This is a genomic window from Psychrobacter sp. APC 3281 (assembly GCF_030407815.1).
Taxonomy (GTDB): domain Bacteria; phylum Pseudomonadota; class Gammaproteobacteria; order Pseudomonadales; family Moraxellaceae; genus Psychrobacter.
This window is the reverse complement of sequence record NZ_JASDCS010000009.1, coordinates 1-191,127: the sequence shown is the minus strand read 5'-3', so window position 1 is coordinate 191,127 and position 191,127 is coordinate 1. Positions and strand designations below refer to the sequence as shown.

The following is a 191,127-nucleotide window of genomic DNA, read 5'->3' as shown; positions in this document are numbered from 1 at the left end:
TGTTTTTAATCTTATTTTAGGAGATGAGTAAATCTGTACTTTTTTCAATGGGTTACTGTCCAATTAATTTCAATAGGTTTAAAGACTGACTATATATGTGCTATTTATTATAATTTATAACATCAAAAACGTTTAGCTTTGCTAGATAAATACCTTTTATCTCTGAGCTTTATCTTCTATTAAAGTAACCATTTCTCTATTTGAACTTTATAACTTACCCATCTTTTCAAAAAACGCCTTATACGCCGCTACTTTTTTATCCAACGATAGTGGATAAGCACGTGAAGTCGACGGTAACCTATATAAGGTTAGGTTATTCACATCAGCTTTCTGGTTATCTGTACTCTGCCACTGATAAGGGTAATCCATACTTTGATTGGTTTTCGGATGCTTTGATTTGGCAATTGGCTCGTCTAATAACCCAAGCAATACTTCGGTCGCCTTGCCTCCTGTCGTAAACAATGACTTTACCTTTGGCACTTGCGGCAAGATACTATCTAAATCAACAGGAGTGACCACCGTTAGATTTTTATCCGAAGCATTACCCGTTTCGCGGATGGCTTGCTTTACTGTCGGACAAGAAGCGATACCACGTTCAAACATAAAATCACGAATACGCTCAGGATCAAAGCGCTTCTCGTCGTCTACTCTAAAATAGTCATCATCATCAAAAAATACTCGACCATATATCCGCCACATATCATTATAAAAATTGGGATAATGAAAACTCATTGCCCATTTATCAGCAGTCGGCGGAAAAGTACCCATCATCATAATGGTGGCATTGGGCGGCAGAACAGGCTCAAAAGGATGCGTTTCGACGTCAACAGCGCTGTTTTCGGCTAATGGCGACTCTGTATCGATGTTTTTTTGGATGCTTGGTGTTTTTATAGTCATGATATTCTTCATCAGAAAAGCGGTTTTTTTGGTATCATAGCAAGTCTAAACACTACCTCACTTATAATCACGTTGTGTTGTATAGTCAAACTTAGTCGGTTCAATCAGTTGACTTAAATAGCGCAATATCATTTTACTTAGCCTGAACTGCTTAGGCTTTGATAGCAGCTGTGAACGCAAATATTGTCATTGCGATAAATAAGCACTGTCGAAAAGTAGTTAATTAGCTTGATTGTGAAGGATTTAACTTTACTATTTATAAGCTAAGGATATGGTTAAAGTGCGGTAAGTGTTTGTATCTTTTATACTAATAGCAACCGCAGTAACTGCGCAAGCATCAGACAAGAAACCAAGAGAGTACTTATGAGTGACTTAAACAGCGATTTAAAAATTACGGTAATCGATCATCCACTAGTCCGTCATAAACTCAGCCTTATGCGCGAAAAAGACTGTAGTACTTATAAATTTCGTACATTGACCAAAGAGCTTGCGCGCTTGATGGCTTATGAAGCAAGCCGTGATTTTGAGATCGAGACTTTCCCAATGGAAGGCTGGTGTGGCGAGATCACTGGTGAGCAAATCATCGGTAAGACGGCAACGATCGTACCGATTTTACGCGCAGGTATTGGCATGCTTGATGGGGTGCTCGACTTAATCCCTACTGCTAAGATTTCTGTGGTCGGTCTACAACGTGATGAAGAAACATTGCAGCCAGTCCCTTTCTTTGAAAAATTCGTGAGCCACATGGACAAACGTCCTGCGCTGATCATTGATCCAATGCTAGCCACGGGCGGCTCAATGGTTGCGACTATTGAAATGCTAAAGAAAAATGGCTGTACTAACATAAAAGCATTGGTATTGGTGGCTGCACCTGAAGGCGTACGTTTGGTAAATGAAGCGCATCCTGACGTGACTATCTATACCGCTGCATTAGACAGCCATTTGGATGAGCACGGCTACATCATCCCAGGTCTAGGCGATGCTGGTGATAAGATTTTTGGTAAGCAGTTATCTAATAGATAAGTCGCATTAGGGTAAACAAAACCATCATCAAAATTATGGCAATAGCAGACAGTATCAACAATAAGGACAGATCATGAACGTATTGATTACAGGAGCGAGCGCGGGTTTTGGTAAAGCGTTGGCAGAGCGTTTGGTTGCTAATGGCCATCGCGTGATTGGTTGCGCCAGACGCCTTGATAAACTGAATGCATTGGCAGAGACTTTAGGTGAGGCTTTTTTGCCCGTGGTTATGGATGTGAGTGATACGGCTTCTATCCCGCAAATCATTGCTGACTTGCCTGATGATTTTAAACAAATCGATGTCTTGGTCAATAATGCAGGATTGGCACTGGGTACAGAGCCTGCTCACAAAGCCAGTCTTGATGACTGGATGCGTATGATTGATACCAATATTAAAGGCTTGATGGCGTTGACTCATGCGGTCTTGCCAGCGATGGTTGAGCGTGACAGTGGCTATGTCATCAATGTTGGTTCGATTGCTGGTAGCTGGCCTTACTTCGGTGGTAATGTTTACGGCGCAACTAAAGCGTTTGTAAAACAGTTCAGCTTAAACTTGCGAGCAGATCTGATTTATACCCAAGTGCGTGTGACCAATCTTGAACCTGGTAATGTGGCTGGCACTGAGTTTTCAAACGTGCGCTATCATGGTGACGATGACAAAGCTGCCAAGGTGTATGATGGCTTTAAAACCATGACAGGTGAAGATATCGGTGATATTTTATTATGGTTGATTGAGTCGCCTGCTCATATTAACGTCAACCGTTTAGAAGTAATGCCAGTTGCCCAGACTTATAATGGACTAACGATCGCCAAGCAAAATTAATATTAACTGCTCGGCTAGTTATAGTGTCGATGTTGATTATAGATATATCACTTATTAACACCGAACCTGTTAGCGTATCTCATAAGATCGAAGCAATATAGAGTCATCTATATTGCTTTTTTTTATGTCTTCAATAGCTTGCTCATTGACCAAGCGCAAATCCTGAAAGTCCATAATCAATACTTCGTTACGCAGACGTTCGCTAGTGCGCTTGTTATGTCGTATCGCAAACCCTAATACTTGCTTACCAGTGATGGTTATCTGATTAATGATTAACCTTGAATTATTCACTTTCAGCTTTTTGGACAGATTCTGAGTCATTTTCTGAGCACTTATGATCGCCGTTGCCGGATTCACCGTAGTGGTTAATGTCTTAGTCTGTCGTACACTTTTGGGCATATCTCCTGCAAAAAACAATACCTGACCTAATGGTAAATACTGCGCATGGCGTACTAGTTCTTGACGGAACAATGCAGGCATATCTGTGTTAAAACTGTCTTCTGTCTGCTGATAAAACGCGGTGAAGTTACGATGTAAATAACGCCCGAACACCGTAGTATTAATCCATTCCTGATAAACATCGTCTGCCAATAACTGCTTGGTAAAAGCACTGGCATCAATTGTGACATCCCTACTCACAGTAGCAGATAACAGCGACAGTAAAAGCGCTTGCGGACTGGCAAATGTCTGCTGCTGCCATATTTGTGGATATAGGCTACTATCGAGTAATGGCAATGTTGATCTGCTCATGCACTTATATCCTTGTCAGTTAACGCTACTGCTTTTACCGCCAGCCAAATTCTATGCTATGGTCAGGTGACAGCTTTAATATAGCAGTCTTTTATTCGCGGTATAACTATTTTGTAGCGGTGTACTCTACCGCAATACTTTCTTAGCTAAATTGACCGAGAGAGCTTGAAAAATCAAAGAGATATCACTCCATGAAAAAAGACCTCATACCCTTTCTTCCTCCCTACCAGCTAAAGACCATTACTGTCCAAACAGCTGATGGAACGCTGCTGCCCGTCTCTGTCATCGGCAAAGGTAAGCCTGTCCTATTAATGCATGCTTTTGGTATGGATGCGAGGCAATTTTTGCCATTTATTTTACCGCTCATTCAGCACTACTGTTTTTACTTGCCTCATTTTAGAGGGTTTGGTTTGGCCAGTAATCAAACGTTGCCAACGTTTGATTTTATTGAGCAATATGCACAAGATACCCAAGATGTGTTTGAATACGTGAGCGAAGAAACTGGCTTTGAGGTTTTTCCTGTTGCCGCGATATCTATGGGGGCATTAGTCATGTGGGCGTATTTTCAGCGCTTTGGCACTCAGCGCGTGAGTCACTATCTGAATATTGACCAAGCACCGATTATCCATAATCAGCCAGACTGGCAAGGTGGCGGTGTATTCGGCACACGACAAACCGAACTGTTTGCACAATTCACACAGTTAATTACCGACACTGCTCCTTATTTACAAGCCGAACAAGTGGTTGACTTCCGTCACCTGCCCTATCGATTAAAAGTAAATTTGTTAGGCATGGAACGCTCTTTTTCTCTGCTCTCTGTTAGTAGCAAACCTTCGCAATTATTGGTAAAAGCCCTCAGTTATCGGGCACCACACAAAATCTCATTAATGGAACACGCGACTTGGCAACACAAACTGCGCTGCCTATCGGCTTATGTTGCGCTGCCCTACGATTACCGAGATGTTTTGCCAACGGTCAATATTCCGACTACCTTGCTGATTGGTGCGCGCTCGCAATTATATAGTGCAGAGTGGCAACAGCGTTTGACCACTCTGCTGTCCAATGCGCACAGTATTATTTTGCCAACATCAGGACATGCTGTACCGATGGATGCACCAGTTAGTTTTTATAAAGTACTGAAAGAGTTTCTGAACGCTTAATTGTGAGTTTGCGATAATGCACAAAAAAAACGACCTCAACGGGTCGTTTTTTATGTGCTAAATTCAATCTAAATCATTGGCTAAGTATTAATCATTTAATGATTTAATTAATTCGAATCGCGGAATTTCTTTACCATCTACCGTAACCGTTTCAGCAAACATCGCAAGCGGACGTACCCATACGTCATACTCACCGTACAGACAACGATATACCACTAGCGATTCTTCGGTTTCTGAATGCTGCGCTGTATGCAATACTTGATATAAGCTACCTTTATAATGGCGGTAAATGCCTTGGGGGATAGTTTTAGTCATAGCAAACTCCTACTATTAAAAAATGGCTACTAATCATCGCTTCATAAAAAAGGTCGACAATTACTGCCGACCTCACTTTTAATCATTTTTATAGATTATCTAACCAACAGTCACTTTTGCATAAGCCTTTTTACCTGCTTGAATCACGACCGTTTGACCTGAGGTTAGACTAAAGCCACCATCAACGACTTCGCCATCTACTTTGACTGCGTTGCGCTTAATCATGTCTTTTGCCGCTGCACTATTTTTAGTCAAACCTGCTTGGTTTAATACCTGTGTGATAAACAAGGCCTCTTGACCTTCTTCAAGCGTTAATGTCACTTCTGGCAAATCAACTGGTAGCTCGCCATCTGCTAAAACGTTACCAGCAGATTTGTGCGCATTTGCCGCTGCATCAGCATCATGGAAGCGCTCGATTAATTCTTCGGCTAAGATACGTTTGATTTCTTGTGGGTTGCGTCCGTCTTCCATGTCTGCCATCAAGCTTTCCACTTCTTCCATTGGCTTAAAGCTTAAAAACTCAAAGTAGCGATGGATTAGTGTGTCTGGCATCGACAGGATTTTTTGATACATGGTGCCTGGTGCATCGTAGATAGCGACATAGTTGCCCAGTGATTTGGACATTTTGTTGACACCATCCAGCCCCTCTAAGATTGGCACAGTGATACAAACTTGCGGCTCTTGGCCATAGCGTCCTTGCAACGTGCGACCCATTAGCAAGTTAAAGGTTTGATCAGTACCGCCAAGCTCAACATCGGCTTTTAGGGCGATAGAGTCGTAGCCTTGGACTAGCGGATAAAGAAATTCGTGAATTGAGATGGGCGTTTGTGATGCATAGCGTTTTGAAAAGTCATCACGCTCTAGCATACGCGAGACGGTTTGCTGACTGGCAAGCTGAATCATGTCAGCGGCGCTCATGTCATTGAACCACTCAGAGTTAAAGACCACGCGAGTCTTTTCTTTGTCCAAGATTTTGAATACTTGCTCAGCGTAGGTCGTGGCATTGGCTTTGATTTGCTCATCAGTCAATGGTGGACGCGTGCTGTTTTTGCCAGAAGGGTCACCAATCTTGGCGGTATAATCACCGATTAGAAAATAAATCTCATGACCTAAATCTTGAAAATGCTTAAGCTTATTGATCAATACCGTGTGACCCAAATGTAGATCTGGTGCGGTAGGATCAAAGCCTGCCTTGATACGTAGTGGACGATTGAGCTTTAGCTTAGCCACTAAGTCATCTTCAGACAATATCTCTTGCGTACCACGCTGAATAAGGGCCAGTTGTTCTTCTAGGGTGTAAGTTTGATTGGTCATGATGCTCTCTATATATCGCTTTAATTGGGATTTTTATGAATGACGGTTACTGGCTCAACACCTTAGGAAGTTTAGAACCTCAAAAGGTCAGAAAAAATGCTAGAATTTGACGGATATACTAGCGTTTTTTAAGGTAAATTGCCATGACCAACCCCGCATCGATTGCTGATACTGACCATAATGCTCTCGCAGACTTGCTTATGAATAATGGTTTGGACAACCCTTCAGACGATATTGATGATTTGACCTCTGATAATTCGAACTATGCCACCTTAACTGATGCCCTTGAGCAAACGGTGTTTGAAAGTTTCGATGATGGCTTATATATCGGCATGATGTCTGGCACCAGTTTGGATGGTATGGACACGGTGCTTTGTCAGTTTAATCCTGAGGTGAGTAACGAAGATGGCACCCAACCGCCCATGCGACTGCTTGCGACCTATAGCCAAGATTTTCCGCCACGTCTGCGTGAAGTGCTACTGGCATTGTGTCAGCCGAATGGCGTGAATCAACTCGTACCAGAGGCCGATGAACCAAGCAGTGAGTTGGATTGGTTCGGCTGGGCAAGTCGCACGTATGCTGAGTTCGCGAGTGAAGTGGTCAATGCCCTATTGCAGCAATCAAATACCGATCCTGAGTCAGTACTGGCGATTGGCTGTCATGGACAAACCGTACGCCATCGCCCGCAAATGGGATTCACGTTGCAACTGGTCGATGCCAATATTATCGCTGAGCGCACAGGCATCAGTGTGGTCAGTGATTTCCGACGTCGTGACATGGCAGTTGGTGGTCAAGGTGCGCCTTTAGTACCTGCGTTTCATCAGGCACTATTTGCCAATCCTGATAGTACCCGTGTGCTATTGAACTTAGGCGGTATTGCTAATATAACCGTCTTGCCAGCTAGTGAAGAAATTCAAGTTGTTGGCTACGATACTGGACCTGCCAACTTGTTATTGGATGCGTGGACCTCATTGCATACAGATAATAGCTATGATGCAGGTGGCGCTTGGGCGCAGTCTGGAACTCTCATTGAATCATTATTACAGCAACTTTTGACACATCCGTTTTTTGCTCAGTCTCATCCAAAAAGCACAGGTCGTGAGGACTTTAACTTAACTTGGTTGCAGGGTGAGCTACAGGCTTTTGAGCAAGCCAATGCTAATATCAGTTATTCAGCAGCCGATGTGCAAGCAACCTTGACTGAGCTAACGGCCATCAGTGCCAGTACGCAAATCAATATGTTTGTCAGCCCTTCAAAAAACAGCTCGGTCTATGTTTGCGGCGGCGGCGCGTTGAATGACTATTTAATGACACGCCTGCAAGCACACCTACCCCATTGCAAAGTAAAAACTACTGAACATTTAGGGCTTGCGCCAACATGGGTAGAGGCCGTTGCTTTTGCATGGTTAGCCAGACAAACATTGATGGGTGAAACTGGTAATTTACCAGCGGTAACTGGTGCAAATAAAGGCGTGGTATTGGGTCAAGTATGTTTTGCCTGACCAGTTAAATTTTAGTTTACATACGTGCACCTATGTGTTTTATAATGACTTTTGAAACGCCATCCTCTTAGGACCTGTAAGTATAGGATATATCGCATGAGCCAGAATAGTAGTTCACCTATCGACCAAGCCACCACTGATGACACAAATAATATGACTGCAGCACCTGTACATAAATCGCGTCAAAAACCACCTCACTACGAGCGTTCTGATGATACGCGTGTGGTAGTCACAGGTATGGGCGCTATTACGCCGCTCGGTCTAGACGTCGATAGCTCATGGACCAAATTGCTCAATGGCGAGAGTGGTATCTCACCGATTACGCATTTCGATGCCACCGGCTACCGTGCGCAAATCGCAGGCGTGATCAAAGACTTTGATGCCAAGCAATATATGAATGCTAAAGATGCGCGTCGCTACGATGAGTTCATGCATTATGGGGTTGCCGCTTCTGCCATGGCCCTAAAGCACGCTGGTTTTATCGATGAAGTCAGTGCTGCTGATGCGCCTGTGCAAGGCGTTGACCAAGATCGCTTTGGTATTATTTTAGGTTCAGGTATTGGCGGTATCCAAACGATTGAAAACAGTCGTGATACCCTACACGAAAAAGGCGCAGGCAAAGTCTCACCTTTTATTATCCCAGGCTCTATCGTTAATATGGCCGCTGGACTGGTAGCAATTAAGCATAAGTTAAAAGGCCCAAACCTTGCGACATCGACGGCTTGTACCACGGCGACTCATGCTATGGGTCTTGCTGCTCGTTTGATTGCTTATGGTGATGCTGACGTTATGCTGGCAGGCGGTAGTGAAAAAGGTTCTAGCCCACTTGGTATAGCTGGCTTTAGTGCTATGCACGCACTCTCTACTCGCAACGATGAGCCAACCAAAGCCTCACGTCCATTTGATAAAGGTCGTGACGGGTTTGTCCTTGGTGATGGTGCTGGTGTGGTGGTGTTAGAAAGCCTTGCCCATGCCAAAGCGCGCGGTGCAACGATATTGGCAGAGCTAGTCGGTTTCGGTATGAGTGATGATGCCAGTCATATTACTGCACCACCAGAAGACGGTAGCGGTGCGGCAAGAGCGATGCAAAATGCACTAAACGATGCTGGGATCGAGTCATCAAGCGTCGGTTATGTCAACGCTCATGGTACTAGTACCCCTGCGGGTGATGTGGCTGAGTCTATTGCTATCGAAACTGTGTTCTCTCCTGTAAAAGATAGCATCTTAGTTAGCTCAACCAAATCGATGACCGGTCACTTACTTGGTGCTGCTGGCGGAGTTGAAGCTATCTTTACAGTATTAGCGCTACAGCATCAGCATGTACCACCTACGATCAATCTAGACGATGTCGAAGACAACTGTAACCTTGATTATGTGGCTAATCAATCGCGCAAAGTTGATAACTTGCAGTACGCAGTATCCAACAGCTTTGGCTTTGGTGGTACCAATGGCTCATTGGTATTTGCTCGCTGGCCTGTCAGTCAATAGCAGCCGCCCATCTACATCGCAGCGCATGGTAATAAATGCGTTGTAACGTTGGTGTCAGATTTGCTACGTTTGTCCACTTGCAGCCCCTTATCGTACTTGCGTATGATAAGGGGTAATTTTTGGAACATTTATGGAAGATACCATGTCAAGCTACTCATTTTCCCATCAGTTTTATCAACGCTGGACGTGTGCACCTGAGCCAGTACGTGCAGCAATTACTCAAGAACTAAAAGACATCACTACTCTGCTGCAATCTGACACCTCATTTGAAGACTTTACTTTTAATACCCATGATTTAGATGCGCATGTAGACGAGCTATATGACAACTATAATGCAGAACAGGCCATTGCGAAAGCGATCACAGACAAACAAGAGCAAGAAGACGCGGCCGCTGCAAAACAAAAGCTAGAAGATGAGCGAAAGAAAAAAGAAGCGGAAGAAGCCACACGCAAGGCAGAATCGACTCAAAAAGAACAAGAGAAAAATGAGCAGGCAGCGTTAGAGGCAGACAATGACAAAGAAATAGCTGCTACCAACGTAGCTAAATCAAACACAGATAAAATCGTGGGAGATAGCGCTGTTATTGACGATTTTGTTACTGATAATTCTAGCGCAAAGACTGAAAAAGCGGTATCAGAAACGAAAAATACTGAAAGCAATGTTAGCGATAATAAAAGTGCTGATAACAAAGCCATTGGCGAACAGGCTCATACGCTTAGCGATAACCATATTAAAGATATTAATAATAAAGCCAGTACAGCGATTAATCTGGCCTTAAAAGACGCGAAGCTAGATGCAACACACCAACAGCTAATCCGCGAGCTAGAAACACAGGTCGATGACTATTTAAGTGAGCAAATGATGCTGATGTCTGAAAACCTAAAGTCTTGGCTACGCGCTGAGGTCACTCAACACTTTAGCGAACAGAATGACTCAACTACTAATAATGAAGCTGCTAAGAAAAGTATTCACTAACAGTGATTATTTTTCAGTATTGAACCTACAGTTAGAAACAGCCGCTCAGTAGTAAGTATTAGATAACAAACACTAAAAAGCCCCGTAAATAATTTACGGGGCTTTTTAATAATTTTAGTTAATGTTTTGAGCTTGGTATTAAATGGCTTTGGTACGTTCAGTTAACCATTCAAGCGCTGACCCTTCAACACGATCTTTTAGCTCTGCGAAGACTTGGCTATGATAGTCATTTAGCCAATCAATCTCGGTTTGGTCCAACAATGATGGCTCAATCAGACGCGTGTCAATTGGACAGTAAGTGATGGTCTCAAAGTTCAAGAAATCACCAAACTCTGTCTCAGTAGGCTTAGCAACTGGCGTATTTACTACCAAGTTCTCGATACGGATACCCCATTTACCTTCGCGGTATAGGCCTGGCTCATTACTAGAAATCATACCGACTTTCATCGCGCGCTCTTTTGGTGTACTGGCGCTATAGGCAATGACTTGTGGGCCTTCGTGCACGTTTAAGAAATAACCAACGCCGTGACCCGTACCATGACCATAGTCCATCTGTGCTTGCCACAATGGCGCACGGCAAATGGCATCGATCAATGGTGAAGCAATACCATCAGGGAAATGAGCGCGAGCTAGCGCAATATGAGCTTTTAGCACAATCGTAAAGTCACGTTTATGCTCAGCAGTGACTTGCCCAATACCGACTACGCGGGTGATATCAGTCGTACCGTTTTGATATTGTGCACCTGAGTCAATCAGTAGCAATCCGCCTTCGCCTTCGGCCACATCAAGGTAGCTGAATTTTTCTGGTGTAGCGCGGTAATGTGGCAACGCGCCATTTTCGTTAAAGCCTGCGATGGTTGGGAAGCTTGGCGAGACATAATTTGGCTGACGACTGCGCACCTCTATCAGCATGCTATCAACATCTAATTCACTCAAACGCTCGCCGTTTGCTAGACGTTGCTCAAATGTAGCAAAAAACTCAGCCAAAGCAGCACCATCTTGACGCATCGCTTCACGGACATGATCGATATCTGCATCAGATTTTACAGATTTGAGTAATGTACTAGGCGCCATTTGCTCAATAAAACCAACATCGTCTGCCATTTTTGAGAGCGTACCTACTGCGACTTTGCTCGGATCTAACAATAATAAATCGTCTGGCGTTAATGCACTCAATGCCTCTTGCACAGCAGAATAGTCAGCTAATATGATGCCACTGTCTTTTAAACTCTGTGCAATATCTTCGCTTACTTTATCAGTATCAACAAACAACGTTGCTTTGTCGGCATCAATTAATATATGTGACAAGAATACCGGATTATAATCAACATCAGCACCGCGCAAGTTCGTCAACCAAGCGATATCGTCTAAGCTTGAAAGTAAATGATGGGTCGCACCTGCTTCTGCCATACCTGCACGCACTGCAGCCAGCTTTGAGGTGGCAGACTGAGCAAGGAACTGGTCATCATGAGCGTATAATTTGGCCGCTGGTAGTGCTGGGCGATCTGTCCAAATCTCTGTCAGCACATCACGCTCAGTGATCAAAGTAATGTCATTGGCATCAAAAGCATTTAGCAGGCGATCTTGCTCAGCGATAGATAACACATTACCGTCTACTGCTACGCTATCCCCTTCTTGCAAATGCTCGGCTAGCCAATCGATATGATTTGGCTGACCCGGCGCAAGCTTTTCTAAAGTAATACCGGTGCCTTCTAACTGCTCGGCAGCATGTACCCAATAACGGCTATCCGTCCATAGACCTGCAAAATCAGCAGTCACAACCAGCGTGCCGACAGAACCAGTAAACCCTGACAACCATAAGCGTGCTTGCCAGTACTCTGGTAGATATTCAGATAAATGTGGATCAGCAGAGGGTACGATGATTGCGGTGAGATCTTGCGCGGCTAAGGTGCTGCGTAAATTAGCAATACGTTCGTGAATGGCTTGTTTATTCATTGAATGTGTCCTTATAGAAATTATAAAAATATGATGATGGCGCGATTATCTACAATCGTCTTGTTCTAATAGTCGTCTTGTTTGAGTTATTAATACCGCTTTAGTTGTAATAAGATATTTATCATTGATAGCAATTATTCAAGCAAACAGTCTACTTATTTAGCTATCTAATTATGTTTGTTTGGGTAATTGCTTCTACTTATTGAGAATAAAAAATTGAGATTAATATTGTGTCACTGGGGTTCACAGTGCCCTATCATTAGATGTTTGGGCAGATAGTATGCTTTCAATGGCTCGTGCCAAATATCTCACCAACTAAAACAATAAAACGTGCTACCAGTAATGGTAACACGTCTCGTCATAAGTCACTTGTGCTGTTGTTAATCACAAATGTACATCAGACTATCTTATTGCTTGGCCAGTTGTTTCTCACGCTCGCTTTCTTTAAGCATTTTATTGATAGGTTTTGCTAGTATCAATAATAGTACAGCGGTCACTACCAAGAAGATGGTCATGGTTGTGAACAGACCTGGTAAGCCTTCGATTTTATCAGCTGATACATGCCCACCAAAGAAGGCGGCAACCAAGTTACCCATAGCGATAGAAGCAAAGAATAGCCCCATCATTTGGCCTTGCATACCTTCTGGCGCCAATTTAGTCATAGCAGACAAACCAACTGGGCTTAATGCTAACTCACCTAGCGTCAATAATAATAAACTACCAACCAACCATAGTGGTGATGCCAAGCCAGCACCAGGCGCTAAAATGCTTTTTGAAGCAAAAATCATCAAGGCGAAACCTGCGGCTGCGAGCAGCATACCGAGTGCAAACTTAGCCATACTGCTAGGCTCAAGACCTCGGTTACCAAGCTTGACCCAGATAATACTAACGATAGGTGCCAATATTAAAATAAATAGCGGGTTCAATGACTGGAACCAGATACTTGGTATCTCAAATCCTAAAACATTCAGATCGGTATAACGATCGGCAAACAAGTTAAAAGACGTTGGTTGCTGCTCAAAGCTTGACCAAAACAGCGTCGAGCCAATGATTAAAACAAAACAAATTAACAAGCGTAGTTTGTCTGTCTTATCCAATCGTGGTGAGATAAACATAATCGCAAAATACAAGATGACCACCGCAGCAATGATATACGTCATATACTCTGCAACCATCTCAGGATTGAACGATATCATGCCAGTAGATACTAATAGCACTGCGGCTACTAGCAAGGCGACAAAACCACCAACCCAGCGACCGATGTTTTTGTAATGGTCGTTAGATTTTTCCCACTCAGCAGAAATACCTTTAGCGCGTGCATAACGCGTTAAGTTCTTTTGCGCGAAAAAACGATAAATCAATAATGAAACCAGCATACCCAGACCACCAACGCCAAAGCCGACATGCCACATGCCTTTTTCTTTGAATACGCCAACGATAAGTGCCGCTAGTAACGCACCGATATTAATACCCATATAAAACAAGGTAAAACCGCCATCACGGCGAGAGTCGTCTTTGGGGTATAAGGCACCAACCATCACTGAGATACAGGTTTTAAATAACCCTGAGCCCAAGACAATACAGATTAAACCAACGAAGAACAGCGTCATACCAAACATCGCTGAAAGCGCGATACACAAGTGACCAAGGGCAATAATAATACTGCCCCACCACAATGCGCGCTCTTGACCTAGCCAGTTATCTGCTAACCAGCCACCTGGTACTGCTGCTAAGTACAACGAACCCGCAAAAATACCATAAATAGCAGAAGCGGTGACTTCATCGAAGCCAAAACCGCCACTGCTCACTGTTGCCACCATAAATAAAACTAATAGTGGACGGATACTATAATAGGAGAATCGCTCCCACATTTCGGTAAAAAACAATGAGCGTAAGGGCGCAGGATGTCCCATAAAGCCATTGTCTAGTGCTTCTAGCTCTGCTGCACTAGCCCCCGATTTTGTTTCTGTGCCCATAACTTTATTCCTTTAAAGATCATATTTGTAATGACCAAACCCCTGATTATCCAGATGGACGGTCATATAGGCGGAACATTGTTTCACTTGGCTATAATCAAGTAAAGAAAAAATTGGTCAAAAATTACACAAATACCCATAAAAAAAGCCCGATCTCAATGGTTGAGAACGGACTCTTTTTATGGGTATCTAGGACAGTGATATTATGCTTATAGCACTGTTGATACAGGCTTCATAATGCATCTCATCTGACAATCAAGTAGCACTATTTTAAATCATTTATATAGCCATACTACAGCTTACTGTGCTGCGACCTCATCAGTAGCGTCGCCAGCATTCCCAGCATCTACATCACCATCCGCTTCCTCAGCTGTCAAATCAGCATCAGCAACAGCGGCTTGGCTCACAGTACCAGAGGCAGTTGCGGTACCAGCTTCTGCGGTAACAACTGCACTATCCGCATCTGACGCTGGTGTTACGGTTGCATCTGCTGCAGTATCAGGTGCTGTAGCATCTGACGCTTCTTCTGTTGTTGCAGCTTCTGCATCGGCTGGAGCCGCTTCTTCTTCAGTAGCAGTAGCTTCTGCTTCATCTGCCGCAGCTGATGCTTCAGTTGTCTCAGCAGTGATATGCTCGCCTGCTGGACGCAAAAATGCAGAAACACCAATAAGTAAGACAATACCTAAGAACATGGCAATGCCACCTAAAGCGAATAACAGCTCTTTTTTTGGATTGTTATTAACGATACCTTCTGACATACCTTATCCACCTTGCACAAAATATTTGAAATATTGACCTATTATATCGCAATTTATACTGATTTGTGAAAACCCTTAAGTATTTAAAGGGTTTATTATCCACAATTTAAATATTCATTTTTGACACTTGTGACAGCTAACTACTTAATCAGTTATCTATTATTCGCTATCGTCACATCTTACTTAACAATACTACTTAACCAAACGTACTGGAGTCTTCGGACGCTTACCCAAATAGCTAAGTATCAGCAACAGTGCCATGATAAATAAAATAGGATATTGACCAAAGCGCATGAACGGCGTATTGCCAACTCGCGCCTGAATATTACCGCGCAATACAGTACGTTCAAACTGCGGTGCACGCTCTACGATACGACCTTTATGATCGATAATAGCTGTCACCCCTGTGTTGGTCGCACGCATAAACCAGCGACCATTTTCTAACGCGCGCATCTGTACCATCTGTAGATGCTGTAGCGGGCCTGCCGACGTACCAAACCAAGCATCGTTTGAGATGGTTAATAAGAAGTCCGTGCCAATCGCGTTTTTGCGTGTGGTATCTGGATAGGCCACTTCGTAACAGATGGCTGCGCCTAGGTTGTGCCCTCGTACACGTAGCGGCGACTGCTGATCACTGCCGCGACTATAGCTCATAATATCTTGGCTGCCTGCTAGATTAGGCAGAATATCAAGCACTCCTTGGAATGGAATGTATTCACCAAATGGCACCAGACGTTGCTTTTTATAAAGCCCTTCTGCCTGTGCCCCTAGCGCAACCACGCTATTGTAGAATGGCGGATATTTATCTGTACTGGCATCAAACGCCGCTTCGTCCTTATAAGGAATACCTGTCACCCATGTCGTATCAGTCTCTTTGGCCATCGCGACCATTTCACTGATAAAACCCACAGCCTCTGTCTGAAACATAGGAATCGAAGATTCAGGCCACAGCACGATGTCACGTCCCCACTCGTCACGAGTCAACGTTGCATAGATTTTTAACGTCTCAATCTGATATTCGGTGAGCCATTTTAGGTCTTGTGGGATATTACCCTGAATCAAAGATACCGATAAATCAGGAGTGCCTTTTGGTTTGGTCCACTGCGGATTAATCAACCATAGCGCGCTACTAATGATAAGCAATGCTATCGATGGAATCATATAGCCACCGCGGCGACGCAACAGCTCAATGATACTGGCAGCCAATAATACCGCTACGAAAGAAACCGCAAAGACGCCAGCTACAGGTGCTAGCGAAGACAGCCAATACTGTTCAGTAAACGCATAACCAACGAATAGCCAAGGAAAACCAGTAAACAGCCACGTTTTCATCCACTCTTGGAGTATCCACAAGGCGGCAAAAGATAAAGGCTGCTTGCCGACTACACGATTAAAGATGAGCGCCAAAAAGCCATGGAACAAACCCATGCCCAGACCCATAAGCGCAATCATAATCAGCGCAAGCCATGCGGGTGTATCGCCATAAACGTGTATCGAGGTGTATAGCCAAAATGCGCCAACACACCACAGCCCCGTACCGTAGGCCTGACCAATCAGAAAAGCACGACGACCTGTCATCGCTGGTACTAATAACGCGTACAAAATAGCAGGTGACACCAAGGCAACTGGCCAAATCCCATAAGGCGCGAGCGCAAGTATGAAAGCTGCCCCTGCCAGCCAAGCTATTAGTACCGTCAACCCCATATGTAAACCTTTTGGCTTATCGGGGTTCAGACGTTTTTGCAAATCAACAGTAGACAGACGCATAGCAGTTATCCAAAACCATATTTTCTAAAATTTCTCAGCTAAGCGATGAGATAATACTCACGCAAAACCTGACTGCATAATGCTTTATGCAGGGCCACAAATAAAACCCACCCATGATACCAGTCAAAACCTACAAGTGGGTAAATTTGCGTAGCTAAAACCTCATTCTAAAGTTCAAAAGGCAGAAAGCAAAAAACACGATTTTTCATCGTGTTTTCTGTTAATTTGCTAACAAGTTTTATTCATTGACCAACTATCGTGACACTATAAGCAAGCTAATGGCTGCCTATCAATATCTGTTGCTCGGAATTGGTTTTGGTCAGCTCTAGATTTTGGATAAATCGCCCTTCGACATCGGTAATGGTAATTTTCCAATCATCTATCACGACGCTCTCGCCTTCTAGATCACCAACGAAGCCAAGTGCTTGCATGACCAGACCGCCCATCGTATCGACATCGGTGTCGTCAAAACGGCTACCCAGCTCATCATTACAGTCTTCAATCACCGTAGATGCTTGGACACGCCATGTATTTGGTTTTTCTGGATCAGGGACGATGTTATTGATATCGCTGTCTTCATCAAAGTCATCATGCTCATCGACGATGTCGCCAACGATTTCTTCCAACAAGTCTTCCATGGTGACGACACCACCAAAGTTACCAAACTCATCAACGACAATCGCCATATGTACTTGGGTGCGCTGCAATGAGCGTAGCAAGGTATCAGAACGAGCCGTCTCACTGATATATAACGGCTGGCGCACCAAGTCTCTGAGACGCTTACTGTCAATTTTGTCTTCTTGGTTACGAACCATATGTACCAGAATCGGAATCAAGTCTTTTGCCAATAAGATACCGATAACGGCGTCATCATCTTGACTGTCAAAAACAGGATAGCGCGAGTGGGTGGTCTCAAGAATGATGTCCATCACTTCAGCAAGACTGGTGCTCTCGTGCAGACCAATCACTTGCGGACGCGGTGTCATGATTTCGCGGACTTGTGTCGCAGGCAAATCTAGCACGCCTTCTAACATATCGACCGTATCAGGCTCTAAAAACTGGCGCGAGTCTTGTACCAGACGAATCAATTCATCACGGGTTTCGGGGGCGGTCGATAGCCAGCGTTTTAAGCCGCGCATCGACCAACTACTCGGGCTGGGAGTGTCGTCAGACATGGTGGTGTGATTTAACCTCTTTAGTTAATAAAAATTAGAATAGTATTCAATAGAAAAACGAACAATACTCAATAAAAAAACAAGTAGAGCCTAGATGGGGATAAAAGTAGCAAATAAAACGGCTGGTTTGTTATTAATTAATGGATGAATAACAAATTTGCTAGTACAAATTAGCTTCACTTTATCGCAAGGCTCACTGACATTCAACGACAAATTCACTCAAATTGTATTGTCAGCGTGTTATAAACTTTGCTATGGTCAAAGCCTTTATTTATCAAAGCAAACCCTATGTCGCTACGTTCCGTTTTTTCTCGCTTACTCTCGTCGCGTTCACCCAGTCGACAGACAGACAGTCGTGGTTTAGAGAACCGTGGTTTAGAGAGTCTGGACTTAAAACGCAAAACATTAGAACGTAAACAGTCAAAGCCTACATGGCGCCAGCGTCTTGTGACTTTTTTAATTGCCGTTACGTTATTGTTATCAGCGCTATGGTTATTACTCGCGATTTGGTATCAATACGGCGTCAGCTCAGTATTGACGTGGCTTGCGACAATAGCGATTGTAGGTATATTAGCTGCGCTGCTAAGTACGCGTTATTGGGATGCCGTCACAAGAGTATTGCACAGCGACTCATTGTCTAATAAAAAATCAATTAGCAAAGGCACAGCAACCAAGCTACTTATCGGCATATATGGCGCTGTTTGGCTTGTGGGTCTAGGTTGGTTTTTTTCTATCGAACCTAAACAAGATCGAGAATGGATGGCTGAAGTCAGTCAGCGAGTCTCCTATGAGCGCGATGCGACTAACCCTGATTTGATTACCTTAACCAATGTTCGTAACTTTGATTGGCAAACTGAAGAAGACGCCACCGAGCACTGGGATACCCGTACAATTGATCTGTCTAAACTCTCTGGCGTCGATGTGACCAACTCTTATTGGATGGGACCGCTAATCGCTCATACCTTAGTTAGCTTTCGATTTGAAGATGATAGACCACTTGCCTTCTCATTTGAGATACGTAAAGAAGATGGCGAGTCTTTTTCAGCGCTTGCTGGGTTTTTTCGACGTTATGAGCTGAGCCTGATTGCTGCAGAAGAGCGCGACATCATCTATACCCGTAGCAATGCGCGCGGCGAGCAGGTTTATCTGTTTCCTATTAGCAATTTGCAACAGCATGAGGTGAGGTCGCTGTTTGAATCTTATCTGACTGCGGCTGATGATTTGAACGCTAAACCTGCTTGGTACAATACACTGATTAGCAACTGTACCAATATTATCTTTTATATGGCGCGTATCGTCAGTGGCGATCGTTTGCCATGGGATTATCGAATTTGGGTCTCTGGTTGGTTACCGAACTATCTATATGATGTGGGCATGTTGGATGCGGCGCCAGAAAAGAACAGCCAACCTTGGTCAATGAATACGTGGTATGAGCGCACTCATATCAACCCAAAAGCAAAAGGCTTTGATAATCAAGTCAACTTACAGTCTGATATCGATAGAAATAAAAACAGCCGTAACTTTTCACAGCGGATTCGTCAAGATATTCCGATACCAGCATTGGCTAACTCGCAAGCCAGTGCCGAAGCAAAGGCCAAATCTACTGCTAAGGCATCCAACTAACTGTAGACTAAGGATTAACCCAGTTAACCACCCGCGTTTCCATCTCTTCATCAGACATACCGATTTCCGTGACACAGCGACCAGCGACGCCCACATTGGCAGCGCGCATTTGTTGTTGTGTTACCACCGCATCCCCAGTCAATAATAAATGCCAACTTGGTAAGCCCTGTCCTTTATACAAACGTTTGTAGGCGCAATGCGATGGTAGCCACATCATTTTGGGCAAGTTGTCCATAGTCAGCTGAATACAGTCTGGCACGTGCTCTTGACGCGTTGCATAGTGACTGCAATATCCTGTCGCGCAGTCCATCAACTGGCAGGTGACATCGGTATATTCGACCAGCTCCTCATCCACATTGCCACTTTCATCTTCATCGATGTATTTAATCAAGCAGCAACTGCCGCAACCATCACACAGCGCTTCCCACTCGCTATGGTTTAGTTCTGTTAACGCAAATCGCGACCAAAACTGCGGACGTAGTGGCTCGGACTCATACTTAGAGTCAGAATCAGCAGAATCAACATCGCCACTATCAGGGAACAAACTCACCGATTGCGCAGGCTTGGCCGCCGCATCGATACCTGAGTTCAAGTCAGATTGGTCATTATTTTTGTTTAACAAATTTATAGTCATAAAGTCGCAGTAGCATTTTGATAAAGAGCGTTACAGTATTATAGCTGTTTTTGCTAGACATGGGCGTTAAGGTAGTACGAGTTAGAAAAACGAACCATCACAATGACGAATAATTAAAACTCACAACATAAAAAAGGACAATAATATGTCAATTAAGACTTTTGAATTAATCAGTACTACCGAAAACGGTGTAGAACTTATCAGTTATGTAGCACTACCAGAGAACGCTTCAGATGAAAATCCAGCAGCAGGTATTTTGGTTGCGCCAGAATGGTGGGGCGTGGTCGATCATCCGAAATCAGTGGTTGAGCGTTTGGCAGAGGCAGGTTATGCGGCTGTCGCTATGGACGTTTACGGTGAAGGCAAACTAACTACTGATGCGGCAATGGCAAACATGTGGATGGAGCAAGTACTGGCTGATCAAGACATGCTAATGGCACGCTGCCGCTTAATCCTTAATGATTTCAGCGATCAGTTATCAGTCGATGGTGACAACCTAGGCGCAATCGGTTATTGCTTCGGCGGTAAAGTTGTACTAGATATGGCTCGCGAAGGCATGCCGCTAAAAGCGGTTGCGACGTTCCATGGTAACCCAACCCCAAAACAGCCAGCAGACAAAAACTTCGCAGCAAAAGTGTTGGTCGCTCATGGCCGTGATGACTCAATGGTATCAATGGATGCTATCGAAGGTCTAAAATCAGAGCTAGACGCAGCCGATGTTGATTACACTATCGATGTTTATGACAACGCTAAACATGGCTTTACCAATCCGCATGCCGATGAGCGCGCCGCCAAAAATGAAGTAGATCTTGGCTACAATGAAGCCGCTGCTAAACAAAGCTGGGAAAACATGCTTGAGTTTATGAAAGCCAATTTGGCATAAAAAATATCTGGTATAAAACTCATCAAGAAGGGTAGCTTAATTATTAAGCTACCCTTTTATTTTGAGCAGCGTTTTAGCACCTGTCTTTTAGCCCAGTAATCAGAGTAGTCTTGTGCTTCTTATTAAATCACGTCATTATCACTTTACTATAAACTGGATTGAGTGACGAAGATGTTGTATCTAATGGTGACCCAGTTGGGCTGGCTGGCTTTTACGATTTTATTGATCGTAGTGGTCGCGTTATATACTAGGATAGCTCGAAAAATCGAGCATCTACGCCGTGATGTGACGACGCTGCAAGCTGAGCTAGAGCAGCAAAGACATCGTAGTATGACGCCTCCGTCTGCACCTTTCGTCGATGAAAATGGTTATGCACGCAACACTGGTACTAACGATCATGATCTTAAAGACAATGTTTCTAAAGACAGTGATGCTAAAAACCACGATGATAAAGAAATAGCTTTTGAATCACAACCATTCTCTCCAGATAATCGGCTGCCTGTATCACCACCACCGCTTCCTAACATTGCTTCAAACTCAACCACACATGCAGCATCAAATATATCTAATAGTAAATCTATAGACGATAACGCCTCGATAAATACGAAAAATACGGCGTCTACCGCACCGATTGAGCCAGATGAACACTCACTACCTATCGTTACCTCGCTGATTCACTCAATCAAAAACTGGTTCTTCGGTGGCAATTTAGTCGTGCGAGTCGGTGTATTGGTTCTGCTAGTAGGTGTGGTACTCCTGCTTCGCTTATTAAGCGAATATATTGAGATTTCGATTGCCACAAAGCTGATAGCAGTTGGCGTTACAGGGTTAGCATTGGCAGCGCTTGGATTAAAGCTAACGGCAAAACGCTTTTCATATGGGATTACGCTACAAGGCGCAGGCTTAGCAATTGCGTATCTAAGCACCTTTTTCGCTTACAGTGTTTATGAAATTATTCCGAGTATCCCAAGCCTTATCGGACTTGGGTTATTGTCCGCCGTCACTATTGCGCTCGCCGTACGTCAAAACGCTTTTCCATTAGCATTACTGGCATTATCAGGTGGATTTTTTGCACCGATTTTAACCAGTGAAGATACTGGCAGCTTGGTTACCTTATTCAGCTATTATCTACTGCTAAACGTCACGATTGCTGTTATTGCTCATTATCGACCGTGGAAAATATTAAATCTATTCGGTGTGACTGTGACATTTGGCTTGGCATACTATTGGGGTATCAGCGAAAACCTGAGCGCCGTCATTGAAACGCAGCGCTGGTCATTGGTAGCATTAGTAACCTTACACTGGCTGCTTTACTTGTTTGTCGTCATTCGTTATGCGCAGCAAATCATTACCTATAATGCGCTAAACGAAAAAGACCTCAGTCATGCTGACAATACAGATGACACAAAACACTTGGACAGAGCCCATGTAGGCAGCTCCTATGTATTCCCTATTGATACGGGCTTACTGTTTTCAGTACCGCTACTGGCTTTTGGTTTATTTTCTGCCTTACTAAACGACATCTCTAACGCCCTCACGATTACCAGTGCCATTTTGGCTACGGTTTATCTTGGCTTAGGCTGGCTATTTATCCAGCGCAGTAAACGCTATGCTTTAATCACCGAAGGCATGCTAGCGTTAGGATTAGGATTTTTTGCGCTCGTTATTCCGCTGGCGCTAGATGCTGAATGGATTGCTTTTGGCTGGTCAGTACAAGGATTGGCGCTAGTATGGTTTGGACGACGCTCGCTGCGGTCGTGGTCTGTGTTATTCGGCTTACTATTACAGCTCGTCAGTATTGGTATGCTAGTGACGACAGCGATATTCTCTAGCAAAGACTATCCCGTTTTGGCCTTTAGTATTTCAGCGCTCAGTTATCTAGCGACCGTCTTTATATTACGCGCTAGCAACTCCCCTGCCGCGCTAATTAATAGCTTAGATAGTAGTAATAGCCTTAATAGCCTTAACAATAAAAGCACTACAACATCCTCAGTAATACAATCACAATCCTCAGTAATGAAAACACAAACATTGGACAGCACATCAGATCCATTAACTAGCTATGCCCATGCGCTGGGTGTCAGTATGCAAACTGCGCATCAATGGCTGACCTCTATCAATAGTCAGAGCCGCGTATTCAAATTCGTTTGGCATAGCCCTAGATTCATCAAATTTTTAACATTGACCGCGATGGCTTGGATGCTACAAGTACTGATGCTTGATTTGCATCATTGGTTTGATATCTGGCAATCAAGCACGACGGTAATTGCACTGGCAGCACTCATCAGCTTGATTGCTTATTGGGTCATCAATCGCTATCGTCCGTGGGCGGAAATTAGACAGCTTAGTCATGGATTATTGGCCCTGTTCTACTTCATGCTAATACTGCAACTGCCACAAAAGTTTGAGCGAAATTTAACATGGTCAACAACGGAATGGTTGGTGTTTGTAGGGTTAATAATCGGCTGGTTAGTCATGGGGCAGCTATGGCTAAAAACATGGTCTGATAATAAGAATACCTCACGCTATACTGATGCAAGCTGGCTAGGTACGGGTATCTTACTCATTGCTGCCGCGGCGCATTATGGCCTACCAGACTCTGATGGCGTAATGGCTTTCTTGTTTTCAGCGGTACTCATATTGTCTGGGTTATGGTTCAATCATCGTTATCTCAGACAAAATGAAGAAAACACCTCAACTAATAGAGTTTCGGAACAAGGTCTACTGTATTGGTTTGATTGGCAACAGGCACTATTAGGATGCGCTGCCATTTTCGCTCCCATTGCTTTACTGTGGGTTGTTCTTACCAATTGGTCTTATGACGGTGTGATTGGGGGACTGTCTTATTTTCCATTGTTCAACCTATATGACATCACATCATGGCTGACGCTATCAGTTGGTTTTAGTCTGTACTACATCAGCCAACGCCGACACAATGAAAATTTTACCGAGTCGGGTGCAACTGCCAAATCTAAGCGCGTATTCACCGCTGAGAGTCTGTTAATTGTATTGGGACTGATCAGCTTTTGGTTGATTTCCAGTATGTTGGTCAGAACGCTACACGCCTTTACTGGCACGCCACTTTGGAATGACTATCAAGGCGGCGCATGGCAAAGCGAGCAAGTACAAACTGGACTGACGATTTTGTGGACGCTCTTGGCATTGATCGCCACCATAATGGCGAGTCGCTACTGGCAACGCGCGCTTTGGTTTATGGGTATTGGATTATTAGGTATCGTCGTCCTCAAGCTGGTCTTGGTCGATTTGTCACAGACTGAGGCAATTTGGCGAGTGATATCCTTCCTTGGCGCAGGCAGCTTAATACTATTAATTGGTTACCTTGCCCCATTACCACCAGCGCACGAGGAAACAGAAAACCAAAATCAAGCGTAATGACAAAGCTGGTTGGGTGAAATTGTGCCGTGAGCAAGGTGGTTCTGTAGTAAACTGGACACCATCAGAAAGTAAACGTTGATTGTTTTACTTTTAGCATTTTTTATAAAAGGTTATGAAAGCAGATGGATAAGAGAGCAAGTATTCAGTGGTTCCCTGGGCATATGAACAAAGCCCGTAACGAAATCAAAGAAGTCATGCCGCAGATGGATTTGGTCATCGAGGTCATCGATGCGCGTATTCCTTATAGTAGTGAAAACCCAATGGTCGCAGCACTACGCGGTGAAAAACCTGTTATCAAAATCCTGAACAAAGCTGACCTTGCCGATCCTGAGTTGACTCAAGCATGGATGGATTATCTCGAGCAGCAAGATGGGGTCAAAGCCATTGCGTGCGATACTGAAAAAGCCAATGATGTAAAACGTATTATCGCTATCTGTAAGCATCTCGTACCCAATAAAGTCGGGACTGGTCGCCAAATCAAAGCGATGATTATGGGTATTCCAAACGTTGGTAAATCAACGCTGATCAATACGCTAGCAGGACGCGCTGTGGCGAAGACAGGCGATGAGCCAGCCGTGACCAAATCGCAGCAGCTAATTAAGCTCGACGATGACATCATGCTTTATGACACACCTGGTATGCTATGGCCAAAAGTTGAAAACGAAAACTCTGGTTATCGTTTAGCAGCGACAGGCGGTATCCGTGATACTGCTTTTGATTTCGCTGATGTGGCCAGCTATACCGCTGAGTACCTGATGCAAGCCTATCCTGAGCTGCTAAAAACCCGCTACAAAATTGAAGAGCTGCCAAAGACTGATTGGGAGTTTTTTGAAGTGGCTGGGCGCAATCGTGGCTGTGTACGTGCGGGCAATCAAGTCGATACGTACCGTATGTCTGAGATCCTCATCAACGAGTTGCGTAGCGCAAAGATTGGTCGTATCACGCTTGAAACACCAGCGATGATAGAAGCAGAAGAAATCGTCGTCGCGGAACAACGACTCGCTGCTGAAGAGAAGAAAAAAGCTAAAGAGGAAGAAAAGCGCTTACGTCGTCTAAAAACGCGAAAGAATCGGAAGTAGATTCACCAATAATCTAAGTTACTATGAATCCATTAATACCATCGGCTAAAACCATTCAAATTTATCTGCCAAAAGGTAACCCTCGTGGGTTGCGTTTGGCAGAGATGACTACACGTACAGTAAGATTAATTGAAATCCCCCGTATCCATATTGACGATTTTTTTGCGATGCCCGATGCCAATCAAGTTGGTTTGTATTTTTTGATTGGTGATACCGATAGTGTAGAGAAGCCGTTACTTTATGTTGGACAAACTGGCGATCTTAAAAGACGTCTTAACCAACATGATGACAAAGACTTCTGGACACGGGCTTTTGTCATGCTTTCGACCAATAACTCTATGACACAAACCCATGCGCTATATATGGAACATAAGGCTATCGCAACTGCCATTGAGGTGGGACGTTACGAACTAAAAAATGGAAATAATGGTAATAAACCGCATACACCTGACCCATTAAAGGCTGATTGCGAGGAATTATTCCACACTCTTGATGTTTTACTATCCACTTTAGGACAGCCTATTTTCGAGTCCTTGGCTATTCATGATAGCCTTTATAGCAACGAGACTTATAAAAGCAAATCGACTGATTCCACCATTGCTAAAGTTACTCAAATAATCGATGAAGCTCCAACGAAAACTATTCCAGCTCTGTTTTACTATAAGGTAAAAGATGGTGATGCTAAAGGATACTATGACGACGATGGCTTTGTAATATTAGCAGGTTCTCTAATACGGCAAACACAAACGTCATCAGCTCCACCATTCGTAGCTAAATTGAAAGAGAGTCTACTCAGTAGCGGCAAACTCGTAGCCATAAACGATAAAAGCTATAAACTCACTGAAAACCATTTATTTAAAACACCCAGTGGAGCCAGTTCTTTAGTGTCAGGACGTTCAACAAACGGGTGGATTAAATGGAAGAGTGAATCGGGTGAAACTTTAGACAGTGTCTATCGATAAACTCTTACTTCTCTATAGCGATACTATCTATCCCCTTTATTTATAAACAATTAAGCCTCATATATTGGTAAATAGTTTTATCTATTTACCTTTTTTCCTGCCAACTCCAAATCCTATATATCCCTGTTCAACTTACAAGGAATACTCTTGCCTACTCAATTTTCTCAGTCACCTACTTCCCTAAACTCCTTTGCCCCACGCCTACTAGATTGGTTTGCCGAAAACGGTCGCCATGACTTACCTTGGCAACAGCACCAAACCGATACGCCAAATCCTTATATCGTTTGGTTATCCGAAGTGATGCTTCAGCAAACGCAAGTGACCACTGTACTGCCCTACTTTGCACGTTTTATGGCATCGTTTCCGACCGTGCAGGATTTGGCCGCAGCAGAATGGGATACCGTAGCAGAGCATTGGGCAGGGCTTGGCTATTATGCGCGTGCGCGTAATTTGCATAAAGGTGCCAAGCAGTTGGTCGAAGTAATCGATGAAACTGGTAACTTTCCACAGACGCTCACAGGATGGGAAGCGATTTCTGGTGTTGGGCCATCGACCGCTGGTGCAATTATGGCGATGGGACTGCATCATTACGGCGTTATCTGTGATGGCAACGTCAAGCGAGTAATCACGCGTTGGGCAGCGATTGATGGTGATATCACCAAGTCTGCTACGACTAAAGAGCTGTGGGCATTGGCAGAGCGCCTGACACCTACAGAGAACTCAGGACTATTTGCGCAAGCGATGATGGATATGGGCGCGACATTATGTACCCGTAGCAAGCCTGCCTGCCTATTATGTCCATTAAAAGAAGACTGCCTAGCCCATGCGCAAGGGCGTGAGACTGATTATCCCGTCAAAGCCAAAAAGCAGCCCAAACCTAGTAAGTTCAGTGATGCCCTGCTGATCGAAAGTGCAGATGGTGACATACTATGGCTACAGCGCCCTGACAACGGTATCTGGGGCGGATTATGGAGCTTACCATTACAGTTCGTGGAAAAAGTTGATGGTAAAACGAGTGGTAACACTGCGAAGAAAGTAGAAGCTAACGATGACAAACTATCGAATATGCCAAATGACGTACGTAGTAATGAAAAAGTATACGAAGCAGAATTTACCACTGCCGAGCAAATCATAAATGAATGGCTGATAAAAAATGAACTGGTGGCAAAGTCAGTCAGCAATACCTTGCTCGATGACGCCCCTATCAAGCATTCGCTGACGCATTTTCACTGGTATTTGACCCCACGTAAATTGACGATTAACGCGACGCAGGTAACTGAACTAAATCAAAAATTAGCAGCGGCTGAAATTGACTTTAAATGGCTAACCGAACAAAAAGCGCAGGACAGCCTAGGGCTACCTCGCGCGATGGTTAAGATCTTAGAGTAAAAAGTTGGAATAAAAAAAAGCGACTCATTATTAATAACGAGTCGCTTTTTTATAATGACAATCTAAAGGCAGCTGAGCCTACAGCACTCTAAGACTTTGGCACACGTAAACGCATAAGTCCTTCTTGTTGAACGGTAGCGACCAGTTTACCATCTTGCCAAAACTGACCATGATTCAATCCTTTCGCATTAGACGTGGTATCGCTCCACATGTCGTACAGCATCCATTTATTTAGGTCGAAGTCACGATGGAAATGCATTGAATGGTCAATACTGGCAGCTTGCAGACCACTGGTCATAAAGCTAACACCATGTGACATTAGCCCTGTACCAACCAAATAAAAGTCTGACGAAAATGCCAATAGTGCTTGTTGAATGGCCACTGGCTGATTACCCAATTCACGAATACGTAGCCAGTTTGCTTGCTTAGGTTTCATTGGTTCTGGGCTAATCGGATTACGCGGCTTCACTGGCTTAATCTCGACATGACGGCGGCGCATAAATCTTGCTTTTAGCGCTTCTGGTACTTTTCCGACATTTTCTTCTTTTAGATCTTGCTCTGTCAGCAAGTCTTCTGGCGGTGGATAGACAGGCATATCTTCTTGATACTCAAGCCCATCTTCCATCGGCGAAAACGAGGCAATCATTGAAAATATTACTTGTTCAACAGGCGGCTTACCACGTACTTCTTTGTACTGAATAGCCGTGACTTCACGTGCAGACAAGCTACGACCATCACGCAATCGACGAACTTGATATATCACCGGTTGGTTAATATCGCCACCACGCAAAAAATATCCATGCAGTGAGTGACAAGGTTTGTCTTTATCTAATGTATGCGCCGCTGCCATAATCGCTTGAGCGAGCACTTGCCCACCAAATATACGACTGCCCACATAGTCATGGCTTTTACCCTCAAACACATCAGGGGTAACTTCAATAAGCGCGATAGTAGCCAGCAGCTCATCAATCAGTTGTAGATTATCGGACATGACGATATGTTTCCTTATTTTTATCAAAAACGCTCAGCATCTGATGATATTGATGCCATATAGCCATCATATTTGAATGTAAAATAATGCGAGATCACTTGTTAAGATCTGTCGAAGGAGACCTTAAAATAAACATACAGACATCGTTAGCGATGTTATCACCGAATATTTATTTTCTATAGAAAAGGTAAACATCTTACCCAATATTGGTGGCTTTGACTAGTTGCTGTCAGCTTACTCATAAGTATTGCTTGTCAGTTTTTGCCAGACAAATCTCAACTAAAGATCAAAGCAAGCAATCTCAACCATAAAAAAACGAGATGTATAATAACACCTCGTTTTTGACAAATACGCCGATGTTTATGGCTTAACTGCTACGAGTACGCGAATAGAGTCCGGTACTAATGACAAGTTACCAAGCGCTTGCTCACCTTGAGCTTTAAGCTGCTCTAAACGCTCAATCTCTTCAGGACGTACGTTTGGATTGATCGTCTGTAGATGTTTTAGACGCTTGATTTCACGTGACCACTGCTGGCTAAAGCGGCTACTTGCTTGCTCACCAATTTCAGCGATCTGCTGACGAGCAATGTCTTCAGCTTCGTAATAACGCTGCTCAATCACATCACCGCGTACTTTAATGACTTGGCGGGCACGGTTTTTATCCAAACGCTCAACGTGCGGCATAATCATCTCAGCACTGATACGAGCCGATAAATCACTGCCCTGCTCACTGATAAAGACACGGATATTTTGCGTGGACAAAGTCGCTGGCAGATTGAGCACTTTTGGCGCGATTGCTTCAACACGGAAGTTCACCTCTAGCAGTACCATACCTTGCGGAACAGCGGCACTTTTTAGCATGGCAACTGTCGTATTACCAAACGTGCTGGTACTCGCTAGCTCATAAATCGCCCGCATCAATGGATGCTCGTGAGTGATAAACTCGATATCTTCACGCTGAAGCGCTTGCTCACGCTCAAAGGTCAGGGTCATACCGTCTTCATCACCAAGTGGTAAACCATCAATATAGTCACTGATCTCGGTGCTATCGATAGGCGCGATAACCCACGAGCCATCACGTTGGATGTTGTGATCGATATTGGCAGATGCAAAGAAACGCTCAATAAAGTGCGGCAGCAAATTATTACCATCGAAGTCACGCATAGCATCGGCGATACGACCTGCGACACGCGGACGGCATGAGTTGTACTCTAACAGGCGATCACGACCAGCTTGTAGCTGTGCTTCTAGTCCCAAACGTGTCTGTAGCGCCTCGTCAATGATGTCTTGCAAGATGACATTATTTTCAGCGGTATCAGCACCCTCAAGCATTGGCTTAAGCTCTTGAATATATTGCTCTTGTACGCTTTGTGCGGTTGGCGATATCTGATTGAACATGTTCAGCGCATCGTTATACCACTGATACAGACGCTCTTGCGCTGTACCTTGTACGTAAGGTACATGTAGCATGATTTGCTGCGTCTGACCGATACGATCTAGACGGCCGATACGCTGCTCTAACGTATCTGGATTAGCAGGTAGATCCCATAGTATCAACTGGCTTGCAAACTGGAAGTTACGACCTTCTGAACCAATTTCTGAACACAGTAGTATCTGAGCACCTTCACTATCTGCAAAGAATGCGGCCGCTTGGTCACGCTCAAGCAAAGTCATCTGCTCAGTAAAGATAGCTGTTTTGATACCTGCATGCAGACGCAACACCGCTTCTAAACTCTCTACCGTCGCGCCACTACGAGCGATTAATAGAACTTTTTGATGCTTAAGCTCACCGCGTAAGATATCAATCAACCAAGAAACACGTGGATCATCTTCTAGCCAGCCACCGTCTGGTTGGTTTTCTTCGCCCCATAGCTGCTCACGCAACTTGCCATTGGTTTGATAGCTATCTTTCCATGCTTCAGGAAGTGGCAATGGATATGGCTGGCTACTGCGGCCATAGAAACCTTTCACACTCTCACGAGTATTACGGAACAAAATACGACCTGTACCATGACGATCTAGTAGCTCGTTTAGCGCATGCGTTCGTAGTTTTTCATCTTCATTGATTGAAGATAGTTCTTCAATACTAATATCTAATAGACTACTTAAGGCAGCAATTTGGCCTTCATTCAATGGCTTTTCTTCTATTAAGACGCCAGCAACTGCTGCTGTTTCTGCAAAAGCTTCTTGACCATCGATAAACTCATCCAAATCATCAAAGCGATCTGGATCAAGTAGACGCAAACGGGCAAAGTGGCTTTGCGCACCAAGCTGCTCTGGCGTTGCTGTCAATAGCATCACGCCTGGCGTTTCTTCTGCGAAATCTGCAATCAAGTCATACTTATCATTGCCGCCCTGTGCTTCATCCCAATGCAGATGATGCGCTTCATCAACGACCAATAAATCAAACCCTGCATCCATCGCTTGGTCGTATAAGTCTGGGTGATCGAGTAATAGATCCATACCACCAATGATACATTGCTCAGTAGCAAAGACGTTTTGTTCAGGATCGTGTTCTTTGATAGCCGCAGTACGCACTAGATCAAACAAGGCAAAGTTTAGGTTAAAGCGGCGACGCAGCTCAATCATCCATTGATACTGCAAACTATCAGGTACTAAAATCAATACACGCTCAGCTTTGCCCGTTAGCAACTGCTGATGAATAATCATGCCCGCTTCGATGGTCTTACCAAGGCCAACTTCATCAGCCAGTAGTACACGCGGTGCAATACGCTTACCGACTTCATGTGCGATATACAGCTGATGCTCGATGATATCGACACGTGCACCCATTAGGCCTTTTAGTGGATGACCTGCCAGCGCTGACTGCATGCGCAAGATGTCTTGGCGCAGCTCATACCAGTCACCGCGCTCAATACGGCCAGCAAGCAAACGCTCAAGTGGCTTGGCCAACGTGATATTGGCAGCAAGGCGGGTTTCCATGATGCCGCGCTCGTGCTCATCGACGCCATATTTGAGTACACCCATCACCTCATCAACAGCATTGACCGTATAGCTTTTGCCATCTTGGTCGTAGATGCTATCGCCCACTTTAAACACCACGCGCGATAATGGCGCAGAGTTTTTTGCATAGACGCGTGTCTCTTCACTTTGCGGAAATAAAATATGCACACATCGGTCGTCAACATCGATGACCACACCTAAGCCAAGCTCAGACTCCGTATCAGATAAATAACGTTGACCAACGGCGAATTCAGTACTGTGCAATGAAGCAATAGAGATAGTCATAAGGCGATGTCTTTTGTACTCAGATAATGAAATTTAGATAGCAATGGTAGATTGTGATAGCGGTAAGATTACAAAGAACATAAATCGTCAATAGACGCAAAATAAATGTCGTAATCTTAGTAGAGCCAGCAGCTCAGTCACACCATTATATAACGTTAGCGGGTAGATGAGTGCGTTAAGTTGAATTTTCAAGAGGCAGCTTGCGATAGCTATGATTTTATAAGCTATTTGATCGATACTATGTTAGACAAATACACGATTGTTAAATAATACAGATTGTCCTATTTTATCAGCAGCTTATATCTATTCGATCGATATTTGGCCGATTCGTTTTTGACTAAAAATACCAACGTGCTACATTAAGTCGATAAGAAATCATGCGATAGCCATTTATTCGCTAACCATTTATTCGCTAACTATTTATAAGACAACAATAAGTAAGGACTAGCCATGCAAGCCGTTTTTTTAGATAAAGGTACTTTTTCTGATGGTATTGACCTGCCAGCGCCAATAGGTGTGAGCGATTACATCACTTATAACGACACGCCAAAAGACACGGCTACCATCATTGAGCGTTGCAAAGATGCTGACATTATTATCACCAATAAAGTGCAGATTGGCGCTGAGGTGATAGAGCAACTACCGAAACTTAAGCTTATCCAACTGACTGCCACTGGCATGAATAACGTCGATCAAGAGGCTTGCGATAAGCACGGTGTTGCGCTGTTCAATGTCGCTGGTTATGCGGTCAAAAGCGTGCCCGAACACACATTTATGCTTATGTTAAATGCAATGCGCGCAGGCATCCACTACCATCAGAAAGTCGCTGATGGCACGTGGCTGGCAAACGGCAATTTTTGCCTGCTGGATATTCCGCTGATTGATTTGGAAGATAAGACGTTAGGTATTATCGGTATTGGCACCATCGGCAAGCGCGTAACCGAAATCGCTCGTGCCTTTGGTATGACTGTACTATGGGCAGAGCATCAAGGACGTGAACCACGCAGCGACGACTATACCGCGTTTGATGAAGTGCTAGCGCGGGCAGATGTAGTCAGTCTGCACTGTCCATTGAACGAACAAACTGAGCATCTTATTAATAAAGACACTCTAGCGAAGATGGTTAAACAGCCGCTCATCGTCAACGTCGCACGTGGCGGCATCGTTGATAGCCAGGCATTAACTGACGCGATTAATAGTGAGCAAATCATCGGCTATGCTAGCGATGTGTTTGAACAAGAACCGATCGCTGACAATGACCCCTTGCTCAGTATCAGCGACCATCCACGTATTATCTTTAGTCCGCACAATGCCTGGGGCAGCAAAAGCGCCCAAGAGACCTTGTGGCAGATGTTAAGCAAGCAAGTGGCCGATTTCATCGACAACCATCATCAATAACTATATCAATAACTATCAATAACTATCAAGATACTAACGACTAAACCGTAACCAATCGTCTTTTATCTTGCGATACTTAAGCATGACTCGATCGCTTAGATAGTTGTTGGTCACGAACCAAGGATAGCGATCGCCTTGCTTAGGTAGCTCGTCTTTGCCGCGTCTGACATATCCAGACGATAGCGAACCCATTACGGTATCTGCTTGAGCACAGGCTGTCATATCTGCAGTCTGTGCTTGTGGTAATGCAACTTGATAGCGGTTTTTATGCATATATCCCAGTAGCCTCACTACATACTGACAAGATAAATCGATTTTTAGTGTCCACGAGGCATTGGTATAGCCAAACAGTGCAGCCAGATTAGGTATGCCTTCTATCATGACCGCTTTGTAGGTCATACGCGTGCCAATATCGACAGCTTGACCGTCGATATATACCGCAGCCCCACCCAACATCTGTAGCTTTAAGCCAGTCGCGGTAACGATGATATCAGCGTCGAGATGCTGGCCAGATTGCAGCATAATCCCTGTTTCAGTAAAGTGGCTGATTTGATCGGTCACCACTGTTGCGCGTTTGTCCTGCAGAGCTTTGAATAAATCACCGTCAGGTACCGCGCATACTCGTTGATCCCATGGGTTATAGTCAGGCATAAAATGCTTGCTATCAACGCCGCTACCTTTTAACTCTTTCTTAACCCCATTTTTTAAGACTGCCTTCATCACCTTGGGTGCATGAGTCGCAACTTTGTACAGGCCTTGCTGTCTCAACACATTGCGCGCACGCAGTACCGTATAAGCTTGCTCTTTTGATAATGGTGAAAACTTGCCAGATAGCCAGTCGATAGCATAGTCGTCGCCCGGCACGCTTGCCACATAGGTCGGCGTACGCTGCAGCATCGTGACATGACGCGCACACTGACCACTGTCTTTATCTACTAGCGCAGGTAGCAACGTCATCGCTGTGGCACCGCTACCAATAACGACGACTTTTTTATCATCATAATTTAGATTATTCCAGTGCTGTGGATGAATGATTTGACCGTGAAAATCCTCCTCTCCTTCAAAATGAGGGCGATAGCCTTGCTCATAATCATAATAACCAGTGGCACCTACGATAAACTTGGCAGTCTTAACAAACCTCTCACCGCTTGCATAGTTTTTGATGGTTACTGACCACTGTTGATCCTCGCTAGACCATGATATCTGCTGAACTTCATGCTGATAATGGATATGTTCGGTCACCCCAAACTCGCGTGCCGTATCGGCAATATAGCGCTTGATATCATCGCCTGCTGCAAGCATTCTATAATCAAGCCACGGCTTAAAGTTATAGCCAAAGGTCAAGGCGTCAGAGTCAGAACGAATCCCGGGATAGGTAAATAAATCCCATGTACCACCCAAATCAGCACGCTTTTCTAAGATAGCAAAGCGCTGTGGAAGTTTTTGCTTATTAGTCGGTTTTGCCTGCTTTTGCTTTTGGGGAGCTTTATGACCGAATAGACCTTTATGCTGCTGTTGCTGTAAACGGCAAGCCATGCCAATACCTGCAATACCCGCACCGATGATCAATACTTCATAATCGGCTACTTTATCCGTCTTTGATTTTCTACCTTTAAAGCGGTTTTTGATAGCCTGTTTGGTAGTGGTGATATCAAGCATACTTTCATCCTTGTATTTGCATGACTGGCATTTTATAGCTGGCTTTAGAGCCGTTTATCGCATCTATTAACAGTAAGCGGTAAAATCTAACGCTTTAAAATGGGCAAGGACTCTCCCAGTCCATCCAAGCACCCAGTACCGGATGCTTTAAACGCAATTGCTGTGCATGCAAGTTGAGCCTTGGTGCTATCTCTAGTGCGGCACCTTCAGCATAAATCGGATCGCCAATCATCACATGATCGACATGGACCATATGTACGCGTAGCTGATGGCTGCGACCAGTGACTGGCTTTAGCATGACCCTAGTAACTACCTCGCCATTACAGGTTTCGTGAGCCACCACTTCATATAACGTCAGTGCATGCTTTGACCAGTCGTGATCGACGATATGGCGCGGTTTGGTACTTGGCTCATAACGCACTGGCACTGATATCTCACCAGTTGCGCCGACCTGCTCCCATTCACCAAAAACACGTGCTTGGTATTTCTTTTGCGGTAGACGCTCGATGAATTGCTTACTGATATTGGTTTGCGCTGCTGCATTTTTTGCAAAAATAAGCAGTCCCGACGTGTCCATATCTAAACGGTGAATCAATTTGACAGCTGGATTGGCACGCTCAAGACGAGCAAGCAGACTGACTTTGAGTGTTTTACCATCGACGCTCAATAGGCCTGCAGGTTTATCAACCACCCAAATGTCATCGTCTTCGTAAACCGTAATCTCTTGTGCAAAATTTTTAAAAAACTCAAGCGGATAAGCACTTTCTTGGGCATTGAGGGCACTAACTTCTTCATCGGTAAAAGGCATAAATTTAACTACTTATGTAAATTGGTTTTAAGATAAGGATTTTTGGTGGCTAATCTTTTGGACACGATAGCTATATTTGCCACGATAGCCATTTTAAGAACAATGGTTATTTGGACAAAAGAGCAAAAATTTGGCTGATTTTTAACGTTATTAATATCGCTAGCTGCTAATCACTAGCTACTATATAAACAAGGTATAAAATACGACTTCTATAGTGCCGAGATACATACTTTGATAAAGATAATCGTATTAAATAACAGATTAGACACTCTTGTGCTGCACCGTTTCGATTTATTGTGCTAATACTAGTTGTTAAACAATTTAACCAGCCTGTATCTGTCAAATTAGGGCAAACATGTTAATATAATGGCACATTTTCACCCCTTCTAAACAATTCTTTGACCACCAACTGATTTATTATTAAACCAATATATAGGTTGATGAGTGGTGATAGAAGTAATAAAACAAGAGAGATAAAATTATGTCAGACCTTATTGTACATACTACCGACACGGACTTTGATCAAGACGTTCTACAATCAGACGTACCTGTACTAGTAGACTTCTGGGCGCCATGGTGTGGTCCTTGTAAAGCCATCGCTCCTATTTTAGAAGATCTAGCGACTGAGTACCAAGGTAAAGTTAAAATCGTTAAAGTAGACGTAGACAACAACCCACAAGCGGCTAGCCGTTTCGGTATTCGTAATATCCCAACGCTATTTGTATTCAAAGATGGCGAAAAAGTTGATTCAGTAATGGGCCTACAGCCAAAAGCTGAATTGGCTAAAGTACTAGACAAGCATTTATAAGTTACATTTGCTCGCTCTAGATGAACTTGAGCGGGTAAAATAGAATAACCGAGAAAGCCATTATCTAACCAAGATAGTGGCTTTTTTGCTTGTTTTTTGTGCAAAAAACTCGATAATGTGACTTTTTTGGCAAAATTTATTGACAACGCTATTGTGAAGACCGTATAGTCTGCTGACAAGAGAAAACCAACTGTTTTCCTAAGTATCTTGTCGCTATTCTCCTCGTGTTTATCAACAAAAACACAATCGTCATTATAAACACCATTGCTGAACAAAATGACTAAACGCAATTACTGATATTGAGTTTTTGACGCAGACTCTTATGTAGCCTTTTTTATCCTTATTTCTTATTACCTTGCATCCAATGATGGCAATGCGTACATAAGCAGACATATAAAACCAAAACTACATAAACTACAGCGCTGTGCACACACCCATATCATCATATTACCGTTATTTTAATCACTGTCGTGACTTGTGCTGCTAATGGCATCTCTCATCTGATCAATTGCTAATGACCTATCTATGAATCTTACTGAATTAAAGAAAAAATCAATCGCTGAGCTATTGGCTATCGCCAAAGAAATGGGTCTTGATAATATGGCGCGTAGCCGTAAACAGGACATTATCTTTGCTATTCTAAAAACCCATGCGCGTAACGGTGAAGCCATTTATGGTGACGGCGTACTTGAGGTTCTTCCTGATGGTTTTGGATTTTTGCGCTCATCAGAAGGCTCATATTTAGCCGGTCCTGATGATATTTATGTCAGCCCTAGCCAAATTCGCCGTTTCAGTCTAAAAACTGGTGACAGTATCGCTGGTACAATTCGTCCACCAAAAGATTCTGAGCGTTATTTTGCATTGTTAAAAGTTGGCGAAATCAACTTTGATACGCCAGATCGCTCACGTCATAAGCTTATCTTTGAGAACCTGACGCCCCTATTCCCAACTGAGCATTTAAAACTTGAGCTTGGTAACGGAACCACTGAAGATTTGACTGGTCGTATCATCGATCTAATCGCTCCGATTGGTAAAGGTCAGCGTTCTATCATCGTCGCACCGCCAAAAGCGGGTAAAACGATGTTGCTACAGACGATCGCGCAATCAATCACTCGTAATAATCCTGAATGCTATTTGATCGTACTACTGATTGATGAGCGTCCAGAAGAAGTTACCGAGATGGTACGTACAGTACGCGGTGAAGTGGTTGCTTCTACTTTTGATGAGCCACCACAGCGTCACGTACAAGTTGCTGAAATGGTCATCGAAAAAGCCAAACGTTTGGTTGAACACAAGCAAGACGTGGTGATTTTACTTGATTCAATTACGCGTCTAGCACGTGCTTATAACACGGTCATCCCATCATCAGGCAAAGTATTGACGGGTGGTCTGGATGCCAACGCCCTAGAGCGTCCAAAACGTTTCTTTGGTGCTGCGCGTAACGTTGAAGAAGGTGGTAGTTTGACCATTATTGCCAGTGCATTGATTGATACTGGAAGTAAGATGGATAGCGTTATTTTTGAAGAGTTTAAGGGAACGGGTAACCAAGAGATCACGCTTGAGCGTGACTTGGCTGAAAAACGTGTATTCCCTGCGATTAATATCAAAAAATCTGGTACACGCCGCGAAGAGCGTCTATTGGACGAAGACAAGCTGCGTAAAGTATGGATTTTACGCAAACTACTTCAACCGATGGATGGCGTACAAGCCACTGAGTTCTTATTGGACCGCCTAAAAGAAGCGAAAACCAATGATGAATTCTTTGAGCAAATGAAGCGTAAGTCACAAAACTAATTCTTAGTTAACTTGTTAAACATATACAGCTTTGATTTGATATTAAGACTACCTATAGGTAGTCTTTTTTATAGCAATATCGAAGTATTAATAGTTAAGCCGATTAAACTATACTGCTCTGTCGTTCATAGGCATTGCTGATGATACAGTACGGCAACATCGCTTACATCTCGTTTGCAAAGTTTAGCGTTTTTACTACGACTATATTATTAGTAACCGACTATTATGACAGACAGTAGGAATATACTTGAAAATATCATGGACACAGTATTTTGAAGGTATTGTATCTTAAACTTGATGACTTAATAGGTGATAATATGAAATTTGCTAAAACGATCGCAATGACTGCCATTACTAGCTCAGCCCTAATCATGACTGGTTGTAACTCTTATAGCGGTATGAGCAACACAGCCAAAGGTGCTACTGCTGGAGCAGCAGCTGGTGCTCTTATCAGAAGCAAAGGCGACAGCAAAGATATCGCTCGTGGTGCATTGGCTGGTGCAGCGATTGGCGGTGCTGGTGGTTATGTTCTTGATAACAACTAAATCTTTCTACGCTGATATTATTTGACAATTGATTGAGTAATATCAGATAAAAGATAATAAAAAGCCTGCAACTCGTTGCAGGCTTTTTTATGTCTTAATTTTGATTATAAGTCCATGTGCTAGGCTTATAATCAAAAACGTTAGTATGAAAAAGCATCATTAATCAAATACACGATTATTAATATCTATGGCCATTAAAGTGCACCGCTGAACGTATCGCAAGATTGTACATTACCGCTTTCTAGACCACGGGTGAACCATTCGACACGTTGTTGACTGGTACCATGAGTAAAGTTATCAGGCACTACTGCACCACCGCTCGCTTTCGCCAGACGATCATCACCGATTTGACTAGCTGCATTCACCGCTTCGTCAAGATCACCAGCCTCTAAAAACTGTACACGTTCTTGATTGCGCTGTGCCCATACACCAGCAAAACAATCCGCTTGCAACTCTTGCAATACTGATAGCTTATTGGACTGTGCTTGGGTCACTTGCTGACGAGCTTCATTGACCTGTTGGCTAATGCCCAGTAGCGTCTGTACATGGTGACCTACTTCATGTGCTATCACGTAGGCCTGTGCGAAATCGCCAGCCTTGCCTTGGTTATCTTCACCACCAGAGCCTTGCTGATCGCCTGAAATACCAAGATTCTGACGCATCTCTACGAAGAATGACGTATCCAAATAAACAGTCTGATCCCCTGGGCAATAAAATGGACCTGTGGCAGAGCTAGCACTACCACATGCCGAGCTGACCTGACCATTAAACAAAATCAATGACGGCTCTTGATAAGTGCTACCAGCTTCGTTAAATATTTGATGCCAGACTTCTTCTGTATCTGCTAGTACAACTTTTACAAACTGCGTGTCTCGGTCTGTGCTGGTTGCAAGCTCGGTAGATGACTCACTACCACCACCTGTGACCGCTTGACCTGTCTGTAATGCGGTCATTGGGTTTACCCCAAATACCAACCACAAGATACCAGCGATAATAATACCGCCAATACCACCGCCGATCATCTTACCGCCACCTGTGCTAGAGCGCACATTTGAGCTACCTCGTCTACCTTGCCATTTCATAATTCTATTCCTCAAATATAGATTGATTCATTACTTCTATTAACCACTGTCTCTATTAGCCACTACTTCTATTACTCATTACTGATGTTATATACTATTTAGCCAGTCAATTCACGTTATGACCTAGTCTACTATCCTAAAAGCAAGGAGAAACCTATAAAATTGCTAACTTAACTAGGATTTATGTAATATAGGACGATAATCGGACTATTTAATTCAATTCTTACCCATATAAACGGGATTAATATCGATAATTCGAGACAATAAATAATAACCAAAAAAGCTCTTAATCTATCTCATGTCTTTGATTATACGTCGATTAATTTGGCTTCTTGTATTAAAAAGTATATCGGATAGAGAAAGTAAAATATTATTTTAAATTTTATTGTTACTTAATTGTACAAGCTATTTCTATTTACTTAGAAAACCTATAGAATGCGTGGAAGCTGAGTAGCTGTGACTAAGACTAGTTGAATTCTGAGAAATCTCGGATTTCGACCTTTGTTGCTGCTACTGCTCATTTCATTTTTCCGGAGAAAACCATATGAAACTTAAATTACTTGCTCTAGCTGGTATCATGACTGCAACTATGGGCCTTACTGCCTGTGATAGCAGCAAAGAAAACGCTGCTGAAGATTTATCTGACGCGCAAGAAGAAGTGCAAGACGCTTCTGAAGAGCTAAACGAAGCTGCTGCTGAAGGCGAAATGACTGCTGATGCTGACGCTGCTGTTGCTGGCGCTGAAGCTGACATCGCTGATGCACAAGCTGCAACTGCTACTGACGAAATGGACGCTGAAGTTCCTGTAGACGGCGACACCACTAGCGTAGACGTAGCTAGCGAAACTGATACTGCTGCTGTTGAAGCTTCTGACGAAGTAGTAGTTGAAGAAGCTCAGTAATTTATTGTTCATACAATAGATAAACTGTAGTAAAAAAAAGAGAGCCTATGCTCTCTTTTTTTATGTCTATCGTTTATGATCTTAGTAGGATGCTACTTTATAGATAACCCTAATATACGAGGCATGCTGCAATATCGAAATATATAGATGTACGCAAAAATAACTAAGTGCAAATACGCACTAGCATTCTTATTATTTCACGATAAAACAGACACACTATCGTTCAGCACAGCGCCAAACTAAGTATTAGCTATCGAACAAACGCTCGTCAACCTTCTGACGAAATTTCTGCCCTGTCTTAAAAGTAACCACACGGCGCGCAGATACTGCAACAGGCTCCCCTGTTTTCGGGTTACGGCCTGGACGGCTGTTTTTATCTTTAAGCTCAAAGTTGCCAAAGCCTGAAAGCTTGACCTCTTTGCCATCAATCAAACTCTCTGACAGCTCATCAAAAAAGTTCTCCACCAGACAGCGACCTTCTTGGCGTGTTAGGTTTAGGTGACTCATCAAATGCTCAATCATGTCAGATTTGGTTAAGGTGCTCACAGTACGACTCCTATGCTATGTCGTGATGTCGAATATCATGGTTTAGCGGTATGAGGGTTAAGGCTAGCTATTATAAAGGTTTTTTGACCGTTTTTTAACAAAGTCTTCATTAAAATCCTTTATTAATAACCACTTAACTTATTCTATGAATAGCAATGCTCCGTAGCCTCGTGGTAAAAAGACTACAGAGCATTGGGTATAATACTTACTAAATGTTAGCTGTCGCGCAGCTGTACTGAATGCTGGTCAGTTAGCGCTTGTACCACTTTATCTGTGGCAGTCTTGACGGCTTCGTCAGACAACGTTTGCGTACTATCTTGCCATATCAGTGCAAACGCTAGTGAGCGCTGACCTTCTGGTACTTTGTCACCTTGATAGACATCAAATAACCAAAGATCAGTCAACAAATCACCTGCCGCAGCTCGCACGGTTGTCTCTAGTGTCTGCAAACTGATGTCACTGTCTACCAAGATAGCAATATCACGGCGTACTTGTGGGAACTTGCTTGGTGTCGTGATAGCATGCTGCTCACGTGCAATCGTCAATAGCGGTGCCAGTGACAATTGAGCGACCCATGTAGTCGGCAGATCTAACTGCTTAGCAGTATTTGGGTGCAACTGACCCAACCAACCAACGTATATATCATCGATGTATAACTCAGCGCTTTGTCCTGGATGCAGGAAACTCAGCGTACTACGCTCATAGCGGATACGTGCGCTATCGATTTGTGCTGGTAATAGCTGCTCAATATCATGCTTTAGGTCATAAAAATCTAAGGCGCGGTTTTGATAAGCTTGCTCGCTCCATATATCACCAACTGCAACTAAAGCAATACTTGGCGTTTGTACTAAGTCACTAATACTTTGTCCAACAAAGCTAAGACCCGTCTCAAAGAAACGTACACGTGGCTGTTGACGATTCAAGTTATATTGAACGCAAGGCAGTAGGCTCGATAGCAAGGTACGACGCATAACGGCTAAATCATTAGAGATAGGGTTTGCCAGTGCCAACACCTCCCCTAGCGCTTCGTCGTCAAGTAATGCTTCTAGTTTTGCATCACTAAAGCTAAAGCTAATCGCTTCCATATAGCCGTTGTCAACTAATGATAGCTTCATCTCATGCGTCAAATCTGCAGTATCATCATAGTCCATGCTGACTTGCAAATGTGGCAGGACGCTTGGAATATTGTCATAGCCATAGATACGAGCAATCTCTTCGATTAAGTCCTCGCGGATACTCATATCAAAACGATAAGATGGCGGCTTGCAAATCAGTGAATCGCTCTGCTGCTCTACATCAAAACCCAATTGGGTCAAGATACGTACCATCTCAGTTGGTTCAATATCAATCCCAATGACATCACGAACTTTCGCGATTGGCAATGTAATCGGTGCGCGTGCTGGCAAATGCTCAAGGTTTTCGGCCGCGACTATTTGACCTGCTTCCCCGCCAGTAATACTGGTGATTAAATCACAAGCTCGTGCCAACGCCAATGCTGGCAATTCAAAGTCGACGCCACGCTCAAAACGCTGTGATGCGTCCGTATGTAGCCCAAAACGACGTGCGCGTGCAGCAATAGCTAGCTGATTAAAGAAAGCGCTTTCTACAATGATATTGGTCGTGCTATCAGTGACACTGCTACGCTGACCACCCATAATACCAGCCAGTGCCAAGGCACCTTTGTCATCAGCAATCACAAGTTCATCACCGGTCAAGGTAACGGTTTGCTCATTTAGCAAAGTAATGGTTTCATCAGGCTGTGCCAAACGTACAACGATATCACCTTCGATCGTGTCTGCATCAAACGCATGTAACGGTTGACCCAATTCCATCAATACATAGTTGGTCACATCTACCAAGAAATTGTGTGAACGTAGGCCTGACTGTACTAGCGCATCTTGCATCCATTTCGGAGTATCGATGCTACGGTCAATATTGCTAATCGACTGCAGCAGATAGCGAGGACACGCTTCCTTTGCATCGACTGTCACAGCTGGTGTTGCGGCAGTGCCAGCAGTATTGGCCGAGATTTCTGGCGTTTGTACAGGTAAGTCGTTGATGACAGATATTTCACGAGCGATACCACGTACGCTAAAGCAATCACCACGGTTTGGGGTGATTGAGATATCCAATATTTGATTATCTAAACCTAGATATTCACGAATATCTGTACCAACTGGTGCATCTTCAGGCAGCTCAAGCAAGCCATCTATATCATCGACTAAATCAATTTCAGAAGCGCCACATAGCATGCCATTTGAGGCCACACCGCGTAGCTTACTCTTTTTGATTTTAAACCCTTTCTTATCATCGCTTGGCAATACCGCACCAACGGTAGCAACCGGTGCTTTCATACCGACGGTCACATTAGGCGCGCCGCAGACAATTTGTAATGGCTCAGCGTCACCGATATTTACCTGAGTAACACGTAATTTATCTGCATCAGGATGCTGCTCAACGCTGATGACTTCACCGACAACCACACCGCTAAAAGCACGGGCAACCGTATAGCGATCATCAATCTCAAGACCTGCCATAGTCAACTGTTCGGCTAACTGTTCGCTAGTATTTGTAGGGTTTACCCACTGACGTAGCCACTGTTCGCTAATTTTCATAAATATCTCGGATCAGAATTTTATAATAAAGATGTTGGAGTAAAGCTTGGCGAATTCGCTTGCTATAGTCAATCCTATATAAATTAGATACAATGTCAGGCTCGCTCAGTCTACGATTTGTAGCACTTTCACTCACGTTCCTTGGATCTAAATTATCTTGAACTGACTATATAGGTATAAGGAAAACTCTAGCCAAATTGCTTTAAGAAGCGCACGTCATTTTGGAAAAATAAGCGCAAGTCATCAATACCGTAATAAAGCATCGCAAAGCGCTCGATACCCATACCAAAAGCAAAGCCAGTATATTTATCGCTATCAATACCGCAATTGGTTAATACCTGTGGATGCACCATGCCGCAACCCATCACTTCAAGCCACTTGCCATTGTCATCTAAGATATCCACTTCTGCAGAAGGCTCAGTGAACGGGAAAAATGACGGACGGAAACGTACGGTCAGCTCTTTGGCAAAAAACGCTTCTAGAAACTCACTGATTAAACCTTTTAGCTCAGCAAAAGTGCTCGACTCGGTGACCATAAGGCCTTCTAGCTGATGGAACATCGGCGAATGAGTTTGGTCTGAGTCATTACGATAAACACGACCTGGGCAAATGATGCGAATCGGCGGCTCATTTTTTTCCATGGTACGAATCTGGACAGGACTAGTATGCGTACGCAATAGATAATGCGCATCAAAATAGAATGTATCATGCATCGCGCGCGCAGGATGGTGCGACGGGATATTCAACGCTTCAAAATTATAGTAGTCGCTCTCGACTTCAGGGCCGGTTGCGACATTGAAGCCCGCTTGAACAAAGTACTGCTGCATACGCTGAGTAATCATGGTCACTGGATGCAGATGACCTTTTTGACCACCGCGAGCAGGCAACGTGATATCAATACTCTCGGCCTCTAGCTTGGCATTGAGCGCTGCGACTTCTAGTTGTTGCTGTTGGTCTGTCAGTGCTTGCTGAATGCGACTACGCACTTGATGCAACCAGCCGCCATAGGTTTTTTTATCATCAGCATCGAGCTTGCCCATCTGCTTTGACCAGCCCGTTAACGGACTCTTTTTACCAGTCAATTGCACACGCAAATCTTGTAGTGTACGCGCATCAGTTACTTGTAGGATTAGAGCTTCAGCAGCATTTGCAAATTCGGTAAGCTGAGCTTCGTTAAGCTCATTAAGCTCTGAAGACAAGGTCGGTAGCGCCGACAAGTCGTTGGTGGCAGCAGGGTTAGTCATAAGACGCATTATTCCTGATTTGAACGGACTATTAATTGTAGGGATTTGACCAAATATTGCAAACCATTTATCCAGTTATGTTTATATAAAAAATTGATATAAAGGCTGGCTATAAGAATGGCTTGAATATTTAGACGATAATAAGCGTATTTTTGCTCGACAATGTTCAATATAGAGCACACTTAAAATAATTTAATATAAAAAAAGCCACCGACCAGCGGTAGCTTTTATTAATATCATACTATTAATCAATATTAGTCCTATCCATTTAGACAATTGCTTATAAATAATTATTTAAAAGCATCATACCTAAAGGACGGTTAATATTTAGGCCAATTCCGCTTTTGCTTTTTCGACCAATGCTGTGAAAGTCGCTGCATCATGCATAGCGATGTCTGCTAGAACGCGACGATCGATTGCGATGTTTGCTTTTTTCATGCCATTGATGAAGCGGCTATAGCTTAAGCCGTTTAAGCGTGCACCAGCATTGATACGTGCGATCCAAAGACGACGGAAAGTACGTTTCTTGTTGCGACGGTCACGATAAGCATATTGACCAGCTTTGGTCACTGCCTGTACCGCTACGCGGTAAACACGTGAACGGGCACCGTAGTAGCCTTTTGCGCGCTTTAAGATTTTTTTGTGACGGCGATTTGCCTGTACACCACGTTTTACACGGGCCATAATTTACTCCAAGATTTTTTAATCACTGTTAAGCGAGTGATGATGCCGTTAAATAACAAACATCATTGTCAGATTGCAAAGTCAAATATTTTCAATCAAATATAGATGACGGTAGGCTATTAAATGTATGGGCACATACGACGAACTGCTGCTTCGTCAGACTTGTGCACCAACTTAAGACCACGCAATTGGCGAATACGCTTAGCTGATTTCTTGGTCAAAATATGGCTTTTGAATGCTTGCTTACGCTTGAAGCCATTCGCTGTTTTTTTGAAGCGTTTAGCTGCGCCGCTTCTGGTTTTCATCTTAACTTTCATGATGATTTGCCTCTTTTTCTGTTTTAGAACCTGGTCGTCAAATAGTCACACTGAATAATCGTTATATAAATAACCACTAAACCTCTATTTGCCTCGAGGTGGGAGGCGCTATTTTAGCAGATAGTGCCTTGTTTTGCCAAGTAAAGTTTTGGCGAGGTTTTAGTAGACAATATAGACAAGTAATCAGCATCAAATAAGCGATAGCGGCTCCCCTAAAAGCACCAATAAAATGACTGATTTTTATCCAAATAGATTGAATGTCAGCCTAAGCTGTGCTTAAGTAGAGACTGAGCTATATCTTTATACAAACACTATTAAAACCACCTTATTCACCATGAGTATTTACGCTGTAATGTGTAGCTATAACGATAACAATGCTGCCAACATATAGCGCGATAAGTAGAACAATCTTTGGCCATCACTCTAGGAGATAGTGTGTCAAAACAAGAGTTAGTATTCGACGACGACTTGTTTGTTTTTGAGACAGTGATGCGTGTGCGTCATACGGAAGCCGACGCAGGACAGCACATGACGGTTGAATCTCTAACAGCGCTATTGTCCGAAGCACGGCTAAGGTTTCTATACGCTAAAGGTGTCAAAGAAATCAATGCAGACCATCAAGGCTTAATTATTGATAAATTGCAGCTAGATATTGTGAGCCGTATTCGTGTACGAGAAGAGCTGCTGTTTGAAGTTGGTGTTGAGCCAATATATGATAATGGCGGTAATATAATCCTAAAGGTCACGCGGATGCACACGGGCGAGATAGTAGCAAAAGCGCGCCAGCATTTTAGAGGTTACGACTTTAACCTCAATAAAGTGAATAAGCTTGATAATACGATCAAAGAAGCGCTATATCCGCATTTATTTAGACTGTAGAACCACTTGTCATAAATAGTATGCTGTCATTTAGCATAGTTGCACTCTATAGCGCATTTGGTTGACATCATATTGCTAGCTGTCAGCATATTACAGAGCATTTTAGATAATCTCCCCGCTTTAATCATAAGTAGTATAATTGCTTATCACTCTTTTTCACTTTCTACCTATAAGACGACAAATACATTATGACTTTACCTGCTTGGCTGACTGCCGTAACTTTTAATGATGATGGTTTGATTCCTGCAATTGCTCAAGATCATCAGACAGGTCGTATTTTGATGATGGCGTGGATGAATGCAGAGGCATTACAGCTCACCGCACAAACACAGACAGCGGTTTATTTTTCACGCTCGCGTGCCAAGCTGTGGCATAAAGGTGAGTCATCAGGCCATACGCAAACTGTGCATGATATTCATCTAGACTGTGATGCAGATGTGATTGTGCTTAGCGTCACTCAGGCTGGCGGCATTGCTTGCCATACGGGACGTGAATCTTGCTTTTATCAGCGTTTGGATTTATCAGGTCAAACGCCTGAATGGCAGACCGTCGATAAAGTATTAAAAGACCCTGCGGATATTTATCATTCTCATGAATCTACTAGCGACACTCGTGAAACTGAAAACACTTGTGCGAATACTGACTCTGATACCATCCAAGCACAATCTGATACTGCTCAAGCACAAGTCAATAAAGCCTCTGTATTACAGCAGCTTGATAGCGTATTAGCAGAGCGCAAACAAGCCGATGCCGACAGCTCTTATGTGGCCAGCCTGTACGCCAAAGGATTAAATAAGATATTAGAAAAAGTCGGTGAAGAGAGCACAGAAAGTATCATCGCTGCCAAAGATTTTGCTAACTGCGATGAGAGCACAGACAAAGCAAGCTACGATGAAGCGCGTCATGAGCTGATCTATGAAGTCGCCGATGTCTGGTTCCATACCTTGGTTGGGCTAGCATGGTTTGATATAGAGTCGGATGCTGTGTTAAATGAGCTAGGCAGACGTTTTGGGTTATCCGGTATCGATGAAAAAGCCGCTAGATAAGCCTAAATAAAAAATAAACGTCTATTTTATTTGATTATTGTTGCTTTCACCTATTTGTAATAAGTGCAGGTTATAATATAGCTCTGTTTTATCTCGCATTATATGTCGATGCTTTTTGTTTGCTAAATAGACCTTTTTGCAAACTAAAAGCAGGCGTATAAAGACTGAAAACCAAGTCACAAGGATACCATTATGGGTAGTTTTTCTATTACACATTGGCTGATACTATTGGTCGTTGTCGTTGTCGTGTTTGGCACCTCAAAACTCAGAAATGCTGGTAAAGATTTGGGCGGTGCTGTCAAAGGTTTTAAAGAAGCTGTTAAAGATGAAAATACAGAGCATGCCAAAAAACACGCGGTTCTTGACCACGATGCGACGGCACACACTGAAGAGCGCTCAACCACCAAAGTTGATGATAAGCATAACGTATAGCATCTAAACAGTGACATCGGACCATTATGTTTGATATCGGGTTTTCTGAACTACTTCTCTTTGGCGTTATCGCCCTAATCGTACTGGGCCCAGAAAAACTGCCGCAGGCAGCGCGCACGGCTGGGCAATGGTATGCCAAAATTCGCCGTACAGTCTCAACATTGCAGTCTGAAATAGAGGCTGAGCTTGACTTGGCTGAGACACGTCAACAAATGCAAAAAGAGCTTGCCAAAATTCGCCAGACTGAAGCTGAAATGAGGCGTGAGATGGCTGAGATGCGCGGCAATATGAAAGCTTTTGAAAGCTCACATAGTCCTACTACGACAGCTTCTGAAGCATCTACGAACGCTGAAAACAGCAAGGGTGACGAAGCTCATAAAAATAGCCGCACACAAAAGCAGCAATCAGCCACACCAAAAGCCTTCGACTATGCTTATGCCACTGACGAGCAGACAGATACATTGGAAAATAGCCGATTATCGAAAGGCGGTCACAGCGGTGACGATATAAATGATGCAAATGTAGATGATGCAAATGTGGGCGATAACGCCAAGGCAGCACCAGTTGTTCAGACCATCATTACCCGTCCATGGGAAAACATGTGGTTTCGACTTGGCGCTTATGACAAAGCACGTCGGCTCCCAATGCCGCCATATGTGCCAAACTATAAAGCGGATGCTCTACTCAACAGTCCTGCCAACATGCAGACTTCTGACCATAAGCAGGAGACTGATTGATGCCATTATTCAAGCGCAAAAAAAGTCGTCAAGAGAAAATCGCTGTTTCTGCCATTACTGACCAAGATGTTATTGATCAAGAAACTATCGATCAAGATGCCTTTAATAAAGACACTCTTAATCAAGATGCTACAGCAACCAATACCACTCAAGATAAAAAACCAGAGGATGTGTTAAGCCCTTTGGCTGATATGCCTATTACTGAGCATTTGATTGAGCTGCGTCGGCATTTGATCAAAATATGTGTGGCGGTACTGATAATATTTTTAGGCTTGGTCGGCTATTCGCGCGAGCTATATAACTTGTTGTCTGATCCACTAGTTGCGCAGTTACCCGCCAACTCGACCATGATTGCCACCGATATCACGTCAAACTTTATGGCACCGATACGTCTGACCGTATTCGTAGCCGCGTTTTTGGCGATGCCCTACATTCTTTATCAAATTTGGTCATTTGTAGCGCCCGGTCTGTATAAGAAAGAAAAGAAAATCGCTATTCCAGTACTGCTATCTTCTATACTTCTGTTTTATGCTGGTGTGGCTTTTTCTTACTTTATTGTGCTCAAAGGGGTCTTAAAGTTTTTTATCATGTTTGCCCCGCAAAACGTACTACCCATGACGGATATCGACAGCTATCTCAGTTTTGCCTTAAAACTATTTATGGTATTTGGTTTAACGTTTGAGATTCCAGTTGTCACTTTGCTATTGATATTGGCAGGTATTGTCTCCATTCAGAGCTTAGAAGAAAAACGTCGTTATATCATTGTAGGCTGTTTTGCTGTGGCTGCCGTTGTCACGCCGCCAGATGGCGTATCGATGCTCATGCTAGCGATTCCGATGTGGTTGTTATTTGAGCTTGGTTTGTTTTTGGCAAAGATTTTAATCAAAGAAGAGCCCAGTCCTACTCTCGTGTCGACAGACAAAGAATAAAACACTTATCAGTCTAATCCAGACTAAAATAAAGTTATTGATTACATATAGCTATGCGTTAAACTACCATTACACCGTTTTATTCTTGCCTCATTAGTAAGCTGATTGCTTATTATCACGTTTTAGCATCACCATCATCTATAAGCCATTGTTTACCCAGTGGCTTTTTTTGCCCCTTTTGTTTTTAATCAATTTTTGTATTTAGGTAGCTTTATTATGTCCGCATCGATGCCAGCTTATATGAGCGATCCCACTGATGAGCAGCTCGCCGCGCTGAATATGGCGATGGACCACAAATCATTTAAAGTGGTGGCGTATGCAGGCGCTGGTAAGACCACGACACTCAAGCTAATCGGTGAGCGTTTACGGGGTCGCGGACTGTATCTGGCTTTTAACAAAGCGATTGCCAATGATGCTCGTTCAAAGTTTCCACCACATGTAGAATGCCGTACTTTTCACTCACTGGCCTATCGCCATGTCGCTCGTGATATTACCGCCAAGCTGTCGCTGCCGCGATTTTCACCCAAGCGGCTCGGTGATGATTTGGGACTACAGCCTGTACAAGTCCGTCGGCAAATGGATGGCGTTAATAAATATATTACGCTGACGCCAGCACGACTATCGCGTTTCGTCAGCGACGCGGTAAGCAATTTCTGTAGTACACATGCCAGCTACCCTGCACCAAGGCACATACTCTTTCCAAGCTGGCTCGATGCCTCAGACGCAGAGCAGCTACGTGAGATGCTCTACCCTGCCGTTGAGCAGCGCTGGCTACAGTCGATCGATGCGCGTCATCCTGCTGGTATTGGCCATGATATTTATCTCAAGCTTTGGGCACTATCTAAGCCCAGTATTCCAGCGGACTTTATCTTATTTGATGAAGCACAGGATGCCGACCCATTGATGATGGGCATCTTGACGCAGCAGTCGAGACAAGTAATCTATGTGGGCGATGCGCATCAGCAGATTTATGAATGGCGCGGCGCGGTCAATGCCATGAAAAAACTGCCATTGCCGCAGACGTTATTGACGCAATCTTTCAGATTCGGTGAGCCGATTGCAGAAGTAGCCAATACCCTATTAAAGGCACTACAAGAAGACGTACCGCTAAAAGGCAATCCGAATAAACAATCTTCTACCGACAAGGGTATGGTACACAGTAAAAAGGACGCCATTCTCTGCCGTACCAATGCTGCGGCGATGTCGCAGTTGTTGACAGGACTAAAGCACGGGCATCGCGTTGCGCTACAGGCAGATACCGACCGTATGCTCAAATTCTGTCAAGCAGCCGAAAATTTAAAAAATGGTAAATCGGCTTATGGTGTACCTGAGCTAGCGTATTTTTATAATTGGGGTGATGTGCAAGAGTACGCTGAGACCAACGAGGGTAGCGACCTCAAAACACTGGTCAAACTGGTCGATGACCATGGTACTAATGTACTAAGCCAAGCGGTCAATAGTCTGACCAGTATTGAAAATGCTGACTATGTCATCTCTACCGCTCATAAAGCCAAAGGGCTCGAATGGGGAAAAGTACAGTTAGATGATGATTTTTACTACGATGTGACCACCAATGTAGTCAAGATTAGTCCAGAAGAGTTGCGTTTGCTCTACGTTGCTTGCACGCGCGCGCAAAGCAATTTGGATATTCATAATATTAAAGACTTGATATCAGGATTACAGACGGGCAAAAAAGTGATTTTTGGTAATACTTAATTACCCTACACCTCGGTCAGCCTCAAGTTTTATTCAATCTCTCTTATAACGACCCTTTAGCAGTGAATTACCAGCATGAATAATAGCCAGCAACTTCAAACACGTCAAAATACTATTAATCAGTTATTTGCAGCTCCCGTGCGTTTGCTCGCACCTATGGAGGGCTTGACCGATCCATTAATGCGCCAAATCTTAACCCAAATTGCGTCTGACTTGGGTCGTCCTTATGATTGGTCGGTCAGTGAGTTTATTCGCATCACTCAGCACGTCTTACCTGCGCATGTGTTTTATAAATATGTGCCTGAGCTACATCATGATGCCAAAACAGCCTCTGGTACGCCCATTCATGTACAGATTTTGGGTAGCGAAGCGCAGCTTATGGCAGAAAACGCCGCGTACGCTTGTGAGCTTGGCGCGCCTGCTATTGATATCAACTTTGGCTGTCCAGCAAAAACGGTCAACAGCCATCGTGGTGGTTCTGTATTGTTAGATGAACCTGAAGCCATGTATCAGATTATCAGTGCCGTACGCCAAGCTGTGCCCACTCATATACCAGTATCAGCTAAAATTCGTCTGGGCTATACCGATACTAGCCGAATGGATGATATCCGCGGCGCAATTAACGACAGTGGCGCCGACTGGCTCACCATTCATGCACGCACTAAAACCCAAGGCTATAAGCCGCCCGCCTACTGGGACAAAATTCAAAGTTTTAATGCGCTCAATATTCCTGTCATTGCCAATGGAGAAATTTGGAACTTTGAGCATGCGCAAAACTGTATGACGCAAGCAGGTACACAGCATTTAATGTTAGGTCGCGGCGCAGTAACGCGTCCTGATTTAGTGGCACAGGTTGATAATTGTACTGAAAACAGTACTGACAGCGGAGAGAATACGGCTACATTGTTATGGCAAGATTTAATCGGGCATCAGATCAAGTTTTTAGAAGGGGAAGCAAAGAACGATGTGGTGTTGGTCGGCCGCTATAAGCAATGGCTAGGTATGCTCACCAAAGGCTATATTGAGGCGCAAACAGTGTGGGAAGGCATTAAACGAGAGAAAAATAAAGCGGTGATTATTCGTGCACTACAAGCGAGTGTTCAAGAACAATCACCTATTCTGATCTAATGTATTTGATAAGTATGGATGGGTGGCGCTATACACTGACTCGTATCGCTAAATAAAATAGCATTAGACAGCATGCCATTGATAATACCCAGAGGATAGAGCGGAACATTGCCAAATTAGTAATATATGCTACACAAAAACCAATTCGTATCATCACATACAACCAAGCCAATACGTTAATAATCGATTGCGGTACAAAGAACAGCATAGCGACTATCACTGCTGCCAAGAATACTGGCAAGGTTTCATAGCTGTTTTGTTGTGCTGCATTAGCCCGTGCTGCCATGCCTGTCGCATTTTGAAAAAATTCGCGAGGATGTGCATTATTTCTGACTCTAAAGCCACCAGATACTTTTGCAACGATTGACACCGCCCATGGCAGTAGGCTTGCTACCACCATGGCTAAAATGGCAGACGCCACTTTATCAGTTACCAACTCAAAAAATGCACTTATCATTATATAAGTCCCTAGCCTGCAACCACTTCGAAATCATGGGTGATATTGACCCCACCTGCTACTAACATACGGCTGGCAGAACAGTATTTTTCTGCTGATAACTGGATAGCTTTTTCGACTTGTTTTTCTTTGACATCTTGACCAGTGACAATGAAATGCATATGAATATCGGTATAGACCGCTGGTACGGTTTCAGCGCGCTGGGCGGTTAGCTCACAACGTACATCTGTCACTGCTTGGCGCGATTTTTGTAAAATCTCTACGACATCATAACTGGCGCAACCACCTAGTCCTAGCAAAATCAGCTCCATTGGGCTTGAGCCTTTCTCTTTATCAGCATCGATTTGTACATTATGTCCTGATGGTGACACACCCATAAAGGCTTTGTTCTCTTGCCATATGACGCTTGCTTTTGATTCTGACATTGCAGATGTTCCTTATTTTAAATGGCGTATTGCCTATTATTATTGTGTGAATGATATATTACCCAGCTAGTGTAGCATAAGCCAAAGCAAGATTTTATAGGCTCATTGTTTTGCTGCTAGCTCACCAGTGAAATCTGTACTTTTATCACTTTATACATATCGAAATATTGGAGTTCGATAGTTTACTAAATAATCGTATGTTCATCCGCCTATTACGACTCTTCAACTCTTGCCTAAAAATTCCGTATAAAAACCTACAAAAGTTTGCTTATAAATGGTTGATTTTAAAAGGTAAAACTCGTGAAACATTTTATAGCAAAATACTGTTACACATTTTGCTTGTTTCTTGGTTTAATAACGGTAATGAATCTTGTTTTGAGCGGATATCGATAACAATCACCTTATAATAATTACGATTGCTGTCACGGTTTCAAGTCAAAACAAGCTATTTTTAAACAAATTAAAAGGTTTAGTCATGATAGATGCAGACGGCTTTCGCGCCAACGTCGGCATCATCTTGGCAAATACACAAGGGCAGGTTCTGTGGGCAAAACGTATTGGTCACAACGCTTGGCAATTTCCGCAGGGTGGTATCGACCGCGGGGAGACGCCGATCGATGCAATGTATCGCGAGCTCTGGGAAGAGGTCGGCTTACATCCGCGTCATGTAGACTTATTGGCAGTCACGCAAGACTGGCTGCGCTATCGTTTGCCAAAACGTTATGTACGTCATGGTCAGCATCCCTTATGTATTGGGCAAAAACAAAAATGGTTTTTGCTACGCTTAGATGAGCCAAATACTCAACATATCCGCTTTGATGAAGGGAAACCCGAATTTGACCATTGGCAATGGGTCAGCTACTGGTATCCACTCGGACAAGTGATTCACTTTAAACGAGGCGTTTATCGTCGTGCCTTGCAAGAATTGGTACGCGAACTCCCGCTAAAGCAAGAGCTGATCATTCCTGAGCAAAATAATCACTTGCTGATGTAATGAGTCACTTAATAGTACGATGCAAAACACCCACGATAGTAGCTAGAATGTTAGCAATTACCGTGGGTGTTTTTTATTATCTACCAATAGTCATTGTTAGTGACTATGATTATGGATTGTCAAACTCTCGGCTAATAATGTCAGCCGTGTAGTTTGATCCCGTATCTCTCTCTTTGCGCAACGTTAAGATGCTTTGAGTGCGGGTACCATAAGTAGGTTTGCTGGTTTTGGTATCGCCAAAAGCGACGGGTTCAATATAAACAGACGATAACATCTGCTCCACTTCAAATGCCACGCCAGTAATAGGCAGTTTGTCTTCTGGTGCTTTGATACTATCTGACAAGACATTAAAAGCCGCCGCTTGCCAGTACGCAGGCGAGCTATCCTCTGCAATCAATGGCAGTACTTCTTGACGTAGTCGCCCGCGCAACCGCTCTGTCTTAAACCAGCTGTCCTCTGGTTGTCCATTAGAGATAACATGTAGACCTGAATACAATGGCGTGGGTGCATGACCACGATTATTGACGATCACAGCTTGCGCAGCGTCACCAATGATCAGATTAAAGCCCGCATAATCCTGCAAATCAATCTGCCGTGCAAAATTCATTGGACTTAGAGTTCCTGTTAAAAACTCAGTGACCAACGCGCCCCGCGATCGCTCATCACTGCTTGCCTGCACCCCATCACGAAAGTTCAATACCGCAGCCCAACGACCATTTTGTTCATAATACTCTGGACTCTGCGCTGGCGATGCTTGCTGATGAATGCCTAACCACGTACCACCGCTTTGTTTATCACGTCCAGCATAGATAGGTTGGTCAGACCACTGGTGGAGCGGCTCAGTTGGGCGCTGCAAAAACTCATCACGGTTAGACAGTAGTACTAGCGGTAACTCATCAAATAATTGCCAAGCAATAGCGACAATACACATAGCTTTCCTTTTATAATAATTTTCGTTATGCGGGTAATTCTTAATAGAGGCAAAGATATTATTTCAGACTTTACTTATTAATAAGGTAGCACTTACAGGCAGTGCTCATTAATTGCCAGTTAATAATTTATTGGCAGGATAACTGATTTGAGAGGTTGAACGTATTACTTGTGATTGCTTACTTGGTAAGTCAAACTCCCACGCTACCATGCCTTGATTGTCATTCCAATCTCGCTCAGTTACAGGCGGCGTATGAGTCACCGCAACTTTTAAACTATCGTCACGACTGATAGGCTCACTGCCCAGTACTTGCAAGCGTACGCTACGATTGTGCTGATTGGTAAATTGATAGGCTTTGGTGGTCGTCAGTGTTTGCGTACGGTTTAGCACACCTTTCTCACCTTGCTTATCTTCATTGGTCAGCTCTTTTACGAGCATATTTGAGTCACGACCAAATCCAATCCCCTGCTCTTTTAGCACTTGATAATTATAACGTGACTGACCTACATAGTTGTCATCACGGTACAACTGTAGCGAACCATCGACCCAGTCCGGTGTCAAAAACGGCGCTGACGCATACCAGTAGGCGGCAGTCTCAACACTTGGCGTACTGCGAATCCAGAGCTTACTATTACCTGTCTGCTCCCCAATCACTGTTCGTACGCGTCTCCCGTCACTCGGAATACTGACCAACTGCGGTAAACGATACTCGATGATGCCATTCTTGTTTTGGCTACTGACCGCAAAATTAGGTAGCGGTGCCATAGCTGCCCCTGCTCCTTTGTTATAAGCAGGCTCTTCCATCATAACAGGGGACGCATCCATCATAGGTAGCTCACGTCTTACTCGAGCATCTTCGCTCTCTTCATACAATGACAGACGCTGCACATACGGCAGTTGCCCCGTCGTACTTTGATTGGGATTAACGGTACTAAGTGTTAGTGGTACGTTTGTCCAGTTCTCGCCAGTTTGCTGAGCAATAATCGCAGAGGCTGTGATACTTAATTGGTCACTATTTGTGTTTAGACGAGCTTGATACGCAGGCTCCCAACCTGCACCTTGCACTTGATAATGCAACTTAATACTAGTTGGCGAGCGGCTTGCCGTACGTACACTCACCTGTGTCACCTTGTTAAAGGTCGATGTCGCGCTGCCTGCCATGAGTTGGTTCAGTGCGTCTTGGGCACGCACTTGTCGCTGTTGAATCTCTAAAATTCTTTGGTTAATACTAGTCGCTTGAGTTTCTATATCGCGGGCATTATTGGCAATCGTGCTATCTGTATTGACTTGCGTGGCTTTGGTCAGATTTTGCAAGTAGGCCTTTGCTAATCGTGCAGCTTCTAACTCAGCATTGATATTGGCTAAGGTATTTTGCTGCGTCTGTACCTTGGCGTCACCTTGATATTGGCACTGGGCTGCCTGCTCACCTGTCAACTCTTCGATACTGACTTCCCCAACGTTGACACTACCTGTCACCTGTACGCTTAGGCTTTCTTTATCCATATAAGGTGACAGGCACGAAAACACAACCGTTTGCTCACCGCTACCTGTGATAGGCAATGCGCGCGTCACGCTCGCCAGCCCCTGATAAATGGTCACTTGCTCGACGCTACTGGTGGCCGCTTGCGCCGAAGACAATCCCAAGATGCCACTACTACCAAGTACAAATGGCAGGATAGCAAATCTAGTCATTTGGTTAAGTGGCGATAATACGCTGCCATGGTCTGTTGAGACAGGCGAATCCGTTAATTGTGCGTTCATACATCATTCCTTAGCAGTAAAATCCATCATGGCAGCCACGCATTGGCTCAAAGCGCAAAATAGTAACTATCTTAGAGATATTACCGTAGCCGTTTTGCAGGTCTTTGGCAATAAATGCTTTTGACAGACAGCATTTTTAGTAAACAGCGCCTTTATCGATAAATCTCTTCATGTGGCAGCTATTCAGTTTTAAAAACTTAGTTTTCTGTATTGCACCATTTTTTTGTTCATCTCCCCTTTATGGTGCAATTTATTTACCATCCTGCACTAAATTAATGAATATATTAATCAGAACTTAATTATTGCTCAATTATTACTCTATTATTGGCTTTTTTAACTTGGCACGGAACTTGAACTCTTAATGGTTGTTCAGGAACATTATTTTACCTTTTGTATTTATTAGGAGATGTCCATGTTTTCGTTACCAATTTTAGCCAACACTCAAGTAGTAGACCCTCAATCACACGAAAAAATCAAATCACGTTTTTCGTTACTAGCGGTGGCCGTCGTTGGCAGCTTAAGTCTTATTGGTTGTCAAAAACCTGCCGAAACTGCAGCATCAACAGAGACTACAACTGAAACCAGCACAGAAACAACCACCGAGCCTGCTGCTGATGGCGACACTATCAAAGTCGGCATTCTACATTCGCTATCTGGCACCATGGCCATCTCTGAAACCTCTCTAAAAGATACCGCGTTGATGACGATTGATGAAATCAATGCCAATGGCGGCGTGCTCGGCAAGCAACTCGAACCAGTAGTTGTCGACCCTGCTTCTGATTGGCCACTATTCGCTGAAAAAGCACGTCAGCTACTCACTCAAGACAAAGTAGATGTCATCTTTGGTGGTTGGACATCAGTATCACGCAAATCTGTATTACCTGTGGTTGAAGAGTTAAACGGGTTGATGTTCTATCCAGTGCAGTACGAAGGGCAAGAACAGTCAGAAAACATCTTTTACACTGGTGCGGCACCAAATCAGCAAGCTATTCCAGCGGTAGAGTACTTGATGAGCGAAGAAGGCGGCGGTGCAGAGCGCTTTGTGTTGTTAGGTACTGATTACGTTTATCCACGCACCACCAACCAGATTTTAAAGGCGTTTTTGAAATCAAAAGGCGTGGCTGATGCAGACATCATGGAAGAGTACACACCATTTGGTTTCAGCAATTATCAAACCATCGTATCTAACGTCAAAAAATTCTCAACGGGCAAAAAGACCGCGGTTATCTCGACCATTAATGGCGACTCAAACGTTCCGTTCTATCGTGAGCTTGCCAACCAAGGTATCAAAGCGTCAGATATTCCAGTCATGGCATTCTCAGTCGGTGAAGAAGAGCTACGCGGTATCGATACCAGTCTGCTACAAGGGCATTTAGCGGCGTGGAACTACTTTATGTCGATCAAAAACCCGACCAATAGCGCCTTTACCAAACGCTATAAGCAGTATGCATTGGACCAAAAACTACCAAATGCTGAAAAAGTCGTGACCAATGATCCAATGGAAGCTACTTATGTCGGTATCAACATGTGGAAGCAAGCTGTCGAAAAAGCAGGTACGACTGATGTCGATAAAGTACGTATTAGCATGGCGGGACAAACGTTCGACGCACCTTCAGGTTATACATTAAAAATGGATGAAGAAAACCATCACCTATGGAAGCCTGTCATGATTGGTCAAATTCGTGCCGATGGACAGTTTGATACGATTTTCAAAACGCCTGAGGTCATCCAAGCACAGCCATGGAGCGAGTACATTCCTAAATAACCTGTCCTACAAATAAAGTGGTACTGAAAATCACATGGATAGTAACTGAATAGTAGGCGGATGGATAAACGACACTAATAACAATCCTAAAGCCTACTTTCATATTTATTTTCAACACTTATTCTTAACCTTTAAATAACACCAAACCTTATCAACTCTTCTATCGCTTAGTACGCTAGGCGGTAGAAGCTAAGGGTTTGTTGTCTGTGAAAAACAGGGAGCCGCACATGCAGCACCATACTTTACGCCCGTTTGTAGGGCAAACATCGTCCAAAAATGGAAATAACCCACAAGCATCAGCCAGTGAAGTCATGCAGTATGCGGCTCGTTTTTCAATTTATGCGCCTCTGCGATTACTTGCATTGATGGCATTATGTATAACAACTTTTACAACCATGGCGTATGCCGATCATGATGGTCAAGTACATGACCACGATACGGATACCGCTCATAGTGAGCAATCCTTGGTCACACCTGTCAACGTAGCCACTTCTACTCAAGCCAGCATCTCAAATATTTCGACAGCAACTACAAATTCAGGTGATGCCATTCAACAATTTGTGGCGGGTGATTTTAGTAAGCGTCAAGCCATGCTAAGTGATTGGCCAGGATCCGCTGAGAGTTTAGATAGTTTGGTTGAATTTATTGCCAATGATGAGCTATATCAAGGCAACGGTGGGCAAACGTATCTACTTAATAAAGATGACCAGCTGTTTACTTATCCTGATAAAAAAGAAACGGCGGACTGGCCTAGTGATTTATCACAAATCACCCTGACCAATGCCCTACGCTCAGCGCTCATCTTTGGTCAAGCCAAGGTAAAGCTGGAATCTGACAAACCAGCACAGCGCCTACAAGCTGTAGAGATTTTAGCCGATAATATTGACCAAGTAGATCCAGCCATTATTACGACAGCAGCGGCAAATGAAGACAGCGCTAAAGTTCAAAAAGCACTAACGGCACTACAAGCTCGTATTGATTTCAAAAACGGCGACCTACCCACTCAGATTGCAGCGGTCAATCTACTTGCAGATAGTGATAACCCACAAGTATTGGTCGATATCGAGTCTGCCCTTGCCGCTGATAATTTAGATTCTGCACTTGAAGCAGCGCTTATCGATGCTGAATCTAGCGTGTCACGGCGTATCGAAATCAGCACATGGACGGGGCATATTTTCACTGGCATGAGTACCGCTAGTATTTTACTGCTAGCGGCGCTTGGTCTTGCCATTACCTTTGGCTTACTTGGCGTTATCAATATGGCGCACGGTGAGCTAATTATGATTGGTGCTTATACCACTTATATGGTGCAAAACTTCTTTCAAGCTTACATGCCAGATATGGCTGGTTGGTATTTGCTTGCTGCTATTCCAGCTGCTTTTTTAGTCAGTGCCATCATCGGCATGATTATTGAACGTATCGTGATTCGTCCGCTATATGGCCGCGAGCTAGAGACCTTGCTGGCGACCTTTGGCGTCAGTCTGATTTTGATGCAGTTGGTACGGATGATTTTTGGTGCTCAGAACGTTGAAGTCAGTAACGTGGCATGGTTAAGCGGCGCGTACCAAGTGTCATCAAGCCTCGTACTGCCTTATAACCGTATCGCCATTATTGGCTTTACCGTCATTGTCGTGGCGCTACTGGTGTACTTGCTCAACAAAACCCGCTTTGGTTTATTTATACGAGCTGTCACTCAAAATCGCCAGATGGCACGTGCTGTCGGTATCCCCTCTGCACGTATCGATATGATGGCATTTGGTTTGGGCTCTGGGCTGGCTGGTATGGCTGGCTGTGCACTTGCCCAAGTAGGCAACGTCGGTCCTGATTTGGGCCAAACTTATATCATTGATACGTTTTTGGTCGTCGTCGTTGGCGGTGTCGGACAAGTATGGGGCGCAGTATTGGCCGCCTTAGGACTTGGTGTGAGCGGTACGGTACTTGAGATTGGTATCGGTGCAGTATTGGCAAAGATTGTATTGTTGGTTCTTGTGATTCTGTTTATTCAGAAACGGCCACAAGGTTTATTTGCACTCAAAGGCCGCTTTGTCGAATAAGGAGACTCCTATGATACTGACCAAATTACTGTCTGATACGCCGCGTAGTGCTGTTTTAATTGGCTTATGTTTTGCTGTACTACTGATACTACCTTGGCTACATCTTATGCCAGAGACCTCAGCCTTTCACCTTTCAGCCTACTGGATTACCCTGATTGGCAAAATTATGGCTTTAGCCATGGTGGCTTTGGCACTAGATCTCGTCTGGGGCTATGCCGGTATTTTGAGCTTGGGACATGGCTTGTATTTTGCTTTGGGTGGTTATGCGTTTGGCATGTACCTAACACGTGAGACAGCGGGCGACGCGCTTCCTGATTTTATGCGATTTTTGAGCTGGACTGAGATGCCATGGTACTGGGCTGGCACGCAGCATTTTTGGTGGGCAGTCGCACTGGTCGTATTAGTGCCTGGCTTGGTTGCTTTTATCTTTGGTTTCTTTGCCTTCCGCTCCAAAATCAAAGGCGTTTATTTTTCCATCATCACTCAAGCCATGGTCTATGCAGCAGCCTTGCTATTTTTCCGTAATGAGACAGGCTTTGGTGGTAATAATGGCTTTACTGGTTTTACCACCCTTCTCGGCTATGACATTACCGCTGCTTCTACCCGCTCTATGCTGTGCTTTGTCACGGCCGTAGCATTATTAGTCTCTTATATGGGTTTGCGTCATTTAATGAACCAACCTTATGGGCGAGTGCTTGGTGCGATTCGTGACAGCGAAAACCGCTTGCAGTATTTGGGCTACCGTACGCTGTGGTACAAGCTATCCGCTTGGGTGCTGTCCGCTGTCATCGCTGGTATCGCAGGTGCACTATACGTACCGCAAGTAGGCATCATCAATCCGAGTGAAATGAATCCTGTGAACTCGATTGAGATAGCCGTCTGGGTAGCGACTGGTGGTAGAGGAAGCTTAATTGGCGCGATTTTAGGAACTGGTGTGGTAAACGCGGTAAAAACCTATTTTACTGTCGCCTACCCTGAGTTTTGGCTACTGATATTAGGCGGGCTATTCGTCGTCGTGACGTTGTTTTTACCCAATGGCATTATGGGCTTGTTCGATCGATTCAAAAAGGAGAAACAATAATGCTAAATAATAAATCACCATCGACTGAACAATCGACCAAAGCGCTGTCTGAATATGATCATACTGATGGACGTGACGGTCTCAGTCACCCCAAAAAATCAGGCGTCGATTTTAGCCATGGTATTGCTCTGTACTTAGAAGATGTGAGTGTCTGGTTTGATTCGTTTCGCGCACTTAACAATCTATCGCTCTATATCGAAGAAGGCGAGCTACGCTGTATTATCGGCCCCAACGGCGCTGGTAAAACCACGCTAATGGATGTCATTACAGGTAAAACCCGCCCTACGGAAGGCAGCGTGTTTTTTGGTCAGACTCATAATCTTGCCAGCTTATCTACCGAAGAGATCGCAGAAGCAGGTATCGGCCGTAAGTTTCAAAAACCTACTGTCTTTGAAAATTTTACGGTGATGGATAATCTGTTACTTGCTGCGCCGAAAGACAAACGTGTGGTCAAAAGCTTATTCAACAAACTCAATGCCGATACTCGCGATACCCTCGACGCGACCCTACAACAAATTCGCCTGACCGACAAAATCAACAAGCCAGCTGGTTTGCTCTCACATGGGCAAAAACAGTGGTTAGAGATTGGCATGCTGCTGATGCAGAGTCCCAAGCTAATTCTGCTTGATGAGCCAGTGGCAGGTATGACCGATGCAGAAACTGAGCATACCGCCGAGCTGTGTCTACGCCTCAAAAAGAACCATACTTTGGTCGTGGTTGAGCATGATATGACCTTTATCGATGCCATCAGTGAAAAAGTCACGGTATTGGCACAAGGAGCGATTTTGGCCGAAGGTACATTAGCGGAAGTACAAGCCAATGAAGCAGTGATTGAGTCCTACTTAGGTCGATAGCCGAACGAATCATCTAGACGAGCCAAACGAATATTCCCTTTGAAATATTAGAAAAGTTTTAGAGTTTAGGAGACAGCCATGTTACAAGTGAACGACATCAACCAGTACTACGGCGGCAGTCATATTTTACGAGACGTCTCGTTTACAGCGCCTGTAGGCGCGTGCAGCGTGGTACTTGGACGCAATGGCGTGGGCAAAACTACGCTACTTAAATGTTTGATGGGGATACTACCGATTAAATCAGGAGAGATTCTGCTCAATGATAAAGATATCAGCAAGATGTCTCCCGAGCAACGTGTCCGAGCAGGTCTAGCTTATGTACCACAAGGACGCGATATTTTTTCGACATTGACGGTCGAAGAAAATATTCTAATTGGTATGGCCAAGTTTTCACGCAGTAAGGCCAAACATGTACCCAAGTATTTATACGATATTTTCCCCGTACTCGATGAGATGAAACATCGGCGCGGTGGTGATTTGTCTGGTGGTCAGCAGCAGCAGCTTGCTATCGCCCGTGCCCTAGCCTCCGAGCCGACTGTGTTAATTTTAGACGAGCCAACTGAAGGTATTCAGCCCTCTATCATCAAAGATATTGGCCGCGTCCTGCGCGACTTAGCGGATAAAGGTGACATGGCCATTGTGCTGGTTGAGCAGTTCTATGAATTTGCTGAAGAGCTCGCTGACAATTACACGGTACTATCACGCGGCAAGGTAGTCTCACAAGGCGCAGGCGATACGATGGTCGAAAATAACGTACAAGATCTAGTCGCCATCTAATTTCTTTTAATAATAGATGTAATAATACAAATTGGTAGTGAACGCTCGATAATGCTAAAAATGGCACTTTTATCTCAAGCTGCTAGCTACCAAGATTACATATCATCACGAAAACACTCCTTAATTAAAGTCACTTTTTTACCTCACTTCTTATTTTTTGACTCTTAGCCTATACATTCTGTACCATCTCAAAAACTCAAATTACTCATACACTCTGATTAGCACCAGAGCAATTATGTATGCCCAGCGAACGAAATTTGCTATTATAGTCAGCATTTTATTATCAATATTATGATGCCCTTATGATGATTCATCCTCAGTACGATCCTGTAGCATTAGCAGTTGGGCCTGTCGAAGTCCATTGGTATGGGCTGATGTATTTGTTGGCATTTGCCGCAGCCTACGGACTGGCGTGGTATCGCAGTACCAAGCGTGAAGGCTGGACGACAGATATGGTCTCAGACCTAGTGTTCTTTGGCGCACTTGGTGTGATATTAGGTGGTCGTGTCGGCTATGTACTGTTTTATCAGTTCGGTGAACTGCTTCAAAACCCTGCCTATCTGTTCAAGGTCTGGGAAGGCGGTATGTCGTTCCATGGTGGCCTGATTGGTGTCATGTTGGGTATGCTGTATTTTGCCCGCAAATATAAAAAGACACCTTTCCAAGTGCTCGATTTTGTCGTTCCCTGTGTACCAACTGGTTTATTGTTCGGACGTATTGGTAACTACATCAATGCCGAGCTATGGGGCCGCGTCTCTGACGGTGGCTACAACTGGTTGACCTACTTCCCGCAGGCCGCTAGTGTTGATATGCAGCAGCTACAAGCTAATCCTGCACTACAAGACCTTATGACTGAAGTCAATGGCCAGTACCTGTTGCCTCGTCACCCGTCGCAATTGTATGAAGCCCTTGCAGAAGGTCTCCTGTTGTTTCTATTCTTGTGGTGGTACTCATCGAAGCCCCGTCCTCGTATGGCAGTGACCGGTGTCTTTATGCTTGGTTATGGCTTTAGCCGTTTCATCATTGAGTTCTTCCGCCAGCCAGACATCGACCAAGGATTCATCTTGCTAGGTTGGATGACCAAAGGTCAGATACTAAGCGCCCCAATGATAATTATTGGTCTGTTCTTGATCGGTTACGCTTACAAACGCGGCATCTACGACTGGGGTAAGCAAGCTGCTTATTAAGCCTACCCTTTTGTGATAAAGGTTGATGACTTAAAATAGGGTAAGCTGTCAAAACGCTTATCCTAGCAATACTTTCAATAATGACAGTGTATATATCGACTACCCATTTAGCCTGTATGCGCTGTCAGCAGTAACTAAAGAGCATTTTATGATCAATGGCACCCAAAGTAATAACGAGCAAGGCTATCTTGATTTGCTACGCCACGTTCTCGACAATGGCACTGAAAAAGGCGATCGTACTGGTACTGGTACGCTTAGCCATTTTGGCGCGCAGCTACGCTTTGACTTAGCAGAAGGCTTTCCACTGCTAACGACCAAAAAAGTTCACTTTAAATCTATCGCTTATGAGCTATTATGGTTTTTAAGTGGCAGCACTCATGTCGATTATCTACAACAGAATAACGTTCGTATCTGGAATGAGTGGGCGACAGCAGAACAGACCGCACGCTTTAACAGACCTGCTGGCGATTTGGGTCCTATCTATGGTCATCAATGGCGTAACTATGGCGCGACCAAAAATGAAGATGCCAGTTATAACGCTGATGGCGTCGATCAAATCGCACAGGTCGTTGAACAGATAAAGACCAATCCGAATTCGCGCCGTTTGATTGTTTCTGGCTGGAATCCAGGTGAGGCAGAGCAAGTAGCCCTACCACCATGTCATACGTTATTTCAGTTCTTTGTCGCAGACAATAAGCTGTCATGCCAGCTGTATCAACGTTCGGCTGACTTATTCCTAGGCGTGCCTTTTAACATTGCGAGCTATGCGCTATTGACTCATATGATCGCGCAGGTATGTGGTCTAGAAGTTGGAGAGTTTGTTTGGACAGGTGGTGATTGTCATATTTACCAAAACCATCGTGAGCAAGCCGAGCTACAGCTGACTCGCTCGCTATATAAACTGCCGACATTGTCTTTGAACCATGAAGTAAAGGACATATTTGCGTTTGAGTACGAAGACATTAGTGTCAACGACTATGAGTCGCACCCTGCTATCAAAGCAAAAGTTGCCGTATAAAGTTAGTCTGGTTAACTACGCTAAATAAAAGCAAAATTTAAGAATATAATAAAAAGGATATATTATGAGCTATGCCCATACCGAAGTTGCCCAAATCGCTGCTATTAGTAGCAATCGCTGTATCGGCAAAAACAATGAGCTACCGTGGCATATCTCAGCAGATTTGCAACATTTCAAAAGCATGACGACCAAAGAAAATGATAGTAAGATTCAAGGTATTGTGATCATGGGTCGTAAGACATTTGAGTCGATGGGTAGCAAACCATTACCAAAGCGTGTGAGCTTTATTGTTACGACACAGATGGATTATGCTGAGACGAAAGGTCTTGCAGATAGCAGCAATGCTTATGTGGTACACAACCTAGACGATGCTCTGACACAAGCAGCTAGCCTTGCTCATGGTGCGCATCTCGATACGATTTGGGTGATTGGCGGTGAGCGAGTATTTAGTGATGCTCTGATGTATACGGACCGTATTGAGCTGACTCATGTAGATACCGACATTGTTGACGGCGATGCATTTTATCCTGAGTTGCCAGAACGCTTTAAAGTAGCAGACGAATCTGAGCAAATGCACGATGAAAAAAGCGATTTAAGCTTTAGATTTACCACTTATAAAGTAGAAACTGATAAGTAGTAAAAGCCTATTGAAAAAGGGGCAGTCTTGGATAAGTAAAATTATCTAAGACTGCCCCTCTTTTGTTTAATCTCCACACAGCTTTATTTATAGACAATCTATAAAGACTGCTGGTTGATACTATCTAATCCATTACTCGTGCAATACTTTATACACCGTTTTTGCGAGTACTGGTCCGATACCTTGTACACCTGCCAACTCCTGCTGCGAAGCACCAAGCAGCTGCTGCATACCACCAAAGTGATTGAGCAAGTCACGACGACGTTTCTCACCCAGTCCCGGTATTACCTCTAGCACTGATGACGAGCGACGCTTATCGCGTTTTTTACGGTGAGCAGTAATCGCAAAACGATGCGCCTCATCACGAATATGCATCAGCAAATGCAATGCTTTGCTATCCATCGGTAGATCTAACGGTTCGTGATCGATAAAGTGCAATACCTCAAGCCCAGCCTTGCGCCCTTCCCCTTTTGCCACACTAATGAGCAAAGTGTCCCCAAGAATACCCAATTCAGTCAATACTTCTTTAGCAATGCCAAGCTGACCTTTACCACCATCAACCAATAGCAAGTCCGGCAATGGCTGCTTTTTATAACGTCGAGTCAGCACTTGTTTCATTGCTGCATAGTCGTCACCGCCTACGATGTCATGAATAGCATACTGACGGTAATCGCGACGGCGCGAGCCACCTTGGTCAAACACCACGCAGCTACCAATGGTCGCTTCACCCATCGTATGAGAGATATCAAAACATTCAATGCGATCAATCGTCCGATCGGTGACAGTCACCAGTACGTCTTTTAGTGCACCAAAGCGTGCGTGCAGCTCTAAGTAATCGCCAAGCTTGGTTTTTAATGCATTACTGGTATTTAGTGTTGCTAAGTCTAGCCACTCTGAACGGTGTTCGCGTACATTGGTCTTGATGACTACTTTATTGCCAAAGTGCGTTGCCAATGCTTCACTCACTGCCACCTGATCTGGTATCTGATGGCTCAATATGATTTCGGCAGGCAAATCATCGGTCACTTGGAAATAAAATGACGTAATGAAGGCTGATAAATTGTCTGCTAGCGACTCACTACTATCCACATCTGGGAAATAGTTTTTCCCGCCCAATACACGTCCACCACGTACCGTCAGCACGTTCACACAGGTCATGCCAGCTTGACTGGCAATCGCAATCACATCTGCCTCACCTTGTACGGTATAAACCGCTTGCCTTGCTTGTACTTCACGTAACATGGACAGCTGATCGCGATAAAATACCGCCTTTTCGAAATCTAACGCTTCAGCTGACGCTTCCATCTTTTCAATCAGCGTACTATGAATATCGCTAGAATCTCCCTTTAAAAAACGGATGGTATTATTCACGTCTTCTGCGTACTCTTCTGGCGATACCAAGCCGACACAAGGCGCACGGCAACGTTTGATCTGATACTCCAGACAAGGACGCTGACGCTGCTTAAAAAAGGTGTTGGTACATTGACGCATTTGAAACATCTTCTGCATCAACACTAGCGTTTCTTTTGCCGCATGTGCAGAGGGAAACGGGCCAAAGAATCGACCCTTTTGGTGATTGCCTTTACCGCGACCGTAAGCCAAACGTGGATAAGGTTTATCGGCTGAGATAAACACATAAAGATAGGATTTATCATCACGCAGCAGCACGTTATAAGGTGGACGGTGCTCTTTGATTAGATTCTGCTCGAGCAATAGCGCTTCGGTCTCACTACGCGTAATGATAGTCTCAATATTGTGAATCCGTGCCACTAGCGCCCGTGTCTTTGGATGATCTATCGTTTTGGCAAAATAGCTATTTACTCGGCTTTTTAGCGACTTAGCTTTACCAACGTATAATATATCGCCGTTCTTACCCAGCATCTTATACACCCCTGGCAAGTTAGGCAGGCGTTTAATCAGATGCTTAAGACGGGCTTTTTTATCATCGACAGGACTCGATTCTGAGACATTAACCATAGAATTTATTGCTCTTAAAAACCTTAGTAATACTGCTAGTTATGGGGCGGGAGTCATTGTTTTACAAGCCAATTATTATCGCAGTTCTACCCATAAAAAAGCCAGCTTTCGCCGGCTTAGTCTGTTCTATTATCGTTTATTCAATCACATACTATTAATGACGGAAGTTAGCCATCAATGCTGGGATGCCTGGCAACATACCGACGATAGCCATGACGCCTGTCAGTACTACAAACATAATACCCGGTATGATCCAGCGGCTCATCTTAGTCAAATTGGCACTACGTTCTTTAGAGCCGATCAAACCTAAGTTATCAAGCAACAACGTGAGCGACCAACCAAAGGCTGGGTTAACCAATGCCGAAGCAAATACCACAATAGCAGCAGACTGCGTGGTTTTACCTTCACGCGTCATCTCCATACCAGCTTCTAGTAATGGAATAAACACCCCAACGATCAAGGCCACACACATCACTGGCTGCCAAATGGCCAAATCCATCGGATAGCCCCAAACCCCTGCGATGATACAGAATAGGGCTGTCAATAAAGCGCCAGCAGGAATCGGACGTTTGGCAATCGCTGCAGGAACAATATACGTTCCCCACGACGACGCAAAGTTGGCACCGCCCAATACAGAGCCGACTACCTGACGAAATGAAGCACTGGTCATGGTGTCATCGATATCCATAAGCACTTTTTCAGTACGCTTAGGATAGCTGATTTTTTGGAATACCTGATGGCCTAAGAAATCTGGCGACCACATTGCCACGGCCAAAATAGCAAATGGCAGTACTACGATGAAGCTTTCAATCGTCGGCAGACCTAACATCCAACCTGTGTTTTCGCCCCACCAATACATTGGATTCATGTTTGGTAGACCTGGCGCTGTTTTGAACGCAAAAGGTGCGCCCAATGCAAAGGCAAGACCACCACCCAACACACAGCTTAGCGGAACCGCGAGCCAGCGTTTTTGCCAATGCTCAAGCAATGCATATAGCAGGATAGTCGCCAAGATAATAAAGAAAGCGATATGCGACATGCCAATCCCTTCTGCCCAAGCAAAGAGATTTTTGACCTGTGACGTCGTTCCGATAAAGCCCAAGTAAATCAAGAGGCCACCGCACACACCCTTACTGGTCAAATTAGCCAGCAAACTCCCCCCTTTACTAATCGCGAGGAGCAGACCAAAAGCACCGATAAGCAAACCAAAGGCCATCGGGTGCCCACCAGCTGCTACCACAATAGGAATCAGAGGGATTAGTGGGCCGTGAGTACCAGCGAGGTTGGCCGTCGGCAGTAGAAATCCCGAAAATAAGATAATAAAGAAGGAGACGATCAATAGCTCGTAGCGCACGTTTTCTAAGACAAACGCATCACCTAAGCCCAGTGGACCTGCAAAGGTTGCTGCAATGGCGCCCACCATAACAACTTTACCGATGGTGGCGGCCATTGCTGGAATAGTATCTTCGTATTCAAAACGGTAATCACGGAATGGTAAATTAGGACGCCAGCGTTTCGGCTGCATGATTTGTAATTCATGGTTTAAATAAGCATCACGACTGTCAAAACTAGAACTGGGCTTATGCAAATCTACATAACTGCCTTGTACTTGACTGTCGTGGTTTACGTTCGAGGTCGGCGTATTAGACCCTGAAGAGGGGGTCTGAGGGTTACTCATCACATTTCCTTGTGTCGATTACGTCTTTGATTGACTACACACGCTCTGCTCTAATGTCATAGACCAAAGCGCCTATTACAAACTGCGAACTATTGTATGCCAAGACTTGATGAAATGCGAACCTAAAACCATTTAAAGATACTATGTATCTCATTATAATATATAAACTAAAGTTTCTATTTGAGACGAAATTAACCTTAATAGAAAACCATGAGGGAAAAATCTCTCTGTTATAGACTTTGAGTTAGAATAAACGACCGTTTTATTGATAATTATTTGCATCTAGATGATTTTTTATCACATAGATGAATAGCAAAGATAGTTATAATAAATAACGATCGTTACTTATAAGTGGGCATAAATATGTCATTTTGGTTACGCTTTAGAGCTAGCAGGCTGAGTACTTTTTAATTATGATAAATACTTTTTATCGATTTATTTCTCAGTGATACTGTTTAAAACCGCATCGTTGATACAATCAAAAAATTGAGAAAAGGCAATAGGACAAGTTTATGAGTGTATTACCTACCAACCTTGAGACTTTGAAACGTCGGGCCAAGCAAAGCATCATGCCATTGCTGACACCGCATTTGTTAAAGCTGCGTCTCAACACTTATGCACCATACATTGGCGCAGGTATCAAAATCGATCATATCAGTCTCGATCAGGGTTTGTGTGTGGTAAGCATGGGACTAAACACTCTGAACAAAAATATCGTCGGTACTCAGTTCGGTGGTAGCTTATATTCAATGGTTGACCCTTTTTATATGCTTATGCTGATGCATCAACTGGGTAGCAATTATGTAGTGTGGGACAAAAGCTCGCACATTGATTTTGTTGCGCCTGGCAATAGCAAGGTTACTGCGCGCATGAAAATACCTAGCTCTGAAATTATCACTATTCAAGAGCTGGCAAAAGAAGGTGAAGCGGTATTCCGTGAGTATAAAGTCGACATCGTTGACGAGCAGCAAAAGCTAATCGCGACTGTCACCAAGACGTTATACATTAGACTGCGCAAATACAGTAAGTCCAAAGAGCAAGTCAACCGCATCGATACATTTGATGCTCAATAAGCTTTAGCTTCTAACTGGCACTATTAGAGCTGATAAAACTTAAATTATTAATGCTATACATACAAAAACCCCAATCTAGCTTTCGCATAGATTGGGGTTTCGTCTTTTTTGGTATGGCCCGCTTATTTATAAATAAACCTATGAATAAGGGCTTGTATCTACTATTACCTTGTCTTGAGCCAATCCTAAATCATATGATTAACTCAAAGCGGCAAACTTGTGCTTAGATACCAGGTGCAGTATCAACTGCATCAGGTACGCCAGCGTCAGTTTTTTTCTTAGCAACTGGACGAGCACCAAGTTTTTCGCGGATACGTGCTGATTTACCAGAGCGCTCACGTAAGTAGTATAGTTTCGCACGGCGAACAGCACCGCGACGTTTCACTTCGATGCTCTCGATGATTGGTGAATGCAATTGGAATGCACGCTCAACGCCAACGCCGCTTGAGATTTTACGTACGGTAAACGCTGAGTTTAAACCGCGGTTACGCTTAGCAATTACAACGCCTTCAAAAGCCTGTAAACGCTCACGCTCACCTTCACGTACTTTTACTTGTACCACAACGGTATCGCCGGGTGCAAAGCTTGGGCGCTCAAGCAATTGAGCGTTTTCGATGACCTGAACCAATGGATGCTTGTTGCTCATGAGAGTTATCTCCTCACATTAGATAATAGAGGCTTGACGCATATCACCTGTTTGTAATAATTAATCGCATCTCTTTATAGTGAGACACAACGTAAATGGGTTATAACCAACGGCCACTATGCTATGACTCGTTTTATTATTGCTCAAAATTCTGTTTCTTAACTGTTTATCAAACTTGCTAACGATAAATTTAGATTTTAAAAACCTACTTTTTATCTGCTTTGGCCAATGCTTTCAACCACTTCGCTTGCTCTAACGTTGGGGTAAACGCTTGCCATAAGTCTGGACGACGCGTTTGCGTACGACTGACTTGCTGACTAAAACGCCACTTAGCGATATTGGCATGGTGACCTGAAAGTAATACCTCAGGAACCGCCATACCCGCAAACTCATGCGGCTTAGTATAGTGTGGACAGTCAAGCAAGCCATCGACAAAAGAGTCTTGCTCCGCTGACATGTCATCACCCATGATATCGGGCAGACGACGTATCACACTATCCATCAGCACCATTGCTGGCAACTCGCCACCAGTCAACACGTAGTCACCTAACGATACTTCCATATCGACATATTGTGACAGTAAACGCTCGTCAATACCTTCATAACGACCGCATAATAAAATCATGCCATCGTAATCAGTCATGTTGACTACGCTACTCTCACTAAGCGTTTGCCCTTGCGGTGACATATAAATCACCGGACAGTGCTCACTATCGACACGGCAACCATGCTGACTGGCACGTAATCGTGCATCCTCAATGGCTTTCGATAATGGCTCAGCCATCATCACCATCCCAGGACCACCCCCATAAGGGCGCTCATCAATACGGCGATAGTTATCGGTGGTATAATCACGTGGATTAATGCATTCAATCGTAACTTGCTCTTGAGTCACTGCTCGGCCCGTGATTCCAAATTCACGAATCGTGGCAAACATCTCAGGAAAAATACTAATTACGGCAAAATACATCTGATGTCTACTTGCGTTAAGGCTAAAACAATCGGTGTAAGTACTAATAACGTCTGACTAAAAAGCCAGAAACGCTATCAGTAATCACTCGGCCATGCCACAAGCACTGTTTTTTCAGTCATATTGACTTCTATCACAGTTTGCTTATGCCATGGAATCAGGCGTTCTTCATTGTCTAAACTGTCTGAATTTGCCGTTACACGCATGATGTCATGGGCACCGGTTTCAAACATTTCAGTGATATTACCTAGATACTCATCCTGCTCGTTCATCACGCGCAGACTGACCAAATCCGACCAATAATATTCGTCTTCAGCTGTTTCAGGTAGGACGTTTTGTTCGACCCAAACGGTAACACCGTTCATAGTCTCAGCAACATTACGATCAGGAATCTGCTCAAATTGAGCCACAATTCCTGTTCTTTGCTCACGCCAAGCCTTCACAGTTAAAGGTTTCATGCCAGTGGCAGTTTTCATCCACCACGGCTTCATGTCGAATATTGCTGTACGGTCATCCGTATCACTGAATACCCAAAGCCAGCCTTTAATGCCGTAAGGCTTCTTAAGCTGACCAATTTTCATAAGGGCACTAGCGTTTGGAACAGATGACATAGCAGCTAACCTAACAATGATTAAAACAGCAATTGCAAAAACAATTGCGTCAAAAGCGATAAACAGTTAATGGCGCACCCTGGTCAGACCAGTTACGCTATGTATTCTAAAGTCTACTGAGTCATATCATAGTTTTGCTACGAACGTCTCAGTAACAACCAAAACTTAAGCAGTTGCTTCAGTTTGAGCTGCAGACTTGTTGTAAGCTTTTGCTAATGAAGCAACGCGATCTGAAGGTTGTGCACCTTTTGCGATCCACGCATTGTACGCTTCCATGTTTAGGCGTACTGCTTCTTCAGACTCTTTAGCGAGTGGGTTAAAAAAGCCGATGTTTTCAATATAGCGACCGTCACGCGCGCGGCGTTGATCAGCAACAACTACTTGATAAAATGGGCGTTTCTTGGCACCGCCCCGTGCTAAACGAATAACAACCATGTGAATTCTCTCTTTCGCAGGTATACCAAAAAGGGCATAATTATATCACAGTCTTTATTTGTTGAAAACATAAACTGTGCATATTTAATTATTTATTAACAATAGCTTAAATGACGACCTAAGTAAAATATAACTGATGATAATGACTTATTTTTAAAGTTTTTCTTTAGATTCTATAGATTACTATTGCTCTCTCTGAAAAATAGATGATTGCTAAATACATTTATCCTTAAGCTTAACTTTACATCTATTCTAATAACTATCTGGCTCGCTCGTCGATTGCATACTGTATCAGTACTATTTATTGGTTATGCTATTCTATGATATACCGCTATAGATTGATGCACGGACTAGCCTTAAGGCAATCGTATTTAAAGAGCTACACGCTATATCACACTAACTTTTCTTTTACTCTGTTGGACACATATGATCTCTCCGAACCCAAAGCCGCGTCGTAAAGGTTGGCTGCCACGCTCTTATTCCAACACTTGGCTAACGACCTTAATGGTTGCCTTTATCGTGCTTATCAGTGTGAGCTTATCAATTCTGTTCTTTTGGCGCAGTCTGTATCTGCCAGAGTTAAAAAACCATGCGCGTTATTTGACGAGTGAGTTGCAGCTGATCAATAGCGTTAATAAAGACTGGCAAAGTCGTCCCGAAGTACGCCAATGGATTTACCAGCACTCTCATGTCGTCGTGGTGAATAACCCTAGTGACTTCCCAGAAGTCGCTGACAAGCCATTCGTGAGCTTTTTTACTGACGTACTACAACGTGAAATCGGTGCGCAGCTCGGTCGCCCTGTAGAGGTCTATTTTAAATTTAAGCCAACGCCGCAGCTATGGGTACAAGATAGCCGTGATGACAGTTTTTGGGTGCGTGAGCCTGTCGTCTACTATTCACAGTATAGCCCGACGTTACTGGTGCTATTTTTGATCGGACTGCCTATCCTATCGCTATTAACGATTATTCTATTAGCCCGTCAATTAAATCGCCCCCTACGCTACTTACAGCGGGCAGCTACTAACTATATTAGGCTTGGTCATGCAACCACACTGCCAACGCAAAAAGGCCCCACAGAAATACGTCAAGTTAATATGGCGTTTAACCGACTGTTCACGACCTTAAATCAGGCGCAAAAAGAGCGAACAATCATGCTTGCCGGCATCTCACATGATTTGCGGACACCATTGACACGTATGCGCTTGACCGCAGAGATGCTACCAGATGACTTCTTTCGGGAAGGGCTGATTTACGATATTGAGGATATGGATGCCATTTTAGAGCAGTTCATCTCATTTATGAAAGATGGTTCTGATGAGCCAGTCAGCTTGACCAACCTAGACACTATATTTAATGAAATCATGGTGCAGTTTGCGCCAATGAAGTTTGTATATGAGTCAGAATGCGACAAGGTCGTTCCCGTACGTCCATTATCCATCAAACGTCTGATTATCAACTTGGTCAATAATGCCAATCGTTATGGAAAGCCACCTATTTATTTATCGGCGACGGTTGTACCGACATTTATAGAAACTGTCGAAGACGAAGATACGGATGTGGTCAGCGAAAATGCGGTGAACAAAGAAGCTCAAGAACAGTTAGTGATTTGTGTACGAGATTGCGGTGATGGCGTCGCTGACGATCAATTAGAGCGAATTATGCAACCGTTTGAACGAGGAGAGACGGCACGGACTACTCAAGGTAGCGGTCTAGGTCTTGCGATTGTTGATCGTATTGCACGATTACATCACGGTACCGTTGAAGCCATCAACCACCCTGAAGGCGGGCTACAAGTATGCGTACGTATTCCTCTACTCTCCAAAGTCGCTGGAGATACTACATTGGCGGCTGAAGTAGAAGAGGTATCTGAGGTAAACAATACGGTACCAAATTCAAAATAGCGATGAGAATTTAATCTGAATAAGCAAAGATATCAAAGCTAGTCTTTGCTACCAATAGCCGGCGGAATATACTCAGCACTGTTAGTGAAAGCTAGGGGCTGGGTAATTTCAGCCTGAGCTGCTTGTAGTGTTTGGGTCGTTGACGGCTGTTTTAAGAATAAATAATAGCCTAGCGTAATCGCATTCAATACTACCAACCCACCAAATAAATATGGCATCCTATGCCCTCCTATGACATTGTCCAACTGTCTTAAAAATAGCGACGTGCGCGTCATCTAGCTATAAAGCTGTATCCTGTTATACCATTAAAATGACGCTGATTGTCTTTAGTATCATGACTAATAATTATGGCTTAGCCCTATAACTTGGTTTAGTCTGACAACTTAGTATCGAAGTCGCGCTCGCTTTTCTCTTGCGTCAATTCATCAGCAGCAAGAATTTGTGTCAATGGTTTGATAGGCCACGTCATCACAAACCTTGCACCGCCTAACTCACGACTCTCATCTACTTTCATACTACCATTAAACCAAAAGGCAATGCGCGATACAATAGACAAGCCTAGGCCATAGCCACCTGACGCGCGTGTACGGCTGTCATCTAAACGTGAGAATGGAATGAACACTTTTTCACGATCTGCTTCAGGAATACCGTGTCCATCATCTTCAACACTGACGAAGGCATTGCCTTTTTTGACACCTGCACTAATGATAATGGTTGTTTCTGCATAGCGTAATGCATTACCTGCAAGATTCTGAATCACACGGTGTAAGTAGCGTCTATCCGCAACTGCTGTGACTTTTGCATTTGGCAAACTGGTTACTATTTTGATAGGTTTACCTAGTGCATTGGTTTCGCGCTCGATCTGCTCTAACAGCTCTCTTAAGTTTACTGGTTCTAAATCTAGCTTAGGTGACCCTTCCTCAAGCTTAGCATAGGTCAAAATCTCATCAATCAAACCATTAAGCGATTCAATATCTTCATCAATATAGTCACGCTGCATAAAACGTGAGTCTTCGTCATCCGTATCAGCAAGCATATCTACGGCAAATCGAATACGAGCCACTGGCGTACGAAGCTCATGTGAGACCGCTCGGGTAAGCTCGCGCTGTGATTCAATCAAACGCTTAATATGCGAGGTCATGGCATTAAAAGTCGCTGACAAACGCGCTATTTCATCTTGACCAATAACCTGTACTTGAATATCAAGGTTACCTTGACTGACCTCATTCACACCTACCTGAATCAATTGTAGCTTACGTTCAAGCGGGAAGATGAGCGCATACACACCTAAGCTAATTAGGAACATACTGATAAGAATCATACTAATAATTAAGTTGAGCGGAAACCAGTTAAATAACGGTATAGGCCCAATCAAAATTGCCATATCATTGATTTCAGAGGGTACCACTACCCTAATCGCAGAGTTACTCGTACTACTGTTAGTATCTTGCAACGATATGACGACTTCGTCACGGCGCAGGCGAGACATCTGATCTGAATCTAACTCAAGCGTATTAACTGCTTTAAACGCTAAAGGGAAAGAAAACTTTTTCTCCAATTCAGCCAAACGTGCGCGCTTGTCCGATAGTGTCATGTGATAAGACAAATCATCTAACAGAAATACCGCAATTGCTCGTACTTGCTGCTCGGTAACTTGAGAGATTCTCGCTGTTAACACACTCTTATTATCCGGTAAGCGGTAATAAACATCTGCATATACAGGCTGGTTGAAATAACGTACAACGGTATTATCATTTTTAAAACGGCGTAGCTCGCTGGCGCTAAAATCTACTTCGTCAATAGGCAAGACTTTAAAAGTAGTACCAAACAAACTACTCGCATCTGATAACCAATATTCACGCTCTTCTTCGCTATTTTGGTGAGCAATTCCTTCACTCACCAAATGAAATGCCCCCATTGCCATATTTTCACGATAGGACTGCACACGCTCCTTATTAATGGTATCCATCAATAACTGCGCAAATAGTGCCACACACAAGCATACTATAAGTAGCCCAGCATAGATACGAACAAAAATACTGTGTTTTAAAGAAGAGACTAATGACATACGTGCCGTGACCAACTTAATAAATAGAGATTGCTAATATCATCAAACATATAGGTAGTGCTATGTGTTTGATGATATCGAACATAATCGAATAGAGATAGACTTTAACTTTGACTTTTAATTACCGCATTTTAATTCATATGCAGCAATCATCCAAAGACTTATATGTATGACATATATTTAGTCAGCGTCTATAATAATGGGTTAATTAAACCACATAACACTGCATTTAAGTTTAAAAATTAAAATTTAGCCACAAAAAAACCAGCATCGTTGCTGGTTTTTTCGAATAGTGATTAATAATTAATCAACCTATAGAAGCAACAATATTAGTTGCCTTCTTTTACGAATAGATAGCCTTTACTACGTACGGTCTTAATACGCTTTGGATTTTCTGGATCATCACCGATTTTTGGACGAATACGTGAGATACGTACGTCAATTGAACGATCTTGACCATCATACTCAATACCGCGTAGACGCTCAAAGATATCTTCACGAGATAGAATACGACCTGCGTTAGAAGCAAGTAACCATAGTAAATCATACTCAGCACTGGTGAAATCAACCAACTCATCACCTAGGTTAACTGAACGGCCACCGTTGTCGATGACTAACTCGCCAAACTCTAGACGTTGTGGCACATCTTCTGATGGTGCATTTTCTGAGCGGCGCAGTAGCGCACGAATACGTGCAAGCAATACACGTGGCTGAGCAGGCTTGGCAACATAATCGTCAGCACCCATCTCAAGACCCAATACTTGATCCATGTCTTCAGTACGTGCGGTCAACATCAAAATTGGATTTTGATAATGTGGGCGTACTTCACGGCATACGGTCAAACCATCGCTACCAGGTAGCATGACATCAAGTACAACCATATCTGGCTGCTCATTGACGATACGGCGAATAGCACGATTACCATCAGTTTCAATTGCCACTTCTAAACCATTTTTGACCAAGTAATCTTGAGTCAACATGGCCAGACGCTCATCATCTTCAACAATCAAGATTCGGGGGGTGTTGTCTTCTTCATTCGTTGTCATTGTTATATCCTCTAATACATCTAATTTAAAAGCAGTAAAAGTAAGAGCGGTAAAATTAATAGCACCATATAGTGGCACAATTGATGTTCGTATAGCTGTTACAAACTTGGTAGCACAGTATACTATTAAATTATCAGCTTCCTATACTATAGCTGATAGTCGGTAACAAAACCTATAAACTACCCCTATCAAAACTTTAGTTTGCGTCCAGAAATTATGCCAATTACTTTGTTAGTACATCGCAGTTTGTATTATCTATCGTTTGCTAATTACCCAAACCATCGAGCCAACATTATCGCGTACAGTTACTGCTCGTTGCTTATAATACGTTATGTCTAATATAACCATATATTAACGTTGTCGCCAGTGTCTTTTTAAGAAAATTCCAATAGGCGATGATTCATTGATAATAAAAGATTTTTCCTGAGAATAGATTGAACTACCACAAATACTATCCAAGTAATAACCGTGTGTATTTACCGCAGAACAGTTAGTTTCATAATGAATAGACATAAAAAAACAGCCCATATAATGGACTGTCTTTTTATTATTACTTCTAGCGATAACTATAAATGATTAGCTAGAGCTATCAGTAATAAATTACGCGCGGTTTTTGTACTTACGAATAGTCTGTAATTGTCCTACTGACTCTGCAAGTGAGGCCAAAGCCGCATTGGTTTGTAGCGTATCAGACTGGTTAACTAGCATTTGCTCAGCTTTTTTACGTGCTTCGACGATTTTGCTTTCGTCAAGATTGTGTGCACGCATGGCTGTATCAGCCAATACCGTAACCATCTTAGGCTGTACTTCTAGTACACCGCCTGAGACGTAAATTACTTCTTCTTCACCGTTTGGTGTTTGCACTCGCATTGCACCTGGCTTTAGCAAAGTAATAAGCGGTGTGTGACCTGGCAATACACCAATCTCGCCTTCGGTACCAGTAGCTATTAACATGCTAATTTCGCCTGAATACAACTCTTCACGAGCACTTACGACGCGACATTGTAACGTTGCCATACTTAATTCCTTACCATCAAAGCGCGATCAAAAAACAGTAAAACTGCGATGCGTTACTGAAGAGTAGATACAAGGTTTATATTATATCTACTCGTTAGCTTATGCTTATACAACTTACGCTGACTTAGACTTCATTTTTTCAGCTTTAGCGACTACTTCATCGATGCTACCAGCCATGTAGAACGCCTGCTCTGGTAGGTCATCGTATTCACCAGCGATGATTGCTTTAAAGCTAGCAATAGTATCGCGTAGTGGTACGTATTTACCAGGTGCACCAGTGAAGACTTCGGCTACGTGGAATGGCTGAGACAAGAAGCGCTGAATCTTACGAGCACGATAAACAACCAGTTTATCTTCTTCTGATAACTCATCCATACCCAAGATAGCGATGATGTCTTTAAGCTCTTTATAACGCTGTAGAACTTCCTGAACACCACGAGCAACATTGTAATGATCTTCGCCGATTACTTGTGGATCTAACTGACGTGATGTTGAATCCAATGGATCAACCGCAGGATAGATACCTTGTGATGCGATATCACGGCTTAGTACAACTGTTGCATCCAAGTGAGCAAACGTTGTAGCAGGTGATGGATCGGTCAAATCATCCGCAGGTACGTATACTGCCTGAACTGAAGTAATAGAGCCTGACTGAGTTGATGTAATACGCTCTTGTAGTAAGCCCATCTCTTCAGCTAGTGTTGGCTGATAACCAACCGCTGATGGCATACGACCAAGTAGTGCTGATACTTCTGTACCCGCTAGTGTATAACGGTAGATGTTATCAACAAACAATAGGACGTCACGACCTTTACCAGTAACAGGATCTTTGGTATCACGGAAGTACTCAGCCATGGTCAAACCAGACAGTGCAACACGTAAACGGTTACCTGGTGGCTCATTCATCTGGCCATATACCATTGCTACTTTAGACTTACTGAAGTCTTCAGTGTTTACAACGCCAGCTTCCTGCATTTCGTGATAGAAATCGTTACCTTCACGAGTACGCTCACCAACACCAGCAAATACTGACAAACCTTCATGTTTTAGAGCGATGTTGTTAATCAGCTCCATCATGTTAACGGTTTTACCAACACCAGCACCACCGAACAGACCAACTTTACCACCTTTAGCGAACGGGCAAAGTAGATCGATAACTTTAATACCAGTCTCTAGTAGCTCAGTGCTGTTTGACTGATCCGCGTAGCTTGGCGCTTCACGGTGGATAGACCATTTTTCGTCAGCAACAACAGGACCTTCTTCATCGATAGGACGACCAAGAACATCCATGATGCGACCTAGCGTACCAGTACCAACAGGCACAGAGATAGGTGCACCAGTATTAGTAACAGGTAGGTTACGCTTTAAACCTTCGGTTGAACCCATTGCAATAGTACGTACAATACCGTCACCTAGCTGTTGCTGTACTTCTAGGGTAGTTTCGGTACCGTCTACTTGCAAGGCATCAAAAATTTGAGGAACTTCATTACGGTTGAACTCAACGTCAAGAACCGCGCCAATAATCTGTACAATACGACCGCTACTCATTGCGTTCTCCTTGAACTTCTATATATAGGTGTAGTCAATTATGAAACAGCAGCAGCACCGCCAACGATTTCCGAGATTTCTCGGGTAATCGCCGCTTGACGCAGCTTGTTATAAACCAACTGTAAATCGTTAATAAGGTCACCAGCATTATCTGTTGCCGCTTTCATCGCAACCATACGTGAAGACTGCTCAGAGGCAATGTTTTCCATTACCGCTTGATAAACAATCGACTCAATATAGCGACCAAGCAACTCATCAATTAACGTCTTGATGTCAGGCTCGTAGATATAATCCCAGCTAAGTTCTGTCTGTAGACCACTGTCTTCATCATCAAATGACTGCTCTGGTAGAGGAACCAACTGATTGACTGTTGGTTTCTGAGTCATCGCATTGACGAATCGGTTGTAGACCACATAGATACGGTCAATATTGCCGTTACTATAGTCTTCAAGCATCGCTTGAACCGGTGCATTCAACTGTTCAAACGTTGGTTTATCGCCATAATCGGTCACAGCCGATGTAACTTTACCACCAAAGTTTTTAAAGAAACTCACACCTTTGGCACCGATGACTGCAAACTCAGCTTGTACAGACTGATCTTGATAATCTTGGATACTTTTAGTTAGGGCTTTGAATAAGTTAATATTCAAACCACCCGCTAGGCCACGGTCAGAGGTAATGACAATATAGCCAACCTTATTGACTGGACGCGATACCATATACGGATGTTTGTAGTCTGATGAGGCATGCACCAAATGTGAAATAACCCGGCGCATACTATCAGCATACGGGCGACCCACTTCCATGCGCTCTTGCGCACGGCGCATTTTACTTGCCGCTACCATTTGCATAGCACGAGTAATTTTCTGGGTGCTTTTAATACTGGTGACTTTGGCACGTATCTCTTTTAAGCTTGCCATAATGATTCCAATATAAGAGGGTTAAAAAGCATTGGCGCATGCGACAATCGTTTGATATACAACATCAATCCTACAGAATAACATTTTATATCTTGTGGCATTACGCGATCTAATACCGGTAATGGTTAAAACAGTGGCGCAAATATCTGGTCAGACAACGCGCCACTTTATCAGCTCTAAGCTACAGTTATAACCAATTCGGCTTAACCCGTTAAATTAATAACTGTGATTTTGTTTAAAGGTCTCTAGAGATGACTTTAAACGACCTGCGATATCATCATTGTAGTTCGCAGTGTCATCAATCTCACGCATCAATTCACTTTGCTCATCATGCATATAACGTAGGTACGCTTCTTCGAAAGAACCAATCTTTTCGACAGGTACGTCAGCTAAGAAGCCTTCGTTTGAAGCATAGATAACGGCTGCTTGCTCAGAGATTGACATCGGCTGATACTGCTTCTGCTTCATCAATTCAGTCACACGCTCACCATGATCAAGCTGCTCGCGAGTTGCGTCATCAAGATCTGATGCGAACTGAGCGAATGCTGCTAGTTCACGATACTGAGCTAGAGCGGTACGAATACCACCAGATAACTTTTTGATGATCTTAGTCTGAGCGGCACCACCAACACGAGATACCGAGATACCAGCGTTTACTGCTGGACGGATACCTGAGGCGAATAAGCTAGACTCTAGGAAGATCTGACCATCAGTGATCGAAATCACGTTAGTTGGTACGAATGCAGATACGTCACCAGCTTGTGTTTCAATGATTGGTAGTGCGGTTAAAGAACCAGTTTTACCTTTCACTTCACCGTTAGTGAACTTTTCTACATAATCAGCATTTACACGTGATGCACGCTCAAGTAGGCGTGAGTGTAAATAGAATACGTCACCAGGATAAGCTTCACGACCTGGCGGACGACGTAATAGTAGTGAAATCTGACGATAAGCAACTGCTTGCTTTGATAAGTCATCAAATACAATCAGTGCATCTTCGCCGCGGTCACGGAAGTATTCGCCCATCGTACAACCTGAGTACGGTGCGATATACTGAAGTGCTGCAGGCTCTGATGCTGAAGCAACCACAACAGTGGTATATTCTAGTGCGCCAGTTTGCTCAAGCTTACGTACGACGTTAGCGATAGTCGAACGTTTCTGTCCGATAGCCACGTATACACATTTAATGCCTGACGCTTTCTGTGCGATGATCGCATCGATAGCCATCGCTGTTTTACCAGTCTGACGGTCACCAATGATAAGCTCACGCTGACCACGACCGATTGGAATCATGGTATCAACGGCTTTATAACCAGTCATTACTGGTTGATCTACTGATTGACGGTCGATAACGCCTGGAGCGATCTTTTCGACTTTATCAGTCATTTTGGCATCGATAGGACCTTTGCCATCAATAGGATTACCCAAAGCATCAACAACACGGCCTAACAGCTCAGGACCTACTGGTACTTCAAGAATACGACCAGTACAATAGGCTTTTTGACCTTCTTGCAGCTTTAGGTAATCACCAAGTACTACCGCGCCAACAGAATCACGCTCTAAGTTTAGAGCCATTCCGTAGATTTCGCCTTCAAACTCAATCATTTCGCCGTACATGGCATCTTCAAGACCATGAATCTGCACGATACCGTCAGATACTTTGACAATCGTGCCTTCATTCTTTGCAGTTGCACCCGCATCAAGGTCTTGAATACGCTGCTTAATCAGGTTACTGATTTCCGCTGGATTCAATTGTTGCATTGCCTTGTTTCCTTTAATTTATGATAACCCGCCCACTGACTTAATTGCTCTTATAATCATACAGTCAATATTTGACTATATTGATGATTGGCATTAGGCAGTTAGCTGTGTTTTTAACTGTTGTAACTTGCCGCGCATCGAATCATCAATGACTTTGTCACCGACTTTGATTGTAGCGCCTGCCAATAGACTTGGATCAACTGATTCGTGAATCACTACACTAGCATTTAGCGAGGCAGCAAGACGCGTTTGTAGCGTTTGACGCTGTTCATCAGTCAATGGGTAGGCAGAGGTCACATATGCGTCAAGCTGCTTTAAGCTTATTGCCTTGTGACGGCGATAATGCTCATAAACTTCAGGAAGCAGCGCCAGACGCTCTTGTTCTGATAACTGTTTAACGAAGTTACTAAGTGCTACTGATACTTTTGGATAGCTTACGTTACTGTCAAGGCTAGTCCCTTGAGCTTCGCTTAATAACTGCTTGAAAGCAGAATCATTAGCGCTAGCTACTTGCGTATCATAAAGATCGACCAAAGCAGCTGACTTATGCTCAGCAGAAACAGCTGGATTGTCTAGCCAAGTACTGAACGACTTGTCATTGACAACAGTGCTAGCAACAAGTAAGAAGTTTTCCCACTCGTTGACTGCGCCGTTTTCGTTGGCATAGTCAAACGCGGCTTTAGCGTACGGTCGTGCTAAGGTTGATAAGTCAGCCATTATATCCTCACAATTACAGCTTCGCCGCCAGTTGGTCTAACATACTGGCATGTTTTTGCACATCGACTTTGTCTTGCAAAATCTTCTCTGCACCAAGTACAGCCAGTTCAGCAACTTGGGCACGTAATGATTCACGCGCTTGATTGATTTCTTGATCGATAGATGCTTGCGCTTGTTGACGAATGCGCTCGCCTTCCGCTTGGGCTTGCGATTTTGCATCTTCGACGAGCTGATTGGCACTCTTGTTCGCTTGCTCGATTAGAGCGGCAGCCTTGGTCTTTGCAAGATCAAGTTCCTGCTGGACATTTTGCTCCGCGGTCGCCAAATCTGCTTTTGCTTTTTCTGCGGCATTCAGACCTTCAGCAATTTTACGCTGACGCTCATTGATGGCACCGATAAGTGGTGGCCACACGAATTTCATGCAAAAAATCACAAATATTGCAAAAGCAATGGCTTGACCGACGAGGGTAAAATTGATATTCACGTGATCACCTCTTTGTTAATGAAAAATCAGTTTCATTGATCATGTTTGGTAGTCAAATCTTGACTATATTTGATAGAAAGTCTCCGAATACCAAACATTTACAACTGAGCTTTCGGATTAACCTGCTAGAGGGTTAGCGAACAACAATAGCATAGCAATACCAACACCGATCATCGGAATAGCATCAAGAAGACCTGCTACGATGAACATACGAGTTTGCAATTGTGAGCCAAGCTCTGGTTGACGCGCAACGCCTTCTAAGAATTTTCCACCTAGAATAGCAAAACCAATACCTGTGCCAAGTGCGCCAAGACCGATAAGTAGTGCTACTGCGATAACTGTGTAACCACCTAATACTGGATCCATTGATGTATCCTCATTTACCTATTGAATGTCTAATTAATGTTCAGTTGATGATGCAAGCGACATGTAAACTATCGTCAGCATCATGAATACGAACGCTTGAAGTGTAATAACTAAGATGTGGAAGATAGCCCACGGTACCGATAACGCCCATTGAATCCAAAACGGCATTAGAGCAATCAGTATGAAAATCAATTCCCCAGCATACATGTTGCCGAATAGACGCAAACCAAGTGATACAGGTTTGGCTATTAGAGTAACTGCTTCTAGGATGAAGTTGATGGGAATCAAAATCGCTTGTACGATTGGGTTTTTGGCGCCAAACGGATGCAGTGTTAACTCACCGATAAAGCCGCCCAAACCTTTTTCTTTAATGCTATAAAAGATAATCAGTGCAAAGACAGAGAACGACATGCCAAGCGTGATGTTAGGATCAGTCGTTGGAACAATCTTAAAGAAAACATGATGTGGATCATGGCCCATAGCGGCACCGATTTGCCCAGCAATACCTGGAATGAAATCAACAGGTATTAAATCCATCAAGTTCATCAAAAAGATCCAGACAAAAATGGTCAACGCCAATGGCGCAATCAGTTTTGATGTACCACTGTATGAATCACGAACGTTGTTATCAACAAACTCAACGATCATCTCAACTGCGGCCTGAGTTTTTCCTGGCACGCCTGAAGTGACTTTTTTGGCAACCATCCAAAAGACGGCGCAAAATAAGATACCTAGACCAATCGACCATAGCATAGAATCAAGATGGATAGCGTTAAAGCCCATTGCCCCTGCTTCTTCAGCAGTATGAGCAACTTTCCAACCTTCGCCTGGCAGATAGCCATACGTCCAATTCGTTAAGTGGTGAGAGATATATTCTGATGATGTTTGCTCGGATGCCATAATGTAAGCTTCTTATTAATCAACGATTTAATCAACTACCAAAAATATGGTTGTCATCTGATGAGGTGTAGTATTTATATCCATCTTGCTATTAAGCAGACAAATAAACCGTACTAAATCACTCATGTAACCAACAACATCCAACCCATAGTTCTATTACTAATATGCAGTATTTGATAGCGTGAGATAAATTTTAGCTATCAAAAAAGGGCTTATGATAACTCAGTAATAGCCCTTGCATTTTTATACGCAAAATTATTATATATGTGCTTGCCCACTGACCGTTTTTTACGATCGGCGCTTAATGTAGCGCTTATAAGCAAAATATTTAGCCGCCTATATTAATGCAGCGTTGTATTCGTGTAAAGTCAATTGTGATTTTTTTATCCACTGTATGAATAAGTTAGCCACCAGTTTTACTTGCTAATATAGCTACTAACCATAATTAGATAACAGTACTCTAATTATCAGTGATACAGATAGTTGAGTAACCCCTACCCTCTCACTGCATACTACGTCTAACATTGAGACTCATAGTGCGGTCTTTATAATCACTGGTGCTATCCTAAGACAGCGTTGTGCTTCGACTTTTCGAACTAGTCATAGAGAAGCTGGACGGCAGGGTGACTTGCCAGTACTATTAATAAACCATCTGTTTAGCGATCATTTATTAGCGCTAGCGTATATGCCACAACATCCAACTGTGACTAATTTGCATTACCATAAAACCGATAAACAGCGCTGGCGCAGATAGGGGTTGTACGGTAATAAAAATTAGTGCAAAACCAAACACGGTCAATAACCATTTTGACATTTGACCCCGATATAGCTGGCTAACGATGTGTTGGCGCGCGCGATATCCGGTGTACCAAAAAATAAAAAACGCAAATACTGCTTGAGTGATAAAACTTAGTAGCGCACCAATTGCAGCGCTTTTTGCTATCGTAAGCTCACTATGTAGCCAAAGAGTATCTACTATCCAAGCAATGATAATAAGGATAAATAGTATCCATGCTTGTCGTTTAATATAGATGCCAATCTTGTCTTTTTGCGTGCGTTTGGCAGGCTTGGTCATCGGTATTCCTATAGCCCTTATAGCATTGGGACAATATATCATACTTATGATAATTTTATCCGTGAATGACTTACTCTACAGGCATTACCTTTCGGCCAAAATAAAACGCTACTTATTATAGGTAGAGCGTAACTATTAAGCAAGTAAAATATGACTTTTATCAGTCACCTAACGCATTTTGCTAAGATTATTATATTATTTAGTCTGTAATAAATGCTTTAAACAAAGCTATACAACTAACTTAAACAATCCTAGCAAATTGCTGTTCTTGGCTATATTACGAGATACATTGATATATCTGTTTGGCCATACTCTGCCAACCGCTGATAAAATCATCGCTACTACTCATATCTTCTGGCTGTACCGTACTCTTCACTGGTTGTAGCTTCGCAAGTAAGCCTTTTGCTGGCTCACTTGGACTGACCAAACACATTTGTTTGGCTGGGCGTTGCTCATTCAACCAACGGAGTTGGCTTGCTTTGGGCGATAGATGATGATCCACGCTAAGGCTACCAACGAGCGTTAAGTTTAAGCTGTCTTCGATATATTGATAGGCATCATGATAAGCCCAATAAGGTCGTGTTTTTGAGTCACTCTGAGTAAAGCTTTGCTCAAATGTAGCAACTTCTTCGTCTAGCTGCTGCGCAAATTTTTTCGCGTTGGCTTGGTATAGATCTTTATATTGTGGATTGGCATGACTATGAATCACAGCCAATGCACGGGTAATGGCTTTGGCATTTTCAGGATCTAGCCAAATATGTGGATCTAGTGTACCCGCGATAGCGTTGCCCTTTACATCACGTAATGGATGTCGATTGAATGCATCGAACTCAAATAAAGCAATGGTATTCGGGGCTGTTTTTAGGCTTGCTGCTAGATTGTTTTCTAGCGGCTCACCAAACCATACGACGAACTTGCTGTCTTTGATTGCCTTGATATCACCAGGGCTGATACTACCATGATGCCCAACCTCCCCCGCTTGCAATAGTCGATTGGCTGATGGCGCACCTTCTGTTACTGCTTCACTTAACAAGAATAGCGGATAATTACTAACACTGACCGTTGCAGCTTGTGCATTCAGTGTGAAAGTTCCTAAAACTATCAGTCCTGTCATTAGCAAGCGCTGTAATGTGATAAGCGAACGTACGGAGTAAGTAAAAACAGCGTTCATAGTAAGCTCTTTTATTGTTAGATAGCATTGTTGGATAACGAACGTATGAGTAATAGTGTCCTGCCCCACTCCTGTAAAAAGGGTAGATATACAAGACTACTATAAGACAATTAACTCAGTTCTTATTTTAGTATGTTATACTATAACAATAAAAAACGCTATCATAAAAAACGTCATGCGATTACCATGCTATTTTTAGGAGCTTGTACCATGTCTATTACTTCATCGATCTGCGAACATTTGCATGATGTGCAAGATCTGACTCCGCATGATGTTTATGAACGCTTAGCAGCAGCTAAAGAGCATTGCCGTCTAAATGGCGCGCGCTTTACGCCTTTGCGTCAGCAGATATACCAATTGGTTTTAGAGGCGGATCAGCCCGTTGGCGCTTATGACCTAATCACTCAGTTGCAGCAAATGCGGTTGTCTATACCTGATGACAGCGATATTCAAAAAGTAGCGAGCTCACCAACACTTTCGGTAGAAACTAAGACAACCAAAAAACGCGCGCCAAAAAACGTCGCGCCACCAACGGTTTATCGCAGTTTAGAGTTTTTGCTAAGTGAAGGGTTGATTCATCAATTAACCTCTATTAATGCTTATGTTCCTTGCTGTCATCCTCGCGCCCAGCATACAGCCGCCTTCTTGATCTGCGATCAGTGTCAACGAGTGCAAGAATGCAGCAGTCTACCCGTTCAAGAAATGATGAGCTTTGCCGAGCAAGATGTGGGGTTTGTGGTTGAGCGTAGTGTCATTGAGCTTAGCGGTCGTTGCCAAGCTTGCCAGTAAAATTAAAGCTACTATAGTTTGTGTAAACGTTTTAAGCATGTTTCGTCGATTGTCTATTTACCTATGCGTTGTCATATTATGAATACCTCTACCCTACCTTCTAATCAGTCGAATAATGCTGTTGCGAATAGCAGTACTGTGAGTAATGCTGACCAATTATTGAGCTTAAACAATATCAGTTACCATATTGGGCCTCAACGTCTGCTCTCTCACATCGATATTGACATTGCTGTTAATGAGACGGTCAGTCTTATCGGTCCCAATGGCGCTGGTAAGTCAACGCTAGTCAAACTTATCTTAGGTTTGATTGAGTCAACTGATGGCTCTATGACAGCACATCAGCCGCTACAGCTTGGCTACGTACCGCAGCGATTTGCTGTACCACCGATATTGCCATTACGCGTTTGCGACTTGTTGGCGCAAGCAGATAAGAAACGTTTAACTTCTAAGCAGCGGCAGTTTATCTTTGATAACTTATCATTAACGCATTTACTGTCACGGCAAATGTTGCATTTATCAGGTGGTGAGACGCAGCGCGTACTATTGGCCAGAGCGCTATTAGACAAACCCAACTTGCTTATTTTAGATGAGCCGATGCAGGGTCTCGATCCTGATACTGAAGTTTGGCTATATCAGTTTATTGATGAGCTGCCTGATTTCTTACGTTGCGCCATGCTAGTGGTGTCTCATGATTTACACTGGGTCATGAAAGGCAGCCGCCGCGTCATTTGTTTGAATAAGCATATTTGCTGTGAAGGACAACCAAGCGAGCTGGCCATTAGTACTGAATTTCAAAAGCTATTTGGTCATCATTATGAGCAGCCATACGTGCATCAGCCTCATGCCTGTGAACACCATGCGCCAAGCGAGCTATAGTTTTAATAGACAAAGCTCGAAATCTAGCTCATTAAAGCCAAAACTATTAAACATATAAATAATACGGCTCTACTCTTTTATAAAAAATTTTACGGACATTCATTATGACTGCTTGGTTAGCCATCATTGCGCCTGCTTGGATCGCTGGCAGTATATTAGCGTTATTATCAGCGCCGTTAGGTTGCTTAGTATTGTGGCGGCGTATGGCGTTTTTCGCTGATGCCTTAGCCCATGGCACGTTGTTGGGTGTGGCGTTGGCTGTCTGGTGGCAATTGCCAATGGGTATCGGCATTGCATTGGTCAGTGTCATGGTCGTACTGGGGCTGGTCTTGATTGATGATGAGCGTCTGCCAGTGGATGCTGTATTGGCAGTCGTGTCGGTGTCGCTCTTGTGCTTAGGCTTGCTGGCTTTGACCCAATTGACTGACCAACAAGCGAATGTGCTCGGGTTTTTATTCGGTAACTTATTAGATCTTGATTGGGCAGATTTGCCTTTGCTTGCTGGTAGCGTATTAGCTGGCTTGGGATTGCTTATTTACATTTGGCCCGCGCAAATCAAGCTGGCAACGCATGAAGCATTGGCACGTATTCAAGGTATCAACCCAACACGGCAACGACTGTTTTTTATGGGTGTTCTTGCAGGGTTCTGTGCGATTGCGCTACAAGCGGTTGGCAGTCTATTAATCAGCGGATTATTAGTACTACCTGCACTGACCGCACGTCTATGGTCGGCATCGCCAAAACAAATGGTGATTATAGCGTTGATAATCGCTCAACTGGGTGTGACACTTGGTGTGTGGGGTAGTATCTGGCTAGATATTCAAACAGGTCTTTCTATCGTCTTGATATTAGCTGCTTTATTTTTTGCTGCACTCATTTTTTCAAAGCTAATAAAGATAAAACTTTAGTTAGCGTCGCTGTAAATACGTTATAATAAATAAAACATGACTGTTTTTCGCTATCTTTTTGTTCGACTTTATTTTATTAATATAATGAATACTTTAGCTCGATAATACTATAAGTCGGCTCTAACTTTAAATTTGCTATTGCTAGTTGATAGTATAAATATCGTTGATTAGAATCAAAGTAAGCTCTAGACAAACACTGTGCTCTTCTATAGTAGATTCATGATAATTATAAATACCCAGTGAAAAATAGTAGCTCATTTATCCATACTCGCGCTAACAATACTTATTGTTGTGATTCGATAAGGGACTGAACCAATGCCAAACTATCCTGCCAATAAGTTAAGCACCTCTGACCAAACGATAAATATCTTACAAATTACTGATTTGCATTTATCGACGCCTGTCTTTGTTGCTGAAAGTAATACCTATAGTGAGGACGTGGCTTGTCAGCATAGTTTCGAAGCAGTGCTCCAGCAGGCACTTAATGAAGATATTCGCTGTGATTTGATTATTGTGACTGGTGACTTGGTCAATCGAGTAAAGTCTTCAATTTACGATCATATCTTTACTGTATTACAGGCGACTCAGATTCCTTTTGCTTGTATTGCTGGTAATCATGATGTGACGGACGAGAATGGTAAAGACTTGCCGTTTTTTCAGCGAGAGCTTGTCGCTCAACCTGCTGACTCACGTTTGTTAAGTCGTCATGTCATTGAGACTGAATACTGGCAGCTGTTGTTATTAGACTCCTCCATTTCTGGTAAGGTCGCAGGCGAAATCACGCCTACTGATATCAATTGGTTATGTGAGAGACTCAGCACCTGTGATAAGCCCGCATTAATCGCCCTACACCATCATATTGTTCCAGTTGATTCTGGCTGGATTGATACCCATATGGCAGAAAACACTGAGAGTTTTTGGCAGCATATGGCGCCATTTGAACAGCTACAAGTGGTGATCAGTGGCCATACTCACCAAGAGCAAGTTCGACTGCGCCAAGGCGTCACGGTGTATAGCACGCCATCTACCTGCTATCAGTTCAAACCTTATGAAGATGATTTTTCTTATGACGAGCATGCACTACCAGGATATCGCTGGTTGCAATTAGCCAACAATGGAACAGTTGCAAGCTGGGTTGAAAGACTGGATACTTGATGCCCAGAATTATTGGTACTAGTAAAAGCTATAGCCCTTTGTACTTATAGCTTTCGTCAATAATTCCTAATCAAAAATGCAGTGATGAACAAATAAAATATGCATTCAATATAAAAAATCACTTCATTATTATTACAAACAATGATACAACTTATGAAATAAAGCAAGGGTGGCCCAATATCTAATATGAAGCCACTGCACGATAGCTAGGATGGCCCATTAACCACAAGCTCAGTTTTCACAATCAATGACCTACGGCATGCTTTAGACAGTATTATTCAAACCGAAGTTTATATAACAACCTATCTAACAATCGGTATATAACTGTCAAGATATAAAGTCTACGATATTATTTGATCAGCTGTGTTACTTGTATTACCAAGTGGTGAAACGTTTGATAAAAGGACAAATTGTAGCGTTTGTAGCATTAATAACGTCTTGTCTTTTGATACGTCGTTTTATTGAATTAATTTGAAAAAGTAGGATACCCATATGAGCACCCTGACCACGAATCCGAGTGAAGTTAAATTTACTCCTTATGTGCCGGCCAAAGACGAAGAGTATATGTCTGATGCGCAGTTGGAGCACTTTAAGGCTATTTTATTGGATTGGAAAAACCAACTGATTGGCGAAGCGGATCGTACCAAAAACTACATCCAAGATGAGTCAAGCGCCATGCCAGACATCAATGACCGTGCCACTCAAGAAGAAGAGTTTGCACTGGCATTACGTACTCGCGACCGTGAGCGCAAACTTATCCGCAAAATCGACAAATCTATGTTAGAAATCGAAAATGATGACTATGGATTTTGTGAGACTTGTGGTGTAGAGATTGGATTACGTCGCCTTGAGGCACGTCCAACCGCTACCCAATGTATCGACTGCAAAACCTTATCTGAAATCAAAGAACGTCAAAACCAAGGCGCTTAGATCAGATGTTACAGATATGAATGTAAGCAGAAGCGACCTTATAATAGGTCGCTTTTTGTATTTCAGACTGTCACTATTTTGCTAACCTCATAGCACTACTTCACAAAATATAATCGCCTCAATAATGATACAACTAACAAAACAATCTCATTTAATGAATATCTTTTGATACTCATATTTATTATTCTATCTTTATTACCTCTTATAGACAGCCATTTATTTTGAAAACAATGCCTACCGCCATGCCGACTCAAACGCCACCATCACAGCCCATTGGCCGCTTTGCGCCTTCGCCAACGGGTGAGTTACATCTCGGCTCTCTAACCACTGCGCTTGCTAGCTTTTGCCATATCAAATCAACCGGTGGTAAATGGCTGCTGCGTATGGAAGATACTGATACTGAACGCTGTGACAGGCAGTTCACTGAGCAAATTTTGATGGATCTTGAGGCACTTGGGCTACATTGGGATGGTGATGTTATTTATCAGTCTGAGCGCATTGATATCTATAACGATTATCTATCATCATACCTGCGGCCGTTGACCTATGGTTGCCAATGCTCTCGTAAAGACTTAGAACAGTACTGGGCGCAAGAAGAGATAAGTAGAAACCATAGTCTTGCCAGCTTAGCTGCGCTGACCGACCAATCATTAAACGAACAAGTTTCATCAATTGACCAAGTACAGCCAAATCGGCAGCGCTATCCACGTCGCTGTGTGTCAGCTGACCTTGATAGACAGCAGCATAAGCTACGTATTCAGCTACCAGACTATCGGATTGGCTTCAATGACGGTATTCAGGGATTGCAATGGGATAATCCGCAGCAGACGTTAGGCGATATGGTCGCTCGTCGTCAGGATGGCATGATTAACTATATACTGGCAGCCAGCCTCGATGATGGTCTACAGCAGGTTACTCATATCATGCGTGGTCTTGATATCCTACCTATGACGACGGCGCAAATCGGTATCATGCAAGCCGCGCGCCTACCTACTATTGACCAATGGTATCATCTGCCATTAATTAATAATGCTGACGGCCAAAAGCTCTCTAAGCAAAACCTTGCTCAACCAATCGACACATCAGATCCGAGCCAACTTATTACTGAAGCCCTATCACTATTACAGCAAGCAAAGGTCGATAGCGATACCCCAGAAAATATGCTTAAACAAGCCATTGCTCAATGGGACAATACCCCACTACAAGGCAAGCAACAGTTAAACTTGTCCTACTGATAAGAGTTCAAAAGCTATAAATAGACAATAAAAAGCGCCACTATGAGTGACGCTTTTATTCCAATAGTTCGCAACACTATTTACCGAAATCTTAAAGTTACATTATGCCAAGCCCATTGTATGCAAAACCTATTAATAGTAACGGCATTGGCTTTTTTCTATTTCAGGGCTTTCTTTATATATTTTCAATAATAGCGCGACCATAACCAAACTAATCAACATAGACGATCCGCCATAACTAAAGAACGGCATAGTCAAACCTTTGGTTGGAATGGCGCCCATATTCATCGCAGCGTTAATAATCGTCTGGGCAATAAATACTACACCAATACCGAAAGCGGTATAGCTCATGCGCATTTGACGGCGTTTGAGCGCGTTGTAACTGATCCGCATCGCACTACCGATAATTAACGCTTCAAGTATCAGTACCATGCTGACACCGACGAACCCTAACTCTTCACCCGTAATGGCTAATAGGAAATCCGTATGTGCCTCAGGCAAATGCGACAGTTTCTGTACACTTTCGCCATAGCCGACACCCGTGAACTGCCCACGACCAAAGGCGATCAAACTACGTGCCAGCTGATAATCGGTATCTTGTACATCGTCAAATGGATCCATAAACGACATCACACGTACCAATCGGTACTCTGCCGTAGTCACCATCAACACTGCACCGCCAACAGCAGCAGCACCCAAGGCTAAGAAATGCTTGTAAGGTGCCCCAGCGATATAAAAAATCGCGAACAGCGTACCAATAATGACGACAAAAGAACCAAAGTCTGGCTGCGACAATAGCAGTATCGTTATCAGCGCGACTACCAACATAATTCGTAAGAAACCATCTAGGCCATTACGAACTTCAAAAGATCGGCGCACCACAAAGTCAGATACAAACACAATCATGACCAGTTTAGCTAACTCGGCTACCTGAAAGTTAAAACCACCTACCGTAAGCCAGCGTTTGGAACCATTGATTGGTGTGCTAAACAACGTGGCAACAAGTAATAGCCCCGTGATGCCTAACAAAGCAAACTGAGTCTCGGTCTTATAAAGTGTGCGTAAAGACACGCCATAATAAGGAATGACCGCAACGATTAAACCAATCGTCATATACAACAGCTGATTCTTGAAAAAATACAGCTCGGTCATACCGCGGCTAAGCGCAAAAGGGATAGAAGCAGAAGCAACCATCAGCAGACTAAGCACCATCATACAGCCGACGCTTGATAACAAAATTGCGCGCGCTGATGGCATAGACAGAACACCATCTGAGCCAGAGGTTTGCTTGGTTTGGGGCGAGGAACGAAAAAAAGAAGAGAGCGCCATAATTTTATATACACTAACAAACGAAAAAACACGGCGTCTATGAAACGCCACCGTTTAAAAAATCATAAAATAAATCGTACTAAATAGATGGTGATAGAAAACCTGTAACCATCGGCAAACGCCTTAGCTAGCACCTATTTCAGCAATCAGGATTATATGCTTGACAGTAGCAGCAATCTATAAGCAAAACAATCATTTATCCAGAAAATACTGGCTGTTGCTAGAGAAGAGACATCTGCTATGCCAATCTATATAGCTGCTTAATATATTCGACTACCTATCAAGCTTCTGATTGTGCGGTGTCTAATTGATTGACCAGTTGGCTAAAGTGGTCACCGCGAGCCGCATAACCACTATATTGGTCAAAGCTGGCGCAGGCAGGTGACAACAACACAGCCTGCACTTGCGATAAACTACTGGTAGTGACTTGTTGAATAGTCGCAAACGCATTCTCTAATGTCTGACACTGATGTAGCGCAATATCATCACTCAATTTCGCAGCTCTTAGATGTTGTTCAATCTGCTCGCCATCTTCACCAATGAACAAAACTTGGCTCACGTATTGATTGATAAAAGGCGTTAATTCACCAAACTGTTGCCCTTTGCCTTGCCCACCTAAGATCAATAATAGCTTACCGTCTTTTGGCGCATAGACTGCGCCTAAGCCTTCGATAGCGGCCATGGTCGAACCAATATTGGTGCCTTTAGAATCGTTGAAATAATCAATGCTAGCAGCATTTGCCACATATTGGCAGCGGTGCTCAAGACCTGTGAACTGCTGTAAAGTGGTTAGCATGCTCTCTAGCGGTAATCCTGCAAGCTCACCAAGGGCCAGAGCCGCTTGCGCATTCAGTAGATTATGACGACCTTTAATCAACAGTTTGTCTGCCGACAGTAATCGTTCTGTACCACGAGCAAGATAAGTTTGGCCTTCTGTATCGGTAATCAGACCATACTGACCTTTATCAGGGGCATGAATACCCGTACTAATTCTCGGTAGGTTGTCTGCGACCAATGGACGAGTGAGTGCATCTTCACGGTTAATCATCACCGACTTGGCACCTTGGAAAATACGATGTTTGGCTTGATGGTAGCCAAGCATATCTCCATGACGATCTAAATGATCAGGCGACATATTGAGCACAGTCGCTACTTTTGCGCCCAAGTTGGTGACGGTTTCTAATTGGAAACTAGACAGCTCAAGTACCGCAAGTTCCATATCAGAATTGTCTAGCAATGTTAAAGCTGGTACACCGATATTGCCGCCGACACCCACATTAACGCCAGCATCTGCCGCCATTTGACCAACTAACGTAGTGACCGTACTTTTAGCGTTAGAACCTGTAATCGCTACGATGGGTGCGGTACACGCTTCACAGAACAGTTGAATATCGCTAACTACAGGAATATTGGCTTGGCGAGCAGCAGCTACAGCGGCAGTCTCAAGAGAAATACCTGGGCTAATAATAATACGTGCTGCTTGCTGCAATAAATCGGCATCTATCGCACCAAACTGACGAATATTTATCTCGGCTGGCAACTGATCGGCCAATTTAGGGGCAACTTGAGCATCAGTGACTGCGACTTGATAGCCTTGCTTGGCCAGATAATGCGCGACTGACAATCCAGACTGCCCCAAACCCACCACGACTTGTAGACCACTACCCTTATGAAGTAAGGCTTCTGTTGCTGTATTAGTGGTCATATCTATTCCTTCTATTAAACGAGAAAAGTTGTATCAAATAAATCTGCTGTATAGCGACTCTAAACGACGCCGCTAAGATATGCAGCATCTTAACGCCATCGTTCAGATTTCGGTAATGATTTTTTATGAGTTTATGCTATTATTCGCCTGTTTTTATATTAAGTGGCTAATGCTATAATAGTCAGCTTGATTAATATTTATCAGTATTTTGCTGAGCACATTGCTCAAGCATTTTAGTTTAGCATGTTGTCACATTTATCGCGCTATTGTCACGCCTCTTCATCAACGATTCTTGTTGTGATAAGGGTGTATCAGACAATTTTGATAATTTGACGAGTGATATATCACCTTCTACTACAGCAAGTGATTGCTGACTCTATATATTATTGTAGGTACATCTATCTAGTTGCCTATTTTAAGCAATCTTTTAAAAAATATTTTTAGGTAATTTACTGCCCTTATCATCGTATTGATTATTGATGAGCGTATTTTTGATACCAAAAAAATCAGTAGATACCTTAGTTATTAGTTAGATACCTCGGTTATTAGTTAGATATCTTGGTTATTAATTTCTCACAATTCAACACAGCAACATGACCTAGTGCATGTTGAAGTAAAAGAAAAATGAATAGCTATTATTAGCGACGCGATCATTTTATAAATGAGTAATGATTACTTTTTTTGCCTCTAACCCTATGTAGTTTACTTATGACATCTTTTATTGATAACTTGCGTGACGAGTGGTTTTCCAATGTTCGCGGTGACGTTTTATCGGGTTTGGTTGTAGCCCTAGCCCTTATTCCAGAAGCCATTGCCTTTTCTATTATCGCTGGTGTTGATCCAAAGGTTGGCTTATATGCCTCATTTTGTATCGCCGTAGTGATCAGTTTTGTCGGTGGTCGTCCAGGTATGATCTCGGCAGCAACTGGCGCTATGGCATTGGTCATGGTCGATTTGGTTGCTGACCACGGTCTGCAATATTTGCTTGCCGCAACTTTGCTTTGCGGTGCCATTCAGGTCGTGATGGGCATTCTAAAGCTTGGTAATCTGATGCGCTTTGTTTCTCGCTCAGTGGTTATCGGTTTCGTCAATGCTTTAGCAATATTGATTTTTGCTGCGCAATTACCAGAACTGAACCCAATGACTGAGCGTGTCGGCATGACCGTTTACATCATGACGGCAGCTGGTTTGGCGATTATTTATCTGTTTCCACTTATCCCTAAAATCGGTCGCATCGTTCCTTCACCACTTATTTGTATTGTAGGTTTGACTGCTGTTGCAATGTATATGAATCTTGATATTCGCAACGTTGGTAGCATGGGTGATTTGCCAGATTCATTACCAGTATTCTTGTTGCCTGACATTCCATTAAACCTAAATACCTTGCTGATTATTGCACCATACTCTATCGCGCTTGCCATCGTTGGTCTTTTAGAGTCTATGATGACAGCGACAATCGTCGATGAATTGACCGATACACCAAGTGATAAAAACAAAGAGTGTCGTGGACAAGGTATGGCTAACGTCGTGTCAGGTTTCTTTGGTGGTATGGCAGGCTGTGCGATGATTGGTCAGTCAATGATCAACGTCAAATCGGGTGGTCGTACGCGTCTATCTACCTTGATGGCCGGTGTTGTTCTTCTTATCATGGTAGTATTCTTGAGCGAATGGGTCAGCCAAATTCCAATGGCGGCCCTAGTTGCAGTCATGATTATGGTATCGATTGGTACGTTTAACTGGCAATCTATTCGCGAGTTTAAAACGCATCCAATGTCGTTCAATATCGTTATGCTAGCGACTGTATTGACTACCGTCTTTACTCACAACTTAGCTTACGGTGTCGGCGTAGGTGTCTTACTATCTGCCTTGGCATTTGCCAATAAAATTGGTCAATTCTTAACCATCTTTAGTGAATATGATGACAGCAGCAACACTCGCTACTATTATGTTCAAGGGCAGGTATTCTTTGCTTCTACCACCCAATTCCTACATAGTTTTGATACTAAAGAAGCTGTAGATAGTATTCAGATTGATGTAAGCCAAGCGCATTTTTGGGATGTCAGCGCTGTTGATACCTTAGACAAGCTAGTGATGCGCTTGCAACGTGAAGGCATTGATGTCAAAGTGGTAGGACTCAACAATGCGAGTCGAACACTGATTGATCGCTTCTCTGTTCATGACCGCCGAGACATTGGCTTGTTAGACTAAGCGAAACTGCTAAGCGAATCTACGCGGTTGCCATGTGGCTATATTATTAGTCCATGGCTAATATATCGGATATTAATAGACAGTTATATTGGTAAAAGGGTTGGATGTATTTTTCATACGCCAACCCTAAACTGAGATAGCAGATTTTTATTATTAAAATGATGTGGTCGTTTTATGAGTAATTTAAAACCAGATAGTGTGATTGCTTGCTTGGACTGTCCTGATCATGTTCAAGCGGTACTAGAGGCCAGTATGTGGGCTTCTATTCGCCTGCGCGCGCCTGTTGGCTTATTGCACTCAATGCCGAGCTTGCAGCAAAAAGCCGCTATTAATTATTCTGGTTGCCTCAATATTGATGACGAAAATGCTTTGCTCGAACAGTTCACATCCAAAGAACATCTAAGCAACTGTGAGCTAAAAGCACAGGGCCGATTGCTATTATCTCAAGCAACCTCGTATTGTGAACAGCAACGCCATAAGCTAAAGACATACACATTGCATCGTCATGAGAACCTCAATCAAAGCATTGATTACGTTGATGACCAAGCACAATTGATCGTTATAGGTCATCATGTCACTTGCAAATCAACGCTGAGCCAACTCATTCGAGTCAGCCACTGCCCCATTTTGGTGACACATGCACCATTTTTGCCCCCTACTACCGCTTTATTTGCGTTTGATAACAGTCCAACGTGCCATAAACTACTAAATTGGCTGTGTAAAACGCCACTGGTGCGTGCACTAACGGTTCATATTGTAATGGTTGGCAAGGAAACTTCTGATAACTGTGATGCGTTGCGTGAAGCCTACGCCAAACTCAAACAGGCGGGTATTAAATCCAAAAAGACATTGCTTGACTGCCGTGATGTTGCAGCAGCTTTGAACTACTATCAAAACCAACATGATATCGGTTTACTTATGACTGGGGCTTTTGGCCAATCTCGTCTACGCGAATTACTACAAGGTAGCGATACAAAAAAGCTATTGGTCAGCACAAAAACCCCTTATCTATTATTTCCTAAAGCCTAACGACGTATATATAAACACGCCCAAACCCTTTATCTACCTAAGCACAGGGGTCTAACTACTATGTTAGGCTCTATCGCTTATCTCTACTTTCTCTCTACCTTCTCGCCATTCATCTTTGATACGCTTGCATGAAAAGGCCAAGCTAACGACCAAACTCAAGTTAGCAAATCGTCACATGAAATAAAGGGATAGCCTCCCCAAGCACTCAAAAAGTTGGTTATAATAAAGTTTTCGTTAACCAAACGCTAAAGATTGATTCACCTTTATTATGCTTGTAGCGATGGCTCTAATCGTTGCATCGTAGCCCATATTCTATGTTACTACTGTCATTACTTTTTAATGAACAACGCCAATTCTACCTCCCCCCTTGAGTAGGTTGGCACGGTTCTTGAATAACTTACAGTAAGCAAGGCAGAGATATGATGATGCACCATAGTACTTCTATCAATCTGCGGCATCACACAAATAAGGAATTTTTTATGAAGCTAATCACTGCGATCTTAAAACCGTTTAAGCTCGACGACGTGCGTGAAGCGCTTTCCGACATCGGTGTTAAAGGTGTCACTGTCACTGAAGTCAAAGGTTTCGGTCGTCAAAAAGGTCATACAGAGCTCTATCGCGGCGCAGAATACGTGGTGGACTTTTTACCTAAAGTAAAAGTCGAAGTCGCTGTGATCGACGAGATGGTTGAGCCTGCTATCGAGGCAATCACTCGTATCGCTAGCACTGGTAAGATTGGTGATGGCAAGATTTTCGTCACTGCACTTGAGCAAGTTATCCGTATCCGTACGGGTGAAACGGGACCTGACGCTATCTAAATTTGAAGACCTACCTACGGGCATAAACTTATAGGTACAGACTCTTACAGCATTTTTATCTATCGGTAATGCCGATATCTATATTATAAATTCAAGGGGGAATTTAAATGGAAAGTCAAATCTTTGAGCTCCAATATGCGCTCGATACGTTTTACTTTTTGATATGTGGTGCGTTGGTCATGTGGATGGCAGCAGGCTTCACTATGTTAGAGGCCGGACTGGTCCGATCAAAAAATACAGTCGAAATCTTAACCAAAAACGTTGCACTATTTGCAACGGCTAGCATCATGTATATGGTATGCGGCTATGCGATTATGTATGGTGGCGATCTATTCTTAAGCGGAATTGCAGGCGGTGATACGTTAGTAGAAGACGCCCTAGCAGCCTCTGCTGAAAACGGCTTCGGTGGCGACTCTGTCTACTCTGCCGCATCAGACTTTTTCTTCCAAGTAGTCTTTGTAGCGACCTGTATGTCAATCGTATCAGGTGCTGTTGCTGAGCGCATGAAACTGTGGTCATTCTTATTGTTTGCTGTGGTCATGACTGGTGTTATCTACCCATTAGAAGGTAGCTGGACATGGGGCGGCAACGATGTCTTTGGCCTATTTAACCTAGGCGACATGGGCTTCTCTGACTTTGCAGGCTCTGGTATTGTACATATGGCAGGTGCAGCAGCAGCTCTAGCAGGTGTACTACTATTAGGCTCACGTAAAGGTAAATATGGCCCTAACGGCGAGATACGTGCTATTCCTGGTGCCAACCTACCATTGGCGGCACTCGGTACACTAATCTTGTGGATGGGTTGGTTCGGTTTCAACGGTGGTTCAGTGCTTAAATTAGGCGACATCGCTAGTGCTAATGCTGTTGCAATGGTATTTTTGAACACTAATGCTGCTGCTGCTGGCGGTGCTGTCGGTGCCTTGATCTTAGCTCGCATCATCTTTGGTAAAGCGGATCTAACTATGCTCCTAAACGGTGCACTAGCTGGTCTAGTAGCCATTACTGCTGAGCCTTCAACCCCTTCTGCATTACAAGCCACTATCTTTGGTGTTATCGCCGGTATAATTGTAGTGTTATCAATCTTAGCCTTAGACAAAATCAAGATTGATGATCCAGTTGGTGCAATCTCAGTTCATGGTGTGGTCGGCCTATTTGGTTTGCTAATTGTACCTATCACTAACCCAGCATCTACCTTTATCGGTCAGATTGTGGGCGCTGCAACCATCTTTGCTTGGGTATTCATTGCCAGCCTAGTGGTTTGGTCTATTATCAAGCTGGTTATCGGTCTACGTATCTCTGAAGAAGATGAATACGAAGGTGCTGATATTGCAGAATGCGGTATGGAAGCTTACCCAGAATTTATAAGATAAGTTCCTTTGAAGTAAGCTAAAGATTGCTGTTAAATACGCTGATACTACCTACTGTAGTATCGGCGTTTATAATTTTAGTGTTTAAAGTTCTCCCCCATTGAATATATGAAATATAAGCTTAAATCTAAAACGTAAAAATCCCGCGAGACCTTTCGGTAACGCGGGATTTTTATGTATTACGCTAAAACTAATTTTTTAGTTTATTTCTTTTTCCACTCTTGGCTACGAGAGAATGGACCGATATAGCCTTTTAGCTTTAATGTGTTGCCGCTTAAGCTTGCAGTCATACGATAGTCTTTACCTTTTGCTGGATCAGTAATCGTACCACCACTATATTTACCACCACCGTCAGCTTTTAGACCTCTAATAATGGTCGTACCAACGTGCTTCTTGCCTTTCGCAGTATTGGCAGCAATAAGAGTACCGGTCAGAACACCATTTGACTCAGTGATTTTTACCGTACCTTTTGGTTCACCATCATCATATGTCTGCCAAGTAGTGTTGGCTAATGGGTCAGCGGCGAATGCCATGCTAGCAATACCAATACCAGCAACTGCTAAAGTGGTCTTTGTAAATAATTTCATAGATTGACTCCCTTCATACAATGATTACTCGAAACGTTATGTTTCTGTTGTCCTATGCTTATCCTTTGCTAGAACCTTTCATTACGAGCTTTACGGCTTCGACCTTTTTAAATGATAGTTACCATGACAACTTATAAGCTTTTGGTTAAAGATTCGAGCGACACAAGCGATGTCTTAATTCATTATAAGCAATTTTTAGGTTTTGCCTAGTAATTTTTTTACAGTTTCTTATTTCTATAAAAATAAAACCATATCAAAGACTTATAGGAAAGGATTGTCGATATCTTTACCTAATTGGTCATCATTTTCCTTTGACTTAGCATTGTTCTTGCTATATAGATTTTTATCTGCAAATGCTTGTACGATTTTCCCCGACAGCTCATGTAGCTGTTGGGCTTGCTCATATCCTAACTCATCAAAAGTGAGATCAATATCACCATATATAATAATCTTGTCTTTTTGATTTTCAATGACAAGATCACCAATCTGCATGCTTTGATGGTCGTTGGCGAATGGCTCAATCATTTAATTATCCTTATTATCAGTAACATTTATTTTTTTCAAAATGAGGTTATTTTTGGGTCTTACTGTCAAATTAAGCCTGCAACTGTGCAATTAACCATTCTAAAATAGCCCACACAAACAGCATCCACTCAGGCTCCTCCACTGGCGCCTCGGGGGTATTTGAGCTCTCACCTACCTTCAATGGTAAATCAAACGCTTGAGATTTGGACTGATTATCTAGCATAGGTAATACATCGATGCCAATCTCAGTGGTTAGCTCATCGATACTAATTACGTCGATGCGTTCTGACTCATCATTTGGTGCGTAATACGCGCCTGCTTGATTGGTTGCTGGGATATATACAGCTTTGAAGAAATGGCTAGGCACAAGGACACGATTAGCGATCTGCTTGGTTTTTTTATCTGTAAATGCCACACCTGTAATGGTATACACCTCACCGTATTGCTGCGTTAAATGCCGAGTGACAGATTCAATATTACGCCAAATGTAGCGATTGTTACGTGGTGACTGCGGGGCAATATTGGCTAAACTAAAACTATCGTACTGCTGGCTGCGATTGGCCATATTGGCATTGGGTGCCAAATGTCCTCGATCATAGCCAGAGCCTGAATAATCAGATAATGAGGCTCGTGCTGACTTTGGTAGCTTACTTTCTTCATGAAAGCTATCTTCACGATCAATCTGCTTAGCTTGTTGCAGACGTGTGCGATCGAGATATTCTGCTGACCATAGCGGTGTACGCGATACCCCTGAGTACATCACCGCAAAGCCATCCATGCATAATGCTTGTGTGTCTTTTTTTAGCTTGGTATTGGTAAATTCAGGATAAACACCCCCATAAAAAGACTGGCTACACTGGATTAGATCATCAGCGTGCGCTTGGGTAATACCCGTCGCGACAAGCAATACTGCCATCATCGCACTATTCTTACATCCGTACTTAAGCCTACTAAAACTTATCATTCAACTTTCAACCATTTATACTTGCCGTTACATACTTGCTATCCTAGCAGGCGCTTGCCAATAAAGAAAGATAGCGCGCAAGTCGTGACATTTTAAATGGTATCCGCTATACTTAGGCGTTCAAAAAACGGTGAAGTGGGTGAGTGGCTGAAACCGCACGCCTGGAAAGTGTGTATACGTTCATAGCGTATCGAGGGTTCGAATCCCTCCTTCACCGCCAATCTTATTTTGCGTAAGCAAAGCCTCAGTTTTTCTATCTTGTTCTACCCTTCTCTAAATATTTTTTGACAGTTTAATAGTAAGACTTTCAGTCTATACTCATTCTCTACTGCTATCTGAAACACTTCTGTTTAGTCTTAATTCCGTGTGTTGTATGAATCTAATAAATAAATATATATCTAATAGCACATTGATTGACCAAGCTAAAAAACTCGTATCATGGACTGAGAGTGACTCATAAAATGATTCGATATTCTATTACGATTCGTTTTATTATCAGCTTAATTTTATCCCTAGACCCTTATACGAAAAGGCTTTGAGTTTTTCTGTGGCGCTCAATCTAGTTTTATATCAATGCTAGTCAATATTGCTATTCCGTACAAAAATGTAATCACAATAGGGTCTCTGATACTCGGCAGATGCCATTGTCCAAAAATTGGATTATAGTAGATATCGGTAGTATTTATTTAAATAAACTAAAGGATACAACGATGAAAACACTAGGAATGTGTATCGTAGCAGGACTCGGATTGAGTGCTTGCGCTACTGGCATGGGCGGGATGGCAACAGATAATACCAATCAAAATAACAACTCTGATAAAGTGGTCACTCAATACCCAGTTGAGACTGCCCTACTCAATATCTATACCAAACAACGTAGTGAAAAATTGGTAGCCACTGTCGGCGGACAAAGCGTAGCCGCAAATATTCAAATCACTCCTAAAGGCAGCATGCGCTTTAATAATAAAATGGTACAAGGCGCAGAAGTCAGCACAATCAACACAGTGAATCAGCAGATCACGGATCAGTCAGTCGTTATCAATTATTTTACGCTAGACCCATTGGTGTTCCATGGTTTTACGGATAGTACGGGTGAGTATTCAATCGCTAACCAAACGACAAGTGTCCCTAAGATAGCTACGGTGGGCGACTCAAATCAGCTCATCACTGAAAACGTATATGCTGACAGTAGTATGCGTCATAAAACCGCCACTTATAAGCAGGACTGGTCCCTCACACAAGATACAAATAACACGGCGTGGCTCTGTATAAAAACTTCAGGCAATCTACTTTTGACTTCTGACGCTGCAGATACGTCTTCAGAGTGCTATAAAATCAATGCCAAAGGCGATGTTTTAAGTAGTAAAGTCACACTCACTCAGCCTAATAAAAGCGGCATATCCAAATCAATGACGTTTATCAGTCAGTAGCATTTGCTCAATTAGTAACGATCAATAGTGTCATATAAGAACAAAAAAAATAGCGCCTCATTAAGGCGCTATTTTTGGATAGTAAAATCGGGTTTTTACGAGCGACGGTCATGATTGTTTTTGTCGTGGCTGTTTTTAGCATGAACATTTTTGGCTATTGCTTTGTGCTTAGCAGCCACTACGTTCGCTTTATGATGTGACTTTGCTGCCTTAGCTTTGGCATGCTTATAGTTATTACTCGCTTTATCGCTGCTGTGTTTTTGTTGCTGTACTTGAGCTGAATGATGCTTATCAAAATTAGGTGCAGCATTGGCTTGACCCACCATCGACAAACAAGCAGTAGCGGCTAAAATCGAACTAACTAGTATCTTTTTCATCATTTTATTCCTTTGAATTCATATTTAGAGTCGTTATAGATAATGCATTTAGTGTTAAATGAACTATCGTGATAAAGCTTTACTCTATCGACAAAGAGAATGATAAATGATTCTAGTATTAAGTAGATTTATGAAACTTGAAGAAAGGTTGCGATTGTTACGAGGGCATGCGCGCTTAAAGACATGTTAGGTGTTAGCGTAATGTTTGGTTAAATGACAGCGTATTTACGCTTTATCGGTAAGCATCGTAGACAGGATATTTATAAAAACGCGAATGACTAGCTGATTGATAAAGAATGCAAATACGGAAACGGTTAAGCCAAATTTACTGATATCAATATTTCTGGTATTTGAAAAAGCTAACTCATTAGAAATTGCTGGTTAATGTTTAAAACGAGCATAGCAATACCCCATACTGCTATGCTCTAAATGTGCTAAACAGATGTTTTCTGCAAAATATAAACCACAAACTTGGCCTCTGTGCTAAATGCTGCTGTTTCTACGGCAGCCAATAGTACTTGCCTTTTTTCGCTGCGGGCACGGTACGCATAAGGTGTCATCGTCATCAAATCAGCCAAATCCTCTGCGGATAACGTTAGCTCTGTACTGACACGGCAGGTCTCAACCAACGTAAAATATGGTGCCAATTCTTGCAAAAATTTATCAGAATCATGCTCACGTACATCATCAAACAGCGCATCACGCATCGTTGCCAAATGCCCGATATCAGGTTTGGCAATGATTAAATAGCCACCATCCATCAATACATTATCAAACGCCTCGGGCAAAATGGGGCTAAAAATACTGCTAATACCCGTCATACTGTGCGGGCGTAATGGTAAATGTGCAGCACTGGTCACTAATGGATAGATCGCTGTCGTATTGGCAGTATCTTCTTTACGCATCTGATACCATAGACGACCTGCTACTTTACTGACTTTGGCCAGCTCAACCACTGCAGGCTTACTGATGTCAGCGGCTATCAGCGTATCTATAACATCCGATCCCATTTGTGCCATTGCCTGCGTGTAATAGCCTTCACCGCAGCCAATATCTAGCCAATTGACTGGCTTGTTATCTTGCTCGTTTATTAGCTCATCTTTAGACAATAACTCTGTCATTTTTTGGCTAATTAGGTTTTGGAGCGGTGCATAGTGCCCATGATTCAAAAACCGTTTACGCGCATCGATAGATTCTTGACTATCACCGGGGGCTTTGGACTTTTTCTGTTGTACTGGCAGCAGGTTGACATAGCCTTGACGCGCTACATCAAAGGGATGTGAAGTCTGCTTAGGGTGCAAACTACCATCACAGCGCCAAGTATCTGCGGCGGGCTGTAGCGGTGACTGACAAAGTGGACAAATAAATAACGACACGGGCATCCCAAAGTGATAGCAATATGCTTCGCATTTTAACAAATTTCGTGTGCCTTAAACGATAAAAAGCCACCTCAATAATCATTAAGGTGGCTTCTAAGCAGGAAAGTTAGGTATATTTGAGGATTGTTTTTCTAGCGCAGCTTCAAGGTCATTAGCCCGAGGATGACAAGGATAATGGCAATAATCCAGAATCTCGCTACCACTTGCGTTTCTTTCCAGCCAATTTCTTCAAAATGATGATGCAGCGGTGCCATACGGAAGACGCGTTTCTTGCGCAGTTTGTACGAGCCAACTTGCAACATCACTGATAGCGCTTCTGCGACAAACAAACCGCCCATAATCGCGAAGGCAATCTCTTGACGGGTCATCACAGCGATAGTACCTAACATTGCACCCAATGCTAGCGCGCCAACATCACCCATAAACACTTGTGCTGGATGCGCGTTGAACCATAAGAAACCAAGGCCTGCTCCCACCATTGAGCCACAGACGATGATAACTTCGGAGTTATAAGAAATATAAGGCACATGCAAGTAGTCAGCAAAGCGTACATCGCCTGATACATAGGCCATCGCGCCCAAACCTGCAGCGACGAGAACAACTGGCAAAATCGCCAAACCATCCAAACCGTCGGTTAGGTTGACTGCGTTAGAAGCACCATTAATCACAAAATAGGTAAAGATGATAAAGCCAATACCAAATGGCACCGCTGAAAATGGAATCATCCAGTCTTTGAATACTGGCAATAGCAAATCCTGCATCTCGCGCGTGGTATTGATATCGGGTTGTAGCGTGGCGATATAATACAAAGACACACCGACAAACAGTGCGCCCATAGATAACCAAAAATACTTTTTGCGAGCGATTAAGCCTTTTGGATCTTTATACTTAATTTTTAGCCAATCATCAGCCCAACCTACGGCACCGAAGATAACCATAACCACGAGCAAAATCCAAACATAAGGATTGTTTAGTCGTGCCCACAGCAGCGTCGATATGCCAATCGCGCTTAGGATCAATACCCCGCCCATGGTTGGTGTACCAGTCTTGGCCAAATGCGACTGAGGCCCATCATTACGAATGGCCTGACCATATTTGAGCGATCGCAAGTGCCGAATGACACGGCCACCAAACATCATGCTAAATACAAGGGCGGTAACAACTGCAAGCAATGCTCGCAGCGTCAACGAAGAAACCGCAGAAAACGGCGTATAATACTGGCCAAGCCAGCCGAACAACCAAACTAACACCGCCTACTCCTCTACTAGCGCATGAATAAGTGTTTCCATTCCCATGGAACGAGAGCCTTTGAACAACACAGTACAAGGCTTAGCTTGTTGCGCTTGCAAATACGGCTGTAAATACTGTAATAAACTGTCTTTGTCGGCAAAAGCATGAGCACTGATATCAGACACCTCTTGCGCACCTGCAACGGTATAAGGGGCATATTCGCCAACACAAAGCAGCACGTTGATACCTGTGGTCGCGATAGTACGGCCCAAGCTTTGATGTTCACTAATAGCAGCCTCTCCTAGCTCACCGATATCGCCCAGCACCATGACCTGCGTACCTGTTTGCGCAGCCAATACTTTGGCGGCGGCACGTACCGAATGAGGGTTGGCATTATAAGTATCATCAATAAGACGATGCATACCAAGTATCTGGCTATTTAGACGACCTTTAGCAGGACGCGCATTTTCGAGCCCAATGACGATGTCGCTCACCTCAATATTCAGCGCATGTGCACAGGCAGCAGCGGCCAAGGCATTATTGACATTGTGCTCACCTGCCAATGGCAAGTTGATATCATGGACTTGGTTACCGATATGTAGCTTAAATTCGCTACGTTCAGGCTCTACGTCTAGATGGCTTGCGCTTACATCCGTATTACCAAAGCCAATCACATGTGAGGTGTGCTTTTCAGCGATACGACGCAACTGATTGGTAAAGTCATCCTTATCAGGAACAATCGCAAACTGCGCGTCCGTCAACGTATGGTAAATCTCTGCTTTGGTCTGGCAGATGCCTTCACGGCTACCAAACTCACCCAAATGCGCTGTACCGATGTTTAAGATACAGGCCACATCAGGCTGAACAATTTCAGTCGTATAAGCAATCTCGCCAATATGGTTTGCGCCCAACTCTAAAATAGCATAACGATGATGGTCTGATAGCTCAAGCAACATCATTGGTACACCCAAATCGTTATTGAGGTTACCACGAGTGATCAAGGTCGGTGCCAATCTACCAAAAATACTGCCAAGCATTTCTTTGCAAGTAGTCTTGCCGCTAGAGCCCGTAATAGCAATCACAGTTAAATCTGTATGCTGCTGACGACGATATGCTGCCAATTGACCTAGTGCCAGACGGGTATCGCTGACCACCAATTGCGGAATAGCATTTGGGCCGGACAACGAAATAGGACGAGAGACGACAGCGGCAACTGCACCTTTTAATATTGCTGTCTCGATATAATCGTGACCATCGAAATTGTCGCCGCTTAGCGCTAAAAATATATCGCCTGGCTTTATCGTGCGAGTATCAGTGGCTATACGTTTACTAGACAAGGCCGCCTGTTCTGCTGCATGGCCTTGTGGTAGTTGCCACTGCCCATCGAGCGACGTGGTCGCTGCGAGCAGATTGTCCATTTGCCAGACATAGAGCCCTTGCGACTGGGCAGTATTATCGGTGTCGGCTGTCATAATGATTACCTTATATGATGACTACTTAATTTTTATATTTAATGATCAATTTTTACTAATACATGTATCGAAAGCCAATCAACTACACACGGCTAGCTTGTTTCAATGCCTGCTGCAAAACAACACTGTCATCGAAATCATAGCGAACGTTGTTAATCTCTTGATAGGTTTCATGACCTTTGCCTGCGATGACCACGATATCATCTACACCTGAGTGACTAACTGCATATTCAATAGCGGTTTGGCGGGCAGGCTCGATATGGGTTCGTTGATATTGCTCATCTGTCATACCAGCCTGCATATCTTGCAAAATTACATTTGGGTCTTCGGTACGTGGATTATCCGCAGTCAAAATAACTTGATCAGCACCTGCCAGACCTGCTTGCGCCATCAACGGTCGCTTGCCTGCATCGCGATCTCCGCCGCAACCAAATACTGCCCAAAGCTGACCTTTACAGTGGGTTTTTAAACTTGCTAGCACTTGGCTTAGCGCATCTGGAGTATGCGCATAATCAACGATAAAGCAGCCATCATTTGATGATACACGCTGCATACGCCCAACTGCACCTTGCAACTGTGCAACAGCAGGCGCAATATGTTCAATATTCATAGCCAAGTCAGTATCAAGTGCTACGACAGCTGCGATCGCTGCGAGCAAATTGGCTACATTGAAGCGACCTAATAGTGGACTAACAACCTCTATGTTGTCAGCTTTCTCATCGCCAAAATCAGTACGCAGATTTATTTTGACGCCTTGCAGACTCGGCGTGATATCAGCAGCAACGAAAGTAGCAGTTTTTGATGAATCCAAACTGTATGTCCATACCGTCAAACCGCTATCATTTGCTATATCTAACATAACCTGAGCATGCTCATCATCGATATTAATAATGGCATGGGTCAAATCTGGAAAATGGGCTTTATCAAACAGCTTGGCTTTGGCAGCGGCATATTCTGCCATATCAGCATGATAGTCTAAATGGTCACGGCTCAAATTGGTATAAATCGCTACAGTGACTGGCATACCTTGTAGACGTTGCTGATCCAACCCGTGAGAGCTGGCCTCTAATGCCAATATTTCTGCCTGCTCCGTTCCCATTTGATATAAGAACTGCTGGACAGCTAACGCATCGCCTGTGGTATGGCTGGCTTGCACCAGAGCACCAAGTCGACCATTACCTGCCGTACCCATCACCGCACTACTCTGACCCATCAACTGGGTAAGCTGTGCTACTAATTGACTGATGGTTGTTTTACCATTTGTACCAGTTACCGCAACCACGGTCGGTAGAGTCGCTGGCTGCTGATATTGCAGGCGCGCTTGAATTAAGCTACCCAAAAAGTCGCGAATATTAGGAACGTACAATACAGGGCATGGTAATGCTGCTAGTTGCTGCTGTGCATTAGCAATACTATCTGTCTGCGGTTCATTAGTGGTATTTGAGGAATTATCTGCTTCGCTAAGCAAAACAATAGGGTCAATTTCTGAGAGAATAAACGCGGCTTGCTCAGCGGCTTGTAGTAGATAATCGCGACTTTTTTGAGGATTGGCTGTTTGACTTTTTAACAGGACAAATACGTCATTCGCTTCCAATTGGCGATTGTCCAAGCGAAACTGTTGAAACGGAATATGGGCAATAGACTGGGATTGATCTGAACCTACCTGATTGGATTCTTCCTGAATCGATGCTGCTATCATCGCTGTAAGCTGCTCAGCCAGTTTTTGCTGCTGGCTTTTATTGGCATCTATAAGCTGTTGTAAAGTAACAGTAGCGCTATCTAGCGATGATATAGTCATAGATAAATCCTAAACAGTTAAAACGTGTCAGCTCAGTAGAGCTGGACATTTAAAATAATTGAACGCTTACTGCGCTTCCGTTTTTAGTGGCTTATCCAAAGGCACGTTATACAATCGCAATGCTTCTTTCATTACATTATGGAAAACAGGTGCGACCGTTAGACCAGCATAAATCTGACCACGTGGGTCTTCAATAAGCATTACGCCTACCAGCTTTGGATTGGATGCAGGTGCCATACCAGCAAAGACGTTACGATACTGATCCGTATAATAACCACCATCTGGATTGATGCGGCGTGACGTACCTGTCTTACCTGCCACGCGATATCCATCAATGGCAGCGGCTTTCGCCGTACCACCAGGCTCAGTCACGCTCTCGAGCATCTGTACGATAGACATTGCCTGCTCATGCGCCATAATGCGTTTGCTTGGCTGCGACTTGTCATCTTTAATTAAAGTTAATGGATGCATGACTCCACCTGCTGCTAGGGCTGAGTACGCCTGTGCAACCTGTGCCAATGTCACTTGCAGACCATAACCATAACTAACCGTTGCACGGCGCGAGGTTTCTTTTTCTTTTGGCGTGACGATCAAACCGCTGCCCTCACCTGGGAACTGCAATGGAGTCTTTGAGCCAAAGCCAAACTGTCGTTGCATATTACTAATAGCATCGGCTGGCAGTGATAGCGCAATCTTGGTGGAGGCAACGTTACTAGATTTCTGTAATAGCGTGGCCATGTTAATCATACCCAAATTATTATGATCTCGAATGGTATAGCCACGTACGCGAATCGAACCGGGATTGGTATCAATCAAAGTCGTTGGCGTATATTTGCCCGAGTCTAGCGCTGCCGCCACGGTAAACGGTTTCATCACCGAACCTGGCTCGAACACATCTAACAGTGCGCGGTTACGCTGATTTTCACCCGTCATCTCATTAAGGTTGTTCGAGTTAAACGACGGCCATGTCGATAACGCCAATACTTCACCAGTTTGCACGTCAACGATCATACCTGTTGACCAGCGTGCTTTTTGTAAGCGTCCAGCTTTTTCTAACTCTTTATATAGCAAATACTGTAAGCGCGAATCAATCGTTAATGCCACATCTTTGCCGGGTACTTCTGGCTCGATTTGTTTGATTTCTTTTAGACTGTTTTGTTTGGCGTCTTTTAGAACCAGTACTTTTCCGTCATCACCTGCCAAATCTTTTTCATACTGACGCTCAATACCAGCACGGCCTTCGTAGCCGCCTTCAGGATCTTTGGCGTTTTGACCCATAAAGCCCAGCAGCTGCGCATTAGACTGTGGCTGTGGATAATAACGCTGAAAGAAATTCTTTTCGTAGACACCAGGGAAATCAAGTGAGCTGACGCTTTGGGCAATCTCAGGTGTGACCTTATTAAGCAGTGGCAAATAGTGTGAGCCCGCACCAGATGGCAAAGCTGCTTTTACGGCTTTTTCATCGGTCACATCGATACTGTCATCAATAGCCGTGACTTTTTTTAACTCATCGACCGAGATATTGGCAGCAGCGGCTAGCTTTGTTAGATCCATATTATCTAGACGCTTTTGCATACGCGCTTGTAATTGTGGACTGCTAGGATTGGTAATGATAATGCGCTTTAGCTCATAATATTCACGAGAGTAATCATGCGGACTGAATGAAACTGTCGCGAGCGGCGCGCTGACCGCAAGCGGTAGATTATTACGATCGGTAATCATACCGCGATAAGACTTTTGGGTGCGCTCACTGGTAATGAGCTCATTGCCTTTGTCTTGATAGAACTGTGCGTTGGCAACCTGAATATAATAGGCGCGGCTAATCAGTAGCGCTAATATGACCAGCGCTAGACCCCAGACCATACGAAAACGGTTTTTGTCTTGTTCGAAACCACCGAGAGCAGACGCACCTGACGCTTTGCTCGAAAAAACCATTTTACTTTTGCGGTTTTTTACACTGGTATAAGCGCCTTGGGTATCGCTTTTTTTGATGCGACCAAACAATTTGGCCTTACGATTACTTGCAGCTTTATCAGGCTTGCTACTTGTTTGACCAGACTTAGCAGCACTGGCTCGGCGGAGAGGTTTGGTTACCTTGCCGCTGGCTGGTTTCTTGCTGGTGTTTTTTGCGGTGGATTTAGGCTTTTTCTCACTCATTGTCCTGCCTCCGTCGCTGGTTCTTCAGGAGAGATGTCAGTAGAGGCACGTGGCCCAATCACGTCAGACATATCTTCATCTGAGTCTTCCGTAACCACTGGCACCAATGCAGTAGCGACACCAGGCTGGATAATCAGCTTATCCTTTAATGTTGGCGAATACATACCCAATTCAGCAACCGCTCGACTGGCAATCTGCGGTGTGGCGCTAAAGGTTTGCTGCTCAATCAATAGACGCTGATGCTCTACTTGTAGCTTACGTTCTTGTTTTTTCATGTCTTGCAAAGTTTTGTAGTCCTGATGATATTGCTGAACTTCTTCGGCAGTTTTGATACCACTCCATACAATCGTGGCTGCCAATAGCAGTAGCACGACCACATAAATGCTCACCACATTAAACCGGCGCACGAACAGCTCGCCGACATCGGTATTATAAGGTGTAGCAGTGCGGCGATTCGCAGGTTTGTCAGATATTGCCATGACGATCTCAAAAAGGTGAACGTAAACGATAGAGTAGATAACGGATTGCGAAAGATGAACGTGTCATTATTCGGTCATACCATCGATAAATATAAAACCAAAGACACTTATAAGTGTAAAACCTAAACCTAAAAAACGAATATGAAAAACACAGCCAATAGCTAATATCTTCAATAGCCACAAGTCATCACAACTCATGACTATCAATATGCCATACCACAACCAAACACGTTGAGTGGCTGTACTATATAAAACCATTTAACTATTAAGCAGATAAAAACCAACTGATGAGCCTAACAGACAATATTTACAGATTTTTAACAGTGGCGTAGCCATTAGGACATTTGCGCATCATTTAGACAAATATTAGCAATCTTAGACTACTCAATAATCATATTCAGCTATGACTTGTGGCATCATGTTGTTCTATGATTTTGTTGTCTGCTCATAAGCTGTGTCGGTACGCGTTGCCATACGCAGCCATGCACTACGCGCGCGCGGGTTTTGACTCGTCTCAGCTTTGCTTGGGCCAACACGTTTTGGCTTGCTAAAATAGCGTGGACGATTCGGCAGCATTGGCAGGTTTTCGTCTTCTGGATATTGCCCTTTACTATGTCGCTGCAAAAACTGCTTGATACGGCGATCTTCTAATGAGTGAAAGCTAATGACCGCAAGCTGTCCACCTGACTTTAAGATAGGAATACTTTGCTCTAAAAAGTCATCAACATCGCCCAGCTCATTGTTAATAAAAATACGCATGGCTTGAAAGCTTTGTGTGGCTGGATGTTTACCGCGTTGCCAGTTGGGATGCGCTACTTTGATGACTTCTGCCAATTCAAGCGTAGACTCGTAGCTCTCCATCTGTTTGATAGCGCGTGCAATACGGCGGCTATGACGCTCTTCGCCAAACTCATAAAGTACATTGGCCAACGTTTCATCATTGACTTTCTCGAGCCATTCGGCAACTGACTGGCCACGACTGGTATCCATACGCATGTCTACTGCCCCATCACGCATAAAGCTAAAGCCGCGGCTACCGTCATCAATCTGCGGTGATGAAATGCCCAAATCTGCCATCAAACCATCAATTTCAGTGATGCCCATAGCAGCCAGACTGTCGGTCAACGTCGCAAAACTATCGTGAACCACACGCACGCGGCTGTCTTTGCTTGCCAGCTCTTGCGCCACACTAATGGCTGTTGGATCTTTGTCAAAGACAATCAGCGTGGCGTCATCGGCGAGTTGACTTAATAGTAGTCGGCTATGGCCACCACGACCAAAGGTTGCATCAACGTAGATGCCACTTATATTTAAGCTATGTTGGTCGCCTTCTGTTTGCTTGGGCAAGGATTTTACACCCAGTACTGCTGCGACAGTCTCTTGCAGCAGCACCGCATCATGGACAAAACTTAATTCATCAGACGTGATATCGCCCTCATGACGGGCGTGAGTAACATCCAGATCGACATCTTGCGTAGACGCATCCTTTACAGCAGAAGGATTAGACGCTGACTCAGAGAGATCAGCGGCGGCAGAAGGACTGGCTTTCGATTTTGGCTTAGACTTTGATAGGGACACAAACAACTCAATAGATGACGACCATACTGGCCAGTAATTAGATGAAAATAAACAAGTTATGACTTGCTTAGCATTATTATCGCAAGGATACACCTGTAGTCAAGCACTAGAAGGGCTTTTCATTAAAAATATCACATGTCTCTGTTATACTAGCGCTATATTTTACGCTATTTCTTAACATCGACTTCATATCTTTCATCGCTATTTATACTAATAGCTTATATCGATAGCAAACTTTGAGACTTTTACCATGCAAACCTCTACTGACAGCACGCGCCCTGTACGTACGCGTATCGCCCCATCACCAACTGGCTTTCCACACGTAGGTACTGCCTATATTGCCCTATTTAACTTGGCTTTTGCCAAAGCGCGCGGTGGCGAATTCATCTTACGTATCGAAGACACTGATCAGACTCGCTCGACTGAGCAATCAGAACAAATGATTTTGGATGCCCTACGCTGGGTTGGTCTGGATTGGAGCGAGGGCCCAGATATTGGCGGCCCACACGCCCCTTATCGTCAGAGCGAGCGTAGCGATATCTACAAAAAACACGCCGAGATACTCATAGAAAAAGACCATGCGTTCCGCTGTTTTTGTACCAGTGAAGAATTAGACGCTATGCGCGCTGAACAAATGGCCAATGGCGAGACCCCTCGTTATGATGGTCGCTGTGCCCATCTTGCACCAGAAAAAACCGAGCAATTGGTAAGCGAGGGCAAACCGCACGTGATTCGTATGCGCGTACCTACCGAAGGCATCTGTCAGGTACATGACATGCTACGTGGCACGGTTGAGATTCCTTGGACCCAAGTCGATATGCAAGTACTGCTAAAAACAGACGGCATGCCAACGTATCATTTAGCCAACGTCGTCGATGACCATCTGATGGAAATCACTCATGTGATGCGCGGTGAAGAGTGGTTGAACTCTGCGCCTAAGCATCAACTGCTATATGATTATTTTGGTTGGGAAATGCCAACGCTTTGCCATATGCCGCTCCTACGCAACCCGGACAAGTCAAAACTTTCTAAGCGCAAAAACCCAACTTCTATCACCTACTATCGTGATGCAGGCGTGCTACCTGAAGCGCTGCTAAACTATCTTGGTCGTATGGGCTACTCAATGCCCAATGATGCTGAGCAGTTTACGCTAGAAGAAATGATTGCCAGCTTTGACATTCAGCGTGTGTCGCTTGGTGGCCCTATCTTCGATATCGAAAAGCTAAACTGGCTCAATGCAGAATGGCTACGTGCGCTTAGCCCTGAAGAACTAAAGAATAAAATCCTTGAATGGGCCAGCAACAGTGACAAACTAACCGCTATCGCAGCGGCGATTCAGCCACGTATCGAGCTATTGTCTGATGCGGTTAATTGGGGTGGTTTCTATTTCCAAAACCTACCTGACATCAATGCTGAGAGCTTTACTCATAAATCACTCACCCCTGAGCAAATTATCGAGATGCTGCAATTAGCCCTTTGGCAGTTAGAAGTCTTACCAACGTGGTCAGAAGAAAACATCTATGCCACGCTAAAAGGCCTTGCTGCTCATCTTGATATTAAGATGCGTGATTTTATGGCGCCGTTCTTTATCGCTATCGCTGGTAGCACCTCATCGACGCCAGTCATGAACTCTATGGCGATTATCGGTGCCGATATGACTCTGACTCGCTTGCGTCACGCAGTTGATGTATTAGGCGGCCTCGGTAAAAAGAAACTGAAAAAACTTGAGAAACAAGCGGCAGAATTGCCAGATTTCTTAGCTGCTGCTGAATAGCTTAGAAGCTGAATAACTTATCTACTAAACAGTTAACTAGCTAAACTTGTCGAATGTAAAAGGGTCAGGCCATCTCTGGCCCTTTTTTCGTTGTTAATAAGTACTACTACTCTCAGAATATAAAAATCTCTTACTCAATATTTTAATTGGAAATAAACATGGCCGCCAAAACCGTCACGATAGAAAGCAAAGATTATGTCTTTAATACCCTAAAAGAAGCACAGAAATATTATGATGCCATCATAAAAGAACTGTTTGATGCAACTTTGACCCTGACCAAGGGCCAAGACTTCGAAGATTTAAAATGGATATACAGCACTTACTGTGGTTACACCAAGCATAATCTGGATAAATTGAGCGAATATGACATCGTTGGCGTCAAAGGTATAAGAACGATCCGAGAAAAAGGTGGTCAATATATGCCAACTGAATGCTGTGCGATTATTTTTTCTGATGGTAGTGAAGAAGAGTTTTATACCGATAAAGCCATCAAAGAGATCGCACTTAAGCAAAATCCACGCTAATTTGGGCTTATTGAGCCTTTAAAATAGGCTAAATCACTTTTTTTTGCATATTTATGAATTATTTTTAAAATAGTTGTTGACAAGACTGCCGCTCTTACATAAAATACGCACACTCTTAGCGAGGGGCTATAGCTCAGTTGGTAGAGCACTTGCATGGCATGCAAGGGGTCAACGGTTCGACTCCGTTTAGCTCCACCATACTTATTTATAGCAACGCTCAGTATTACTGAAACGTAATAATAAATACTCGCTAGTAGGACGATATCAGCACCTAGGCAATGCTTATTTAATAAGCTATCTGATATTGTGAAGTACCGTTGTAACCACTGGTTATAACACTCTATGCGTCCCCATCGTCTAGAGGCCTAGGACACCGCCCTTTCACGGCGGTAACGGGGGTTCGAATCCCCCTGGGGACGCCACTATTCGGCGTCACTTATTAGCACTTTTGCTTAGCATCAGGTTAGACTAATAAGCGAACAATAAAAAAGCCCAGTCATCATATGGTGACTGGGCTTTTTTATGTCTGTCGTTTCTTGAAATCCTCTATTCTGTTTTCGTTAGCTTATTATTAATAGCCGCTAGCTTACTGTTGATAGCGCTATTGCCAACCTATTTAATACTCGTTAATATCGACCTGACAAGCGTATTTATAAAGTGCACCTACATACTATAAATGATAGGGCTTGGCGTGCTTAAAGGGAAGTGATTGCTATGTTTGGTATCGAGAATTATCTAGGGTTTATCTTGGCGGCTATTTTGTTAAACCTAACGCCAGGTACGGATAGCATGTACATCATCACCCGTAGTGTCTCACAGGGGCAAACAGCAGGGGTTTATTCTGTTCTTGGCATTACTTCGGGTATTTTGGTACATACTTTATTGGCGGCGCTAGGGTTGTCCGTATTGCTTGCCAATTCCCCTACGGCGTTTATGATCGTTAAATATATTGGGGCCAGCTATTTATGTTATTTAGGCTTTAAGATGCTGACGAGCAAAAACTTGAGCTCGATAGCAAACAATTTATCCAAAGATCAACACGTGACTAGCCAAAAGGCTGTAGATGGTTGGCAAATATATAAGCAAGGTGTGTTGACCAATACTTTTAATCCAAAAGTCGCTTTATTCTTCTTGGCGTTCTTCCCGCAGTTTATCGACGCTAGTTATGCTTATGGCATGCTGTCATTTTTAATGTTGGGGCTGACTTTTGCCACCACAGGCTTTATATGGTGCTTGAGTTTGGCGCTGTTGGCGTCAAAGTTCAGCAAAAAACTAAGAGCGAATCCAAAAATTGAATCCATGATGAATAAAATAAGTGGTGTCGTATTTATGGGGCTAGGAATTAAGCTGTTGACTGAAAAAGCTTGAAGAGTAAAGTAACAAGAAAAAAACATCTTCCATAGAAAAGCCCAATCCCCTACTTTGACGGAGATTGGGCTTTTTGTCATATAAAGCTTAACTAACTACTAGCCTGCTTCTTTGCTCTCAGCAGCTAATTGACGTAGTACATAGTGCAATACGCCACCATGACGCACATATTCGCGCTCTTTTGGCGTTTGTAGACCGACATTTACTTCAAAGGTTTCTGCCGTTCCGTCAGCACGTGTAGCCGTGACCGTGGCTGTTTTACTCTCGCCATTGTTCAAACCTGTGATGCTCAGTACTTCAGAACCATCTAGTTTATAGGTCTCTGCATTTTGACCGTCTTTAAATGTCAATGGCAGCACGCCCATACCGACGAGATTCGAGCGGTGAATACGCTCAAACGAGCTGGTCAATACCGCTTTTACGCCGAGCAAGATCGTACCTTTAGCTGCCCAGTCACGGCTCGAACCAGAACCATACTCTGATCCACCAAGTACGACGAGCGGAAGCTTGTCTTCTTTATATTTCATCGCTGCGTTATAGATAGGCATCTCTTCGCCATCTTGTAGCGTAGCGCTGTCATCTTTGAAGTAGTAGGTATAGCCGCCTTCTTTACCGCCCATCATGGTATTTTTGATACGGATGTTGGCAAAAGTACCACGAGTCATTACTGCATCGTTACCACGGCGTGAGCCATAGCTGTTGAAGTCTGCTTCCATCACACCGCGCTCTTGCAAGTACTTACCTGCTGGTGAGTCTGGATCGATATTACCTGCTGGTGAGATATGATCGGTAGTGATTGAATCACCAAATAGACCTAAGATACGCGCGCCTTCGATATCAGGGATACCTTCTGGCTCCATGGTCATACCATCAAAGAACGGTGGGTTTTTGATATACGTCGACCCTTCATCCCATGGATACAATTGGCTATCCGCTGAACTAATTGCGTTCCATGCGGCACTACCATCAAATACTTCGCCATAGTTTTTGCGGAACATATCAGCATCAATATTGTTGGCAATCAGCTCGTTAATTTCTTCCGAGGTTGGCCAGATATCTTTTAGGAATACATCATTGCCATCTTGATCCTGTCCTAGCGGATGAGTCGTCAGATCGATATCGACTGTACCTGCCAGCGCATAGGCAACCACTAGCGGTGGTGATGCTAAGTAACTGGCTTTGACATGCGAGTGAATACGACCTTCAAAGTTACGGTTACCAGACAGTACTGCTGCCGCGACTAAGTCGTTTTCTTCAATGCCTTTTTCGATCTCTTCTGATAATGGCCCTGAGTTACCGATACACGTCGTACACCCATACCCTACTAGGTAGAAGCCCGTTTTTTCTAGCTCATCCATCAGATGGGTCTTTTCTAAATAGTCGGTGACCACTTTAGAACCCGGTGCGAGCGATGTCTTAACCCAAGGCTTGGCTTTAAGACCTTTGGCAGCCGCTTTTTTGGCCACTAGACCTGCACCAATCATTACCGCTGGATTGGAAGTATTGGTACAAGAAGTAATGGCAGCAATAACTACCGACCCGTCTCGTAGTTTGTGTTGTTTGTCATCGATGCTGACATTTGAGAAGACATTGTTTGCTGGCGCGTAACCTGCATTGTCATCACTGGTATCAACTTCGATATTCGGTTCAGCCGCTAAGTGTTCAGCTTGCTCTTGCTCGCCGCCTTCTTGATCAAAGCGTACTTTGCCTTCTACTTCTGACTTACGATCTTTGGTCATTTTTTCTAGCGTTTCGCCAAACTTCTCATGCATATCAGACAAATTGATACGCTGCTGTGGCAAGTTTGGACCAGCAAGTGCTGGCTGTACTGACGACAGATCTAGTTCTAATTTGCTTGAATAAGTCGCCGCAGGTGTATCAGCATCGTGCCATAAGCCTTGCGCCTTAGCATATTTTTCAACCAGTTCAATCTGCTCTTCGTCACGGCCTGATAAACGCAGATAATCAATTGCCATTTGGTCAATTGGGAAAATACCACAAGTCGCGCCATACTCTGGTGACATGTTGGCAATGGTGGCGCGATCCGCTAGCGGCATACTGTGTAAGCCTTCGCCATAAAACTCGACGAACTTGCCCACTACGCCATGTGCGCGCAACATCTCAACCACACGTAATACCAAATCAGTTGCCGTGACGCCTTCGGTTAGCTTGCCTTTTAGCTCAAAACCGACTACTTGTGGAATCAGCATCGATGACGGTTGGCCTAGCATCGCAGCTTCAGCTTCGATACCGCCCACACCCCAACCAAGTACACCGATACCATTAATCATCGTGGTATGACTATCTGTACCAAACACTGTATCTGGATAAGCTGTCAGCTCGCCATCGACGTCTGCTGCCATCACGACACGGGCTAGATACTCAAGGTTGACCTGATGCACGATACCTGTCGCTGGCGGTACCACGACGAAGTTTTCAAAGGCTTGCTTGCCCCAATGCAAAAATTCATAGCGCTCATTATTACGCTTAAATTCAATCTTTTCGTTCAAATCTAGCGCATCTTCGCGGCCATAAGCATCAACCTGTACAGAGTGGTCGACGACCAGCTCACTAGGGATAAACGGATTGATCTGCTCAGCCTTACCGCCAAGCTCGACAACTGCATCACGCATCGCAGCCAAATCAACTACCGAAGGTACACCAGTGAAATCCTGCAATACCACACGCGCTGGCATAAAGGCGATTTCTTTCGACGCCTCAGCCCCTGCATCCCAGTTGGCAACCGCTTCGATATGGTTTTTACCAACCGACTGGCCACCGTCTTCGTTACGCAATAGGTTTTCTAATACCACTTTCATACAAAATGGTAATGTCTTGATATGCTCATAAGTTTCGGTCAGCTTTGGCAGGCTGTAGTAGGCATGTTCCTTGCCAGCAACCGAAAGGGTGTCTTTTACATCAAAAATATCACTCATGATAGCTTCCTTATCGTTGTTATAAATCCTGGACATAAATTATTATAAGTTTATGTATGACTGGTGGCTCAATAAATGATTGATCTGTCTTGAATCAATATCGCAGTTTCGCAAAACTGTCTGATATGAGTCAGTGTTAACAAAAGAGATAATCATATCTGTAGTGATTAACAGAAACTCCCTTTTACCATAACAAACATACAAGGCTTTGTTAACGTCCGGACGTTGTCGAATCGTGGCACAATCGTAAACGTAACAACGGTTTAGCGAGCTATTCTTAAGCAATATCTTTCTATTTATTTTTTACCTTTTTTACGTCGCCCACTGCGGAACACATAGCTGTCCTCATAGAAGTCAGTATTGGCATTCTCTGCCCAAAAGTGTGGTACCCCCAAAATTGGTAACGGCGCAAGCTGGCGCGGCTTGACGTCATCATTGGATAACAATGTGTCCATGTATTTGGCAACCTTGTCATCCAAATAGTGCATACGTTCAGCTAACGATAAGGTAAAGAATTCTTGTGCAACGTGAATGACAATGCTGTGAGCGCATAAAGGTTTGCGTGGATGTACCAACTGCTCAAGCAATGCATGGCCAAAGATATAAACTGCGGCTTGAGCGCTGTTATCAGGCTGGGTTGGGTTGTCCCATTTAGCGCGCGGCTTCACCAAACTTGCCTGCCAGTCAAAATCAACCAATGCCTTACCGATATTAGCATCAGAAGTCACTAGCACTGCACCATTCTCATCAAAGACAGTAATAGTGTCGCGCACACGCCCTCGGCGCTCACTAATGCCCTGCTTAGCGATTTCTAGCATATGGTAGTAATTAAGCACAGCTTTAGTCTTCGGAAAAGTCAGCCAAATACTGCCATTAAACAAGTCATGCAAATTATCACGCGTCGGGATATTGCCAGTTGTGCCGATGAAATGCTCATAGGCCTCCCCTTCAGGCAATGCATTTTGAGAGACGAATTGTAGCGTTTGAGATTTGTGGTCGTAAGCAGGTTTGGTATGCGGTAACGGCTGTCGTAAGTGATCAGCTTGTTGTACCATCGCCGTTTTTAAGACCTTGGCCATCGTGTCAGGCGTATTGATGTCAGAAGCATTTATATCGTACTCATCTAGGCTTTTCACATTATCCAAACTTTCTGAATCACCCAAATCACCCAAATTATCCAAGCTATTTCTCTGTGATTTTGAGCGACTAAGGCGTTCAATCGTGTTGCTGATATAACTCAATTGAGTAATATGCGACAACCAAGGCGCTTGCCAATCAATAGCAGCAAAGCTGTTATCAAGCTGACCTTCTACTACAGGTAGCTGCTTAGTATGAGTATCAGAGTTAAGTGTGGCTGGTAAATCAATGGCAGGCATAGAAGCTCTCTCTTACGGGCTATCTCTATTAGACGTATGGACGGTCTATGGTATCATGGTGCGCTTTTTTACTGCTAGATACGCCGCTCGAAAGGACTTTTTGAGCGCTATGGATGAATGAGTTTTATGGCAAATTTTAATACCCACTTAAATGTCGCATTTATGGTCAGCGGCACACTAAGTTTGACGGTTTATAAAGCTGGATTGATTGATGATTCAGGATTTTTGGTGTGCGTGGCGCTTGGTACTATCGGTGGATTGCTGCCAGACTTGGATTCTGATAATTCAACACCGATTAAGCTCGGTTTTAATATTACCTCGTTTATATTTGCCTTTGGGCTAGTCATGCATTGGCGGAGTGATTTAAGCTTACTGGCATTAATAGTATTGTGGCTGGCGGGCTACGGTTTTATGCGTTATGTGGTTTTTCATATTTTTACTACTATGACGGTGCATCGCGGTGTCATCCACTCTGTGCCGTATATGGCGATACTGGGACTGGGTCTGACGTGCCTAAGTTATTATGGCTTGCACCTACCACTGACGACCAGCTGGTTTTATGGCCTGTTTTTATTTGGTGGCGCAATGGTGCACTTATCATTGGATGAGCTGTATAGCGTCAATCTGTCCAATATGAAAATGAAACGTTCATCGGGCACAGCGATGAAGTTTTATCAGCCAAAAGACAAATGGTGGTATTTGCTTCTATACACTATCCTTGCGCTACTGGTGTATGCCGCCCCGCCTTTTGAGATGTTTTGGTCACGACTAAGTGAGCCTTCCGCATGGGCGCAGCTCAAAGTCGGTATATTGCCAGAATTAATAAAAAGCATGCTGCAATAAAGTTATCATAAGGCTATTAATCCTAAACGAATAAGCCCAAACAAAAAGTAGAGTAAAACATGCAATCTTACCCAGATACTTGCCCTTGCCAAATCAATCTAACAGCAGAAACGACAGACGCTCCGCTATCCTATCAAGACTGCTGCCAACCATATCATGATACTTTTTATAATGGTGCTTTTTATAATAATGAGGTTGATAAAGCAGATGGTACAAAAGCGGAGACAGCCGAACGGCTTATGCGCACGCGCTATAGTGCCTTTGCATTGGTGAAACCAGAGTATATCGTCAAAACCACAGTGCCTGCTCAGCAAGCATTACTTGATGTTGCAGCGATTGAGAGTTGGGCAAAAGAAACCGATTGGGCAGGATTAGAAATCGTAGAGCACACGCCAAAGCTTGGTAAACGTCATGCACAGGTTGAATTTAAAGCTTATTTTAAAAGCCCTGAGAAAACAACAAGTGGTTTAGAAGAAAAAATACAGGCGCATCATGAACTTTCTACTTTCGTAAAGGTAAAAGACAAGGCTAATAGCGATGCGCGCTGGTATTTCTTAGACCCGACGGTTGCGATGACTGTCAGCCAAAAGCAACCGTGCATTTGTGGATCTGGTGAGAAGTTTAAGCGGTGTTGTGGAGTTTATATTTAAACAGTATTGGATATTCATTAACCGCTAAACACTCGCTCCAACGGCTCGTGCAATCGCAATGCCTTCATCCACTGTTAAAAACTTGCGCTGACTTGGGCTGTCTTTATAAATGACATCACCGTCTTGAAAAATTAAGCATTCATTGACGGCGAGCTGCTGCCATTTCTCATTTTCAGTCAGTGGCACGGTGACTAAAATAGTAACTTTATCCGTGTCTGTGGTCACATCACCAAAGTTAATCGCCATATCATCATCAGCGAGTTTCGCTTCACCAAATGGTGCTTTGCGCGTAAGATAAAACAGTAGGCTGCCCGCATAAGCCAGTTGCCACCTGCCATTCGATATTAAGCAATTAAATAACCCATTGGCAGATAGATAACGACATTGCGTGGTCAAAAAGTTAAAAAGCGTCTTGTCATCAGGGCGTGACTTAAAGCTACTCTTTAGACGATTGACCAAATAACAGAATGCCATCTCAGAATCAGTTGAACCGACTGGCTGACAATGTGAGGCATTGCCATTGTCTTGTAAGCGCTGACAGCGTTTGATAAATTCGCTATTCATCTGCCCATTATGAGCAAATACCCACTGCTCGCCCCATACTTCACGGACGAATGGATGGGTGTTTGCCAAACAGTTCTGTCCTTGCGTCGCTTTACGAATATGCGCGATGACATTCATGGCTTTGATTGGGTAGTTATTGACCAAATCGGCGACTGGCGATAGATGGCTTGGACGATTATCATGAAACAGACGCAGACCCGTTGAGTCATTTGCCGTCTCATCGTTAATTCTATCATTATTGCTGCATTCGCTACGCTCGAAAAATGCAATGCCAAAGCCATCTTCATGACTGTCAGTCATCCCGCCGCGCTTGCGAAATCCTGCAAAGCTAAAGCCAATATCCGTTGGGGTATTACAGTTCATTCCTAAGAGTTGACACATTTAATCATTACCGCCGTTATTGTCGTCTATTATCGAGTTACCTTGGGGAGCATTGCTTTGAGCAGCAGATAGCGCATCAAAGTCAGCATCACTCATTTCATTTAGTAAGGCCGCACCATCAGTTGGGATGGTATCCAAAATGCGCTGAGCTTCTGCCAGATCAGTACTTTCTACCCAGAGAACGATACCCGAGTTCATACCTGGGATAGCGCTAAGCGGCTGCAAGGACACGGTAATGCCGTTATTACGTAGTAGGTTGGCGTGCAGCTCACCTTGCATATTGGTATCGTAGCGCGCCAGTTTGTGCCAGTTATCAACTTGATCGGTCATGGGGTCGCCTCTAAGGTTTCGGTGCTAAAATTAGTACTAGCATTAGTACTAGAATAAATGAATAAGCAACGCTTACGATAATTGATCTAGCGTATATTCTTTGATTGCAAATTCACTACTATTTAATGTTTCCTGCGCTTGCTCAGCTTGGGTGATACTGCTAAACACGCCGACTATTTGATTGTCTGGTTTGTTTAATAGTACAAATACGGTATTTTGCGATTTTTCAACGTGTGCCCAATGGTAAGCGGCCAGACGCTTCATCAAATCAGGATTTTTGACCATGATGTTATCACCCGTACGACCTTCGGTACGATTGTAGTGAATCACATTTAGGCGTAATAACCAGAAAATCACCGCCGCCTTTGCCAGCATAACAGGTAGTGCACGGTTTTCGTCGTTATTTAGCGGGCGGATCGACTCATAACCTTGTAAGAATGCTGCCATTTTACTGCGGTCAAAGTTAACGGATTCGCCTTGTTCTGCAACGCCCCACGTGGTACAAAAATCATTGATAGTAATGGCAATATCCATCACGTAATGCTCAACACTGACTTCGGTGAAGTCCAACAGGCCCGTCAAACGCGCTTCACCTTTTTGTAGATTCCATAAGGTATTGTCGGCAAACATATCTAGATGACATAGGCCTTTTGGCAAGGTTGCCAGTGGTAATTCTGAATAAGAGCGCCAGATATCGCTCATCAGCTTAGCTTCATCACCTGGCATAAACTGCATTTCACGGTCGCGCACATCTGCCCATGGGTACAAAGGCACGCCGTACTGCTCACTTGGCTGCAATGCTTGTAGCGTTTCATGCAGCATCGCTAATGCCGCGCCAATGTCATGACACATTGCTTGCGTGGTTTGATCAGGATGTGAGCCTGCTAAACACGGCACTAAAGTAATTGCCTTGTCTTCATAATGGATAACATAGCGATTATCATCACCATCCATTTGTGAACTATTTGATTCAATAACAGCTAGCGGCGCAGCGACTGGTAGCTTGCCATTTAATTGATTAAGAATAACGGCCATTTTTTCGATATCAGCAGGCGGACGTTCTTCAAACAAGGTAAATACATAAGAGTATCTGCCATCTACATCGTCAGTCGTTTGAATAAACCAGTTTGAGTTTTTAATACCTTGAGTGATCGGAATCGCACGGGCAAACGACACGCCAAAGCTTTGGCAAAAGGCGGCAAACTGATCATCGGTTAACTGGGTATAGACGGACATGACATCTCACTTATAGCAATTGGATAAGAAGTTAAATAGGATAAATTTATGCGGTAATGACAGCAATTGTACCGCGCATGATAAAACTATGGTGAAAAGCGTAATAATCTTGCGAAAACCTGCCTGAAATAGCAGTGATTTTGCTAGACTAGCGCCTATGAATTGATTATAAGGTGAAAGACCCTATGTTAGCAAAGCGTATCATTCCTTGCTTGGACGTAGACAATGGCCGCGTGGTCAAAGGCGTGCAATTTGTCGATATCAAAGACGCAGGCGATCCTGTTGAAGTAGCCAAACGCTACAACGAACAAGGCGCTGATGAGATTACTTTTTTGGATATTACTGCGACCAATGATGAGCGCGATACCACTTATCATACTGTTGAACGCATGGCAGAGACGGTATTCGTTCCGCTGACTGTTGGCGGCGGCGTACGAAAAATCGCTGATATTCGCAATTTGCTCAATGCTGGCGCGGATAAAGTCGCGATTAACTCAGCAGCCGTATTTACGCCGGAGTTCGTTGGTGAAGCCGCGCAGAAATTTGGCAACCAGTGTATCGTCGTTGCCATCGATGCCAAACGCGTCGCTGATATCAATGTCGATGGTATTGTCGTACCACGTTGGGAGATTTTCACCCATGGTGGCCGTAAACCAACGGGTATCGATGCCGTTGCTTGGGCGAGCAAAATGGCAGAGCTGGGCGCTGGTGAATTACTGGTCACCTCGATGGACGGTGATGGCACCAAAAAAGGCTACGACTTGGCGCTGATGCAGCAAATTACGAGCCGCGTTAATGTACCAGTTATCGCCTCAGGCGGCGTCGGTAACCTGCAACATTTAGCAGAAGGCGTACTAGAAGGCGGCGTAGATGCCGTACTTGCCGCCAGTATTTTTCACTTCGGTGAGTACACGGTATTGGAGGCCAAAGAGTATATGGCAGCGCAAGGAATACAGATGCGTCTTTAGCACGCTCGTAATATACAAATAAAACCCAAAAAAATGCTATCATAGCGCTAACCATTTATTTTCGTTCAATTAACTAGGGCAACGCCAAAATAATAGGCGACCGAGTCGATTGAACGCATCAGACTATTTAGCTATTTATTGACGCCTATATTTCAATTGAACGCTTATTAAGCAAAGGATTTTTTATGTCGAATTTACAACAGCAGCGCAACGACGTGACTCACATCGATGGTAACCTACATCAAAACGCTGATGCTCGCATTGGTATCGTTGTTGGTCGTTTTAACGGTTTCGTCGTTGAGTCATTGGTTGATGGTGCAATCGATGCCCTACTCCGTCATGGTGTATTGGGTAGCAATATTACTGTTATTCGTGTGCCTGGCGCATTTGAGCTACCACTTGTAGCCCAACGTGCTGCTGAATCAGATCGCTTTGACGCGATTGTGGCATTGGGTGCAATCATCCGTGGCAGCACGCCGCATTTTGATATTGTAGCTAGCGAGTCGGCTAAAGGTTTGAGCGCTGTGGCAATGGATTATAATATCCCTGTTGCTAACGGTATCATCACCACTGACAGCATCGAGCAAGCTATCGAGCGCTCTGGTACTAAAGCGGGCAACAAAGGCTCTGAAGCTGCGATGGTTGTACTAGAAATGATCGCTGTTTTGTCACAGCTTGATATTGATGATATCGATGAAGCGTAAGCTTTAAAGCTCAAATTTACTAGTTTAACTGGTGCTGCTATTGAGTGATAACAGCACCTCATAGCACTAGCCAGCTATCAAAACAATTGGCTATTTTTTGAATTTTCGCCGTATTTCTATACCCTTTGAAATTTTAAATAAACAAAGCTAAAAAGTTACTTTGCTAATTTATATTTTGACTGGGTATCATCTCAAAAATTTAGGTACAGACCCCCTATGACTGACCAACTCAAGCGCGCTATTAGCGCTGCGAAAACCGCACAAGCCAATGATGGACAAGCTGAAGCTACCCGTATAGCGAGCAGTAGTGCGGGTGATCAAACATTCGATATGAGTGAGTCTTCTTATAAGACCAGTCACACTGCTATCCGTAAGGCACGTCGCTTTGCGATGCAAGGCCTATACGAATGGCTCGTCACTGATCGCCGCTTTGATGTAGATGGCAAGCTTGGCTGGAAAGCCAATGCTCCGCACGATATCGCTGCTCGCACGCGTGCAACCAATGCCATGCATACCGTCCATATCGGTTATTATCATGAAATGATGCGCGACATCCCAGAGCAAATTGAAGCACTCGATGCGCTTATCAGTCAGCATCTCGATCGTGAGGTTGATAAGCTAGATACTGTTGAGCACGCTATCTTGTTGATTGGCGCGTATGAGCTACAAAACCGTATAGAGATTCCTTATAAAGTCGTGCTTGATGAAGCGATGAAGCTAAACAATCATTTTGGGGCGACTGATGCTCATAAATTGATTAATGCAGTACTAGATAAAATGGCCGGTGAGCTGCGCGCTTTAGAGGTACAAGCAGATACTAATGCCAATCTACGTACGTCACAAAAAGCGGCGGCTAAACAGTCTGAAGCAAATCCAGTGGATAGCATCGAAACTGCTACTGAAACAGAAAGCGCGATTATCGATGAGCCGACTGCATCCAACAAGCCGCGTATCAGTGCTAACAAAGCCAACGTCAAACGCAGTAGTGCCAGTAAAGCCAGTGCAAATATCAGTGACTTTAAGGCGAGTAAGAAAAACGCTAACGATACTAAAGATTAAGACTAGCCATGAACGAGTTTGAGCTGATTGAGCGTATATTCTCACAGATGCAGGCCACACATGCACCATTAACTGGTATCGAAAAAGGTATCGGTGACGACGCGGCGGTGATGGCATTGCCAGCAGGATCACGCTTGGTTAGCTGTATTGATACACTGGTTCAAGGTCGTCACTTTCATGCTGACTGGCAAAGAGTTGATGAACTGGCATTTGCCATTGGCTATAAAGCCGTGGCGGTTAATGTCTCAGACATTGCAGCTATGGGTGCGACGCCGCATAGCATTATGCTAGCGTTGGCACTACCTGAACGTCTAGCAAATCACGAATGGCTCACTGAATTTGCCAAAGGGCTGTTTCATGCGTGCCAGCTGTTTGGCGTGACGCTGATAGGTGGTGATACCACGCGCAGTGAGCGTTTAGTACTCAGTGTCAGCGCGCAGGGATTACTGGCCACAGATACACCAGCCATTTATCGCTCAGGTGCACAAGTGGGTGATAAAGTTTATGTTTCAGGCACACTTGGTGATGCCGCTTTTGCCTTAAAGTATCCTGACAGCGCACAAGGTATCGAGTTGGCACATCGTCTACATATGCCGACGCCGCGTATTGCGCTAGGTGCAGCATTGGCAAAGATGGGTGCAACATCGATGATAGATATCTCTGACGGCCTTTATCAAGATCTTGGCCATATCTGTCAGCAAAGCTCTGTCGGTATGCGTATCCATTTAGATAAGCTACCGAGTAGCGAGTCATTATCTACTGTCGATTTGTCTGATCGCTTATTAGGTCAGCTAGCGGGCGGCGATGATTATGAACTGGCATTTACTTTGCCTTCACATATCAAACCGCCTACTGGCAACACACCTGTCACTTGTATCGGCGAGGTAATTGCACTAGCAGATCCGATAGCGACAGATACCAAGTCTTCTGATAACTCACGTCTTGAACTGTTTTATCAAAATCAGCCAGTGACGCCAACTCAGCCCGCACCGTTTTTAACGTGGCCCAATCTTACTGGTTACCAACACTTTACAGGCTAATCCATGACTGATCACGACTTATCTAAGCCTGACATCCGTAAAGCAAATGACTGCCCACCGCTACCAGACGGTGCCAGTATGCTTGACCGTGTGGTTTATTGGCTTGGGCTAGGTTTAGGTAGTGGTCTGCCGCGCCGTGCACCTGGCACTTGGGGTACTGTTGGTGGGCTGATTGTGGGTGTGCCCCTCATGAGTCTAGGTTTTATTCCTTTTTTACTGTTGACTATTTTATCTTGTTTGGTTGGTATCTGGATCTGTGGGCGTACTTCTGAGTTAATGCAGGTACACGATGATCCACATATTGTGTGGGATGAATGGGCAGGCATGTGGATTACCTTATTGCCGTTATCTTACATTTTGTCTTATTTATTTCCTAAGCCTGAAAACACATTGTCGTTAATGATGATGCCTATGTTTTGGGGCTGGCTACCGACCGCCTTTATCCTATTTCGCGTATTTGATATCTTAAAGCCGCCACCGATTGGCTGGGCAGACAAAAAAGTTGCTGGCGGTCTTGGGGTAATGTTAGATGATATTATTGCAGGCATCATGGCAGCGGTCATTTGGTTGGTTATTTACATCATTGTGATGATGTTCATGTCTTTTTGATATTAGCTCACAGAAATATTTACTACAGTTTTAGCTATCTTATATATTTGATTTTACTTACTTAAATTATTGGTATTCAAATTACAAAGCCTGCACATCACAGCATTTTTATAAATGAACATTTGCGCTATAATCCAATATTATATTTTGTTACATTTGCGAGCCTATTATGACATCTCCTCTTTCTGTAATTATTTTAGCTGCCGGTAAAGGCACACGTATGCAATCAGCAAAGCCAAAGGTATTGCAGACATTGGCTGGGAAGTCTTTATTAGGTCATGTGCTAGATACTTGTCATCAGCTAACTGTTGATGAAACCATCATTGTTCATGGTTTTGGTGGTGATCAAGTAAAGTCAGAAATTACCAATCAATATACACAAGCACCGATTACTTGGGTTGCTCAAACTGAACAATTGGGAACTGGCCATGCGGTCAAGGTGACACTGTCTGATTTACCTAAGTCAGGACAAAGTCTCATTCTTTACGGTGATGTGCCATTGGTAAGCTGTCAGACATTGACAGCATTAAAAAATGCCAATACTAATGGTATGTCGATGCTGACGTTGACTGTCGATAATCCATTTGGCTTAGGTCGTATTAAGCGTGACCAAGCAGGTAATATTGAAGCCATCGTTGAGCAAAAAGATGCCGATGCTGAAGAGCAAAGTATTAAAGAAATTAACAGCGGTATCTACTGCGTCGATAATGCGCTACTGCACAAATACTTGCCTAAGCTCTCTAACGATAATGCACAACAAGAATATTATCTGACGGATATTGTCAAAATGGCCGTCGCCGATGGTATTACTATCGCGGCAATTGAGCCTGAGCATACGTTTGAGATTGAAGGGGTAAATAACCGCCAGCAGCTTGCTAGCTTAGAGCGTACTTGGCAACGTAAGCTAGTTGCTGACTTACAAGAAGCTGGCGTACAGTTTGCCGACCCTACTCGTGTCGATATCCGTGGTACGTTAACCGCTGGTCAAGATGTATTTATTGACGTTAATGTGGTGTTTGAAGGTGACTGTACCTTGGGTGACAACGTCTATATCGAAGCGGGCTGTGTCATCAAAAATGCCAAGATTGGTAATGCCTGCTACATCAAACCGTATTGCGTGATCGATCGCGCTGATATTGGTGCTGGTGTTGATATCGGGCCTTTTGCGCATTTGCGTCCTGATACCGTACTATCTGATAACAGCAAAGTTGGTAATTTTGTCGAAATTAAGAAATCGACTATCGGCAAAGGCAGTAAAGTAAATCACTTAAGCTATGTCGGCGATGCGACTGTCGGTACAGGCGTTAATATCGGCGCTGGTGTCATTACTTGTAACTATGACGGTGCTAATAAATCGCAAACCATCATTGAAGACAATGCGTTTATCGGCTCTAATGCTAGCTTAGTCGCGCCAGTGACGATTGGCGATACTGCTACTGTGGCCGCTGGCTCTGTGATTACTAAAGACGTTAACAGTAGTGCGTTGGCATTTGGTCGTGCGCGTCAAGTACAAAAAAATGACTTTCAAAGACCAACTAAAAAATAATTGCTCATTGGTGGTTTAGCCAACCTCAGTCATTCTTGAACCATTTTAAGCAGTACGGCAATCTTTGTGGTGCTGCTTCATCATATTTATCTGTTGATGACTCATCATTAATATCCGACCAAATTATTTGATCTTGCACCATTATATATTGAACTACTAAAATTTGAATCTAAGGAATAGCCATGTGTGGAATTGTAGGCGCCGTTGCTGAGCGAAATATCGCTAATATCTTACTTGAAGGCCTAAAACGTTTAGAATATCGCGGCTATGACTCAGCTGGTCTGACCGTTATTCGTGATGGTGAACTACACCGTGAGCGCCAAGTAGGTAAAGTACAGGCACTGGTTAATGCCGTCGCTATCAATCCAGAGTTTTTTGATGGTCATATTGGTATTGCTCATACGCGCTGGGCAACTCATGGTGAGCCAGCACAGCGTAATGCGCACCCACACGTGTCAGGCAAGATTGCGGTCGTTCATAACGGTATCGTCGAAAACTACGCTGAACTAAAAGAAGAGCTAATAGCCAAGGGCTATGTGTTTACTTCACAGACAGATACTGAAGTTGTGGCGCATCTAATCCATGATATTTACAAAAAAACGCCTGACTTGTTAGAAGCGGTCCGCACCATTATCCCGTTATTGCACGGTGCTTTTGCATTGGGTATCGTCCACGTAGACTGCCCTGATGAGCTCATTACTGTACGTCTAGGCTCACCTTTAGTGATCGGTGTCGGCATCGGTGAGAATTTTATCGCATCAGATCAGTTGGCTTTGCTGCCGGTGACTAACCGCTTTATGTATCTAGAAGAAGGTGATATCGCCAAATTAACTCGCAATAGCATTCAAGTTTATGCAGATGGTGTTGAAGTCCAACGTCAGATACATGAAATTGATGCCACCCAGCATAATGCCGATAAAGGCGAGTTCAAACATTATATGCTCAAAGAAATTTATGAGCAGCCAGATGCCGTCGCTCGTACGATAGAGATGGCTTTGGATAATGGTGAAACGACTAAACTACGCGACGATTTTTTACAGCGTCATGAGACACTGTTATCAGGTATTCGTCATGTACAAGTGATTGCTTGTGGTACCAGTTATCACGCTGGTATGATCGCAAAATACTGGTTTGAGAGCCTTATCCGTATACCTTGTTCCGTCGAGGTTGCCAGCGAATTCCGCTATCGCAATCCTGTCGTCGTCGATAATACTTTGGTCATCTGTATTTCTCAATCTGGTGAAACGGCTGACACCTTATCAGCGTTACGCGATATCCAGAAGCAAATGCCAGCAGGCTTAGTTAGCTTGGCACTATGTAATGTACCGACGTCATCGCTGGTACGTGAAACAGACATCTTCTTGCCGACGTTGGCAGGACCTGAAATTGGCGTCGCCTCTACCAAAGCATTTACTACTCAGCTTGTAGCATTGATATTATTAATATTAAAAGTTGGTGTCACGCAGAAACGCATGACTGACGAACATTTAAATACGTTATTAAGTGAGTTACATCAATTACCAGGACAACTCTATGCCAGCTTAAACCTTGATGGTTCCATTAAGACCATGAGTGAAAGCTTTGAGGATAAGAAAAGCTGTCTATTTTTAGGTCGCGGGCTACAGTTCCCGATTGCTCTGGAAGGCGCGTTAAAGCTAAAAGAAATTTCTTACATTCATGCAGAAGGTTATGCGGCAGGTGAACTCAAACACGGTCCATTGGCATTGGTCGATAAAGACATGCCCATCGTCGTATTGGCACCTAAAGATAGTATGTTTGATAAATTAAAAGCCAACATGCAAGAAGTGCATGCGCGTCATGGCGAGCTATTTGTATTCGCTAGTGAAGCCAGTCAGATGGTCGCTGAAGATAGACTGCACTTAGTATATGTGCCCGATGTTTGCGAGACGCTTGCCCCTATTGTCTACAGCGTGCCTGTGCAGCTGTTGTCATACCATGTAGCAGTAATGCGTGGCACAGACGTCGACCAGCCACGCAACTTGGCAAAATCAGTCACGGTAGAATAAGAAAAACTACTTTACGTAAGATCTGTGTACGCGAGTAATAAAGTGTCATACTGAGTAATAAAGATTCATACTGAGTAATAAAGTATCATACTGTTGACTCCGCTATTACCCCCTGCTAAAGTTTATATAACTTTAGCAGGGGTTTTTTATGCTTTCAAAAAAACAAGAAAAGTGGCTTAAAGAAGGTAGAGGTCAGGGGGAGTTTGCCGATTACAAACCTTGGATAAAAATATCTGATATATCGTCGTCAGGTCGATCCCATAGGGTTTTCGGTCACAAAACAAGACGTACTCACCATTTAATGTCTGATTTAGAGCTAGCAACATTTCTATTTCTTGAATGGAGTCAAGAAATAATAGATATTCGAGAGCAATTTCCTCTTAAATTTGATGAAACCCTTCGGATTGCAGAGAATATGCAAGTAAAGCATCCTGCTATTAGAGGCAATACTCATGTTATGACATCAGACTTTTATGTTGTGAGCTCTGATAAAGAGCTTAGCCAATTTGTTTTGCAGGCAAAATATTCAAAAGATCTAATGAAGCCCAGAACTCTAGAGAAACTAGAGATAGAGCGTCGATACTGGCACTCTAAAGGCATTTCGTGGCAGATAATCACTGAAAAAGACATACCTATAGCCGTTCAAAATAACATTAAATGGCTATATCCAGAAACTACTCTAAATAGGTCAGTTGATACTCAAGACAGTCTGTATTTTTACGCTAAGGAATTTACCAAATATCCTGAAAAAAGCATTATCGCTGTGTGCAAAGATATTGATACTGCATATTTCAGTGAGGTAGGCAGTTCGCTTAATGAGTTGAGAACGCTATTAGGGCTGAGGTTCTTCACATTCGACCTTCGCATAGACTTCAGAAAGCTAAAGTGTAGCGACATTCAAATAAGTAACTCTCATTATTGGGACTTGATGACTGAGGAGCTTGGATATGTTGCGAATCAATGATGTCTATAGTAATCAAGGTTCAACGTATAGAATACTAAGCCTTTTACCAGAGCAAGTTGTTTGGATTGAGATTGATCGTACATCCTCATTGCCTGAACTTGTACTTATTAAGGATTTAGTAAGTCTGATTGAAGAGGGTGTGTGTTATATCACTGACGACCCTCATCAGAGTTTACTGTTACAAACTCCAAAAGATGGCAGTAAAGCTCAGTTAAAAAGAGATGAGAATTATGAGCTTATTAAGCCTATCGTAAGTCACCCTTTATATTACCTTCCAGAGGAACGTGCAAATTTCATTAATGAGATTGTTGACTCTAAAAGAAGTACAAAGCAAACGCTATATCGATTACTTCGTAGGTATTGGCAAAAAGGCCAAGTACCTAATGCTCTACTTCCGAACTATAAGAATTCTGGAGCGAAAGGAAAAAAGCGTATTGCTAAAGATAAAGAGCTAGGTAGGCCTAGGCTCTATAAGGAAGGGGTTACTGCCGTTATTAATGAAGATGTAGAAAGGCTCTTCTCAATTACTATAAATAAGTACTTATTAAACGATAGCAAGCATACAGTCGTCTATGCTTACCGAAAATTTAAAACAATGTATCGCTCTTTAAATCCAGATGTTAAAGAAGAGGACTTTCCTAGTATCTGGCAGTTTAAATACTTTTATGACAAGAACTTTACTTCCGTTCAAAAACTCAAAGCTAGATATAATAAAATCAGTTATAACAAAGATGTGAGACAGTTAAGCTCGACTGTTAACACTCAAGTTCTTGGTCCTGGTTCACGCTATGAGATCGACGCTACTATTGCAGATATTTATCTAGTATCTGATTCAGATAGGCAGAGTATTGTAGGTCGTCCAGTTATTTACTTCGTTACAGATGTGTTTAGCCGCATGGTAGCAGGTTTTTATATTGGATTTGAAAACCCTTCCTATGCCACGAGTATTCAAGCCTTAGAGATGGCAGTAGCGGATAAACAAAGTTACTGTAAAAATAATGGTATTAATATCACAGCTGACGATTGGCCATGTATAGGCTTGCCAGATGCAATTCTCGCAGATCGTGGAGAGTTACTAGGTCATCAAATTGAGACCTTGGAAAAAAGCTTTTCAGTTCGAGTAGAGAATACCCCTCCTTATCGTGGCGACTTAAAACCTATTGTGGAGCGTTACTTTAAAACCATGCAGGCAAAGTTCAAACCATTTGCGCCAGGAGTAGTCACAGGGGTTAAAGAGAAGAAAAAAGGTGGCAACGACTACCGATTAGATGCTGCTTTGACAATTTCAGATTTAAAAAAAATTCTTATTAATTCAATTTTGATGCATAACAATGCTCATCAATTAAGTCACTATGATAGAGATAGTGATATGCCATCTGACTTACCTCTAGTTCCTATTGAATTATGGAAGTGGGGGTTACAACATCGAACAGGTAGGCTTCGTGCTGTCTCAGCGGATGCTTTATACATAGCGCTATTACCTCAAAAAAAAGCCAGCATTTCAGATTTAGGTATCAAGCTCTTTGGTAATTACTATATTTGTGCTGAAATAAGAGAAAAAGGCTGGCTTCATCGGAAAAACACAATCAATAGACCTAAATCGATTAAAGTTGCTTACGATCCTTTAGATGCAAATACAATTTTTATCTTTTATGAACAAGGTAGCCTCAATTATTGGAAAGCCCATTTATCCGATAGATCAAGAGAGTTTAAGGGCTGTAGTTTTTGGGAGGTGTGGCAAATACAAGAAGAGCAGAAAAAAACAGCTGCCAATCAAGAGCTTAAAAGTAGTTTCGCATTAGAAACCCTTGAACGAGAAAATGAAAAAATCATAAAAGAAGCTATGAAGGCTAAACCAACGGCATTTAAAAGCAAGTCAGCTCAGTTAGCTAATATCAATGATAACAAAAGGTTAGCTAAAGATGAGGAGCGACAGAACAGGCAGAAAAGCAAGTTTAAAAAAGGTGAGTTAATTCAACTGCCTACGACCAAAAAAAGCACGAGAAGTCAAAGTGAACTGGATGATGAAGAGCTAGCGCTTAAGTTCCCAGTTTATCATGATATTTTATCTGAAGATGACTGATTACAGAATGTTGGAGACAGTAATGATTAATGCAGTTTATAAAGAAAGCTTTGGTTCTTACAAAGGGAACCCCTTTATTGAGGCACTGCCTGACATTCTAGAACCAGAACAAGTGGTCAAAAAACTTAAAGGTAGTATAAAGCTCAATCATTCTGACTGTCAGGCTTCCTCTTCTATTAGAGCACATTTGATATCTCAAATGATGGGTCTGTTTTTTCAGCCTATCAACCGTCATATTGATCTTGAGAAGAAGTTATCAATAATGATTCGTGAAGGGTATGTTGGACGCAATCCTAAAGACGGCTCTTTAAATACTCATCTTCAAAATGGCTATGAGCGTTTAATGTCTGGTGAGGACGATGTGATTAGGTTTCCTACAGCGACTTCTACAGCTCGTAGCTTGGCATTTATAGGCTGCTCAGGTAGTGGTAAAACGACTACCCTTAATAAAATCCTATCGACCTACCCTCAAGTCATTTATCATTCAGACTTGAACTTTACTCAAATTGTCTACCTAAGAGTAGATTGTCCACATGATGGTTCACTTAAAAGCCTATGTCTTCATTTTTTTAGAGCAATCGACCAAGCTTTAGACTCTAATTATGAAAAAAAGTATGCGCTAAAACGACATAGTATTGAAACTTTATTGAATTTGATGCGTCAGATTTCTAATCACCATGCTATCGGACTGTTAGTAATAGACGAAATACAACATCTCAGTGTTAATAAGTCTGGCGGTGCTGAGAAAATGTTGAATTTTTTTGTGACGCTAGTAAATACGGTAGGTCTTCCTGTCGTTATGGTTGGAACACCAAAAGCTAGATTTATATTTGAAGGAGACTTAAGATCAGCTCGACGTGGAGCAGGTTTTGGCTCAGTTTTTTGGGAGCAGATGGCACAAGAACCAAATATAGTTTTAGCAGATGGCAAAATATATAAATCTGAATGGAACAGGTTTACGGATAATTTGTGGAAGTATCAATGGTTGAGAAAAGCAGATATTATCTTATCTGACGATGTAAGAAGTCGTTGGTATGATCTGTCACAAGGCATTTTAGATATCGTAGTTAAGCTTTTTGTACTAGCTCAGCTCAGAGCTATAGATTCAGGGATAGAGCGTATTACGGTTAAACTACTGCAGACCACTTACGATGAAGATCTAAGACCTATACATCCTATGATAGAAGCCTTGCAATCTGGTAGATCAGATAAAATTGCCGAGTTTTCAGATCTAGTAATACCCGACATCGATAAAAAGTTACTGCAGCTCCAAAGTAAGCTACATCAAAAGAAGTCTGAGTTCGATGAGGTATCAGAATATCAGGGGTGCGAACTAAGCATTAGATTACATCGTATGTTAGTCGATATGGGGAAAGACTCCCCTGTACTAGTTCCTACAGTTAAAAAGGCAGTTTCTGAGCTACCTGAAGCCTCTATGCCCGAGTTGATGTCTATTATTTTAGAATGGTCGAAAGAGGTTAAAGTTGGAAACAGCAATTTAAAAGATGACTCTCAAACGATTATTCGTACAAAGAAATCGAATTATATCAAACCAAAGGATTGGCATACGCTTGACTCTGAAGATTTACGCTATCAGTTCACTCAAAAGGAAAGGGATGATTCATTTTATGAACACTTAAAAGATTCTACATCGCTAATATTTGATATCAATGATTGGCTACCTAAGGTAAGTTGATGTGATAAACCTCCCTATCCCGTATGCCGAAGAGCTAATTTACAGCACAGTTGCTAGGTACAAAATTAGAGCTGGATTGATTAGTCCAAAGCAGTTATTAGATGATGTTTTTGAAGATAGAGGAGTAGTTGCAACTGTTGATTTGCCATGCCATTTATCTAAAATAGCGAATCACTATCCTCATAACCGTTTTAATCTGAATTATATTGCATACCAGCATACGCTTTTTCCTTTGTATGCTCCTTTTATCCCTGAGTCTAGGCGACAAGAATGTTTGAGATGGATGGCTAATCATTCGCAAGGCGCTATTCACTTAGCAATAGGGAGTAATGCATCAAGACTGCCCTCAGTAAAATATATCCGTTACTGCCCACAATGTTTTAATGAGCAGTTTAAAGATTATGGTGAATGGTATTGGTCACGTATGTGGCAAATTCCAGGCATAACTTGTTGTAGCAAGCATGGATCATTAGCGGATTCTTCAGTTGAATATCGTCCTAACTCCCGTCATGATTTTATTGCCCCTACTCCACATAACTGTAATATAAATCCACAAGGAAGTGTCAATGAAGATAATAGGTTCCTCATTTCTAAAATATCTGAGCTTTTATCCTTAGCTGAACAATCTTCTCCGACTTTTGAGCAGTGGACTGCTTTTTACCACGGTTTAGCTCGATCTAGTAACTGTATAAGAGGGTCTAAACATATCGATCATCTTCGTATACTAGAAAAGGTGGAAAATAGATGGTCATTAGAGTTTTTAGAAACGAACAATCTTCATAGACTTAACAGTGAAACAGGTTGGCTTCGCGGTATTTTTCGTAAACATCGTAAATCGTTCAGTTATCTTGAACATATTATCGCTATTAGTTCAATATTGGAGCAAGAATGGACTTTTGAAGAAATAATAATGCAGGTGAAAAGCCAGAAAACCACCCTATCTGGTAAAATTACAAAAGCGAAAAATACCATAAAGCCTGACAGTGAATTGGTAAAGTCAAATCGAAACCTATGGTTAGACTTGATTAAAGAACACCAATCGATTAAAGAAGCTAGAAAAGTCAATAAAGCTCTTTATGCATGGCTATATCGTAACGATAAGACATGGTTTATTAATACAAACAAAAACTACCATCAACGTCACATACCTAAAGGATTCACTGTAGATTGGCAAAAGCGAGATAGCGAGTTTGTGAGGTCTTTGATCAAAATAAACGATCACACATGTTTCGACTTAACATTACCTCGTAAATCAAAAAAGTGGTGGATGAATCAAACTGATTCAGTCTCAATGATTGAGAAGAATCAAGATAAGCTACCTTTAGTCTCAGCATTTTTGGACAGATATAGTGAAGAAGTTAGTAACTATCAAATAAGACGGTTAAGCCAGGTATTAATTGATAGTATATCGAACAATCAAACTTTACAGCGCTGGGAGATATTACGACTGGCTAAATTGAGTGATGAGCGAATTACTCCTGAGTCTAGTAGGTTTCTAGAGCATGCATACAGTATTACAAATATGCGAATAAACAAGGTGAGTATATGATCGCTAAAGGTTTTCCTGAAGACTCGAAAATAATGTACGTTGCTAATATTTTCAAGTTTAAACACTTGAAGACATGGAATCTTGAGCTATACGTAACAAGCACTAGGCAAAATCAAATATTACATACTAGACTATCAAATCTACCAGCTCTCGCGAAAAGAAGAGTCATAAACCCTTCAGATGGGCAGTCTCGTAAAGGTGGCTACCCATTTTTTTTGAGTAATGTCTCTACTGCTAATTGGCAAGTAGGCATTGATTCAGAAAGCGGCGGTAATACCTTTGTGTTTGACTATATCAGACCAGATGAGTCAACAGTAACGGTCCATATACCTCAGATTGAGTTTGCACGAGTGTTATTTTTTCATAATGCCTATCTTGCTCGAAACTGTATTGATCACGGATTACTCAATAGAGAGTTTTGGATTCAAGACATGCCAGATGATTCAGTATTGGTAAATGTTTTGCCTATAAGCTCTCTACCTTTAAAAACTTTTGATCACGAAGGACAGAGACGCTTACTGGCTTGGATACTAATAGATGGAAATGCGCGTTCTTCCTATGAAAGTATTGCCAAAAATTTTATTGAAGAAGTTCAGGAAACTGAAGACAAGAAAACATGGTGCTTTAAATTTAGTCCGCCACGGCTTGATAACCTCTCACTAGACACTAGAGGTTGGATGCACAAGGATACTGGCAATTACTATGTTCATGAAATTATAGGGATCAGTAATATTCTCTCCTCTTTGCCCAAAAAAGTGCCATTTTATAGTGAGAAATTCAAAGCTGGTACGAGAGGCGGCGGTACAAGTAACGTAGCTAAGCCAAATGGTTCAGTAAGTAGTGATACTATTGATGATCAGCAAGAAGCAGATATTGACACTAAACCGAAAACGATAGAGGTGCCAACAACCTCCTTTAGCTTTGCAACTCCAATAGAAACTCGAAAAGTTGTCAAAAAAAGAGTTTCAGGCGCACAAGGAGCAGAGACTGAAGATTATGAAGAGTTAGTAGAACTAGATCTTGGTACAGATGAGGCCACGATTGACGGCACAGCATGCCAAGCGGACTTCTCTGGGCTTGATGATGACAGCGATGTTTTAGAACTGTATATGCAACGATTTGAAGCCTTTAAGCTACTAATCAAGAGGCTATCAGAACGACCTAAGACTGACTGTACTGAAAAACTACATTTTTTACCTGCTGTTGGGCGCTCTAGGCTACATAGAACGATGGACGGCAATAGACGGTCTTTACTTGAAGTAAGAGTCAAAACTGACACTTCTCAGTTCGTCATTTTAGAGATAGATACTACTGACAACTTTAAGCCAATATCGACCTTAATAATAAAAATCAATGATTTAGATTACTGGGACGATCATATGGATGAGTTTCTGAGCTTAGTTGTTAAGAGATCACTGCGTTGGCCTAAGAGCAGTTATTTAAAAAAATTTGACGATGTGTACACCTTGAACCATCCTAAAAGTATGTTCGAACTTACTGAAAGTAGTGACGATTTTATACGATGGCAAAAGCGATTGGATACAGTTCTAGGTTTGGCTGAATGATTGCGGATGCTTAGTATAAAAAACGAGCATAATTATATAATTTTCATTGAATGAGTATTTTTGTCACTCTTAAAAAAATCTCATCAGTTTCATCACTTGCTATAGAAGCAACAGCCGTCATACCCCAAAATAATTCACCAAATAGCTCAATAGCTATCAGTAGGTGTTCAGCTGATAAATTAATGCTTATGAATTTAGAGGGTATATGCAAACCTTCATTAGTTCGACTAAAATACAACGACTTTTCTCTAAGAGCTGAGTATTTCCCTGTTTCATAGTTCATTATTATCTCTTCAACTCTCTCTTTACCAATACTGTTATATAAGCGTTCAGAAGATAAAAATAAAGGGTCGATAGAGATCCTATGCTTTTTGCCATGATTAAAGAGAGGGTCTTTCGATCGCTTTACTCTTTGCTTCGTTTCTAGCCCTCCTCTTGAGCGCATGTGCCCAGCGTGAACTTTAGCAATTTCTTCGAATACAGTAATAGATAAAAATAGCGAAGGTGCTGCACTGTCAGTCATTAATAAGGTATATGAAGCTTTTATCAAATCAAAGATATGCATAATAGCAGCGTTATACTCATCTCTACTCTGTAATCCTGTATAACCATCAGAAATTGATAGAGATGCTTCGTATGCTATATGGTGACCTGTACTTTTCACTACGTGACTCTCCGTTAATGAGTATCAATGACAACTGAGAAGACTTCAATAGCCTTCGGTATTCAGCTGTAGCAAACTGTTTAAGCTACCCGTGCCAGAAAATGGATCTAGACGGCTTATTTTTGATGTGAATGACTTACCCTAAAGACTTTATAAACTTGTTACTATCTAGATCATAGCCTGCTTCACTCAGCTCTTTCGATAGTATATGTTTCCAAGCGCCAGCATTATCTAACTGGTTCCAAATAACACCGCTAAAATCTGTTGGAATTTCTAAATCACCTGATTTAAATGCACATACCTTGTTCCGACCGAGTTTGCCCATGAAATAACCCAACTCTAAAATCACATTTTGACGGGCCCGAGGGTGGTAATTATCTGCATTTTTCGATTTACCTACATCATCTGGAGTCAGTAATATAATTGCAAACCCTACATCAGAATAATGCTCAATTTTTTCAATAATCGTCTTATTACCACTTGCCTGTTCATGAAGAACAATAGCTTCAAAATCATTTTTTTCTAGAAAACGTGCCATCATTTCTTTTGCATGATCGTCATGCCCATGAACGACAAATACTTTTCTATTAGATTGAGCTACAGCGTTAGCATCATATGTCTTAAGCTCAGGCTCAATTTTGCTATTTGAAGCAACATATTCTTTGTAGTCGCGCACAAATGGAATGATTAATCCTCTAACTAAATTATGAATACAAGAGATTATTTTATTATCGCGGCTACTAAAAAACTCGTATGCAAAATTTGACGCATAACTTGTATCATTACCTAGTTTTTGAACTAATGCATACTTTAGTCCCAGGTCTTGTTCATCACTACCAGTCCACTGTAGTTTGCTAGTGCCAAACATCCCTTGCTGAGTGGCATAGCTCGCCTCTAGAAATTGTTCTAAATCAATATTTTGAGTAAGTGTTTCATTGAAAGGCTGTAAGTCTTCATGGCTTAACAACTGAGCTAGATTTTCAAGCAACCCTTCATAGGTTTGGCTTTGTGAGGCTTGGAGATCTAACACGGTATTATCAATTTTTTTGAATAGATCAACGGCCATTTTCATTCCCCTCACTATCAGCCTGTATTCTTGCTTCACTTGCTTTATCTACAATCATCTGCCTATAGGCTGCCTTTATACCGTTAGCCATGTCGATAGCCACAGGATTTGAAGCGTAATTTTCGAACTTTTTATCAATCATATTTTCCATTTCAACGATAGCTAACTCAATGCTTTCAGCACTTTCAGCATCGAACTGTATGGTTCCTAATTCACCTTCAAGCTCATCGGTCACTTTGCCCAACTCACTTAATGTCTTGTTCAGTTGATCCAGCCCTTTTATCTCAAACATCTTATCTACTCCTATTTCATGACTATCGAATTTTATAAAGTTATAATAGCAGGTTAGCTGATTAACAATTCACATTAGCCGAGCATATGCGACAATATGTGTCGTTTGAAATATTTGGCTCATTGTTTGGATAGAATGACTTTGTCATAATGCCAAAGCAGTTTTATAAGTGCTCCTTTTACCTTACACCTTAGGAAGTATCATGACCAACCTGTCTACCGAAACCCTCTTTGATGAAACTGAAACGGCAAATAGCAAACAAATTGCTATTTTGAAAAAGCATTTTCCTCAATGTTTTGACAAGGATGGTCACTTTCAGCCTGAAAAGATGATGGAGGTCGTAAAAGCCAACGAAGTAGATATGGTCAAGGAATCATATAGCTTAAATTGGCTTGGTAAAGCCTATGCTAGGCTGTTAACCAACTTACCGCCACAAAAGCTACTAAAGCCTGATACAGCCCATAACGAGAGCTCAGAGAACAGTGATAGCGGTAATGTACTGATTAAAGGCGATAATCTTGAAGTATTGAAGCATTTGGTCAATGGCTACCGTGAAAAAATTAAAATGATATATATTGATCCTCCTTACAATACGGGATCAGATGGGTTTGTGTACCAAGATAGCTTTAAATTTTCAGTGGATGATTTAAGTCGCTTAGCTGGTATTGATAAGGCTGAGGCGGAGCGTATTTTAAGCTTTAATGCTAAGGGTTCGAATAGTCACAGTGCTTGGTTAACCTTTATGTATCCTAGGTTGTATATTGCTAGAGAACTTCTTCAAGAAGATGGTGTGATTGCTATATCAATAGATGAAAACGAGTTTTTCACTCTTAGAACAGTGATGAATGAAATTTTTGGTGAGAGCAATTATTGCGGAGAGATCGTCTGGAAGAACACATCAAAGAATGATCAAAAATATATATCTTTCCAGCACGAGTACATTCTTATTTTTACAAAAAGTAAAGGCACAAATGAAGGAGACTGGACTGAAAAAAAAGGTGGTTTAGATGAAATTTATAAAGCCTTTGATAAATTCCATAAACAATATGGCGATAATTGGAACCAGATTCATAAAGAAGCGTTAGCTTGGTATAAAGGATTTCCACAGTCCAGCCCAGTTTTTTCGAGTAAACACTATAACTGGATGGACAATAGAGGAGTTTACTTTGCCTCTGATATATCTGGTCCTAATGATGGTCAATACGTATATGATGTAATGCACCCTACTACTCAACAACCTTGCAAGCAGCCATCAAGAGGTTGGTTTTGTCCTGAATCAAAAATGCTAGAGCTTATAGAGCAAGACAGAATCCATTTTGGGGAAGATCACACGAAAGTACCGAACAATAAGACTTACCTGAAAGAAACAGAAAATCAAAGTTTAACTAGCTTGAGATTTACAGATAGTCGTGCTTCTTCGAAGAGGCTAAGTAGATTGATGGGCGGGAAAGTATTTACTAACCCTAAAGATGAGCTACTTCTAGCTGAATTAATGAAAGCTTTTGGAGTTACGAATGAAGATATAGTTTTAGATTTCTTTGCTGGTTCAGGGACAACTGCTCACTCAATTTGGCACTTGAATGCGAAAGAGTCATCTAACTTAAAGTTTATTCTTGTTCAAATAGATGAAAAATCAAAGCAAAAATCAGAAGCATACAAAGCTGGATATCTAAGTATCTTTGATATAACTAAAGAACGGTTAAGTAGAACTGCTAAGATCTTTAAAGAAGAAATATCTAACAATTTTTTGGATTTAGGCTTCAAAATATTTGAAACCACTAATGATTTCCGTCCCAAGATAGATGATGACTTTGAAGTTAGTAATGAGAGCCTATTTGACGACATGGTGCTCAGTGATGAACAGTACCAAGCACTGCTGACGACATGGATGTTATATGACAATAACCATCTAACACAGCAAATTGAAGATATAGACTTGCAGGGCTATAACGCTGAGCTGGTGAATAAGAACCTATATCTAATCGCCTCTGACTTTGGCACTCAAAACTTGAAGTGCTTGTTAGACAAGTTAGATGAAGATAAAGATTTTGCGCCAGATAGAATCATAGTTAACGGCTACAACTTCGATACCGCCATGCAAATGGAGTTAAACGAAGCCATCAGAAGCTATCAAAACAAAAAGAAAATCACTATCAATATTATTGTTAGATACTAAATTTTTGATAGCTATTTTCTTTTTCAACTTCATAGACGAGAGTGACCATGGCAGGCTTTAACTTTGAACCAAATCTACCTCACCAAGAAAAGGCGATTACTGCGTTAATAAAGTCATTTTTGAACGTAGAATTTCATCCTTCCAGTGACTATATCATCAGCCAGTATATCAATCCTAAGATTAGCTTTAACGCTAGCGTACTAGCTAGTGATATCAAGCAAACTCAACAAGAGAACGGTATATTTGGCACAGACAAGCACAGTGATGACCTTGTGTTTGATATCTCAATGGAGACAGGGACAGGTAAGACTTATACCTATACCAAAACCATGTATGAGCTTAACAAAATCTATGAGCTGTTTAAGTTTATCGTCGTCGTGCCTACTCTTTCTATTAAAGCTGGTACGGTAAACTTCCTAAAGAGTGATGCTTTGCGTGAGCACTTTCGTCATGATTTTCAAGGTGAATATCATGATAAGCAAATTGTCACTTACGTGGTTGAAAGCAAAAAAAGTAAGAAAGGCAAAAGATCCTATATGCCAGAGTCTGTGACTCAGTTTGTGAATGCCAGTCACGGTGATAAGAGCAAAATTCACGTTTTGGTGATTAATCAAGGCATGATTAATTCGCCTACTATTCAAGAAGAAAGGTTTGATCGAGCACTGCTTGGAGAGAAGTATGATAGAGCAATCGATGCTTTAGCAGGTATTAACCCTGTCGTTATCATAGACGAACCACATAAATTTCCACAGACGGGTAAAACGTGGAAAAGCATATCAAACTTAGAAGCACAGTTCACGCTACGCTATGGTGCAACTTTCAATAATGAATATAAAAACCTCATTTACCATCTAACTGCTGTTGATGCCTTTAACCAAGACCTAGTCAAAGGAGTTACCGCCTATGTTGAAACCTTATCAGGTAATGACAACGCTAAACTCACTTTAAAGTCATTAGATGGTAAAGAAGCTGAGTTTGAGCTTAGCGAGAATGGTACCAAGACTCGCCATATACTTGGCAATAATGACTCACTTTCAAGTATCCATTCAGCGATACATAGTTTAAATATCGAAAAACTAAACAAAACTACTTTGGTTCTTAGTAACGGTATTGAGCTTAAAAAGGACGAGAGTATTAATCCTTACTCTTATCATGAGTCGCTTCAAGACAGTATGATTCAAAAGGCTATCAAAGAGCACTTTAAACTGGAGCGGGAGCTGCTTACTCGTAGTCCTCGTATTAAACCATTAACTTTGTTCTTTATTGATGATATTGAGGGTTATAGAGACGGTAATGAGCTCGCTGGCAGTTTAAAAACACAATTTGAGACTTGGGTACTGGCAATAGCTAAGTCCTCTCTTACCAAAGAAACAGATCCATTTTATAAACAGTATTTACAGCGTACTATTGAAGACATCAGTCTAACCCATGGAGGCTATTTTTCAAAAGATAACACGGGTAACGACGAGAAAATTGAAGCTGAGATTAACGAAATTTTGCATGACAAAGAAAGTTTATTGTCACTGGATAATCCAAGACGCTTTATTTTCTCTAAATGGACACTACGCGAAGGGTGGGATAATCCAAACGTCTTTCAAATTTGTAAGCTCCGTTCAAGTGGTAGTACGACCTCTAAATTACAGGAAGTTGGTCGAGGGCTACGTCTCCCTGTCAATGAACACATGGCGAGAGAGAAGACTGATGATTTTCGCTTAAACTATTATGTCGACTTTACGGAAAAGGATTTTGTAGAGGAGCTGACCCGAGAGATTAATCAGACCTCTGCTTCAGAAGTAGTGCCAGAGGAGCTAAGCAATGAGTTAGTTGAGCAAATCAAAAATCATTATGAAGTGAGTAAAAGAGAGCTCAGTAATCAACTTTATGACCAAAATTTAATTGATGATGATGAGAAATTCTTGGAGGGTGGTTATCAAGCCCTTAAAGACCTCTATCCTGATGCCTTTGGTAAAGCACTTAAAAAAGGCAAAATTGAGAATAAGTCTAAAGAGGACACTAAATCTAAAACCAAAGTTAGACTCGGTAAGTATGAAGAACTTAAGGAGCTATGGGAGCTGATTAACCAGCGCGCTATTTTAGAATATCAGTTTGAAGATGAGGGTAATTTTTATGAAAAGCTACTTATGGACTATCTCAAGCAAGAAATTACCGCTAATAACTTCAGTAAGACTGGACTCGTAACAAAGGTATCGAAGCTTCATATCTACAATAACCAAGCTGGTTATCAGAGTATATATGACGATGAGGAAGACTTCGCAAAAATCAGCACAATGAGTTACGGCAGTTTCTTACGTCAGTTATCTGAAAAGACGTATATAAAACTGCCCACCTTACATAAAGCGTTCGTTACTCTCAGACATCTAAAAGACAAAGGTGAACAGGGTCTAGATATTAATGACTACTTGAACATCCAAACTATCCGTAAGTTTACTGACGGGATAAAACTCTATTTGTTCCAAAATGCTATGCAGAAGTTTGAAATAGGCTATAACATCATATCTAATCAAGTTCATCCTACCAGCTATACAGATTCAACTGGCTCACCTTTACTCGAGTTAAAATCAGGTCAGCTAGGTATTCATTATGATAATGGTAAGCCCGATGATGCTTATCTTTTCGAAGATGTCTTCTATGATTCGCCTTTAGAAAAGCAGAATATAAAAGAGGAAATAAAGCATGTGACGGTATTTAGTAAGATTCCCCGAAATTCAATCAGAATACCAATAGCTGGGGGCGGCACTTACTCACCTGACTTTGCTTATGTTGTTGAGACTGATAAAGGTCAAACGCTAAATTTAATTATTGAGACTAAAGATACCAGCTCATCTGATAATCTGAGAGCAGAGGAAAGCCGTAAGATAAAGCATGCTGAGAAGTTGTTTAATCAGATGGAAGCAGACGGGCTTAGTGTGAGTTTTAGTACCCAGTTTCAAGATGACCTGGTAAAAGATATTGTTAATAAGGCGTTAGAGAATGATAGGTCTTCATAGCATAACAATAGCATTTAAGGATATTGTAGCTTGAATCGCTCTTTATGGATAATGGCATTAGATATTATGTGATTTCATATCTTCAGTGTTACCAATTTAAGCAAAAAGGATTTTTATGTCTAATTACCCAAATATAATTAAAGTAAGAGATGATCATGAACCTACGTTTTTTGGAGTAACTAGTATTACGGAAGATGATCCCGATATTAAAAATAATAAAGAAATGAAGTTCACGTCTGACCCAAATTCAAACCCTGCTTGGTTAAACGGCTCTGAAAGCTTTAGTCATCGAGACCTAAGATCTCGTATAGAACCTTGGCTTACTGCTTTATTTCAATCTGAACATCTTTCATTGCTTGCAGGTGCAGGTATTACTCATGCTATTCACTATATTGCAGCTGATGAACCTGCGGCAGGAATGGTTAAATTAGATTTAAATACGCATGGTAAAGAAATTGATGAAACGGCTAGTGAGTCATCTAAAGCTGCTGGGCGTAGAGAAGGTAATATTGAAGACCAGTTACGTGTGGCTAATGAGTTACTTAGAGGTTTAGAAATACTTAACAAACCCGAAGCTTCATTGTTAAGAAGTGAGCTTGAGTCTGGGTTAAAAGAATTTGCTGAAGCAATATTAACCAGCGAACGAAATATAGCCAAGTCTAGTGAAAAAAATCGGGAATTAGCATTTAATACTCTTGTCACTTTCTTAATGAGTTTTGCGAGTAGAACTGGGGTTCGCGACCGTTTAAATATATTTACCACTAATTATGACCGATTGATTGAGACTGGAGCAGAAATTGCTGGTATTCATTTAATCGATCGTTTTATTGGCAATATATCTCCTATATTTAGATCATCTAGATTAGATATAGATTTACATTATAATCCGCCTGGAATACGTGGTGAACCGAGATATTTAGAAGGAGTAGTGAGATTTTCAAAGCTACATGGTTCTATTGACTGGCTACAATATGGTGATGATATCAGAAGAGTGGGGCTTCCGTTTGGAGCCTCGTCTTTAACGCCGTATCTTGATGTAGCTGGGTATCCCGATACAACAGCGCATAAAATGATGGTCTTTCCTAATGCAGCAAAAGATCAGGAAACTGCAAATTATCCATATATTGAACTATTTCGTGATTTAGCATCAGCCGTTTGTCGTCCGAATAGCACATTAGTGACATATGGTTATAGCTTTGGGGACGAACATATAAATCGTGTAATGAGAGATATGTTAACTATACCATCCACTCATCTCGTTATTATTTCATTTAATGATCCTTTAGGCCGAATCATGAAGCTATATGATGAATGGGGTCGTCACTCACAAATTAGTTTGCTAATAGGTCCCGAACTAGCTGATATAACAAATTTAACTCAGTATTATCTACCAAAAGCAGCCATTGATAAAACTACTTCTCGCATGACAGAACTTCTTAAACAACGGTTGCCAAATGTAAAAGAAGAAAAGCCTTCAGACATTGAGTTAGATTCAATTGGACCAGTTATAGGGATTTCGTAATGTCAATATCTCCAGTTGCTTACGCAGAGTCATTAAGGGTTGGTACTGTTGATTTTGTATCTCCAGATCAAATCAAGGTACTTATTGATATTGACGCTCCAGATGGAACAGCTTTGAATACTGGTACGCCTCGCCCATTTCCAAGAGTTAACGGGTATCTGCTTATTCCAAGTGATTCAGGCTATCTTGTAGGTCAAGTAGAATGGATAACAATTGAACGCTCACAATACCCCAAGAGACGGGGGCTGCAGGATTTTGGTCTTATAGACTTACCTTATCCTCTAAGAAAAATGAGTTTAAACCCTTTAGGATGTTTGATTTTTGACGAAACAGATAGTTGTGGTAATGAACATTATAAATTCGTACGTGGTGTAAAAGGTTATCCAAGTGTTGGTGTGCCTGTACTGCTGCCTACCAAAAGCCAGCTCAGAGACATCATTGAATCAGGAGCAAATAGACGAGTTTTGATAGGTACAAGCCCTCTAGCTAATGATGCGAAAGTAATGATTGATCCTGATAGATTGTTTGGTAGACATTTAGCGGTGTTAGGTAATACAGGCAGTGGTAAGTCTTGTTCTGTAGCTGGTTTAATTCGCTGGTCACTTGATGCTGCTAAAAAGGCTAGGACTGACGGTGGTGAACCTAATGCAAGGTTTATTGTATTAGATCCTAATGGTGAGTATGCAAAAACCTTCGAGGACTTGACCACAGCTAAGATTTTTAAAGTTGACGCTTCTATATCAGACTCTACTGAAAGCAGCATAGAAGAAAATACGTCAGAGGCTTTAGAAGTACCATTGTGGTTCTGGAATAGTGCCGAATGGTGTGCATTTACTCAAGCGAGTGCAAAGACACAGCGTCCAACTTTAATACAATCCCTACGAAATGTCCGAGAGGGTGTTTTCCAAGAAGGTTTAACTACTAGTCAGGAAATGCGTAGACATTTAAAGATTTTGTTAAATATCACACATATAGAGATGCACTCTAGTGGACCTTATACAAAGTTTCCATATCCAAAGAATTTTCTTGAGATGATCAAGAAATGGAGGGACGGCTTAAGCCCTCTTAATGAATTTAGTGAAGAGCAAAGTGAGTCTTTAAATGAAGTAATTATTAAAATTAATAGTTTTGAGCAATCTAGAAGTGGAAATTATCCAATATGGCAGTTTACTAGACCCGAAATAATTGAGTTTTATGGGTTTCTAAAAAAAGCACATTCAAGCTTTGGAGGACAAGATACTGACGTTTTACCAATAGATGCGGATATCCCTAGAAAGTTTGAGGGTAATCAGCTTATCAAAAGTCTTGAGGCAAATGCTGAGCTTTTGAAAGTAACAGATCATGTTGAGACTCTACTAATGAGAGTACGTTCAATTCTTTCGGATACTCGAATGAAGTCTATTTCGAGCGATTCGAATATAGAACTGCATGAATGGCTAGAGAAATACATCGGAGATAACAAAGCCTCAAACGGTTCAGTGACGGTTATAGACTTATCCTTAGTGCCTGCTGATATTATTCATGTTTTAACGGCTGTTATTGCTCGGATAACGTTAGAGTCTTTACAGAGATATCGCAAACTAAATGACGGAAAAACACTACCGACAGTGTTAGTCATGGAAGAGGCGCATACATTCGTCAAACGTTACAAAGATGATAATGAGTATCATGGCTCTGCGGAAGTATGTTGCAAGGTGTTTGAAAAGATCGCTCGTGAGGGACGAAAGTTTGGGCTAGGCATGGTTTTGTCATCACAGAGACCAAGCGAACTATCCCCTACTGTATTATCTCAATGTAATAGTTTTCTCTTACACCGAATAAGTAATGAAAGAGATCAAGAATTGGTACACAAGCTTGTTCCTGATAACTTAAGAGGTTTGTTGCGAGATTTACCAGGGTTGCCTTCAAGAAATGCGTTTTTGCTAGGATGGGCTTCTGAGCTACCAGTTTTAGTTGAAATGAATCATTTACCAGAAGGTCATCGCCCAAAATCAAATGATCCAGATTATTGGGACGTATGGACAGGTAAAAATTCTAAAGGTGAAGACATACAAAGAGATGTTGATTGGAAGCAAATTACCGATGATTGGCAGCAGTTAGTAAATAATGTTGAAAATGACGATAACTAGGATGATCTCGGACTATTAAACTAGATCATTTATGTCAACTCCTAAAGCCTCACAGATCTCATAGACCTTTTTGAGCGTGATGTTCTTCTCACCACGCTCAATATTTCCCATATAGCTTCTATCGATTCCTGCTAGTTCAGCCAGTTTTTCCTGAGATATTCCTTTATTTCTTCGTACCTCACGAACACGCTTTCCAAAAGCTATCATGCGCTCATCTGTCGTCATCTCATTAACCACTGCTAAAAATAGCAATACTCACAGTGGTCAGCTATAATATCCACGGGATATAGTCGGTATTGAGAGATAAGTATGAAAACTAAATTAGAGTATCAGTCAGATATTACAGAAACTAATAAGCTTATCTGTGAGAGGTACTGGCTAAGAGAAGGCGGTAAAAGAAGTGGTTTTATATATACCTGTAGAGAGATAGGTCAAGAGTTTGGCTCTAAGCATCAAGATATACCTAATATCGTTAAGGCAAATGCTCACCTAATCGTACTAGATTGCCAGTGTGTAGACTGCGGTAAACCTAAGGTTTGCCATACTCGTTCACAGCTGGTTCACTTAAAACCTGATAGTTGGCAATGTGACGAGTGTTGGAACGTTTTTCTAGAAAGAAGAGAGCAAGAACATCTAAAGTACTGTCTTGAGCAAGAGCGTTTAAAAGAAGAGCAAAGACAAGCAACTCTCGAACATATTAATAACTATAGAGGCATTCAATTAGCTGAGGTCCCGTCAGTAACTGATCTTAATGAAGTAGATAGGCTTTTACTTGCTGCCACTATAGACAGCCTAGGAACAGAAAATCTAAAAACAACGATCTCTCTACGTAATAATCTATCATTAGCTTTGTCACCATTCTTTGGGTTGGATGAACATATACTCCATCATCTTTTCAAATTGAACCTACTCCTATTAGCTCCTGAAGAGAGCTATGACTACGTTAATGTTAATAGTAAACGAGCACTAGAAATTGATTATCATCAGGTAAATTTTGAGTTTGCTTATGGTAATGACGATCTCACTAAAGCAATGTTGGATGCTAAATCTAAGAAGAATATCAGTTCCTTAGTAGCTAATCCTCAGTTTGAAAGTTGGTGCCAGCAAATACAGCTAGGAGAATGTTTGAGCTACTTAATTACTAGGTCAAAGATAAATGACTTGGCACCGTCTATTGGTGACAAGCTCGTAAGCTTACTTAGAGTTTGTTTAGCTGAATGTTCTGTATCTGTTATGCACTATATAATCTATAAAGCGGTTGAAAGTGCTGCTGCCTTCGTGCAAAAACCGAATATTACTAGAAAGCATGCATCAAACTCTATTTCAGGTAATATCGAACGGGTTTTCAGTAAGATATCTAGTGGTAGTTGGTATCCTAACAAGTCTTATCGTGACGCTAGTCACCCCCAGTCTGCTATGGCAAAGGTATTTTTTGATTACGTGTTTGGGATAGAGGATTGCGGTTTTCATTACACTCTCGATGAGCTGTTTAACCCTTACAAACCGCAGCAGGCTATTGAACAAGTGGGTTATGCCACTCTAGGAAGCGCTCAAAGTACTAACTACTCAATCACAATCAATGATTTGAAGTAGTGTAAAACACAAAGAACCAAATCTAGTATGAGGAACTTATACTAAGGCCAAATACTAAGTGTATTTGGCTTTTTTAATAACTCTAATAATAAACTAGAAAGTAAGGCGACAACAGTTGTCGTATATTGTTGAGTTATTAATAAGAGCTGATGCCTAAAGCACTTAATAATACGATAATATTGATATGATTATGGTCACTCATAATAAAAGTGAAATGAAGTAGACTGAAATAACTCAAGAATTTAAAACTTGGTTTTATATATCATAGAAAGGATTAAAGATGCTGAAAACGGATGAAGCCTTAGGCATAGCAAACGAAGACAATACGAAACCAGTTATAAAAGATATCAATAAGCTTCTACGTGTCGCATTAATCAACAGTTACCCTAAAGGTCAAAGCCACCTCATTGAAGTTGGTGATAACACAATCATTACGGGGCGCAATAGCGCAGGCAAAACCACCCTGATGGGAGCAGTCATTCCTTTTTTTGGCACTAGATTGAGTGAGGTTTCTAAAAAGAATGAAGCGGTTAAAAGCTTTATTGACTTTTATATTCCTTATGATGACAGCTACTTGGTTTATGAATACAGAAGACAGGGCGAAAAAAAATGCGTGATCCTCAGGCGGAGCAGTGAGGGGCAACAAATTTTCAACTTTATCAATGCTGGATACAATGAAACCTGGTTTGTCACAAAAGATGCTACCAATCAGCGAAGGTTTAGGCAGTTTGAAGAAGTTAAAAGCACAATCGAATCTCAAGGTTTTAACGTCTCAAATAATATCAAGCAACTGGCTTACGAGGCCATCATATCTAATTGTCCTAATAGGCGCTTAAAAGCCTCTATTCGTTCATCCAAGGCTCTACAAACCATCAATGAGCTTCGTCCTGATTACTCACTGGCTGTCGGTAGAGGTAGTTTCTACGGGTTTTCCTTAATCGCTAGCAATATTCTAAAAAGTAAAATTGAGTTTGATCAAATATGTGAGTTTTTGGTTGAAGCAATGAAGACAGAAAATAAAGTTCAGAATAATGAGATTTCTATAGACTCACAAGGGGTTGATACCAATAAGTGGCTTTCAGATCGTAACTCATGGAATGAGGTTGAGCAACTTAGAAGTAAGTTTAACGAACTAGGCCAATATGTTGAGCAAAATGCTTCTAATCAAAATACCCTATCGATAACAGTTAAGACGCTCAGAGGCTTAGTCAAAGCCTTTGATATAAAGATTGTAGAAAATAAAACCATTGAAGATGATCTCAAATTAAAAGTTGAAGCTATAGAGCAAGCAATTACCCAGATTAAAATTGCTTGGGATAAAGAAAAAGGCCAATTGCAGAATGAAGTAGATGATCTGAGCTCTAAGATAATAAAGCTTAAAAGAGCGAAACGAGATTTTGAAGAGGGTGTACCTGGGCATCATCAACCATTGGCCATATTACAAAATATGATTAGAGAGATCCCGTCACTTGAAGAGCAAATAAAGCACGAGAATGAGCGACTCAAAACTCTACGCAAAGACGAGATGGATGCTACTAAAATCATCGAAAACATCAAAGAGCAACTTGCTAAAGACTTAAAGCAAATAGAGTCTAAAAAAAATGGTTTAGTTTCTCAACAAGCGTTAATGCTACAGCAGATTAAAACGGGTTACTACGAGTCTCTTTCAAACCTAGGTGATGATAAGGCTGCTAAGCTTAGCCTTATTAAAAAAGAGTACGAAATCAAGTCTAGTGCCATCAAGGAAAAACATACCCAGCTTATTATCGATAAGAATAACCTGGAATCAGAGTTAAAAAATATTAAATGTAGCCTCGAGCTTGCCAAGGAAATGGAGAGCTTAAAGCTCAATTTAGACAATGCTAAAACTCGACTTAATCAGGACATAAAAAATCAAAGAACAGCTGAAAAATATCTAGATGAGACCAGTAAGGAGTATGAAAAACTACAAAGAGAGCATGAACGCTTATTAAACGATATCGCTGATAAGACCTCTGATATTGATGACCTATATGCTTTGCTCAAAGATGACACATTACTCAGTTTCCTATTGAGAAATGAAGCCGATGAAGTACTTTCGCCTTTGATAAATCAGATACGAAAAAGTATCGACCCATCCCTATTCAACCGCTCTGACCTATCACCACAGTGGCTTGCACCTAAAGAATTAGACAACGAGACTCTGTATGGGCTGTATCTTGATACATCAAAAATAGACACTACTAATAATCCTAAAAAACTACTTACCCTTGAAAGTATTACTGAGCACAGACTTGTGTTAGAGGATGAGATATTAGAACGTAGAACTAATATCTCATCACTCGAAAAAACAATTCATCAAGCCAAGATTACTAAGAAAAAAGCCAATGAGGATGTCTATAAGGCAAATACCAATGTGGTTAACACTGAAAAAGATATCGAAAATAAACAAGCGACGCAAAAACAGCTAGAAATAAGAGCTGAAAACGAAATTGAAGAAGCTAAGAGTAAGATTGAGAACCAATTAAACGAAATTAATAACCAAATTAATAACCAAATATCAGCTTCCGAAACTGTTGATACCCAGATGAACATCTCTGAGCAGGAGATAGTAAGCCGTCACAAATTGGCTATTGAACAACTAGAAGAAGATAAGAAAAAAAGAGAACAGGTGGTAGAGCAACAATACGTTGAAGAAATTGAAGGCTTGAAGCTTGAAGCTGATCAGTCTCAAGAGCGTCATGATAGGGCTATTGATGAAAATGGCTACGATGATAACGTTATAGCCCAAACTATAGCCAAAGTGCAGCACCTATCCACAAAGTTAGATGTTGCTGAAAAAGCCAAAATACGCGTTAAGCACTATTACGAGTTTATTGATGAAGAATATCGAGATTTACCTATGCTGTTTGAAAAACGCAATGGTCTATCAATTGAGCTAGTAGATAAACAAGCGGCTTTTGATAAAGCTCTGATATCTAAGCAGGAAGATGTCAAATCCCTTGATGAGAGAGCCAAGGATATTAATGGTCGAATTGATAGAGCACAAATCGACCTAATAAGCATTAAAGAAAGTCTAGGCAATGCCAATAACGCTTTTGATAAAGCTTTGGTTGTGGATCATACCTTGCAGCCTAAATATACGGGACATTCTTTGCAAGACTTGCATAATGCAAGCTTAGCAGTCTTGAACGATGCCAAATCTTTGGTTCGCGACACTAAAAAGAATATGGAAAAAGGTATTTATGCACTAAAGGCCATAAGAAAGCCCTTTACCGCCAATGGGTCTATGTTTGAGAGCTTAATGTCTGACAGTATCTTACTCAGTATACCTGATCAGGAAAACTGGTACATACAAGCTAAAAAGTTTAGCGACTACCTACACAATGAGCATGAAATTAAAAAAGATACACTCATTGGCCAGTATCGAGTCACCGCTCACCAAGTTAGAGAATTTAAATCAAAGCTAGATGATGCTCATAATAGCTTGAGTAATTTTTCGAAGCGTATTAATACTAAATGCAAAGAGGTTTGTGAAAAACTAGAAGCTTTAGCCATTGAGGAGCTTCATATAGCTATAAGTTCGGGAATCAAAGAAAATAGATGGTATTCCACCTTGGCTGACTTCACTGATGCACATCAAAGATGGGCTAATGAGGACATCCATGACACAACGCGTATGCCTAATCAGGAACTGCTGTCCAAATTACAACTCGTGCAAGACTATATTGGTCAAAACCAGATGAACATCAAACTGTCAGAGCAGTTTAGTTTCAGTCTAAGAATCAAACAGGTCGGCGGTGAAATCAAGGAAACCAAAAGAGCAAAGGTATTTAAAGATATGGGGTCAAACGGCACCATGCGTATTGCTCAGCTAATCATTTATATCTCTTTGCTCTCAGTTATATCAACCACATCGAGCGATGAGGTCGAGCTGAAATTCTTTATTGATGAAATTGGCGTGTTAGATCCGCAAAATACTCGTGAGTTATTAAACTTGCTACAAAAACTTGGTATATCAGCAATGTGCGCTGCTCCTGAGAATCCAGATGACGAGGTTGTCCCATTATTCGCTAATAATATTGCCTGCCATCACAATAAAACCAGAAATATGTACTCAATCTCTCAAACGGATGATATGTATATGTTGACTCAGGATTCAGAACTTGAGGAATTTGGAGTGTTTTCCTAATGAAAGAGCATGAAATACTCAGATTGTTAATGAACAATAAATTTATATGCTCTGTGAGTTATCCAGAGGCGTATAGGCATCTAAGAGATAATAAAGTAGCCTATGATCGTATGGTGTCTCAGCTACAACCATTTGGGGTCAGTCTAGTCACCTTCAGTGATGGAGAGGTTTATGCTGGTTTAAATAATATACCTAGTGACTCTGACAGAAGAGCCGTGGTTAAACAGTTTAATGAAATTTATCATGACATAGCGCCTATAGTAGAAATGATTGCTTGCCTATCAACAGCCGATGAGGGCAATGTATTAACTGTTGGTGAAAATCTAAACCAAACAGAGCTGGTTTTAGAAGCAAATAATAACAAGCATTTTGCAAGTATGCTAAACGAGGTTTCTGAGATCACAGGCGCTTCTAAAAAGCCCAATGACGAAAAGGTAGCCGCTCTTTTAGAAAGACTCCAGAAGCACGAAATACTGAAGTTGGTTGAGCCCAATAAAAAGATTTATCGAGCAACAGGAAAAATCGGCTATATATATGATGTATTTGATTATATTGCTGACAATATATTAGATGAGCCCACTGAAGAGATTTTTGCTGAGCAGCAAGGGCTTAAGTTATGAGTAAAGTCAGCCTCAGGTTATCGGAAGAAATAATCAGAACACTTGGTAGGGCTATAACTGATAAAGCTGATTTGATTTATCAAGCCTACTCCCCTAATGGCTGCTATGAGTTGGTCAACGATAAACATAAACAGTATCAGATACTACAAGACAGTGGTGTTATCAGTATCAATCCTAATAACATTACCCTAGGCTCAAACTTTACAGCAATCTTAAAGAATCTGGATAGAAAGTCTCGTAATGCAAATATTGCTCCTGATATTGAACTGTCTAAACATCAGATCAGTAATGAGGTTGCCTTAGCACAAATACAGTCAGATTCGTTTGAAGATGAAAGTGAAGAAATGCTGCATTTGGCTAATATACGAGATATCTGCATCTCCATCGCTGAATATCTTGGGCGTGAGATGGCTGATATTGAGTATGTCATCAACTCTGATCTAAACAACACATCAAACGTTAAGGTAAAGAGACAGATTCTCGAGGGTTTAAATAAAAAGATCAAACTTCAACTCGAAAAAATAGAGATATTAAGTCGCGATGAACTCCGCAAACTACACGGCGAGTATACGCCAGCGGCAGCTATACTTAATGAGTATTTAGCAGACTCTATTTCTAGATTCAATATTGAAATGGGCGTTCACTTACAAAAAATACTGATATTAATTGATAAGTTAAAAAAAGAGCAAGATAAGAAAGGCAGGAGGCTTTGGCTATTACGCAAGGCTTTAAGAAACAATCAACTTGTTCCTGAAAAGATAGATATTGAGTATAACGATATTGTGGATAAAGGCTTAGCTTTTGGTGGTATGACTTTGGCTGGTACTTTGCACAATATTGAAACTTTAGATGACAGCGAATTTCTTTTCTCTGTGGTAAGTAAAATTAGCGCTAGAAAGCCCAAACGCAAGAGTGATAATTTATACAAGGGTGAGTATGAGGAGTTTGACCGAGAACATAAGAAACCACTACCCTCCCCTGAAAAATTGCTTGTTATGCAGTATATGGCAGATAATTGCGACATGCCTTTTACTAAGGCCTTATCTGTCAGGGAGTACTGGGATTTGGCAGGTTTGAAGCGCAAGATACGTTACAAAGCCTTTTTAGCCTTGTTCTTAAAAGTAGCAAAGAGTGATTTTATCAACGACAAGATTATCAAATCTAAAGGTCAATTTAACTATAAAGTTTATTTAAAATCACTAAACCTTTCTTATACTTGTGACACACGCTATGTCATCGATGCTAAATATATAAAGTTTAATAGAAACGAAGAATCGCCATCAAAGGACCAGATATGGAAGTAGACCTAGAAAAATCCTTGAATAAAGCGGGTAAACTTGATTACTTGAAGGAGAAGATGATACTGGGGGTGAAATTCGCTACCTATCGAAGCCCTGATAATATCCTTGTATTATTGGTATCTTTTGACCCCAGTATTGGCTACACAGAAAATGGAAAAGTGATCATTAATATGGGTGGCTGGGGCCGTATTAGAGAGATCGTAAAAGCTCAAACAGGGATAGACCTACTCAGACACAATTTAAATGAGCTAAAAAGTAAAGACCGTGTAGATAACACAGCCATCACAACTAACGATAAATTATTAAGTAAAGCACCTACCAAAGGCTTTCTTGAGTGTCGTCTACTAGGTAGTGAAGAACATATTATTAATGTATCAAACAACTACACGCATAAGCAAACTCAAGAGAATGCCTATTTAGGTGTGGAAATTAACGACCTCATTGATTGGAATATCGATAACATTATAATCATAGAGAATTTTAACGCATTTTGTAGATTTAATGAGCAGCATGCCAAGCTAGTAAAAGGGTTGACTGGCGCAGTAACTGTGCTTGCCTATCGAGGTCATAACAATAAAAATATAACTTCTATATTGAAAGCTTTAGCTCAAAAAGACTGTAAACGCTATATCTTCGCTGACTATGACTTGGCTGGTCTGAAAATAGCTGAATCGATGTCAAAAACCCTCAAAGCTCACGGATATATACTACCTAACAAACCTTGGATGCAGACTGAAAAATATATCGAGATGAGCGTTAAAGAGAATCGTAAGAAACAGTCGTCTATTCAAACAAGTTTACCCAGCTTGACACCCTACTTTGAGCATATTCGTGATAAATATTTAGCTGTACCTCAAGAGACGCTTATGGCAAGAAAAATTCCATTGAAGATTATCGACATTTAAGCTAATTCATATGAATATGTAGAAATGATTTTCTACTGAGGTCTAAGTTAGTCCTAGTATAATTCTTAATTTTTCCATTCAACTAATAATATATAAGGTAGAGATAATGCTAGAAGTTGATTTTTTTGAGCAAAGTGGTGTTTACTTCCGAATAATTGGTAACTACTTCCTACTAGGCGATGGGTCAAGTGGTCATATTAGATATCTAAAAGAATCAGTAGAAGAGCTTTGCGAAGTAGTTCATCTTAAAACTGAAATAGATTGGGTGCCTATAGATAAATACTTGGAAGATAACAAAGAAAGTTACGGAGAGTTTGAAAACTGGAACAAAATAGCATCTGAGCTACCTGAGGACGTCTGGAGTGCTGTGCATTGGGCATTAGTATTAATTGAACAGCGAAAAGGGACGGTTGAGTTGTCTAAATCCTCAAAAGCTGAAGTTCGGCGAATGGTAGCTCATGCGGGTTATCGATTAAGTTATCTCGCTAATGATAAAGATGATAGTGTGCGTAGAGAAGTTGCTGAACAAGGGTATAATTTATCAGGCTTTATAAAAGACAGCTCTTGTTATGTGAGAGAAGCTGTTGCTGAACAGGGTCATGGTCTAGATGTATTATATAAAGACAAAATAACTGCTGTTAGAGTAGCTGTAGCAAGGCAAGGTTATAGGCCAGATGTAATGATCGATGACAAGTCGCCTTATGTTAGAGCGGAAGTAGCTAAGCAGGGATATAGAATTGATAAGTTATCGAATGATAATAGTAAAATTGTTCAACGAGCGATTAAAGAATATGAGATGAATTAAGATAGAACCCATATAGACATAGGTGATATAAAACCCCAAAAAGTGCTTAAAACATTAGTTATTCAGCTAAGATAAATGATTTGAATATAGTATATATTAGTACTTTCTCAGTATGATACTTTATTACTCCAAAATGCAACTTAAAGTTCTGATTATTATCATCCAGTATGATACTTTATTATTTTTAGTGTTAATTTATAAGTAGCAAAATCAATACTTTACGAAAATATCAGTATGATACTTTATTACTCGCTGACAATCTGAAAAGATAAGTATTTACCCCTGCTATTGTAAACTCAGTAGCAGGGGTTTTTTATAATTTTAAAATGACCTACTAGAAATTTAAAAAAGTAGTAATAATTGCCTGAGCAAAAATCAAATAAAAACACTTAGACCCAGTTCCAAATAATTCGCATGTATTAAAAACTGGTAGAAAGTAGAATTTTAATACAAAAAAATAGTGACACTCTATCTATTAATTAGAGTATCACTATTATTGTGCTTATTTAGTGGCTACATTGAGTTGCCTGTAACGACGTTTAGTCTCTTTCTAGCACCACTCTATAGCGAGCATTACCGCTCTCTAGTCGCTCAAATGCTTCATTAATCTCAGACATTTTATAAGTTTCAGTAACCGGCTGAATATTATGGCGAGCAGCAAAATCTAGCATTTTACGTAGCGTCGCTGGTGAGCCAACTGGCGAGCCTGATAGACTGTTTTGAGCCATAATCATTGGTGCAGCCGATATCTCTAGTGGCGCTTCTAACAGTCCAACAAAATGTAGCTTACCTTTTGGTCTTAGCGTCTTGATCACGACATCCCAGTTCATATCAACGTTCACTGTTGAGATGATTAGATCGAAAGAACCTGCGGCTTTTTCAATTTCGCTATCGTCTCTTGAGTTTAGTGAATGGTGAGCGCCCATCTCTTTTGCTTCTTCCATTTTTGACTCACTGGTAAATGCCGTCACTTCACAGCCCCATGCATTGGCAAACTGCAATGCCAAATGACCCAAGCCACCAATACCAATTACAGCCACTCTAGAAGTTGGTTTAATGTCGTACTGCATAAGTGGGTTAAACACTGTGACACCGCCACATAACAGTGGTCCTACCGCGTTAAAATCAAGCCCTTCAGGTATTTTGATGACGCTAGTATCTTTTGCGCGTACTTTATCTGCAAAGCCGCCGTGGTTACCAATGATCGTACCTTCTTGCTCAGGGCATAGGTTGTGGTCTCCATCGATGCATAGATCGCAAACGTTACAGTATCCTTTATGCCAACCAAGTCCGACTTTATCGCCCAATTCTAGATGCTTGACGTGCTTGCCTTTATTGAGGACTTCACCTGCAACCTCATGCCCACCGACAAACGGATATTGAGTCATACCCCATTCATTTTGCCACATCGATAAATCACTATGGCAGATACCGCAGCTATGTACTTCGATTTCTACTTCGTGATCGCCTAGAGCGCCTGGGTCATATTCATAAGGCTCAAATTTGCCACCTTTCTCTTTTGCTGCATATGCGTTAATCATATTTATTCCTTATTTTCTAGTTCTTTAGAGATTATTTTATAAAGATTGGTTTATCGTTCTAATAACAACTTATCTATTAGTAAAATTAAAATAATGCTATAAGAGATAAACAATTTCTTCAATTAATTTGGTTGGACAGACTATAGCAAAGACTGACCTAACTAATCCATTCAACTTACCAGTTTTAGACTAACGTCATACAAAGAGTCATACTTAATAGGCAGTCACTCATCAAAAATACTGCTTGTTATCAGCAACATTGTTTTGCTAATTGTTTGATTACTTATATAGTTCACGTCTTCTTCGATAACCTGTCAGTTTTGGCGTCTTCATTACTTGCAGTAAGAGACAGATTATCATGAGTGACATTCCTAGCCAGCCGATAGGAGAGAATGTTTCACCGATTATAATGATAGCCAATATAGTGGCCACGATAGGTTCTAGTAACGTGATAAGCGTCGCTTTGCTCGCCTCAATCACTCTCAACGCTTGACCAAAAAGTAAATAACCAAAGAACATCGGCGCAATTGCCAGATATAGGGCAACGCTTATATGTTTTGCATCTAAAAACAGGTTTTCCCCTGTTAGTAATAATGATGGCAACAATAAGATTGCCGACAGACCAAACATACTGGCCATCGCTGATTTCGAGTTTACCCCGTTCTCTATCATCTGACGTGCTGTCCATGAGTATGTGGCATAGGTCAATCCTGCAACTAACCCTAACAACACGCCTAGTATTCGATTATTTGCTTGTGCGTTTATATCCAAATATTGGGTTTTCCCTAAAGTCAGAAAAATAACGCCAATCACACCAAATATAAAACTTACCACCCATCGACTAGTGACTTTTTTATTGCTAATCAGACGCTCCATGATAACAGTGAAAAATGGTGCGCTAGCAATTGAGATCACTGTACCAATAGCGACACCTGCCAATCTCATGGAGGAATAAAAAGCTAAAGGATAGATAGCAACGCATAGGCTACCAATGAATAAGAGACTGGGTTTAGAAAGTAGTTTCTGTCTATCGCTTAATAAATTATTCTTAGCATTCAATACTAGCAATACACCGCCTACCCCCATGGAAAATGCACCAACGGCTAATGGACTAACGTCAGGTATAAAAGCAGAGGCTGTACCTGTCGTTCCCCAAAGGACACTGGCAGCTATCACACATAAAATAGCACTTAGACTAGATTTATTCTGCAGCATAGTAGCTACCTCTAACGTTATAATGAATAACATTATTATAGAGAGTTACAGAATATAATTTTTGCAGATTGGACGGTTTGCATGTCTGGTTAGACGTGTTTTAATTTGGAAGGGGCAATACCAAAATATTTAGAAAATCGGCGGCTAAAAGCACTAACATCCGTATAACCAACCAGTTCGGCTATGATAGCGATAGGTGAATCAGTATGTAGTAACAAAGCTTGCGCCTTTTGCATTCTGATCTTTGTAATGTATTCAGTGACGGTCTGGTTTGTTTGCGATTTAAAGTTCTTTTTAAACTGTGTAGCACTGAGACAGGAGATATCCGCCAACACTTCGATAGAAAGGTTTTTAGAAAAATTGTGGTGAATATATGCTACGACTTCTCTAATTCGAGCATTATATTGCACAAATAGATTTTGTTGTTCTAGGAGTTTATAAAAGGTATCAAACATCAACCTCTCAACTTCAGGATTGATTTGATACCTTAACTGACTCTCTGAAAACTCCAAAAATGCCAACAATGGCGCACTTATAGAAAAGACAATTTGTGATGAATGAAGCACGTTTTCTGGCAATAGATCTGTATCCACAACGATAAACTTTGCATTCTCCTCAGCGCTAAAGTAGTGCTTTTCATTTACCTTGACCACAACACATTCGCTTGGGATAACTTTTCCAGTATAGCTCCCAACTTCGATATTGATTGCCCCTCGCAAAGGCAAAACAATCTGATGAAAGTCATGAGAATGCCCTCGAGTTTGACGAGTGTATGACCTAATTGAGAGCATGTTAATCATTCAGCATTTTCCACATTGCTACTATTGTGTCGTGTCTTAGCTAACTGTTTGGTTAGCTATTTGGCTCTCTATGAGAAGTGACTATTAGAAGTCACTAGGTTTGCCATGTGGAGCCAACCACTTAGCAAACCATCCTGATAGATCATCCATTAAGGTATAGACGACAGGAATAACAACCAAGCTTAATAGCGTAGAGGTTACCAGACCACCCAGTACCGCTGCTGCCATCGGTCGCCTAAAAGTAGGATCTGCATCGCCCCAACCAAATACCAATGGCAACATACCTGCACCCATCGCAATGGTCGTCATGATAATAGGCCGTGCACGCTTTCGGCATGCATCTACGATAGCCTCAAAACGCGCCAGCCCTCGGCGCTGGGCAATCAATGCATAATCGACCAATAGAATAGAGTTTTTGGTCGCAATACCCATGAGCATAATAAAGCCAATCATCGAAGGCATCGATAAGCTGCTATTGGTAATAACCAAGCCAACAAACGCCCCACCGATCGATAGAGGTAACGCCATCAGAATGGTAAAAGGCTGCAACAAACGACCAAATAGTAGAATAAGTACGCCTAAAATACAGACCACACCGACGGACATCGCAATGATAAAGCCACTGAAAAGGTCTGCCATGTTTTCGGCTTGGCCTTGATCGATGATGGTAATCGCAGGCGGCAGTTGCTGCATGGTCGGCACTGCTTTGACCGCTTGTACCAAATCGCCAAGCTCGCCACTCGCAGGTTGTACTGTGATACTAATAGCACGCTCTCGATCCAGTCTGCTAATCTGCGCAGGCCCAGTGCCAAAGTCTAGCGTAGCAACCTCACCGACGCGCACGCCTTGACCTGCAGGCATAGTACTCGGCACGTACAAACCTTCTAGCTGGCTAACATTTTGCTTAGCCACATCAGGTAGACGTACGACGATTGGTACTTGACGCGTATCAAGATTGAGCTTGGACAATTGCTGTTCGTAGTCGCCTACGGTCGCCACACGTAAAGTCGTAGCGATATCTTGCGTCGTGACCCCTTTATCCGCCATTGCCAATCTATCTGGCGTTACCGTTAGCTCTTGGCGTGGTAAACTGCGATCACTGGTCACAGCGCCTGCACTTGGCAGACCTCGAATCTCAGACATGATTTTTTGTGCAGTTTGTTCAAGCAGTTGCGGATTGGTACTAGTCAATGAAAAATTATAGCCGCTCTCACCACCACTCGATAGCCCGACTGTAAACCGTGCTCCTGGCACTTCTGTCATTAGCTTACTAATTTTGCGTTCTATCTCTTGCTTGGTGCCTCGTTCTGCACGCGGAGCAAGCACGATATCCAAGCCAGCGATATTTTCAGCCTTGCCGCCGCCACCATCTGACGCACCCATCGACGCCTGCGCCTCTCCCACTGAAGTAAAGATATTGGTCACCTCAGGCATGGCCAAAATGCGAGCACTTGCTAGCGCTGCCACGCGCTCAGTATCTGCCAAAGAGACGTCAGGTGTCAGCTCAATAGCCACTCGGGTTTGATCAATATCGTTGTCAGGGATAAATGACGTGGGTAGCAACTTAACCAGAGCTAGCGATGCCACAAATAAAACAAGCGTTGCACCCATGGTTATCCAACGATGATGTAGGGTCCAAGACACAATCTTAAGATAGTACTTCATCATCGAGCTTTGTTTTTCGACGTGCTTTTTCTCAGGTCGTAAGATATAAGCTGCCATCATAGGGGTAATCAGGCGCGCCACCATCAGCGAGGCAAAAATTGATAAGGCAGCCGTCCAACCAAACTGACGGAAAAACTGTCCAACGATGCCGCCCATAAAGGCCGTTGGTAAAAACACCGCAATCAAAGTAAAAGTAGTGGCGACGACGGCGAGACCGATTTCATCAGCAGCTTCCATCGCCGCTTCATAAGGCGTCTTACCCATACGTAGATGGCGTATGATGTTTTCGACTTCAACGATTGCATCATCGACCAGCACCCCAATGACTAATGATAATGCCAGTAGTGAGATGATATTCAGACTAAAGCCAAACAGATACATACCCAAAAAGGTTGGAATGACTGATAATGGCAAAGCGACCGCAGCAACGATAGTCGCGCGTATATTGCGCAAAAACAGGAAGACTACCACTACAGCCAACAGCCCACCTTCGATGAGCATTCTTAACGAGGCTTCATAATCTTCTGCAATGGGTGTGGCTCGGTCATAGACTTTTTCAATACTGATATTACCGACATCAGCGGTCAGCTTGGCAAGCTCCTCATCAACCAGCTCCATCACATCGACTTCACTGGCACCGCGCGATCGAGTGATGTTAAATGCCACCACTGTTTTACCGTCTAGCTTGGCAATCGAGCTTGGATCTGCTGCGCCGTCAGTGATTTCTGCCATACGACCTAAAGCTTGTGTGCCCCCCGTAGGGACAGCCACTTGCAAATCGTTTAGCTCATTTGCTCGCTCAACAGCACCGAGAACACGGATGGTCTGAGTCGTATTGCCAACTTCCGCCTCCCCGCCAGAGCTATCCTGCTGGATACCAGCGATTTGCTGCGATAATTGCGAAATAGAAAATTTCAAACCACTTAACGCAATTGGGTCGGCAGCAACCGTGATTTCACGCTGCAACCCACCAACGCGGCTCACGGTACTTACGCCTGGTATGTCAGATAGCCGTTTGGTAACGGTATCATCGACAAACCAAGATAGATCCTCCACGCTCATATTCTCAGCAGCAACAGAGTAAGTAACCACTGGAAACCCAGCAGTAGATACTTTGGTAATAATAGGATCGTTGGCGGCAGCTGGTAGATCACCACGTACTTCGCCGACTGCTGAGCGCACATCGTCTACCGCTTCTTGAATGTCTTTTTCTAAAGTAAATTCAGTGGCAATGGTCGCCGCACCCGTCTGTAGCGTGGTGCGAATATGACTCACGCCTTCGATACTGGTCAGTTTATTTTCGATCTTCTTTGCAATATCGTTTTCGAGCTGTGATGGCGCAGCACCGGGTAGCGTGACCGTGACTACCACCGCTGGCAAGTCTATATCTGGAAATTGCTGGACTTTCATTTTCATGAAACCGTAAATGCCGCCCAACGTCAGCAGTACAAACAGCAAGATAGCAACGAGCGGGTTCTTTATCGAATAAGCGGAGACGTTTAAGCTCATGGCTGTGCCTGCGCTGGCTTACTGGTTTGGTTCACACCATTAACAACACGTACTAGGTCACCATCATTTAAGAAGCTACCGCCCTGCTTTACGATACGGCTGTCACTTGGTAAAGGCTCTAGCACTGCTACGCTCTCGCCCAATCGCTCACCCAATGTTACTCGCTGCTGCTTGATACGTCCCATCGATCGATCGTCTCGAGTAGTCGATTCGGTAACGAGCATCACATAATCATAACCATCATTACTGACCACGGCGCTATTAGGAATCGTTTGCGTACTGGTACTTCCCAATAGAAACTCGCCTGTTTGATACATGCCTGCACGTATCTTTGAGTTGGCAGCTAGGCTGGCATAAATCGTAATTTGACGGTTGTTGTCTGCGGTGGGTGCGATGCGATTTACTTGCCCCATCACTGTATCACCACCCGGCAGACTAACTTGTACAGGCGTACCGACGTTTATATCACCGACAAGCTTAGGATCTATATCTGCTCGCCATTCCAAAACCCCGCCTTTGATAATCGTAAATAGTGGATCCCCGCCTGCCACTTGACCGACTTCTACCATTCTTTCACTGATAATACCGCTGACAGGAGCGACGACTTTCGCGTTCTCTAACGTCAAACGCTGATTGCTCAAACGAGCTTTGGATGCTTGCAAAGAAGCTCTGGCACGGACTTCCGAGGTACGGTAGCGATCGGCCTCTTGTTTGCTGATGGCATCGATATCGATCAATGGCAGCACACGTGCAGCATCAGCGCTGGCATTGGCAAGGGTGGCTTCCGCTTCTGCGACATCTGCTTGCGCCTGTAGCACTTGCTGCTCCATAGCATCAGTATCGAACACTGCTAAAACTTGACCTGCTCTAACGCGGTCGCCTTCTTGGACCAAGATACGCTCGATAGCCACACCATTGACTTTTGCACTGACATTCGCAGTATCTTTAGCATCGATGGTTCCATCGGCACTGAGGGTGCTGCCGATATCATCTTGGCTTGGCCTGACTGTTTCTACTGAGAGTACTGATTGCTCAATACTGGCATCGCTACTGGTTGACTGATCGTTTGCGACAGAATTAGCAGTTGCTGACTCATCTACAGCGGCACTACCATTATTGCCCCAATATTTGCCAAGCAGCACCCCAATCACTAGCACGGCTGCCAATACGGGCCATAACCATATTGGTGGTTTTACAGATGGCCTTTTAGATAAAGTGTCAGTTTGACGATATGGCGGCAACTCAGATTCAGCTGACGGCTTAGAATGGGTTTCTTCAAAATCGCTCATGATAACTCTCTGTAGGTACAGTCAATATTGAAATACTCGATATAGAATGACTAAAAATATCAATCATTCACAGCAATAATAAAAAGTGGCACGCAATCGAAGCAATGTTTGGATAGCCTGATATAGGGCTATGAGCGTTACTTACAGAGAGTATTCCGATGTTCTCTAAAGCACTGTTTATTATTATAATAGTTCATCAAATTATCGAGAATAGCATATATTTAGTCATCACCTTATTTTTATATATAGGGTCTAGCGTTCATAAACTTAATTGAAACTTAGACCGAATATATATGCAGTATTAAAGATATATCTACCAATTTAAAGCAATAAGAACGCGTGTAGTCAGTCGCTGAATATCTGATGCATTCAACAACTGACTATGGGTAGAGTGTTGTCTATAAAGAATGTTAACGTTGTGGCCATGCTGTTTGATTATATCCAGAGCTAGGTTCAATGACATACTGAACCTACTTGCCGATACCGATACTAAGCACTAAGCACTAAGCACTGATTACTAGACACTGGGTATTAAACACTAGGCATTGGTATAGCGACTTGCCTCAGGCATCCAGCGATGAATCAATTGACTGACATCTGCTTTTCGCGCAGGGTCTGCTATCAAATGCTTCGCTAACCGCTGAGCAATGGCAAATAATTGCTCATCACGGATTAGATCAGCCAAATAGTATCCAACGTTACCTGTTTGACGTTTGCCTAACAGCTCTCCTGGCCCACGTAGCTCTAAGTCTTTTTGAGCAATGACGAAGCCATCGGTACTATCACGTAGGACATTTAGTCGCTCAGTACCTGTCTCCGATAGCGGCTTTTGATACAACAGTACACAGAAGCTTTTGGTCGAGCCACGTCCGACTCGCCCGCGCAGCTGATGCAATTGTGAGAGTCCCAAACGCTCTGCATTTTCGATAACCATGAGTGATGCATTGGGTACATCGACCCCTACCTCGATGACAGTCGTCGCAATCAACAAATCCAGATTACCTGCTTTGAACTCCTGCATGATGGCTTGCTTATCAGCAGACTTCATCTTGCCATGTACCAGTCCAATACGAATATCTAGACGTTCATTTAAGTCCTCATAAGTGGCTTCGGCTGCCTGCGCATCTAATACGCTAGACGCCTCTACCAGTGAGCATACCCAGTACGCTTGCCTGCCCGCTTCACAATTAATCGCAATACGTTCTATGACTTCATCGCGTCGATTGCGATCGATAGTTACCGTCGTAATTGGGGTACGCCCCGGTGGCAATTCATCAATAATTGAGGTATCCATATCGCCATAGATGCTCATCGCTAGGGTTCTTGGAATCGGTGTTGCAGTCATGATTAGCTGATGCGGAGTACTGTTAGCAACGCCTTTATTGGTCAATGCCATGCGTTGCTCAACACCGAATCGATGCTGCTCATCAATGATAACCAAGCCTAATTTAGCGAACTGAACTTGCTCCTGAAACAGTGCATGAGTACCGACCACCACTTGCACGGTATTTTCTGCGACTGTTTCCAATGCTTCGCGGCGCTGTTTGGCCGTTTGCTTACCGGCGAGCCAACCGACACCAATACCTAATGGCTCAAACCATTGCTTAAAATTCAGTAGATGCTGCTCTGCCAAAATCTCAGTTGGTGCCATGACCGCGACCTGCCAGCCACTATCGAGCGCATAACCCGCTGCTCCTGCTGCAACCAATGTCTTGCCAGCACCCACATCTCCCTGTACCAGTCGTAGCATCGGAATTGAGGTCGCCATATCTGCAGTGATGTCTTTCATCACTCTTTTTTGCGCACCCGTTAAATCAAAAGGCAATGCAGAAAACAGCTTGTCAGCAAGAGGACTGTTGGTAGTGCATTTGGGCGCCTTGTGCTGATGTAGCTGTTGGCGACGATATAGCAAACTGAGCTGATGCGCAGTCAACTCTTCAATAATCAAGCGCTGACAAGCAGCATGCGTACGGGCACTGAGTTGAGTGAATAGTTTGTATTGCTGAGACGCGCTGGTATAAGTAGGCGGCGTATGCAGCAGCACCAATGCTTCAAATATCGTTAAATTATAGACATTGTGCTGAGCAATACTGGCAGCGACGTTATGTATGTCATTATCTGCCTGATAGTTAGAAGGATTGGGTTTATATACGCTATTGCCAATCGCATTGCTAGTCATATTGTCAGGCACACTGCGTGCTAACGTCGAAAAAATATCTTCGGTATATTCGGCCTCTGACATCGCTGATTTAGATGGCTCAAAAGGCACTAATGGCAAATCGGATACAACTGCAAAATCTTCAGCCGTAAACAATGTCATCGGCAGACCTTGGCTCCGAACCGTTTGCAATGCCAGCTTAATTAAAGTACGCAGCTTGTTTTGATGTAAGCCTTTAACTGTAGGATAAATAGGCTGCAATCCCGTATCAGTCATGACTGTATTATCAGTGATAACTTGATATTCAGGATGATGTATCTGCTTACCGTAACGGCTGACTTTGACCTCACCAAATAGCTGTAAGCGTGTCCCCAAATTCATGGTTTGTACCAGACCACGATAGACCTTAAAAAACCGCAACGATATCGTACCCGTATCATCATCCACCGTCACAGTCATCCCACTGCGCTTGGTATCGACATGGACGATGTGACCAGTAATTAGCGCTGATTGTCCATGCTCTACATCTGCGATTGATACCAGCCGACTGCGATCCTCATAATCACGGGGCAAATGTAACAGCAAATCGAATATCCGCTTAATATTCAATTGCGCCAACTGCTCTGCCACTTTTACCCCCACACCTGCTAGCGCAGACACTGGCATATCTAGTGCTGACAGTGGCATGTCAGATCTAAAGTGATCTAATGAGTTGGCTAAGGCATGACTCTCCGATATTGGCATTAAAGATCCTAACAATATTATTTTTAATTTTTGTATGCTAAATCGAGTATTTTTAATAGGTTGCACATGATGACTTGTACCACAGAATAGCCATAACGATAGTACGTATAAAAAATTCGACTCATTTCATTATAGCTGACAATACAATTGCTTATGCTAGGCTATTTAGTAAAATAGCATCTATACAGTCCATCTACTATAGATAAACCGCTTCTTCTCATCATATCAATAACTGATGTCTGATTTTTTGAATTGTGGCAATTTCATAAGGTGTTTTTCTATGCTTGTTTCTATTTTGCCTCGTCAGTTTCGTCACAACCTAATTCTTCATAATCTAAAACTACTGAGGTTGGGCTTAATACCAATTCTCAGTTTGTATATTAGTGCGTGTAGCACGTTGCCATCGACTATTCCTGCCACACCAGAGCCAGTTATTAAAGCCCCTACTGTCGCACTGGTATTGGGCGGCGGCGGTGCGAAAGGGTTTGCCCATGTGGGCGTCATTAAGGCGCTAGAGGAAAACGGTATCAAACCAACATTGGTGGTCGGTACGAGTGTGGGTAGCTTGATTGGTAGCTTATACGCCAGTGGTTACACGCCTGCACAGCTTGAGCAATTGGCACTGACCACTACAGATAGTCAGCTCACAGACTTTACCTTGTCCAATCAAGGATTTATCGAAGGTATTAAGTTAAAAAACTTTATTAATAGCAAAGTGAATGCACGTGCTATAGAGGATTTCCCTATTTCTTTTGCGGCAATCGCAGCAGAAAAACACACTCTAAAGAAAACAGTCTTTACCACTGGCGATGCTGGGCTTGCCGTACAAGCATCCTGTAGCGTGCCTAATATTTTTATTGCCCCGCGTATTCCTGAAAAGGTCGGTAAAAAATATATCGATGGCGGTGTGGTCAGTTTAGTACCCGTAGATAGCGCCTATGACTTGGGTGCTGATATTGTCATTGCTGTAGATGTGACGGGAGCTCAAGGCAGTGATAATACGAGCAATCAAATAGCGACTATGAACTCATTGAGTGACTTTTGGGGCTTTCTAGAAACCAATATTATAGCTACCAACCTGACTACTAATCGCTCCTTATCAAGTCAGAGCGAGCGGAATCGAGCGGATATTGTTATTACTCCCAATGTCGGTCGTAACAGTTCAATAGATACTAGGCAGCGACGCAGTCTAATACAAGCAGGCGCCCAATCTACAACGCCACAAATCAATGCTATCAAACAACTTATTCAAGAGAAATCTAGTAGCAAATATGCCACGCTGTAGCTGAGTATTTCTACTTACTTATCAGTAAAATTATCAAACGTCCTGTCACACCATAAAAAAGCACCGCAGATATAAACTGTGGTGCTTTTTTATTGATAGTTTTCAGTGCTAATTGTATCGATGCTAGCTAAATTCTAATCCGAAAATTCAGGACTATTTGACACGCGCGCGATATTTTACAGCGACGGTATCATTTAGACCTACACCTTCTAAGTCCCAACGTACCGCTTTATAGTATTTAAGCGCGACGTCTTGTAATTGATTATCTACTTTGGTACGTAGTGGCATACGAGCAAAGTTATTGCCATCTACACTGCCGTACGGAAATTCAGGAGCAACTGTCTTTAACAGCTCTACCTGCTCTGGAATACTCATCGTAACGGTCATTTTACGGACGCGATCTGCATTGGTATTGGTAAAGTACCCTTGATACTCCAATACATTGCCTGACTGCAAACGAGTGTTGGTATCTACAGGGACAAGCACTTCTTGACCATTGGCATCAACGCTGACCAACGACGCCGTAATTCTACTGTTGACTGCTTGAGCACTTGAGTTGCTGCTCTTATTGGTAGTTGCTTGAATAGCCATCGAGCTATCAACCGCTTGCTCTGGTGTTGGCAGCATTGCTGAAGCTTGTGTAACGACCATCGCACCGATGAGCGTACCGGCAACAACGTGAAATAAGCGGTGGCCGCTCCAAGCACTGAACGGGCTAGCAAACTGGTTACTTTTTTTCATGATTTTCATTATCCCTGGTTGATATATCGGTAAAACACAGATGGTGCAACTTAAGTTATTTTTATAATTTGTTCAACAGATAAAAAGCATTGCGATATCTATAAAATATTGCTGTGAAATAGTTCATACAATCTATGAAGCACATGAACTCACTTATCTAACCTGATTATCTTCGCTCAGCATCTGTAAAGCAATAGCGCTTAGCATAACAAAAAGCATTTGTACGTACATTAACCCAGTGTTGAGGTTGTGTATATCAGCGATTGGCAATAAAAATGCTTGAATACAGCTGAAATAAAAGATAGCTCATAACCGCGTTTTTTGCTATGGTAAATCTTTAGCGTTAGGCATTTTTTTGCTGCGCCCCTTTTCTTATTCTAACGACTACTGCTCCCATTATGACTACTAGCTCCATGCCCCAGATTAACCCTGAATACGTCCATTGGTTCCGTAACTCTGCACCCTACATTAATACCCATCGCGGCAAAACTTTCGTGATCATGTTTGGTGGTGAAGCGGTCAATCATGCGAACTTCAGCACACTTATTCATGATTTTGCCTTGTTGCATAGCTTGGGTATCAAGCTAGTACTGGTACACGGGGCACGACCGCAAATCGAAAAGAACTTAAAAGACGCTAATATTGAATCGCCGCTACATCAAGACATACGTATTACGCCACGTGCAGCGATGCCATCTATCTTACAAGCCGTTGGTGCAATTCGTTTACAGATTGAAGCTCAGCTATCAATGGGGCTGGCCAACTCTCCGATGTATGGTTCACGTATCGATGCGATATCGGGTAATTTTGTGACAGCGCGCCCATACGGTATCCGTGAAGGTATTGATTACCAAATGACGGGTGAAGTGCGTTCTATTGATGTAGAAGCCATCAAAAACAACCTACTTCACGACCATATCGTTGTACTAGGCTCGATGGGCTACTCTGCGACTGGCGAAGTATTTAACTTATTAGCGGAAGATGTTGCCCTAAGCGCTGCTGTAGCACTGGGTGCTGACAAGCTTATATTCTTAGGCGAAGAAGCAGGTATCAACGACGATGATCGTTTATTACGTGAAATGATTCCTAATGAAGTTGATCGCTTCTTACGTGATCGTGATTTAAATTGTGAAATTAATTATTTCTTGAACTGTGCAAGTTTGGCCTGTCGTCAAGGTGTCCATCGCACGCATATTATCTCGTATGCCAAAAACGGCGCATTACTAGAAGAGCTATTCACACGTGATGGTTCTGGTACGCTGATTAGCCATGACCCTTATGAAGAAATTCGCCGTGCCAATATCGATGACGTAGTCGGACTTATTGAGCTGCTATCACCTCTAGAAGAGCAAGGTATCTTGGTCAGTCGTTCGCGCGAGCGCTTGGAGCAAGAGATTGATAATTATAGTGTGATTGAGCGTGATGGTATGATTTTGGGCTGTGCAGCATTGCATACGCTAGATTCAGAGTCAGCAGAAGTCGCCTGTGTTGCCGTACGTCCTGAGTATCGTAGTGGTAGCCGCGGTGCAGATTTACTAGCATTTCTAGAACAGCAAGCGCGCAGTCATGGTTTGTATAAGCTGTTTGTTTTGACCACTCGTACCGCGCATTGGTTCGTTGAGCAAGGCTTTGCTGAGGTTAAAGCCAGCGCTTTGCCTGAAGCACGTTTAGAGAAATACCATAACGGCCGTAACTCTAAAGTCTTCCAAAAGAATCTATAGTTTATCACCAACTTGATATCGGCTTTATAAGCTCGATATCAGTCTGAGATAAAATATTAGTCGTAAAAAAGCCTTCATAATTATATGAAGGCTTTTTTGTAGGCTAAGCACCTAAACAATATTTGCTTTAGATACTTATTTTACTTTTAATAGCTCAACAGTAAAGATAAGCGTGCTGTTAGGCTCGATACCAGCGTTACCCGCTTCGCCATAAGCGATGTCTGATGGGATATAGAACTCGTATTTTCCGCCTTCTTTCATCAACTGTAGACCTTCAGTCCAGCCAGCGATTACTTGGTTTAATGGGAACTCGATTGGCTCACCGCGCTCATAAGAGCTGTCAAATACCGTACCATCAAGCAATTTACCTTCGTAATTTACTTCAACCACGTCAGTTGCTTTTGGTGATTTACCAGTACCTGCTTTGATAACTTTATACTGTAAACCAGACTCTGTTTGCTTCACACCTTCTTTTTTAGCGTTCTCTGCTAAGAATGCAGTACCAGCGGCTTTATTTTCTGTCGCTTTGGTTTCCATGTCTTTAACAAACTGCTCTTCTTGCTCTTTTTGATAGTCCATCAATACTTGTTGCATTTGCTCTTGGGTCAATGCTGATTCATTGCCTTCGTAGCCATCACGGAAGCCTTTTTCAAAAGTATTTAGGTCTAAATCTTTGACAGCGTCTTTATTACCTTCTGCCATCATGAAACCTAAGCTATAACCTACTTTTTCACTAGCTGAGCTTTGTTCAGTAATGGAAACGCTTTGAGCGGCTGTTTCTTGATTGCCATTGTTGGTGCTACAGCCTGTTACTAACAACATAGCGCTAGCAAGTGCACTAACGCCTAAAGTAGTGATTTTTTTCATAAAGTACTCTCTAATTGTAAGAATAGTGGCGAGATGTCACATTCCTCTATAATAACAAATCTTAGTTTTGGGAACCACGCTTTGCACGAAATTATCGGGCCAATGTATAGTCTATGTTAATATCTTCTATCATAATAACAAGTTATCACACAAATATAGTAACAGGTAAAGCTTTCTGTCTTTAAATCCCTCAATACATCAGCTAAGCTGAATTAGTTAAGGAGATAAGTAACCGAGCGTTAATTTTTATCAAAAATAAGCAGATATCGATAGCGAAGTCACTGTAATATAAATAAGAGATACTGCTGATAATAATTTATGCTCAAAAACGATAATATCTCTATATAACTGATTCTAAAAATACTATTTATGACAACCATCTGTATGTCTTGCTCATTAATCGCTGTATGAACATTGTTTTTGGCGAGTTATATAAGATGCTTCAAGGAGGATAAGATGAACCCAATGTACACATCTTTTAACGGCTATCTTGGTGGACCTATCGGTTCCATCATTGGTGCTATTTTGATATTCGTTATTGGTTGGCTAGTAGCCCTTGGTATCGCAGCACTGGTACGTGGCGTACTCTCTAAAGTTAATCTCAATCAACGTATGAACTCTTCAACTGGTAAGACCTACGACCTTGAAGGTATCATCTCCAAAATTGTTTTCTGGTTTATTTTCATCATTGCTATCTCAGGCGCACTTAGCCAATTAAACTTAAACTCTATCTCAGCACCATTCGCAAATATGGTTAATCAAGTATTGGCATTTATCCCTAATCTTATCGGCGCTATCGCACTTGGTGTGATTGGTTGGGTCGTGGCTACTGTTGCACGCACAGCGATCAACGCTGCACTCGCAAAAACCTCTATGGATGAGCGTTTAAGTGCACAAGCTGGTGTAAAACCAATGAGCAGCACGATTGCTGATATGGTTTACTGGTTCATCTTATTGGTTGTGTTGACCATGGTACTTGGTCAATTAGAGCTTGACGGTTTGTTTGCACCACTGACTAATATGGTCGACAAAATCTTTAGCTTTATCCCTAATATCTTGATCGCTGGTGTAGTCTTCGTCGTTGGTTATATCATTGCCAAAGTCGTACGCGGCATCGTCACCAATCTTGTTTCTACTTTTAATGTACAAGAATTGGCATCAAAAGCAGGTTTAAGTGAGCAAAACAGCTTACCTAATATTGCAGGTTCATTAGCATTTCTTGTAGTTATCATTCCAACCATTATTGCTGCTCTAAATGCACTAAAAATCGAAGTAATTGCTCGCCCTGCGACCAATATGCTTAACAAAATCATGGAAGCCTTGCCAAACATCTTCATGGCAGTGGCTATCCTAGTAGTAACTTACTATGTTGTACGTATGGTTGCCAACATTATCAAAGGTCTGATTGAGAACACTCAAATCAATCAATTACCTGCGAAAGTTGGTCTACAAGAAACCATGGGTGATAAGAAAATTTCTGACCTAGTTGGTTATGCGATTATCTTCTTTGCTATGTTATTTGCTGCTATTGCAGCCGCTGACTTGTTAGGTTTCGAGCCTATCTCAGCTATTATCACGATGTTCATCGCATTCGGTGCAAACATCATCCTAGGCGCAATTATCCTATTCATCGGGTTCTGGCTTGCCAATATCATTGCAGGTGTGGTTGAACGTTCTGAGCAAGGTTCACAATTCCTAGCAAACATCGTACGTGTATTGATCATGGGCCTAGTATTAGCAATGGGTCTAAAAGCGATGGGTATTGCCGATTCAATCGTTAACCTAGCATTTGGTCTAACACTAGGCGCGGTAGCCGTTGCTTTTGCCCTATCATTTGGTCTTGGTGGTCAAGAAGCTGCAGCTCGCTTCCTACGTAAAATGCAGGACAAGATGGACCATGAACGTACTGAAGCGAAAGCAAAATCTGCGCTACAGCCAAGTTCATCAACTCAAGAAAAAGTTGCTGATTCAGTTCGTGAAAACACGCCATCTGCTGCTAGCACACCTACCACTGATTTACGTACCGACGTAGTTGATACACCACGTGTTGATACTAATGACATCTACAACAGTGATAACGTACTTCCTGGTAGCGGTCTCAATGACGATATCAATAAATAAGTATTTTTGGTTATTTAGTTTAGATACGAAAAAGACAGCCTAGGCTGTCTTTTTTTATGTCAGTAAATATATTAATAAATCCATGGTTCTTCTTATTAATAAACGGGTAGAAAGCTAACTACGTCTATCTACTGCTTATCTTTACGTGCTGGAATCGTTAAGCTCATCTGTACTTGAGGTAGCTTCTCTTTTTGCGCCTTCGCAGGTTTACTACCTTCCACGCTACTAGCAGGTGGTGTATTTTGCTTATCTAATTCTTGTTGTTTTAGTTTCTGCATTTGCTTAGTAAGTTGGCGCTCTCGCTGAGTCATCGCATCAACTGGCTGAATCCACAAATCAATATCGAAAAAATTCTCATTATTCTCAGTGATAAAGTCGATACCAAGCACGACTACGTGATGTAGCTCAATAATTGGCAAACGTGTGGCAACGTCCTGTGCGATCTTTGCTAGCTTTGATTGGACAGCGGCTTTACTATTAGGCCCTTTTGACTCCTGACCATAAAACACCAGTACATAATGTCGTCCCAAACTCTCATAAGAATGTTGATGTACGACATAGCCATCTTTTTGCAGTGCTGCGCTCTGTTTAGGATGTCTATATAGCGTACGGATAAGCTCGTGACGTGAAAACAAAGACTCATCTAGTAGTTGTTGTTGCCAGTGAGCGAGCGGTATTGCTGTTTGGTCGTCGTTATTAGCTGCGTGCTTTTTACCATACGTATCTATCATCTGCATACTTAGCTGAGACCATATCGTGGCTGCTTGTATCATATGCTGATGGTACATCTGAGCAGTTGAACTTTGGTTTTTGTAGGCAAGCGTGATGGCTACCAATGCTGAGTTAGGTTCGTCTTGTACTTCATTTTTGATGAGCGCATTATCAACTACAATGGCAGGGGCAAATAAATCTGGACTTTGTAAGAAGCGCTCAACCAAAGCGTCTTCTGACTCGAAACTTGGAATATGGTTTACAGCCGACTGCTGTAGTTGCTCCAGATGATAAGCTAAGAAACGCCATAATTCACATGGGGTGCGTACTGCTGCTGCTATCGAATACCAGTCATCCCAGCTAAATACTTGTAGCTGCTGCATGCTTTCGCTCATGTCGACAACTAAGTCTTCTAAAAAGTAACGAACCCCAAAATTGTGTTTGAGTCGCTGTAGAGCACTATTTGAATTGTCATCGTTATCATCTTGATTGAGACTGCTACTTCCTCCGACAAGCTGAATATCAAAAATCATAGCTTCATAACCAGCTGAAGCATTGTCTTCATTTTGAGACGATAATGACTTGTACCACGTAAGTGCTGACTTTACCGCAGTCATGCGTACAGCCTCAATGTCAGCTGATTCTGTATCATAGGGTAAATACAGTGTCAGCTCCAACAGCTGTAGCTTGCCAAGTGGTAACTGATATTGATATTGACGAGCGATATACTGAGCATTATATTCATGCTCAATTGTATGCATGCCTGCCAAGGTCACTGCCATAGCATCGGCTTGTAAATAACTGACCAGCTCAGTCGTCAGGTAGCCCCAGTCGGGCATGGTAGTAATCGAATGGGACACAAGTTCCAACCTTCTATTATCGTATGGTGAATATCGCACATGCCAGCTCGTAATAAAAACATCATTATCGCGTATTACAAATATTTGAATGATGCAAAATTATGCTACATAAGCACTATCAGAGACAGTCGCTTTCAAAGCGATCACTTGTTATGATGATATCAAAGCAGTATTGCTTGCGTGCAAGTTTATGGATAACAAACTGTACTTAGTTGTATTTATCGAAACCGTAGTCATCGAATTTTTAATCATCGAAACTTTAATGACTATTATATAATAATAAGGATTAAACATTATGAAGCGTTTTAAAGAAAAGACCGTCGTTGTAACGGGTGCAGGTTCTGGTATTGGCCGTGCAACTGCCATTCGCTTTGCCGAAGAAGGCGCTAGCGTGGTTCTAGTAGGACGTACGGCAGCAACACTAGAAGAGACTGCCGAAGAGTTGCCGCAAGATCGTACTTGGATTCACACCGACAATTATCTCATTATTACATGTGATATCAGTGTTCAAAGCCAAGTACAAGAGATGGTTGAGCGCGCTATCGACAAATTTGGCAAGATTGATATCTTGGTCAACAATGCTGGCAAAGCAACTCAAGGTAAGATCACAGAATTATCTGCTGATGATTGGCGCTCTGCTATCGATGTGAATCTAAATGGGACTTTTTACGTCTCTCAAGCGGCTATGCCTCACTTAATTGCATCAAAGGGTAATATCGTCAATATCTCATCGCTCTCAGGTGTAGGTGGTGACTGGAACATGGCTGCCTACAATGCCGCTAAAGCGGGTGTGACCAATTTGACCCGCACATTGGCATTGGATCATGGTTCAGATGGTGTTCGCGTCAACGCGGTTAATCCGAGTGTCACCAAAACCGATATGACCACGGCTATCCAAGACAATGAGTCGAAGACGGATAAGTTCTTAGCTCGCTGTCCGCTTGGACGTTTGGCAACCCCAGAGGATATCGCCGCTGCCATTACCTTCTTAGCAAGTGATGACGCCTCCATGATTACTGGTGTCAATCTGCCTGTCGATGGCGGTGTTAGTGCCTCTAACGGCCAACCACAGTTTTAGACTTTTGCACTGATAAACATTCAAATACTACTTAAAAAAAGCCCCTGATACCATCATATCAGGGGCTTTTCCAATAACAATTATTAGAACTTAATTGTAGGTAGCTTTTAGTCTTCACATCTGTAATACGGCTAGTACCTATAACTTAATTAATTAAACCAATATTTATACCATTTAACTTATTCAGCTGCATTATTGATGTCTTGTAGTGGCTGCGACAAGCGCTCAAGGTGTCTTGGTAGCACTCCTTTATACTGAGAATATATTTTCGGTAAATCTGCCTCGATATCACCTGTAGGATAAACCAGCGACATAAACCGTATTTCTTTAGTATTGTAGTCCATCGCTACTGGCAAAATCGGTACACCAGCACCCACCGCTAAATAATAAAAACCTGTCTTCCACGACTCAGTATATTGCCGTGTACCCTCTGGCGATAATCCCAAAAATAATGGTTCACCAGTTTTGAACTTATCTATACTGGCTTGCAGCACAGAGCCTTTATTACCACGATCGATAGGAATAACCCCTATCCAATTTAATAATTGCGCAAACACAGGCACTTTAAATAGTGTGTGCTTGCCCATAATGCTGATTTTGATATCTAATGCAAACAGACTTGGAATCGCATAAATACCATCCACATTAGAAGTATGTGGCAGAGCAAGCACTACAGCTTGTGAGATATTTGGAATCTCGCCTACCGTACGCCAACCTGACGCCTTTAACAGCGCGGATGCAATAACAGGCGCAAACTTGTTACCACGCTTTGGAACCTTGTCTCCCAAATGCTTTTTGCTAAGTTTTGGGAGTACTTTGGAACGCGCAGGTTTAGAAACAACAGACTTAGAACGGTTAAAAATCTTCGGTATCATGACAGCACAATATAATGAAAGGTACTGACATAATACCATTAAGCCTTTGTGGCTAGGCTGAATTTTGCGTGCTTTTATTATGTGATAGATCGTTTAGCCATAAATATAAGTAATGACCTATTTCGATATTCTGCACCCATATTTCTTTAGATTCATTGCTAAGTGTTAAGAAATATCGGCCAAATCACCTTTGCTCTCAAGCCACGACTTGCGATCAGAGGCACGTTTCTTAGCCAATAGCATATCCATCACGCTATTGGTCAGTACCATGTCATCCATATCTAACTGTACTAAGCGGCGTGTATCACGGCTCATCGTTGTCTCACGTAGTTGCTCAGCACTCATTTCACCAAGTCCTTTGAAGCGTGTAATCTGAGCTTTTTTATTGCCCGGTACGTTAGCCAAGATATGTGCAAGCTCCGGCTCATCAAGTGCATAATGAACTTCTTTACCCACATCCACTCGGTACAATGGTGGCATGGCCACAAATAAATGACCCGCATCCACTAGTGCAGGGAAATGCTTCACAAACAGTGCGCAGATCAATGTCGCAATGTGCAGTCCATCAGAATCAGCATCCGCTAAAATACATATCTTGTCGTAACGTAGCTCGGACAAATCATCAGAGGCAGGATCCACACCGATAGCAATGGCAATATCATGAATCTCTTGGCTTGATAACACCGTATCTGATGATACTTCCCACGTATTCAGGATTTTGCCGCGCAGAGGTAATATCGCCTGATAATGACGATCTCTGGCCTGCTTAGCACTACCACCTGCAGAATCACCCTCTACTAAGAACAGCTCAGCGCCATCACGTAAATCACCACGGCAGTCTGCCAACTTACCAGGCAATGCGGGTCCCTGAGTAATTTTCTTACGAGCGACTTTTTTGGCAGATTTCAGACGACGTCCAGCTTTATTAATCGCCAATTCAGCGATTTGCGTGCCCATTTCCGCATGCTGGTTTAACCATAGGCTAAAGGCATCTTTTGCCAATGTCTGTACAGCACCCGCCGCTTCACGACTAGATAAACGTTCTTTGGTTTGACCAGAGAACTGCGGCTCAGAGAACTTCAGAGACAGGATATAGTTCACGCCATCCCACACATCTTCTGCGGTCAACTTCACACTGCGCGGCAGCAAATTATGAATATCACAAAACTCGCGCAATGCCTCTAAGATACCCGTGCGTAGTCCGTTGACGTGCGTACCACCTTGAGCTGTCGGAATCAGGTTTACATAGCTTTCTTGAATCGGCGTGCCACCATCAGGCAACCAAGACAAGGCAAAGGTAATAGCCGCTCGTTCGCCTGATTTCGCATCGTAATTATAATAAAACGGTGCTTCAGGCAATGTTTCCAAACCATCTAATTGTTCGCTTAGATACTCGACTACCCCATCCGTAAACTGCCACACGACTTTTTCATCATTGATATCATCAGTAAACTCAATCGTCAGTCCAGCGGCCAAGACAGCCTTTGCTTTTAAATTGTGCTTGAGCTGTTTTACATTAAATTTGGGCGTATCGAAGAAACTGCCATCCGCCCAAAAATGTACTCTGGTGCCACGTTTGCGCTTGTTTGAGCTGACTGCTTCAGTCAATGGCGTAACTGGTGCACCATTTTCAAATGCCATGTCGAACTGTGTGCTATCACGCCATACCGTAACTTCAACGCGGGTTGATAGCGCATTGACGACAGAAATTCCCACACCATGCAGACCACCTGACACCTCATAATTAGAGGTCGAAAATTTACCACCGGCATGTAAACGGGTTAATATCAGCTCAATACCAGATTGACCAAACTCAGGGTGAATATCAGTTGGCATACCGCGCCCGTCATCTTCGACAGACAACGATCCATCACTATGCAATTGCACCTTGATGGTTTTAGCATAACCAGCTAACGCTTCATCTACTGAGTTATCAATAACCTCTTGCGCCAAATGATTCGGGCGCGTGGTATCGGTATACATACCTGGACGACGACGGACTGGCTCAAGACCTTCTAAAACTTCTAACGATTGCGCATTATACTGACTCACAAATGCATCCTTAACTGTTCACGTGCGTTTAATTCTATTAAACCATTATAACGAAAAATAGCGACGTTAACGTTAATACTCCATCGCTTACGTCATATAATGTCGTCTATTTAGGCTTGTACTAAACTCTGTAAGATATTCATCACCATTGGCAACTGATCATTAAAATCACTGAAGCGATGATCGCCACCTACTTGCACCGTTACCGATGCGCCATGACTTTGATAAAAATTTTTAGACAATTCAGAATTTAACAGCTCGTCGCCTTCTTTTAATAGCACAGCAACTTTATCGGGATAATTTACTGATAAAAGCTGATGATCTGCAAACCACTGTAAATCAGCAGGCGTAATACTCCAGCCACCCGCTGTCGTATGCAGGACTTTGCTAGTAAGTGACTCATCTAAGTTATCTTGACTTGATACTGGTTGATTAGAGAAACGCTGTAAAGTGATATGGGGCTGAATACTAGGGTTGAGCAATAAAACTGGGCAACCTATCTGATTGCTTATCACAGTAGAAAAATACCCACCTAGAGAGCTACCGATTAATACCGTATTTGATAACCCAGTCTGCTTGTCTGCTGATTTTCTATCTACACTATTATTTAGCGCTTTGACTAAAGACAGTAACTGCTCACACACTTGTGCAGGGGTCTTATTTAAATCAGGACGCAGCACATTAGTATCAGTATGATGAAGCTGGCAATATTTTTCTAACAACACCCCTTTAGTCGAGTTGGCATCACTGTCCAATCCATGGATATAAATCAAGTTCACGTATCATCTCACTTATTAATTTTGTTATGATTATCTTATAAAGGCTATCAAAGCTAAGCATAGCACCCGCTAGACGGAAATAATAACAATAAAATGGCACACTATTAGTCAGTATTTGCGACATAATAATGTTGTACAGTGATTTTATGCAGGTCAAAGGAATGACGGTAGTCATTATGGAGGAGTCATGAATCAACAGTTTGAGCTGTTCGAGATTGCCAATCCATGTATTGGTCTTTGTCAAAGCAATAAGAAGGGTTATTGCTTTGGTTGCCTGCGTAGTCGAACTGAGCGCCAGCTATGGCATGACATGACGACAGAGCAGCAACGCGAAGTGCTACGGCTTATCGCAGGACGTAAACTGCGTATAGAACAAATGAGACAGCGTAAAGATGAACAGTTAGGATTTGATTTTGAAGAGATACCTGAGATAGGTGAATTATTTTAAGAAGTAATTAATCAGGCCAGACATGCCAATAGCATTCTTAGAATGCATTAAATTTCGCCAAAATATATGCCCAATAACCTAACAGTAAAGTCAATAATAACCAAGGTATGGCGAAACACCAATAATATAAGTCGCTAGTAGTAAATACATAAAAATAAACAGCCATTCCAACACTGATTACAAGTGAAGCTGCATATCCAATCAACAAGGTAAAGAGAACATTATTTTCAACTTTGGTTAAGCTTGGGCTATTTTCTGCACATATATAGAAAAGAAACCCGAAGGCGAAAGCCCCGCCAATAGTAATATGCAAAAATGATATTAGAGCTAGCAACCAAACTGACACGCATACTTCCTTATTAGTCTAATGACGGCTTTGTCTTTAATATAGTGCTTTCTACAAGTTAGAAGCGCTTTCAATAAAAAATAGCATACCTTCAAGTCTTTTTATAATAAACATAGTAATACGCTTACTAGAATAAATTAGATAAAAACATCCAATACTAAACTTTCTATTACCAAGAATTATCACCAAACCGCACACAAAGAAAATCCCCCGACAAGCTAATGTCGGGGGATATTTCAGAATAGAGAGCTGACGATGACCTACTCTCACATGGGCGAACCACACTACCATTG

At 42.6% G+C, this 191,127-nt stretch carries 157 protein-coding genes and 3 tRNA genes; 81 read left to right on the top strand and 79 right to left on the bottom strand.

Annotated features, from left to right (window positions below; translation table 11 throughout):
- Positions 1–207: 207 nt before the first annotated feature.
- Positions 208–774, bottom strand: a complete 567-nt coding sequence (locus tag QL886_RS09870) for a DNA glycosylase (RefSeq protein WP_356625991.1) — start codon at positions 772–774, stop codon at positions 208–210.
- 486 nt (positions 775–1,260) lie between these two features.
- Between QL886_RS09870 and upp the strand changes: the two genes are divergently transcribed.
- Together upp and QL886_RS09860 are read left to right on the top strand one after the other, a co-directional pair.
- Complete coding sequence (gene upp / locus QL886_RS09865) at positions 1,261–1,920, top strand: uracil phosphoribosyltransferase (protein WP_057761878.1); 660 nt, start codon at positions 1,261–1,263, stop codon at positions 1,918–1,920.
- Positions 1,921–1,993: 73 nt separating this feature from the next.
- Positions 1,994–2,743 (top strand): SDR family NAD(P)-dependent oxidoreductase, encoded by a 750-nt coding sequence (locus tag QL886_RS09860; protein WP_290178570.1) that lies wholly within the window; start codon positions 1,994–1,996, stop codon positions 2,741–2,743.
- A 69-nt stretch (positions 2,744–2,812) separates the two neighbouring features.
- Here QL886_RS09860 and QL886_RS09855 read toward each other — a convergent pair whose 3' ends face one another.
- Positions 2,813–3,493 (bottom strand): hypothetical protein, encoded by a 681-nt coding sequence (locus QL886_RS09855; RefSeq protein ID WP_290178569.1) that lies wholly within the window; start codon positions 3,491–3,493, stop codon positions 2,813–2,815.
- 191 nt (positions 3,494–3,684) lie between these two features.
- On the opposite strand from QL886_RS09855, the gene QL886_RS09850 reads away from it, so the two are divergent.
- Positions 3,685–4,653, top strand: coding sequence for an alpha/beta hydrolase (locus QL886_RS09850; protein WP_290178568.1), 969 nt, complete (start codon positions 3,685–3,687; stop codon positions 4,651–4,653).
- A gap of 87 nt (positions 4,654–4,740) precedes the next feature.
- On the opposite strand, the gene QL886_RS09845 is transcribed toward QL886_RS09850, so the two are convergent.
- Complete coding sequence (locus QL886_RS09845; protein WP_290178567.1) at positions 4,741–4,968, bottom strand: DUF1653 domain-containing protein; 228 nt, start codon at positions 4,966–4,968, stop codon at positions 4,741–4,743.
- 99 nt (positions 4,969–5,067) lie between these two features.
- A complete protein-coding gene (gene tyrS / locus QL886_RS09840; protein WP_290178566.1) occupies positions 5,068–6,282 on the bottom strand; it encodes a tyrosine--tRNA ligase in 1,215 nt (404 codons plus the stop codon).
- 143 nt (positions 6,283–6,425) lie between these two features.
- Here tyrS and QL886_RS09835 point away from each other — a divergent pair, with 143 nt between their 5' ends.
- The 3 genes from QL886_RS09835 to QL886_RS09825 all read left to right on the top strand — a co-directional run bounded on the left by QL886_RS09835 (position 6,426) and on the right by QL886_RS09825 (position 10,248).
- Positions 6,426–7,784 (top strand): anhydro-N-acetylmuramic acid kinase, encoded by a 1,359-nt coding sequence (locus QL886_RS09835; protein WP_290178565.1) that lies wholly within the window; start codon positions 6,426–6,428, stop codon positions 7,782–7,784.
- Between the two features lie 153 nt (positions 7,785–7,937).
- Positions 7,938–9,272, top strand: a complete 1,335-nt coding sequence (gene fabF, locus QL886_RS09830) for a beta-ketoacyl-ACP synthase II (protein ID WP_290178579.1) — start codon at positions 7,938–7,940, stop codon at positions 9,270–9,272.
- 130 nt (positions 9,273–9,402) lie between these two features.
- On the top strand, positions 9,403–10,248 hold the full coding sequence (locus QL886_RS09825; protein ID WP_290178564.1) for a hypothetical protein: 846 nt from the start codon (positions 9,403–9,405) through the stop codon (positions 10,246–10,248).
- Between the two features lie 138 nt (positions 10,249–10,386).
- Here the strand turns inward: QL886_RS09825 and QL886_RS09820 are convergent, their stop codons facing one another.
- From QL886_RS09820 to QL886_RS09800, 5 genes are all read right to left on the bottom strand, one after another.
- Positions 10,387–12,204: an aminopeptidase P family protein gene (locus QL886_RS09820; RefSeq protein ID WP_290178563.1), complete on the bottom strand. Its 1,818-nt coding sequence runs from the start codon at positions 12,202–12,204 to the stop codon at positions 10,387–10,389.
- A 407-nt stretch (positions 12,205–12,611) separates the two neighbouring features.
- Positions 12,612–14,180 (bottom strand): peptide MFS transporter, encoded by a 1,569-nt coding sequence (locus tag QL886_RS09815; protein WP_290178562.1) that lies wholly within the window; start codon positions 14,178–14,180, stop codon positions 12,612–12,614.
- A gap of 299 nt (positions 14,181–14,479) precedes the next feature.
- Positions 14,480–14,938: a hypothetical protein gene (locus tag QL886_RS09810; RefSeq protein WP_290178561.1), complete on the bottom strand. Its 459-nt coding sequence runs from the start codon at positions 14,936–14,938 to the stop codon at positions 14,480–14,482.
- A gap of 192 nt (positions 14,939–15,130) precedes the next feature.
- Positions 15,131–16,705, bottom strand: coding sequence for an apolipoprotein N-acyltransferase (lnt, locus tag QL886_RS09805; protein WP_290178560.1), 1,575 nt, complete (start codon positions 16,703–16,705; stop codon positions 15,131–15,133).
- 275 nt (positions 16,706–16,980) lie between these two features.
- Complete coding sequence (locus QL886_RS09800; RefSeq protein ID WP_290178559.1) at positions 16,981–17,880, bottom strand: CBS domain-containing protein; 900 nt, start codon at positions 17,878–17,880, stop codon at positions 16,981–16,983.
- A gap of 288 nt (positions 17,881–18,168) precedes the next feature.
- Here QL886_RS09800 and QL886_RS09795 point away from each other — a divergent pair, with 288 nt between their 5' ends.
- Positions 18,169–19,503 (top strand): DUF4105 domain-containing protein, encoded by a 1,335-nt coding sequence (locus QL886_RS09795; protein WP_290178558.1) that lies wholly within the window; start codon positions 18,169–18,171, stop codon positions 19,501–19,503.
- A 7-nt stretch (positions 19,504–19,510) separates the two neighbouring features.
- Here QL886_RS09795 and QL886_RS09790 read toward each other — a convergent pair whose 3' ends face one another.
- A complete protein-coding gene (locus QL886_RS09790) occupies positions 19,511–20,047 on the bottom strand; it encodes a YcgN family cysteine cluster protein (RefSeq protein WP_290178578.1) in 537 nt (178 codons plus the stop codon).
- Positions 20,048–20,282: 235 nt separating this feature from the next.
- Between QL886_RS09790 and QL886_RS09785 the strand changes: the two genes are divergently transcribed.
- The 5 genes from QL886_RS09785 (at position 20,283) to mutY (ending at position 27,846) form a co-directional block, all read left to right on the top strand.
- Positions 20,283–21,020 (top strand): dienelactone hydrolase family protein, encoded by a 738-nt coding sequence (locus tag QL886_RS09785; RefSeq protein ID WP_102092069.1) that lies wholly within the window; start codon positions 20,283–20,285, stop codon positions 21,018–21,020.
- A gap of 171 nt (positions 21,021–21,191) precedes the next feature.
- A complete protein-coding gene (locus tag QL886_RS09780) occupies positions 21,192–24,413 on the top strand; it encodes a DUF2339 domain-containing protein (RefSeq protein WP_290178557.1) in 3,222 nt (1,073 codons plus the stop codon).
- A 125-nt stretch (positions 24,414–24,538) separates the two neighbouring features.
- Entirely contained in the window at positions 24,539–25,495 is a 957-nt protein-coding gene (ylqF, locus tag QL886_RS09775; protein ID WP_290178556.1) for a ribosome biogenesis GTPase YlqF, read from the top strand.
- Positions 25,496–25,518: 23 nt separating this feature from the next.
- Complete coding sequence (locus QL886_RS09770) at positions 25,519–26,457, top strand: GIY-YIG nuclease family protein (protein WP_290178555.1); 939 nt, start codon at positions 25,519–25,521, stop codon at positions 26,455–26,457.
- 147 nt (positions 26,458–26,604) lie between these two features.
- A complete protein-coding gene (gene mutY / locus QL886_RS09765) occupies positions 26,605–27,846 on the top strand; it encodes an A/G-specific adenine glycosylase (RefSeq protein ID WP_290178554.1) in 1,242 nt (413 codons plus the stop codon).
- Positions 27,847–27,934: 88 nt separating this feature from the next.
- On the opposite strand, the gene QL886_RS09760 is transcribed toward mutY, so the two are convergent.
- Positions 27,935–28,837, bottom strand: coding sequence for an acyl-CoA thioesterase II (locus tag QL886_RS09760; protein WP_057761915.1), 903 nt, complete (start codon positions 28,835–28,837; stop codon positions 27,935–27,937).
- A gap of 360 nt (positions 28,838–29,197) precedes the next feature.
- Complete coding sequence (gene rapA / locus QL886_RS09755; protein WP_185156624.1) at positions 29,198–32,086, bottom strand: RNA polymerase-associated protein RapA; 2,889 nt, start codon at positions 32,084–32,086, stop codon at positions 29,198–29,200.
- A gap of 450 nt (positions 32,087–32,536) precedes the next feature.
- On the opposite strand from rapA, the gene QL886_RS09750 reads away from it, so the two are divergent.
- Complete coding sequence (locus QL886_RS09750; RefSeq protein WP_290178553.1) at positions 32,537–33,484, top strand: D-2-hydroxyacid dehydrogenase; 948 nt, start codon at positions 32,537–32,539, stop codon at positions 33,482–33,484.
- A gap of 33 nt (positions 33,485–33,517) precedes the next feature.
- On the opposite strand, the gene QL886_RS09745 is transcribed toward QL886_RS09750, so the two are convergent.
- Both QL886_RS09745 and QL886_RS09740 read right to left on the bottom strand, forming a co-directional pair.
- Positions 33,518–35,143, bottom strand: coding sequence for an NAD(P)/FAD-dependent oxidoreductase (locus tag QL886_RS09745; RefSeq protein ID WP_290178552.1), 1,626 nt, complete (start codon positions 35,141–35,143; stop codon positions 33,518–33,520).
- 94 nt (positions 35,144–35,237) lie between these two features.
- Entirely contained in the window at positions 35,238–35,951 is a 714-nt protein-coding gene (locus tag QL886_RS09740; RefSeq protein ID WP_290178551.1) for an RluA family pseudouridine synthase, read from the bottom strand.
- A 481-nt stretch (positions 35,952–36,432) separates the two neighbouring features.
- On the opposite strand from QL886_RS09740, the gene trxA reads away from it, so the two are divergent.
- From trxA to QL886_RS09725, 3 genes are all read left to right on the top strand, one after another.
- Positions 36,433–36,759 (top strand): thioredoxin, encoded by a 327-nt coding sequence (gene trxA / locus QL886_RS09735; RefSeq protein WP_057761928.1) that lies wholly within the window; start codon positions 36,433–36,435, stop codon positions 36,757–36,759.
- Positions 36,760–37,284: 525 nt separating this feature from the next.
- Positions 37,285–38,553, top strand: a complete 1,269-nt coding sequence (gene rho / locus QL886_RS09730; RefSeq protein ID WP_055125334.1) for a transcription termination factor Rho — start codon at positions 37,285–37,287, stop codon at positions 38,551–38,553.
- A 317-nt stretch (positions 38,554–38,870) separates the two neighbouring features.
- Positions 38,871–39,098, top strand: coding sequence for a hypothetical protein (locus tag QL886_RS09725; protein ID WP_101204904.1), 228 nt, complete (start codon positions 38,871–38,873; stop codon positions 39,096–39,098).
- 194 nt (positions 39,099–39,292) lie between these two features.
- Here the strand turns inward: QL886_RS09725 and QL886_RS09720 are convergent, their stop codons facing one another.
- Positions 39,293–40,180: a neutral zinc metallopeptidase gene (locus QL886_RS09720; RefSeq protein ID WP_290178550.1), complete on the bottom strand. Its 888-nt coding sequence runs from the start codon at positions 40,178–40,180 to the stop codon at positions 39,293–39,295.
- Between the two features lie 544 nt (positions 40,181–40,724).
- On the opposite strand from QL886_RS09720, the gene QL886_RS09715 reads away from it, so the two are divergent.
- Positions 40,725–41,081: a hypothetical protein gene (locus QL886_RS09715; protein ID WP_057761933.1), complete on the top strand. Its 357-nt coding sequence runs from the start codon at positions 40,725–40,727 to the stop codon at positions 41,079–41,081.
- Positions 41,082–41,327: 246 nt separating this feature from the next.
- Here the strand turns inward: QL886_RS09715 and QL886_RS09710 are convergent, their stop codons facing one another.
- From QL886_RS09710 to rpmI, 5 genes are all read right to left on the bottom strand, one after another.
- Entirely contained in the window at positions 41,328–41,627 is a 300-nt protein-coding gene (locus tag QL886_RS09710; RefSeq protein WP_057761935.1) for an integration host factor subunit alpha, read from the bottom strand.
- 215 nt (positions 41,628–41,842) lie between these two features.
- The gene (gene pheT / locus QL886_RS09705) at positions 41,843–44,242 is read right to left on the bottom strand and encodes a phenylalanine--tRNA ligase subunit beta (protein WP_290178549.1); all 2,400 of its coding nucleotides are present in this window, start codon (positions 44,240–44,242) and stop codon (positions 41,843–41,845) included.
- 188 nt (positions 44,243–44,430) lie between these two features.
- Positions 44,431–45,486: a phenylalanine--tRNA ligase subunit alpha gene (gene pheS / locus QL886_RS09700; RefSeq protein ID WP_290178548.1), complete on the bottom strand. Its 1,056-nt coding sequence runs from the start codon at positions 45,484–45,486 to the stop codon at positions 44,431–44,433.
- A gap of 327 nt (positions 45,487–45,813) precedes the next feature.
- On the bottom strand, positions 45,814–46,170 hold the full coding sequence (rplT, locus tag QL886_RS09695; protein WP_011281252.1) for a 50S ribosomal protein L20: 357 nt from the start codon (positions 46,168–46,170) through the stop codon (positions 45,814–45,816).
- Positions 46,171–46,289: 119 nt separating this feature from the next.
- Positions 46,290–46,487: a 50S ribosomal protein L35 gene (gene rpmI / locus QL886_RS09690; RefSeq protein ID WP_057761939.1), complete on the bottom strand. Its 198-nt coding sequence runs from the start codon at positions 46,485–46,487 to the stop codon at positions 46,290–46,292.
- A 435-nt stretch (positions 46,488–46,922) separates the two neighbouring features.
- On the opposite strand from rpmI, the gene QL886_RS09685 reads away from it, so the two are divergent.
- From QL886_RS09685 to QL886_RS09655, 7 genes are all read left to right on the top strand, one after another.
- Entirely contained in the window at positions 46,923–47,366 is a 444-nt protein-coding gene (locus QL886_RS09685) for a thioesterase family protein (RefSeq protein WP_290178547.1), read from the top strand.
- 188 nt (positions 47,367–47,554) lie between these two features.
- Positions 47,555–48,412 (top strand): bifunctional phosphoribosyl-AMP cyclohydrolase/phosphoribosyl-ATP diphosphatase HisIE, encoded by an 858-nt coding sequence (gene hisIE, locus QL886_RS09680; protein ID WP_290178546.1) that lies wholly within the window; start codon positions 47,555–47,557, stop codon positions 48,410–48,412.
- A 192-nt stretch (positions 48,413–48,604) separates the two neighbouring features.
- A complete protein-coding gene (gene tatA / locus QL886_RS09675; RefSeq protein WP_057761945.1) occupies positions 48,605–48,844 on the top strand; it encodes a Sec-independent protein translocase subunit TatA in 240 nt (79 codons plus the stop codon).
- Between the two features lie 26 nt (positions 48,845–48,870).
- Entirely contained in the window at positions 48,871–49,581 is a 711-nt protein-coding gene (tatB, locus tag QL886_RS09670) for a Sec-independent protein translocase protein TatB (protein ID WP_290178545.1), read from the top strand.
- Positions 49,581–50,510: a twin-arginine translocase subunit TatC gene (gene tatC, locus QL886_RS09665; RefSeq protein ID WP_290178543.1), complete on the top strand. Its 930-nt coding sequence runs from the start codon at positions 49,581–49,583 to the stop codon at positions 50,508–50,510. Before tatB ends, tatC begins: the two co-directional genes overlap by 1 nt.
- 216 nt (positions 50,511–50,726) lie before the next feature.
- The gene (locus QL886_RS09660; RefSeq protein ID WP_290178542.1) at positions 50,727–52,226 is read left to right on the top strand and encodes a UvrD-helicase domain-containing protein; all 1,500 of its coding nucleotides are present in this window, start codon (positions 50,727–50,729) and stop codon (positions 52,224–52,226) included.
- A 75-nt stretch (positions 52,227–52,301) separates the two neighbouring features.
- Complete coding sequence (locus QL886_RS09655) at positions 52,302–53,354, top strand: tRNA-dihydrouridine synthase (RefSeq protein ID WP_290178541.1); 1,053 nt, start codon at positions 52,302–52,304, stop codon at positions 53,352–53,354.
- Positions 53,355–53,382: 28 nt separating this feature from the next.
- Here the strand turns inward: QL886_RS09655 and QL886_RS09650 are convergent, their stop codons facing one another.
- Both QL886_RS09650 and QL886_RS09645 read right to left on the bottom strand, forming a co-directional pair.
- Positions 53,383–53,808 carry an MAPEG family protein gene (locus QL886_RS09650; RefSeq protein WP_290178576.1) on the bottom strand — a complete coding sequence of 142 codons (426 nt, stop codon included), beginning with the start codon at positions 53,806–53,808 and terminating at the stop codon, positions 53,383–53,385.
- A gap of 14 nt (positions 53,809–53,822) precedes the next feature.
- Positions 53,823–54,236: an OsmC family protein gene (locus QL886_RS09645; RefSeq protein WP_114701777.1), complete on the bottom strand. Its 414-nt coding sequence runs from the start codon at positions 54,234–54,236 to the stop codon at positions 53,823–53,825.
- 475 nt (positions 54,237–54,711) lie between these two features.
- Between QL886_RS09645 and QL886_RS09640 the strand changes: the two genes are divergently transcribed.
- Positions 54,712–55,230: an RNA pyrophosphohydrolase gene (locus QL886_RS09640; protein ID WP_290178540.1), complete on the top strand. Its 519-nt coding sequence runs from the start codon at positions 54,712–54,714 to the stop codon at positions 55,228–55,230.
- A 109-nt stretch (positions 55,231–55,339) separates the two neighbouring features.
- Here the strand turns inward: QL886_RS09640 and QL886_RS09635 are convergent, their stop codons facing one another.
- Both QL886_RS09635 and QL886_RS09630 read right to left on the bottom strand, forming a co-directional pair.
- Positions 55,340–56,161 (bottom strand): NRDE family protein, encoded by an 822-nt coding sequence (locus tag QL886_RS09635; protein WP_290178539.1) that lies wholly within the window; start codon positions 56,159–56,161, stop codon positions 55,340–55,342.
- A gap of 108 nt (positions 56,162–56,269) precedes the next feature.
- Positions 56,270–57,922 (bottom strand): DUF4139 domain-containing protein, encoded by a 1,653-nt coding sequence (locus QL886_RS09630; RefSeq protein ID WP_290178538.1) that lies wholly within the window; start codon positions 57,920–57,922, stop codon positions 56,270–56,272.
- Between the two features lie 412 nt (positions 57,923–58,334).
- Between QL886_RS09630 and urtA the strand changes: the two genes are divergently transcribed.
- From urtA to QL886_RS09590, 8 genes are all read left to right on the top strand, one after another.
- A complete protein-coding gene (gene urtA / locus QL886_RS09625; protein WP_290178537.1) occupies positions 58,335–59,687 on the top strand; it encodes an urea ABC transporter substrate-binding protein in 1,353 nt (450 codons plus the stop codon).
- 311 nt (positions 59,688–59,998) lie between these two features.
- Positions 59,999–61,741 carry an urea ABC transporter permease subunit UrtB gene (urtB, locus tag QL886_RS09620; RefSeq protein ID WP_290178574.1) on the top strand — a complete coding sequence of 581 codons (1,743 nt, stop codon included), beginning with the start codon at positions 59,999–60,001 and terminating at the stop codon, positions 61,739–61,741.
- Positions 61,742–61,751: 10 nt separating this feature from the next.
- A complete protein-coding gene (gene urtC, locus QL886_RS09615) occupies positions 61,752–62,822 on the top strand; it encodes an urea ABC transporter permease subunit UrtC (RefSeq protein WP_194364997.1) in 1,071 nt (356 codons plus the stop codon).
- 44 nt (positions 62,823–62,866) lie between these two features.
- Positions 62,867–63,676, top strand: coding sequence for an urea ABC transporter ATP-binding protein UrtD (gene urtD / locus QL886_RS09610; protein WP_057762671.1), 810 nt, complete (start codon positions 62,867–62,869; stop codon positions 63,674–63,676).
- A gap of 78 nt (positions 63,677–63,754) precedes the next feature.
- Positions 63,755–64,453, top strand: coding sequence for an urea ABC transporter ATP-binding subunit UrtE (urtE, locus tag QL886_RS09605; RefSeq protein WP_290178535.1), 699 nt, complete (start codon positions 63,755–63,757; stop codon positions 64,451–64,453).
- A gap of 302 nt (positions 64,454–64,755) precedes the next feature.
- Positions 64,756–65,640, top strand: coding sequence for a prolipoprotein diacylglyceryl transferase (gene lgt / locus QL886_RS09600; protein WP_057761969.1), 885 nt, complete (start codon positions 64,756–64,758; stop codon positions 65,638–65,640).
- A 148-nt stretch (positions 65,641–65,788) separates the two neighbouring features.
- Positions 65,789–66,658, top strand: coding sequence for a thymidylate synthase (locus QL886_RS09595; RefSeq protein ID WP_290178534.1), 870 nt, complete (start codon positions 65,789–65,791; stop codon positions 66,656–66,658).
- A 64-nt stretch (positions 66,659–66,722) separates the two neighbouring features.
- Positions 66,723–67,295 (top strand): dihydrofolate reductase, encoded by a 573-nt coding sequence (locus tag QL886_RS09590; RefSeq protein ID WP_290178533.1) that lies wholly within the window; start codon positions 66,723–66,725, stop codon positions 67,293–67,295.
- A gap of 132 nt (positions 67,296–67,427) precedes the next feature.
- On the opposite strand, the gene uvrC is transcribed toward QL886_RS09590, so the two are convergent.
- Both uvrC and QL886_RS09580 read right to left on the bottom strand, forming a co-directional pair.
- On the bottom strand, positions 67,428–69,272 hold the full coding sequence (gene uvrC / locus QL886_RS09585; RefSeq protein WP_290178532.1) for an excinuclease ABC subunit UvrC: 1,845 nt from the start codon (positions 69,270–69,272) through the stop codon (positions 67,428–67,430).
- 154 nt (positions 69,273–69,426) lie between these two features.
- Entirely contained in the window at positions 69,427–70,950 is a 1,524-nt protein-coding gene (locus tag QL886_RS09580; RefSeq protein WP_290178531.1) for a DUF3360 family protein, read from the bottom strand.
- Positions 70,951–71,462: 512 nt separating this feature from the next.
- Between QL886_RS09580 and QL886_RS09575 the strand changes: the two genes are divergently transcribed.
- Positions 71,463–72,023, top strand: a complete 561-nt coding sequence (locus tag QL886_RS09575; protein ID WP_201572241.1) for a DUF4442 domain-containing protein — start codon at positions 71,463–71,465, stop codon at positions 72,021–72,023.
- A gap of 223 nt (positions 72,024–72,246) precedes the next feature.
- Here QL886_RS09575 and rplS read toward each other — a convergent pair whose 3' ends face one another.
- The 4 genes from rplS to rpsP form a co-directional block, all read right to left on the bottom strand.
- Positions 72,247–72,669, bottom strand: a complete 423-nt coding sequence (gene rplS / locus QL886_RS09570; protein ID WP_057761981.1) for a 50S ribosomal protein L19 — start codon at positions 72,667–72,669, stop codon at positions 72,247–72,249.
- 205 nt (positions 72,670–72,874) lie between these two features.
- Positions 72,875–73,639 (bottom strand): tRNA (guanosine(37)-N1)-methyltransferase TrmD, encoded by a 765-nt coding sequence (trmD, locus tag QL886_RS09565; protein WP_290178530.1) that lies wholly within the window; start codon positions 73,637–73,639, stop codon positions 72,875–72,877.
- A 77-nt stretch (positions 73,640–73,716) separates the two neighbouring features.
- Entirely contained in the window at positions 73,717–74,250 is a 534-nt protein-coding gene (rimM, locus tag QL886_RS09560) for a ribosome maturation factor RimM (protein WP_290178529.1), read from the bottom strand.
- A 165-nt stretch (positions 74,251–74,415) separates the two neighbouring features.
- The gene (gene rpsP / locus QL886_RS09555; protein WP_021812802.1) at positions 74,416–74,685 is read right to left on the bottom strand and encodes a 30S ribosomal protein S16; all 270 of its coding nucleotides are present in this window, start codon (positions 74,683–74,685) and stop codon (positions 74,416–74,418) included.
- Positions 74,686–75,111: 426 nt separating this feature from the next.
- Here rpsP and QL886_RS09550 point away from each other — a divergent pair, with 426 nt between their 5' ends.
- Positions 75,112–76,587: an ATP-binding protein gene (locus QL886_RS09550; RefSeq protein WP_290178527.1), complete on the top strand. Its 1,476-nt coding sequence runs from the start codon at positions 75,112–75,114 to the stop codon at positions 76,585–76,587.
- Positions 76,588–76,625: 38 nt separating this feature from the next.
- Here the strand turns inward: QL886_RS09550 and QL886_RS09545 are convergent, their stop codons facing one another.
- The 13 genes from QL886_RS09545 to QL886_RS09485 form a co-directional block, all read right to left on the bottom strand.
- Entirely contained in the window at positions 76,626–76,805 is a 180-nt protein-coding gene (locus tag QL886_RS09545; RefSeq protein ID WP_201548390.1) for a hypothetical protein, read from the bottom strand.
- Between the two features lie 152 nt (positions 76,806–76,957).
- Complete coding sequence (locus tag QL886_RS09540; protein ID WP_290178526.1) at positions 76,958–78,655, bottom strand: ATP-binding protein; 1,698 nt, start codon at positions 78,653–78,655, stop codon at positions 76,958–76,960.
- Between the two features lie 329 nt (positions 78,656–78,984).
- Complete coding sequence (locus QL886_RS09535; protein ID WP_057761994.1) at positions 78,985–79,701, bottom strand: response regulator; 717 nt, start codon at positions 79,699–79,701, stop codon at positions 78,985–78,987.
- A 600-nt stretch (positions 79,702–80,301) separates the two neighbouring features.
- Positions 80,302–80,718, bottom strand: a complete 417-nt coding sequence (locus QL886_RS09530; RefSeq protein WP_057761996.1) for a F0F1 ATP synthase subunit epsilon — start codon at positions 80,716–80,718, stop codon at positions 80,302–80,304.
- Positions 80,719–80,832: 114 nt separating this feature from the next.
- Entirely contained in the window at positions 80,833–82,266 is a 1,434-nt protein-coding gene (gene atpD / locus QL886_RS09525) for a F0F1 ATP synthase subunit beta (RefSeq protein ID WP_057761998.1), read from the bottom strand.
- 38 nt (positions 82,267–82,304) lie between these two features.
- The gene (gene atpG, locus QL886_RS09520; protein WP_102093132.1) at positions 82,305–83,186 is read right to left on the bottom strand and encodes a F0F1 ATP synthase subunit gamma; all 882 of its coding nucleotides are present in this window, start codon (positions 83,184–83,186) and stop codon (positions 82,305–82,307) included.
- Positions 83,187–83,402: 216 nt separating this feature from the next.
- Positions 83,403–84,947, bottom strand: coding sequence for a F0F1 ATP synthase subunit alpha (gene atpA, locus QL886_RS09515; protein ID WP_057762002.1), 1,545 nt, complete (start codon positions 84,945–84,947; stop codon positions 83,403–83,405).
- Between the two features lie 93 nt (positions 84,948–85,040).
- A complete protein-coding gene (locus QL886_RS09510) occupies positions 85,041–85,664 on the bottom strand; it encodes a F0F1 ATP synthase subunit delta (RefSeq protein WP_057762004.1) in 624 nt (207 codons plus the stop codon).
- A 13-nt stretch (positions 85,665–85,677) separates the two neighbouring features.
- The gene (locus tag QL886_RS09505; protein WP_101205956.1) at positions 85,678–86,148 is read right to left on the bottom strand and encodes a F0F1 ATP synthase subunit B; all 471 of its coding nucleotides are present in this window, start codon (positions 86,146–86,148) and stop codon (positions 85,678–85,680) included.
- A gap of 117 nt (positions 86,149–86,265) precedes the next feature.
- The gene (gene atpE / locus QL886_RS09500) at positions 86,266–86,514 is read right to left on the bottom strand and encodes a F0F1 ATP synthase subunit C (protein ID WP_010197960.1); all 249 of its coding nucleotides are present in this window, start codon (positions 86,512–86,514) and stop codon (positions 86,266–86,268) included.
- A gap of 33 nt (positions 86,515–86,547) precedes the next feature.
- Complete coding sequence (atpB, locus tag QL886_RS09495; RefSeq protein ID WP_101205957.1) at positions 86,548–87,414, bottom strand: F0F1 ATP synthase subunit A; 867 nt, start codon at positions 87,412–87,414, stop codon at positions 86,548–86,550.
- Between the two features lie 676 nt (positions 87,415–88,090).
- Complete coding sequence (locus QL886_RS09490; protein WP_238050580.1) at positions 88,091–88,489, bottom strand: ATP synthase subunit I; 399 nt, start codon at positions 88,487–88,489, stop codon at positions 88,091–88,093.
- 277 nt (positions 88,490–88,766) lie between these two features.
- Complete coding sequence (locus tag QL886_RS09485) at positions 88,767–89,660, bottom strand: metal ABC transporter substrate-binding protein (RefSeq protein ID WP_290178525.1); 894 nt, start codon at positions 89,658–89,660, stop codon at positions 88,767–88,769.
- A 210-nt stretch (positions 89,661–89,870) separates the two neighbouring features.
- Between QL886_RS09485 and QL886_RS09480 the strand changes: the two genes are divergently transcribed.
- From QL886_RS09480 to gluQRS, 6 genes are all read left to right on the top strand, one after another.
- On the top strand, positions 89,871–90,449 hold the full coding sequence (locus QL886_RS09480) for a transcriptional repressor (protein ID WP_191114371.1): 579 nt from the start codon (positions 89,871–89,873) through the stop codon (positions 90,447–90,449).
- Positions 90,450–90,527: 78 nt separating this feature from the next.
- Positions 90,528–91,325, top strand: a complete 798-nt coding sequence (locus QL886_RS09475; RefSeq protein WP_290178524.1) for a metal ABC transporter ATP-binding protein — start codon at positions 90,528–90,530, stop codon at positions 91,323–91,325.
- A 104-nt stretch (positions 91,326–91,429) separates the two neighbouring features.
- A complete protein-coding gene (locus tag QL886_RS09470; RefSeq protein WP_290178523.1) occupies positions 91,430–92,233 on the top strand; it encodes a metal ABC transporter permease in 804 nt (267 codons plus the stop codon).
- Positions 92,234–92,548: 315 nt separating this feature from the next.
- Positions 92,549–93,388 carry a metallophosphoesterase gene (locus QL886_RS09465; protein WP_290178522.1) on the top strand — a complete coding sequence of 280 codons (840 nt, stop codon included), beginning with the start codon at positions 92,549–92,551 and terminating at the stop codon, positions 93,386–93,388.
- A 492-nt stretch (positions 93,389–93,880) separates the two neighbouring features.
- Positions 93,881–94,318 carry an RNA polymerase-binding protein DksA gene (dksA, locus tag QL886_RS09460; RefSeq protein ID WP_057762021.1) on the top strand — a complete coding sequence of 146 codons (438 nt, stop codon included), beginning with the start codon at positions 93,881–93,883 and terminating at the stop codon, positions 94,316–94,318.
- A gap of 230 nt (positions 94,319–94,548) precedes the next feature.
- Complete coding sequence (gluQRS, locus tag QL886_RS09455) at positions 94,549–95,553, top strand: tRNA glutamyl-Q(34) synthetase GluQRS (protein WP_290178573.1); 1,005 nt, start codon at positions 94,549–94,551, stop codon at positions 95,551–95,553.
- A gap of 132 nt (positions 95,554–95,685) precedes the next feature.
- Here gluQRS and QL886_RS09450 read toward each other — a convergent pair whose 3' ends face one another.
- Both QL886_RS09450 and murD read right to left on the bottom strand, forming a co-directional pair.
- Entirely contained in the window at positions 95,686–96,882 is a 1,197-nt protein-coding gene (locus QL886_RS09450; RefSeq protein ID WP_182176715.1) for a putative peptidoglycan glycosyltransferase FtsW, read from the bottom strand.
- 280 nt (positions 96,883–97,162) lie between these two features.
- Complete coding sequence (gene murD / locus QL886_RS09445; RefSeq protein WP_290178521.1) at positions 97,163–98,587, bottom strand: UDP-N-acetylmuramoyl-L-alanine--D-glutamate ligase; 1,425 nt, start codon at positions 98,585–98,587, stop codon at positions 97,163–97,165.
- A gap of 708 nt (positions 98,588–99,295) precedes the next feature.
- Here murD and QL886_RS09440 point away from each other — a divergent pair.
- The 4 genes from QL886_RS09440 (at position 99,296) to QL886_RS09425 (ending at position 104,012) form a co-directional block, all read left to right on the top strand.
- Positions 99,296–100,795, top strand: a complete 1,500-nt coding sequence (locus QL886_RS09440) for a SulP family inorganic anion transporter (RefSeq protein WP_057762027.1) — start codon at positions 99,296–99,298, stop codon at positions 100,793–100,795.
- A 174-nt stretch (positions 100,796–100,969) separates the two neighbouring features.
- Positions 100,970–101,824, top strand: a complete 855-nt coding sequence (locus QL886_RS09435; RefSeq protein ID WP_102092102.1) for a universal stress protein — start codon at positions 100,970–100,972, stop codon at positions 101,822–101,824.
- 479 nt (positions 101,825–102,303) lie between these two features.
- Positions 102,304–102,642, top strand: a complete 339-nt coding sequence (locus QL886_RS09430) for a P-II family nitrogen regulator (RefSeq protein WP_010197981.1) — start codon at positions 102,304–102,306, stop codon at positions 102,640–102,642.
- A gap of 107 nt (positions 102,643–102,749) precedes the next feature.
- Entirely contained in the window at positions 102,750–104,012 is a 1,263-nt protein-coding gene (locus QL886_RS09425) for an ammonium transporter (RefSeq protein ID WP_057762031.1), read from the top strand.
- Between the two features lie 200 nt (positions 104,013–104,212).
- Here the strand turns inward: QL886_RS09425 and QL886_RS09420 are convergent, their stop codons facing one another.
- The 3 genes from QL886_RS09420 to QL886_RS09410 all read right to left on the bottom strand — a co-directional run bounded on the left by QL886_RS09420 (position 104,213) and on the right by QL886_RS09410 (position 106,037).
- Entirely contained in the window at positions 104,213–104,596 is a 384-nt protein-coding gene (locus QL886_RS09420) for a DUF2147 domain-containing protein (RefSeq protein WP_057762037.1), read from the bottom strand.
- Positions 104,597–104,857: 261 nt separating this feature from the next.
- Positions 104,858–105,121, bottom strand: coding sequence for a hypothetical protein (locus QL886_RS09415; protein ID WP_290178520.1), 264 nt, complete (start codon positions 105,119–105,121; stop codon positions 104,858–104,860).
- Between the two features lie 70 nt (positions 105,122–105,191).
- A complete protein-coding gene (locus QL886_RS09410; protein ID WP_290178519.1) occupies positions 105,192–106,037 on the bottom strand; it encodes a DNA/RNA non-specific endonuclease in 846 nt (281 codons plus the stop codon).
- A gap of 177 nt (positions 106,038–106,214) precedes the next feature.
- Between QL886_RS09410 and QL886_RS09405 the strand changes: the two genes are divergently transcribed.
- Positions 106,215–106,305 (top strand) — tRNA-Ser (locus QL886_RS09405).
- A 490-nt stretch (positions 106,306–106,795) separates the two neighbouring features.
- Entirely contained in the window at positions 106,796–107,515 is a 720-nt protein-coding gene (locus tag QL886_RS09400; RefSeq protein ID WP_290178518.1) for a hypothetical protein, read from the top strand.
- 95 nt (positions 107,516–107,610) lie between these two features.
- Here the strand turns inward: QL886_RS09400 and QL886_RS09395 are convergent, their stop codons facing one another.
- The 8 genes from QL886_RS09395 to rsmH form a co-directional block, all read right to left on the bottom strand.
- Entirely contained in the window at positions 107,611–107,895 is a 285-nt protein-coding gene (locus QL886_RS09395) for a hypothetical protein (RefSeq protein ID WP_290178517.1), read from the bottom strand.
- 431 nt (positions 107,896–108,326) lie between these two features.
- Complete coding sequence (locus QL886_RS09390; protein WP_290178516.1) at positions 108,327–109,274, bottom strand: putative RNA methyltransferase; 948 nt, start codon at positions 109,272–109,274, stop codon at positions 108,327–108,329.
- Positions 109,275–109,402: 128 nt separating this feature from the next.
- Positions 109,403–110,521, bottom strand: a complete 1,119-nt coding sequence (gene mraY, locus QL886_RS09385) for a phospho-N-acetylmuramoyl-pentapeptide-transferase (RefSeq protein ID WP_290178515.1) — start codon at positions 110,519–110,521, stop codon at positions 109,403–109,405.
- A gap of 3 nt (positions 110,522–110,524) precedes the next feature.
- Positions 110,525–111,973: a UDP-N-acetylmuramoyl-tripeptide--D-alanyl-D-alanine ligase gene (murF, locus tag QL886_RS09380; protein ID WP_290178513.1), complete on the bottom strand. Its 1,449-nt coding sequence runs from the start codon at positions 111,971–111,973 to the stop codon at positions 110,525–110,527.
- 82 nt (positions 111,974–112,055) lie between these two features.
- Positions 112,056–113,771, bottom strand: a complete 1,716-nt coding sequence (locus QL886_RS09375) for a UDP-N-acetylmuramoyl-L-alanyl-D-glutamate--2,6-diaminopimelate ligase (protein WP_290178512.1) — start codon at positions 113,769–113,771, stop codon at positions 112,056–112,058.
- Positions 113,772–113,837: 66 nt separating this feature from the next.
- Entirely contained in the window at positions 113,838–115,928 is a 2,091-nt protein-coding gene (locus QL886_RS09370; protein ID WP_057762051.1) for a penicillin-binding protein 2, read from the bottom strand.
- Positions 115,925–116,407, bottom strand: a complete 483-nt coding sequence (locus tag QL886_RS09365; RefSeq protein ID WP_057762053.1) for a cell division protein FtsL — start codon at positions 116,405–116,407, stop codon at positions 115,925–115,927. Before QL886_RS09365 ends, QL886_RS09370 begins: the two co-directional genes overlap by 4 nt.
- 426 nt (positions 116,408–116,833) lie before the next feature.
- Positions 116,834–117,835 carry a 16S rRNA (cytosine(1402)-N(4))-methyltransferase RsmH gene (gene rsmH, locus QL886_RS09360; protein WP_290178572.1) on the bottom strand — a complete coding sequence of 334 codons (1,002 nt, stop codon included), beginning with the start codon at positions 117,833–117,835 and terminating at the stop codon, positions 116,834–116,836.
- A 400-nt stretch (positions 117,836–118,235) separates the two neighbouring features.
- Between rsmH and gltX the strand changes: the two genes are divergently transcribed.
- The 5 genes from gltX to QL886_RS09335 all read left to right on the top strand — a co-directional run bounded on the left by gltX (position 118,236) and on the right by QL886_RS09335 (position 121,651).
- On the top strand, positions 118,236–119,759 hold the full coding sequence (gltX, locus tag QL886_RS09355; RefSeq protein ID WP_290178511.1) for a glutamate--tRNA ligase: 1,524 nt from the start codon (positions 118,236–118,238) through the stop codon (positions 119,757–119,759).
- Between the two features lie 158 nt (positions 119,760–119,917).
- Positions 119,918–120,283, top strand: a complete 366-nt coding sequence (locus QL886_RS09350) for a hypothetical protein (RefSeq protein ID WP_290178510.1) — start codon at positions 119,918–119,920, stop codon at positions 120,281–120,283.
- 122 nt (positions 120,284–120,405) lie between these two features.
- Positions 120,406–120,481, top strand: a tRNA-Ala gene (locus QL886_RS09345).
- Positions 120,482–120,629: 148 nt separating this feature from the next.
- A tRNA-Glu gene (locus tag QL886_RS09340) sits at positions 120,630–120,705 on the top strand.
- A 292-nt stretch (positions 120,706–120,997) separates the two neighbouring features.
- Positions 120,998–121,651 (top strand): LysE family translocator, encoded by a 654-nt coding sequence (locus QL886_RS09335; protein WP_290178509.1) that lies wholly within the window; start codon positions 120,998–121,000, stop codon positions 121,649–121,651.
- A gap of 98 nt (positions 121,652–121,749) precedes the next feature.
- Here QL886_RS09335 and QL886_RS09330 read toward each other — a convergent pair whose 3' ends face one another.
- Together QL886_RS09330 and QL886_RS09325 are read right to left on the bottom strand one after the other, a co-directional pair.
- A complete protein-coding gene (locus QL886_RS09330; RefSeq protein ID WP_290178508.1) occupies positions 121,750–124,587 on the bottom strand; it encodes an aconitate hydratase in 2,838 nt (945 codons plus the stop codon).
- Positions 124,588–124,883: 296 nt separating this feature from the next.
- On the bottom strand, positions 124,884–125,963 hold the full coding sequence (locus QL886_RS09325) for a DUF3025 domain-containing protein (RefSeq protein WP_290178507.1): 1,080 nt from the start codon (positions 125,961–125,963) through the stop codon (positions 124,884–124,886).
- A 126-nt stretch (positions 125,964–126,089) separates the two neighbouring features.
- Here QL886_RS09325 and QL886_RS09320 point away from each other — a divergent pair, with 126 nt between their 5' ends.
- Positions 126,090–126,806 carry a metal-dependent hydrolase gene (locus tag QL886_RS09320; RefSeq protein WP_290178506.1) on the top strand — a complete coding sequence of 239 codons (717 nt, stop codon included), beginning with the start codon at positions 126,090–126,092 and terminating at the stop codon, positions 126,804–126,806.
- A 59-nt stretch (positions 126,807–126,865) separates the two neighbouring features.
- Positions 126,866–127,456: a YchJ family protein gene (locus QL886_RS09315; protein ID WP_290178505.1), complete on the top strand. Its 591-nt coding sequence runs from the start codon at positions 126,866–126,868 to the stop codon at positions 127,454–127,456.
- Between the two features lie 24 nt (positions 127,457–127,480).
- On the opposite strand, the gene QL886_RS09310 is transcribed toward QL886_RS09315, so the two are convergent.
- The 3 genes from QL886_RS09310 to QL886_RS09300 form a co-directional block, all read right to left on the bottom strand.
- Entirely contained in the window at positions 127,481–128,401 is a 921-nt protein-coding gene (locus tag QL886_RS09310) for a class II glutamine amidotransferase (RefSeq protein ID WP_290178504.1), read from the bottom strand.
- Entirely contained in the window at positions 128,402–128,731 is a 330-nt protein-coding gene (locus tag QL886_RS09305) for a hypothetical protein (protein ID WP_290178502.1), read from the bottom strand.
- Between the two features lie 72 nt (positions 128,732–128,803).
- Positions 128,804–129,967, bottom strand: coding sequence for a homoserine kinase (locus tag QL886_RS09300; RefSeq protein ID WP_290178501.1), 1,164 nt, complete (start codon positions 129,965–129,967; stop codon positions 128,804–128,806).
- 185 nt (positions 129,968–130,152) lie between these two features.
- Here QL886_RS09300 and hisF point away from each other — a divergent pair, with 185 nt between their 5' ends.
- From hisF to QL886_RS09240, 12 genes are all read left to right on the top strand, one after another.
- Positions 130,153–130,935, top strand: coding sequence for an imidazole glycerol phosphate synthase subunit HisF (hisF, locus tag QL886_RS09295; RefSeq protein ID WP_101205985.1), 783 nt, complete (start codon positions 130,153–130,155; stop codon positions 130,933–130,935).
- Positions 130,936–131,120: 185 nt separating this feature from the next.
- Entirely contained in the window at positions 131,121–131,639 is a 519-nt protein-coding gene (ribE, locus tag QL886_RS09290; RefSeq protein WP_057762077.1) for a 6,7-dimethyl-8-ribityllumazine synthase, read from the top strand.
- A 216-nt stretch (positions 131,640–131,855) separates the two neighbouring features.
- Positions 131,856–132,698: a transcription antitermination factor NusB gene (gene nusB, locus QL886_RS09285; RefSeq protein WP_290178500.1), complete on the top strand. Its 843-nt coding sequence runs from the start codon at positions 131,856–131,858 to the stop codon at positions 132,696–132,698.
- Positions 132,699–132,706: 8 nt separating this feature from the next.
- Positions 132,707–133,738, top strand: coding sequence for a thiamine-phosphate kinase (gene thiL / locus QL886_RS09280; protein ID WP_290178499.1), 1,032 nt, complete (start codon positions 132,707–132,709; stop codon positions 133,736–133,738).
- A 3-nt stretch (positions 133,739–133,741) separates the two neighbouring features.
- On the top strand, positions 133,742–134,347 hold the full coding sequence (locus QL886_RS09275) for a phosphatidylglycerophosphatase A (protein WP_290178498.1): 606 nt from the start codon (positions 133,742–133,744) through the stop codon (positions 134,345–134,347).
- 169 nt (positions 134,348–134,516) lie between these two features.
- Positions 134,517–135,893, top strand: coding sequence for a bifunctional UDP-N-acetylglucosamine diphosphorylase/glucosamine-1-phosphate N-acetyltransferase GlmU (glmU, locus tag QL886_RS09270; RefSeq protein ID WP_290178497.1), 1,377 nt, complete (start codon positions 134,517–134,519; stop codon positions 135,891–135,893).
- A 182-nt stretch (positions 135,894–136,075) separates the two neighbouring features.
- Entirely contained in the window at positions 136,076–137,920 is a 1,845-nt protein-coding gene (gene glmS, locus QL886_RS09265; RefSeq protein WP_290178496.1) for a glutamine--fructose-6-phosphate transaminase (isomerizing), read from the top strand.
- A gap of 148 nt (positions 137,921–138,068) precedes the next feature.
- Positions 138,069–138,884: a TnsA endonuclease N-terminal domain-containing protein gene (locus QL886_RS09260; protein ID WP_290178495.1), complete on the top strand. Its 816-nt coding sequence runs from the start codon at positions 138,069–138,071 to the stop codon at positions 138,882–138,884.
- Positions 138,868–140,967, top strand: coding sequence for a Mu transposase C-terminal domain-containing protein (locus QL886_RS09255; RefSeq protein WP_290178494.1), 2,100 nt, complete (start codon positions 138,868–138,870; stop codon positions 140,965–140,967). The genes QL886_RS09260 and QL886_RS09255 overlap by 17 nt, the downstream gene beginning before the upstream one ends.
- Before the next feature lie 22 nt (positions 140,968–140,989).
- On the top strand, positions 140,990–142,663 hold the full coding sequence (locus QL886_RS09250; protein ID WP_290178493.1) for an AAA family ATPase: 1,674 nt from the start codon (positions 140,990–140,992) through the stop codon (positions 142,661–142,663).
- A 1-nt stretch (position 142,664) separates the two neighbouring features.
- Positions 142,665–144,212: a TnsD family Tn7-like transposition protein gene (locus tag QL886_RS09245; RefSeq protein WP_290178492.1), complete on the top strand. Its 1,548-nt coding sequence runs from the start codon at positions 142,665–142,667 to the stop codon at positions 144,210–144,212.
- Complete coding sequence (locus QL886_RS09240; RefSeq protein WP_290178491.1) at positions 144,209–145,777, top strand: Tn7-like element transposition protein TnsE; 1,569 nt, start codon at positions 144,209–144,211, stop codon at positions 145,775–145,777. Before QL886_RS09245 ends, QL886_RS09240 begins: the two co-directional genes overlap by 4 nt.
- Positions 145,778–145,820: 43 nt before the next feature.
- On the opposite strand, the gene QL886_RS09235 is transcribed toward QL886_RS09240, so the two are convergent.
- The 3 genes from QL886_RS09235 to QL886_RS09225 all read right to left on the bottom strand — a co-directional run bounded on the left by QL886_RS09235 (position 145,821) and on the right by QL886_RS09225 (position 147,799).
- Entirely contained in the window at positions 145,821–146,441 is a 621-nt protein-coding gene (locus tag QL886_RS09235; protein WP_290178490.1) for an AbiV family abortive infection protein, read from the bottom strand.
- A gap of 136 nt (positions 146,442–146,577) precedes the next feature.
- Positions 146,578–147,513 (bottom strand): nucleotide-binding protein, encoded by a 936-nt coding sequence (locus QL886_RS09230; RefSeq protein ID WP_290178489.1) that lies wholly within the window; start codon positions 147,511–147,513, stop codon positions 146,578–146,580.
- A complete protein-coding gene (locus tag QL886_RS09225; RefSeq protein ID WP_290178488.1) occupies positions 147,497–147,799 on the bottom strand; it encodes a hypothetical protein in 303 nt (100 codons plus the stop codon). Before QL886_RS09225 ends, QL886_RS09230 begins: the two co-directional genes overlap by 17 nt.
- 202 nt (positions 147,800–148,001) lie before the next feature.
- Here QL886_RS09225 and QL886_RS09220 point away from each other — a divergent pair, with 202 nt between their 5' ends.
- The 4 genes from QL886_RS09220 (at position 148,002) to QL886_RS09205 (ending at position 156,634) form a co-directional block, all read left to right on the top strand.
- Positions 148,002–149,975, top strand: a complete 1,974-nt coding sequence (locus tag QL886_RS09220) for a site-specific DNA-methyltransferase (protein ID WP_290178487.1) — start codon at positions 148,002–148,004, stop codon at positions 149,973–149,975.
- A 47-nt stretch (positions 149,976–150,022) separates the two neighbouring features.
- The gene (locus tag QL886_RS09215) at positions 150,023–152,983 is read left to right on the top strand and encodes a type III restriction-modification system endonuclease (RefSeq protein WP_290178485.1); all 2,961 of its coding nucleotides are present in this window, start codon (positions 150,023–150,025) and stop codon (positions 152,981–152,983) included.
- 115 nt (positions 152,984–153,098) lie between these two features.
- Entirely contained in the window at positions 153,099–154,505 is a 1,407-nt protein-coding gene (locus QL886_RS09210; protein ID WP_290178484.1) for an SIR2 family protein, read from the top strand.
- Complete coding sequence (locus QL886_RS09205) at positions 154,505–156,634, top strand: DUF87 domain-containing protein (protein ID WP_290178482.1); 2,130 nt, start codon at positions 154,505–154,507, stop codon at positions 156,632–156,634. Before QL886_RS09210 ends, QL886_RS09205 begins: the two co-directional genes overlap by 1 nt.
- Positions 156,635–156,649: 15 nt before the next feature.
- On the opposite strand, the gene QL886_RS09200 is transcribed toward QL886_RS09205, so the two are convergent.
- On the bottom strand, positions 156,650–156,859 hold the full coding sequence (locus QL886_RS09200; RefSeq protein ID WP_290178481.1) for a helix-turn-helix transcriptional regulator: 210 nt from the start codon (positions 156,857–156,859) through the stop codon (positions 156,650–156,652).
- A gap of 84 nt (positions 156,860–156,943) precedes the next feature.
- Here QL886_RS09200 and QL886_RS09195 point away from each other — a divergent pair, with 84 nt between their 5' ends.
- The 6 genes from QL886_RS09195 to QL886_RS09170 all read left to right on the top strand — a co-directional run bounded on the left by QL886_RS09195 (position 156,944) and on the right by QL886_RS09170 (position 166,029).
- Positions 156,944–158,227, top strand: coding sequence for a hypothetical protein (locus QL886_RS09195; RefSeq protein WP_290178480.1), 1,284 nt, complete (start codon positions 156,944–156,946; stop codon positions 158,225–158,227).
- Between the two features lie 280 nt (positions 158,228–158,507).
- Positions 158,508–162,398: an ATP-binding protein gene (locus QL886_RS09190; RefSeq protein WP_290178479.1), complete on the top strand. Its 3,891-nt coding sequence runs from the start codon at positions 158,508–158,510 to the stop codon at positions 162,396–162,398.
- Positions 162,398–163,018: a hypothetical protein gene (locus tag QL886_RS09185; RefSeq protein WP_290178478.1), complete on the top strand. Its 621-nt coding sequence runs from the start codon at positions 162,398–162,400 to the stop codon at positions 163,016–163,018. The genes QL886_RS09190 and QL886_RS09185 overlap by 1 nt, the downstream gene beginning before the upstream one ends.
- Positions 163,015–164,322, top strand: coding sequence for a hypothetical protein (locus tag QL886_RS09180; RefSeq protein WP_290178477.1), 1,308 nt, complete (start codon positions 163,015–163,017; stop codon positions 164,320–164,322). Before QL886_RS09185 ends, QL886_RS09180 begins: the two co-directional genes overlap by 4 nt.
- On the top strand, positions 164,313–165,224 hold the full coding sequence (locus QL886_RS09175) for a DUF2399 domain-containing protein (RefSeq protein ID WP_290178476.1): 912 nt from the start codon (positions 164,313–164,315) through the stop codon (positions 165,222–165,224). Before QL886_RS09180 ends, QL886_RS09175 begins: the two co-directional genes overlap by 10 nt.
- Positions 165,225–165,330: 106 nt before the next feature.
- Positions 165,331–166,029 carry a hypothetical protein gene (locus tag QL886_RS09170; protein ID WP_201608394.1) on the top strand — a complete coding sequence of 233 codons (699 nt, stop codon included), beginning with the start codon at positions 165,331–165,333 and terminating at the stop codon, positions 166,027–166,029.
- Between the two features lie 539 nt (positions 166,030–166,568).
- On the opposite strand, the gene QL886_RS09165 is transcribed toward QL886_RS09170, so the two are convergent.
- The 6 genes from QL886_RS09165 to recG all read right to left on the bottom strand — a co-directional run bounded on the left by QL886_RS09165 (position 166,569) and on the right by recG (position 176,950).
- Positions 166,569–167,570, bottom strand: a complete 1,002-nt coding sequence (locus QL886_RS09165) for an NAD(P)-dependent alcohol dehydrogenase (RefSeq protein ID WP_290178475.1) — start codon at positions 167,568–167,570, stop codon at positions 166,569–166,571.
- Between the two features lie 279 nt (positions 167,571–167,849).
- Complete coding sequence (locus QL886_RS09160) at positions 167,850–168,785, bottom strand: EamA family transporter (RefSeq protein WP_290178474.1); 936 nt, start codon at positions 168,783–168,785, stop codon at positions 167,850–167,852.
- Positions 168,786–168,874: 89 nt separating this feature from the next.
- The gene (locus QL886_RS09155) at positions 168,875–169,585 is read right to left on the bottom strand and encodes an AraC family transcriptional regulator (RefSeq protein WP_290178473.1); all 711 of its coding nucleotides are present in this window, start codon (positions 169,583–169,585) and stop codon (positions 168,875–168,877) included.
- An 84-nt stretch (positions 169,586–169,669) separates the two neighbouring features.
- Positions 169,670–172,759: an efflux RND transporter permease subunit gene (locus QL886_RS09150; protein ID WP_290178472.1), complete on the bottom strand. Its 3,090-nt coding sequence runs from the start codon at positions 172,757–172,759 to the stop codon at positions 169,670–169,672.
- Positions 172,756–174,048 (bottom strand): efflux RND transporter periplasmic adaptor subunit, encoded by a 1,293-nt coding sequence (locus QL886_RS09145; protein ID WP_290178471.1) that lies wholly within the window; start codon positions 174,046–174,048, stop codon positions 172,756–172,758. The genes QL886_RS09150 and QL886_RS09145 overlap by 4 nt, the downstream gene beginning before the upstream one ends.
- Positions 174,049–174,586: 538 nt before the next feature.
- A complete protein-coding gene (gene recG / locus QL886_RS09140) occupies positions 174,587–176,950 on the bottom strand; it encodes an ATP-dependent DNA helicase RecG (protein ID WP_290178470.1) in 2,364 nt (787 codons plus the stop codon).
- A gap of 280 nt (positions 176,951–177,230) precedes the next feature.
- On the opposite strand from recG, the gene QL886_RS09135 reads away from it, so the two are divergent.
- Positions 177,231–178,235, top strand: coding sequence for a patatin-like phospholipase family protein (locus QL886_RS09135; RefSeq protein WP_290178469.1), 1,005 nt, complete (start codon positions 177,231–177,233; stop codon positions 178,233–178,235).
- A gap of 153 nt (positions 178,236–178,388) precedes the next feature.
- Here the strand turns inward: QL886_RS09135 and QL886_RS09130 are convergent, their stop codons facing one another.
- Positions 178,389–178,976, bottom strand: a complete 588-nt coding sequence (locus QL886_RS09130) for a hypothetical protein (protein ID WP_238068727.1) — start codon at positions 178,974–178,976, stop codon at positions 178,389–178,391.
- A 398-nt stretch (positions 178,977–179,374) separates the two neighbouring features.
- On the opposite strand from QL886_RS09130, the gene argA reads away from it, so the two are divergent.
- Positions 179,375–180,697 (top strand): amino-acid N-acetyltransferase, encoded by a 1,323-nt coding sequence (gene argA, locus QL886_RS09125; RefSeq protein WP_290178468.1) that lies wholly within the window; start codon positions 179,375–179,377, stop codon positions 180,695–180,697.
- Between the two features lie 135 nt (positions 180,698–180,832).
- Here the strand turns inward: argA and QL886_RS09120 are convergent, their stop codons facing one another.
- Positions 180,833–181,564 (bottom strand): FKBP-type peptidyl-prolyl cis-trans isomerase, encoded by a 732-nt coding sequence (locus QL886_RS09120; protein WP_057762133.1) that lies wholly within the window; start codon positions 181,562–181,564, stop codon positions 180,833–180,835.
- Between the two features lie 456 nt (positions 181,565–182,020).
- Here QL886_RS09120 and QL886_RS09115 point away from each other — a divergent pair, with 456 nt between their 5' ends.
- Positions 182,021–183,685: a mechanosensitive ion channel gene (locus tag QL886_RS09115; RefSeq protein ID WP_290178466.1), complete on the top strand. Its 1,665-nt coding sequence runs from the start codon at positions 182,021–182,023 to the stop codon at positions 183,683–183,685.
- Between the two features lie 128 nt (positions 183,686–183,813).
- On the opposite strand, the gene QL886_RS09110 is transcribed toward QL886_RS09115, so the two are convergent.
- Positions 183,814–185,256 (bottom strand): hypothetical protein, encoded by a 1,443-nt coding sequence (locus QL886_RS09110; RefSeq protein ID WP_290178465.1) that lies wholly within the window; start codon positions 185,254–185,256, stop codon positions 183,814–183,816.
- A gap of 295 nt (positions 185,257–185,551) precedes the next feature.
- Between QL886_RS09110 and QL886_RS09105 the strand changes: the two genes are divergently transcribed.
- A complete protein-coding gene (locus QL886_RS09105) occupies positions 185,552–186,334 on the top strand; it encodes an SDR family oxidoreductase (protein WP_201569336.1) in 783 nt (260 codons plus the stop codon).
- A gap of 179 nt (positions 186,335–186,513) precedes the next feature.
- On the opposite strand, the gene QL886_RS09100 is transcribed toward QL886_RS09105, so the two are convergent.
- The 3 genes from QL886_RS09100 to QL886_RS09090 all read right to left on the bottom strand — a co-directional run bounded on the left by QL886_RS09100 (position 186,514) and on the right by QL886_RS09090 (position 190,040).
- Positions 186,514–187,209, bottom strand: coding sequence for a lysophospholipid acyltransferase family protein (locus tag QL886_RS09100; protein ID WP_057762140.1), 696 nt, complete (start codon positions 187,207–187,209; stop codon positions 186,514–186,516).
- Between the two features lie 165 nt (positions 187,210–187,374).
- Positions 187,375–189,261, bottom strand: coding sequence for a DNA topoisomerase IV subunit B (parE, locus tag QL886_RS09095; protein WP_290178463.1), 1,887 nt, complete (start codon positions 189,259–189,261; stop codon positions 187,375–187,377).
- A gap of 110 nt (positions 189,262–189,371) precedes the next feature.
- Positions 189,372–190,040 (bottom strand): YqiA/YcfP family alpha/beta fold hydrolase, encoded by a 669-nt coding sequence (locus tag QL886_RS09090; RefSeq protein WP_290178461.1) that lies wholly within the window; start codon positions 190,038–190,040, stop codon positions 189,372–189,374.
- 187 nt (positions 190,041–190,227) lie between these two features.
- Between QL886_RS09090 and QL886_RS09085 the strand changes: the two genes are divergently transcribed.
- Complete coding sequence (locus tag QL886_RS09085) at positions 190,228–190,488, top strand: DUF1289 domain-containing protein (RefSeq protein ID WP_165596742.1); 261 nt, start codon at positions 190,228–190,230, stop codon at positions 190,486–190,488.
- A gap of 37 nt (positions 190,489–190,525) precedes the next feature.
- Here the strand turns inward: QL886_RS09085 and QL886_RS09080 are convergent, their stop codons facing one another.
- Both QL886_RS09080 and QL886_RS09075 read right to left on the bottom strand, forming a co-directional pair.
- Positions 190,526–190,834, bottom strand: a complete 309-nt coding sequence (locus QL886_RS09080; protein ID WP_290178460.1) for a hypothetical protein — start codon at positions 190,832–190,834, stop codon at positions 190,526–190,528.
- Between the two features lie 51 nt (positions 190,835–190,885).
- Positions 190,886–191,127 (bottom strand): hypothetical protein (locus QL886_RS09075; protein WP_290178459.1); only part of this gene is annotated, 242 nt, incomplete at its 5' end.

What these genes read in the sequence shown, in the direction of transcription:
- urtB (WP_290178574.1), top strand. Translation starts at nt 59,999, where the DNA reads ATGCAGTATGCGGCTCGTTTTTCAATTTATGCGCCTCTGCGATTACTT.
- QL886_RS09330 (WP_290178508.1), bottom strand. Translation starts at nt 124,587, where the DNA reads ATGAGTGATATTTTTGATGTAAAAGACACCCTTTCGGTTGCTGGCAAG.
- QL886_RS09855 (WP_290178569.1), bottom strand. Translation starts at nt 3,493, where the DNA reads ATGAGCAGATCAACATTGCCATTACTCGATAGTAGCCTATATCCACAA.
- QL886_RS09400 (WP_290178518.1), top strand. Translation starts at nt 106,796, where the DNA reads ATGAAAACACTAGGAATGTGTATCGTAGCAGGACTCGGATTGAGTGCT.
- QL886_RS09100 (WP_057762140.1), bottom strand. Translation starts at nt 187,209, where the DNA reads ATGATACCGAAGATTTTTAACCGTTCTAAGTCTGTTGTTTCTAAACCT.
- QL886_RS09335 (WP_290178509.1), top strand. Translation starts at nt 120,998, where the DNA reads ATGTTTGGTATCGAGAATTATCTAGGGTTTATCTTGGCGGCTATTTTG.
- QL886_RS09835 (WP_290178565.1), top strand. Translation starts at nt 6,426, where the DNA reads ATGACCAACCCCGCATCGATTGCTGATACTGACCATAATGCTCTCGCA.
- rpsP (WP_021812802.1), bottom strand. Translation starts at nt 74,685, where the DNA reads ATGGTTGTTATTCGTTTAGCACGGGGCGGTGCCAAGAAACGCCCATTT.
- QL886_RS09725 (WP_101204904.1), top strand. Translation starts at nt 38,871, where the DNA reads ATGAAATTTGCTAAAACGATCGCAATGACTGCCATTACTAGCTCAGCC.
- QL886_RS09465 (WP_290178522.1), top strand. Translation starts at nt 92,549, where the DNA reads ATGCCAAACTATCCTGCCAATAAGTTAAGCACCTCTGACCAAACGATA.
- QL886_RS09810 (WP_290178561.1), bottom strand. Translation starts at nt 14,938, where the DNA reads ATGTCAGAAGGTATCGTTAATAACAATCCAAAAAAAGAGCTGTTATTC.
- argA (WP_290178468.1), top strand. Translation starts at nt 179,375, where the DNA reads ATGACTACTAGCTCCATGCCCCAGATTAACCCTGAATACGTCCATTGG.
- recG (WP_290178470.1), bottom strand. Translation starts at nt 176,950, where the DNA reads ATGCCAATATCGGAGAGTCATGCCTTAGCCAACTCATTAGATCACTTT.
- QL886_RS09595 (WP_290178534.1), top strand. Translation starts at nt 65,789, where the DNA reads ATGATCAATGGCACCCAAAGTAATAACGAGCAAGGCTATCTTGATTTG.
- QL886_RS09800 (WP_290178559.1), bottom strand. Translation starts at nt 17,880, where the DNA reads ATGTCTGACGACACTCCCAGCCCGAGTAGTTGGTCGATGCGCGGCTTA.
- upp (WP_057761878.1), top strand. Translation starts at nt 1,261, where the DNA reads ATGAGTGACTTAAACAGCGATTTAAAAATTACGGTAATCGATCATCCA.
- QL886_RS09165 (WP_290178475.1), bottom strand. Translation starts at nt 167,570, where the DNA reads ATGATTAACGCATATGCAGCAAAAGAGAAAGGTGGCAAATTTGAGCCT.
- glmU (WP_290178497.1), top strand. Translation starts at nt 134,517, where the DNA reads ATGACATCTCCTCTTTCTGTAATTATTTTAGCTGCCGGTAAAGGCACA.
- QL886_RS09860 (WP_290178570.1), top strand. Translation starts at nt 1,994, where the DNA reads ATGAACGTATTGATTACAGGAGCGAGCGCGGGTTTTGGTAAAGCGTTG.
- QL886_RS09175 (WP_290178476.1), top strand. Translation starts at nt 164,313, where the DNA reads ATGGAAGTAGACCTAGAAAAATCCTTGAATAAAGCGGGTAAACTTGAT.
- QL886_RS09120 (WP_057762133.1), bottom strand. Translation starts at nt 181,564, where the DNA reads ATGAAAAAAATCACTACTTTAGGCGTTAGTGCACTTGCTAGCGCTATG.
- QL886_RS09315 (WP_290178505.1), top strand. Translation starts at nt 126,866, where the DNA reads ATGCAATCTTACCCAGATACTTGCCCTTGCCAAATCAATCTAACAGCA.
- pheS (WP_290178548.1), bottom strand. Translation starts at nt 45,486, where the DNA reads ATGACTAACCCTGCTGCCACCAACGACTTGTCGGCGCTACCGACCTTG.
- QL886_RS09550 (WP_290178527.1), top strand. Translation starts at nt 75,112, where the DNA reads ATGATCTCTCCGAACCCAAAGCCGCGTCGTAAAGGTTGGCTGCCACGC.
- ylqF (WP_290178556.1), top strand. Translation starts at nt 24,539, where the DNA reads ATGGATAAGAGAGCAAGTATTCAGTGGTTCCCTGGGCATATGAACAAA.
- tatC (WP_290178543.1), top strand. Translation starts at nt 49,581, where the DNA reads ATGCCATTATTCAAGCGCAAAAAAAGTCGTCAAGAGAAAATCGCTGTT.
- QL886_RS09745 (WP_290178552.1), bottom strand. Translation starts at nt 35,143, where the DNA reads ATGCTTGATATCACCACTACCAAACAGGCTATCAAAAACCGCTTTAAA.
- QL886_RS09135 (WP_290178469.1), top strand. Translation starts at nt 177,231, where the DNA reads ATGCTTGTTTCTATTTTGCCTCGTCAGTTTCGTCACAACCTAATTCTT.
- QL886_RS09750 (WP_290178553.1), top strand. Translation starts at nt 32,537, where the DNA reads ATGCAAGCCGTTTTTTTAGATAAAGGTACTTTTTCTGATGGTATTGAC.
- urtC (WP_194364997.1), top strand. Translation starts at nt 61,752, where the DNA reads ATGATACTGACCAAATTACTGTCTGATACGCCGCGTAGTGCTGTTTTA.
- QL886_RS09305 (WP_290178502.1), bottom strand. Translation starts at nt 128,731, where the DNA reads ATGACCGATCAAGTTGATAACTGGCACAAACTGGCGCGCTACGATACC.
- rapA (WP_185156624.1), bottom strand. Translation starts at nt 32,086, where the DNA reads ATGACTATCTCTATTGCTTCATTGCACAGTACTGAATTCGCCGTTGGT.
- uvrC (WP_290178532.1), bottom strand. Translation starts at nt 69,272, where the DNA reads ATGGTTAATGTCTCAGAATCGAGTCCTGTCGATGATAAAAAAGCCCGT.
- rpmI (WP_057761939.1), bottom strand. Translation starts at nt 46,487, where the DNA reads ATGAAAGTTAAGATGAAAACCAGAAGCGGCGCAGCTAAACGCTTCAAA.
- QL886_RS09490 (WP_238050580.1), bottom strand. Translation starts at nt 88,489, where the DNA reads ATGACCAAGCCTGCCAAACGCACGCAAAAAGACAAGATTGGCATCTAT.
- QL886_RS09770 (WP_290178555.1), top strand. Translation starts at nt 25,519, where the DNA reads ATGAATCCATTAATACCATCGGCTAAAACCATTCAAATTTATCTGCCA.
- QL886_RS09795 (WP_290178558.1), top strand. Translation starts at nt 18,169, where the DNA reads ATGTCGCTACGTTCCGTTTTTTCTCGCTTACTCTCGTCGCGTTCACCC.
- QL886_RS09220 (WP_290178487.1), top strand. Translation starts at nt 148,002, where the DNA reads ATGACCAACCTGTCTACCGAAACCCTCTTTGATGAAACTGAAACGGCA.
- QL886_RS09300 (WP_290178501.1), bottom strand. Translation starts at nt 129,967, where the DNA reads ATGTCCGTCTATACCCAGTTAACCGATGATCAGTTTGCCGCCTTTTGC.
- QL886_RS09540 (WP_290178526.1), bottom strand. Translation starts at nt 78,655, where the DNA reads ATGTCATTAGTCTCTTCTTTAAAACACAGTATTTTTGTTCGTATCTAT.
- QL886_RS09420 (WP_057762037.1), bottom strand. Translation starts at nt 104,596, where the DNA reads ATGAAATTATTTACAAAGACCACTTTAGCAGTTGCTGGTATTGGTATT.
- QL886_RS09085 (WP_165596742.1), top strand. Translation starts at nt 190,228, where the DNA reads ATGAATCAACAGTTTGAGCTGTTCGAGATTGCCAATCCATGTATTGGT.
- QL886_RS09150 (WP_290178472.1), bottom strand. Translation starts at nt 172,759, where the DNA reads ATGAGCTTAAACGTCTCCGCTTATTCGATAAAGAACCCGCTCGTTGCT.
- QL886_RS09780 (WP_290178557.1), top strand. Translation starts at nt 21,192, where the DNA reads ATGTTGTATCTAATGGTGACCCAGTTGGGCTGGCTGGCTTTTACGATT.
- QL886_RS09325 (WP_290178507.1), bottom strand. Translation starts at nt 125,963, where the DNA reads ATGCCTGCCATTGATTTACCAGCCACACTTAACTCTGATACTCATACT.
- QL886_RS09130 (WP_238068727.1), bottom strand. Translation starts at nt 178,976, where the DNA reads ATGAAAAAAAGTAACCAGTTTGCTAGCCCGTTCAGTGCTTGGAGCGGC.
- QL886_RS09180 (WP_290178477.1), top strand. Translation starts at nt 163,015, where the DNA reads ATGAGTAAAGTCAGCCTCAGGTTATCGGAAGAAATAATCAGAACACTT.
- QL886_RS09450 (WP_182176715.1), bottom strand. Translation starts at nt 96,882, where the DNA reads ATGGCGCTCTCTTCTTTTTTTCGTTCCTCGCCCCAAACCAAGCAAACC.
- QL886_RS09170 (WP_201608394.1), top strand. Translation starts at nt 165,331, where the DNA reads ATGCTAGAAGTTGATTTTTTTGAGCAAAGTGGTGTTTACTTCCGAATA.
- QL886_RS09365 (WP_057762053.1), bottom strand. Translation starts at nt 116,407, where the DNA reads ATGGCAATATCTGACAAACCTGCGAATCGCCGCACTGCTACACCTTAT.
- atpB (WP_101205957.1), bottom strand. Translation starts at nt 87,414, where the DNA reads ATGGCATCCGAGCAAACATCATCAGAATATATCTCTCACCACTTAACG.
- nusB (WP_290178500.1), top strand. Translation starts at nt 131,856, where the DNA reads ATGACTGACCAACTCAAGCGCGCTATTAGCGCTGCGAAAACCGCACAA.
- QL886_RS09430 (WP_010197981.1), top strand. Translation starts at nt 102,304, where the DNA reads ATGAAGCTAATCACTGCGATCTTAAAACCGTTTAAGCTCGACGACGTG.
- QL886_RS09435 (WP_102092102.1), top strand. Translation starts at nt 100,970, where the DNA reads ATGAGTAATTTAAAACCAGATAGTGTGATTGCTTGCTTGGACTGTCCT.
- gluQRS (WP_290178573.1), top strand. Translation starts at nt 94,549, where the DNA reads ATGCCTACCGCCATGCCGACTCAAACGCCACCATCACAGCCCATTGGC.
- QL886_RS09230 (WP_290178489.1), bottom strand. Translation starts at nt 147,513, where the DNA reads ATGAAAATGGCCGTTGATCTATTCAAAAAAATTGATAATACCGTGTTA.
- QL886_RS09155 (WP_290178473.1), bottom strand. Translation starts at nt 169,585, where the DNA reads ATGATTAACATGCTCTCAATTAGGTCATACACTCGTCAAACTCGAGGG.
- QL886_RS09415 (WP_290178520.1), bottom strand. Translation starts at nt 105,121, where the DNA reads ATGATTGAGCCATTCGCCAACGACCATCAAAGCATGCAGATTGGTGAT.
- QL886_RS09115 (WP_290178466.1), top strand. Translation starts at nt 182,021, where the DNA reads ATGAACCCAATGTACACATCTTTTAACGGCTATCTTGGTGGACCTATC.
- QL886_RS09425 (WP_057762031.1), top strand. Translation starts at nt 102,750, where the DNA reads ATGGAAAGTCAAATCTTTGAGCTCCAATATGCGCTCGATACGTTTTAC.
- hisF (WP_101205985.1), top strand. Translation starts at nt 130,153, where the DNA reads ATGTTAGCAAAGCGTATCATTCCTTGCTTGGACGTAGACAATGGCCGC.
- hisIE (WP_290178546.1), top strand. Translation starts at nt 47,555, where the DNA reads ATGACTTTACCTGCTTGGCTGACTGCCGTAACTTTTAATGATGATGGT.
- rimM (WP_290178529.1), bottom strand. Translation starts at nt 74,250, where the DNA reads ATGTCATCTGTTCCAAACGCTAGTGCCCTTATGAAAATTGGTCAGCTT.
- QL886_RS09825 (WP_290178564.1), top strand. Translation starts at nt 9,403, where the DNA reads ATGGAAGATACCATGTCAAGCTACTCATTTTCCCATCAGTTTTATCAA.
- QL886_RS09485 (WP_290178525.1), bottom strand. Translation starts at nt 89,660, where the DNA reads ATGAACGCTGTTTTTACTTACTCCGTACGTTCGCTTATCACATTACAG.
- QL886_RS09275 (WP_290178498.1), top strand. Translation starts at nt 133,742, where the DNA reads ATGACTGATCACGACTTATCTAAGCCTGACATCCGTAAAGCAAATGAC.
- QL886_RS09785 (WP_102092069.1), top strand. Translation starts at nt 20,283, where the DNA reads ATGTCAATTAAGACTTTTGAATTAATCAGTACTACCGAAAACGGTGTA.
- QL886_RS09645 (WP_114701777.1), bottom strand. Translation starts at nt 54,236, where the DNA reads ATGTCAGAATCAAAAGCAAGCGTCATATGGCAAGAGAACAAAGCCTTT.
- QL886_RS09145 (WP_290178471.1), bottom strand. Translation starts at nt 174,048, where the DNA reads ATGAGCGATTTTGAAGAAACCCATTCTAAGCCGTCAGCTGAATCTGAG.
- thiL (WP_290178499.1), top strand. Translation starts at nt 132,707, where the DNA reads ATGAACGAGTTTGAGCTGATTGAGCGTATATTCTCACAGATGCAGGCC.
- QL886_RS09190 (WP_290178479.1), top strand. Translation starts at nt 158,508, where the DNA reads ATGCTGAAAACGGATGAAGCCTTAGGCATAGCAAACGAAGACAATACG.
- QL886_RS09660 (WP_290178542.1), top strand. Translation starts at nt 50,727, where the DNA reads ATGTCCGCATCGATGCCAGCTTATATGAGCGATCCCACTGATGAGCAG.
- QL886_RS09530 (WP_057761996.1), bottom strand. Translation starts at nt 80,718, where the DNA reads ATGGCAACGTTACAATGTCGCGTCGTAAGTGCTCGTGAAGAGTTGTAT.
- QL886_RS09310 (WP_290178504.1), bottom strand. Translation starts at nt 128,401, where the DNA reads ATGTGTCAACTCTTAGGAATGAACTGTAATACCCCAACGGATATTGGC.
- QL886_RS09195 (WP_290178480.1), top strand. Translation starts at nt 156,944, where the DNA reads ATGAAAACTAAATTAGAGTATCAGTCAGATATTACAGAAACTAATAAG.
- rho (WP_055125334.1), top strand. Translation starts at nt 37,285, where the DNA reads ATGAATCTTACTGAATTAAAGAAAAAATCAATCGCTGAGCTATTGGCT.
- QL886_RS09640 (WP_290178540.1), top strand. Translation starts at nt 54,712, where the DNA reads ATGATAGATGCAGACGGCTTTCGCGCCAACGTCGGCATCATCTTGGCA.
- QL886_RS09580 (WP_290178531.1), bottom strand. Translation starts at nt 70,950, where the DNA reads ATGAGTAACCCTCAGACCCCCTCTTCAGGGTCTAATACGCCGACCTCG.
- lgt (WP_057761969.1), top strand. Translation starts at nt 64,756, where the DNA reads ATGATGATTCATCCTCAGTACGATCCTGTAGCATTAGCAGTTGGGCCT.
- dksA (WP_057762021.1), top strand. Translation starts at nt 93,881, where the DNA reads ATGAGCACCCTGACCACGAATCCGAGTGAAGTTAAATTTACTCCTTAT.
- QL886_RS09320 (WP_290178506.1), top strand. Translation starts at nt 126,090, where the DNA reads ATGGCAAATTTTAATACCCACTTAAATGTCGCATTTATGGTCAGCGGC.
- QL886_RS09260 (WP_290178495.1), top strand. Translation starts at nt 138,069, where the DNA reads ATGCTTTCAAAAAAACAAGAAAAGTGGCTTAAAGAAGGTAGAGGTCAG.
- tyrS (WP_290178566.1), bottom strand. Translation starts at nt 6,282, where the DNA reads ATGACCAATCAAACTTACACCCTAGAAGAACAACTGGCCCTTATTCAG.
- QL886_RS09740 (WP_290178551.1), bottom strand. Translation starts at nt 35,951, where the DNA reads ATGCCTTTTACCGATGAAGAAGTTAGTGCCCTCAATGCCCAAGAAAGT.
- QL886_RS09250 (WP_290178493.1), top strand. Translation starts at nt 140,990, where the DNA reads ATGATTAATGCAGTTTATAAAGAAAGCTTTGGTTCTTACAAAGGGAAC.
- QL886_RS09370 (WP_057762051.1), bottom strand. Translation starts at nt 115,928, where the DNA reads ATGAGTGAGAAAAAGCCTAAATCCACCGCAAAAAACACCAGCAAGAAA.
- QL886_RS09215 (WP_290178485.1), top strand. Translation starts at nt 150,023, where the DNA reads ATGGCAGGCTTTAACTTTGAACCAAATCTACCTCACCAAGAAAAGGCG.
- QL886_RS09715 (WP_057761933.1), top strand. Translation starts at nt 40,725, where the DNA reads ATGAAACTTAAATTACTTGCTCTAGCTGGTATCATGACTGCAACTATG.
- murD (WP_290178521.1), bottom strand. Translation starts at nt 98,587, where the DNA reads ATGACCACTAATACAGCAACAGAAGCCTTACTTCATAAGGGTAGTGGT.
- QL886_RS09820 (WP_290178563.1), bottom strand. Translation starts at nt 12,204, where the DNA reads ATGAATAAACAAGCCATTCACGAACGTATTGCTAATTTACGCAGCACC.
- QL886_RS09720 (WP_290178550.1), bottom strand. Translation starts at nt 40,180, where the DNA reads ATGAAATGGCAAGGTAGACGAGGTAGCTCAAATGTGCGCTCTAGCACA.
- QL886_RS09510 (WP_057762004.1), bottom strand. Translation starts at nt 85,664, where the DNA reads ATGGCTGACTTATCAACCTTAGCACGACCGTACGCTAAAGCCGCGTTT.
- QL886_RS09185 (WP_290178478.1), top strand. Translation starts at nt 162,398, where the DNA reads ATGAAAGAGCATGAAATACTCAGATTGTTAATGAACAATAAATTTATA.
- QL886_RS09205 (WP_290178482.1), top strand. Translation starts at nt 154,505, where the DNA reads ATGTCAATATCTCCAGTTGCTTACGCAGAGTCATTAAGGGTTGGTACT.
- QL886_RS09440 (WP_057762027.1), top strand. Translation starts at nt 99,296, where the DNA reads ATGACATCTTTTATTGATAACTTGCGTGACGAGTGGTTTTCCAATGTT.
- trmD (WP_290178530.1), bottom strand. Translation starts at nt 73,639, where the DNA reads ATGTATTTTGCCGTAATTAGTATTTTTCCTGAGATGTTTGCCACGATT.
- lnt (WP_290178560.1), bottom strand. Translation starts at nt 16,705, where the DNA reads ATGCGTCTGTCTACTGTTGATTTGCAAAAACGTCTGAACCCCGATAAG.
- QL886_RS09480 (WP_191114371.1), top strand. Translation starts at nt 89,871, where the DNA reads ATGTCTATTACTTCATCGATCTGCGAACATTTGCATGATGTGCAAGAT.
- QL886_RS09655 (WP_290178541.1), top strand. Translation starts at nt 52,302, where the DNA reads ATGAATAATAGCCAGCAACTTCAAACACGTCAAAATACTATTAATCAG.
- QL886_RS09410 (WP_290178519.1), bottom strand. Translation starts at nt 106,037, where the DNA reads ATGGCAGTATTGCTTGTCGCGACGGGTATTACCCAAGCGCACGCTGAT.
- QL886_RS09240 (WP_290178491.1), top strand. Translation starts at nt 144,209, where the DNA reads ATGATCGCTAAAGGTTTTCCTGAAGACTCGAAAATAATGTACGTTGCT.
- QL886_RS09815 (WP_290178562.1), bottom strand. Translation starts at nt 14,180, where the DNA reads ATGGGCACAGAAACAAAATCGGGGGCTAGTGCAGCAGAGCTAGAAGCA.
- QL886_RS09200 (WP_290178481.1), bottom strand. Translation starts at nt 156,859, where the DNA reads ATGACGACAGATGAGCGCATGATAGCTTTTGGAAAGCGTGTTCGTGAG.
- glmS (WP_290178496.1), top strand. Translation starts at nt 136,076, where the DNA reads ATGTGTGGAATTGTAGGCGCCGTTGCTGAGCGAAATATCGCTAATATC.
- QL886_RS09590 (WP_290178533.1), top strand. Translation starts at nt 66,723, where the DNA reads ATGAGCTATGCCCATACCGAAGTTGCCCAAATCGCTGCTATTAGTAGC.
- QL886_RS09160 (WP_290178474.1), bottom strand. Translation starts at nt 168,785, where the DNA reads ATGCTGCAGAATAAATCTAGTCTAAGTGCTATTTTATGTGTGATAGCT.
- gltX (WP_290178511.1), top strand. Translation starts at nt 118,236, where the DNA reads ATGCAAACCTCTACTGACAGCACGCGCCCTGTACGTACGCGTATCGCC.
- QL886_RS09850 (WP_290178568.1), top strand. Translation starts at nt 3,685, where the DNA reads ATGAAAAAAGACCTCATACCCTTTCTTCCTCCCTACCAGCTAAAGACC.
- murF (WP_290178513.1), bottom strand. Translation starts at nt 111,973, where the DNA reads ATGACAGCCGACACCGATAATACTGCCCAGTCGCAAGGGCTCTATGTC.
- atpE (WP_010197960.1), bottom strand. Translation starts at nt 86,514, where the DNA reads ATGGATCCAGTATTAGGTGGTTACACAGTTATCGCAGTAGCACTACTT.
- QL886_RS09475 (WP_290178524.1), top strand. Translation starts at nt 90,528, where the DNA reads ATGAATACCTCTACCCTACCTTCTAATCAGTCGAATAATGCTGTTGCG.
- QL886_RS09390 (WP_290178516.1), bottom strand. Translation starts at nt 109,274, where the DNA reads ATGCCCGTGTCGTTATTTATTTGTCCACTTTGTCAGTCACCGCTACAG.
- urtE (WP_290178535.1), top strand. Translation starts at nt 63,755, where the DNA reads ATGTTACAAGTGAACGACATCAACCAGTACTACGGCGGCAGTCATATT.
- rplS (WP_057761981.1), bottom strand. Translation starts at nt 72,669, where the DNA reads ATGAGCAACAAGCATCCATTGGTTCAGGTCATCGAAAACGCTCAATTG.
- QL886_RS09870 (WP_356625991.1), bottom strand. Translation starts at nt 774, where the DNA reads ATGATGATGGGTACTTTTCCGCCGACTGCTGATAAATGGGCAATGAGT.
- atpG (WP_102093132.1), bottom strand. Translation starts at nt 83,186, where the DNA reads ATGGCAAGCTTAAAAGAGATACGTGCCAAAGTCACCAGTATTAAAAGC.
- tatA (WP_057761945.1), top strand. Translation starts at nt 48,605, where the DNA reads ATGGGTAGTTTTTCTATTACACATTGGCTGATACTATTGGTCGTTGTC.
- trxA (WP_057761928.1), top strand. Translation starts at nt 36,433, where the DNA reads ATGTCAGACCTTATTGTACATACTACCGACACGGACTTTGATCAAGAC.
- fabF (WP_290178579.1), top strand. Translation starts at nt 7,938, where the DNA reads ATGACTGCAGCACCTGTACATAAATCGCGTCAAAAACCACCTCACTAC.
- QL886_RS09635 (WP_290178539.1), bottom strand. Translation starts at nt 56,161, where the DNA reads ATGTGTATTGTCGCTATTGCTTGGCAATTATTTGATGAGTTACCGCTA.
- QL886_RS09350 (WP_290178510.1), top strand. Translation starts at nt 119,918, where the DNA reads ATGGCCGCCAAAACCGTCACGATAGAAAGCAAAGATTATGTCTTTAAT.
- QL886_RS09375 (WP_290178512.1), bottom strand. Translation starts at nt 113,771, where the DNA reads ATGACTATATCATCGCTAGATAGCGCTACTGTTACTTTACAACAGCTT.
- QL886_RS09470 (WP_290178523.1), top strand. Translation starts at nt 91,430, where the DNA reads ATGACTGCTTGGTTAGCCATCATTGCGCCTGCTTGGATCGCTGGCAGT.
- QL886_RS09395 (WP_290178517.1), bottom strand. Translation starts at nt 107,895, where the DNA reads ATGATGAAAAAGATACTAGTTAGTTCGATTTTAGCCGCTACTGCTTGT.
- tatB (WP_290178545.1), top strand. Translation starts at nt 48,871, where the DNA reads ATGTTTGATATCGGGTTTTCTGAACTACTTCTCTTTGGCGTTATCGCC.
- QL886_RS09760 (WP_057761915.1), bottom strand. Translation starts at nt 28,837, where the DNA reads ATGTCCGATAATCTACAACTGATTGATGAGCTGCTGGCTACTATCGCG.
- QL886_RS09575 (WP_201572241.1), top strand. Translation starts at nt 71,463, where the DNA reads ATGAGTGTATTACCTACCAACCTTGAGACTTTGAAACGTCGGGCCAAG.
- ribE (WP_057762077.1), top strand. Translation starts at nt 131,121, where the DNA reads ATGTCGAATTTACAACAGCAGCGCAACGACGTGACTCACATCGATGGT.
- urtA (WP_290178537.1), top strand. Translation starts at nt 58,335, where the DNA reads ATGTTTTCGTTACCAATTTTAGCCAACACTCAAGTAGTAGACCCTCAA.
- QL886_RS09255 (WP_290178494.1), top strand. Translation starts at nt 138,868, where the DNA reads ATGTTGCGAATCAATGATGTCTATAGTAATCAAGGTTCAACGTATAGA.
- atpA (WP_057762002.1), bottom strand. Translation starts at nt 84,947, where the DNA reads ATGCAACAATTGAATCCAGCGGAAATCAGTAACCTGATTAAGCAGCGT.
- QL886_RS09545 (WP_201548390.1), bottom strand. Translation starts at nt 76,805, where the DNA reads ATGCCATATTTATTTGGTGGGTTGGTAGTATTGAATGCGATTACGCTA.
- QL886_RS09630 (WP_290178538.1), bottom strand. Translation starts at nt 57,922, where the DNA reads ATGAACGCACAATTAACGGATTCGCCTGTCTCAACAGACCATGGCAGC.
- QL886_RS09225 (WP_290178488.1), bottom strand. Translation starts at nt 147,799, where the DNA reads ATGTTTGAGATAAAAGGGCTGGATCAACTGAACAAGACATTAAGTGAG.
- QL886_RS09535 (WP_057761994.1), bottom strand. Translation starts at nt 79,701, where the DNA reads ATGACAACGAATGAAGAAGACAACACCCCCCGAATCTTGATTGTTGAA.
- pheT (WP_290178549.1), bottom strand. Translation starts at nt 44,242, where the DNA reads ATGAAAATTAGCGAACAGTGGCTACGTCAGTGGGTAAACCCTACAAAT.
- QL886_RS09105 (WP_201569336.1), top strand. Translation starts at nt 185,552, where the DNA reads ATGAAGCGTTTTAAAGAAAAGACCGTCGTTGTAACGGGTGCAGGTTCT.
- QL886_RS09210 (WP_290178484.1), top strand. Translation starts at nt 153,099, where the DNA reads ATGTCTAATTACCCAAATATAATTAAAGTAAGAGATGATCATGAACCT.
- rplT (WP_011281252.1), bottom strand. Translation starts at nt 46,170, where the DNA reads ATGGCCCGTGTAAAACGTGGTGTACAGGCAAATCGCCGTCACAAAAAA.
- QL886_RS09845 (WP_290178567.1), bottom strand. Translation starts at nt 4,968, where the DNA reads ATGACTAAAACTATCCCCCAAGGCATTTACCGCCATTATAAAGGTAGC.
- atpD (WP_057761998.1), bottom strand. Translation starts at nt 82,266, where the DNA reads ATGAGTAGCGGTCGTATTGTACAGATTATTGGCGCGGTTCTTGACGTT.